This is a genomic window from Stenotrophomonas sp. CFBP 13718 (assembly GCF_014842145.1).
Classification (GTDB): domain Bacteria; phylum Pseudomonadota; class Gammaproteobacteria; order Xanthomonadales; family Xanthomonadaceae; genus Stenotrophomonas.
Genome location: NZ_JACYVC010000001.1, coordinates 230,687 through 461,372 on the forward strand (window position 1 = coordinate 230,687; position 230,686 = coordinate 461,372).

At 66.0% G+C, this 230,686-nt stretch carries 185 protein-coding genes, 1 tRNA gene and 2 pseudogenes (2 of these 188 cut by a window edge); 89 read left to right on the forward strand and 99 right to left on the reverse strand.

Annotated elements, in window-relative coordinates:
- From IFT58_RS01035 to IFT58_RS01090, 12 genes and pseudogenes are all read left to right on the forward strand, one after another.
- Positions 1–1,417, forward strand: partial view of a chemotaxis protein CheA gene (locus IFT58_RS01035; protein ID WP_192093686.1) — the 3' portion only. The gene continues 569 nt to the left of window position 1, outside the view; the window shows 1,417 of its 1,986 coding nt (coding positions 570–1,986); its start codon lies beyond the left edge, outside the window; it ends in the stop codon at positions 1,415–1,417.
- A gap of 418 nt (positions 1,418–1,835) precedes the next feature.
- A pseudogene (locus IFT58_RS01040) lies at positions 1,836–3,923 on the forward strand (methyl-accepting chemotaxis protein); the annotation flags it as partial.
- A 241-nt stretch (positions 3,924–4,164) separates the two neighbouring features.
- On the forward strand, positions 4,165–4,332 hold the full coding sequence (locus IFT58_RS01045; RefSeq protein ID WP_192093688.1) for a hypothetical protein: 168 nt from the start codon (positions 4,165–4,167) through the stop codon (positions 4,330–4,332).
- Between the two features lie 39 nt (positions 4,333–4,371).
- Positions 4,372–6,564 (forward strand): methyl-accepting chemotaxis protein, encoded by a 2,193-nt coding sequence (locus tag IFT58_RS01050; RefSeq protein ID WP_192093689.1) that lies wholly within the window; start codon positions 4,372–4,374, stop codon positions 6,562–6,564.
- Between the two features lie 186 nt (positions 6,565–6,750).
- Positions 6,751–7,530, forward strand: coding sequence for a flagellar brake protein (locus tag IFT58_RS01055; protein ID WP_192079299.1), 780 nt, complete (start codon positions 6,751–6,753; stop codon positions 7,528–7,530).
- Between the two features lie 285 nt (positions 7,531–7,815).
- Complete coding sequence (locus IFT58_RS01060; RefSeq protein ID WP_188324139.1) at positions 7,816–8,307, forward strand: chemotaxis protein CheW; 492 nt, start codon at positions 7,816–7,818, stop codon at positions 8,305–8,307.
- Between the two features lie 128 nt (positions 8,308–8,435).
- Positions 8,436–8,816 carry a hypothetical protein gene (locus tag IFT58_RS01065; protein WP_188324140.1) on the forward strand — a complete coding sequence of 127 codons (381 nt, stop codon included), beginning with the start codon at positions 8,436–8,438 and terminating at the stop codon, positions 8,814–8,816.
- 96 nt (positions 8,817–8,912) lie between these two features.
- Positions 8,913–11,276 carry a methyl-accepting chemotaxis protein gene (locus tag IFT58_RS01070; protein ID WP_192093690.1) on the forward strand — a complete coding sequence of 788 codons (2,364 nt, stop codon included), beginning with the start codon at positions 8,913–8,915 and terminating at the stop codon, positions 11,274–11,276.
- A 519-nt stretch (positions 11,277–11,795) separates the two neighbouring features.
- Positions 11,796–14,078 carry a methyl-accepting chemotaxis protein gene (locus IFT58_RS01075; RefSeq protein WP_192079295.1) on the forward strand — a complete coding sequence of 761 codons (2,283 nt, stop codon included), beginning with the start codon at positions 11,796–11,798 and terminating at the stop codon, positions 14,076–14,078.
- 59 nt (positions 14,079–14,137) lie between these two features.
- Complete coding sequence (locus IFT58_RS01080; protein ID WP_188327287.1) at positions 14,138–15,004, forward strand: CheR family methyltransferase; 867 nt, start codon at positions 14,138–14,140, stop codon at positions 15,002–15,004.
- On the forward strand, positions 15,001–15,600 hold the full coding sequence (cheD, locus tag IFT58_RS01085; RefSeq protein WP_188324143.1) for a chemoreceptor glutamine deamidase CheD: 600 nt from the start codon (positions 15,001–15,003) through the stop codon (positions 15,598–15,600). The genes IFT58_RS01080 and cheD overlap by 4 nt, the downstream gene beginning before the upstream one ends.
- Complete coding sequence (locus tag IFT58_RS01090) at positions 15,597–16,670, forward strand: chemotaxis response regulator protein-glutamate methylesterase (RefSeq protein WP_188324144.1); 1,074 nt, start codon at positions 15,597–15,599, stop codon at positions 16,668–16,670. The genes cheD and IFT58_RS01090 overlap by 4 nt, the downstream gene beginning before the upstream one ends.
- Positions 16,671–17,240: 570 nt before the next feature.
- On the opposite strand, the gene IFT58_RS01095 is transcribed toward IFT58_RS01090, so the two are convergent.
- From IFT58_RS01095 to IFT58_RS01110, 4 genes are all read right to left on the reverse strand, one after another.
- On the reverse strand, positions 17,241–17,516 hold the full coding sequence (locus tag IFT58_RS01095) for a hypothetical protein (RefSeq protein WP_188324146.1): 276 nt from the start codon (positions 17,514–17,516) through the stop codon (positions 17,241–17,243).
- A 491-nt stretch (positions 17,517–18,007) separates the two neighbouring features.
- On the reverse strand, positions 18,008–20,599 hold the full coding sequence (acnB, locus tag IFT58_RS01100) for a bifunctional aconitate hydratase 2/2-methylisocitrate dehydratase (protein ID WP_192093691.1): 2,592 nt from the start codon (positions 20,597–20,599) through the stop codon (positions 18,008–18,010).
- A gap of 61 nt (positions 20,600–20,660) precedes the next feature.
- Entirely contained in the window at positions 20,661–21,059 is a 399-nt protein-coding gene (locus tag IFT58_RS01105; RefSeq protein WP_192093906.1) for a type II toxin-antitoxin system VapC family toxin, read from the reverse strand.
- A gap of 7 nt (positions 21,060–21,066) precedes the next feature.
- Complete coding sequence (locus IFT58_RS01110; RefSeq protein WP_192093692.1) at positions 21,067–21,291, reverse strand: AbrB/MazE/SpoVT family DNA-binding domain-containing protein; 225 nt, start codon at positions 21,289–21,291, stop codon at positions 21,067–21,069.
- Positions 21,292–21,522: 231 nt separating this feature from the next.
- Between IFT58_RS01110 and acnA the strand changes: the two genes are divergently transcribed.
- The 3 genes from acnA (at position 21,523) to IFT58_RS01125 (ending at position 25,828) form a co-directional block, all read left to right on the forward strand.
- Positions 21,523–24,276, forward strand: a complete 2,754-nt coding sequence (gene acnA / locus IFT58_RS01115; RefSeq protein ID WP_192079291.1) for an aconitate hydratase AcnA — start codon at positions 21,523–21,525, stop codon at positions 24,274–24,276.
- Between the two features lie 530 nt (positions 24,277–24,806).
- Positions 24,807–25,181, forward strand: coding sequence for a type II toxin-antitoxin system prevent-host-death family antitoxin (locus IFT58_RS01120; RefSeq protein ID WP_188324149.1), 375 nt, complete (start codon positions 24,807–24,809; stop codon positions 25,179–25,181).
- A complete protein-coding gene (locus IFT58_RS01125) occupies positions 25,181–25,828 on the forward strand; it encodes an AAA family ATPase (RefSeq protein WP_192093693.1) in 648 nt (215 codons plus the stop codon). Before IFT58_RS01120 ends, IFT58_RS01125 begins: the two co-directional genes overlap by 1 nt.
- A gap of 88 nt (positions 25,829–25,916) precedes the next feature.
- On the opposite strand, the gene IFT58_RS01130 is transcribed toward IFT58_RS01125, so the two are convergent.
- Positions 25,917–27,470, reverse strand: a complete 1,554-nt coding sequence (locus IFT58_RS01130; protein WP_192093694.1) for a BCCT family transporter — start codon at positions 27,468–27,470, stop codon at positions 25,917–25,919.
- 174 nt (positions 27,471–27,644) lie between these two features.
- Between IFT58_RS01130 and betI the strand changes: the two genes are divergently transcribed.
- From betI to IFT58_RS01155, 5 genes are all read left to right on the forward strand, one after another.
- The gene (gene betI / locus IFT58_RS01135; RefSeq protein WP_188324151.1) at positions 27,645–28,235 is read left to right on the forward strand and encodes a transcriptional regulator BetI; all 591 of its coding nucleotides are present in this window, start codon (positions 27,645–27,647) and stop codon (positions 28,233–28,235) included.
- A gap of 46 nt (positions 28,236–28,281) precedes the next feature.
- Entirely contained in the window at positions 28,282–29,754 is a 1,473-nt protein-coding gene (gene betB, locus IFT58_RS01140) for a betaine-aldehyde dehydrogenase (RefSeq protein WP_192093695.1), read from the forward strand.
- A 108-nt stretch (positions 29,755–29,862) separates the two neighbouring features.
- Complete coding sequence (betA, locus tag IFT58_RS01145) at positions 29,863–31,542, forward strand: choline dehydrogenase (RefSeq protein WP_192093696.1); 1,680 nt, start codon at positions 29,863–29,865, stop codon at positions 31,540–31,542.
- 256 nt (positions 31,543–31,798) lie between these two features.
- A complete protein-coding gene (locus tag IFT58_RS01150; protein ID WP_188324154.1) occupies positions 31,799–33,475 on the forward strand; it encodes a long-chain fatty acid--CoA ligase in 1,677 nt (558 codons plus the stop codon).
- 359 nt (positions 33,476–33,834) lie between these two features.
- A complete protein-coding gene (locus IFT58_RS01155; RefSeq protein WP_192093697.1) occupies positions 33,835–34,704 on the forward strand; it encodes a crotonase/enoyl-CoA hydratase family protein in 870 nt (289 codons plus the stop codon).
- A 123-nt stretch (positions 34,705–34,827) separates the two neighbouring features.
- On the opposite strand, the gene IFT58_RS01160 is transcribed toward IFT58_RS01155, so the two are convergent.
- The 5 genes from IFT58_RS01160 to IFT58_RS01180 form a co-directional block, all read right to left on the reverse strand.
- Positions 34,828–37,002, reverse strand: coding sequence for an ATP-binding protein (locus tag IFT58_RS01160; protein WP_192079278.1), 2,175 nt, complete (start codon positions 37,000–37,002; stop codon positions 34,828–34,830).
- A 2-nt stretch (positions 37,003–37,004) separates the two neighbouring features.
- Positions 37,005–38,144, reverse strand: a complete 1,140-nt coding sequence (locus tag IFT58_RS01165) for a two-component system response regulator (RefSeq protein WP_188327289.1) — start codon at positions 38,142–38,144, stop codon at positions 37,005–37,007.
- 192 nt (positions 38,145–38,336) lie between these two features.
- Positions 38,337–39,854 (reverse strand): lysine--tRNA ligase, encoded by a 1,518-nt coding sequence (lysS, locus tag IFT58_RS01170; protein ID WP_188324157.1) that lies wholly within the window; start codon positions 39,852–39,854, stop codon positions 38,337–38,339.
- Between the two features lie 123 nt (positions 39,855–39,977).
- Positions 39,978–41,103, reverse strand: a protein-coding gene (gene prfB, locus IFT58_RS01175; protein ID WP_188324158.1) for a peptide chain release factor 2 whose coding sequence is annotated in 2 segments (ribosomal slippage) — positions 39,978–41,027 and positions 41,029–41,103 — 1,125 coding nt in all. Because the reading frame shifts where the segments join, the coding sequence is not laid out codon by codon here.
- Positions 41,104–41,196: 93 nt separating this feature from the next.
- Positions 41,197–42,093, reverse strand: coding sequence for a LytTR family DNA-binding domain-containing protein (locus IFT58_RS01180; RefSeq protein WP_192079274.1), 897 nt, complete (start codon positions 42,091–42,093; stop codon positions 41,197–41,199).
- Positions 42,094–42,250: 157 nt separating this feature from the next.
- Here IFT58_RS01180 and IFT58_RS01185 point away from each other — a divergent pair, with 157 nt between their 5' ends.
- Positions 42,251–43,513 carry an acyltransferase family protein gene (locus tag IFT58_RS01185; protein WP_192093698.1) on the forward strand — a complete coding sequence of 421 codons (1,263 nt, stop codon included), beginning with the start codon at positions 42,251–42,253 and terminating at the stop codon, positions 43,511–43,513.
- On the opposite strand, the gene IFT58_RS01190 is transcribed toward IFT58_RS01185, so the two are convergent.
- Entirely contained in the window at positions 43,452–46,364 is a 2,913-nt protein-coding gene (locus IFT58_RS01190) for a VIT domain-containing protein (protein ID WP_192093699.1), read from the reverse strand. The two genes, IFT58_RS01185 and IFT58_RS01190, sit on opposite strands and share 62 nt — an antisense overlap.
- 135 nt (positions 46,365–46,499) lie before the next feature.
- On the opposite strand from IFT58_RS01190, the gene IFT58_RS01195 reads away from it, so the two are divergent.
- Positions 46,500–47,555: a DUF1176 domain-containing protein gene (locus IFT58_RS01195; RefSeq protein WP_192093700.1), complete on the forward strand. Its 1,056-nt coding sequence runs from the start codon at positions 46,500–46,502 to the stop codon at positions 47,553–47,555.
- A gap of 69 nt (positions 47,556–47,624) precedes the next feature.
- Here IFT58_RS01195 and recJ read toward each other — a convergent pair whose 3' ends face one another.
- The 7 genes from recJ to dapB all read right to left on the reverse strand — a co-directional run bounded on the left by recJ (position 47,625) and on the right by dapB (position 57,150).
- On the reverse strand, positions 47,625–49,364 hold the full coding sequence (recJ, locus tag IFT58_RS01200) for a single-stranded-DNA-specific exonuclease RecJ (protein ID WP_192093701.1): 1,740 nt from the start codon (positions 49,362–49,364) through the stop codon (positions 47,625–47,627).
- A 349-nt stretch (positions 49,365–49,713) separates the two neighbouring features.
- A complete protein-coding gene (locus IFT58_RS01205; protein ID WP_197974532.1) occupies positions 49,714–50,637 on the reverse strand; it encodes a phosphoglycerate mutase in 924 nt (307 codons plus the stop codon).
- A gap of 18 nt (positions 50,638–50,655) precedes the next feature.
- Positions 50,656–51,120, reverse strand: a complete 465-nt coding sequence (gene greA / locus IFT58_RS01210) for a transcription elongation factor GreA (RefSeq protein WP_188327290.1) — start codon at positions 51,118–51,120, stop codon at positions 50,656–50,658.
- A gap of 8 nt (positions 51,121–51,128) precedes the next feature.
- Entirely contained in the window at positions 51,129–54,371 is a 3,243-nt protein-coding gene (carB, locus tag IFT58_RS01215; RefSeq protein ID WP_192093703.1) for a carbamoyl-phosphate synthase large subunit, read from the reverse strand.
- Between the two features lie 54 nt (positions 54,372–54,425).
- Positions 54,426–54,980 carry a hypothetical protein gene (locus IFT58_RS01220; RefSeq protein WP_188324166.1) on the reverse strand — a complete coding sequence of 185 codons (555 nt, stop codon included), beginning with the start codon at positions 54,978–54,980 and terminating at the stop codon, positions 54,426–54,428.
- Positions 54,980–56,110: a glutamine-hydrolyzing carbamoyl-phosphate synthase small subunit gene (carA, locus tag IFT58_RS01225; RefSeq protein ID WP_192079254.1), complete on the reverse strand. Its 1,131-nt coding sequence runs from the start codon at positions 56,108–56,110 to the stop codon at positions 54,980–54,982. Before carA ends, IFT58_RS01220 begins: the two co-directional genes overlap by 1 nt.
- Before the next feature lie 317 nt (positions 56,111–56,427).
- Entirely contained in the window at positions 56,428–57,150 is a 723-nt protein-coding gene (gene dapB / locus IFT58_RS01230) for a 4-hydroxy-tetrahydrodipicolinate reductase (RefSeq protein ID WP_192079251.1), read from the reverse strand.
- A 126-nt stretch (positions 57,151–57,276) separates the two neighbouring features.
- Here dapB and IFT58_RS01235 point away from each other — a divergent pair, with 126 nt between their 5' ends.
- The 3 genes from IFT58_RS01235 (at position 57,277) to IFT58_RS01245 (ending at position 59,489) form a co-directional block, all read left to right on the forward strand.
- The gene (locus IFT58_RS01235; RefSeq protein ID WP_192079250.1) at positions 57,277–58,038 is read left to right on the forward strand and encodes a 3-oxoacyl-ACP reductase; all 762 of its coding nucleotides are present in this window, start codon (positions 57,277–57,279) and stop codon (positions 58,036–58,038) included.
- A gap of 91 nt (positions 58,039–58,129) precedes the next feature.
- Positions 58,130–58,735, forward strand: coding sequence for a response regulator (locus IFT58_RS01240; protein WP_192079249.1), 606 nt, complete (start codon positions 58,130–58,132; stop codon positions 58,733–58,735).
- A gap of 169 nt (positions 58,736–58,904) precedes the next feature.
- Positions 58,905–59,489: a M23 family metallopeptidase gene (locus IFT58_RS01245; RefSeq protein ID WP_192093704.1), complete on the forward strand. Its 585-nt coding sequence runs from the start codon at positions 58,905–58,907 to the stop codon at positions 59,487–59,489.
- A gap of 7 nt (positions 59,490–59,496) precedes the next feature.
- Here the strand turns inward: IFT58_RS01245 and IFT58_RS01250 are convergent, their stop codons facing one another.
- Genes IFT58_RS01250 through IFT58_RS01260 form a run of 3 tightly spaced genes read right to left on the reverse strand, consistent with a single transcriptional unit; the run spans position 59,497 to position 61,861 of the window.
- A complete protein-coding gene (locus IFT58_RS01250; protein WP_192093705.1) occupies positions 59,497–59,751 on the reverse strand; it encodes a DUF6587 family protein in 255 nt (84 codons plus the stop codon).
- Positions 59,751–61,613 (reverse strand): ferrous iron transporter B, encoded by a 1,863-nt coding sequence (locus tag IFT58_RS01255; protein WP_192093706.1) that lies wholly within the window; start codon positions 61,611–61,613, stop codon positions 59,751–59,753. The genes IFT58_RS01250 and IFT58_RS01255 overlap by 1 nt, the downstream gene beginning before the upstream one ends.
- Positions 61,610–61,861: a FeoA family protein gene (locus IFT58_RS01260; protein ID WP_188324172.1), complete on the reverse strand. Its 252-nt coding sequence runs from the start codon at positions 61,859–61,861 to the stop codon at positions 61,610–61,612. Before IFT58_RS01260 ends, IFT58_RS01255 begins: the two co-directional genes overlap by 4 nt.
- A gap of 114 nt (positions 61,862–61,975) precedes the next feature.
- On the opposite strand from IFT58_RS01260, the gene IFT58_RS01265 reads away from it, so the two are divergent.
- From IFT58_RS01265 to yeiP, 6 genes are all read left to right on the forward strand, one after another.
- Positions 61,976–62,764, forward strand: coding sequence for an enoyl-CoA hydratase-related protein (locus tag IFT58_RS01265; protein WP_192093707.1), 789 nt, complete (start codon positions 61,976–61,978; stop codon positions 62,762–62,764).
- 242 nt (positions 62,765–63,006) lie between these two features.
- Complete coding sequence (locus IFT58_RS01270) at positions 63,007–63,900, forward strand: hydroxymethylglutaryl-CoA lyase (RefSeq protein WP_192093708.1); 894 nt, start codon at positions 63,007–63,009, stop codon at positions 63,898–63,900.
- Positions 63,897–66,452 carry an EAL domain-containing protein gene (locus IFT58_RS01275; RefSeq protein ID WP_192093709.1) on the forward strand — a complete coding sequence of 852 codons (2,556 nt, stop codon included), beginning with the start codon at positions 63,897–63,899 and terminating at the stop codon, positions 66,450–66,452. Before IFT58_RS01270 ends, IFT58_RS01275 begins: the two co-directional genes overlap by 4 nt.
- Before the next feature lie 551 nt (positions 66,453–67,003).
- Positions 67,004–67,138, forward strand: a complete 135-nt coding sequence (locus tag IFT58_RS18900) for a hypothetical protein (protein ID WP_274603039.1) — start codon at positions 67,004–67,006, stop codon at positions 67,136–67,138.
- Between the two features lie 33 nt (positions 67,139–67,171).
- On the forward strand, positions 67,172–67,942 hold the full coding sequence (locus IFT58_RS01280; RefSeq protein WP_192079237.1) for an SDR family oxidoreductase: 771 nt from the start codon (positions 67,172–67,174) through the stop codon (positions 67,940–67,942).
- Positions 67,943–67,994: 52 nt separating this feature from the next.
- A complete protein-coding gene (gene yeiP / locus IFT58_RS01285) occupies positions 67,995–68,561 on the forward strand; it encodes an elongation factor P-like protein YeiP (RefSeq protein ID WP_192079236.1) in 567 nt (188 codons plus the stop codon).
- Between the two features lie 90 nt (positions 68,562–68,651).
- Here the strand turns inward: yeiP and IFT58_RS18990 are convergent.
- From IFT58_RS18990 to IFT58_RS01305, 4 genes and pseudogenes are all read right to left on the reverse strand, one after another.
- A pseudogene (locus IFT58_RS18990) lies at positions 68,652–68,942 on the reverse strand (hypothetical protein); the annotation flags it as partial.
- Between the two features lie 214 nt (positions 68,943–69,156).
- A complete protein-coding gene (locus IFT58_RS01295) occupies positions 69,157–70,968 on the reverse strand; it encodes a DUF4105 domain-containing protein (RefSeq protein WP_192093711.1) in 1,812 nt (603 codons plus the stop codon).
- The gene (locus tag IFT58_RS01300) at positions 70,968–71,273 is read right to left on the reverse strand and encodes a DUF2388 domain-containing protein (protein WP_192080058.1); all 306 of its coding nucleotides are present in this window, start codon (positions 71,271–71,273) and stop codon (positions 70,968–70,970) included. The genes IFT58_RS01295 and IFT58_RS01300 overlap by 1 nt, the downstream gene beginning before the upstream one ends.
- A gap of 70 nt (positions 71,274–71,343) precedes the next feature.
- The gene (locus IFT58_RS01305; protein ID WP_192093712.1) at positions 71,344–72,732 is read right to left on the reverse strand and encodes an FAD-binding oxidoreductase; all 1,389 of its coding nucleotides are present in this window, start codon (positions 72,730–72,732) and stop codon (positions 71,344–71,346) included.
- A gap of 171 nt (positions 72,733–72,903) precedes the next feature.
- Here IFT58_RS01305 and serA point away from each other — a divergent pair, with 171 nt between their 5' ends.
- A complete protein-coding gene (serA, locus tag IFT58_RS01310) occupies positions 72,904–74,145 on the forward strand; it encodes a phosphoglycerate dehydrogenase (RefSeq protein WP_192093713.1) in 1,242 nt (413 codons plus the stop codon).
- An 87-nt stretch (positions 74,146–74,232) separates the two neighbouring features.
- Here the strand turns inward: serA and IFT58_RS01315 are convergent, their stop codons facing one another.
- Positions 74,233–74,796 carry an NUDIX hydrolase gene (locus IFT58_RS01315; protein ID WP_192093714.1) on the reverse strand — a complete coding sequence of 188 codons (564 nt, stop codon included), beginning with the start codon at positions 74,794–74,796 and terminating at the stop codon, positions 74,233–74,235.
- A gap of 181 nt (positions 74,797–74,977) precedes the next feature.
- Between IFT58_RS01315 and IFT58_RS01320 the strand changes: the two genes are divergently transcribed.
- The 5 genes from IFT58_RS01320 (at position 74,978) to mtnC (ending at position 80,119) form a co-directional block, all read left to right on the forward strand.
- Positions 74,978–76,453 (forward strand): amino acid permease, encoded by a 1,476-nt coding sequence (locus IFT58_RS01320; RefSeq protein WP_192093715.1) that lies wholly within the window; start codon positions 74,978–74,980, stop codon positions 76,451–76,453.
- A 96-nt stretch (positions 76,454–76,549) separates the two neighbouring features.
- A complete protein-coding gene (locus tag IFT58_RS01325; protein ID WP_192079229.1) occupies positions 76,550–77,977 on the forward strand; it encodes an amino acid permease in 1,428 nt (475 codons plus the stop codon).
- A gap of 147 nt (positions 77,978–78,124) precedes the next feature.
- A complete protein-coding gene (locus IFT58_RS01330) occupies positions 78,125–78,766 on the forward strand; it encodes a methylthioribulose 1-phosphate dehydratase (RefSeq protein WP_188324185.1) in 642 nt (213 codons plus the stop codon).
- Between the two features lie 96 nt (positions 78,767–78,862).
- Positions 78,863–79,417 carry an acireductone dioxygenase gene (locus IFT58_RS01335; RefSeq protein WP_192093716.1) on the forward strand — a complete coding sequence of 185 codons (555 nt, stop codon included), beginning with the start codon at positions 78,863–78,865 and terminating at the stop codon, positions 79,415–79,417.
- Between the two features lie 6 nt (positions 79,418–79,423).
- Positions 79,424–80,119, forward strand: a complete 696-nt coding sequence (gene mtnC, locus IFT58_RS01340) for an acireductone synthase (protein ID WP_188324187.1) — start codon at positions 79,424–79,426, stop codon at positions 80,117–80,119.
- Positions 80,120–80,289: 170 nt separating this feature from the next.
- Here the strand turns inward: mtnC and IFT58_RS01345 are convergent, their stop codons facing one another.
- The 6 genes from IFT58_RS01345 to IFT58_RS01370 all read right to left on the reverse strand — a co-directional run bounded on the left by IFT58_RS01345 (position 80,290) and on the right by IFT58_RS01370 (position 90,177).
- A complete protein-coding gene (locus IFT58_RS01345) occupies positions 80,290–82,935 on the reverse strand; it encodes a glycoside hydrolase family 2 protein (RefSeq protein ID WP_192093717.1) in 2,646 nt (881 codons plus the stop codon).
- 83 nt (positions 82,936–83,018) lie between these two features.
- Positions 83,019–84,209 carry an AGE family epimerase/isomerase gene (locus IFT58_RS01350; RefSeq protein WP_192093718.1) on the reverse strand — a complete coding sequence of 397 codons (1,191 nt, stop codon included), beginning with the start codon at positions 84,207–84,209 and terminating at the stop codon, positions 83,019–83,021.
- Positions 84,209–85,204, reverse strand: coding sequence for a carbohydrate kinase (locus IFT58_RS01355; RefSeq protein ID WP_192079202.1), 996 nt, complete (start codon positions 85,202–85,204; stop codon positions 84,209–84,211). Before IFT58_RS01355 ends, IFT58_RS01350 begins: the two co-directional genes overlap by 1 nt.
- A gap of 5 nt (positions 85,205–85,209) precedes the next feature.
- Positions 85,210–86,526, reverse strand: a complete 1,317-nt coding sequence (locus IFT58_RS01360; RefSeq protein ID WP_188324191.1) for a sugar MFS transporter — start codon at positions 86,524–86,526, stop codon at positions 85,210–85,212.
- A gap of 44 nt (positions 86,527–86,570) precedes the next feature.
- On the reverse strand, positions 86,571–87,626 hold the full coding sequence (locus tag IFT58_RS01365) for a LacI family DNA-binding transcriptional regulator (protein ID WP_188324192.1): 1,056 nt from the start codon (positions 87,624–87,626) through the stop codon (positions 86,571–86,573).
- Positions 87,627–87,720: 94 nt separating this feature from the next.
- Positions 87,721–90,177 carry a GH92 family glycosyl hydrolase gene (locus tag IFT58_RS01370; RefSeq protein WP_342029517.1) on the reverse strand — a complete coding sequence of 819 codons (2,457 nt, stop codon included), beginning with the start codon at positions 90,175–90,177 and terminating at the stop codon, positions 87,721–87,723.
- Between the two features lie 417 nt (positions 90,178–90,594).
- Here IFT58_RS01370 and IFT58_RS01375 point away from each other — a divergent pair, with 417 nt between their 5' ends.
- Entirely contained in the window at positions 90,595–93,660 is a 3,066-nt protein-coding gene (locus IFT58_RS01375; RefSeq protein WP_192079196.1) for a TonB-dependent receptor, read from the forward strand.
- 89 nt (positions 93,661–93,749) lie between these two features.
- Here IFT58_RS01375 and IFT58_RS01380 read toward each other — a convergent pair whose 3' ends face one another.
- From IFT58_RS01380 to hisS, 12 genes are all read right to left on the reverse strand, one after another.
- The gene (locus tag IFT58_RS01380) at positions 93,750–96,134 is read right to left on the reverse strand and encodes a GH92 family glycosyl hydrolase (RefSeq protein WP_249405558.1); all 2,385 of its coding nucleotides are present in this window, start codon (positions 96,132–96,134) and stop codon (positions 93,750–93,752) included.
- A 174-nt stretch (positions 96,135–96,308) separates the two neighbouring features.
- Positions 96,309–97,901, reverse strand: a complete 1,593-nt coding sequence (locus IFT58_RS01385) for a calcineurin-like phosphoesterase family protein (protein ID WP_192093721.1) — start codon at positions 97,899–97,901, stop codon at positions 96,309–96,311.
- Between the two features lie 428 nt (positions 97,902–98,329).
- On the reverse strand, positions 98,330–98,965 hold the full coding sequence (gene hisIE, locus IFT58_RS01390) for a bifunctional phosphoribosyl-AMP cyclohydrolase/phosphoribosyl-ATP diphosphatase HisIE (protein ID WP_192079190.1): 636 nt from the start codon (positions 98,963–98,965) through the stop codon (positions 98,330–98,332).
- A complete protein-coding gene (hisF, locus tag IFT58_RS01395) occupies positions 98,955–99,731 on the reverse strand; it encodes an imidazole glycerol phosphate synthase subunit HisF (RefSeq protein WP_192093722.1) in 777 nt (258 codons plus the stop codon). Before hisF ends, hisIE begins: the two co-directional genes overlap by 11 nt.
- Positions 99,725–100,459 (reverse strand): 1-(5-phosphoribosyl)-5-[(5-phosphoribosylamino)methylideneamino]imidazole-4-carboxamide isomerase, encoded by a 735-nt coding sequence (gene hisA, locus IFT58_RS01400; RefSeq protein WP_192093723.1) that lies wholly within the window; start codon positions 100,457–100,459, stop codon positions 99,725–99,727. Before hisA ends, hisF begins: the two co-directional genes overlap by 7 nt.
- The gene (gene hisH, locus IFT58_RS01405) at positions 100,456–101,058 is read right to left on the reverse strand and encodes an imidazole glycerol phosphate synthase subunit HisH (protein ID WP_188324199.1); all 603 of its coding nucleotides are present in this window, start codon (positions 101,056–101,058) and stop codon (positions 100,456–100,458) included. Before hisH ends, hisA begins: the two co-directional genes overlap by 4 nt.
- Positions 101,055–102,128 carry a bifunctional histidinol-phosphatase/imidazoleglycerol-phosphate dehydratase HisB gene (gene hisB, locus IFT58_RS01410; RefSeq protein WP_192093724.1) on the reverse strand — a complete coding sequence of 358 codons (1,074 nt, stop codon included), beginning with the start codon at positions 102,126–102,128 and terminating at the stop codon, positions 101,055–101,057. Before hisB ends, hisH begins: the two co-directional genes overlap by 4 nt.
- Positions 102,125–103,219: a histidinol-phosphate transaminase gene (hisC, locus tag IFT58_RS01415; protein ID WP_192093725.1), complete on the reverse strand. Its 1,095-nt coding sequence runs from the start codon at positions 103,217–103,219 to the stop codon at positions 102,125–102,127. The genes hisB and hisC overlap by 4 nt, the downstream gene beginning before the upstream one ends.
- Positions 103,216–104,511: a histidinol dehydrogenase gene (gene hisD / locus IFT58_RS01420; protein ID WP_192093726.1), complete on the reverse strand. Its 1,296-nt coding sequence runs from the start codon at positions 104,509–104,511 to the stop codon at positions 103,216–103,218. The genes hisC and hisD overlap by 4 nt, the downstream gene beginning before the upstream one ends.
- Complete coding sequence (gene hisG, locus IFT58_RS01425; protein WP_188324203.1) at positions 104,508–105,419, reverse strand: ATP phosphoribosyltransferase; 912 nt, start codon at positions 105,417–105,419, stop codon at positions 104,508–104,510. The genes hisD and hisG overlap by 4 nt, the downstream gene beginning before the upstream one ends.
- A gap of 40 nt (positions 105,420–105,459) precedes the next feature.
- Complete coding sequence (locus tag IFT58_RS01430; RefSeq protein ID WP_192079178.1) at positions 105,460–105,768, reverse strand: YerC/YecD family TrpR-related protein; 309 nt, start codon at positions 105,766–105,768, stop codon at positions 105,460–105,462.
- Positions 105,769–105,938: 170 nt separating this feature from the next.
- On the reverse strand, positions 105,939–107,336 hold the full coding sequence (gene hisS, locus IFT58_RS01435) for a histidine--tRNA ligase (protein ID WP_192093727.1): 1,398 nt from the start codon (positions 107,334–107,336) through the stop codon (positions 105,939–105,941).
- Between the two features lie 215 nt (positions 107,337–107,551).
- On the opposite strand from hisS, the gene IFT58_RS01440 reads away from it, so the two are divergent.
- Complete coding sequence (locus IFT58_RS01440; RefSeq protein ID WP_223202852.1) at positions 107,552–108,223, forward strand: helix-turn-helix domain-containing protein; 672 nt, start codon at positions 107,552–107,554, stop codon at positions 108,221–108,223.
- 293 nt (positions 108,224–108,516) lie between these two features.
- On the opposite strand, the gene thrC is transcribed toward IFT58_RS01440, so the two are convergent.
- The 9 genes from thrC to IFT58_RS01485 form a co-directional block, all read right to left on the reverse strand.
- Entirely contained in the window at positions 108,517–109,806 is a 1,290-nt protein-coding gene (gene thrC, locus IFT58_RS01445; RefSeq protein ID WP_192093728.1) for a threonine synthase, read from the reverse strand.
- Positions 109,807–109,832: 26 nt separating this feature from the next.
- A complete protein-coding gene (locus IFT58_RS01450) occupies positions 109,833–110,747 on the reverse strand; it encodes a homoserine kinase (protein ID WP_192093729.1) in 915 nt (304 codons plus the stop codon).
- The gene (gene thrA / locus IFT58_RS01455; RefSeq protein WP_192079168.1) at positions 110,744–113,248 is read right to left on the reverse strand and encodes a bifunctional aspartate kinase/homoserine dehydrogenase I; all 2,505 of its coding nucleotides are present in this window, start codon (positions 113,246–113,248) and stop codon (positions 110,744–110,746) included. Before thrA ends, IFT58_RS01450 begins: the two co-directional genes overlap by 4 nt.
- A gap of 387 nt (positions 113,249–113,635) precedes the next feature.
- Positions 113,636–114,583 carry a DMT family transporter gene (locus tag IFT58_RS01460; protein WP_192093730.1) on the reverse strand — a complete coding sequence of 316 codons (948 nt, stop codon included), beginning with the start codon at positions 114,581–114,583 and terminating at the stop codon, positions 113,636–113,638.
- A gap of 33 nt (positions 114,584–114,616) precedes the next feature.
- Positions 114,617–115,354 (reverse strand): AraC family transcriptional regulator, encoded by a 738-nt coding sequence (locus tag IFT58_RS01465; protein WP_192093731.1) that lies wholly within the window; start codon positions 115,352–115,354, stop codon positions 114,617–114,619.
- 104 nt (positions 115,355–115,458) lie between these two features.
- The gene (locus tag IFT58_RS01470) at positions 115,459–116,571 is read right to left on the reverse strand and encodes a hybrid sensor histidine kinase/response regulator (RefSeq protein ID WP_192093732.1); all 1,113 of its coding nucleotides are present in this window, start codon (positions 116,569–116,571) and stop codon (positions 115,459–115,461) included.
- Entirely contained in the window at positions 116,568–117,137 is a 570-nt protein-coding gene (locus tag IFT58_RS01475) for a chemotaxis protein CheB (RefSeq protein ID WP_188324213.1), read from the reverse strand. The genes IFT58_RS01470 and IFT58_RS01475 overlap by 4 nt, the downstream gene beginning before the upstream one ends.
- On the reverse strand, positions 117,137–117,961 hold the full coding sequence (locus tag IFT58_RS01480) for a CheR family methyltransferase (RefSeq protein ID WP_188324214.1): 825 nt from the start codon (positions 117,959–117,961) through the stop codon (positions 117,137–117,139). The genes IFT58_RS01475 and IFT58_RS01480 overlap by 1 nt, the downstream gene beginning before the upstream one ends.
- The gene (locus IFT58_RS01485) at positions 117,958–121,101 is read right to left on the reverse strand and encodes a response regulator (RefSeq protein ID WP_192079160.1); all 3,144 of its coding nucleotides are present in this window, start codon (positions 121,099–121,101) and stop codon (positions 117,958–117,960) included. Before IFT58_RS01485 ends, IFT58_RS01480 begins: the two co-directional genes overlap by 4 nt.
- Positions 121,102–121,246: 145 nt before the next feature.
- Between IFT58_RS01485 and IFT58_RS01490 the strand changes: the two genes are divergently transcribed.
- Positions 121,247–122,404, forward strand: coding sequence for an ATP-binding protein (locus IFT58_RS01490; RefSeq protein WP_342029518.1), 1,158 nt, complete (start codon positions 121,247–121,249; stop codon positions 122,402–122,404).
- Positions 122,397–122,753 (forward strand): response regulator, encoded by a 357-nt coding sequence (locus tag IFT58_RS01495; RefSeq protein WP_188324217.1) that lies wholly within the window; start codon positions 122,397–122,399, stop codon positions 122,751–122,753. Before IFT58_RS01490 ends, IFT58_RS01495 begins: the two co-directional genes overlap by 8 nt.
- A 200-nt stretch (positions 122,754–122,953) precedes the next feature.
- Here the strand turns inward: IFT58_RS01495 and IFT58_RS01500 are convergent, their stop codons facing one another.
- The 3 genes from IFT58_RS01500 to IFT58_RS01510 all read right to left on the reverse strand — a co-directional run bounded on the left by IFT58_RS01500 (position 122,954) and on the right by IFT58_RS01510 (position 124,743).
- Entirely contained in the window at positions 122,954–123,625 is a 672-nt protein-coding gene (locus IFT58_RS01500; RefSeq protein WP_192079156.1) for a MarC family protein, read from the reverse strand.
- A gap of 104 nt (positions 123,626–123,729) precedes the next feature.
- A complete protein-coding gene (locus IFT58_RS01505) occupies positions 123,730–124,416 on the reverse strand; it encodes an outer membrane beta-barrel protein (protein ID WP_192079153.1) in 687 nt (228 codons plus the stop codon).
- Positions 124,417–124,563: 147 nt separating this feature from the next.
- Positions 124,564–124,743, reverse strand: a complete 180-nt coding sequence (locus tag IFT58_RS01510; RefSeq protein WP_192079151.1) for a hypothetical protein — start codon at positions 124,741–124,743, stop codon at positions 124,564–124,566.
- A 619-nt stretch (positions 124,744–125,362) separates the two neighbouring features.
- Between IFT58_RS01510 and IFT58_RS01515 the strand changes: the two genes are divergently transcribed.
- Entirely contained in the window at positions 125,363–126,562 is a 1,200-nt protein-coding gene (locus tag IFT58_RS01515; RefSeq protein ID WP_192093733.1) for a GAF domain-containing sensor histidine kinase, read from the forward strand.
- A gap of 162 nt (positions 126,563–126,724) precedes the next feature.
- On the opposite strand, the gene IFT58_RS01520 is transcribed toward IFT58_RS01515, so the two are convergent.
- Together IFT58_RS01520 and IFT58_RS01525 are read right to left on the reverse strand one after the other, a co-directional pair.
- Complete coding sequence (locus tag IFT58_RS01520) at positions 126,725–128,125, reverse strand: TraB/GumN family protein (protein ID WP_192093734.1); 1,401 nt, start codon at positions 128,123–128,125, stop codon at positions 126,725–126,727.
- A 116-nt stretch (positions 128,126–128,241) separates the two neighbouring features.
- A tRNA-Arg gene (locus IFT58_RS01525) sits at positions 128,242–128,318 on the reverse strand.
- 181 nt (positions 128,319–128,499) lie between these two features.
- Here IFT58_RS01525 and IFT58_RS01530 point away from each other — a divergent pair.
- The 6 genes from IFT58_RS01530 (at position 128,500) to IFT58_RS01555 (ending at position 134,366) form a co-directional block, all read left to right on the forward strand.
- Complete coding sequence (locus IFT58_RS01530; RefSeq protein WP_249405047.1) at positions 128,500–129,042, forward strand: phosphatase PAP2 family protein; 543 nt, start codon at positions 128,500–128,502, stop codon at positions 129,040–129,042.
- Positions 129,043–129,165: 123 nt separating this feature from the next.
- The gene (locus IFT58_RS01535; protein WP_192080712.1) at positions 129,166–129,510 is read left to right on the forward strand and encodes a hypothetical protein; all 345 of its coding nucleotides are present in this window, start codon (positions 129,166–129,168) and stop codon (positions 129,508–129,510) included.
- 81 nt (positions 129,511–129,591) lie between these two features.
- Complete coding sequence (locus IFT58_RS01540) at positions 129,592–130,701, forward strand: polysaccharide biosynthesis/export family protein (RefSeq protein WP_192080711.1); 1,110 nt, start codon at positions 129,592–129,594, stop codon at positions 130,699–130,701.
- A gap of 1 nt (position 130,702) precedes the next feature.
- Positions 130,703–131,383 carry a YjbF family lipoprotein gene (locus IFT58_RS01545; protein WP_192093735.1) on the forward strand — a complete coding sequence of 227 codons (681 nt, stop codon included), beginning with the start codon at positions 130,703–130,705 and terminating at the stop codon, positions 131,381–131,383.
- A gap of 5 nt (positions 131,384–131,388) precedes the next feature.
- Positions 131,389–132,162 carry a capsule biosynthesis GfcC family protein gene (locus IFT58_RS01550; RefSeq protein WP_192093736.1) on the forward strand — a complete coding sequence of 258 codons (774 nt, stop codon included), beginning with the start codon at positions 131,389–131,391 and terminating at the stop codon, positions 132,160–132,162.
- 11 nt (positions 132,163–132,173) lie between these two features.
- Positions 132,174–134,366: a YjbH domain-containing protein gene (locus IFT58_RS01555; RefSeq protein ID WP_342029519.1), complete on the forward strand. Its 2,193-nt coding sequence runs from the start codon at positions 132,174–132,176 to the stop codon at positions 134,364–134,366.
- A gap of 57 nt (positions 134,367–134,423) precedes the next feature.
- Here the strand turns inward: IFT58_RS01555 and IFT58_RS01560 are convergent, their stop codons facing one another.
- Positions 134,424–134,858 (reverse strand): low molecular weight phosphotyrosine protein phosphatase, encoded by a 435-nt coding sequence (locus IFT58_RS01560; protein WP_192093737.1) that lies wholly within the window; start codon positions 134,856–134,858, stop codon positions 134,424–134,426.
- A gap of 80 nt (positions 134,859–134,938) precedes the next feature.
- Positions 134,939–136,420: an undecaprenyl-phosphate glucose phosphotransferase gene (locus IFT58_RS01565; protein ID WP_192093738.1), complete on the reverse strand. Its 1,482-nt coding sequence runs from the start codon at positions 136,418–136,420 to the stop codon at positions 134,939–134,941.
- 310 nt (positions 136,421–136,730) lie between these two features.
- On the opposite strand from IFT58_RS01565, the gene galE reads away from it, so the two are divergent.
- The 8 genes from galE to IFT58_RS01605 all read left to right on the forward strand — a co-directional run bounded on the left by galE (position 136,731) and on the right by IFT58_RS01605 (position 144,548).
- Positions 136,731–137,732: a UDP-glucose 4-epimerase GalE gene (gene galE / locus IFT58_RS01570; protein ID WP_192080705.1), complete on the forward strand. Its 1,002-nt coding sequence runs from the start codon at positions 136,731–136,733 to the stop codon at positions 137,730–137,732.
- Between the two features lie 216 nt (positions 137,733–137,948).
- Entirely contained in the window at positions 137,949–139,481 is a 1,533-nt protein-coding gene (locus tag IFT58_RS01575; RefSeq protein WP_192080704.1) for an aldehyde dehydrogenase family protein, read from the forward strand.
- A 130-nt stretch (positions 139,482–139,611) separates the two neighbouring features.
- Entirely contained in the window at positions 139,612–140,379 is a 768-nt protein-coding gene (locus IFT58_RS01580) for an SDR family oxidoreductase (RefSeq protein ID WP_192080703.1), read from the forward strand.
- An 80-nt stretch (positions 140,380–140,459) separates the two neighbouring features.
- Positions 140,460–140,744: a DUF4190 domain-containing protein gene (locus IFT58_RS01585; RefSeq protein WP_188324242.1), complete on the forward strand. Its 285-nt coding sequence runs from the start codon at positions 140,460–140,462 to the stop codon at positions 140,742–140,744.
- A 7-nt stretch (positions 140,745–140,751) separates the two neighbouring features.
- Entirely contained in the window at positions 140,752–141,522 is a 771-nt protein-coding gene (locus IFT58_RS01590) for a class I SAM-dependent methyltransferase (protein WP_192080702.1), read from the forward strand.
- Positions 141,523–141,529: 7 nt separating this feature from the next.
- The gene (locus IFT58_RS01595; RefSeq protein ID WP_192080701.1) at positions 141,530–142,585 is read left to right on the forward strand and encodes a quinone-dependent dihydroorotate dehydrogenase; all 1,056 of its coding nucleotides are present in this window, start codon (positions 141,530–141,532) and stop codon (positions 142,583–142,585) included.
- Positions 142,585–143,628 (forward strand): UDP-N-acetylmuramate dehydrogenase, encoded by a 1,044-nt coding sequence (murB, locus tag IFT58_RS01600; protein WP_192093739.1) that lies wholly within the window; start codon positions 142,585–142,587, stop codon positions 143,626–143,628. Before IFT58_RS01595 ends, murB begins: the two co-directional genes overlap by 1 nt.
- Before the next feature lie 50 nt (positions 143,629–143,678).
- Positions 143,679–144,548 carry a DMT family transporter gene (locus tag IFT58_RS01605; protein ID WP_192080748.1) on the forward strand — a complete coding sequence of 290 codons (870 nt, stop codon included), beginning with the start codon at positions 143,679–143,681 and terminating at the stop codon, positions 144,546–144,548.
- Positions 144,549–144,618: 70 nt separating this feature from the next.
- Here IFT58_RS01605 and IFT58_RS01610 read toward each other — a convergent pair whose 3' ends face one another.
- Positions 144,619–145,365: a hypothetical protein gene (locus IFT58_RS01610; protein WP_192093740.1), complete on the reverse strand. Its 747-nt coding sequence runs from the start codon at positions 145,363–145,365 to the stop codon at positions 144,619–144,621.
- Between the two features lie 367 nt (positions 145,366–145,732).
- Positions 145,733–146,179, reverse strand: a complete 447-nt coding sequence (locus tag IFT58_RS01615; protein ID WP_188324247.1) for a helix-turn-helix domain-containing protein — start codon at positions 146,177–146,179, stop codon at positions 145,733–145,735.
- 111 nt (positions 146,180–146,290) lie between these two features.
- On the opposite strand from IFT58_RS01615, the gene IFT58_RS01620 reads away from it, so the two are divergent.
- Complete coding sequence (locus tag IFT58_RS01620) at positions 146,291–147,469, forward strand: MFS transporter (RefSeq protein WP_192093741.1); 1,179 nt, start codon at positions 146,291–146,293, stop codon at positions 147,467–147,469.
- A gap of 203 nt (positions 147,470–147,672) precedes the next feature.
- On the opposite strand, the gene IFT58_RS01625 is transcribed toward IFT58_RS01620, so the two are convergent.
- Positions 147,673–148,455 carry a 3-hydroxybutyrate dehydrogenase gene (locus tag IFT58_RS01625; protein ID WP_192093742.1) on the reverse strand — a complete coding sequence of 261 codons (783 nt, stop codon included), beginning with the start codon at positions 148,453–148,455 and terminating at the stop codon, positions 147,673–147,675.
- A 63-nt stretch (positions 148,456–148,518) separates the two neighbouring features.
- Between IFT58_RS01625 and IFT58_RS18720 the strand changes: the two genes are divergently transcribed.
- From IFT58_RS18720 to IFT58_RS18995, 6 genes are all read left to right on the forward strand, one after another.
- Positions 148,519–149,016: a hypothetical protein gene (locus IFT58_RS18720; protein WP_249405559.1), complete on the forward strand. Its 498-nt coding sequence runs from the start codon at positions 148,519–148,521 to the stop codon at positions 149,014–149,016.
- Positions 149,017–149,160: 144 nt separating this feature from the next.
- The gene (locus IFT58_RS01635) at positions 149,161–149,466 is read left to right on the forward strand and encodes a hypothetical protein (RefSeq protein WP_192080695.1); all 306 of its coding nucleotides are present in this window, start codon (positions 149,161–149,163) and stop codon (positions 149,464–149,466) included.
- Between the two features lie 102 nt (positions 149,467–149,568).
- Positions 149,569–149,916 (forward strand): hypothetical protein, encoded by a 348-nt coding sequence (locus tag IFT58_RS01640; protein WP_249405046.1) that lies wholly within the window; start codon positions 149,569–149,571, stop codon positions 149,914–149,916.
- A 144-nt stretch (positions 149,917–150,060) separates the two neighbouring features.
- Positions 150,061–150,360 carry a hypothetical protein gene (locus tag IFT58_RS01645; RefSeq protein ID WP_192080694.1) on the forward strand — a complete coding sequence of 100 codons (300 nt, stop codon included), beginning with the start codon at positions 150,061–150,063 and terminating at the stop codon, positions 150,358–150,360.
- A complete protein-coding gene (locus tag IFT58_RS18725; RefSeq protein ID WP_249405560.1) occupies positions 150,357–151,664 on the forward strand; it encodes a zeta toxin family protein in 1,308 nt (435 codons plus the stop codon). Before IFT58_RS01645 ends, IFT58_RS18725 begins: the two co-directional genes overlap by 4 nt.
- A 1,079-nt stretch (positions 151,665–152,743) precedes the next feature.
- Positions 152,744–153,565, forward strand: a complete 822-nt coding sequence (locus IFT58_RS18995; protein WP_342029528.1) for an XVIPCD domain-containing protein — start codon at positions 152,744–152,746, stop codon at positions 153,563–153,565.
- Between the two features lie 73 nt (positions 153,566–153,638).
- On the opposite strand, the gene guaA is transcribed toward IFT58_RS18995, so the two are convergent.
- The 12 genes from guaA to ndk all read right to left on the reverse strand — a co-directional run bounded on the left by guaA (position 153,639) and on the right by ndk (position 168,134).
- Positions 153,639–155,204, reverse strand: coding sequence for a glutamine-hydrolyzing GMP synthase (guaA, locus tag IFT58_RS01655; protein ID WP_192093743.1), 1,566 nt, complete (start codon positions 155,202–155,204; stop codon positions 153,639–153,641).
- Between the two features lie 109 nt (positions 155,205–155,313).
- A complete protein-coding gene (gene guaB, locus IFT58_RS01660; RefSeq protein ID WP_188324253.1) occupies positions 155,314–156,768 on the reverse strand; it encodes an IMP dehydrogenase in 1,455 nt (484 codons plus the stop codon).
- 253 nt (positions 156,769–157,021) lie between these two features.
- The gene (gene folD, locus IFT58_RS01665) at positions 157,022–157,903 is read right to left on the reverse strand and encodes a bifunctional methylenetetrahydrofolate dehydrogenase/methenyltetrahydrofolate cyclohydrolase FolD (RefSeq protein ID WP_188324254.1); all 882 of its coding nucleotides are present in this window, start codon (positions 157,901–157,903) and stop codon (positions 157,022–157,024) included.
- Between the two features lie 120 nt (positions 157,904–158,023).
- Positions 158,024–159,856, reverse strand: coding sequence for a monovalent cation:proton antiporter-2 (CPA2) family protein (locus IFT58_RS01670; protein WP_192080692.1), 1,833 nt, complete (start codon positions 159,854–159,856; stop codon positions 158,024–158,026).
- 362 nt (positions 159,857–160,218) lie between these two features.
- Positions 160,219–161,373 carry a molybdopterin-synthase adenylyltransferase MoeB gene (moeB, locus tag IFT58_RS01675; protein WP_274602791.1) on the reverse strand — a complete coding sequence of 385 codons (1,155 nt, stop codon included), beginning with the start codon at positions 161,371–161,373 and terminating at the stop codon, positions 160,219–160,221.
- A gap of 95 nt (positions 161,374–161,468) precedes the next feature.
- Complete coding sequence (gene der, locus IFT58_RS01680; protein ID WP_192080690.1) at positions 161,469–162,866, reverse strand: ribosome biogenesis GTPase Der; 1,398 nt, start codon at positions 162,864–162,866, stop codon at positions 161,469–161,471.
- Between the two features lie 16 nt (positions 162,867–162,882).
- Positions 162,883–164,088 carry an outer membrane protein assembly factor BamB gene (bamB, locus tag IFT58_RS01685; RefSeq protein WP_188324258.1) on the reverse strand — a complete coding sequence of 402 codons (1,206 nt, stop codon included), beginning with the start codon at positions 164,086–164,088 and terminating at the stop codon, positions 162,883–162,885.
- Positions 164,088–164,726 (reverse strand): tetratricopeptide repeat protein, encoded by a 639-nt coding sequence (locus IFT58_RS01690; RefSeq protein ID WP_192093744.1) that lies wholly within the window; start codon positions 164,724–164,726, stop codon positions 164,088–164,090. The genes bamB and IFT58_RS01690 overlap by 1 nt, the downstream gene beginning before the upstream one ends.
- An 80-nt stretch (positions 164,727–164,806) precedes the next feature.
- Positions 164,807–165,679 (reverse strand): helix-turn-helix domain-containing protein, encoded by an 873-nt coding sequence (locus tag IFT58_RS01695; protein ID WP_188324260.1) that lies wholly within the window; start codon positions 165,677–165,679, stop codon positions 164,807–164,809.
- A gap of 6 nt (positions 165,680–165,685) precedes the next feature.
- Complete coding sequence (locus IFT58_RS01700) at positions 165,686–166,402, reverse strand: tetratricopeptide repeat protein (protein ID WP_249405067.1); 717 nt, start codon at positions 166,400–166,402, stop codon at positions 165,686–165,688.
- A 79-nt stretch (positions 166,403–166,481) separates the two neighbouring features.
- Positions 166,482–167,699: a 23S rRNA (adenine(2503)-C(2))-methyltransferase RlmN gene (gene rlmN / locus IFT58_RS01705; RefSeq protein ID WP_192093745.1), complete on the reverse strand. Its 1,218-nt coding sequence runs from the start codon at positions 167,697–167,699 to the stop codon at positions 166,482–166,484.
- 9 nt (positions 167,700–167,708) lie between these two features.
- Entirely contained in the window at positions 167,709–168,134 is a 426-nt protein-coding gene (gene ndk, locus IFT58_RS01710) for a nucleoside-diphosphate kinase (RefSeq protein ID WP_188324263.1), read from the reverse strand.
- A 245-nt stretch (positions 168,135–168,379) separates the two neighbouring features.
- Between ndk and IFT58_RS01715 the strand changes: the two genes are divergently transcribed.
- The 3 genes from IFT58_RS01715 (at position 168,380) to IFT58_RS01725 (ending at position 172,739) form a co-directional block, all read left to right on the forward strand.
- Positions 168,380–169,063: a TetR family transcriptional regulator gene (locus tag IFT58_RS01715; RefSeq protein WP_192093746.1), complete on the forward strand. Its 684-nt coding sequence runs from the start codon at positions 168,380–168,382 to the stop codon at positions 169,061–169,063.
- A gap of 26 nt (positions 169,064–169,089) precedes the next feature.
- Positions 169,090–171,462 (forward strand): 3-hydroxyacyl-CoA dehydrogenase/enoyl-CoA hydratase family protein, encoded by a 2,373-nt coding sequence (locus IFT58_RS01720; RefSeq protein ID WP_188324265.1) that lies wholly within the window; start codon positions 169,090–169,092, stop codon positions 171,460–171,462.
- A 68-nt stretch (positions 171,463–171,530) separates the two neighbouring features.
- Positions 171,531–172,739, forward strand: a complete 1,209-nt coding sequence (locus tag IFT58_RS01725; RefSeq protein ID WP_188324266.1) for an acetyl-CoA C-acyltransferase — start codon at positions 171,531–171,533, stop codon at positions 172,737–172,739.
- Positions 172,740–173,762: 1,023 nt separating this feature from the next.
- Here the strand turns inward: IFT58_RS01725 and galU are convergent.
- From galU to cmk, 8 genes are all read right to left on the reverse strand, one after another.
- Positions 173,763–174,647, reverse strand: coding sequence for a UTP--glucose-1-phosphate uridylyltransferase GalU (gene galU / locus IFT58_RS01730; RefSeq protein ID WP_188324267.1), 885 nt, complete (start codon positions 174,645–174,647; stop codon positions 173,763–173,765).
- Positions 174,648–174,650: 3 nt separating this feature from the next.
- Entirely contained in the window at positions 174,651–176,555 is a 1,905-nt protein-coding gene (locus tag IFT58_RS01735) for a nucleoside-diphosphate sugar epimerase/dehydratase (protein ID WP_192093747.1), read from the reverse strand.
- A gap of 15 nt (positions 176,556–176,570) precedes the next feature.
- On the reverse strand, positions 176,571–177,551 hold the full coding sequence (locus tag IFT58_RS01740) for a glycosyltransferase family 4 protein (protein ID WP_192093748.1): 981 nt from the start codon (positions 177,549–177,551) through the stop codon (positions 176,571–176,573).
- A gap of 3 nt (positions 177,552–177,554) precedes the next feature.
- Positions 177,555–178,733, reverse strand: coding sequence for a lipopolysaccharide assembly protein LapB (gene lapB / locus IFT58_RS01745; RefSeq protein WP_188324270.1), 1,179 nt, complete (start codon positions 178,731–178,733; stop codon positions 177,555–177,557).
- Positions 178,734–178,739: 6 nt separating this feature from the next.
- On the reverse strand, positions 178,740–179,021 hold the full coding sequence (locus tag IFT58_RS01750; protein WP_188324271.1) for a lipopolysaccharide assembly protein LapA domain-containing protein: 282 nt from the start codon (positions 179,019–179,021) through the stop codon (positions 178,740–178,742).
- A 71-nt stretch (positions 179,022–179,092) separates the two neighbouring features.
- Complete coding sequence (locus IFT58_RS01755) at positions 179,093–179,398, reverse strand: integration host factor subunit beta (RefSeq protein WP_188324272.1); 306 nt, start codon at positions 179,396–179,398, stop codon at positions 179,093–179,095.
- 87 nt (positions 179,399–179,485) lie between these two features.
- Positions 179,486–181,168 (reverse strand): 30S ribosomal protein S1, encoded by a 1,683-nt coding sequence (gene rpsA / locus IFT58_RS01760; protein ID WP_188324273.1) that lies wholly within the window; start codon positions 181,166–181,168, stop codon positions 179,486–179,488.
- A 199-nt stretch (positions 181,169–181,367) separates the two neighbouring features.
- On the reverse strand, positions 181,368–182,045 hold the full coding sequence (gene cmk, locus IFT58_RS01765) for a (d)CMP kinase (RefSeq protein ID WP_192093749.1): 678 nt from the start codon (positions 182,043–182,045) through the stop codon (positions 181,368–181,370).
- 209 nt (positions 182,046–182,254) lie between these two features.
- Between cmk and ykgO the strand changes: the two genes are divergently transcribed.
- From ykgO to IFT58_RS01820, 11 genes are all read left to right on the forward strand, one after another.
- Positions 182,255–182,380: a type B 50S ribosomal protein L36 gene (gene ykgO, locus IFT58_RS01770; RefSeq protein ID WP_005409283.1), complete on the forward strand. Its 126-nt coding sequence runs from the start codon at positions 182,255–182,257 to the stop codon at positions 182,378–182,380.
- A gap of 129 nt (positions 182,381–182,509) precedes the next feature.
- Positions 182,510–182,839: a hypothetical protein gene (locus IFT58_RS01775; protein WP_192093750.1), complete on the forward strand. Its 330-nt coding sequence runs from the start codon at positions 182,510–182,512 to the stop codon at positions 182,837–182,839.
- 42 nt (positions 182,840–182,881) lie between these two features.
- Entirely contained in the window at positions 182,882–183,922 is a 1,041-nt protein-coding gene (locus IFT58_RS01780) for an agmatine deiminase family protein (protein WP_192093751.1), read from the forward strand.
- A gap of 462 nt (positions 183,923–184,384) precedes the next feature.
- Entirely contained in the window at positions 184,385–185,272 is an 888-nt protein-coding gene (locus IFT58_RS01785; protein ID WP_192080681.1) for a carbon-nitrogen hydrolase, read from the forward strand.
- A 22-nt stretch (positions 185,273–185,294) separates the two neighbouring features.
- Positions 185,295–185,825 carry a GNAT family N-acetyltransferase gene (locus tag IFT58_RS01790; protein ID WP_188324278.1) on the forward strand — a complete coding sequence of 177 codons (531 nt, stop codon included), beginning with the start codon at positions 185,295–185,297 and terminating at the stop codon, positions 185,823–185,825.
- 3 nt (positions 185,826–185,828) lie between these two features.
- Positions 185,829–187,082: a TraB/GumN family protein gene (locus IFT58_RS01795; protein ID WP_192080680.1), complete on the forward strand. Its 1,254-nt coding sequence runs from the start codon at positions 185,829–185,831 to the stop codon at positions 187,080–187,082.
- A gap of 343 nt (positions 187,083–187,425) precedes the next feature.
- Positions 187,426–188,127, forward strand: coding sequence for a fimbria/pilus chaperone family protein (locus IFT58_RS01800; RefSeq protein ID WP_192080679.1), 702 nt, complete (start codon positions 187,426–187,428; stop codon positions 188,125–188,127).
- Positions 188,128–188,318: 191 nt separating this feature from the next.
- Positions 188,319–190,652 carry a fimbria/pilus outer membrane usher protein gene (locus IFT58_RS01805; RefSeq protein WP_192093753.1) on the forward strand — a complete coding sequence of 778 codons (2,334 nt, stop codon included), beginning with the start codon at positions 188,319–188,321 and terminating at the stop codon, positions 190,650–190,652.
- 7 nt (positions 190,653–190,659) lie between these two features.
- Positions 190,660–191,163 (forward strand): hypothetical protein, encoded by a 504-nt coding sequence (locus IFT58_RS01810; RefSeq protein ID WP_192093754.1) that lies wholly within the window; start codon positions 190,660–190,662, stop codon positions 191,161–191,163.
- Between the two features lie 239 nt (positions 191,164–191,402).
- Positions 191,403–192,089 carry a DUF1120 domain-containing protein gene (locus IFT58_RS01815; protein ID WP_192093755.1) on the forward strand — a complete coding sequence of 229 codons (687 nt, stop codon included), beginning with the start codon at positions 191,403–191,405 and terminating at the stop codon, positions 192,087–192,089.
- 22 nt (positions 192,090–192,111) lie between these two features.
- Positions 192,112–192,783 carry a DUF1120 domain-containing protein gene (locus IFT58_RS01820; protein WP_192093756.1) on the forward strand — a complete coding sequence of 224 codons (672 nt, stop codon included), beginning with the start codon at positions 192,112–192,114 and terminating at the stop codon, positions 192,781–192,783.
- Positions 192,784–193,018: 235 nt separating this feature from the next.
- Here the strand turns inward: IFT58_RS01820 and IFT58_RS01825 are convergent, their stop codons facing one another.
- The 3 genes from IFT58_RS01825 to IFT58_RS01835 are packed head-to-tail and all read right to left on the reverse strand — an operon-like array spanning position 193,019 to position 200,762.
- A complete protein-coding gene (locus IFT58_RS01825) occupies positions 193,019–196,096 on the reverse strand; it encodes an efflux RND transporter permease subunit (RefSeq protein ID WP_192080674.1) in 3,078 nt (1,025 codons plus the stop codon).
- Positions 196,093–199,611 carry an efflux RND transporter permease subunit gene (locus tag IFT58_RS01830; RefSeq protein WP_192093757.1) on the reverse strand — a complete coding sequence of 1,173 codons (3,519 nt, stop codon included), beginning with the start codon at positions 199,609–199,611 and terminating at the stop codon, positions 196,093–196,095. Before IFT58_RS01830 ends, IFT58_RS01825 begins: the two co-directional genes overlap by 4 nt.
- On the reverse strand, positions 199,608–200,762 hold the full coding sequence (locus IFT58_RS01835; protein WP_192093758.1) for an efflux RND transporter periplasmic adaptor subunit: 1,155 nt from the start codon (positions 200,760–200,762) through the stop codon (positions 199,608–199,610). The genes IFT58_RS01830 and IFT58_RS01835 overlap by 4 nt, the downstream gene beginning before the upstream one ends.
- A 203-nt stretch (positions 200,763–200,965) precedes the next feature.
- Here IFT58_RS01835 and IFT58_RS01840 point away from each other — a divergent pair, with 203 nt between their 5' ends.
- Both IFT58_RS01840 and IFT58_RS01845 read left to right on the forward strand, forming a co-directional pair.
- The gene (locus IFT58_RS01840; RefSeq protein ID WP_188327298.1) at positions 200,966–201,373 is read left to right on the forward strand and encodes a cytochrome c; all 408 of its coding nucleotides are present in this window, start codon (positions 200,966–200,968) and stop codon (positions 201,371–201,373) included.
- An 11-nt stretch (positions 201,374–201,384) separates the two neighbouring features.
- Complete coding sequence (locus IFT58_RS01845) at positions 201,385–201,849, forward strand: cytochrome c (protein ID WP_188324283.1); 465 nt, start codon at positions 201,385–201,387, stop codon at positions 201,847–201,849.
- Between the two features lie 337 nt (positions 201,850–202,186).
- Here the strand turns inward: IFT58_RS01845 and IFT58_RS01850 are convergent, their stop codons facing one another.
- Entirely contained in the window at positions 202,187–204,076 is a 1,890-nt protein-coding gene (locus IFT58_RS01850) for an ATP-binding cassette domain-containing protein (protein ID WP_192080671.1), read from the reverse strand.
- Positions 204,077–204,152: 76 nt separating this feature from the next.
- Between IFT58_RS01850 and dbpA the strand changes: the two genes are divergently transcribed.
- The gene (gene dbpA / locus IFT58_RS01855; protein WP_188324285.1) at positions 204,153–205,529 is read left to right on the forward strand and encodes an ATP-dependent RNA helicase DbpA; all 1,377 of its coding nucleotides are present in this window, start codon (positions 204,153–204,155) and stop codon (positions 205,527–205,529) included.
- Positions 205,530–206,020: 491 nt separating this feature from the next.
- On the opposite strand, the gene IFT58_RS01860 is transcribed toward dbpA, so the two are convergent.
- The 5 genes from IFT58_RS01860 to IFT58_RS01880 all read right to left on the reverse strand — a co-directional run bounded on the left by IFT58_RS01860 (position 206,021) and on the right by IFT58_RS01880 (position 210,447).
- Positions 206,021–206,557 (reverse strand): adenine phosphoribosyltransferase, encoded by a 537-nt coding sequence (locus IFT58_RS01860; protein ID WP_188324286.1) that lies wholly within the window; start codon positions 206,555–206,557, stop codon positions 206,021–206,023.
- A gap of 61 nt (positions 206,558–206,618) precedes the next feature.
- On the reverse strand, positions 206,619–208,184 hold the full coding sequence (locus IFT58_RS01865; protein WP_192093759.1) for a YdiU family protein: 1,566 nt from the start codon (positions 208,182–208,184) through the stop codon (positions 206,619–206,621).
- A gap of 44 nt (positions 208,185–208,228) precedes the next feature.
- Positions 208,229–208,918, reverse strand: coding sequence for a glutathione S-transferase (locus IFT58_RS01870; protein ID WP_192093760.1), 690 nt, complete (start codon positions 208,916–208,918; stop codon positions 208,229–208,231).
- Between the two features lie 156 nt (positions 208,919–209,074).
- Entirely contained in the window at positions 209,075–209,284 is a 210-nt protein-coding gene (locus IFT58_RS01875) for a cold-shock protein (protein ID WP_042615064.1), read from the reverse strand.
- 215 nt (positions 209,285–209,499) lie between these two features.
- Positions 209,500–210,447, reverse strand: a complete 948-nt coding sequence (locus tag IFT58_RS01880; RefSeq protein ID WP_192093761.1) for a pseudouridine synthase — start codon at positions 210,445–210,447, stop codon at positions 209,500–209,502.
- Between the two features lie 42 nt (positions 210,448–210,489).
- Here IFT58_RS01880 and IFT58_RS01885 point away from each other — a divergent pair, with 42 nt between their 5' ends.
- The 3 genes from IFT58_RS01885 to IFT58_RS01895 all read left to right on the forward strand — a co-directional run bounded on the left by IFT58_RS01885 (position 210,490) and on the right by IFT58_RS01895 (position 214,388).
- On the forward strand, positions 210,490–211,038 hold the full coding sequence (locus tag IFT58_RS01885) for a YaeQ family protein (RefSeq protein WP_188324301.1): 549 nt from the start codon (positions 210,490–210,492) through the stop codon (positions 211,036–211,038).
- 5 nt (positions 211,039–211,043) lie between these two features.
- Entirely contained in the window at positions 211,044–212,228 is a 1,185-nt protein-coding gene (locus tag IFT58_RS01890) for an aminoacetone oxidase family FAD-binding enzyme (protein WP_192080667.1), read from the forward strand.
- Positions 212,229–212,318: 90 nt separating this feature from the next.
- Positions 212,319–214,388 (forward strand): EAL domain-containing protein, encoded by a 2,070-nt coding sequence (locus IFT58_RS01895; protein ID WP_192080666.1) that lies wholly within the window; start codon positions 212,319–212,321, stop codon positions 214,386–214,388.
- A 99-nt stretch (positions 214,389–214,487) separates the two neighbouring features.
- Here IFT58_RS01895 and fabV read toward each other — a convergent pair whose 3' ends face one another.
- From fabV to queA, 6 genes are all read right to left on the reverse strand, one after another.
- On the reverse strand, positions 214,488–215,747 hold the full coding sequence (gene fabV / locus IFT58_RS01900; protein WP_192093907.1) for an enoyl-ACP reductase FabV: 1,260 nt from the start codon (positions 215,745–215,747) through the stop codon (positions 214,488–214,490).
- A gap of 326 nt (positions 215,748–216,073) precedes the next feature.
- Positions 216,074–217,048, reverse strand: a complete 975-nt coding sequence (gene secF, locus IFT58_RS01905; protein ID WP_192080664.1) for a protein translocase subunit SecF — start codon at positions 217,046–217,048, stop codon at positions 216,074–216,076.
- A gap of 19 nt (positions 217,049–217,067) precedes the next feature.
- Positions 217,068–218,918: a protein translocase subunit SecD gene (gene secD / locus IFT58_RS01910; RefSeq protein WP_192080663.1), complete on the reverse strand. Its 1,851-nt coding sequence runs from the start codon at positions 218,916–218,918 to the stop codon at positions 217,068–217,070.
- A gap of 61 nt (positions 218,919–218,979) precedes the next feature.
- Positions 218,980–219,324, reverse strand: coding sequence for a preprotein translocase subunit YajC (gene yajC, locus IFT58_RS01915; protein ID WP_042615071.1), 345 nt, complete (start codon positions 219,322–219,324; stop codon positions 218,980–218,982).
- A 132-nt stretch (positions 219,325–219,456) separates the two neighbouring features.
- Positions 219,457–220,587: a tRNA guanosine(34) transglycosylase Tgt gene (tgt, locus tag IFT58_RS01920; protein ID WP_192093762.1), complete on the reverse strand. Its 1,131-nt coding sequence runs from the start codon at positions 220,585–220,587 to the stop codon at positions 219,457–219,459.
- 454 nt (positions 220,588–221,041) lie between these two features.
- Positions 221,042–222,106 (reverse strand): tRNA preQ1(34) S-adenosylmethionine ribosyltransferase-isomerase QueA, encoded by a 1,065-nt coding sequence (gene queA / locus IFT58_RS01925; protein ID WP_192080661.1) that lies wholly within the window; start codon positions 222,104–222,106, stop codon positions 221,042–221,044.
- 213 nt (positions 222,107–222,319) lie between these two features.
- On the opposite strand from queA, the gene IFT58_RS01930 reads away from it, so the two are divergent.
- On the forward strand, positions 222,320–223,816 hold the full coding sequence (locus IFT58_RS01930; RefSeq protein ID WP_192093763.1) for an aminotransferase class III-fold pyridoxal phosphate-dependent enzyme: 1,497 nt from the start codon (positions 222,320–222,322) through the stop codon (positions 223,814–223,816).
- A gap of 81 nt (positions 223,817–223,897) precedes the next feature.
- The gene (locus tag IFT58_RS01935; protein WP_192080659.1) at positions 223,898–224,494 is read left to right on the forward strand and encodes a TIGR00730 family Rossman fold protein; all 597 of its coding nucleotides are present in this window, start codon (positions 223,898–223,900) and stop codon (positions 224,492–224,494) included.
- A 90-nt stretch (positions 224,495–224,584) separates the two neighbouring features.
- Here the strand turns inward: IFT58_RS01935 and IFT58_RS01940 are convergent, their stop codons facing one another.
- Positions 224,585–227,425 carry an EAL domain-containing protein gene (locus tag IFT58_RS01940; RefSeq protein WP_249405561.1) on the reverse strand — a complete coding sequence of 947 codons (2,841 nt, stop codon included), beginning with the start codon at positions 227,423–227,425 and terminating at the stop codon, positions 224,585–224,587.
- Between the two features lie 208 nt (positions 227,426–227,633).
- On the opposite strand from IFT58_RS01940, the gene IFT58_RS01945 reads away from it, so the two are divergent.
- The 4 genes in view from IFT58_RS01945 to IFT58_RS01960 are tightly spaced (at most 53 nt apart) and all read left to right on the forward strand, a layout consistent with a single transcriptional unit that may run on beyond the window.
- A complete protein-coding gene (locus IFT58_RS01945; protein WP_342029529.1) occupies positions 227,634–228,188 on the forward strand; it encodes an RNA polymerase sigma factor in 555 nt (184 codons plus the stop codon).
- Positions 228,185–229,189 (forward strand): hypothetical protein, encoded by a 1,005-nt coding sequence (locus IFT58_RS01950; RefSeq protein ID WP_342029520.1) that lies wholly within the window; start codon positions 228,185–228,187, stop codon positions 229,187–229,189. The genes IFT58_RS01945 and IFT58_RS01950 overlap by 4 nt, the downstream gene beginning before the upstream one ends.
- A 53-nt stretch (positions 229,190–229,242) precedes the next feature.
- Positions 229,243–229,848, forward strand: coding sequence for a YigZ family protein (locus IFT58_RS01955; RefSeq protein WP_192080657.1), 606 nt, complete (start codon positions 229,243–229,245; stop codon positions 229,846–229,848).
- Positions 229,841–230,686: the 5' portion of an ABC transporter transmembrane domain-containing protein gene (locus IFT58_RS01960; protein ID WP_192093765.1), read on the forward strand. It continues 918 nt past the right edge of the window; the window shows 846 of its 1,764 coding nt (coding positions 1–846); it begins with the start codon at positions 229,841–229,843; its stop codon lies off the right edge, out of view. The genes IFT58_RS01955 and IFT58_RS01960 overlap by 8 nt, the downstream gene beginning before the upstream one ends.

Below are 230,686 nucleotides of genomic sequence, written 5' to 3' on the forward strand. Positions count from 1 at the left end.
CGGCTTCGAGCAGTTGGATCCGTTCGAAGCGCACCTGGCATGGGACCTCGGCCTGATCGGCAAGATCAAGCGCAGCCAGATCGAAGACACCTTCGCCTGGGTGGTCGATGACTGCGAACTGGACATCCGTCCGGTCGCGCCGCCCAGCCTGGCCCTCGATCCGGTGGTCGAGGTCGCCCCGCAGGCGGCCGCTGCACCGATCGCAGCAGCCACCCCCGGCGCGGCGCCGGCCGCACCGCCGGCCGAGGCAGAGACCTCGATCCGGGTGAGCGTGGACAAGGTCGACGCCCTGATCAATCTGGTGGGCGAACTCGTCATCACCCAGGCCATGCTCAAGCAGGTCTCCAACCACATCGACCCGGCCCACGCCGAGCGCCTGTTCGCCGGCCTGGACCTGCTGGAGCGCAACACGCGTGACCTGCAGGAAGCGGTCATCGGCGTGCGCATGCTGCCGGTGGATGCGGTGTTCCGCCGCTTCCCGCGTCTGGTCCGCGACCTCTCCACGCGATTGGGCAAGCAGGTGCGCCTGAAGACGATCGGCGAAGGCACCGAACTGGACAAGGGCCTGATCGAAAAGATCGCCGATCCCCTGGTCCACCTGGTGCGCAACTCCATCGACCACGGCTTGGAAATGCCGGAGTTCCGCCGCAATGCGGGCAAGGACGAAACCGGCACGATCACCCTGGCGGCATCGCACCAGGGCGGCCACATCGTCATTGAAGTCAGCGACGACGGCCACGGCCTGAACCGCGAACGCATCCTGGCGAAGGCAGCCGAGCGCGGCCTTGCCGTGCCGGACAACCCCACCGATTCGCAGGTCTGGGACCTGATCTTCCAGCCCGGTTTCTCCACGGCAGATGCCGTGACCGACCTGTCCGGCCGCGGTGTGGGCATGGACGTGGTCCGTCGCAACATCCAGGCGCTGGGCGGTGAGGTGCAGATCGAAAGCCGCGCCGGTTTCGGGACGCGCACGCTGATCCGCCTGCCGCTGACCCTCGCCATCCTCGACGGCATGACCGTTTCGGTGGCGGGCGAAACCTTGATCCTGCCGCTGGCCTATGTACTGGAAGCATTGCAGCCGCAAGCCAGCGACATCCGCACCATGGCCGGCGAAGGCCGCGTGCTGCGCGTGCGCGGCGAGTACCTGCCCATCCTGTCGTTGAGCGAGTACTACGGCTACGGCCAGCGTCACAGCGATGAGTCGCTGGTGGTGGTGGTGGAAGGCGATGGCCAGAAGATCGCGCTGGAAGTGGACGAACTGGTCGGCCAGCAGCAGGTTGTCGTGAAGAACATCGAGAACAACTACCGCCGCATCGGCGGCGTGTCCGGCGCCACCATCCTCGGCGATGGCCGCGTGGCCCTGATCGTCGACATCGGCGGCCTGGTCCGCTCGCTGCGGGTGCCGCAGGCGGCCTGAGCCGCGCTGCACTGACCTCCGGTCGCGCCGAGCCACGCTCGGCGGCTTGTCTGCCCACGATCACGACGCCTGATACACGCCGCGCTGCGCTGACTTCCGGTAGCGCCGAGCCATGCTCGGCGGTTTTTCCGCCCGCGATCATGACGCCTGATACAGGCCGCGCTGCGCGCTCGCCGAGCCATGCTCGGCGGCTTTTCCGCCCGCGATCACGACGCCTGATACACGCGCTGCGCGCTCGCCGAGCGTGGCTCGGCGCTACCGGGCACTGCGGCTGACGAACATATCGCGCTACAGATCCCCGTGGCGATGCCGCTATCTGTGTAGACGGCGTGATGATGCCCCCTCCATTGCGGGCCGTTTTCCTGAAAAGTTCCCACGGCCCTGCCGCGGGCGCATCGTCCTGCCCTGGAGCACCCCCATGAAGTGGTTCCGCGATCTCCCCATTGCCCGCAAGCTGGCCGTGGGATTCACCCTGACCACCCTGATGACGCTCGTGCTGGGCGTGTTCGCCCTGCTGCGCCTGTCTGAAGCCAACACCCAGCTGCGCGGCATGGCCACCGACGCCATTCCCTCCGTGCAGCATCTGGGCGAAGTGCGTTCGCAGCTCGGCGAGTTCCGCACTTACGAAATGGCCCAGCTGACCATGCTGGACAAGCCGGAGAAGGTTGCCGACTACAACACCCGCATGGACGCTACCGCCAAGGTCGTGCGTGAGGAGCTGGACGCGTATGCCGTGCTGAAGGCCGACGCGCAGGAGCGCGCGCTGTTCGACAAGGTCAAGGCAGGCGTCGATGCGTACTTCGCCGCCAACGTACAGCTGCGTGCGGCAGGCGCAAGCGGTGATGCGGTGCTGGCCCAGCAGGTGTCCGACGAGCAGTCGCGCCCCCTGCGTCGCAAACTGTTTGAAGACCTCAAGGCGCTGAGCGCCTACAGCGGCACCGTCATGGACGCCGGCATGGCGCGCGCCAATGCCACTCACCGCAACAGCATGGTCGCCATCATCGCGGCGATGGTGCTGCTCTCGCTGGTCGCCGCGGCACTGGCCGTCACTATTTCGCGCGTCATCACCGTGCCACTGGGCAAGGCCGTGCAGGCCATCCAGGCGGTTGCACGCGGTGACCTGAGTGTCAGCACGCCGGCCACCAGCAACGACGAAGCCGGCCGCATGCTGACCGCGACCGCCGAAATGACCGCCACCCTGCGCCGTTTCTCCGGCCAGACCCAGCAGATGGTGGAAATGCATGCGGGCCCGGACATCAACCACCGCATCCCGGAAGATTTCCCGGGTGTGTACGGTGAGCTGGCGCACGGCATCAACACCGTGATCTTCGAGCACCTTGATTCCATCCGCGATGCAATCGACGTGCTCAACCAGTACGCCGCCGGCAACCTGGCGCCGGATGCACGACGCCTGCCCGGCACCCGCGCGATCCTGCACGAATCGATGGATGCCGCAAAAGCCAGCCTGATGGCCATCAATACGCAGATCCAGCAGCTGGCCTCCGCGGCGGCGGCTGGTGACTTCAGCCAGCGCGGCGACGCGTCCCGCTTCGAGCATGACTTCAAGCTCATGATCGAGCAGCTGAACACCATGATGCACGTGGCCGACGGCAACCTGTCGCAGCTCTCGCAGCTGCTGCAGGCGATCGCCGCCGGCGATCTGACCGCGCGCATGGACGGCGAGTTCCACGGTGTATTCGCGCTGATGCGCGATGATGCCAACACTACCGTCAGCCAGTTGACCGGCATCGTGTCGCGCATCCAGGTGTCGGCGCAGAGCATCCGCGGTGCAGCCAGTGAAATCGCGGCCGGCAACAACGATCTGTCGCGCCGTACCGAACAGCAGGCCGCCAATCTGGAAGAAACGGCGGCGTCGATGGAGGAACTGACCTCCACCGTGCGCCAGAACGCCGAGCACGCGCGCCAGGCCAACCAGCTTGCCATCGGCGCCGCCGGTGTCGCGTCGCAGGGCGGCGAAGTGGTGGGTCAGGTCGTCAGCACCATGAGCGCGATCGAGGCGTCTTCCAAGAAGATCGCCGAGATCATTTCGGTGATCGACGGCATCGCGTTCCAGACCAACATCCTGGCATTGAACGCCGCGGTCGAAGCGGCCCGCGCCGGTGACCAGGGCCGCGGCTTCGCCGTGGTGGCCAGCGAAGTGCGCACGTTGGCACAGCGCTCAGCCGCTGCCGCGAAAGAGATCAAGGGCCTGATCGACGAATCCGTCGACAAGGTGGCCGATGGCTCTGCACTGGTGCATCGGGCCGGCGCCACCATGGGCGAGATCGTCGCCTCGGTACAGCGCGTGACCGACATCATGGCCGAGATTTCCGCGGCCTCGCAGGAGCAGTCTGCCGGCATCGAACAGGTCAACCAGACCGTGGTGCAGATGGATGAAACCACCCAGCAGAATGCCGCGCTGGTGGAAGAAGCCACTGCCGCCGCACGCTCTATGGAAGAACAGGCCATGCAGCTGACCGATGCGGCATCGCAGTTCCGTATCGCGGGCGGTGCCGCCAGCACCCCGGCCGCCGCGGCCCCCGTCGTGCCATCGAAAGCCAAACCATCGGCAGCCCGTACGACGGCCCGCAAGCCTGCGCCGGTCATCCGCCAGCCCGTCCTGGCAGGCGAAGGGGACTGGCAGGAGTTCTGATCACCCCGGGTCACGCTCCCTGCCGCGTCCCGGTGTTGGATTCCCCTCGCGCGCGGGAGGGATCCAACCACACTCATCCGATGCAAGGAGTGCCATGGACGCACCTGCCGAACCGGTAGCCACTGCCCGCCGACGCCCACTGAGGGCGCTTGCGGGCCTTCTGCTGTTGGCCATCTGGATCGGCTGGGCCGTCCCTGCCCTCTGGCACCAGAACAGCACATCCCCTGCTCCGCTGTGTGTCGCCTTCAACGACCGCCGCTGAGTGTCTACACCGCAGTCCATGCCAAAAGGAGCATTGCGCATGTCCGCACCCTCCCGCACCGCCGAGTCGTTCGTCGGTCACGAAAAACTTCCCTTCCTGCAGGTCCTCGGCGCAGACGCCGACCGCCTGTTCCTCGGCCTCACCGCCGTACTCGCTCTGGTCTCGATGGGCCTGGCGCTGCGTGCAGGCATCTGGATGCCTTTCCTGGCGATCAGCCTGCCTACGGCGCTGGTGGTCGCCGCACAGGTCCACCTGCTGCCGGGCACGCGGCTGTCGCGCTGCACGGTGGCGCTGGGCTGGATGGTGCTCGCCGCCACCTTGATCCACCAGACCAACGGACTGCTTGAAACCCACTTCACGGTCATCGTCTTGATCGCGCTGCTGCTGTATTACCGCGACTGGCTGCCGTTGGTGGTTGCCGCGGCGGCGATCGCGATCCACCACGTTGCGTTCTTCTGGCTGCAGCAGCGGGGCCTGCCCTACCCGGTCTTCAGCGCCGGCAGCGGCATCGGCGTGCTGGTGCTGCATGCCAGCTACGTCGTGGTGGAGACCGGGCTGCTGTCGGTGATGGCGATCCAGATGCGTCGCCAGTTGGTACTGCTTGGCCATGACCCACGCCAGCTGGCCGTGCTGGCCCGTGGCGTGGCGGCAGATCAGCCTTTGCCCCCCGGCATCCATGCAGGCCAGTTCCCGGCGGACTCACTGGCGAGCGCCCTGGTGCAGACAAGCACGCAGCTGCTGCAGCGTCGTGAGCGCGAACAAGCGGTGCTGGGCGAAACGCTGCGCATCCGCTCCGCACTGGAGGATGTCACCACCAACGTGATGATTGCCGACCGCGAGCGCAACATCGTGTTCGTCAACCGTCCCCTGCAGAAGATGCTGGCCGCTGCCGAAGCCGACCTGCGCCGCGACCTGCCGCAGTTCAGCGCAGCCGACCTGCTCGGCCGCAACATCGATATCTTCCATCGCAACCCGGCCCACCAGGCGACGCTGCTGGACACGCTGACCACCACCTACCGCGCGCAGATCCGCGTGGGCGGGCGCGTGCTGCAGCTCATCGTCAACCCCATCATCAATGGCGAGGGAGAGCGCCAGGGCTTCGTGGTCGAATGGGCTGATCGCACCGTGGAAGTGCAGGTGGAAGAAGAGCTCGGCCGCATCGTGCAGGCGGCGGCCGACGGTGATTTCAGTGGCAGGGTGGCCTGCGCAGGGAAGACCGGCTTCTTCCTGCAGCTGGCACAGCATCTCAATGCCCTGCTGGACGCGAATGCCACCAGCATCGAGCAGATATCCGCCCTGCTGTCATCGCTGTCGCGGGGCGATCTCACGGTGCGCATGGAGGGCGACTTCCACGGCGTCTTCGCCCGCATCCGCGATGATGCCAATGCCACCGTCGACCAGCTGACCGGCATCGTCGGCAGCATCAAGGATGCGTCGAGCCACATCAACCACACCGCATCCGGTCTCGCGCAGGGCAATGAGCACCTTGCCAGCCGCACGGAGCAGCAGGCCGCCAGCCTGGAAGAGACCGCGGCGACGATGGAAGAACTGACCGCTGCAGTGCGGCAGAATGCCGAGCATGCGCATACCGCCAACCGCGTCGCCAGCGGCGCCGCGGACGTGGCGGCTGCCGGTGGCGCGGTCGTCGGCAATGTGGTGACCACCATGACCGACATCGAGCGCGCGTCACGACGCATTGCTGAAATCATCTCGGTCATCGACGGCATTTCCTTCCAGACCAACATCCTGGCGCTGAACGCCGCGGTCGAAGCCGCGCGTGCCGGTGAACAAGGTCGTGGTTTTGCTGTCGTCGCCTCGGAAGTGCGCGTGCTCGCACAGCGTTCGGCAGACGCCGCCAAGCAGATCAAGGGCCTGATCGAAGACTCGGTGGACAAGGTGACCGAGGGGACCACCCTGGTGCAGCGCGCCGGGGCGACCATGGACGAGATCATGCAGTCCGTGCAGCAGGTCAACCAGATCATGGGCGAGATTGCGGCGGCATCGCAGGAGCAGAGCGCGGGCATCGAACAGGTCAACCAGAGCATCAGCCACATGGATGCGTCCACCCGGCAGAACGGCGCTCTGGTGGAAGCGTCCACCGAGGCCACGCAGGCGATGAGCGAACAGGCCGCGCGCCTGGCCGAAGCCGTGGCACGTTTCCGCCTGCAGGCCGACGACGGTGAAACCGCCGTGATGCGGCGGCTGCGGGAGCTTGCCGGGCACGCCCCCTGAGGGACGTGACGGCCGCTGACCGTCAGCTCAGTGCCGCTGCGCTCGCCGAGCGTGGCTCGGCGCTACCCCACGTGTCCGCGTAACACGCCGGCGTCGCGGGCTTCAGGAAAGCACGGCTTTGCCGATATGCTGAAAGACGCACCGTGCCGCACGTCACGGTTTTTCCCGCTCTCGAACGCAGAACCGATGTCCGCAGGCAGCCACGACGACGCACAGGAACACCCTACCGCGCATGACGACAGCGCCGATGAGCGTTTCCTCGTGCGCAATCCGCTGCAGGTGCGGCAACTGCTCCGACAGCTGATCGAGCACCGATCGCTGATCAACGCGCACATTGGTGGACGCGACCAGAGCTTCCCCACCGCCGTACTGGAAATCGACGAGGACGAAGCGCAGCTGATGCTCGATGGCAGTCCGCAGGAGGCGTCGAACCGCGCCGCCGAGGCCGCCGGCTATCTGTTGTGCTTCGCCCAGCTGGATCGCGTGCTGGTGCGCTTCCGCGTGGATATCGTGCAGCGGGAGCAGAACGGCCGCCATATCGCCTTCCGCGCCAGCCTGCCGGACGAGATGGTGCACCTGCAGCGTCGCGAGATGTACCGGCTGGAGACACCGATCACGGATTCACCCCACCTGCTGCTGCCTGCGGCCGATGGCCGGCCTGAGCCACTGTCGATGCGCGTGCTGGATATCAGCGGCGGTGGACTGGCGGTGGCCCTGCCCGCCGAGTACAACGTCTTCGGCATGCAGAAGCGCTACGACGCCGTGCTGTCCGTGCCGGATGGTCCGGACCTGCAGATCAGCCTGATCGCCTGCAACGAGCGCGTGCAGAAGCTGCCCAGCGGCGTCGAAGTGAACCGCGTCGGCCTGCGCTTCGACCGCCTGCCGCGCGGCGGCGACAGCACCATCCAGCGCTACATCTTCCGCATCGACCGCCAGCGCAGCGCCCGCAAGAACGGCGAATCGTAGCCGGCGGATTGACACCCCGGTAGAGCCGGCTTCAGCCGGCTGCTTGCTGGCACCCCGGTAGGCCGGCTTCAGCCGGCTGCTTGCTGGCACCCCGGTAGAGCCGGCTTCAGCCGGCTGCATGTCCTGTTGGCGGTGCCGACTGAAGTCGGCATTACCGGTCGGCGTTACCGATCGGCCCTACGGGCCGGCACTACGGGCCGCCGTTGCAGGTCAGCGCTAAAGTCGTGGCAGCAGCAGCCGATACCGAGCCTGAGACCGCGAATCACGGCACCCAGGACACCCTCGATGAACGACAAGAACCAGGCCCACGCCGATACCGGCGGCGAGTTCCTCAGCTTCACCCTCGGCGACGAGCACTACGGCGTGGACATCCTCAAGGTGCAGGAAATCCGCGGCTATGACGCGGTGACCCGCGTGCCGGACGCACCGGATTACATCAAGGGCGTCATCAACCTGCGCGGCACCATCGTGCCGGTCATCGACCTGCGCCTGAAGCTGCGCCTGGAAAATGCCCGCTACGACGCCTTCACCGTGATGATCGTGCTGAACGTGGAAGACCGCGTCGTCGGCATCGTGGTGGACAGCGTCTCCGATGTGATCCCGCTGGCCGCAGAGCAGATCCGCCCGACCCCCGAATTCGGCGCCGCCGTCGATACCCGTTTCATCTCGGGCATCGGCACCCAGGACGACCGCATGCTGATTTTGCTGGACATCGAAACCCTGCTCGACAGCGCTGACATGGGTCAGCCCGCTGCGCTGGAAGAAGTCGCTGCCTGATCGTCACCGATCAAAACAAAATCCTTCAGTTCCACCTGCAACGGCCGATAGGGGAGTCAGGACCGCCCGCGATGGAACGCGCCAGGCCGGCCACCCGATCACCATTCTTCTTATTGGAGTACCCGTCGATGAAGTCCCTGCTCGCTTTTGCGTCTGCCACCCTGCTGGCCGCCACCGCCCTCACCGCCTCCGCGCAGTCGGCCATGATTCCGCCGGAAATGGCAGCCCGCCAGGTCGGCAAGGACGGCATGGTCTGCGGCAAGGTGGAAAAGGCCCGCTTCGCTGAAGGCTCGGAAGGGTCGCCGACCTTCCTGTACATGGGCGGTGCGTTCCCGCGCCACACCTTCTCCGCGCGCATCGCCGGCGCCAACCGCGGCAAGTTCAGCTTCCCGCTGGAAACCCTGGAAGGCAAGACCGTCTGCGTGATCGGCAAGATCGAGCGTGATGCCTCGCGTGCTGAAATCGAAGTCAGCTCGCCGGCTGGCCTGAAGCTGGCCGACATCAAGTAATACCGGCCTGTCCTGCCACGCCGGCCCGTCCGGCGTGGCTGCTGCACCCGGACCATGGTGGTCCGGACGCGTCCGCCTTTGGAGAGTGCAACGCCCATGCCCTGGATCAACAACCTCAAACTGATGCCCAAGCTGATGGCCACCTTTGGTGTCCTCCTGCTGGTGATGCTGCTTCAGGGCATCGTGGCCTACCGTGGCCTGGACTCGCTCAACGACGTGACGACGACGCTGGCCGGCAAGCGGATGGAAAGCATCCGCATGGCCGGCGAAATGCGCGGCATGCTCGGCGAGTACCGCAACTCTTCCTACCAGCAGCTGATCCGTGCCAGCGATGACGTCAAGGCCGAAGCACGCACGCGTGCCGCAGACCTGCGCAAGCAGCTGGACACCTCCATCAAGGCCTATCCGGGCCTGGTCGATGGGGCGCAGCAGAAGGCGCTGTTCGACGCCTTCGTCAAGGACTGGAACCAGACCCTGACCTCCTATGATTCGGTCAGCGAGATGCTGGAACTGCAGCTGCCCGACGATGCCATCGATACCTTCGTCGGTGAAACGCGCACGTTGCACAGCAAATCGTCGGCCGCGCTGGAAGCGCTGATCGCCGAAGACAACCGCCTTGCCCGCGCTGCGCGCGACGAGGCCACCTCGACCTACGCCACCTCGTCCATGCTGATGCTGATCGCCCTGCTGGGCGGCGCGGCACTCGGCCTGGTGCTGGTGTATCTGTTCGCCCGCTCCCTGGTGGGCAGTGTCCGCGGCGCGGTCAGCGTTGCCAACGAAGTCGCCAGCGGCAAGCTGGACGGCCACATCGACACCTCGCGTTCGGATGAAGTCGGCGACCTGATGCAGGCCATGCAGCGCATGCAGCGCGACCTGCGCGAGCGTATCGAACGCGACGAAGCCATCGCCAGCGAGAACCTGCGCATCCGCACCGCGCTGGATTACAGCTCTACCGGTGTGTTCCTCAGCGATGCGAACCAGCAGATCGTCTACGCCAACAGCGCGCTGCAGCAGTCGCTCGTCGAGCATGCCGACGAACTGCGCAAGGACCTGCCGGGCTTCGACCCCGAAGCACCGCTGGTCGGCCGCCCGGTCGCCGAGCTGGAACACGGTGGCCAGGCCGATGCGGCCGTCATGGCCGAGCTGGCCAAGACCGGCGTCGCCCGCCGCGAAGTGCAGTACGGCCAGGCGCAGTTCGCCCAGGTCATCACCACCATCCGCAACGAAGACGGTGACACCGTCGGCCATGTGACCGAATGGCGCGACCGGACCCCGGAAGCTGCCGTGGAAGCGGAAGTCGCGCAGGTCATCGCCCGCGCCGCCGCAGGCGACCTCACCGGCCGTGTCGGCAGCGAAGGCAAGGACGGCTTCTTCCTGCAGCTGGCCAATCAGATCAATGGCCTGCTCAATGCGAATGCCAGCAGCATCGAGCAGATCTCGCAGCTGCTTGCCGCCCTGTCACGCGGCGACCTGACCGCCCGCATGCAGGGCGACTACCAGGGCGTGTTCGCCCAGATGCGCGACGACGCCAACGCCACCGCCGAACAGCTCAGTGGCATCGTCACCCGCATCAAGCACTCCAGCCGCGCCATCAACTCGGCCGCCGGTGAGATCGCCAGCGGCAACAGCGATCTGTCGCGCCGTACCGAGCAGCAGGCCGCGAACCTGGAAGAAACCGCCGCATCGATGGAGGAACTGACCTCCACCGTTCGTCAGAACGCCGAGCACGCACGCCAGGCCAACCAGCTCGCCATCGGCGCCGCCGGTGTCGCCTCGCAGGGCGGCGAAGTGGTCGGCCAGGTGGTCACCACCATGTCGGCCATCCAGACCTCCTCCAAGAAGATTGCTGAAATCATCTCAGTCATCGACGGCATCGCGTTCCAGACCAACATCCTGGCGCTGAATGCCGCGGTGGAAGCCGCCCGTGCCGGTGAACAGGGCCGTGGCTTCGCCGTGGTCGCCAGCGAAGTGCGCACCCTGGCCCAGCGCTCCGCCGCTGCCGCCAAGGAAATCAAGGGCCTGATCGACGACTCGGTCGGCAAGGTCGCCGATGGCTCCGCCCTGGTCAACAAGGCCGGTGCCACCATGAGTGAAATCGTCGCCTCGGTGCAGCGCGTGACCGACATCATGTCCGAGATCTCCGCCGCCTCGCAGGAACAGTCTGCCGGCATCGAACAGGTGAACCAGACCGTCGTGCAGATGGATGAAACCACCCAGCAGAACGCCGCGCTGGTGGAAGAAGCCACCGCCGCCGCGCGGGCCATGGAAGAACAGGCCGGCCACCTGAGTGAAGCCGTTTCGGTGTTCACCCTGGATGAGTCGGACGTGCAGCACGAGGCCCCGGCCGCCGCCCGTCCGCGTGCCGCCGCACCCGCCGCCTCCGCCGCGCCGACAGTGCGTCGTCCCACCACCCGCCAGCCCGCCGCCGAGCTGGCCGAAGGGGACTGGGCAGAGTTCTGATCCGACGACATCTTCGGATAAGGCCGGGCCATGTGCCCGGCCTTTTTTTATCCCGCCGCCCGCGATCCCCGGTAGCGCCGAGCCACGCTCGGCGAGCGGAGCGGCAACGCATGGACGGCCAGCGGGCGTGAGAACCGCGTGCGTCACGCGAACGGCAGCCGACTGAAGTCGGCTCTACCGGGGATCGCACGCGCGGGGAGTGTTGGGCGCGGGGCAGCGTTGGTAGCGCCGAGCCACGCTCGGCGAGCGCACCGCGCGGCCCCCATCAGGCATCGCGTTGCCGGCAGGACGTAACCGCCGAGCCCGGCGCGGCACGACCCACCCCGCCACCGCGCAGGACCCCCGGGTAGCGCCGAGCCACGCTCGGCGAGCGCACCGCGCGGCCGCCGTCAGGCATCGCGATGCCGGCAGGAAGTTACCGCCCGGCGCGGCGCGGCCAAAGCACTCAATTGTCCGCCGCAGCGGCCGATAACGTGGTTGACGCAGTACCGCGTCCCCTTCCCTGTTCTGGCCTCCTCCATGACGCTCAAGCAACGCTGGCATCGCTACTTCGACAACCTTCCGGTCCGCCGCAAGCTCAACCTGTTGACCGTGCTGATCGCCATCGGCGTCGTCGCGCTGTCCATCGTGGCGGCGCGCATGCAGTACCTGGACCTGACCGAGACACGCAAGGAATCGCTTGCCGTCCAGGTCGAGCTTGCCGAGGGCGTGCTGACCCATTACCAGCGTCTGTCCGCCAAGGGTGAGCTGACCGAAGAAGCCGCCAAGGCCGCCGCGCTGCAGGCGATCGACGCCATGCGCGCACAGAACGATGCCTACTACTACAACGTGCTGGACACGAACTACGTGCTGCTGATGCACCCGTTCAAGCCCGAACGTGTCGGCAGCGTGCAGAAGGATTACAAATCAGTCGACGGAGTGCCGCTGTACTACCTGCAGGTGGGCATGGCGCGCATCGGCGGCGGCTACACCTATTACCAGACCAACAAGCCCGGCGCCGAGAAGCCCATCGACAAGGTCACCTACGCGCACATGTTCGCGCCGTGGCAGTGGGTGGTCACCAGTGGCGTCTACATGGACGACGTGCAGGCGCAGGCATGGACCTTCACCCTGATCATGGCGCTGACCGGCGGCCTCGTCGTGCTGCTGGTGCTGGCGCTGAGCTGGGTGATCGGCAGCCGCATCGCCACCCCGCTGCGCAAGGCGACCCTGGTGGCCGAAGGCATTGCCGCCGGCAAGTTGGACAACACCATCGGCGACCAACCGCACGATGAAACCGGCCGCCTGCTGCACAGCATGTCGCGCATGCAGGATCAGCTGCACGCGGTAATCGGCGGACAGCGGGAGATGGCCCGCCGCCACGAATCAGGCGAGCTGTCCTACCGTATCGACGCCAGCACCGTGCCTGGCGAGTACGGGCAGATGGTGCGTGACACCAACACCCTCGTCGGCAACCACGTGCAGACCCTGCACGATGTGCTGGGCGTGGTGCAGCAGTACGCCGTTGGCGACCTGCGTACCGATATCGCCCGCTATCCGGGTGAGAAGGCGGCGATCACCACGACCGTGGACGCCGTAAAGGCCAACCTCGCCCGTATCAACGCCGAGATCAAGCGCTTGGCTGGTGCGGCGGCGGCCGGTGATTTCAGCCAGCGCGGCGATGCGGCCTCGTTCGAGCACGACTTCCGTGCCATGGTCGAAAACCTCAACGCCATGACCGCCGTCAGCGATGACAACCTGGGCAAGCTGTCGCACCTGCTGTCCGCCATCGCCGAAGGCGACCTGACCGCCCGCATGCACGGCGAGTTCCAAGGCGTCTTCGCGCGGATGCGCGACGATGCCAATGCCACGGTGATCCAGCTGACCCAGATCGTCGGCCAGATCCAGGGTGCCACCAGCAGCATCACCTTGGCCGCCGGTGAAATCGCCAGCGGCAACAGCGATCTGTCGCGCCGTACCGAACAGCAGGCCGCCAACCTGGAAGAAACCGCTGCCTCGATGGAGGAACTGACCTCCACCGTGCGCCAGAACGCCGAGCACGCACGCCAGGCCAACCAGCTGGCCATCGGTGCGGCGTCCGTCGCCTCGCAGGGTGGCGACGTCGTGGGCCAGGTGGTCACCACCATGTCAGCCATCCAGACCTCGTCCAAGAAAATCGCCGAGATCATCACCGTCATCGACGGCATCGCCTTCCAGACCAACATCCTGGCGCTGAACGCTGCGGTGGAAGCAGCGCGTGCGGGTGAACAAGGCCGCGGTTTCGCCGTGGTCGCCAGCGAAGTGCGCACCCTCGCCCAGCGCTCCGCTGCGGCGGCCAAGGAGATCAAGGGCCTGATCGATGACTCGGTCACCAACGTGGCCGACGGCTCGGCACTGGTGAACAAGGCCGGTGCCACCATGGGCGAGATCGTCGCTTCGGTGCAGCGCGTCACCGACATCATGGCCGAGATCTCCGCGGCATCGCAGGAGCAGTCCGCCGGCATCGAACAGGTCAACCAGACCGTGGTGCAGATGGACGAAACCACCCAGCAGAATGCCGCGCTGGTCGAAGAAGCCACCGCCGCCGCGCGGGCCATGGAAGAACAGGCCACCCAGCTCGCCGATGCCGTGGCGATCTTCCGTCTGGACAACCAGGTCAACGCCGCGGTGCGCGCCGTTGCCGAGCGCATCGAGCGTCCGGCGCAACGCGCATCCACCCCGACAACCCCCGCACCCCGCGCGGCCGCCCGTCCGCCGGCCCGCGCGCCTGCGACGCCGCGTGCGCTGTCGACCCCTGACGATGGCAACTGGCAGGAATTCTGATCCGTCCGGCGTGGGCTTGTCCCGCGCCACCGTCCCCGCTCTGGACACACCCTGTGACCCTGCCCGCCTCCCCGATCATCCGCAGTGACAACCGCGAGTTCGACTTCGCCGACCGCGATTTCCGCCGTGTCTGCGAACTCATCCACCAGCGGGCCGGCATCGCGCTGGCCCCCGCCAAGCGCGACATGGTCTACGGCCGGTTGTCGCGGCGCCTGCGTGCGCTCGGCCTGCGCAGCTTCCAGCAATACCTGGACCTGCTGGAAAACGGCGGCGATGACGAATGGCAGGCGTTCACCAACGCATTGACCACCAACCTCACCGCCTTCTTCCGCGAGCCGCATCACTTCGAGAAACTGCGCGAAGAGTTGATGGCACGTGCCGCCACGGCGACCAGCGCCAATCCGCTGCTGCTGTGGTCCTGCGCGGCGTCCACCGGCGAAGAGCCCTACTCCATCGCCATCACTGCCTGTGAAGCCTTTGGCACGCTGAAGCCGCCGGTACGCATCGTGGCCACCGACGTGGATACGCAGGTATTGGCCACCGCAGCACGCGGCGTGTACGCGATCGATCGCGTGTCCGGGCTGGAGCCCGACCTGCGCCGCCGCTACTTCCAGCGCGGGACGGGCCCCAATGATGGCCAGTGCCGCGTCGTGCCCGCGCTGCGCGATCTGATCGACTACCGCCCGCTGAACCTGCTGGCGCCACGTTTCGACATCGGCGGGCCGTTCACCGCGCTGTTCTGCCGCAACGTGATGATCTACTTCGACAAGCCCACCCAGCGCGACATCCTGGGCCGGCTGGTCAAGCATCTGGCCGATGACGGGATGCTGTACACCGGTCACTCGGAGAACTATCTGCACGCTGCCGACCTGATCCAGCCCTGCGGCCGCACCTTGTACCGCCGCGCACCGGGGGCCCCGGTATGAGTGCCGCCGCACTGCGCGAAGACGATGTCATGCGGTACTACGACAGCCGTTTCAAGGTGACCGCGGCCAAGCTGCTGCCCACCCAGTACCTGGTGGTGGACGATGACACCGCACTGACCACCATCCTCGGTTCCTGCGTGGCCGCCTGCCTGCGCGACCCGGTGCTGCGCATCGGCGGCATGAACCACTTCCTGCTGCCGGAAGGCAATGTCGGCGACGGCGCGCCCGCGCGCTACGGCAGCTACGCCATGGAACTGCTGATCAACGACCTGCTCAAGCGCGGCGCCAACCGCAAGCGCCTGGAGGCCAAAGTGTTCGGTGGCGCCAACGTGTTGAAAGGCTTCACCAGCAATCCGGTCGGTACCCGCAACGCCGAGTTCGTGCGCCAGTACCTGCAGGCCGAACACATCCCGATCATTGCCGAAGACCTGTGCGGCATCCATCCGCGCAAGATCTGGTTCTTCGCCGATAGCGGGCGCGTCGTGGTGAACCGCCTGCCGCATGCGCACGAGGCCGAAGTGGCGGCAACCGAATCGGCGGTGCGTGCCCGTCTGTCCAAGGCACCGGTCACCGGTGGTGTGGAGCTGTTCGAATGAGCCTGGAACAACCGTGCCGCGTCTTGATCGTGGACGACTCTGCCGTGGTCCGGCAGATACTGACTGAGATCCTGGCCAGCGATCCGGGCATCGAAGTGGTGGGCACCGCGGCCGATCCGCTGCTGGCGCGCGAGAAGATCAAGCGGCTGGCGCCGGACGTGATCACGCTGGACGTGGAAATGCCGCGCATGGACGGCCTGGCCTTCCTGGAAAACCTGATGCGTCTGCACCCGCTGCCGGTGGTGATGATTTCATCGCTGACCGAACGCGGCGCGGACACCACGCTGCAGGCCCTGGCGCTGGGCGCAGTGGATTTCGTGTCCAAACCGAAACTCGACGTGACCCGCGGGCTGCAGGGGTATGCGGATGAGATCATCGAGAAGGTGAAGACCGCCTCGCGCTCGCGGGTACGCGCATTGGTGCGTGCACCGGTGGCGCCGAAACTCACGTTGGCGTCCACGGGCACGCCCACCGCGCCGCGGCCGTCACAGTTCCGCACCACGGACCGGCTGATCGCCATCGGCGCCTCCGCCGGCGGCACCGAGGCACTGCGCGTGGTGCTGGAAGGCCTGCCCGCCGATGCCCCGGCCGTGGTGATGACCCAGCACCTGCCGGCCACGTTCAGCACCGCGTTCGCCGAACGGCTGGACCGCCACTCGGCCATGGCCGTGCGCGAGGCCACCGACGGCGAAGCAGTACTGCCGGGCCACGCCTACCTGCCGCCGGGCGGCAAGCACCTGCGGGTGATCCGCGACGGTGCCCGCTGGCGCTGCCGCATCGACGATGGCCCGCCCGTGAACCGGCACAAGCCGGCGGTGGACGTGCTGTTCCAGTCGGTGGCACAGAGTGCCGGCGCCAATGCGATCGGGGTGATCCTGACCGGCATGGGCGATGACGGCGCACGTGGCCTGCTGCAACTGCGCCAGGCCGGCGCGCCGACACTGGTGCAGGACGAAGCCACGTCCGTGGTCTGGGGCATGCCGGGCGCCGCGTTCAAGCTCGGCGCGGCCGAAGAGCAGCTGCCGCTGGAGAAGATCGCCGAGCGCCTGCTGGCGCTGTCGCGCACGTGATCCGGTAGCGCCGACCCATGGTCGGCGGCTCTTTGCGGATGCACCCGGACACATTCCCGGCTGCGGAAAGGTAGTGACGGCCGCTGGCCGTCAGCGCTCTGGTAGCGCCGACCCATGGTCGGCGGCTCTTTGCGGAAACGCCCGGACTGATTCCCTGCTGCGGAAAGGTAGTGACGGCCGCTGGCGGTCAGCGCCCTGGTAGCGCCGACCCATGGTCGGCGGCTTTTTGCTGATGCACCCGGACAACTTCCGCCGAGCATGGCTCGGCGCTACCAGCCGATCACCAGATCATCGCGTTCGTCATCGCCGACCCATGGTCGGCGGCTCTTTGCTGATGCACCCGGACACATTCCCATCTGCGGAAAGGCAGTGACGGCCGCTGGCCGTCTGCGCCTCGGTAGCGCCGATCCATGGTCGGCGGCTCTTTGCTGATGCACCCGGACAACTTCCGCCGAGCATGGCTCGGCGCTACCAGCCGATCACCGGATCATCGCGTTCGTCATCGCCGATCCATGGTCGGCGGCTTTTTTCTGATGCACCCGGACAGCTTCCGCCGAGCGTGGCTCGGCGCTACCGGACCTGCACCTGCAGTTGCCAGCCTAGCGACTGCAGCACGCGCAGCACCGTGGACAACGGCAACCCTCGGGCATTGCGGAACTGCCGCCGGAACGTGCCGTTGCTCATGCCACAGCTGCGCGCCACGCCGCTGATTCCGCGCTGCTCTGCCATCAGCAGCAGCGCCGCCACCAGGCAGTCGCCATCCACAGGATGTGCATGCAGCCGGGCGTTGAGCTCATCTGCGATGGCGGATTCTGCTTCCTGCGTCGTGGGAGATGCGGTATTCAACGTTGGACCTCACATGCATGGAGGCCGCCTGCGCAGATGCGCAAGGCGGCGGGCGATGCGGGTTGCCGTACCGGAACACACTCTCAAAACCGGTGGATCAAAGGATCCCCACGCATCACCCGCCATATGACCGGCAGAGCAATGCATGCTCCGCGTTTCCCAAGGGAATCAACAGAGCTGTTTGAGAGTGTTTTCCAGGACGGCAATCCCGACGGGTGCGATGGCGCACCAGCACGTCCAGCGTGACCACACGACGACGCACCGTACATGGGCGGAGTTGCAATCGAGCCGCTCGGTGCATCGTTGGAATGATGGGCGTTGCGTCAGTGTCACGGGGTAGCGGGAAAGAGCAGCCGACTGAAGTCGGCTCTACCGTCGGCTCTACCGCCGCCCCCCGCCCCCCGGCCCCGCTCTGCATGCAATAAAAAACCCCCGGCTTGCACCGGGGGTTCTGTATCAGCAGGCGCCGACCGACGTCGGCACTACCGCAATCAGGCAGCGACCGACTTGCCGGCTTCCTGATACTCCTCGATCTGATCGAAGTTCATGTAACGGTAGATCTCCGCGCCGCTGGCTTCCAGCACGCCCACGTCCGCCATGTACTCTTCCTTGGTCGGAATACGGCCCAGGCGCGAGCAGATCGCCGCCAGTTCCGCCGAACCCAGGTACACGTTCGAGTTGCGGCCCAGACGGTTCGGGAAGTTGCGGGTCGAGGTGGAGAACACCGTCGCGCCCTCGCGCACCTGTGCCTGGTTGCCCATGCACAGCGAGCAGCCCGGCATTTCCATGCGCGCACCGGCGCTGCCGAAGGTGCCGTAGTGGCCCTCGCGGGTCAGCTCGGACGCGTCCATCTTGGTCGGCGGGGCCACCCACAGCTTGGTCGGGATGTCACGCTTGCCTTCCAGCAGCTTGGCGGCCGCGCGGAAGTGACCGATGTTGGTCATGCACGAACCGATGAACACTTCGTCGATCTTTGCACCGGCCACTTCGGACAGCGTCTTGACGTCGTCCGGGTCGTTCGGGCACGCCACGATCGGCTCGTGGATGTCGGCCAGGTCGATGTCGATCACCGCGGCGTACTCGGCATCGGCGTCCGGCGCCAGCAGCTGCGGATCGGCCAGCCAGGCTTCCATCTTGTCGATGCGACGCTGCAGCGAACGCGGGTCCTGGTATCCCTCGGTGATCATCCACTTCAGCAGGGTGATGTTGCTGGTCAGGTACTCGATGATCGGCGCCTTGTCCAGGTGCACCGAGCAACCGGCCGCCGAACGCTCGGCCGAGGCATCGGACAGCTCGAATGCCTGCTCGACCTTCAGGTCCGGCAGACCTTCGATTTCCAGGATGCGGCCGGAGAAGATGTTCTTCTTGCCGGCCTTGGCCACGGTCAGCAGACCCGACTTGATCGCGTACAGCGGGATCGCGTTGACCAGATCGCGCAGGGTCACGCCCGGCTGCATCTTGCCCTTGAAGCGCACCAGCACCGATTCCGGCATGTCCAGCGGCATCACGCCGGTGGCAGCAGCGAAGGCGACCAGGCCCGAACCGGCCGGGAACGAAATGCCCACCGGGAAACGGGTGTGCGAGTCGCCGCCGGTGCCGACGGTGTCGGGCAGCAGCATGCGGTTGAGCCAGCTGTGGATCACGCCATCGCCCGGGCGCAGCGAGATGCCGCCGCGGGTGGAGATGAACTCCGGCAGGGTGTGGTGGGTCTTGACGTCGACCGGCTTCGGATAGGCCGCGGTGTGGCAGAACGACTGCATCACCAGGTCGGCGGAGAAGCCCAGGCAGGCCAGGTCCTTCAGCTCGTCACGGGTCATCGGACCGGTGGTGTCCTGCGAACCCACCGAGGTCATCTTCGGTTCGCAGTAGGTGCCCGGGCGCATGCCCTGGCCTTCCGGCAGACCGCACGCGCGACCGACCATCTTCTGCGCCAGCGAGAACCCCTTGCCGGTGTCGGCCGGCTGCACCGGCAGGCGGAACAGATCGGTGACCGGCATGCCCAGCGCTTCGCGCGCCTTGGCGGTCAGGCCACGACCGACGATCAGCGGAATGCGGCCACCGGCACGCACTTCGTCGAACAGCACGTCCGACTTCACCTGGAACTCAGCGATCACTTCGCCGTTCTTCAGCGCCTTGCCGTCGTACGGGCGCAGCTCGATGACATCACCGTGCTCCATCTGCGTGACGTCCAGCTCGATCGGCAGCGCGCCGGCATCTTCCATGGTGTTGTAGAAGATCGGGGCGATCTTCGAACCCAGGCAGACACCGCCGAAGCGCTTGTTCGGGATGAACGGAATATCTTCACCGGTGAACCACAGCACGCTGTTGGTGGCCGACTTGCGCGAGGAACCGGTACCCACCACGTCGCCCACGTAGGCGACCAGGTGGCCCTTGTCCTTCAGCGACAGGATTTCCTGGATCGGACCGCGCTTGCCGTCTTCTTCCGGCACGAAGGCCGCATCGGGACGCTTGTTCTTCAGCATCGCCAGGGCGTGCAGCGGGATGTCCGGGCGCGTGGTCGCATCCGGTGCCGGCGACAGGTCGTCGGTATTGGTCTCGCCCGGCACCTTGAACACGGTCAGCGTCATGCTCTGCGCGACTTCCGGACGGCTGGTGAACCATTCGGCGTCGGCCCAGCTCTGCAGCACGGACTTCGCGTTGGCATTGCCGGCGTTGGCCTTTTCCTGCACGTCGTGGAAGGCATCGAACACCAGCAGCGTGTTCTTCAGCGCCGTGGCGGCGATGCCACCGACCGCGGTGTCGTCCAGCAGCTGGACCAGCGGGGCGACGTTGTAACCGCCGAGCATGGTGCCCAGCAGTTCGGTGGCGCGCTCGCGGCTGATCAGCGGATTCTGCTCGCTGCCAAAGGCGATGGCCGCCAGGTACGACGCCTTGACCTTGGCGGCGTCATCAACGCCGGCCGGCACGCGGTGCGTCAACAGCTCGACGAGAAATTCGGCTTCGCCAGCGGGCGGATTCTTCAACAGTTCAATGACATCGGCCGTCTGCTGCGCGGTCAGCGGCAGGGGCGGGATGCCAAGCGCAGCGCGCTCGGCGACGTGGTGGCGGTAGGCTTCCAACATGACAACTCCCGGGGTAATGCGGTGAATACAACGAATGGATGAAGCGGTAAAACGGTTTCGCTCAGGCCTGCGGCACGATCAGCTTCAGGCCCTTGAAGTAATCTCGGTAAAACGTGTCGTTCCAGGTGATCAGGCCATCGCACTGCAGCAGGGCGTGGGCGCCGACCATGAAGCCATCCAGGCTGCGGCGCTCGTTGCCGCGCTGCCGATGACGGCGCTGCATTTCGCCGGCGCGCAGGGCGGACTTGGCTACCAGCGCATTGAAATGGACACCCATTTCTTCCAGCGCCTCCAGCACTTCGGCACCGCCGCGCAGCGCGGCGCAGACCTCGGCCAGCGTCGCCCCGCAGACCACCACACGGCCACCGACCAGGCTCTGGCGGAGGCAGGCCTCTACGGCATCGGCCTGCGCGCCGTTGCTGAGCAGCTCGATCAGCACCGGCGAATCCACGGCGATCATGGCGGGCTTACTGTTCGTCACGGACGGCCTTCACCGCAGCGTTGGTGCTGTCAAAGCCATCCAGCGCGAACTTGCCACGGGCACGCGAGATGGCATCGTCCACGCTCTTGCGCAGGATGATCCGGCCGCCCTCCAGCTCCACGGTGAGCTGGGTGCCCTTGGTCAGGCCCAGCGCATCGCGGACCGCCTTCGGCAAGGTGATCTGTCCGCGTTCAGCTACGGTGGCTTCCATGGGTAGGCCCTCTTCGGTATGCATGAATTATACATACTTTTCAAAAAGGGGACGGAGGGGATTAAGTCGTTTTCGGCCCTGCGGGGGTCGAAAACGACTTAATCCCCTCCGTCCCCTTTTTTGGCCGTGATGACATCGGCGCTACATCTGAATGTGTAAGCTTCTGCGCTGAGCAAGCAGGCGCGCCTAGTGCGCGGCCGTTGCAAGCCATTCGCAAAGGAGTCATCTGCAATGAGTGATTCGTTCTCCACCCGCAGCCAGCTGGACGTCGGCGGCAAGCGCTACGATTACTTCAGCCTGCCCGCGCTGGGCCAGCGCTTCGACATCTCCCACCTGCCCTACTCCATGAAGATCCTGCTGGAGAACCTGCTCCGGCATGAGGACGGTGGGGTCACCGTCGGCAAGGATCACATCGAAGCGGTCGCCAAGTGGGATCCGAAGGCCGAGCCGGACATCGAGATTGCGTTCATGCCCGCCCGCGTGGTGCTGCAGGATTTCACCGGCGTGCCGTGCGTGGTCGACCTGGCTGCGATGCGCGACGCCGTGGTCAAACTGGGCGGCAGCCCGGAACAGATCAATCCGCAGATCCCGTCCGAGCTGGTCATCGATCACTCGGTGCAGGTGGATGTGTTCGGCAAGCCTGAAGCGCTGGACCTCAACGGCAAGATCGAATTCCAGCGCAATCAGGAACGCTACGGCTTCCTGCGCTGGGGCCAGAAGGCCTTCCACAACTTCAAGGTCGTGCCGCCCAATACCGGCATCGTTCACCAGGTGAACCTGGAAAACCTCGCCCGTGTAGTGATGGCAGCTGACAAGGATGGTGTAACGGTCGCGTATCCGGACACGGTGTTCGGCACCGACAGCCACACCACCATGATCAATGGCATCGGGGTACTGGGCTGGGGCGTAGGCGGCATCGAAGCAGAAGCGGCGATGCTGGGCCAGCCTTCCTCGATGCTGATACCGCAGGTCGTCGGCTTCAAGCTGACCGGGCAGATGCCAGAAGGGGCCACCGCCACGGATCTGGTGCTCACCGTCACCCAGCAGCTGCGCAAGCACGGCGTGGTCGGCAAGTTCGTCGAGTTCTTCGGCGACGGCCTGCAGCATCTGCCGCTGGCCGACCGCGCGACCATCGGCAACATGGCGCCGGAGTACGGTGCAACCTGTGGCATCTTCCCGATCGACAATGAATCACTGAATTACCTGCGCTTGTCCGGCCGTCCTGAAGAGCAGATCGCGCTGGTCGAGGCCTACGCCAAGGCCCAGGGCCTGTGGCACGACGCCGACACCGCACCGGCCCAGTACAGCACCACGCTGGAACTGGACATGGGCACCGTCAAGCCGTCGCTCGCCGGACCCAAGCGTCCGCAGGACCGCGTGCTGCTGGAAGACGTGCAGGCCAACTACCGCGATGCGCTGGTCGGACTGACCACCAACCGTGACAAGAAAGACGTGGACGTGTCCACCTTCATCAACGAAGGCGGCGGCACGGCCGTGGGCAACGAGCAGTTGGCCAAGGGCCAGGCCGACGTGGAACTGGATGGCAAGGCGTTCCGGCTGAAGGACGGCGCGGTGGTCATTGCCGCCATCACCTCGTGCACCAACACCTCCAATCCGGCGGTGATGATCGGGGCCGGCCTGCTGGCCCGCAACGCGGCCGCGCGTGGTCTCAATCGCCAGCCGTGGGTGAAGACATCGCTCGGCCCAGGCTCGCGTGTGGTCACCGATTACCTTGAAAAAGCCGGCGTGCTGACCGAGCTGGAAAAGCTTGGCTTCTACGTCGTGGGCTACGGCTGCACCACCTGCATCGGCAACTCCGGCCCGCTGCCGGCGGAAGTCAGCGCGGGCATCGCCCAAGGCGACCTGGTGGTGACCTCGGTGCTGTCGGGCAACCGCAACTTCGAAGGCCGCGTGCACCCCGAAGTGAAGATGAACTACTTGGCGAGCCCGCCGCTGGTGGTGGCCTACGCCATCGCCGGCACCACCGACATCGACCTGACCACCGAACCGCTGGGTACCGGCAGCGATGGCCAGCCGGTGTACCTGCGTGACATCTGGCCGAGCAACAAGGAGATCGGCGATGTGATCGCCGCGACCCTCGGGCCGGAGATGTTCAAGCAGAACTACGCCGATGTGTTCAAGGGCGATTCGCGCTGGAACACCATCGCCTCCCCGGATGGCGATCTGTACGAGTGGGATGACGGCTCGACCTACATCAAGAACCCGCCCTACTTCGACGGCATGACCATGCAGGTCGGCACCATCGACGATGTGCACGGTGCGCGGATCATGGGCCTGTTTGGCGACTCGATCACCACCGATCACATTTCGCCTGCGGGCAACATCAAGAAGGAATCGCCGGCTGGTCGCTTCCTGCAGGACCGTGGCGTGCAGCCGGCGGACTTCAACAGCTACGGCAGCCGCCGCGGCAATGATGATGTGATGGTGCGCGGCACCTTCGCCAACATCCGCATCAAGAACCTGATGTTCGACGGCGAGGAAGGTGGCAACACGCTGTACTACCCCGCCAGCGGTGGTGAGCCGGAGAAACTGGCCATCTACGATGCGGCGATCAAGTACAAGGCCGACGGCGTACCGCTGGTCGTGCTGGCCGGCAAAGAATACGGCACCGGCTCGTCGCGCGACTGGGCCGCCAAGGGCACGCTGCTGCTGGGCGTCAAGGCCGTGATTGCGGAGAGTTTCGAGCGCATCCATCGCTCCAACCTGGTCGGCATGGGCGTGCTGCCGCTGCAGTTCCGCAATGGCGAAAACGCGCAGTCGCTGGGCCTGGATGGGTCCGAAACGCTGGACATCACCGGCCTGCAGGACGGCGCCAGCAAGCGCGCCACGGTGACCGCGACCAAGGCGGATGGCAGCAGCCAGACGTTCGAGGCTTCGGTCATGCTGCTGACCCCGAAGGAAGTGGAGTATTTCCGCCACGGCGGGCTGTTGCAGTACGTGCTGCGGCAGTTGGCGGGGCGGTAAGGGGGGTATCGAACGGGCTGAGCCCCCTCGCGGCTGGGGGGCTGGTTTCCGGGTTTGGCGACGGGCGGGTGGAGGGGGTCCGGGGGACGGCAAAAGCCGCTCCTGCGGGCCTCGTTTCGCGCCATCCATGGCGGTCAACGCCCCCGAACCCTCCGCCCACCCGTCGCCCCGACGGTTCCCGGTGGCCACCAGCCGCGTATGAAGAAAAAAAAGGCGGGTGACGGGCGATGCCCGTCACCCGCCTTGTTTTTTGCTGTTGCTTTTGCTCCTTCCCACCCTCCGCTGGCGCGTCGATGCCGGCCGGGAGGGCGGGCGGTGGCGGTGGGCAGGACCGTTGGAGCCCTGGATGGGCGGAAACGAGCCTACATGGACGTACTTGCGGCGTGTCCTGAACAGCGCCACCGTTCGCCCTCCCAAAGCCCAACAACGCACCACTCGTAAAAATGATTAATTCCTATTTTAGACAATTCATATAAATTGGATGAAACAGGAGTAATCTCGACCCCAAGGCACATCCTGTGGAGTCCACCATGCTGCACACCCCGATCAGCTTCGAGCCCATCACCGAGCTCACCCGCACCACCGCATCGTCGGTGAAAGAGCACTGGCGCAAGGTGATGCAGGAGGTGCGTGACCAGCGCATGGTGGTGGTCACCAACCACAACGAGCCGCAGGCGGTGATCATCTCCGCCGACCAGTACCGTGCGTTGCAGGCCAAGGTCGAGGCGCTGGAACAGTCGCTGGATGAACTGCGCAGCCAGACCCCTGCCCTGACCGAGCTCCGTCAGGGCTTCGACGAGCGCCTGGCGGTGCTGCAGCAGGCGCAGGCCGGTGCGCGCGCACGTGACCTGCTGCAGCGCCCTGCCCGCCTGCAGGGCAAGGTCAAGGCCGGTTCCGGCTACTGATGGCGCGTCCGTTCCTGTACGTGCTGGCCGGCGTCAACGGTGCCGGCAAGAGCTCCATCGGCGGTCACCTGCTGCGTGAAGCCGGGCTGGACTGGTTCAATCCGGATACCTATGCGCGCGCACTGGTGCAGCAGCTCGGCACGCCACAGGCGCAAGCCAATGGGCAGGCTTGGCAGGAAGGCGTACGCCGCTTGCAGGCCGCACTGGCCGAGGGCCACAACCATGCCTTTGAAACCACGCTGGGTGGTGCGTCGATCACGGCGATGCTGCATGAGGCCAGCGCAACGCATGACGTGCTGATGTGGTTCTGCGGGCTGTCCAGTCCGGAGCAGCATATCGCCCGGGTGAAGGCGCGCGTGCAGGCCGGCGGGCACCCCATCAATGAAGCCGACATCCGCCGCCGCTGGCCGCTGGCGCAGCAGAATCTGATCGGCCTGATGCCGGTGTTGGCGGCGCTGCAGGTCTATGACAACAGCGCCGATGCCGCAGCGGGTGAGGCGGTGGCCGATCCGGTGCTGGTTCTGCAGCTGCAGGAGGGCGTGCTGGCGTGGCCGCAGGCGGATGACCTGGAGCAGCTGCGTGGCACGCCGGAATGGGCCGTGCCGCTGCTGGAGGCGGCGCTACGCCTCGGTAGCGCACCGGCCTGAAAGCAACCGCGCCGCTGCGCTCGCCGAGCGTGGCTCGGCGCTACCGACGTCGCGCGTCCCGGTAGCGCCGAGCCGTGCTCGGCGGCTTTCAGCGCCGATGCGGGGCATCCGGGTCGGTGCGCAACGCGCGCAGCAGGCCCACCATGTAGAACACCAGGATGAACGAGAACGGCAAGCCGCACAGCACCACGGCCGTCTGCATCGCGCCGAAGTTGCCAGCCAGCAGCAGGCCGATGCTCACCACGGTGATCACCACGGCCCAGAACACCCGCAGCCAGATCGGGGCGTCGTGGCCATCTTCCACCCCGCCGTCCACGCGCCGGGTGCACAGGTTGGCGATCATCAGCGTGCCCGAGTCCACCGGGGTCAGGAACAGCACGAAGCCGATCACCACCGCCGCACCGGCCACGTAGGGCGCCCACGGCAGGTACTCCAGCAGCTTGAACAGGGTCATCGCCGCATCCGCCTTGGCCACCTCACCCAGCACCGCCTGCCCGTGGTTCAACACCAGGTCGATGGCGGTGTTGCCGAAGATCGACAGCCACGCCAACGTGAATCCCAAGGGGATCAGCAGGACGCCCAGGATCACTTCGCGGATGGTGCGCCCGCGCGAAATACGCGCCACGAACAGGCCGACGAACGGCGCCCAGGCAATCCACCACGCCCAGTAGAACAACGTCCAGCTGCCCAGCCACTCGCGGGCCTGAGGCTGGTTGAGGTAGATATCGAAGCTCTTGCGCACGAACGAGGCAAGGTAGTCGCCGGTGTTCTGCACCAGCCCGTCCAGCAGATGCAGCGTCGGCCCGGTCACCAGCACGAACAGCAGCAACACGCACAGCAGGCGCACGTTGAGATTGGACAGCCAGGCGATCCCCTTCTCCACACCGGCCACCACGCCGATCGTGGCCACCGCCATCATCACCAGCACGATCAGCACCAGCGTCTGCGGCGTATCGGGCATGCCGAACAGATAGGTCAGCCCGGATTGCACCACCAGCGCGCCGATGCCCAGGTTGGTCACCATCGATATCAGCGTCGCCAGGATGCCGAATCCGTCAACCATGTCCCCGATGCGACCATGGATGCGCTCGCCGAAGATCGGGTACAGCGCAGACCGCAGCGCCAGCGGCAGGTCCCGACGATAGGCGAAGTAGGCAAGTGCGACACCCACAAGCGCGTACAGCGCCCAGCCGTGCAGTCCCCAATGAAGGAAGGTCAGCGCCATTGCCTCGCGACTTGCCTCCACGGTGCTGCCCGGCTGGTCCGGCGGGGCCAGGAAGTGGTCCAGCGGCTCATAGGCACCGTAATACAGCAGCGCGATGCCGATGCCTGCGGAAAACAGCATCGAGACCCACGGGACGTACGCGAACGCCGGCGCTTCTTCGTTGTGGCCCAGCCGGATCGCGCCGTAGCGCGACAGCGCCAGCCACAGCACGAAGCACAGGCAGATGACCATCAGCACCATGTACCACCAGCCGAACGCGGCGGACACTTCGGCCTGCGCGACCTTGAGCCAGTGTTCGCTGGCATCGGGATGCAGCACGGTGAGCAGACCCAGCACACCGATGGAAAGGGCGGAGCTGAAGAACACGAAGCCGTTCAAACGCAGCGGCGACGGAGCAGAGGAAGCCTTGGAAGACATGGGGTTGTCTCTTCGATCCAGGAAGCACGTACGTGGGGCCGGATCGGGGGGCCAGACGCAGGGCGCGGGGGACGCAGGCGCATCCTACGCCTTTATTGATTGAACGTTCAATCAATAAAAAGTATAGTGACTCCTCTACCCGGTCCCGTACCGGTTGCCGCGCATGGAGAAACGATGCCAAAGAAAGGAATTGAGCCGGTCCGCCGTGAACAGCTGATCCGCGCCACCTTCGAGACGATCGACGAGATCGGCCTGGCCGATGCGACGGTAGCCACGATCGCGCGCAAGGCGGGCCTGTCCACCGGCATCGTGGCCCATTACTTCGGTGACAAGGATGGGCTGCTCAATGCATCGATGCGGCAGATCCTGCGCGAACTGAAAGCCGCCGTCGCACGCTTCCGTGACACCTGCGCCGACGACGCGCGCGCGCAACTGCGGGCCATCGTCGACGGCAACTTCGACGACAGCCAGACCAACGGCACGGCCATGCGCGTCTGGCTGACGTTTTGGGCCGCCAGCATGCACCAGCCGGAACTGGCTCGACTGCAGCGCGCAAACGATCAACGCCTGTTCTCCAACCTGTGCCACCAGTTCAAACGTGCGTTGCCCGCGCCGCAGGCCATCCTGGCCGCACGCGGGTTGGCCGCGATGATCGATGGCCTGTGGCTGCGCGGCAGTCTGGTCGGCGGTGAGTTCAATGCCGACAAGGCGCGCCGCATCGCTTACGGCTATATCGACTTCCAGTTACAGGCAAACGCGCTATAAGCGCTGGGTGCCCTCCCCCCTCCCCCTTCCCCTTCCAGGAGTTCCCATGTCCACCCTGCCCCTGCAGCAGCTTTACATCCACGGCAAGCTGGTCGACGCCACCAGTGGCAAGACCTTCCAGACCGTCAACCCGGCCACTGGCGAGGTCATCGCCGAGGTCCAGGTCGCCAACAAGGCCGACGTCGAGCGCGCCGTGGCCAGCGCCGCGGAAGGCCAGAAGGTGTGGGCGGCCATGACCGCGATGGAGCGTTCGCGCATCCTGCGCCGTGCGGTGGACCTCCTGCGCGAGCGCAACGATGACCTGGCGCGGCTGGAAACGCTGGACACCGGCAAGGCATTGAGCGAGACCACCACGGTGGACATCGTCACCGGTGCCGACGTGCTGGAGTACTACGCCGGCCTCGCCACCGCGATCGAAGGCAGCCAGGTGCCGCTGCGCGAGTCGAGCTTCTTCTACACCCGCCGCGAGCCGCTGGGCGTGGTCGCCGGCATCGGCGCCTGGAACTACCCGGTGCAGATCGCGCTGTGGAAGTCCGCCCCGGCGCTGGCCGCCGGCAACGCGATGGTGTTCAAGCCCTCCGAGGTGACCCCGCTGACCGTTATTGAACTGGCAAAGATCTACACCGAAGCGGGTGTGCCGGACGGCGTCTTCAACGTGGTGCAGGGACCGGGCCGCGACGTCGGCACCTGGCTGACGGAACACCCGGTGATCGAGAAGATCTCCTTCACCGGCGGCGTGGAAACCGGCAAGAAGGTCATGGCGTCGGCCGCGTCCTCGTCGCTGAAGGAAGTCACCATGGAACTGGGCGGCAAGTCGCCGCTGGTGATCTGTGATGACGCCAACCTGGACCGCGCGGCCGATATCGCGGTGATGGCCAACTTCTTCAGCTCCGGTCAGGTGTGCACCAACGGCACCCGCGTTTTCGTGCCGCGCAGCATGCTGGCCGCGTTCGAAGCGGCGGTGGTGGAACGCGTCAACCGCATCCGCATCGGTGACCCCACCCAGGCTGACACGAACTTCGGCCCGATGGTGAGCTTCGCGCACATGGACAACGTGCTGCGCCTGATCGAAACCGGCAAGACCGAGGGCGCGCGTCTGCTGACCGGCGGTGGCCGCGTGACCGACGCGGCGCTGGCCAACGGCGCCTATGTGCAGCCGACCGTCTTCAGTGACTGCCGCGATGACATGACCATCGTGCGCGAAGAAATCTTCGGGCCGGTGATGAGCATCCTGGCCTACGACGACGAAGAGGAAGTGATCCGCCGCGCCAACGACACGCATTTCGGCCTGGCCGCGGGCGTGGTCAGCAACGATATCGCGCGTGCGCACCGCATCATCCATCGCCTGGAAGCGGGCATCTGCTGGATCAACACCTGGGGCGAATCGCCGGCGGAAATGCCGGTCGGTGGCTACAAGCAGTCCGGTGTCGGCCGTGAGAACGGCATCTCCACCCTGGCCCACTACACGCGCATCAAGTCGGTGCAGGTGGAACTGGGCGACTACGCCAGCATCTTCTGATTGCCCCTTCCCGGTAACGACCGACGCGCTCCTCCCCCTGCGTCCGGTCATTCCTTCATCCCGCCAGCCGGTCGCGCATGCGCACCGGCGAGCCTGCAGGAGAACGACATGAGCACCCTCAACGAATACGACTACATCATCATCGGCGCAGGGTCGGCCGGCAACGTGCTGGCCACGCGCCTGACCGAAGACGCCGACGTGACGGTGTTGCTGCTGGAAGCCGGTGGTCCGGATTACCGTCTCGACTTCCGCACGCAGATGCCGGCCGCGCTGGCCTTCCCGCTGCAGGGCAAGCGCTACAACTGGGCGTACAAGACCGATCCCGAGCCGCACATGAACAACCGGCGCATGGATTGCGGCCGCGGCAAGGGCCTGGGCGGTTCGTCGCTGATCAACGGCATGTGCTACATCCGCGGCAATGCGATGGACTATGACAACTGGGCCAGCATGCCAGGCCTGGACGACTGGACCTACGCCGATTGCCTGCCGTACTTCCGCAAGGCCGAAACGCGCGACATCGGCGCCAATGATTACCACGGCGGCGATGGCCCCTTGCACGTCACCACGCCGAAGGCCGGCAACAACGTCCTGTTCAAGGCGATGATCGAAGCCGGTACGCAGGCGGGCTATCCGCATACCGACGACCTCAACGGCTACCAGCAGGAAGGGTTCGGCCCGATGGACCGCACCGTGACCCCGCGCGGCCGCCGTTCGAGCACCGCGCGTGGCTATCTGGATCTGTCCCGCCCGCGCCCCAACCTGACCATCGTCACCCACGCGCTGACCGATCGCATCCTGTTCTCGGGCAAGCGTGCGGTGGGCGTGGCATGGCTGCGCAACGATGAACCGCAGAAGGCGCGCGCACGCCGCGAAGTACTGCTGTGTGGCGGGGCGATCGCTTCGCCGCAGGTGCTGCAGCGTTCCGGCGTGGGTCCGGCCGACCTGCTGCGTGGCCTGGGCATCGACGTGGTGCACGACCTGCCGGGCGTGGGCGCGAACCTGCAGGATCACCTGGAGATGTACCTGCAGTACGAGTGCAAGCAGCCGGTATCGCTGGCACCGGCGTTGAAGCTGTACAACCAGCCGGCGATCGGCGCGGAGTGGCTGTTCCTGGGCACCGGTACCGGCGCCAGCAACCAGTTCGAAGGCGGCGGCTTCATCCGCAGCAACGAGGAATTCGACTGGCCGAACCTGCAGTACCACTTCCTGCCGGTGGCCATCAATTACAACGGCTCCAACCCGATCAAGGAGCACAGCTTCCAGATGCACGTCGGCTCGATGCGCTCGCCGAGCCGCGGCCGCGTCCACGTCCGCTCCACCGATCCGCGCGAACATCCCAGCATCCTGTTCAACTACATGTCGCATGACCAGGACTGGCGCGAATTCCGCGATGCGATCCGCATCACCCGCGAGATCTTCGCCCAGCCCGCACTGTCACCGTACACCGGCCGTGAGATTTCGCCCGGCAACCAGATGCAGACCGATGCGGAGATCGATGCCTTCGTCCGCGAGCATGCCGAGACGGCGTACCATCCGTCGTGCTCGAACAAGATGGGCAGCGCCTCGGATCCGATGGCGGTGGTGGACGGCCAGGGCCGCGTGCATGGCATGGAAGGCCTGCGCATCATCGATGCGTCGATCATGCCGCAGGTGGTCACCGGCAACCTCAACGCGCCGACGATCATGATCGCCGAGAAGCTGGCCGACGTGCTGCGCGGGCGCACCCCGCTGCCGCGCAGCACCGCGCCGTACTACAGGGCCAACGGCGCCCCGCCGCGCCAGCGTTGAGGTAGAGCCGACGGGTAGAGCCGACGGGTAGAGCCGACGGGTAGAGCCGACTTCAGTCGGCTACCCACCACATCACCGCACGCTCGCCGAGCGCGCGGCGCGGCCCTACCGTTTACCGCATGCAGAACCACACAGAGGCCCGCCATTGGCGGGCCTCTTCGCGTTTTCCATCCGGGACGGTATGCTGCCAAGGCTGGATCTGCATGATACTGGCTACCGCAACACTCAAATTCTAAGTTTCCTGGAGGGGGAAATCATGAGCCTGGAACGTCCCTGGTTGCAGAGTTATCCGACCGGCGTACCCGCCGAGATCGACATCAACGAGTTCCACTCGGTCTCCTCCGTCTTCGACGCTTCGGTAGCCAAGTACCGGGACCGCCCCGCCTACTCCAGCTTCGGTAAGGTGCTCACCTACGGTGAAACCGATGCACTGGTCGAACAGTTCGCTGCCTACCTGCTGGGCGAGCTGCAACTGAAGAAAGGCGACCGCGTCGCGCTGATGATGCCCAACTGCCTGCAGTATCCGATCGCGACCTTCGGCGTGCTGCGCGCCGGCCTGACCGTGGTCAACGTCAACCCGCTGTACACCGCGCGCGAGCTGAAGCATCAACTGGTCGATGCCGGCGTCACCGCCCTGGTGGTGGTCGACAACTTCGGTGACACCGTGCAGCAGGTCATCGCTGATACGCAGGTCAAGCATGTCATCACCACCGGCCTGGGCGACATGCTGGGCGCCAAGGGCGTGGTGGTGAACTTCGTGCTGAAGTACATCAAGAAGATGGTGCCCAACTACACCCTGAAGGGCGCCGTGCGCTTCCGTCATGCGTTGAAGCTGGGCAGCCGCCATGAGCTGCCGAAGGTGGAGATCGACCACGACGACATCGCCTTCCTGCAGTACACCGGTGGCACCACCGGCGTTGCCAAGGGCGCGATGCTGACCAATCGCAACCTGGTCGCGAACATGCAGCAGGCTTCGGCCTGGATCGGCGCCTCCGGCATCGAACCGGGCAAGGAATGGATCATCACGGCCCTGCCGCTGTACCACATCTTCGCGTTGACGGCGAACGGCCTGGTCTTCATGAAGTTCGGTGGCTGCAACCACCTGATCACCAATCCGCGCGACATGAAGGGCTTCGTCAAGGAGCTGAAGGGCGTGCGCTTCACCGCCATCACGGGCGTCAACACGCTGTTCAATGGTCTGCTCAACACGCCCGGCTTCGACACGGTGGATTTCTCTTCGATGAAGGTCACTCTGGGGGGCGGCATGGCCGTGCAGCGATCGGTCGCCGAGCGCTGGAAGAAGGTCACCGGCGTTACCCTCGTGGAGGCCTATGGCCTGACCGAAACCTCGCCGGCCGCGTGCATCAACCCGCTTACCCTGGCCGAGTACAACGGCTCGATCGGCCTGCCGATTCCCTCCACCGACGCCTGCATCAAGGATGACAACGGCAACATCGTCGGCGGTGACGACGTGGGCGAACTGTGCATCAAGGGTCCGCAGGTGATGAAGGGCTACTGGCAGCGGCCTGAGGACACCGCCGGCGCCATCGATGCCGACGGTTGGCTGCACACCGGCGACATGGCCAAGATGGATGCGCAGGGCTTCTTCTACATCGTGGACCGCAAGAAGGACATGATCCTGGTGTCCGGCTTCAACGTCTATCCGAACGAAGTCGAGGACGTGATCGCGATGATGCCCGGCGTGCTGGAAGTGGCGGCGGTGGGCGTGCCGGATGACAAGTCCGGTGAGATCGTGAAAGTGGTCATCGTCAAGAAGGACCCGAACCTGACCGCCGAACAGGTCAAGGAACACGCACGCGCCAACCTGACCGGTTACAAGCATCCGAAGATCGTCGAGTTCCGCAAGGAACTGCCGAAGACCAACGTCGGCAAGATCCTGCGCCGCGAACTGCGCGACGCCCCGGCCCCCTGAGCCGCCCCCGGCCCGCACGATCCGGCACCCCGGTAGCGCCGACCCATGGTCGGCGACCGCAGTAGCCCGCACGGTCCCGGCACCCCGGTAGCGCCGACCCATGGTCGGCGAGCGCAGCGGCCCGCACGATCCCGGCCCCCCGGTAGCGCCGACCCACGGTCGGCGACCGCAGCAGCCCCCGCGACGACGCATTCCGCCACCTGACCCTCACGATGACCGAAACCTGACAAGGCCGGCGTCGCGAACGACTCTGGCTTTTCCATTCGGCGCAGTTGCGTCGGTGTAGCATCGCCGCGAGTGGACCCGTCGGCCCGCCGACCACCGATCCTCCCGCGGGCCAGCCATGCCGAGGAACTGCCATGAGCACCATTGAAAAGCTGCCCGTCACCCGCCCCTACACCACCATCCGCACCGAAGACAGCACTGATGGCGCCGCCCATTGGCTGTATATGCATGCCGATGCCAGCACCGGTATCCGCCCCTGCTGCCGCAAAGACATGCTTGACGAAATGCGGAGCTACATGAGCGCCATCACCCGCGGACCGGCGGCGCGGCATGACGGGCGGCTGCGCCATTTCGTGCTGGCCTCCGATGCCAGTGCCTACAACCTCGGCGGCGATCTGGACCTGTTCACGCGGTTGATCCGGGAAGGCAACAGGGACCGCCTGCTGGCGTACGCCCAGCGCTGCGTGGAAGGCGTGCACCACCTGCACACCGGCTTCGGCGGTGATGTGCGATCCATCGCGCTGATCCAGGGCGATGCGCTCGGCGGCGGCCTGGAAATGGCGCTGGCCTGCCACACCATCGTGGCCGAGGAAGGCGCGGGCATGGGCCTGCCGGAGGTGCTGTTCGGGCTGTTCCCGGGCATGGGCGCGTACTCGTTCCTGTGCCGTCGGGTGGCCCCGCAGCAGGCAGAAAAGATCATCCTTGACGGCCGGATCTACAGCGCCGAAGAGATGCATGCGATGGGTGTGGTGGATGTGCTGGTAAAGAAGGGCGAAGGGCGCAAGGCGGTAGAAGACCTGATCCGCCAGCATCAGCGCATCCCACAGTCCTACCTGGCCATGAACGCTGCGCGCAACCTGGCGCAGGCCGTCAGCTACGACGAGCTGCTGGAAATCACCAAGGTCTGGGTGGATTCGGCGCTGGCGCTGGGCGACCGTTCGCTCCGCACGATGGATCGGCTGATCAAGGCGCAGACGCGCCGTGCCGGCCTTGACGCGGCCTGAGTGCGCTCCCTCCCCCACGCGTACATTCGGCAGGTGCCGGCCATGGGCCGGCACACTGCGTTCCGACCAGGACCGGGCGATGGCGGGCATCCCGCCGCGCATCGCCCGGCACCATCCTGTCACTCAGCGCGGATCAGCCTCGTCGACGCCGGGCTGGCTGCGATGGACGGCACGTGCATTCAACGCCAGGCGTCCTTCTTTCACGGTATCAGCCAGCACGGAGAGGCGCTGCCGCCACTCCGCCTTCAACTGCCAGTCGGCCATGCGCATCAGTTCACCCGCGCGGTTGGCGGCACGCACCAGCCCAAGGTTGCTGGCCACGCCCTTGATGGCGTGTGACTGTTCACGGAACTGCACCCAGTTCATTGCGTCGCCGTCCTGCTGCGCCTTGCGCATGCAGGTCTCAGCATCGGCCAGGCATTGGCGGATGAACTCCCGCTCGAAGCCCTCGCCCATGCCCAGCGATGCCAGTTCGTCCAGTACGGCCGAATCCAGCACCCCGTCGGTGCCCGCCGTGAGCGTGCGTACGATCGGCGCCGATGGCTTGAGGTCACGATTGGACGCGATCTCGGCCAGGGTATCCAGCAGGCGCACGGCCACCACCGGCTTGGCCAGGAACGTATGCGCGCCCGCCTGCATGCAGCGCTGGATCGCATCCGGGGTCACATCCGCACTGAGCACCAGCACCGGTGTGCGCGGTGCACCGCCGGCCTGCAGGACCCGCAGCTCTTTGAGCATGTCCAGGCCACTCATGCCCGGCATGTGCAGGTCGACGATGGCCGCATCGAAATCGTTGTCGGCCATCGCATCGAGCACGGGCTCGCCACCGTCCACGCACAGCACGCGATGACCGGCCTTCTGCAGCAGGCGCTGCAGCACCATGCGGTTGGCTTCGTGGTCATCAGCGACCAGGATGCTCATGCTGCGCACCCGCGCGCGGTGCCGCAGGAAGGGATCGGCGAAGGCGATCACGTTGCCGCCCTCGCCTTGCAGTGGATTTCCCACCAGGGCGGGCGTCACGACATGGGACTGCGGTTGCGGCGGTGCGAATGGCACCTCGATCCAGAAGCAGCTGCCCTGCGGCAGGTTCTCCTGGTAGCCGATCTCGCCTCCCATCGCTTCCACCAGCCCCTTGGCGATGGTGGTGCCCAGCCCAGTGCCTTCGTGGCGGCGCGCCATGCTCACGTCGGCCTGCTCGAACGCCTCGAACAGCCGCGGTCGCATGGCCGGCGCCACGCCGATGCCGGTATCGATGATGTCGAAGCGCAGCCGCACGCCCCCATCGGTCTCGGCGCGGACCACGCCCACGCGCAGCTCCACTTTGCCGTGATCGGTGAACTTCACCGCGTTGCCGGCCAGGTTCAGCAGGATCTGCCGCAGGTGGCCGGTGTCACCGCGCAACCGCGGCGGCACGGTCTCGTCGATCTTCACCCGGTAGTCCAGCCGCTTGGCCTTGGCCTGCGGCAGCAGGATCAGGCCGATGGCCTGGATCACGTCACCCAAGGCGAAATCTTCCGCCGCCACGCGCAGTTTGCCGGCCTCGATCGCCGAGATGTCCAGTACCTCTTCCACCAGCGCCAGCAGGCTGCGCGATGACGCCTGGATGGTGTTGAGGCATTCGCGCTGTTCTTCGTCCAGACGCGTGGTGGCCAGCACTTCGGTCATCCCCGCCAGCCCGTTCAACGGCGTGCGGAACTCATGGCTCATGTTGGCCAGGAACCGGCTCTTGGCCTCGCTGGCCCGGCGCGCTTCGTCCATCGCCTGGGTGAGCTGGCGCAGCAGCGTGGAGAAATACAACGGCACCGCCGCAAGTCCCAGCCAGAGGCCTATCGCCAGGCGCGCGTTATCCACCCAGTAATCGGTATACAGCGCGGTGCAGCCGAAGCTGACCATGGCCATCGCCACGGCCAGATAGAGGTAGTTGTTGCCGAAACGCATGCCGTTGCCCACGGTCACCCACATCACCACGATGTAGACCCACGACAACGGCTCGCCCATCTGGATCATGCCGGCGGCAATCAGTCCGTAGTCGGCCAGCATGCCAAGCACACGGCGCGGGTCGGACCGTTGCGGCCGCCACAGCAGCCAGGCGAAGGCCAGCACCGACAGCCCCAACCCGCCCAGCACGATCGCCAGCACGCCGACATACTGCGAGTGCGGAAGGTCGTTGCGAACGCCCGGCATCAGCACGTACGCCAGGATGACGCTGATCAGGGCGATGCGGACGATCTGCTGCCCGTGCTCGGAATCCTGGCGGAGGGCCAGTCGCTGGCGCAGGCGGGTCAGCAGAGCGGTCATGGTCAGAAGCCGGGTCGGACCGAAGCGGTGGAATGTTCGGCGCAGATCTGTTCCAGCTGCTCGCGCCCCTGCAGCAGCGCGTCCACGATACGGGGGTCGAACAAGCGTCCCCGCTGCGCGTATAGATAGGCCAACGTGGCATCCATCGTCCATGCCTCCTTGTACGGTCGTGGCGATATCAGCGCGTCGAACACATCGGCAACCGCGACGATGCGCGCCTCCAACGGGATCGCATCGCCGACCAGGCCGTCCGGGTAGCCGCTGCCGTCGTAGCGTTCGTGGTGGCGCAGGGCGATCAAGGCACCGACCTGGATGAAACGGTTCTGGCTGCCGCTGAGCAGCTCGTGGCCGATCCGCGGATGCCGGCGCATGATCGCCAGCTCTTCGTCGTTGAGCTTGCCCGGCTTCAGCAGCACCGCATCGGGAATCGCGATCTTGCCCATGTCATGCAGCGGGGCCGCCATTTCGATCAGCTTCACTTCCTCTTCGGGAAGCCCCAACTGTTCGGCGATCAATCCCGCCACCCGGGCCATCCGCTCGAGGTACGCGCTGGTGCCCGCATCGCGGAATTCGATGGCGCGCGCCAGCCGTGACAGCGTCTCGCGCTCGCGCTCTTCCACCTCGTGCATGCTGGCCAGCAGGCGCTGCTCCAGCGACAACGCACGCTGCTTCACGTTCTCGGATTGTTTGCGCAGCTGCAGCAGGTTGTAACAGCGTGCGCGCAGTTCGCGTGGCCGGATCGGCTTGACCAGGAAATCGATGACGCCCGCTTCCAGCGCCGCCTGGCGGATCGGCTCATCGCCGACCACGGTGATCAGGATCACCGGAATGTCGCGGTGCTTGGGCAGGCGACGGAAGCGGCGGGCAAATTCCAGCCCGTCCATCTCCGGCATGCGGTAGTCCAGCAGCAGCAGGTCGACCGGCTGCGATTCGCACCAGTTCAGCGCCGACAGCGGGTCGCCGAAATCGTACACAGCCAGTTCCGGCGCGATGTCTTCGATGACATGGCGCAGCATCGTCCGGGCAGACGTCTGATCGTCAACGATCACAATATTCAATGCTGCTTCTGCCTGCTTGTTCGACCACCCTGGAATCAGGGTTGGCGAGGATAACCTGCCATCCTGCGTGCCCGCACCCTGCATCAGTCCGATATCCGCCATGCGCTCCCCGGATCTTGATCGCCGTCACATTGTGGCGGCATTCTGGACGCGGCCTGCCGCCTCCCCCCAGGAATTGCAGGCCATATCGGCCATCACAGGCCTCGCCGACACGATACTCCAGACATCGCAGCTTAGGTAGGTGCAGGCCTCGGCCCACACCTGCCCCCCCCGGACTCAGGCTTCCGGACGCATGTACGGGAACAGCAGCACATCACGGATCGAACTGCTGCCGGTCAGCAGCATGACCAGGCGGTCGATGCCGATGCCCAGGCCGCCGGTCGGGGCCATGCCGTATTCCAGCGCGCGGATGTAGTCAGCGTCGTAGTGCATCGCCTCGTCGTCGCCACCGTCCTTGGCCTCGACCTGCGCCTGGAACCGGGCCGCCTGGTCTTCCGGGTCATTGAGCTCGGAGAAGCCGTTGGCCAGCTCCTTGCCGTTGATGAACAGCTCGAAGCGGTCGGTGTAGCCCGGTGCATCGTCGTTCGCGCGGGCCAGCGGGGACACTTCCACCGGGTGATCGGTGATGAAGGTCGGCTGGATCAGCGTGTGTTCGACGGTGGCCTCGAAGATCTCCAGCAGTAGCTTGCCCCAGCCGTAGGACGGCTTGATGCGTATCTTCAGGCGTTCGCAATGCGCCGCCAGTGCGTCGCGGTCGGTGCAGTCGGCCAGGCTGATGTCCGGGTTGTGGTGGCGCACGGCCTCGTCCATCCGCCAGCGACGGAACGCCGGTGCCAGGTCGATGCGCGCCCCGTCCCACTCCACTTCGGTGGTGCCCAGCACCTTCTGCGCCACGTCACGGATCACGCCCTCGGTGAGGTCCATCACTTCGTTGTACGTGGCATACGCCTCGTACAGCTCCATCATCGTGAACTCGGGGTTGTGGCGGGTGCTGACGCCCTCGTTGCGGAAGTTGCGGTTGATCTCGTACACGCGCTCCAGGCCACCCACGACCAGGCGCTTGAGGTACAGCTCCGGTGCCACGCGCAGGTACAGGTCCAGGTCCAGCGCGTTGTGGTGGGTGGTGAACGGCTTGGCCGTGGCGCCGCCGGGGATGTAATGCATCATCGGCGTTTCGACTTCCAGGAAGTCGCGGTTGTCCAGCCACGCGCGCATGGCGCGGATGATCTTCGAGCGCTTGATGAAGACCTCGCGCGATTCCGGAGTAACGATCAGGTCGACATAGCGCTGGCGATAGCGCTGCTCCACGTCGGCCAGGCCGTGCCACTTGTCCGGCAGCGGACGCAGCGACTTGGTCAGCAGGCGGATCGCGTCGGCCTTCACCGATAGTTCGCCGGTACGCGTGCGGGTCAGACCGCCTTCCACGGCGATGATGTCGCCGACGTCCCAGCCCTTGAAGGCGGTGTAGGCGTCGCCCAGCACGTTGCCCTGCAGGAACACCTGGATGCGGCCGGATTCGTCCTGGATCTGCGCGAAACTGGCCTTGCCCATCACCCGCTTGGCCATCAACCGGCCCGCCATCCGCACCCGCCGCTCGCCGGCTTCCAGCGCCTCGGCCGTCCACTGGTCGGCATCGATGAAGTCGGCCTGCAGCGTGCCGGCGAAATCCTCGCGGCGGAAATCATTCGGGTAGGCGATGCCCTGGGCGCGCAGCGCGTTCAGTTTGGCGCGACGCTCAGCGATAAGGCTGTTTTCGTCGACGGGGGGCTGCGGCGCGGCGGTCTGCTCGTTCATGGGCGTGGGGGTCGTGTCATTGGGGAGGGGAATCAGGGATTCCGGCCCGCCGAGGATACGACGGACCGGGGGTGGCTGAGCCTGCAGCCACCGGACGGGTCACCGCACCGGTGACCCGCAGGCTCAGGCGTCGCTGCGTTTGGCGCCCGCTTCCAGGCCGGATTTCAGGCTGGCCTCGATGAACTCGTCGAGGTCGCCATCGAGCACCTTCTGCGTGTCCGTACGCTCGATGCCGGTGCGCAGATCCTTGATACGGCTCTGGTCGAGCACGTAGTTGCGGATCTGGCTGCCCCAGCCGATGTCGGACTTGGTCGCTTCCAGCGCATCGCGCTCGGTGTTGCGCTTCTGCACCTCCAGCTCGTACAGCTTGGCGGCCAGCATCTTCATCGCGGTGTCGCGGTTCTGGTGCTGGCTGCGGCCGGTCTGGCAGGCCACGACCGTATTGGTCGGGATGTGGGTGATGCGCACCGCCGATTCGGTCTTGTTGACGTGCTGGCCACCGGCGCCGGAGGAGCGATATACGTCAGTACGCAGATCAGCCGGATTGATGTCGATCTCGATGTTGTCGTCCACTTCCGGCGACACGAACACCGAGGTGAAGCTGGTGTGGCGGCGATTGTCCGAATCGAACGGCGACTTGCGCACCAGGCGGTGCACGCCGATCTCGGTCTTCAGCCAGCCGTAGGCGAAATCGCCCTCCACGCGGAACGTCGCCGATTTGATGCCGGCCACGTCGCCACCGGAGACCTCCATCAGCTCGGTTTTCCAGCCACGCGCTTCGCACCAGCGCAGGTACATGCGCAACATCATCTCGGCCCAGTCCTGGGCTTCGGTGCCACCGGCACCGGCCTGGATGTCGACGAAGGCGTTGCAGTTGTCCATTTCACCGGAGAACATGCGCTGGAATTCCAGCTGTTCCACGTGCTTCTGGTACTTGTCCAGGTCGGCAACCACCGCGTCGGCGGTTTCCTCGTCCTGCTCGCTCTCTGCCAGCTCCAGCAGGTCGGTCGATTCGGCCAGGCCATCCAGGATGCTGGCGATGCCGCCCACGGTCTTTTCCAGCAGCGAGCGCTCACGCCCCAGGTTCTGGGCGTACTCCGGCTTGTTCCAGATATCGGGGTTTTCGAGTTCCCGGGTTACTTCTTCCAGGCGCTCTTTCTTGACGTCGTAGTCAAAGATACCCCCTGAGCGACAGCACGCGATCGGTCAGATCGGTGATGCGCTGGCGGACAGGATTCAGCTCGAGCATGTCGGCGGTTTCTGTTCGAAAGATGACCTGCAATGATAGCAAAATGCGGCCACCCGGTCGGCCGACCCGGCACCTGCCCGGCGTCGTGGTCGATCACGCGCCCAGCGCCTGGCGCAGCACCGGCAGCTGCCGCCGGCTGCACGGCACCCGACCGCCATCGGCCATGTGCAGCAGGGCTTCGCCCCCTTCGGTGGGTTCGATCGAGCGCAGGCAGGCACGGTTGACCAGCCAGCTGCGGTGGCTGCGCAGGAACAGCTGCGGATCCAGCCGCTGCTCCAGCGCGGCCATGGTGGTCCGCAGCGGGTAGTCGTGTCCGCGCACCCGCAGGTTGACGTAGTTGCTGGCCGCCTGCGCGTACTCGATATCAGCCGTTGCGACGAGGAACTCCTTGCCCAGCGTGCGCACCAGGAAATGCGCCGGGCGATCCACCGGCTCCACCGGCGGCGCATCGTCCGGTGCCGCCAACAGGGCCGCCTCGCCCTGCCGCCGCCGCCCGAACCACGCCACCGCATGCACCGCACAGACAAGGATCGCGTAGGTCTGCACATCCTTGAACAGTTCGTACAGCCACTGGGTAGGCCAGGGTCCGTACTGATAGGTGCTGCCCACCGCCGCGTGCGCTGCCTGGCGCAGGGCCACCATGCCGGTGACATGCAGCAGCCACCACGCCACCCCGCCCAGCACATACACCGGCAACCGCCGCCGCCACGTATCGGCATGCAATGGCCAGCGCCACGCCAGCCGGATCAGCACGGCCAGCAACAGCAGAGACACCACCCCACTGCTGGCTTCATCCACGCTGGTGGAAAACCAGTCGAAGGCCTCGTGGTCGCGGGCAGCACGCATCCAGCCGACCAGCACATTGGCCGCTGCCGTGCCCATGAATACGGCCAGCCAGAACAGGGCCACCGCGCGCGCCGTGCGCCGTGGTGACCGGAGAACGTGTGGCGTCGTTGCCGCGGCCTGCGGCGTTGAGTGGGGGCTGTCCATCCCGCGCATTATGGCGTGCGACGGCGGTTTCAGCCGCCCCGTTGGTCCCTCGCCGCCCGCCATCGGTCCCTGCCGGTCGCCCACACGGCCCCTGCCCTGCATCGCCCCCACCCGACGACGGCACGCTTCGGACTTCCTTCCCGGGCTGCCCGTCACCATGCACCGCCGACATGATCTCGACGCCCTGCGCGTCCTCGCCCTCATGCTGCTCATCCCGTACCACGTCGGCATGGCCTACGTGGACGACTGGGGCTTTCATCTGAAGAGCGCGTACACGGCGGAATGGCTGCAGTGGCCGATGATCGCGCTCAACCGCTGGCGCATGCCCTTGCTGTTCGCCATCTCCGGCATCGCACTGGGACTGGCTGTTCCTGCGGCGGGACGCATGCGCTTTGCGCTGCGGCGCAGTGGGCGGTTGCTGCTGCCGCTGGTGTTCGGCATCGTCGCGGTGGTCAGCCTGCAGGCCTATTGCGAAGCGGTGGATACCGGCGACGTCGCCCCCGGACTGGGCGCCTTCCTGCTCCGCTACTGGCAATTCCGCCCGTGGCCCGGCGCCCACTTCACCGGCGCGGCCTTCGGCTTCACCTGGAACCATCTCTGGTATCTGGCCTATCTGGTTCCGTATTCGCTGCTGATGATCGGGCTGGCGTCGCTGCTGCGGCCCTTGCGCGCGCTGTTGCCCAGCGGGTCGCTGTCGAACCGGGTGATCGCCACGGCCGGCCTGCTGCTGCCGGTGTCCTGGCTGGCTTGGAACATTCTGGTGGTGCTGCCCGACCATCCGCCCACCCATGCCCTGATCGGCGATCTGTTCGTCCATGCCGAGTCATTGCCGTTGTTCGCGCTGGGTTTCATCGGTGCCCGTTGGCAGCGCGGCTGGGACCTGCTGCTGCGCTGGCGCTGGCCCACGCTGTGGCTGGCCGTGGTGGGCCTGTGCCTCGAGTTGGGCATCCGCGCGCTGGGCCGGATGCCGGGCCTGGACGGAAGCGAGGCGTGGATGCTCGCACTGCCGTGGGCGCAGACCGAGCGCATCGCACGCGCGCTGTACACGTGGACCGCTCTGCTGGCCCTGTTCGGCTGGGCACGGGCATGGCTGGACCGGCCGTTCCGATGGCTGCCCTATGCGCGAGAGGCGGTGTTCTGCCTCTATATCCTGCACCAGACCGTGCTGATCGTGCTGTTGTACTGGCTGCGTCCACTGGCCCTGGGGCCTTGGCTGGAACCCATGCTGGTGCTGGTCGGCACGTTCGCCGGCAGCCTGCTGCTGCACGAGCTGCTGATCCGCCGCGTGCCCCTGCTGCGGCCGCTGTTCGGCCTGCCGCGCCGGCATCCCGCTCGGAATCCAGCCAGTCCGTCTTCCGTCAACGCACCTCGAACTCGCCCACCAGCACCGTGTCCGCCTGATCCTTCAGCCGCAGGGTGACCTGCTGGTCCTGCTGCCGGGCAGTCCCCCAGTGCGTGCTCAGGCGCAGGGTGAGCGTGGTCGCACCGGTCACCAGCTGCTCGCGGCTGCCGAAGAAATTGGCTTCCACCTTGTAGACGCCGGGTTTGGCCTCGCGCAGTGAAAACTGCTCGGGCCCATACCCACCGGTGAAATCCTCCGACATCGCCCCGCCCTGGTAGGTCAGTCGATTGCCGTAGTACGCGCGCTCGCCATTCGGATCGGTCACCCACAGGTCCATGTCACTGTTGTCGCTGTCCCAGCCCAGCACCACGCGCAGGTCCAGTGGCATGGGGACGCGCAGCCGGGGATCGATCAGACCGGCATCCAGGTGTTCGCGGGCCGCCAGGGTCGTGGCTTCATCCAGCGCGATCAGCGAAATGCCGTTGAAGCGTGCATCCCACGGCCGCAGTACCACTTCGTACAGCGCACTCAATGCGGCCGGGTACTGGCCATCGGCTTCCAACGCCAGCCCCAGGTCGCGGAAACTCTGCGGCTCCTCCTCGCCCATTGCCAGCACGTCACGGAACACCGGCACCGCCTGCGCTGCGGCCCCCGCCTGCATCAGGCGATAGCCCAGCACGCGCAGCACATGGCGGTTCTCCAGCTGCATCTCCGCCAGGTTGGACAGCACCCGCAGGGCCAATGCACGCTGGCCCTTGGCCAGCAGCAGATCAGCCACGTCCAGGTAGAACGCACTGCTGTCGGCATGCGCGGCACGTTCCTGCAGATAGGTGCGGTAGAGCTCTCCCGCACTGGCGGAACGCAGGCGCCGGGCGTAGTCGGAATCCGGTGCCCAGGGCGCAAGCGAAATGGCGATGGCGCCGCTATGGCTCACGCGCTCCCCGGCCACGTCCGTCGCTGGCGTCCCGGCCGGGGCCGGGGCTGCCAGCGCCATCGGCGCCGGCGGGGGCACCGGGGCCCCCATTTCATCGGCAGCACGCGGTTCGGCGAACGCCTGCAGCGCCGCCATGGGCGCGCTTTCCCGCAGTGCCACCGGTCGGCTTTTCTGCTGCTCGGCACGCGGGGGTGCCTGCTTCGGCCACCGCGTCTCCCACCACCGGCGGCGTGCGGCCAGCTGCCCCGCGATCTGCTCCAGCCTGGCGCTGCGCGCGTGCTCGGCGTCGTCCACACCCAGTGCGTGCAGGCGGTCATAGTCGGCACGCAGCGGTGCCGGCGGGCGAATGCCGTTGGCCAGGTAGTCGTCCAGTGTTTCCAGCACGATCAAGGACGTATCTGCGCCGACCAGACCGAACTGCTGCGACAGCGAACGGATGCGCGCATCATGACGCGACGGATCGCCCGCCCAGTCGGCCAGCATCGCCCTGGCCCACGCATGGGCAACAAGACCTCCGGCCACGTCGCGGGCGGCGCTGACCGCAATGCGCTCGGTCACGATGCCACCGTCCGCTCCACGCAGGCGCAGGACCACGGTCCCATTGTCATCGCGCACGGCACCGTGGACGCGCACCCATCCCTGCCCGGCATCGCTCACCTCGGCGACCAGTTGATCCACGCCCTGTCCTTCAAGCGACATCACCTGCACCGCCTGCCGCAGCAACTGCGGTGCCACGGTTGCGGCGTCGGCGGCACGGGTCAGTACCAGCACGCGCCCGGCGTGCGCCGACGTCCATGCGCGCAGGCGCGGCACGTCGGTGTTCTCGCCTGCGCCACTGATCGCGTACAACCGCTGGCCGGCCCGTAGTGCCGGCAGCGCACGTGCACCGTAGTTGGCCAGGCCATCGCTCACCAGCACGTACTCCTCGATGTCCGCGCGCGGCGTCCACGCCCCCAGTGCGCTGGCACCGTCCAGCGGCAACGCCTGCAGGTACGCGCGCAGTGCCGACCAGTCGCCGCCGCGGATGGCGAAGTCACGCACGGGCTCGGCCTCGTCGCGCAGCACGGTCAGCTGCACCCGCCCCGTGCCGATGGCGCGGAAGTACGCATCCAGGACGGCCAGCTCCGCCTCGCGGTTGCGCCGCACCGCAGACCCCGATGCATCCCACAACAGGCCGACGCGTGACGGCATCGTGCGCGCGCGGACCTGGCTGGCGACGGGCACCTGCGCCAGCAGATAACGCTGGCCCTCATGCGTTCCCGTCACTACATCGGCCTGGCGCACCTGCGACACGGTCCATTGGGCCAGCGGCGGCAACGCGGCCCCCGCGCCCTGCCAACGGGCGTGATACCGGCCATCGCGCAGGACAAAAGCCCAGTCCGCTGCGGACACCGGACGCGGTGTGCCGCCACCACTTGCCTGCAGGCGCACGTCCACCTGCTGCGCATTCCGGGCGAACTGTAGCGGCAGGCTCCAGCGCAGGCCCTGCGCATCGGCCGGCAACGTCTGCCGCACCACCAGCGCAACGCGTCGGCTGCCGCGTGCGGGAATGGGATAGATGCGCAGGCGGAATTGATTGCCGGCGGTCTGCTCCAGCAGCCCCGGATCCACCCGGCGTCGTTCGATGGCCTCGAACACCTGCCGACCTTTGGCCTTCGCCACCGGCACCGCGTCGCGTAACGTCCCATCGATGTCCAACGCAAAGCCGGCCACCTGCTGACCGTCCGCGAGCGGAAACGCCAGCTGCCCTTCCAGTACGCGCGCGTTGGGGTTGAAGAACTCCATCTCGATACGGGTTTCGGCAAGTCCGCCGGCGACCTGGCTGTCCAGGCTGACCCGACGCAGCTGTACCGGCACCTCAGCGCCCTTTACCTGCAGCACCGGCGCGGTTACGGCGGCCACGGGCGGCAAGGGCGAGCGTGCGGCGACCGTTCCGCCGTGCAGACCCGCGACCAGACAGCAGAGCAGACCGATGCGGCGATGAAGAGATTCCATGGGGCGCTCCTGCGTAGTGGATGCTCCATTGAACGGCTGGTTGCGAGGAACGGGGTTGAGTGGATGCATGATGGGCCTGCACATCCGCATGAGCGACCATGTCGCTCCCTGATCGCCCTCCGGAACCTCCTTCCCATGCGCCTACTCTGCCTGCTGCCGTCGTTGCTGCTCGCGCCGTTCACCGCAATCGCCGCACCTGCCATCGTGCCTGGCGTGGACTTCACCCATAACGATTGGACCCTGGCCTGCGACAACACCCGCACCTGCCGCGCGGCGGGCTACCAGAATGAAGAGCTGCCAGACAGCCTGCCGGTATCGGTGCTGTTGACCCGCCTGGGTGGACCGGACCAACCGGTGACCGCCGAACTGATGCTGGGCCAGTACGAAGAGATCACGTTGCCCGCGCGCCTCAGCCTGCAGATCGACGGGGTCGACCAAGGCCGCGTGGACTATGCCGGCCAGGAAGGCACGGCACGGTTTTCACCCAAGCAGGTGGCTGCGCTGCTCACCGCGCTCAGCGGCCAGGGCCAGATCGTGTTCACCGGCAACGAGGGCACGCAGTGGACGCTGTCCGGGCGCGGCGCGTCTGCAGTGCTGCTGAAGATGGATGAGTTCCAAGGTCGCCTGGGCACGCCGGGCGCGCTCATGCGCAAGGGCAAGCGGGCCGAATCGTCGGTGCTGCCCGCGCTGCCGGTGCCGGTGGTGGTGCTGGGCACGTTGCCTGCCCCGCGCCCCTCCGATGCCGCGCTGGGCAGCTCAGCTGCGCTGCGTGCCGCATTGGTGGCGGCCACGCCGGCCGAGGACTGCGATGGGATCCAACCGGACCAGACCGTCGTGCTGGACGATCCGGCGCCGCCGTTGAACGTACGGCGACTGAGCGCGGACAAGCTGCTGGTGTCGACGGTGTGCTGGCGCGGCGCCTACAACGAGGGCAGCGGCTATTGGATGGTCAACGACCGCGCCCCGTATGTGCCCACGCTGGTGACGAATCTGGGCAACGACGACGACGGGCGCAGCATCAGCGGCGCACACAAAGGGCGCGGACTGGGCGATTGCTGGTCGATGAACGGCTGGGGCTGGGATGGACGCCGGTTCGTTGCCACCGCGGTGTCCACCAGCGGCATGTGCCGGTTGGTGGCCGCCGGCGGTGCGTGGGATCTGCCGACGCTGGTGACCCACGTCAAGGAATAAGAGTACGCGGAGGGTATCGCGCGGCCTGATGCAGTGTCTGTAGCGCCGAGCCCGGCTCGGCGGACTCCATCAGGCCGCGCTGCAATGCTCGACGATCAACTGGATCGCGGTGCCGCCGCGATAGTCGTCGCAGGCCAGCCGATAGGCCAGGTGTACGTTGCGCGCGGGCGCATTGCCGGTCCAGCCGCCGAACTGGATTGCGTTCACCACACCGCTCACGCCCGGTCGACGCAGTTCCAGCTTCAGGTGACGCTCCTTCAGCACGCGCCAGTTCGTCACCTCGAAGTGCCCATCGAACAGCGGCTCGGGGAAGCCCTGCCCCCATGGGCCGGCAAGGCGCAGCGCATCAGCGTGCTGGTGATCCAGTTCGTCACTGCCGAGCTCGCCGTCACTGAGCAGCTGCTGTTGCAGCATCACCGGGTCCAGCATCTGTTGTACGGCGGCGGAGAACGCGGCATGAAACGCAGCCAGATGCGCATGTGGCATGCTCATGCCTGCGGCCATGGCATGGCCACCGAAGCGCTCGATCAGCCCGGGGTGCCATGCATCCACCAGGGCCAGCGCGTCGCGGATATGCAGGCCGGGGATCGAACGGGCCGAACCGCGCATCGCATCGCTCCCGGGCTCTGCCGGTGCGAACGCCACGACCGGCCGATGCAGACGGTCCTTCATCTTCGACGCCACCAATCCCACCACGCCCGGGTGCCACTCCGCATCGAACAGCACCGCCGCGATCGGCCGCTGGCCATCATCATCCAGCACGACCTTGGCGACGGCTTTTTCGGCATCGTCGGTCATGGTCTGCTGCACGGCACGTCGTTCGGTGTTGATCTGTTCCAGTGTCTGCGCGATCTCGCGCGCTTGTCGCGGCTCTTCCGTCAGCAGCAACGCGATGCCGAGCGCCATGTCCTCCAGGCGACCGGCGGCGTTGAGCCGTGGCCCCAAGGCAAAGCCGATGTCCGTCGCGGTGAGCCGTGCGGCATCGCGACCGCTGGCTTCAATCAGGGCTTTCAGGCCGACGCAGCCCTGACCCGCACGCAGCCGGCGCAGGCCGGCGCTGACCAGCGCACGGTTGTTGGCGTCCAGCGCGACCAGATCGGCGACGGTACCCACCGCGACCAGGTCCAGCAGGACGGCAAGATCCGGCCCCTTGCCATCGGCGAACACCTTCATTTCGCGCAGGTGCCGGCGCAGCGCCAGCAGCACGTAGAAAATCACGCCCACGCCCGCAAGCGACTTGCTGGGGAAGGCATCGTCCTGCAGGTTGGGGTCCACGATCACATCGGCAGGCGGCAACTGCGGCCCTGGCAGATGGTGATCGGTGACCAGTACCTGCCAGCCCTTCGCCTTGGCCGCCGCAACGCCGGCATGGCAGGCGATGCCATGATCGACGGTCACCAGCAGGTCCGGCTGCAGTGCGGCGAGTTCTTCCACCAGCGCGGGCGACAGGCCATAGCCGTGCACCATGCGATTGGGCACCGCATGGGCCACGTGTCGCGCGCCGAGCATGCGCAGGCCGCGCACGCCGACCGCACACGCGGTGGCCCCGTCGCAGTCGAAATCGCCGACCACCACGATGCGCTTGTCCTGCGCGATGGCCGACGTCAGCAACGCGACTGCGCCGTCGATGCCGCCCAGCAGTTCGGGCGCATGCAGGCTGCCCAGCTTGGGCAACGCCAGCTCCGGTGTCGTCGCGCCGCGGCTGGAATACAGCCGTGCCAACAAAGGGAGCGTGCCGTCAGGCCACGACCCCACCTCGGTGTGCTCACGGCGACGGATAAGCAGTGCAGGTTCGGCGGCAGGGGACATCGGCGACGCCGGTTGCAGGAAGACAGCGCATGATACCGCGCTGGCAGCGCCCGCCGAACGAACGGGCCACGCGGGTTGCCCCGGTAGAGCCGACTTTAGTCGGCTGCTGTTCTCAGCCGACTGAAGTCGGCTCTACCCTCTCGGCTGCTGTCCTCAGCCGACTGAAGTCGGCTCTACCCTCTCGGCTGCTGTCCTCAGCCGACTGAAGTCGGCTCTACCCTCTCGGCTACTGTCACTCAGCCGACTGAAGTCGGCTCTACCTTGTCGGCCATTTTTCATGAAGCCGACGGAAGCTGTCCCGTCAACCGCTTTTCATTAAGCAGACGAAAGTCATCCCGTCGTCCGTTCTTCATCCAGCCGGCGGACGTTCGTCGTGCAGCTGGCGCGGTTTCTTCCAGAAGCTCCAGCGCTGCGAACGCATGAAGACAAACTGCGTGCCATCTTCGAAATCCAGTACCAGTTGGCGCAGTTCACCGCGCTGCAGGGCAGCCAGCAACGGGGTGATCGCATCGCGACCCAACTGCTCCAGCGAGCGCAGCTGGCGCAGGTCCACCAACGCATCCACGGTCTGTTCGCCATCGATCTGCACGCCCGCGGCCTGCGCCAGCGCGCGCAGCAGGGCATCGCGGCTGCGCACTTGGGCATGCGGCGTAGTCACCGTGGCCGGGAGGGCGCCCGCTCCCCAGAACCACAGCGAATTGATCGGAGAACTGCCGGCAGCGATGCGCTCGGCGTTCCACGGATGGGTGTGCAGCACGACCTGCGTTTCCGTCAGCAGGGCACGCCAACGGCGTCCCTCCCTGCCAGATGGCAGATGCGAGAACAGATCATCCCCCAGCACGTCCTCCGGACTGGCGAAGCGCGGCAGCGGCAGGTCGGCGGGCACCTGCAGATACCACCGCGATGCAACGGGTGCGTCCAGTACCAGGCCATGATCGGCGAACAGTGGCTGCAGGGCAGGCAGCAGTGCCACCACATCATCGTGGCCGGGCCGCAGCGTGTCGCCATGGCCCATCATGCGGGCGCCGTGCATGTCCGGCACCACATGGGCCGGATCGGCGCGCAGCCAGAGGTGTCCCTGCGCATCCCCGGCATCGAGTTGCCGCGTCAGGGCGGCGGCGGGCATCTCGCCCGCCGGCGCTACGGTGAAGTGGCGCTGCAGTTGCGCCGCCTCACCTGGATCGCGAACGTGGTGTTGGGCACGGCCCAGCGCACGTGCGACCTCATCCGGCAACGCTGCCGCGGGAAACCGGCTCCGCGCTGGCAGCAGCAGCGTTGCGTTGGCCACCGATCAGCCTTCGTAGCTGACGCTGACGATTTCGTACTCGCGCTGGCCAGCAGGCGCATCGATGGTGATGCTGTCGCCCTCCAGCTTGCCGATCATCGCCCGCGCCACGGGCGAGGAGATGGCGATCAGGCCCAGCTTGATGTCCGCTTCGAGGTCACCGACGATCTGGTACTTCTTCTCTTCGTCGGTTTCCACGTCGGCCAGCGTCACTGACGCGCCGAACACCACCTTCGAGCCCGCGTTGAGCTTGGACACGTCGATGATCTCGGCATGGGAAAGCTCACCTTCAAGCTGCTTGATGCGGCCTTCGATGAAGCCCTGCTCCTCGCGCGCGGCGTGGTACTCGGCGTTCTCCTTCAAGTCGCCGTGTTCACGTGCTTCGGCGATCGCCGCGATGACCTTCGGGCGCTTGACCGACTTCAGGTGGTCCAGCTCGTCGCGCAGACGCTGCGCGCCCTTCATCGTGATGGGAGCTCTCATGCGTTCAGTTCCTTGTGCAGTTCCTGCAGCGACCAGACCGGGCCGGTACCGCGGAATTCCAGCGAATGCACCAGTGCCTTGGCACCGGCGATGGTGGTCGAATAGGTCACGCGATGCTGCAGCGCTTCACGACGGATCGAGAACGAGTCATTGATCGCCGCGCGGCCTTCGGTGGTGTTGACGATGTAGACGATCTCGCCGTTCTTGATCCGGTCCACGATGTGCGGACGACCCTCCACGACTTTGTTGACGATCTCGCATTCCATGCCGTGCTGCTGCAGCCATGCAGCGGTGCCGCGGGTGGCGACCAGGGTGTAGCCCTTGGACAGCAGCGCCTCGGCGACCGGCAGCACGCGCTGCTTGTCCGGGTCACGCACCGACACGAAGGCCTTGCCCACCGGCGGCGCCTTGATGCCACCGGCTTCCTGGGCACGCGCGAACGCGGCACTGAAGCTGCGGCCCACACCCATCACTTCGCCGGTCGAACGCATCTCCGGCCCAAGGATCGGATCGACGCCCTGGAACTTGGCGAACGGGAAGATCGCCTCTTTCACCGAGTAGTAATCCGGCACGATTTCCTTGGTCGCACCCTGCTCTGCCAGCGTCTTGCCGGCCATGCAGCGGGCGGCGATCTTGGCCAGCGCCATGCCGGTCGCCTTGGACACGAACGGCACGGTGCGCGAAGCGCGCGGATTCACTTCCAGCAGGTAGACGATGTCTTCGCCGTTCTCACCGGCCTGGATGGCGAACTGGGTGTTCATCAGCCCGACCACGTTCAGCGCCTTGGCCAGCTCGACGACCTGGCGACGCAGCTCGGCCTGGGTTTCAGCGGACAGCGAATACGGCGGCAGCGAGCAGGACGAATCGCCCGAATGCACGCCGGCTTCTTCGATGTGCTCCATCAGGCCACCGATGAGCACGTTGCCCTGGTTGTCGGCGATGATGTCCACGTCCACTTCCACGGCATTGTCGAGGAAGCGGTCCAGCAGCACCGGCGAATCGTTGGACACCTTGACGGCGTCGCGCACGTAGCGGGCCAGATCGGACTCGCCGTAGACGATTTCCATCGCGCGGCCGCCCAGCACGTAACTCGGGCGCACCACCAGCGGGTAACCGATCTCGCGCGCCAGCAGCAGCGCTTCCTGGTCGTTGCGGGCGATGCGGTTCGGCGGCTGCTTCAGGCCCAGCTTGTCGACCAGCTGCTGGAAACGCTCGCGGTCTTCGGCCAGGTCGATGGAGTCCGGCGAGGTGCCGATCACCGGCACGCCGTTGGCTTCCAGCGCACGCGCCAGCTTCAGCGGCGTCTGCCCACCGTACTGCACGATCACGCCCTTCGGCTGCTCCAGCTCGACGATCTCCAGCACGTCTTCCAGCGTCAGCGGCTCGAAGTACAGGCGGTCGGAGGTGTCGTAGTCGGTCGAAACCGTTTCCGGGTTGCAGTTGACCATGATGGTTTCATAGCCATCTTCGCGCAGCGCCAGTGCGGCGTGCACGCAGCAGTAGTCGAACTCGATGCCCTGGCCGATGCGGTTCGGACCACCGCCCAGGATCATGATCTTGTCGCGGTTGGTCGGTGCGGCTTCGCATTCGTCCTCGTAGGTCGAATACAGATACGCCGTGCCGGTGGCGAACTCGCCCGCGCAGGAGTCAACCCGCTTGTACACGGGGCGCACCTGGTGCGCGCGGCGCAGGGCGCGCACGGCGGCTTCATTGGTGCCGGTCAGCTGGGCCAGGCGCGCATCGGAGAAGCCGGCACGCTTGAGCTTGCGCAGGCGCGCAGCATCCAGCCCGTCGATGCCGCTGGCGGCGACTTCGCCCTCAGCGGTGATGATCTCTTCGATCTGGTCCAGGAACCACGGATCGATGAAGGACAGCGCATGGATGTCTTCAACGCTCAGGCCGGCGCGGAACGCATCGGCCACGTAGAACAGGCGCTCCGGGCCCGGCGCCTTGAGCTCGCGGCGCATGGTCTGCAGATCGTCTTCGTTGCTCAGGTCCAGCTCGGTCGGGTCGAAGCCCACCTTGCCTGTTTCCAGGCCACGCAGCGCTTTCTGCATCGATTCCTGGAAGGTGCGACCCATCGCCATCACCTCGCCCACCGACTTCATCTGGGTGGTCAAGCGGGCATCGGCGGCCGGGAACTTCTCGAAGGCGAAGCGCGGAATCTTGGTCACCACGTAATCGATGGACGGCTCGAACGAAGCCGGGGTCAGGCCGCCGGTGATTTCGTTCTTCAGTTCGTCCAGCGTGTAGCCGACGGCCAGCTTGGCGGCGACCTTGGCGATCGGGAAGCCGGTGGCCTTGGACGCCAGTGCCGACGACCGCGATACGCGCGGGTTCATCTCGATCACCACCACGCGGCCGGTTTCCGGGTTGATGCCGAACTGCACGTTGGAGCCGCCGGTGTCCACGCCGATCTTGCGCAGCACAGCGATGGAGGCATCGCGCAGGCGCTGGTATTCCTTGTCGGTCAGGGTCTGCGCCGGGGCCACGGTGATCGAGTCACCGGTGTGCACGCCCATCGGGTCCAGGTTCTCGATGGAGCAGACGATGATGCAGTTGTCCGCGGTATCGCGGACCACTTCCATCTCGAACTCCTTCCAGCCGAGCACCGACTCTTCCACCAGCACTTCGGTGGTCGGCGACAGTTCCAGGCCCCGGGTGACGATGTCGATCAGCTCTTCGCGGTTGTACGCGATGCCGCCGCCGCTGCCGCCCAGGGTGAAGCTGGGACGGATGATGGTCGGATAACCCACGCGCGTCTGGATATCCAGCGCTTCTTCCAGCGTGTGCGCGACGGCCGCCGACGGGCATTCCAGGCCGATTTCGCCCATCGCCACGCGGAACAGCTCGCGGTCTTCGGCCATGCGGATCGCTTCGCGCTTGGCACCGATCAGCTCGACGTTGTACTTCTCCAGCACGCCATTGTCCGCCAGGTCCAGCGCGCAGTTCAGCGCGGTCTGGCCGCCCATGGTCGGCAGCAGGGCGTCGGGCTTCTCCTTGGCGATGATCTTCTCGACCGTCTGCCAGTTGATCGGCTCGATGTAGACGGCATCCGCCATATCCGGGTCGGTCATGATCGTGGCCGGGTTGCTGTTGACCAGCACCACGCGGTAGCCCTCGTCGCGCAGCGCCTTGCAGGCCTGCGCGCCAGAGTAGTCGAACTCACAGGCCTGGCCGATGACGATCGGGCCAGCACCGATGATGAGGATGGTTTTCAGGTCAGTGCGCTTTGCCATTTTCTTCTCTAGGTCGGTACAGCGTGACAAGGGGGAGTGATCGCACGCTGACGATCAGGACATCTGTTCCGGGTCGAAATCGATGCGGCATTCGCGCTTCAGCGCGCCGGACATCGCTTCGCCGATGTTCTCCGGCATCCCGCCGTCGGCACTGATTCCTTCGATGAAACGTTGAAATGCAGGCGTGCCCATGAACCGGGCGATTTCCACCTTGTTCGCTTCGCTTACCTGCGGTGCTTCGGCGTTCGCACCCTGCTGCGCCGCGGCGCTGGCCTGGAAGGTGCGACCCATGTCCTTGCCGGCAGGCGTGGCCAGGAACTGCGTGAACTCAACGACCAGTGCCGCGCCGTCGTCACCCAGGTTGCCGGCGATCTGCTGCTGGAAATGCGCGTCCAACAGCTTGCCGATCTGAGTGGCGGCGCAGTCGCGTCCGCTGTCGTCGAGCGCCTGCAACGTGGGCGACACGCTGAACAGCACGTCCGCGCTGTTACGCCCCAAGCCTTCCATGCCGAGCTGATGCATGATGACCGCCACCTCGGCCGGGGTGGCCGGCTGTGCGCTGGCGGCGCCGGCCAGCAACAGCCCGGCCAGCAGTGCGGGAACGCGCATCAGGCGCGGGCTCCCGCCATCAGGGTCACGAAACGATCGAACAGCGGGCCGACATCGGTCGGGCCGGGCGACGCTTCGGGATGGCCCTGGAACGAGAACGCCGGCACGTCGGTGCGCGCGATGCCCTGGTTGGTACCGTCGAACAGCGACCGGTGGGTGACCCGCAACGTGGCCGGCAGGGTCGCCTCATCCACCGCGAAACCGTGGTTCTGCGAGGTGATCATCACCCGGCCCGTGTCCAGATCCTGCACCGGGTGGTTGGCACCGTGGTGGCCAAGGCCCATCTTCATCGTGCTGGCACCAGAGGCCAGCGCGAGCAGCTGGTGGCCCAGGCAGATGCCGAAGGTCGGCACCTTGGCGTCCAGTACGGTCTTGATCGCCGCAATCGCGTAGTCGCACGGTTCGGGATCACCCGGGCCGTTGGACAGGAACACGCCGTCGGGCTTCATCGCCAGCACATCGGCCGCCGGCGTCTGTGCAGGCACCACGGTGACCTCGCAGCCGCGCTCGGCCAGCATGCGCAGGATATTGGTCTTCACGCCGTAGTCGTAGGCCACGACCTTGTACCGCGACGGCACGCTGACGAACGTGTTGGCGTCCAGGTCCAGCTGGCCTTCGGTCCACGTATAGGTCGTTTCGGTCGACACGACCTTGGCCAGGTCCATGCCCTTCAAACCAGGGAAGCTGCGCGCCGCCTCCAGTGCCTTTTCCACGCTGAGGCCTTCACCGGCCATCAGCGCGCCGTTCTGCGCACCCTTCTCGCGCAGGATGCGGGTCAGCTTGCGGGTGTCGATGCCGGAGATGGCCACCACGCCGCGCTGCAGCAGCCAGTCCTGCAGCGAAACCTGGCTGCGCCAGCTGCTGGGCCGGCGCGGCACATCGCGCACGATCAGGCCGGCGGACCACACCTTGGACGCTTCATTGTCCTGATCGGTCATGCCGGTGTTGCCGATGTGCGGGTAGGTCAGCGTGACCATCTGCCGGGCGTAGGACGGGTCGGTCAGGACTTCCTGATAACCGGTCATGGCGGTGTTGAACACCACTTCGCCAACGGACAGGCCGGGCGCGCCTACGGATTCGCCCTCGAATACGGTGCCGTCTTCGAGGACGAGGATTGCGGCTTGGGTCACGGAAATCTCACTTTGGCTACCGATGGGGTACCGAAGGTCACGCCTGCGCTCACGGTAAAAACCGGTTGCAAAAAAGCGCGGACGTACGGTTCTGGACCGGTCCGGCTATCGTGTTTCGGCGAGTGCGAATTGTAGACGCATGTGGGCGCGCGCGCCAGCGCTGCGTTGCGGAAAGGCGCGCCGGTAGCGCCGACCCATGGTCGGCGAGCGCAGCGGGCCGGTCGCGCGGGCCCACCGGCATCGCAGGCCCACCGGTAGCGCCGAGCCATGCTCGGCGAGCGCAGCGGGCCGTCCGGCCCGGTTCCCCGCCCGCCCGTTCAGCCGTTCAGCAGATCCCGCACGCGATAGCTGCCCGGGGCCTTGCCGGCCAACTGCCCGGCGGCGAACAACGCGCCGCGGGCGAAGATGTCCCGGTTGCTCGCGCGATGCACCAGTTCGATGCGCTCGCCCAGGCCGGTGAACTGCACCAGATGCTCGCCGATGATGTCGCCGGCACGCAGGCTGGCGTAATGGGGGTGTGCCCCACCCCGCTCCGCTGCGGCGCCCAGTGTCAGCGCGGTGCCCGAGGGGGCATCCAGCTTGCGGGTATGGTGGGATTCGACGATATCGCAGTCCCAGCCAGCCACCGCCTGCGCCGCGCGCTCGACCAGCTCATCCAGCACCGCCACGCCGAGGCTGAAATTGGAGGCCCACACCAGCGGAATGGCCTGCCCAGCCTTTGCCAACGTGTCCTGTTGGACGTCGCTGATCCCGGTAGTACCCGACACCAATCCAGCACCGCGCTGTACGCACAGTGCCAGGATCGCATCGAACCCGGCCGGCAGGCTGAAATCGATGGCCACGTCGAACGGCGGTGCGCCCGCCAGTTCGCTGGCGGCGAAGTGCGGGACGCCCTCGATGACACGCTGGGCCGGCGAGCGCCCGGTGAAGGCAGCCACCACCTGCACGTGCTGGGAGTTCTCGGCGGCGAGACGCAACAGGGCCTGGCCCATGCGGCCGGAGGCGCCGTGGATAAGCAAACGTAGCGGAGTCGGGTTCATGCACAGAGGCTAGCGGTTGGCCACCTGTTTGCACAGGGGGGCTGGGAACCCTATCCGGTCACTGCACGCGCCCTCACGCAGCAGCTTGCTAGTCTGCGCGCCCGCCTCACGATCCTGCGCCCTACCATGAAGATTGAAGAACAGCTGGTGCTGGTCACCGGCGCGGCACGTGGCCTGGGCCAGCACATCGCCCGCGCCTTCGCCGCGCAGGGTGCGCAGGTGATCATCAACTACCACCGCAGCAGCGACGCCGCCCGCGCGCTGGCGCAGGAGCTCGGTGACCAGGGACTGGCCGTACAGGCCGATGTCACCGACCGACACCAGGTGGACACCCTGATGACACTGGCACAGGCACATTTCGGCCGCCCGGTGACCACTGTCGTCAACAATGCGCTGGCGAACTTCTCCTTCAACGGCGAAGCACGCGAGAAGGCCGACACCATCAGCTGGAGCAGCTTCCAGACGCAGTTCGACGGCAGTGTCCGCGGCGCGCTGAACACGGTGCAGGCCGCCATCCCGGGCATGCGCAGCCAGCAGTTCGGACGCATCATCAACATCGGGACCAACCTCTTCCAGCTTCCGGTCGTGCCCTATCACGATTACACCGCCGCCAAGGCGGCATTGCTGGCACTCACGCGCACCCTGGCCGGTGACCTGGGGCCGGACGGCATCACGGTGAACATGCTGTCCGGCGGACTGCTGCGCATGACCGATGCCAGCGCGGCCACGCCGGAGGCCGTGTTCGATTACATCGCCAGTGCCACCCCGCTGCGCCGCGTCACCACCCCGGCAGAGTTCGCCGATGCGGTGCTGTTCTTCGCGTCACCGTGGTCGCGCGCCGTTACCGGCCAGAACCTGGTGGTGGATGGCGGGTTGGTGCGGAACTGACTGTCTGGTAGCCGCGCACACGACACTCCGTTCACGTCGGCGGGGGACACTGCCGTGAAGGACGACCTGAGTAATCACTACCGTGCGCGTCATGCTGGCAGACGATCATCCCACCATCCTCGCCGGGCTTGAGGCCCTGCTGCGCGGAGTTGCACGCGTTGAAATCGCCGGCATCGCAGACGATGGTGACGCCCTCATCCGCTTGCTGCAGCGGCAGCACTGCGATGCGGTAGTCACAGACTACGCCATGCCAGGCAGCCAGCACGGCGACGGCCTGACTCTGCTGGGCTTCCTGCGCCGACGTTGGCCGTCGCTGGTGGTGATACTGCATACCATGCAGGAGTCCCCGACCATCTTGACCCAGGCGCGCCAATTGGGCATCCGACATATGGTCAGCAAATCGGACGCCGGCGGGCATATCGGCGCGGCGCTGCAGTCCGCGATGGTGGGGGGCGAGTATTTTTCACCGGCGATCAGCGCGATCCTGCGCTCCGGCCCGGGGCAGGACACGTTGCTGACGCCGCGCGAACGGGAGGTCGTCCGGCTGTTTGCCTCCGGCATGTCAATGACCGCCATCGCCAAACAGGTGCATCGGAGCAAGCAGACCGTAAGTACGCAGAAGCGGAGCGCCATGCAGAAGTTGGGCGTCGAGCATGATGCTGGGTTGTTGCGCGCCTGGCAGGATCACCACGCCTAGCCACCAAATCAGTGCACGCCCTCGTACTTGTACGAAAAGGTCTGGTATCTGTACGAAAAAGGCCCCGTCTGCGTGGGGCTGTCCTCCCGGAAGCCCTAGTGTGCGGTCCATCAACGCTGCCTTGGACCTACCGATGCCCGCCATACCGCTGCCGGTTATACGCTTTCTGATGACCACCGCGCTTGCTCTGCTGCAGGCACCGGCTCCGGTCAGTGCGGCCACGCCAACGCTCGTCGTGGTGCCCGAGCCCATCGCGCTGGCGCCGATGGCCGATACCGCGCCCAAGGCGCCCGGCTTCCACATGCCGCTGGCGGAGTTTCGCCTCAGCAGCGCGTTCGGACCTCGTCGCCACCCGATACGTGGGCGGGCCCATGCCCATTCCGGCGCCGACATGGCGGCTGCTCGAGGTACGCCTGTGCATGCCATCGCTGAAGGGACGGTCGCCGCGGTGCGTGAGCTTGCCAAGGGGTATGGTCGTCATGTGGTCGTCGATCATGCCGACGGCTACAGCAGTTGGTATGCCCACCTGGATCGCATCGATGCCGCGCTGCATGTCGGCAGCAGCGTGCGCGCAGGACAGCTGCTCGGCTCGGTCGGCAGCACAGGCTCGGCAACCGGACCGCACCTGCATCTGGAGATCCGTCAAGGCAACATACCGCTTGAACCGATGGCACTACTCCAGCCAATGCCCGTGCCTGCTCCTGCCGTGATCGGCGTCGCGCCGGCGTGGCGCGCCCATGCGGCTCCGCCCTGAAACCCGCTCAGTGCGCCTTCGGCGGGCTTGGCCCGCAGCTGTCACACCCGCCGCAGGCGCCCGCGCTGCCAGTGGCCGGCGGGGCGATGCGCCGCCCCAGCGACTGACGCCAGCCCTCCGTTCCGGGCCGCAACAGGCGCACGGCAATCGCGCCGCGTGCCTTGCGCACGACGCCCGGGAACTGCTTCTTCAGCACCACCCACGCACTGACCAGCACGGCCATGGCAATGATCAGATACTGCAGCAGCAGGCCGGCCTCCATCAGCCGCCCCCCAGCGCCACGGTCACCTGGTAGGTGATGAGCGCGGCGATGTACGCCGCCGCGAACAGATACACCGTCGCGAAGCTCACCTGCTTCCACGAGTTGGTCTCGCGCTTGATGGTGGCCAGCGTGGAAATGCACATCGGCGCGTAGATGAACCACACCAGCAACGACAGACCCGTCGCCAACGACCAGCCATCGCTGACGATCGGCGTCAGTGCCGAGATGGCTGCATCGTCATCCGCCGCGGACAATGCATAGATGGTCGCCAGCGAAGACACCGCCACTTCGCGTGCGCCCATGCCCGGGATCAACGCGATGCAGATCTGCCAGTTGAAACCCAGCGGAGCGAAGATCGCCGTCATCGCGTGGCCCAGCTGGCCGGCGTAGCTGTAATCGATGGCCGGCATGGTCGCGTTCGCCGGCGCACCGGGGAACGACAACAGGAACCACAGCAGGATCGTCAGCGACAGGATGATGCCGCCCACGCGCTTCAGGAAGATCATGCCGCGCTCGTACAGGCCCACCGCCAGATCACGCGGATGCGGGATCCGGTAGGAAGGCAGCTCCAGCATCAGCGGATGCTCGCTTTTGTCGCGGCGCCACTTCTTCATCACCCACGACATCAGCAGCGCGCTGAGGATGCCGGCGATGTACAGGCCGAACAGGACCAGACCCTGCTGGTTGAAGATGCCAACCTTTTCATCCGGGATGAACGCGCCGATCAGCAAGGCATACACCGGCAGGCGCGCTGAACAGGTCATCAGCGGCGCGACCAGAATGGTCGCCAGGCGGTCGCGCGGGTCCTGGATGCTGCGCGTGGCCATGATCCCGGGCACCGCGCAGGCAAAGCTCGACAGCAGCGGGATGAACGACCGTCCGGACAGGCCGGCCGACGCCATCATGCGATCCAGCAGGAACGCCGCGCGCGGCAGGTAGCCGGATTCTTCCAGCGCCAGGATGAAGGCGAACAGGATCAGGATCTGCGGCAGGAACACCACCACACCGCCCAGGCCGGCAATGATGCCGTCGGTGATCAGGCTGGCCAGCGGGCCTTCCGGCAGCACCGCACCGGCCTGCTCACCCAGCCAACCGAACAACGCTTCGATGCCGTCCATCATCGGCGTGGCCCAGGCAAACACCGCCTGGAAAATCAGGAACATCACCACGACCAGGGTCACCAGGCCGAACACCGGATGCAGCAGCCAGCGGTCCAGCGTGTCGTCGATCTTCGCGGTGCGGGTGGGCATGCTGACCGAGGCGTCGAGGATGGCGCGCACCTGCGCGTGGTAATCCGCGCCCTGCCCGTCCACCGCAACGACCGGTGCCCCGAGGTGCGGCACCATCGCGTCCAGCCGCTCCACCAGGGCCTGCGCACCGTGCTTGCGCACGGCGACCGTTTCCACCACGGGTACGCCCAGCGCGCGTTCCAGTGCCGCCACGTCGATCTGGATGCCACGACGCTGCGCGGCATCCACCATGTTCAGCGCGACCACCATCGGCTTGCCCAGCTCGCGCAGTTCCAGCGCGAAGCGCAGGTGCAGCCGCAGGTTGGTGGCATCGATCACGCACAGCAGCACGTCCGGCGCGGCCTCACCGGGGTAAAAGCCTCGGCACAGATCGCGGGTGATCGCCTCGTCCAGGCTGGCCGGCTGCAGGCTGTAGGCACCCGGCAGATCAAGGATGGCGAACTCGCGACCGGACGGCGCACGCATGCGGCCTTCTTTCCGTTCCACGGTCACGCCGGTGTAGTTGGCCACCTTCTGCCGACTGCCCGTCAGCTGGTTGAACAGCGCCGTCTTGCCGCTGTTCGGGTTACCGACCAGGGCAATCCGCAGCGGCAGGTCCGCAGCAGGGCTCATGCCAACGCTCCCGGCTGGGCGCTCAGCTGCACGCGTGCTGCCTCACTGCGGCGCAGGGCGAAACGGGTAAACCCGACCTGCACCAGCAACGGCTCACCGCCAATAGGGCCGCGCGCGACCAGGCGCACGGACTCGCCCTTGACGAAGCCCAGCTCCCTCAGGCGACGGGCAATGGTGTCATTGGCATGCGTGTCATGGACAGTTTCAACCACGGCATTGGTTTGCAAGGGCAGATCTGACAGCGTCACTCGCGCACTTCTCAGTGATAAGAATGGTTCTCAATTCTACCATCGCCGCGCCGCGTCATGGCCCATGACCTTCGGCCCGCTATGATCCATACAGGTATGTACCCACGGCTGAAAATGACCGATTCCCTGCTGATCGAGCGCTCCGGCGCCACCCTTACCCTGCGCCTGAACCGGCCGGACCTGCACAACGCCTTCGATGCCGGCCTGATTGCCGACCTGACCGCCGCCCTGCGCCAGGCCGGCAATGACCCCGACGTGCGCGTTGTCGTGCTGGCCGGCGAAGGCCGCTCTTTCTCCGCCGGTGCCGACCTGCATTGGATGCGCGGGATGGCTGCGGCCAGCGAGGCGGACAACCGCATCGATGCACTGGCACTGGCGGCCCTGATGCGCACCCTGGATGAACTGCCCAAGCCGACCATCGCCCGCGTGCAGGGCGCCGCCTTCGGGGGCGGGGTCGGCCTGGTGGCCTGCTGCGACATCGCCATCGGCGTCGACACGGCACGCTTCGGCCTGACCGAAAGCCGGTTGGGCCTGCTGCCGGCGGTCATATCACCGTATGTCGTGGCCGCCATCGGCCCGCGCCAGTCGCGTCGATGGTTCGCCAACGCCGAGCAGTTCGATGCCGTCGCGGCCCTGCAGATGGGCTTGCTGCACCAGGTGGTCACCGCCGGGCAGCTGGATGAGGCTGTGGCCGGACAGGTCAGCCTGCTGCAGAAAGCCGGCCCCATCGCCGCGGCCAGCGCCAAGCGTCTGGTAAGCCAGGTGGTGGCCAGCCCTGACCGCGACGCACTGGATGCGGCCAACGCGGACCTGATCGCACGCCTGCGGGTGTCGGCCGAGGGCCAGGAGGGCCTGGGGGCTTTTCTGGAAAAGCGGTCGCCGGGCTGGGCCGCAGACGCCTGATCCGCGCATTCTTCACGCATTGCCGCCCGGTACGCGCGGATCCTACGCTGCAACGCGGCGGGCCGGGCCCGAAACCAAACGATTCATTCCCCACGCTGGCCGTTTGTCGCCGTGGCCCGCGTGTATTTCCCTCGTGGCTGCCGCGCTGCGCGCCACCTCGCTGACAGGACGTTCCGTGATCGTTGATTTCCGCCCCTCATTCCGCTGTTCCCTCTCCTTCCCGAACCGCGGGAGGCTGTGCGATGTCTGATGCCATCCGCATCGTCGAGGTCGGTCCACGCGATGGACTGCAGAATGAAAAACAGCCGGTCAGCACCGCCGACAAGATCACTCTGATCGACCGCCTGTCCGCTACGGGGCTGCGCAGCATCGAGGCCACCAGTTTCGTCAGCCCGCGCTGGGTACCGCAGCTGGCCGACGCCGCCGAGGTCTACGCCGGCATCACCCGCCATGCGGGCGTGGCCTATCCGGTACTGGTGCCCAACGAGCAGGGCTACGACCGTGCGCTGGCCGCCGGCGTACAGGAAGTGGCCGTGTTCACCGCCGCCTCGGAAACCTTCAACCGCACCAACACCAACGCCGGCATCGACGAGTCGCTGGCACGATTCCAGCCCATCCTGCAGCGTGCTGCACATGATGGGGTGCGCGTGCGCGGCTACGTCTCCACCGTGCTCGGCTGCCCCTATCAGGGGGAGGTGCCGGTCAGCGAAGTGGTCCGCGTGGCAAAGGCGCTGCACACGATGGGCTGTTATGAGATCTCGCTGGGTGACACGATCGGGGTCGGCACGCCGCTGAAGGCGCGCGCGATGCTGCTGGCCGTGGCCGCCGAGGTCCCGATGCAGGCGTTGGCCGTGCATTTCCACGACACCTACGGCCAGGCCATCGCCAACATCGCCAGCTGCGTGGAAGCGGGCGTGCGGGTGGTGGACAGTGCGGTTTCCGGTGCCGGCGGCTGCCCCTACGCGAAGGGCGCAAGCGGCAACGTCGCCAGCGAAGACGTGGTGTACCTGATGCGCGGCCTGGGCCTGGAGACCGGCGTGGACCTGGACGAACTGGCCGCGATCGGCCGCTGGCTGGCGGAGCGGCTTGGCCGAACGACCGGCAGCCGCACCGGCAAAGCCCTGGCGCCTGCATGAGCAGCCGCGGCCCGTGCGACGATCTGGACGCTGGCGGACACCCCGCCACGCAGAACGACGCACTGGCCGCCCTGGACCATGCACTCGCGCAGCCGCATCGGGCCGAGCATCACGCCCTGCTGCAGCAGGCACGCCACGCGCTGACCGAGGCCATGCAACACCGCCAGGACGCCGAGCAGCGCTATGCCGCCCTGTTCGACGCGGTGCCCGACCCGGTCAGCATCCTCAGCTCGACCGGGGTGGTGCTGGACCTCAACCGTGCCGGCGTGCGTGCTTACGGCCGTCCGCGCGAGGCGATCATCGGCCAGCCCATCGAACTGTTGAACCCCGACCTGCCCAGTGACCACCTCGAACCGGTGTGGGCCGCCTTCCAGCGCGGCGATACCTATGTCATCGAAGTCACCAACATGCGCGGCGACGGCAGCCGGTTTCCCGTCGAAGTGCACTCGGCCGGCTTCGAACTGCAGGGCGCGCCGTGCATCGTGGCCGTAGCCCGTGACCTGAGCGGGCGCTGGCAGGCCGAGTCGCGCTATCGCCTGCTGATGGAGTCGATCGACAAGGGCGTGATCCTCTTCGACCGGGAACTGCACGTCGTGTCGGCCAATCCGGCGGCGCACCGCATCCTCGGCACGGCCGGTACCGGTGCCAGCCTGCAGACCCTGCTCGATCCGCAGGACTGGATCGTGGTCGACGAACATGGCCACCTGCTCAGCCATGAGCACTGGCCGGCGAACCGGTGCTTCCAGGCCGGTCGGGTCATCCGCAGCACCATCATCGGCCTGTACCACCGCCCGCGTGGCCGGATGTTGTGGCTGTCGATGACCAACGTACCGGTGTTCGGCAATGGCCGGGACCACGCCGACCATGTGTTCGCGATGTTCAGCGACATCACCGAGCTGAAGCGAAACAACGCCCTGTTCGACCGTGCGCAATCGCTGGCCCACATCGGCGGATGGGAGTGGGACCGTGGGCTGGCACGGCTGTACCTGACCGAAGAGGCGCGCCGCATCCTCGGCCAGGACCTGCCGATGGACGACATGCCCGACCTGATGGACTGCCTGCGCAACGAAGATCGACTGGCCCTGCAGCAGGCGCTGGCGAACTCGGTGGACGCCCGCAGCGGCTTTACGCTGGAACTGCGCGGCCAGCGCGCGGATGGGCACAGCTTCTGGATCCGGATGATCGGCGAGGTGTCCGAGGGCGATGTCGAGGCCGCGCGCATCGCCGGCACCGTGCAGGACATCACCGAGCGCAAGCAGGCCGAAGAGACGTTGCGCATCCAGGCCCGGACCGACCCGCTGACTGGCATCATGAACCGCGACGCCGTGCTCAGCGACCTCGGCGTGCGCCTGGCCAACCCGACCCACTGCAAGGCCGCGGTGCTGTACATCGACCTGGACCGCTTCAAGACCGTCAACGACCTGCTGGGTCACAACGCCGGTGACGAACTGCTGGTGGAAGCCACACGCCGCATCGGCGGCGCCATCGGCACCGAGGGCCTGCTTGCGCGCTTCGGCGGTGACGAGTTCCTGGTGGTCTGTGATACCCGCGACCAGGCCGACCAACCCGAACAGTTGGCCGAGCGCATCACCGCCGCGTTCGTGCCGCCCTTCGTGTTCGGCAACGATGAGTTCGTCGTGACCGCGAGCATCGGCATCGCCTGCGCACCGCGCGACGGCGTACGTCCGCAGCAGCTCATCCAGAATGCCGACACCGCGATGTATGACTGCAAGCGACGCACGCGCAACGGCTGGCAGGTGTTTTCGCCCGAACTGGCACAGCGCCAGAACGACCGCCTGCAGATCGAAAGCCGCCTGCATCGCGCCCTTGAAGGCGACGAGTTCCGCCTGGTGTACCAGCCGCAGGTCAACCTGCGCACCGGCGAGGTGATCGCCGCCGAGGCGCTGATCCGTTGGCAGAACGAACAGCTGGGCGAAATGCGGCCGGACCTGTTCATCGCCCATGCCGAGAGCACCGGCGACATCGTGCGCATCGGCCAATGGGCACTGCGCGAGGCCTGCCGCCAGGTGCGGGAGTGGCAGGACCAGGGGCTGGGTCTGGTACGCGTGGCGGTGAATGTGTCCTATCGCCAGTTCACCGGCGATGACCTGGCACTGAAGGTGCGCCAGGCACTGGATGAGTTCCATCTGCCGGGTACCGCGCTGGAACTGGAGTTCACCGAGCGCGTACTGATCGAGGATGCGCCGGACACCCTGCGCACCTTCGCCCGACTGCGCGAGATGGGCGTGCTGCTGGCCATCGACGATTTCGGCGAAGGCTACAGCGCCCTCAACTACCTGCGCCGGCTACCCATCGACGGGCTGAAACTGAGCCAACTGTTCACCGAAGGCGTCCCCGGTGACCGCTCCGACACCGCGATCTGCGAAGCCGTCTGCGGAATCGCCCGCAGCCTCGGGCTCGGCGTTGTCGCCGAAGGCATCGAATCCGAAGCCCAGCGCCGCTACCTGATCGGACTGGGCGTCAACGTCGGCCAGGGCTTCCTGTTCGCCCCCGGCCTGACCCCCGAAGAATTCGTCCGCAAGCTACGGTAGCGCCGAGCCATGCTCGGCGGCTCTATGCCTCATATCCCACCCCACTGTCCCACCCCACCATCCCCTTCCCTGACGCATCCCGCCGACCATGGGTCGGCGCTACCGCTGTGCGCACGCCCGACGACTTCCTGGCCACCGTGGACCTGTCGAAGGTGGGGCGGGGTCGGCTGGTTGCTCCATGCCCCACCCCACCATCTCCTTCCCTGACGCATCCCGCCGACCATGGATCGGCGCTACCGCTGTGCGCACGCCCGACGATTTCATGGCCACCGTGGACCTGTCGAAGGTGGGGCGGGGTCGGCTGGTTGCTCCATGTCCCACCCCACCATCCCCTCCCCTGACACATCCCGCCGACCATGGGTCGGCGCTACCGCTGTGCACACGCCCGACGATTCATGGCCACCGTGAACCTGTCGAAGGTGGGGCGGGGTGGGCTGGCGGGGGTGTTGAGCGCCATGGATGGCGCGAAACAAGGCACGCAGGAGCGGCTCCTGCCGTCCCCCGCCAGCCCACCCCGCCCCGCCCAATAAGAAGCCCCGCCGCTTCGGCTGTTGCTGCTGCTGTTGCTGTTGCTGCTGCTGTTGCTGTTGCTGCTGCTGTTGCTGTTGCTGTTGCTGTTGCCGTTGCTTCGGCCGCGCCGCAGGCGCAACGCACTGCACAACAGCCCTGCCCCCGCCATCCGCTAGAATCGCGGGCTCTTGAACCTGCAGGACCGCGCAATGCAGTTGAGCAACGTACGTGCCGTCATCACCGGCGGTGTCTCCGGCCTGGGCCTTGCCGTGGCCGAACATCTGGTGGGCCAGGGCGCGAAGGTCGTCCTGTTCGACCTCAATGACGACAAGGGCGCCGCCGCCGTCGCCGCGCTCGGCGACGAAAACGCCCACTACCTGCAGGTCAACGTCAGCGACGAAGCGGCCGTCACCCAAGCCATCGAACAGGCCCACACCTTCCTCGGCGGCCTCAATGTCGCAGTGAACTGCGCCGGCATCCTCGGCGCCGGCCGCGTGCTCGGCAAGGAAGGCCCGATGCCGCTGGCCGGCTTCCAGGGCACGGTGATGGTCAACCTGGTCGGCAGCTTCAACGTCGCCAAGGCCGCCGCCAACCGCATGCAGCACAACGAAGCCGGCGCCGACGGCGAGCGCGGGGCGATCATCAATACCGCCAGCATCGCCGCCTACGAAGGCCAGATCGGCCAGGCGGCCTACGCGGCCTCCAAGGGCGGCGTCGTCTCGATGACCCTGCCGATGGCACGCGAACTCTCGCGCTTCGGCATCCGGGTCAACACGATTGCGCCGGGTGTCTTCTGGACCCCGATGGTGGATGGCATGCCGCCCGCCGTGCAGGAATCGCTGGCCGCGTCGATCCCGTTCCCTTCGCGCCTGGGCAAACCGGAAGACTTTGCCAGCCTGGTCGCTTACATTCTGGGAAACACCTATCTCAACGGCGAGACCATCCGCCTGGACGGCGCCACCCGGCTCGGTCCGAAGTGATTCCCCCGGGCGCCGGGACGGCGCCCTACCCCCCCAATCAAGCCATACGATCATGAAAGCCAGCGATATCAAGAAGGGCAACGTCGTCGAATACAACAACGGCGTGTACCAGATCCGCGACATCGAGCGCAGCTCGCCGCAGGGCCGCGGCGGCAACGTCCGCTTCCGCTTCATCATGTACAGCGTGCCGGGCGGCAACAAGCTTGATGCCAGCTTCGATTCCGACGACAACCTGCCGGAAGTCGAACTGCTGCGCCGGCTGTCCACGTACTCGTACAAGGACGGCGACGCCTTCGTGTTCATGGATGACGAAGACTTCACCCCCTATACCCTGGATGCGGACGTGATCGGCGACGACGCCGGCTACATCACCGATGGCCTGACCGGCATCTATGTCCAGGTGATCGACGACCAGCCGGTGGCCATCCAACTGCCGACCAGCGTCGTGCTGGAAGTGGTCGAGACGCCGCCGGAAATGAAGGGCGGCACCGCCACCAAGCGCCCGAAGCCGGCCAAGCTGAGCACCGGCCTGGAAATCATGGTGCCGGAGTACATCGCCAACGGCGAACGCGTGCTGGTCAACACCGCAACCGGCGAATTCGGCGGTCGCGCCGACTGAGTGTCGCGGTAGCGCCGAGCCATGCTCGGCGCAAACCTTCCGACCTCGTCACCAGACAGCCGCGCCGACCCTCCGTCGGCGCTACCGCGCCTACGGCGCGCTGAAACTCCCACACCCGTGCAACTGGCGCGCTCCCACCGTCAGCATCGCCTTGGCGTCGAACGAATCACCGCTCATGGTGTCCTGGCAAGGTACCCGCTCGATGCTCAACTTCACCGGCGTGCCATCCGTCGCGGTACCCGCCCACCCGTCGGCACCCTGCGTGGGTGCCGCCACGTCGTACGTCGTCTGGCCATGATCCACCTCGACGCGCAGGCCGACATGGCCGTCTGTGCCGACCTGGGCCAGCCAACCGGGCTCGTTGCCGGTTGCACGAAAGGCCTGCGGTACGGTGCCGCTGGCGGTATCGGCTGAAGCGGGTGATGCCACGGGCGCGGCGGCGGGATGCACCACGGCAGCGGGCGCGGCCGGCTCATTACCGGACTGGCAGGCGACCGCCAAGGCCACTACGGCAAGCGTGGGCAACAAAAAAAGAGAGGGGCGCATGTAAGCTCCTTGTGTTCTAGCTACACACAGGACGCTAACATCCGCACCGTCAACGCAAGGGCAATGCCGCGTCCTGCGGTTCAGCCGGCAGCGTCGGCACCGCCGCCAGGTCACGCAGCCGCGCGCGCAGGGACACCATGTTCGTTTCCAGCGTATCGAGCTCGGCGCGCTGTGCGTCCGGCAACTGCATGCGCATCTGCGTGCGCAGCAGTTTCCAGGCGTCAGGTGCGTTTGCGGCGATGTCCTGCAGCGCCGGCTGCAACGCCGTGAGCTCTGCGGCCTGCGGCAGGCCATAGCCGTTACCGGCCAGCAACCCCGCCGGTCGCAGCCACTGGCCCGATTCCTCCAACAGCGTCTGCAACTGTAGCGCGCCCTCGCTGTCCGGCTGTTTCAGCAGCGCGTGTTTCAGTTGGTCGCGCGCCCGCAGTTCAGCACGCGCGAAGGCTGCCTGCTCCAGCAGCAGCAGGCCTGCCGTGGCCCGCAGGCCGCCACGCTGCAGCCACGGCGTGCGCTGATCCGCGTCAAGGTCGATCCACGCCCGTGCGTCGCGCGCGGGCAGATTCACCTCCGCGCGGGCGGCAGCAAACAAGGTCGCGAAGTAGCGGTCACTGGACGGGAAGTAGTAGCCGTCACGGATCGCCGCCGCCTGATCGTCCAGCACCGTTTCATCCAGCCGGCCCAGGCGATCCAATCGGCGACGCAGGCCGCGCGGACTGATCCGCTCGATGCCCGGTTCCTGCAGCGCAGGCACGCCGGCCTGCAGCAGCTTGGCGGTCTCGACCGCGCAGTTGTTGCTGATGAAGTAGTAGCGACCGTCATAGCCCCAGTGCACCTGCGCGGTACGCTCGAGCAGGCCGCTGATCTCCGCCGGCGAAAGCTGCAACGGGATCGATGCGAGTCCGCGCAGCTCCACCTTGGTGTATTCGTCGACCACCTGCTGCAGCGGCAGCACGAACAGACGTGACGGATAACCACCGGTCAATCCGCGCCAGCTGGACAGTTCCACGTCGCCCACGAAGGCGCGGAAAGACAGGACACGGTGCTGGTCCAGGTCCAGCCGGCAGTCGGGCCCGGGCGCCCTGCCCTCGCGGCAGATCACCAGGCGCAGCATGCTGTGCCCCCAGCGGCTCATCGGCACGCGGCCGCCTTCGGCGAACAGGTAATCCACTGCGTACACGCGGGCCGGATCCAGCTGCATCAAAGCGACAGCGCCCTCCTCTTCGCTGGCCTGCACCAGCGGCAGCGTGGAAGCGCAGGGCGTCGCCTGCAGCGGCGCCGCACCGAAGGTCGTACTGAACCACGCAGCCAATGCCGGACGCCGGCAGGCAAACTCCGCATCCAGCAGCCAGTGTTCGGCATTGACGGCCAGATACTCCGCCGCACTCTGCCGCTCATAGGCATCCGGATTTCGATCGGTGAAGTGGTTGGCCCCTCGGCCGAGCTTCCATACCCGGCGCTGCCATCCGGCGAGCTCACGCAGGCGCGGGCTGCGCGACCAGCCGCCATCACCAGACCGGTCGGCGACGTGCATCAGTTCGTGGATCAACGTGGATCGCAGGGCATCTGCCGCCGCGGGGTCACTGCCGGTGAGCATGGGGCGCGGAAGCAGGATCACCCCGGCAAGCGCCCGGCCGGCCACGTGGGCAGGCAACGCGTCGGAAACGCGCAGCGGCACGTCCACCGGCAGTGCGGCCAGCAGCCCGGCCGGCAGACGGGGCACGACATCGGCTATCGCCTGGTCCAGGCGCGCACGTTCTTCGACGCGCAGGCCTGCATCGGCCGGCGTCAGCTGTACCGCCTGGACGGCGGGCGACAGGCACAACAGCCCCCACGCCAACCACGCGCGGGGGCGGGCCCGCATCAGCGTGCGAGCAGGGACTGCGCCAAGGCCAGGTCGCTGCGCTCACGCGCGGCGGCATCGTGCTCGCGCAGATGTACCAGCGCAGCCTGCAGCCGTGCGCCGCGGATCTGGCCATCGCTGGCCACGAAAGCGGCTGCATCGTCGCGGGCCGCCACGACCACCTTGTCATCGCCGGAGCTGCTGCCCGACGAATTCGACGACGCGCCCGATGCCGAACCGGCCGACGTACCAGCAAAGCTGGAAGCACCCGCTGCCAGCGGCAGGACCAGCAGGGACAGCGCCAAGGGAACCAGCAGCGAAGGCAATCGGGTCATCGTCGGGTTACTCGTGAAGGGTGTGTGCAGAGCGTACCCGACCCATGACGCGAACGGCGCGTCACAGATCGAAGACCTTGCCGGGGTTCAGCCGCCCTTGCGGATCAAACGCGCGCTTGACCGCTTTCATCAGGGCGATCTCGGCCGGCCCGCGCGTGCTGTCCAGGTACTTCTTCTTGACCAGCCCGATACCGTGTTCGGCGGAGATACTGCCGTCGAAACGCGCAAGCACCTGCGCCAGCAACGTGGTGACGTGCTCGCACTGCTGCACGAATTCCGCGTCGCTGGTGCCTTCCGGCTTGAGCACGTTGATGTGCAGGTTGCCATCGCCGATGTGGCCGAACCACACCACCTCGAACTGCGGGTACGCCTCCCCGATCAGCGCCTGTGTTTCCGCAAGGAAAGCAGGCATGGCCGAGATGCGCACCGATACATCGTTCTTGTAGGGCGTGTAACGCGCGACCGCCTCGGTGATGCCCTCGCGCAGCCGCCACAGCTGCGCCGCCTGCGCGTCGCTGGCACTGACCACGCCATCACTGACCCAGCCATTGCCCATGCAATCCTCGAACGCAGCCATCGCTGCGGCTTCCTGCACCTCGTCGCCAGCGGCGAACTCGGTCACCACGTAGAACGGATGCACCTCGGCGAAGGGAGCCTGGGCCCCGTGTGCCAGCACGTGCCGGAGTGCCTTGTCGGTAAAGAATTCAAACGCCTGCAGCTGCAGCCGCGCGCGGAACGCGGAGAACACCCGCATCAGCACGTCGAAACTGGGCACGGCCAGCAGCATCACATTGCTGGCCGGTGGCGGGTCGGTCAGCTTGACGGTCGCCTCCACGATCACGCCCAACGTGCCTTCCGAGCCGATCAGCAGTTGCCGGAAGTCGTAGCCGCTGGAGTTCTTGATCAGACCTTTGTTGAGTTCCAGCAGATCACCCTGCGCGGTCACCACCTTCAGCCCGGCGATCCACTCACGCGTGTTGCCGTAGCGGATCACCCGGATGCCGCCTGCATTGGTGGCGATGTTGCCGCCGATCGAACACGAACCGCGTGCAGCGAAATCCACCGGATAGATCAGCCCGTGCTCCAGCGCCGCATTGTGCAGCGCCTCCAGCGGCATGCCCGCCTGCACCACCAGCGTGCGATCCACGGCATCGTAGTGCAGCGCCGCGTTCATCCGTTCCAGGCTCAGCACCAACTCGCCATTGGCGGCGACCGCGCCACCGGACAGCCCGGTGCGACCACCGGACGGCACCACCGCGATGCCTTCGGCCGCGCTCCAGCGCATCACCGCCTGCACCTCCTCGACACTGCCCGGCAAGGCAATGGCCAGCGGCGCCGGCGTCCAGCGCCGTGTCCAGTCGCGGCCGTAATGCTCCAGGTCGGCGGCATCGGTCTTCAACCGCAGTCCGGGGACGGCCTGCAGCAGGGAAGCAAGGCGGGAATCGGTCATGTCAGTCCAGCGCGGCGCACGAATAGCACGCAAGCGTGCCAGCGGTCGCGTCCAGCGTCCAGCCCCGCTGGCGTTACCGATTGGCTACGGATGCAACCATTTCCGCAGCGCACCATCGCCTTCGCCATCTGGCATAGTGGACAGCCCTTGCCCCACTGGCCGTGCCGTCCCATGTCGCCGAAGAAGACCTCCTACCCCAAGCAGGATATCCGCGTGCTGTTGCTGGAGGGGGTAAGCCAGACCGCCGTGGATGTGTTCACCGCGGCCGGTTACAGCCAGATCGAACTGCATTCCAAGGCGCTGCCCGAGGCCGAGCTGAAGGCCCGCATCGCCGAAGCGCACATTGTCGGCATCCGCTCACGCAGCCAGTTGTCGGCCGACGTACTGGCCGAGGCCAAGCGGGTGATCGCGGTGGGCTGTTTCTGCATCGGCACCAACCAGGTCGACCTGGACGCCGCCGAGCTGGCCGGCATCCCGGTGTTCAACGCGCCCTACTCCAATACCCGCAGCGTGGCCGAACTGGTGATTGCCGAGGCGATCATGCTGACCCGCGGCATCCCGCAGAAGAACGCTGAGTGCCATCGCGGTGGCTGGTCGAAGTCGGCCGCCGGCAGCCACGAAGTCCGCGGCAAGACGCTGGGCATCATCGGCTATGGTCATATCGGCACCCAGGTCGGCGTGCTGGCCGAATCCCTTGGCCTGCAGGTGATCTTCCACGACGTGGAAGCCAAGCTGGCGCTGGGCAACGCGCGTGCGGCCGCCAGCCTGGATGACCTGCTGTCGCGTTCGGACATCATCACCCTGCACGTACCGGAAACCGCCGCTACGCAGTGGATGATCGGCGCGACCGAGCTGGCGAAGATGCGCCGCGGCACGCACGTCATCAATGCCGCGCGCGGCACCATCGTGGATATCGACGCCCTGGACGCGGCGCTGCAGTCCGGCCATATCGGCGGCGCCGCACTGGATGTGTTCCCGGTGGAGCCCAAGGGCAACGGCGATGCCTTCGAAAGCCCGTTGACCGCGCACGACAACGTGATCCTGACCCCGCACGTAGGCGGCAGCACGTTGGAAGCCCAGGACAACATCGGCATCGAAGTGGCCGCCAAGCTGGTGCGTTACAGCGACAACGGCAGCACGCTGTCGGCGGTGAACTTCCCGGAAGTGACCCTGCCCGAGCACCACGGCAGCCTGCGCCTGCTGCACATCCATCGCAACGTGCCCGGCGTGCTGTCCAAGGTCAACGAGATCTTCTCGCGCCACAACGTGAACATCGACGGGCAGTTCCTGCGCACCGACGCCAAGGTCGGCTACGTGGTGATCGACATCACCGCCAGCGTCGAACAAGCCGCCGCCGTCCGCGACGAACTCGCCGCGATCACCGGCACCCTGCGCACCCGCGTGCTGTACTGATAAAAAGGGGACGGAGGGGATTAAGTCGTTATCGGCCGCGTGCAGCGAGCCGATAACGACTTAATCCCCTCCGTCCCCCTTTTTGGTCTACCGCCAGCGCTGGGCCATGCGCTGCAGTGAGGGATCGGCTTCGGGGTCCGCAGCGATCTGTGCGATGTCGCGCCAGGCCAGTTCCAGTGACTCTTCGCTGACGACGAAGGCCTCGGAGCTGCCAGCACGTACCACGAAACGCACGTCGTAATGCCAGTGCCCCGGCACGTCGGTACGCGCGGGTATCCAGTGCTTGTCCAGATCGAAGATCGCGGGATGCTCCATTCGGAGCCCATCCAGGCCGGACTCTTCTTCCGCTTCGTTCAGTGCCACACGCGCCAAGTCGCGATCGCCATCCGCATGCCCGCCCAACTGCAGCCAACGCGCCAGTTTGCGGTGATGGGTCAGCAGCACGCGTCGCCCGTCGGCGCTCACCAGCCACGCGCTGCCGGTGAAGTGGCCGTCGAGACGCTCGCGCAGGAAGGGATTGAGGGGATCGTCCAGAAGTGTGCTGAATTCGTCAGCGAGCCCGGCCTGATCAGGTACTCGGAGCGCATGATCCCGCAACAATTGACGAAGCTGATCGTCAAGCGCGGCAACGGTTGTAGTTGTTTCCGACATATCCTATGCGTGTTCAGCAAATCAATCGGCCATTATCGCCACAAAATGTTGCACATGCGGCTTGTGCATCACCTTCAGCTTTGGCTAAGGTACAGCGAGCCATTCGCATGGCCTTCATTCACCACACGCGTCGACGGCCATGTATCGCCGACTGCTCCACGATGACTTAGGGAAGTACCGCATGCTGAAAGCTCTGTTGAGGGTCAAACCGGTTGAGCCAGCCGGACACGTAGACGCTGGCGAACCCATCGAAGGCAGCCTGGACGGCGAAGCCACCCTGAAACGGACGCTCACGGCAAAACACCTGATCCTGCTCGGCATTGGTGCCGTGATCGGTGCGGGCATCTTCGTACTCACCGGACAGGCGGCCGCCAATCATGCGGGCCCCGCGATCATGCTGTCCTTCGTGCTGGCGGGCCTGGCCTGCGCACTGGCGGGCCTGTGCTACGCAGAGTTCGCCGCGATGATGCCGGTGTCCGGCAGCGCGTACTCCTACTCCTATGCCACCCTCGGCGAAGGCATGGCCTGGTTCATCGGCTGGTGCCTGGTGCTGGAGTACCTGTTCGCCTCGGCCTCGGTCGCGGTCGGCTGGTCGGCCTATCTGATCAGCTTCATCACCACCACGCTCAACATGCCGTTCCCGGATGCGCTGAGCGCAGCGCCAATCGCCTGGACCGGCCAGGAGTTCATCGCGTCCGGCAAGCTGTTCAACCTGCCCGCCGTGCTGATCGTGGCGGCGGTCTCCGGGCTGTTGTACGTGGGCATCACCCAGTCGGCCTTCGTCAACGCGATCATCGTGGCGATCAAGGTCACCGTCATCTGCCTGTTCATCGGCTTCGGCGCGACCCACATCGACACAGCGAACTGGACGCCCTTCATCCCCGAAAACACCGGCGTGAGCGGCGAGTTCGGCTGGAGCGGCGTGTTCCGCGCCGCCACCATCGTGTTCTTCGCCTACATCGGTTTCGATGCGGTCTCCACTGCGGCGGGCGAAACCAAGGACCCCCAGCGCAACATGCCGATCGGCCTGCTGGGCTCGCTGGCGGTGTGCACCATCGTCTACATCATCGTCTGCGCCGTGCTGACGGGCATGATGCCGTACCACCTGCTGGGCACCGACAAGCCGGTTGCCACCGCGCTGGAGCCGTATGCCAGCCTGGGCTGGTTGAAGACCGCCGTGGAGATCGGCGCCATCGCCGGCCTGTCGTCGGTGGTGCTGGTGATGATGATGGGCCAGACCCGCATCGCGTACACCATTTCCCGCGACGGCCTGCTGCCGAAGTTCTTCGGCAAGATCCACCCGCGTTTCAACACCCCGTACTGGGCCACGATCGTGGTGGGCGTGCTGGCCGCCGCGCTGGCCGGCATGGTGCCGCTGAACGTGCTGGGCGAGCTGGTGTCGATGGGTACCCTGCTGGCCTTCGCCACGGTGTGCGTGGGCGTGCTGGTGCTGCGCTATACCCGCCCGGAACTGGAGCGTCCGTTCCGCGTGCCGCTGGTCTGGGTCATCTGCCCGCTGGGTGCGGCGATGTGCCTGTTCCTGTTCTGGCAGGCCTTCGTGGTGCATTGGCATCTGTTCCTCGGCTGGACCTTCCTGGGCCTGCTGATCTACTTCGGCTACGGCATGCGTAACAGCAAGCTCGCCAAGTCTCCCTGATGCATCGACGGGCCGGCTCCTTTGCCGGCCCGTTCGGTATCATGCCGCACCCTTTGCAGGCCCTTCGGCCTGCCCGCACCGAAAGACCATCACACCATGCTCAAGCAACTGTGGGCCACCAAGCATCCGCACGCCGCCCATGAAGACGCCAACGGTCTCAGCCTGACCCGTACCCTGGGGCCATGGGGACTGACGGCGCTGGGCATCGGTGCGGTGATCGGCGGCGGCATCTTCGTCATCACCGGCCAGGCCGCCGCCAACCACGCCGGGCCGGCGATCATGCTGTCCTTCGTGCTGGCCGCCATCTGCTGCGGCTTCTGTGCACTGGCCTACGCCGAGTTCGCCGCGATGGTGCCGGTATCCGGCAGTGCCTACAGCTACACCTACGCGACCTTCGGCGAGCTCGCTGCCTGGTTCATCGGCTGGATGCTGGTGCTGGAATACGGCGTATCCGCGTCGGCCGTCGCGGTCAGCTGGACCGGCTACTTCCTCAGTCTGCTGAGCCACTTCGACATCCACCTGCCTGCCGCGCTGGTCAGCGCACCGCTGGATGGGCAGCTGCGCCCCACCGGCGCCATCGCCAACGTGCCGGCCGCGCTGCTGGTGCTGGCGCTGACGTGGCTGTGCTACCACGGCATCCGCAAGTCGTCGGCGATGAACATGGCGATGGTGATCCTGAAGACGGGCCTGATCGTGCTGGTCATCGCCGTCGGCTGGAAGTACGTCGACACCGCCAACTGGCATCCCTTCATCCCGGAAAACACCGGTCCCGGCCAGTTCGGCATGGAAGGTGTGCTGCGTGGCGCGGCGATGGTGTTCTTCGCCTACATCGGCTTTGAAGCGGTGTCCGTGGCGGCGCAGGAATCGCATCGTCCACAGCGCGACATGCCGATCGGCATGATGCTCTCACTGGTGATCTGCACGGTGCTGTACATCGCGATGGCCGCGGTGATGACCGGCCTGGTGCCGTATCAGCTACTGGGGACCGATGAACCGGTGGTCACCGCCGTAGCCGCCCACCCGACGCTCGGCTGGTTGCGCGTCGTCGTGGAAATCGGCGCCCTGGTGGGCCTGTCGTCGGTGGTGCTGGTGATGATCATCGGCCAGCCGCGCATCTTCATGATCATGGGCCGCGACGGCCTGCTGCCGCCGCTGTTCACCAAGATCCATCCGAAGTACCGCACCCCGCACATCAACACCGTGATCACCGGCATCGGCATTGCCCTGCTGGCGGCGCTGTTCCCGCTGGACGTGCTGGGTGAGCTGACCTCGATGGGCACCCTGATCGCCTTCGCGGCGGTGTGCGCCGGCGTGCTGGTGCTGCGCCGCACCCAGCCGGACCTGCCGCGGCCGTTCCGTATCCGCGCCGCGTGGCTGGTGTGCAGCCTGGGTGTGCTGAGCTGCCTGGCGCTGCTGTCGGCCATGACGTTCCATAACTGGATGCTGATGGGCGTGTGGACGGCGGTGGGCTTTGCGATCTACTTCGGCTACGGCTACCGCCACAGCCGCCTGCGCGGGAAATAATCAAGGTATCGCCGAGCGGTGTCGGTAGCGCCGAGCCATGCTCGGCGAGCGCAGCGGCCAAGGCCAGAAGCGGACGGCCGGCGGCCGTCACTACCGAGGCAGGCACAGCCCCCAACGTGGTCGGCGGGACCGGATAGAATGTGGGCCATGAACGCGCCCACTTTCCCCTACGACACCCAGCGCCTGAGTGAACTGGCGCAGTTGCTGATCGACAACATCCGCGAGCTGGCCCAGGCCGGCTGGACGCCGGCGACCAGCAGCAACTTCTCCCATCGGCTGGACGACCACCATGCCGCGATCACGGTCTCCGGCCGCGACAAGGGCCGACTGATCGAAGACGACATCATGGTCGTGGACTTCGACGGCAAGGCCGTAGGCCGCCCGCTGCGCCCGTCCGCCGAAACTCTGCTGCATACCCAGCTGTATCGCCGCTTTCCGGAAGTGGGCTGCGTGCTGCATACGCATTCGCCGGTGCAGACCATCGCCTCGCGCCTGTATGCACCGCAGGGCCACATCCGCCTGGAAGGCTATGAGCTGCTGAAGGCCTTCGCCGGCAACAGTACGCATGAAATGGCCATCGACGTGCCGGTGTTCGCCAATACCCAGGACATGGACGTGCTGTCGGCACAGGTCGATGCCCTGCTGGACACGCAGTGCCTGTGGGGCTACCTGATCGATGGCCACGGCCTGTACGCATGGGGCCGCGACATGGCCGAAGCGCGGCGCCATCTGGAAGCCTTCGAGTTCCTGTTCCACTGCGAGCTGGAGCTGCGCCGCCTGCGCAACTGACACGCCGTGGGTGCCGGGTCAGATGCCGGATTGGAATCTGACCCCCGCCCGCCGCGCTGCTACCCTGTCTTCCCCCACTTTGTTCAAGCTGCCGCCATGAGCCGACTGCGCATCTACAACGACACCGCCCCCGACGCGCCGCTGCTGGATACCCAAGACGGTGCGCAGATTGCCGCCGAACTGCAGAAGATCGGCGTGACCTTCGAGCGCTGGACCGCCAGCCAGCCCGTTGCCCCCGGCGCCAGCCAGGACGAGGTGTTTGCCGCCTACCGCAGCGACATTGATCGGCTGGTCGCCGAGCGCGGCTTCAAGAGCGTGGACGTGGCCTCGATCGCGCCGGACAACCCGAACCGCGCCGAGCTGCGGAAGAAGTTCCTCGACGAACACTTCCACAAGGAGGACGAAGTGCGTTTCTTCGTCGCCGGCTCCGGGCTGTTCACCCTGCACGTGGAGGAGAAGGTCTACGAGATCGAGTGCGTCAAGAACGACCTGATCGCCGTGCCGGACAGTGTCAATCACTGGTTCGACATGGGCGATGAGCCGAGCTTCGTGGCGATCCGCTTTTTCACCGAAGCCGATGGCTGGGTCGGGCATTTCACCGGCACCGACATCGCGCAGAAGTTCCCCCGCTACGTGCCTACCCAGGACTGAATCGCCATGCAGCCCCGCGTCATCCTCACCGATATCGAAGGCACCACCAGCAGCATCTCGTTCGTCAAGAATGTGCTGTTCCCGTATGCGCGCAAGGCGCTGCCCGGTTTCATCGCGACCCACGGCAACGAACCGGACGTGCGGCGGTGGCTGGACGCCGTAGCGACCGAAATCGGCGGTGCCTGCCAGGACAGCCTGGTGGCGGAAACCCTGCAGGGCTGGATCGACCAGGACCGCAAGCACACCGCGCTGAAAGCGCTGCAGGGCAAGATCTGGGAAACCGGCTACCGCAATGGCGATTACAAGGCGCACTTCTATCCGGAAGTGGCCGCCGTGCTGAAGGGCTGGCATGCCGCGGGATTGCCGCTGTATGTGTATTCGTCCGGATCGGTGCCGGCGCAGAAGCAGTTCTTCGGTTTCAGCGACGCCGGTGACCTGACCGCGCTGGTATCGGGCTGGTTCGACACGGAAATCGGTGGCAAGCGTGAGGCTGAAAGCTACCGCCGCATCGTCGATGCGATCGGCGTACCGGCCGGCGAGATCCTGTTCCTGTCCGATGTGGTGGAAGAGCTCGATGCCGCGCGCGACGCTGGATTGCAGACGCGGCTGTTGGATCGGTTGGACGACTACCCGCTGCCACGCAGTGGTGAAGCGACACATGGCCACGAGCGCGTGGAGAATTTCCAGCAGATCGCGTTCTGACGGTGTCGCCGCTGCGCTCGCCGAGCGTGGCTCGGCGCTACCACACCCGATAAACCGGCAACGACGGCATTGCCGATATCCCGGCAACGGCGGCACCCGCGATATCCACGTAGCGCCGAGCCGTGCTCGGCGGGGCCTTCCCGCGAAAATCCGCCGAGCACGGCTCGGCGCTACCGCACCGCGTGTACCCCGCGAATATCGCCGAGCGTCTGCACGCGCATCGCCGCGCGCAGCGTCGCGGCGTCACGGTCAGATCGTGCGCGCAGCACACGGCGCTCACCCGGCAGCAGGTCCAGCAGGTTGTCTTCCAGCACCACCTCGTGCAGCCCGAAGTCGATCCACGCCGCACGCACCAGACCCCGCGCCTGCAGCACCACCTCAAGCTGATCGCCCTCGCCCTGCAGGCTCGCCTGCACCTGGTCGGCCTGCAGCGCCTGATCGCGCGCTTCGACGAAGCTGACCACCTGCCGCGACACCACCCGCTCGTCCTGCAGCAGCTCGACCACGGCAATCGTGCGCGCAGGATCCTCCACCCCCAGCAATCGGGCATCCCCCAGCCGCCCGACCTCGGTCGCAGAACCGGGCGCGAGCACGACGGTCTGTTGCCTACGGCTTATCTCACGACCGTCCAAGGCCATCACCCGCAGCCGCCAGTCGACCCGCTGCGGTGTCGGCGTATCGTTCAACAGGCTGATCCGGGTCACCCCGTCATCGCGCAGCGCCGCCACCGCAAGGTCGGCGAAGAAGCGTCGCGCCTGGAAATGCAGCGCCTTCCAGTGGCCGTCATGGTCCAGGCCGGACCACGAAGCGCCCGGCCACACATCGTTGAGCTGCCAGTAAAGCGAGCCCATCGTGTAGGGGCGCGATGCGCGATGGTGCAGCGCGGCCAACTGGATGCCCTCCGCCTGCATCACCTGGCCGAGATACAGGAACGCGGCGAAATCGCGCGGTTCACCGTAGCCCAGGCGGATGTAGTGCAACAGCCGTTCGTTGCCCTGCCCGGCCATGAACTTCTGATGCGCCTGTATCACCGGGCTGTCGATACGCTGTTCCGCGCGCGGCGCAATGCGGTCGACCATCGCCTGCGACGGCCATGACTGCAGGCCGTATTCGGACATGAAGCGGGGTGTCTCGCGCAGGTAGGCCGTCACCGGCAGCGCCGGATTACCCCATACCTGCCAGTAGTGCTTGTCGCCCCGCGTGGAGTCGTTGGCCTTCGTGTCCAGATCGTTGCTCGGCGAGCTGGACCAGTACGGCACACCCAGCGCTTCCTCAGCCACGACCCGGCGCAGGTCGTTGCCGAACAGATCGACATAGCCCTGCCACACCTTGGCGGCAAAGGCAGGGTCGGCCTTCGCCAGATCGCGGCCATGCCCCCAATCCTTCCAGGCCGTCTCTTCTTCGTTGTTGCCACACCACAACACGATGCTGGGGTGGTGACGCAGGCGGCGGACGTTGTCGCGCGCTTCCGCTACCACGCTCTGGCGGAACGCCGGATCGTAGCCCGGCTGCATGCCGCCACCGAACATGAAGTCCTGCCAGACCAGCAGGCCGAGCTCGTCGGCGATGTCGAAGAAGGCGTCGTCCTCGTAATAGCCGCCACCCCAGTTGCGCAGCATGTTCATGTTGGCGTCGCGCGCTGCGGTCAGGATCGTGCGCAGACGCGACGTGTCCACCCGCGCAGGGAACGCGTCGAACGGAATGACGTTGGCCCCCTTGGCGAATATCTCGCGTCCGTTGATCACGAAGGCAAAGCCTTGCCCACCGTCGGCATCGTCCTGCCGCCGCAGTTCAATGCTGCGCAGGCCGATGCGGCGTTCTGCGCGCAACGCGGGATCCTCATCGCGACCGAGTGACGCGTGCACGGTATAGCGGTCCTGCGCGCCCTGGCCGGCCGGCCACCAGCGGCGGGGCTGGTCGATCTGCAGGGGCACGTCGATCTGCTGCTCGCCCGGCTGCAACAACGCGTTGTGCTGTGCACGCGCCACGATGCGGCCCTCCGGGTCACGCACGTCCACGTCGAGCATCGCCGAGGCCGCCGCGCCTTCGTGCCGCACCGCAACCTGTGCGGTCAACAGTGCCGTATCCGCATCCAGCCGGTCCGTGCGCACGGCGAGGTCGTCGATACGGTGCGCGCCCCAGGTTTCCAGCCGGACCGGACGCCACACGCCAGCCGTGACGTAACGCGGGCCCCAGTCCCAGCCGAAGTGATACGCCGGCTTGCGCACGAAGTTGCCCACCATCGCATCGCGCGGCTCGTCGCCATAAGGCGACGGATAGTTGCCCGCGATCTTGTGCGGCATCGCCTGCACGCTCGGCAGCAGCGTGGTGATCGGCGAGCGGAACACGATGCGCAGCGTGTTGCCACGTGGCTGCAGCCGCCCCTCCACCCGTGCGATCCAGGTGCGGTGCGCGTTGTCGGCACGCAGCAACGGCTGGCCGTTGAGTTCGACCTCGGCAAAGGTATCAAGCCCCTCGAATACCAGTTCGGCATGGGGGCGCGCCAGGGTTGCGGCCGCGACATCGAAGGTGGCGCGGTATTCCCAGTCGGCCAGGCCGATCCACTGCAGCGATGCTTCGGGTGCGCCGACATAGGGGTCCGGAATCAGCGCGTGGGCCAGCAGGTCGGTGTGCACGCTGCCGGGCACCTGCGCCGTTCGCCAGGCGCTGGCGCGGGGATGCGCCGGCACCTGCGCGTTGCCGGGCTGCAGGCGGAACTCCCACCGCGCGTCCAGGACCGCAGCGGGCGCCTGCGCTGGCATGAGCAGCAGCATCACGGCAATGGCCAAGCACCACGAGGTGATTCTGGTCTGCATGTCGATACCTGGAAGGTGGGCGGGCTTCCGCCGCCGGGTGGACATCCGCCGGGCATGGCCCGGCGTTACCTACAGCTCCGGGTTCAGGCCTTGGGCCGGACCACGTTCAGCACTTCGTAGCAGGCCCCCATGGTGTGGTAATCCACCTTGCCGGCCGGGCTCTTTTCGTCACTGTACTTGCGGTTGTCCGCGTCGAGGATGCGGAACCATGCGCCGTACTGGTGATCGACGAAATGTTCCCACGAATAGACCCAAAGCCGGTCGTACCACGCCCAGTACTGCGCGTCGCCGGTGCGTTGCGCCAGCACCGCGGCGGTGGCCAGCGTCTCGGCCTGCACCCAGAAATACTTATCGTCGTCGCAGACGCTGCCATCGGGAGCGAAGCCGTAGTACAGGCCACCGCGCTCGCGGTCCCAGCTGCGTTCCACCGCCACGTCGAACAGATGGCGTGCCAACGGCACCAGCCAGTCCGCCTGCACATGACGGTCCAGGATCAGCAGCAGCTTGGCCCACTCGGTCTGATGGCCGGGCTGGAAGCCCCACGGGCGGAACAGGTGCTTGGGATCATCCAGGTTGTACTTCCAGTCGACATTCCACTCGCTGTCATAGTGTTCCCAGACCAGGCCGTCGGCCTTGGCCGCCTGGCGGCGCGTCATGATGTCGGCCAACTGCAAAGCACGATCCAGATAGCGCTGTTCGCCACTGCTCTCGTACGCCGCCAGCATCGCTTCGCACATGTGCATGTTGGCGTTCTGGCCGCGGTAGCCACTGAAATTCCACTGCGCGTCGGCTTCATCGCGGTACAGCCCGTACGGCGCTTCGTAGAATCGCGTTTCCAGCAACTGCCAGGTTTCATCCATCCAGCCGCGCGCTTCTTCGATGCCGGCCTTCAGTGCGCAGCTGTAGGCCAGCAGCACGAACGCCACGCCGTAGCAATGGTTGGTATCGTCTTCCACCACGCCATCGCGCAGCGTCCAGGCATAGCCGCCTGTCGCGGGATTGCGATGCACATCGCGCAGGTAACGCACGCCGTGGGTGACGCCTTCCAGGTAGGCGGCATCGCCGAACTCGCGGTAGGCCATCGCATAGTCGAAGACAAAGCGGGTGCTGCTGACCAGGTGCCGATGCCCTGCATCGTAGACGCTGCCATCGTCACGGAAGTAGTGGAAGAAGCCGCCCTGCGGATCGATGCAGCGCGGATGGTAGAACGCCATCGTGTGGGCGATGTGGCCGCGCAGGAAGGCGGGCGAACGGAAGTCCGGGGGCTGCGTCATCAGGGGGTCTCCTCGGGTTGCTGCAACAAGGCATCGACTTCGGCGCGCGACGGCATGGCCGCGAACGCACCCTTGCGGGTCACCGCCAATGCCCCGACGGCGGCGCCGAAGCGCAGCACCGCGCGCATCGCCGTGGGATCAGCGCAGAACGCCGGCAGTCCGGCGGCATCCACGCCACGCTCTACCAGGGCGGTCAGCAGGCCACCGACGAACGCATCACCGGCGGCGGTACTGTCCACCGTCGGCACACTGAAGCTTTCCACCTGGCCGCTGCTGTCACGGGCATGCCACTGCAGCGGCGCCGCTCCGTCAGTGACCACCACCCAACGTGCGTGCGCGCCCAGCAATCGCTGCAGCACCTGCTCGGCACCCTGCGGCCCCAGCGGGGCCGCGAGGTAGTCCAGTTCCTCGCGCGAGAGCTTGACCACGTCGGCCAGTTCCAGCGCCTGCCACAGCGTCGGCAGCGGGTCAGCGTCGGTCGGCCACAGCGCCGGGCGCAGATTGAGGTCCAGGCTGACCAGCGCACCCGAAGCGCGCGCACGCTGCATGCCCTCGAACGTGGTCCGTGCGATCTCCGCCTCGGTCAGGCTGTTGGAACAGACATGGAAGCAGCTCGCCTGGTCGAAGCACCCTGCCTGGAAATCGGCGGCGCGGAACAACAGATCCGCAGCCGGCGGGCGGTAGAAGCTGAAACTGCGCTCGCCGTGTGCATCCAGCGCCACGAAGGCCAGCGCGGTCTTCGCCGCGTCGGTGCGCGCAATGAAGTCGGTTCCCACGCCATGCTGCTGCAGGCTGTCGGCCAGGAAATCGCCGAACATGTCACGCCCCAGCATGCCGACGAACTGGGTGCCCACGCCAAGCCGGGCAGCGGCCACGGCGACGTTGGCCGGCGCGCCGCCGGCGTACTGCAGGAAGGCCCGCGGCTGCTCGGGCGATGCCGGCGGCTGCGCTAATAGATCGATCAAAATCTCGCCGAAGCAGACAATGTTGCCCATCTGACTCAGCCTCCGCGCGGTGCGATGGCCGGCAGGCGGGCGCCTGACAGGCCGAAGAAGATCACGTAGCCGTAGCACAGCAGCGGCAGGATGAAGCTCGGCTGCAGACCGATATGGTCAGCCAGCACGCCCTGCAGGTACGGCACCAGCGCGCCACCGACGATGGCCATGATCAGCAGGCTGGACGCCTTGTTGGTCAGCGGCCCCAGACGCTCGATGCCGAGCGCGAAGATGGTCGGGAACATGATCGAGTTGAACAGGCCGATGGCCACCACCGAGTACAGCGCGACCTGGCCCGAGCTGGCCATCGTGGTGCCCAGCAGCACCACGTTGATGGCGGCGAACAGGGCCAGCATGTGGCGTGGCGAGTAACGGGTCAGCAGCGCCGAGCCAGCGAAACGGCCGATCATCGCCATCGTCCAGTACGCAGACACGTAATGGGTGGCCTGCTGCTCGGTGAAGCCGCCGATGGTCGGCATCGACAGGTAGTTGACCAGGAAGCTGCCGATGGACACTTCGGCGCCGACGTAGAAGAAGATACCCAGCACCGCGAACAGCAGGTGGCGGTGACGCAACGCAGCGCCGTAGCTCTGCTGCGGGCCATCGTCCACCTTCTCCGCGGCCTCGCTCAGCGTGGGCAGGCGGAACAGATAGACGAACAACGCCAGCAGCACCAGCGCGATCGCCAGGCCGATGTACGGGCCCTGCACCGACTGCGCTTCGGCGGCGCGGTAAGCCGCCTGTTCGGCCACCGACAGTGCATTGATTTCATCGGCACTCTTCACCGTGTTGCCGAGGATCAACAACCCGCCGAAGATCGGTGCGATGGCCGTGCCCAGCGAGTTCAGCGCCTGTGCAAGGGTCAAGCGGCTGGAACTGGTTTCCACCGGCCCCAGCAGGGCGACGTACGGGTTTGCGGCCACCTGCAGCACGGTGATGCCGGTAGCAAGCACGAACAGCGCGCCCAGGAAGGCACTGTATTCACGCAGCTCGGCCGCAGGCCAGAAGCCCAGCGCGCCCACGCCGGCGATCAGCAGGCCGGCCACGATGCCCTTCTTGTAGCCCAGGTGGGCCACCAGCCGGCCCGCAGGCAGCGACATCAGGAAGTAGGCACCGAAGAAGGTGAACTGCACGAGCATCGCGCGCGCATAGTTGAGCTCGAATACCGCCTTCAGATGCGGGATCAGGATGTCGTTGAGGCAGGTCAGGAAGCCCCACATGAAGAAGATCGTGGTGGCTACGCCCAGCGCCATGCGGGTGTTGACCGGCGGTGCGCCTTGCCCGGGCGTGGTGTTGAAACGGGGCGTTGATGAAATCGGCATGCGGGTTCGCGCCTCGGTGCGCGTAGGTTGAATGTGGAAGGGAGTCAGTTCGGACGGGCCGCGCTGCTTTCGCGGATGCGCAGCTGCACGGGGGCAACGGTGCGCACGGGCGGCGCATCGGGAGACTGTACGCGCTGCAGCAGCAGCTCGGCGGCTTGCCGACCGCGCGCGCGCGGGTCGACGGTCAGCGTGGTCAGCGGCGGCACCGCCACCGACGCTTCGGGAATGTCATCGAACCCGGTCACGGCGAAGTCGCCGCCCGGACGGATGCCGCGTGAGGTCAGGCCCAGCATCAGGCCCAGCGCCACGGTGTCGTTGTAGCAGACGGCTGCGCTCGGACGCAGGCCATCGACAAACAGCTCATCCACCCGCCGCGCCGCTTCAAGGCGGTTGGGCGCCGATTCGATCAGCCATTGCGGCGTCACCGCAAGGTTCGCTTCAGCCAGCGCCTGCTGATAACCGGCGCGGCGCTGTTCGCAGGAACTGGAATCGGCGTGACCGCCGAAGAAGGCGATGTCACGGTGTCCGCGCTCGATCAGGTGGCGGGTCGCCAGGTACGCGCCCTGCTGGTTGTCCAGCGCCAGGAAATCCCAGTCCGCCCCGACCAGCGCACGATTGAACAGCAGCACGTTGGCCGTGGGGCCCAACGCCTGGCGTACCTGTGCGGTGTCGCTGCCCTCGGCCGGCGACAGGATCAGGCCCGCCGGCGTGTGCTCCATCAGCGTGCCCAGCACAGCCTGCTGGCGCTGCGGCGATTCACCCGTACTGCCAAGCAGCGTCACATACCCCTGCTCGCCCAGCGCCTCGTCCACGCCCGCGGCGAATTCCGCGAAGAACGGGTTGGACAGGTCGTTGATCACCAGCGCCACGCTGGACGAGGTGCGACGGCGCAGGTTCGCCGCCGCACGGTTGTAGACATACCGCTGTCGCCGCAGCTCGGCTTCCACCTTGGCGCGCGTATCCACGTTCACCAAGGGGCTGCCGCGCAGCACCAGCGATACGGTCGCCCGTGACACGCCGATCGCCTGGGCGATGTCGGTCACGGTGACGGCACGCTCCCCGCCTTTGCGCGGGGGCTTTGTGCTGCTGGCGTCATTCATCCTGGAATGGACCCTGGGATCGGATAGGTACCTGAATCATAGCGGGCGCAGCCTGCCATGCCACGGGTGCATGCAGCGAAGGCATCGCAACGCTTCATTCCAGCACGCTGCCCGGCGCGGCGCAGTAAGACACCGGCAGGTCCTTGGTCGCGGTTCCCCAGCCCTGCTGCGGTGCCTGCGCACCCAGTGTCCAGGTGATGTCGGCGCCACGGCGCAGGGTTTCCCAGTCCAGCCACACGGCCGAATGCACCTTGCCATCCACGTCCACGCCCTGCACGTACTGCAGCGCACGACCGTCCGCGCCGGGGGCCCGCAGGGTCAGCTGACGGCCATTGCCGAGGGCGACATCCACTTTGGCGAAGCGCGGCGCGTGCAGCAGGAACTCACCGCTGCCCGGCACGGCCGGATACAGGCCGAGCGCACTGAACAGGTACCACGCCGACATGGTGCCCAGGTCGTCGTTGCCGGTCACGCCATTGGGTGCGTTGGTGAACAACTGCTGCGCGGCACGCACCACGGTGGCCGTCTTCCAGGGCTGGCCGATCAGCGTGTACATCCACGGCGCGTGCAGGTCCGGTTCGTTGTTGGGGTTGTAGCGGTACTGGTTGTAATAGCTGTACGGACCCACCACCCATTCCTTGCGCGCGGCCTGCAGCGGATCGGCCAGCAGGGCATCCATCGCGAAGAACGCATCCAGTCGCTTGCCGGCCTGCTCGCGGCCGTGCATCGCGTCCACCAGTCCGGGGACGTCCTGCTGCGCCAGCCACTGGTACTGCCACGCGGTGCCCTCATGGAAGCCGTGGTGCGAGCGCGGGCTGTAGTGTCCATCGGACGGGGTGTACCACTGTTCGCCCTCGGTGCGCGGCCGCGGGAAGCCGGTGAATCCGGTCTCTTCGTCGCGCACCGACACGTCCCACACATTGCGCCAGTTACGCCCACGCTGACGCAGGATGGCCGCGTCGGCGGCATGCCCCAGGCCATCGGCCATCTGCGCCAGCGCGCAGTCGGCCAATGCATATTCCAGGGTCGCCGAGCCACCATGGTGCGGATCCACGTCCATGCCCTTGGACGGGAATGCGCGGTCATACACCACATACCCCTTGTCCAGGTAGGACGGGTTTCCCGAACGACCGGCCGCGCGTGAGTTCAACGGCGGCACGTCGAAGGCGTTGCGACGCAGCGCCGACCACGCTTCCTGCTCACGGCCGTCCAACGCACCGAAGCGCCACAGGTCGGCCATGAACGGCGTTACCGGGTCACCGGTCATGATGTTGGTTTCGAAGTTGGCATAGCCCCAGCGCGGCAGCCAGCCCCCTTGCTCGTCGATGGCCAGCAACGTGCGGCCGATATCGCGCGCCACCTTCGGCCGGGTCAGCGCCAGCCACTGGTTCTGCGCGCGGTAGGTATCCCACAGCGAGAAATACTCGTAATACGTCCAGCCGTCGGCGCGATGGATCACATCGTCGTAGCCCCGGTAGCGACCATCAGCATCACTGCCGGTCAGCGGCTGCAGCAGCGCGTGGTACAGCGCGGTGTACAACACGGTGCGGTCATCCTTGCTGCCGCCGTCCAGTTTCACCGTCGACAGTTCCTCGCGCCACGCCTCCTGCGCCAGGCCGCGCATGCGCTCGAAGCTGAGCAGTTTGCCACCCTGCATGCCGTCGCTGCGCAGGTTGGTGCGCGCACCTTCCGCATCCACGTGCGAGATCGCGCTGACCGCTGTCACTGCGCGGCCCTTCGCCATGTCGAAGCTCAACCACGCGCCATTCGGCTTGGCCTCGCCTTCCATGCTGTGACGTGCGCCGGCCAGGCCGCGCTCTTCGCCCCACACCCCGTGGGCCTTGAACGGACGATCGAACTCGATGCGGAACCACGTCGTGTACTGATGGCCACCGCAGAAGCTCTTGGTGACCAGCTTGCCTTCCACCACGCGATCACCCACCACATCGATCACGCTGCCGATCACCGAATGGCGTTCGTTGGCCTGGCCGACGTTGACCAGCACGTGACCTTCTTTCTGGCCTGCCGCGAAGGTGTAGCGCTCGGCAGCGGCACGCCTGCGCGCGGTCGCTTCAGCATCGATGCCGCCGTAGCTCGTCAGCTTTACCCGGTAGTAACCGGCCTGCCCCACTTCACCGGCATGGTCGTAGGTGGAGGCATACGCCTTGTGGTCGAAGGCCTTGGGATTGGTGATGTCGAAATCGCCGCCCGCGCCGATGGTGCCGGTGACCGGCAACACCGAGACCTGGCCCCCCTGCTCCCAGCATCCTGCGCCGGACAGGAACGAATGGCCGAAGCCGCGGATCTTCTCGTCGTCATAGCGCCAGCCGGCATAGTGGCTGCCGATCGGGCTGACCTGGATCAGGCCGAACGGTGCCGAGGCACCCGGGTACGTGTTGCCGTCGTCCTTGCTGCCGATGAAAGTGTTCACTTCGCGCTCAAGCGCGGCCGGTGCCGCCTGCAGCGCGGGTGCGACGGACAGGGCGATCACGCACGCCAGTGAGGCGAGAGGCGTGAAGGCACGCAGGGGGGAACAACGTCGGAAGGTCACGTTCACTGGCTCCTTGAGGGCCTCGGGGCGTCGGATCCGAACCGGCACCACGTCCGCGAAGATCCGGTGGGGCATCCAAGTTCGGGCGATTTAGATCGATTGAAGTAAACATGAACGATCGCCGCCGTGCATCCTGCAGCGCAACATCACGCCCCTTGCGGGCGGGCCAATCGCGTCTGCAAACGTTTTCATATTGCGCAGCAGCATGCCAGTTGCGTCAGGCCGTGTTAAAAAATGCGCGCCAATCGTTTAGATCGATCCAACTTCAAACGGTCACGATTGCCGGGTTCGGAATCCGACAGCAACGCCACCATGTGCCCTGTCTCTCCTGCCCCACGCTTGCGGTCTCGCGTCGACACATAAGATCGATTCAAGTATTTCGTATCAGCCAACGGTTCGATCCAGGAGAGGGAGAGAATGAATTACATGTCACACAACTACGGTCGCCACACCTTGTCGGCAGCCATTGCATTCGCCTTGGCGGCCAGCGTGGCGCCGGCGTCTGCACAGGATGCTGCACCGTCCGCGCCCGCCGCATCGCCCAGCGCCACCACGCTGGACAGCGTCAACGTCACCGGCTACCGCTACGCGATCGAAAAGAGCCTGCAGCAGAAGCGCGACGCCAATGCCGTGGTGGAAGTCATCACCGCCGAAGACGTGGGCAAGTTCCCCGACAAGAACGTCGCCGACGCACTGCAACGCGTGCCGGGCGTGGTGATCACGCGCGACGGCGGCGAAGGCAAGAATGTCAGCGTGCGTGGCCTGGATTCGGATCTCACCCTGACCCAGCTCAATGGCAACTACGTCGCCACCTCGGAAACCAACAACGAGGCCTCGCGTTCGTTCAACTACACCCTGCTGCCGTCGAACATGCTGGAGAGCGCGGAGCTGTTCAAGTCGCCCGAAGCCCGCATCGATGAAGGCGGCATCGGCGGCACGGTGATCCTGCATACCCGCCGTCCGCTGGACATGGAGGCCAACTCCGGCTTCGTCAATCTGGAAGGCGTGTCGTCCGACACCAGCGACGGGATCGATCCGCAGATGTCGGCGCTGTATTCCTGGCACAGCAACGATGAGCGCTTCGGCGTGCTGATCGGGGCCACCAAGCAGAAGCGCACCAACCGCAGCATGGAAGTCAACGTCGATGACTACCAGTGGTACGGCAACGGTACCGACGCGGTGGACGCCTATGGCAACACGATCACCCAGGGTGGCGTGAAGTACTGGTGGGGCGAGTCCGGCTTCAACAACCAGACCGGGCAGAACTACAGCGAATTCTTCATGCCCACCGCAGTGGGCTTCGGCGTACGCGAAGAAGAGCGCGAGCGCACCGGCGGCCAGTTCACGTTCCAGTTCAAGCCGGTGGACAGCCTTACCCTGACCGCCAATTACTTCCGCTTCGAGCTGTCCGGCGACTACACGCTCAACCGCGCAGCCATCCCCGAGTGGAACATCGCGCGCTTCAACGGCGACGGCAACTGGGCCGGCGGACGCCTGCTCAATGGCCTGGACTTCGATTCCAGTGGCAGCGTCGTCACCGGCGCCCAGTATGAAAAGCTGGCGGGCAAGGCCTATTACTGCAACGAGGCCGAAGCGGCCGCCGCCGGCATGGCGCCCGGTGGCTGGGGCCCGGATGACTGCACCATCCCCACCCCGCAGCTGACCGGCACTTACAGCAAGGAAAAAGCGCTGTCGCAGACCGCCGACCTGACCGTCGACTGGGACATCAGCACGCTGACCAAGGCCACCTTCAAGGGCGGCCGTACGTGGTCCGAGGGTGGCCCGTCCCTCAACTTCCGCATGTCGGCCAAGCCGCGCCGACAGGTCGATGGTGCCTGGCAGAACGGCAACAGCTACAGCGCGTGGGACCTGACCGGGACACCCACGGCCACCTTCTCGCCTGACCTGCAGCAGCAGCTGATGGCCGGCATCGCCGAGATCGACACCGGGTCGACCGATTCGTCATGGCGCGAAACCAGCATCGAGCAGAACTACTTCCAGGCCGACGTCACCCGCATGTTCGAGTCGGGCTGGATGGATTCGATCCAGTTCGGCCTGAAGTACCGCGACAGCAAGGTGCACCGCAATACCGGCAACACCTACTGGGTGTGCCAGGGCGCTGACCCGGCCGATTACGAGGCCCGCTACCAGTTCAAGAACTGCAACGATCCGCAGAAGGACGTGGCCCAGCCGGGCTTCTTCCTGTCCAACCCGATCGACAACATCGCAGGCGGCTTCAACGCCAACGTGCTGCCGGGCGTGAACTACCCGGCCTACATCGACTACCTCAACGATCGCTATGGCGGCATGCAGAACCGCCGCGAACCCGACTTCGTCTACGACGTGGGCGAGAAGGTCTACTCGGGCTATTTCCAGGCGAACTTCCGTACTGAGCGCCTGCGCGGCAACATCGGCGTACGCATCGCGCAGACCCGCCAGCACGCCGCTTCGAGTGACTCGGTCGAGCGCTTCGAGGACTATTTCGTCGATGGCGCCGACGGCAATCCGCTGGCCTGCCCGCCGACCGGTGCGCCGGCCGGCACCGTCTGCGAATCGGGCTTCGTCCGCTCCGACGTCCGCGAAAAGTCGTACGCGCTCTCATCGCTGGACAAGACGTACACCGATGTACTGCCCAGCTTCAACATTGCCTGGGACATCACCGACAACCTGGTCCTGCGCGGTGCCGCGTCGAAGGTGATCGCCCGCCCGGGCTACACCAGCATCGCCTATCCCGGCGGCCTGGAGTACATCAGCGAGGAGTACAGCAACGACCGTCGCGTGGCCGGTGGCACCTTGACTCCGGGCTGGTACGGGTCGGGCAGCAACAAGCAGCTGGAGCCGTTTGAAGCCCTGCAGTACGACCTGGGCCTGGAGTACTACTTCCAGCCGGGCGCGGTCGCCGGCGTCGCGCTGTTCCGCAAGGACGTGGACAACTTCACCGTGCCGGTGGTGGCCGACCAGCAGATGATGGTCGGCGGTGAGCTGGTGACGGTGCAGAACTATTCCACCGAAGCCAACGGCCGTGATGGCGTGTCGCAGGGCGTGGAAGTCTACGGTCAGTACACCTTCGACATGGGCTTCGGCGTGCAGGCCAACTACACCTACAACGACACCAACCTCGCCTCGATCGTGCTGGATGGCGAAAACATCGGCGCCTCGCCGCTGGTGGGCAGCGCCAAGAACCAGGCCAACGTGACCTTGTTCTATGAGAATGACAAGTTCCTGGCGCGCGCTTCGTACAACCGTCGCGGTGAAGTGGTCGGCGGCCTGAACAACGGCATGACGGTGTTCACCGAGCCCTACGATCAGCTGGACCTCAACGCGGCCTACAACCTGACCGAAGCGCTGACCGTTACTGCATCGGTGCTCAACGCCACCAAGTCCGAACAGCGCACCCACCTGGGCGGTGACACCAAGGCCCGCCTGATCTCCAACATCTACAGCGGCCGTCAGCTGTACTTCGGGCTGAACTACAAGTTCTGATCCGATGGTTTCCGGGGCAGCCGCGCCGTGCTGGGCGGCTGTCTTTTTTTTGTTCCGGCAACGCCGCAACCTGCGCGGCGCCGATTCCGTCACGGCGTGGACGCCGACGTCGATGCACAACGCGAGACAGGCAGATCCGCGGCGCGGGTACCCCAGCCATCCACCGGTGGTACCGTGCTGAGATCGAAGTCGATGCTGCGCGCGGCCCGGAGCTGGGCCCAGTCCACCCACACCGGGTGATGCTGGCGTCCATCGATCCGCACGCCGCTCACGTACTGCACGTCCCCGCCGCTGGCACCCGGCGCCCGCAGGGACAGACGGCCAGACGCCTCGCCAAGATCCAGCGTCACACCGGGAAAGCGAGGGGCATGCAGAAGAAACTGCCCACTGCCCGGCACGGCAGGAAAAATGCCCAACGCACTGAACAGGTACCACGCCGACATCGCGCCCAGATCATCGTTGCCGGTCACCCCGGCGGGCCCTTCGGTAAACAGATGCTGCGCAGCGCGGACGACGGTTGCGGTCTTCCACGGTGTCGCCAGCAGCGTGTACATCCAGGGCGCATGCAGGTCGGCCTCGTTGTTGGGGTTGTAACGGTACTGGTTGTAATAATCGTACGTGCCAACCACCCACTCCCTGCGCGCCGCACCGGCCGGATCGGCCTGCAGCGCGGGATAGGCGAAGAAGTCATCAAGCCGCTTCACCGCCGAATCGCGCCCGCCCATGGCCTGGGATAGTCCCACCACGTCGTGCTGGGCCAGCCACTGATACTGCCATGCGGTTCCTTCGTGGAACCCGCCTTCCGAGCGTGGTGTGTAGTCCCCTCCGCCGTACCAGCTGCCGTCGGCCACGCGCGGCCGCGGAAACCCGGTATGCCCCAGGTCCGCGTCGCGCAGGGTGTCGTCCCAGATGCTTTTCCAGTTCTGGCTGCGCGCGCGCAGCACGGTGGCGTCCTGCGTCTGCCCCAGTGCATCGGCGAACTGCGAAAGTGCACAGTCGGCCAGCGCATACTCCAGCGTCGCCGACGCGCCGTAATGGGGATCGGCATCCATGCCTTTGGCAGGCCAGCGCTTGTCGAACTGCACGAAGCCGTTCTGCAGGTAGCTCACATTGCCGGACCGGCCGGCGTGACGTGATGCAGCGGGCGGCATCTCGAAGGCATTTCTGCGAAGCGCGTGCCAAGCGTCCTCCTCTCGGCGTCGCAGGGCGCCAGCGCGCCAGAGGTCAACGAGGAAGGGCGTTATGGGGTCCCCGGTCATGATGTTCGTTTCGAAGTTCGCATAGCCCCAGCGCGGCAACCAGCCCCCTTCCCGCTCGATGGCCAACAAGCTCTGCGCGATGTCGCGTGCCACCTGAGGGCGCACGAGGGCCAGCCATTGGTTCTGTGCCCGGTAGGTGTCCCATAACGAGAAGTACGCGTAGTACGTCCATCCGGCTGCAGAATGCAGCGCGTTGTCGTAGCCGCGATAGCGGCCATCAGCGTCGCTGGCCGTCAACGGCTGCAGGTGGGCGTGATACTGCGCCGTTCTGAAGACCGTCCGATCACTCGCGTTGCCCCCGTCCAACGCCACCAGATCCAGCTCCTGCTTCCAACGGGCGCGCGCCAGGGCGTGCATCTGCTCGAAGGAGCGCAGACCCCGATCGTCGTGGCCCTCCGCCAGCAGATTGTTGCGTGCGCCGTCGCCATCCACAAGGGACAACGCACTGACAACCTCCACCGCACGATCGCGCCCCAGATCGAATGTCAGCCACGCGCCGTTCAGGCCGTAAGTGTTCGTACTGTCGCCGCTTCCCTCTACGCCACCGGACCCGTTCCAGGTCCCCTTTGCAGTGAACGGACGGTTGAACTGCAGCCGGAACCATGTGGTGTAGCGCGCCCCCCCACAGAAGCTCTGGGTGACGACACTGCCCTCCACTGCGTTGTCACCCACCACATGGATGTCGCTGGAAACGACCTGGTGTCGCTCGTTCGCCTGCCCGACATTGACCAGGATGTGCCCTGTCTCGGCGCTTCCAGCAAAGGTGTATCGCTCCGCCGCCGCGCGCGTAAGCGCTGTCGCTTCCACATCGATGCCACCGTAGTCGACAAGTCGGGTCCGGTAGTAGCCGGCGCGGCCCACTTCGCCGTCGTGGGTTGACCGGGCGGCATAGCGGCGATGGTCAAAGCTTTCCGGCCGACGGGTGTCGAACTGCTTGCCGGGACCAATGCTGCCGATGACCGGCAGCACCGACACGTGGCCGCCCTGCTCCCAGCAACCGGCGCCGGACAGAAACGAGTGGCCGAACCCGCGAATACGTGCTTCGTCGTACTTCCACCCCGCCCAGTGCTCTGCCGTAGGGCTGACCTGGATCATGCCAAAGGGCGCGGACGCGCCGGGAAACGTGTTGCCGTCGTCCTGGGTGCCGATGAACGTGTTGACCTCGTCCGGTGATTCCACCGCCAAGGCGACAGAAACCGCGCCGACGAGCAGCATGAGCGCCCCGCAGGTGGCGCGCACGCCCCTGCTCAGCAGGCGTGGTGATGACAGTGTCCAATGGCGGCACATGGGCGGATTCCTCGACCTGGGCTGAGAAATCCACAGTGCGCGCCTACCGCATCCCCGCCTATCAGCGCATGCCCCGCTCCGGCGTCGGCGGGCGGGTCGGCGTCAGGGCGTGCCGGTGGCCAGACTGTAACGGGTGTTCGCCGTGAACACCGATCCATCCGGCTGGGTCGCACGCACATCGACTTTGTGCTCGCCGACCGCCAGATCGGTGGGCAGTGCGCCGCGCCACAGATGCGGCGACGCCGTGGCTTCGGGAGACCGGTCGTAACCGCGCAACGTCGTCGCCAGGTCATCGGCCACGTTCTCCTGCTGCAGCCGCGGATCGCCTTGCCGCACCTGCTTCATCGGCTGCCATGCGCCACCGTCGACACGGAACTCCACCCGGGTGGCATCCTCGCCCATGTACACATTGGCGAACACGCCCCACGCCGGATACGCCCCCTGGCGCAACACCTTCGGTGCATGCAGGCCGATCTGGTCGGTGTCGGCTGCACCCGCCACACGGTACTGCAGGCGATAGCCGCCGTTGCCGGCAACGTCCAGCAGCGCATAGCCCTTTGGCGTGCCATCACTCATCGTGCTGTCCGGCACGCCGCGGCGGTCTTTCACCCCCGACCAGAACGCACCGCAGTTCGCGCCTACGTTGTACTCGTGCAGCGGTTTTTCGCCGTGCCAACCTTCGCCAGCGGCATGGTAGTAGTGCTGCTGGGTGTGGCTGTGGCCGCTCAGCACCAGCACATTGCTGAAATCCTTCAGCAGGTCGAACAGGCGCTGGCGATCAGCGTGGCGGAACGTCTCGCGCCCCGGTGCCGCGTCGAACAGCGGGATATGCATGCCCAGCACCAACAGCCGATCGTGGCGCAGGCCCTTCAGGTACTGTGCGATGAAGGCGAATTGGTCTTCGCGCAGCCCTCCGATGTAGGTCGGCTTGGCATTCGGGTCATAGACCACGTCGTCGAGGAACAGGAAGCTGGCACCGCCCTCCTCCACCGCATAGGTGTCCGGGCCGTACACGGCGCGCCAGCTGTCCAGCGACTGGGCATCCGTGGCGGCATCGAAGTCCAGATCATGGTTGCCCGGCACGTGGAACCAGGGCACGCCCATCTGTGTGGTGACCTGGTTGATCGCCGGGTACAACGACAGGTCGTCGTTGACGATGTCACCCAGCGTCGTGCCCAGGCGCGCCTTGGTCCGCCCCGCGAGCGGTTTGACGATCGACTGCTCGTAGTACCCGATATCACGCAACGTGGCGGTCTGCGGGTCGGTGAACACCAGCATCTGGAAGCCGCGCCGAACGTCATGCTTGTCCGGTGTCAGCGCGAAATCGTAGGCGTTGACCGGGGTGACCGTCGGCGCGATACCGTTGTACTTCAGCGCAGGCGAACCCTGTGGCGCGTAGTGCCGCCAGAACGCCGGCAGGCCATCGGGGCCGACCGCCATCCGGTAGCCATCGGGCTTGATGATGAAGACCGTGTCACCTGCTTCGACCGGCAGGCGATAGCTGCCGTCGGCGCTGGTGCGCACGATGCTGCGGCCATTGGAGACCTGCACGCCGCCCATGCCCGGGTCGGTAGCACCGCGCCCCGGCTTGCCGTCGCGGTCCTGGTATACCCGTCCGCTGACGGTGATCGCATCTGCGAATGCGGGCGCGCTGGTGAGCAGCAGGCAGCACAGCCAGGCGGCAGAGAGTTTCATGGTTGGACAGGTCCAGATCAAAGTCGGGGGCATTGTAAAGCGCATGCCCCGTACAAGCGTGTTACGCGCGCCGATGTCGGCCGCCTCTGCGGCCTCTGCCTCCGCGTCGGCCTCTGCCTCTGCGGCTGCGGCTGCGGCTGCGGCTGCGGTAGAGCCGACTTCAGTCGGCTGCCTCTGCGGTAGAGTCGAATTCAGTCGGCTGGAGGTAAACGCAGCCGACTGAAGTCGGCTCTACCAAGCCCACACCCGATCCGCACCCGATCAGCCAACGTTCCAACCGGGGCCGCAGCGGATCAGCGCAGGGTCCACACCGTCGCCCACCGCATCAGCCCAGCATCGACACCGGGCCCACATCTCGTCCGCGGAGGGTCCGTTCGTGATCATCCGCACGCCGGTGGGAGGCAAACAACCCATCAGCCCCAAACAACTCAGCGGTGTCGTTCCTGCAGCAGGTCGCGCACATCCTGCAGACCCAGCCCGCGTGCTCGCAGCAGCACCAGCAGATGGAACACCAGATCGGCCGCTTCGCCCAGCAGTTCTTCGTCACCCTGCGCAACTGCGGCCAACGCGGCTTCCACTCCCTCCTCACCCACCTTCTGGGCGATGCGGCGGATGCCCCCATCGAACAGCGACGTCGTATAGCTGCCCGCCGGTCGCTCCGCTTCGCGTGTACGCACCAGCTGGTCAAGCTCGCCGATGAAATCCTTTGCGGCCTGCGGGAAGCAGCTTTCCGCACCGGTGTGGCAGGTCGGTCCAGCCGGCCGCGCCATCACCAGCAACGTATCCGCGTCGCAGTCCACCGCGATGGACTGCACCACCAGCACGTTGCCGGACTGCTCGCCCTTGGTCCACAAGCGATCCTTGCTACGGCTGAAGAAGGTCATGTGACCGTGCTGCAGAGTGACCTGCAGTGACTCGGCGTTGACGTAACCCAGCATCAGCACCTGCAGGCTGTCGGCATCCTGCACGACGGCAGGCAGCAGCCCATCGCCCTTGCCCCAGTCCAGGCCCGCCAGCGCCGCACGGTCGGGCAGCACGTTGATGATTGCAACTTCAGTAGACATCCCGCACCTCGATCTGTTGTTCGCGCAGATAGCGCTTCAATTCGGGAATGGCGATGGCGCCGCTGTGGAACACGCTGGCGGCCAAGGCCCCATCCACGTCTGCCTGGTCGAAGACCTGGGCGAAATGTTCCGGCGTACCTGCCCCACCCGATGCGATCAGCGGCACATGGCAGGCCGCGCGTGCGTGCCGCAACTGCTCCACGTCATACCCCCGGCGCACCCCATCACTGTCCATGCAGTTCAGCACGATCTCACCCGCACCGCGCTGCTGCACCTCACGCACCCAGTCCAGCGTGCGCAGCGCCACCGCCTGCGTCTTGGACGGGTCGCCGGTGAACCGGCGCACCCGCCACTGTCCGTCGGGCTCGCGCACCGAATCGATGCCCACCACCACGCATTGCACGCCAAATGCTTCGGCCAGCTCGCTGATCAGCTCAGGCCGACCCAATGCCGGGGAGTTGATCGAGATCTTGTCCGCACCGGCATGCAGCACGCGCCGCGCGGTCTCCACGTCACTGATGCCGCCGGCAACGCAGAACGGGATGTCGATCAGCCGCGCGATGCGCTCGATCCAGGCGACGTCCACGCTGCGCCCGTCTGGGCTGGCACCGATGTCATAGAACACCAGTTCGTCCGCGCCCTGATCGCGATAGCGAAGCGCCAATTCGGCGATATCGCCCATGTCCACGTGGTCGCGGAAGCGCACGCCTTTCACCACGCGGCCATCGCGTACGTCCAGGCACGGAATGATGCGGCGACTCAACATGCCAGTGCCTCGGCCAGGTCCATGCGCTGCTCCAGCAGCGCCTTGCCCAGGATCGCGCCGCTGCAGCCTGCCGCTCGCGCGGCGACCACATCGGATACGTCGCGGATGCCACCGGAGGCCTGGATCGCGACGCCGGGCAGCAGCCCGGCGAGGTGCCGATAGAGGTCGATGTTGGGTCCGGCCAACATGCCGTCACGGGCGATGTCCGTGCACAGCAGGTGGCGCATCCCGGCGGCAGCGTAACGCTGCGCCAGCGCATCCAGGGTGACGCCGGCATTCTCGGTCCAGCCATGGATCGGCAGCTGCCAGGTGCCCGCCTCGTCCTGGCGGGCGTCCAGCGCGATCGTGATGCGTTCGGCGCCGAACTCCGCCAGCCAGCCGATCACCGCCTCCGGCTCGCGCACGGCCAGCGACCCCACCACGACACGGCTCGCGCCGGCGTCAAGGATACGTGCCACGTCATCGCGGCCGCGCACGCCGCCGCCGGTCTGCACGTCCAACCCGGCCTCGGCACGGATCTGCCTCAGCAGCGGTGCCAGCGTGTAGCCACCGGCGCGTGCAGCGTCCAGATCCACCAGATGCATCCAGTGCGCGCCCTGCGCGGCGAAGGCCTGCGCACGCGGAAGCTGATCATCGCCGTAGCGGGTTTCCTGTGCGTAGTCGCCCTGGCGCAGGCGCACCACGCGGCCTTCGCGGATATCAAGGGCGGGATAGACAATGAAGCTCATGCGGCGGTGTCCTGCAGGAAGTTTTGCAACAGCAAGGCGCCGGTATCACCGGAACGCTCGGGGTGATACTGCGCACCGAAATAGCGACCATGCTCGACCACCGCGCTGAACAGCCCGCCATGGTCACACGCGGCTACCGTGTGGGCATTCAAGGGCGCCGCGTAGCTGTGCACGAAATAGGCACTGGCGCGCTCCGGGATACCGCGCAGCAACGGCGACTCACGCAGCGGCAACAGGCGGTTCCAGCCCATGTGCGGCACGCGTATGCCGGTGGCCGGCACCAGCTTGCGCACCGTGCCGGGGATCAGGCCCAGCGTCTCGACGCCGCCCTCTTCCGATCGCTCGAACAGCAACTGCATGCCCAAGCAAATGCCCAACAACGGAACCTGCAACTGACGCAGTGGCTCGAACAGGCCTTGCCCATGCAGCCGCTGCATTGCCGGCACCGCGGCGCCCACGCCAGGCAGGATCACCCGTGTTGCGCCGCGCAGTTCGTCGGCGTTGCGCACCAGGCGCACCTCGGCACCCAGGCGCTCCAGCGCGTAGCGGACCGAACCGAGGTTGGCCCCGCCCGCATCGATCAGCGCAACGGCACTCACAGCGCCCCCTTGGTGCTGGGCAGGTCGGTGCCCTGGCGGGCCACGGCCGTGCGCAGTGCACGGGCAAGTGCCTTGAAACAGGCTTCGACCTTATGGTGATCGTTGTCGCCGCGCACCTGCAGGTTGAGGTTCAACCCGGCCGCATCGCACAGGGAACGGAAGAAGTGCGGCACCAGCTCGGTTGGCAGGTCACCCACCCGCTCGCGCTTGAACTCGCCGTCGAAGACGAAGTACGGACGGCCGCTGAAATCCAGCGCCGCACTGGCCAGGGTTTCGTCCATCGGCAGGGTGAAGCCGTAGCGGCCGATGCCTCGCTTGTCGCCCAGCGCCTCGCGCAGCGCCTGACCCAGCGCAAGCCCCGTATCTTCGATGGTGTGGTGTTCGTCGATATGCAGGTCACCTTCGGTCTGTATCCGCACCGAGATGCCGCCGTGCTTGCCGATCTGTTCCAGCATGTGGTCGAAGAACGGCAGGCCCGTTTGTATCTGCGGCTCCGCTGCGTTGTCCAGATCCAGCTCCACGCGGATGCGCGTTTCCTTGGTGTTGCGCTGGACGACAGCCGTGCGCGGTGCATCGGCGAGCGCGTGTGCGATACCGGGCCAGTCCCACTCGCCACCGAACTCTTCGGTACGCAACTGGAAGCCGCGGATGTTGAGGTTGTCGGCGAACTGGATGTCGGTGGGGCGGTCGCCCACCATCGCCGAGCGTGTCCAGTCGATGCTCCGGTCCTGCAGATACCGCGTCATCAGGCCGATGCCGGGCTTGCGCGTGGGCAGGTTCTCGTGCGGCCACGAACTGTCGATCAGCACGTCACGGAACCGGATGCCCTGGCTTTCGAAGACGTGCATCATCAGCGCGTGCGGTGCATCGAAAACAGCGCGTGGATAGCTCTCGCTGCCTAGCCCATCCTGGTTGCTGACGATCACGAACTGCCAGCCCGCATCGCGCAGCCGGATCAGGGCAGGAATCACGTCCGGCACGAAGCGCAGCTTCTCGTAAGCGTCGATCTGGTGGTCGGCCGGTTCCTCGATCAGGGTTCCGTCGCGGTCGATGAACAGAATGGGGGTCATGCGGCAGCCCTCCGGGCCGAGAGCGCGGCAAGCACGCGTTGGTTTTCTTCAGGACTGCCGATGCTGATCCGCAGCGCATCGCCCAACTGGGGCGCTGCGCGCTGGTCGCGCACGACGATGTCGGCCGCCAGCAGGGCATCGAACGCGGCCTGCGCGTCATCGAAACGCACCAGCAGGTAGTTGCCGGCAGACCGGTAGACACGGCGCACGCCGGGGGCTGCCTGCAAGGCATGGAACAAGCGCTCGCGCTCGGACACGACGCCGGCGATCCGGTCACGGGTCTTCGCCAGTACCGCAGGCTGCAGCGCAGCCACCGCCAGTTCCGCACACGGCTGGGGCACGGGATACGGCGCTTGGCAGCGGCGCAGCACGGCAATGAGCTCGGGCGCTGCAATCAGCGTACCGATGCGCGCCGCGGCCAACGCGTGCGCCTTGGACAGCGTGCGCAGCACGGCGATGTTGGGGTGCGCTGCCAGCAACGCGGTAGCCGAAGCCTGGCTGCTGTACTCGATGTAGGCCTCGTCCACCACCACGATGGCCTGGCCCTGCAGCGCCTGTGCAGTACGCACGATATCCCCGGTGGCGATTTCGCTGCCGGCCGGATTCGAAGGGGAGCACAGGAACACCAGACGCGCACGCTGATCGCGTGCCAGGTCGATCACTGCGTCGATATCCACCTGCAGCCCCGCAGGCGCATCCAGCAGCGGAATCTCCAGCAGCGGCGCACCCTGCAGGCGTGCGCATACGGCATACATGCCGAACACGGGCGGTGTCACCAGTACGGGATCGGTGCCGGGACGGCAGAATGCACGTACCAGCAGGTCGATGGCCTCATCGCTGCCGCGGCCGACCAGCAACTGCGCGGGCTGCACGCCGTACACATCGGCAAGCGCCCGCAGCAGTGCCGGCGGCTGCGGATCGGGATAGCGTCGGCTGCTGCCCTTCGCATCGGCCGGGTTCGGCCACGCCGATTCGTTGGCGTTCAACCAGACCGAGCCCTGCACGGCGCTGCTGCGCGCCGAACTGTAGCCGGCGAAGGACTGCAGGTCCGGGCGCAGCAGGTCCAGCACCGCCTGTATGCCCTCGCTCATGCCACTGCCTCCATGCGCAGTGCCACGGCACGCTCATGCGCGTCCAGGCCCTCCGCACTGGCAAGAATGCGCGCGCAACCGCCGATCGCCGCGATGCCTTCGGCGCTGGCACTCTGCACGCTGATGGTGTTCTGGAAACTGGCCACGCTGACCCCGCTCCAGGCGCGCGCCGCACCGGCCGTTGGCAGCACGTGGTTGGTGCCACTGCAGTAATCGCCCAGTGCTTCGGGGGTGTAGTCACCCAGGAACACCGAACCGGCGGCCTGCACCTGGCCCAGCCACGCACGCGGTTCGCGCAGCGCCAGGATCAAGTGCTCCGGCGCATAGCGGTTGCTGATATCGAAGGCATCCTGCAGGCGATCCACCTGGATCAACCGCGATGCCGACAGGGCCTGGCGGGCAATGGTTTCGCGCGGCAGCAGCGCGACCTGGCGCTCCACCTCCGCTTCCACCGCCTGCAGCAGCGCCTCGTCATCGGTGAGCAGCAGCACCTGGGAATCCGGGCCGTGCTCGGCCTGCGACAGCAGGTCTGCGGCGACGAAGGCCGCGTTGGCGCCCGCGTCGGCGATCACCAGCACTTCGGACGGGCCGGCCGGCATATCGATCGCCACCCTGCCGTCCTGCGCGACCTGCTGCTTGGCCTCGGTGACGAAGCTGTTGCCGGGGCCGAACAGCTTGTCGCACGCGGGCACGCTGGCCGTTCCGTAGGCCATCGCAGCGATCGCCTGCGCGCCGCCCAGCTTGAACACGCGTTGCACGCCGGTCAGACGCGCCGCAACCAGCACCGCCGGATCGGCACTGCCATCAGCACGCGGCGGCGTGCACAGCACGACCTGCGGGCAACCGGCCAGCGCTGCCGGCACGCCGAGCATCAGCGCCGTGGACGGCAACGGGGCACTGCCCGCAGGCACGTACAGACCCACCCGGCCGATCGGCCGGATCATCCGCTCACAGTGCACGCCGGGGGCGGTCTCCACCGAATAGCCCTGGCACATGCCGGCTTCGTGGAAGCGCGTGATGCGTGCCGCCGCTTCTTCCATCGCCGCACGCAGCGCCGCAGGCACGGCCTGCTCGGCGGCGTCGAACTCGGCCGGCGATACCTCGATGTCATCGAGCTGCACCCGGTCGAAACGCGCGGTGATCGCGCGCAGCGCGTCATCGCCGTCTGCGCGCACCTGCGCGATCAGTGCCGCCACGGCCTCGCGCGTCTGCGCGGCAACGGCCTGCACGGGGCGCTGCAGCGCGTCGCTGCGCGACAGTTCATCCAGTTGGGACCACATCAGACGATTCATGCCAGCGACCGCTCCACGCTCAATACCATCAGGCCTTGGGCGCCTGCGCGCTCCAGTTCTTCCATCCGCTGCCACGACAGCGGCCCCGGGCACATGGTCTGCAACCTCAGCGCACCGTCATCGGCGGGCAACCGCACCAGCGGCTCGGCATCGGCCAGCAGTGTTTCCAGTGCCGCGATGCGCGACGGATCGGCGCGGAACATCAGCAGCTTGCGATCCTGCACCTGCACCACGCCATCCAGCCTGCGCAGCAGCATGGCCAGCAACGCGCCGCGCGCGTCGTCGGGGGCATGCACGGCGCCGGCCAGGACAGCTTCGCTTTCCAACAGGGTCTCCACCGGCTTGAGCTGGTTGGCGCGCAACGTGCCGCCGCTGGACACCAGGTCGCAGATCAGTTCGGCGGTTCCCAGGCGCGGTGCGATCTCCACCGAGCCGGACAGTTCGACCACCTGCGCGTCGATCCCGCGCGCGGCAAGCCAATCTTTCAGGATGGCCGGATAGCTGGTGGCGATGCGGGTGCCGGCCACCTGCGCCGGACCCTCCCACTCCCATTCTTCGGGGACGGCCAGCATCAACCGGCAGGCACCGAAGCCCAACCCGCGCAGTGCCTGGAAGGCCGGCTTCAGGCCGCGCTGCACGCGCGCCGCGCCCTGCTCGTCCAGCTCGTTGCGGCCGACGATGCCAAGGTCGCACACGCCATCGGCGATCAGCCCGGGGATGTCATCGTCGCGCACCAGCAGCAGATCCACCGGCAGTGATTCGCCATAGCAGAACAGCTTGTCGCGGCTCTCGCGCCAGCTCAGGCCACACGCGCTGAGCAGGTTGCGCGCGGGTTCGGCCAAGCGCCCGTTCTTCTGGATGGCGATACGCAGCCGGTCTCGTGCCGGGGCTGCCTGGAGTGCACTCATGGGGGAAAGTCTCTTGGAATTCAGGGGTGGAGCATTCGGTTCAGCGCGTGGCGAGGCGCGCGATGGCGGCAGCGTAGCCACGGTGGCCATGCTCCAGTGAACGGGCCACGCGACCGGTAGTGGTCACGCTGACGCCGGTGCGCTCATGGATCTCGCGGTACGGCACGCCCTGCTGCAGCAACGGCACCACTTTCCAGCGGTCGGCAATGGCTTCCAGTTCCGCCGGGGTGCACAGGTCACGCAGGAACGCGGCGACCTCCCCGGCGTCATCCAGCGCGGCGAATGCGTCAGCGAGCGATGCAAGGTCGGCCTGGGTGTCTTTCGGGTTCGGGGCGGGACGGGCTTTCATGGGATCGCAGCAGGTATCAATGTAATAGCGTGCTAGTACATTATCGCAAACCCCGGTGGCCGGTCAAATCCCGGGCAAAAAAAAACCCACCGGTGAAGGTGGGTGGTTCGGCGGCACGTGTCTTGGGGGTCCCTCTCACCGAGGGAAAGGGATCCCGCCCCGGGCAACCCTCACGCCATGGCGCGGGCCTGCTCCAGTTCGACCTGCAGCGTGCTGGCCAGCTCGTCACGGGATACTTCGAACTGCTGTTCGCGCAGCAGGTCTTTCACTGCCACCACGCCGCGCGCCAGCTCGTCCTCGCCGGCCAGGACGACAAAGCGGATACCCGCCTTGGCCGCGTACTGGAACTGCTTGCCGATCTTCTTCGCTTCCATCTGCACCTCGGTGTTGATGCCACCGATGCGCAGCCGGCGGGCGATATCCAGCGACTGCGGCATGCCCTGCTCGTCCATCAGGGCGACCAGCGCGTGCACGCTGCTGGCCTCGATCCCTTCGATCAGGCCGGCTTCGCGCAGCTGCCAGAACAGGCGGGTCAGGCCGATGGAAATGCCCACGCCCGGCAGCTTGGACCTGCTGTAGTGGCTGGCCAGGTCTTCATAGCGCCCACCCGAGCAGATCGAGCCGATCTGCGGGTGGTCGGTCAGCATCGTTTCATACACCGTGCCGGTGTAGTAATCCAGGCCGCGGGCGATGGAGAAGTTCAGGCAGTACGCCTGCTCCGGCACACCCAGCGCCTTCACCAGCTGCAGCACTTCGCGCAGCTCCGCCACGCCGGTGCGCAGCGTGTCCGTCGCCGCCGCGTCGGCCTCCAGCAGCGCCAGCTGCGCCAGGGCATCGTCGTGCCCCTGCGAGCGCACCGCCACGAAGGCAAGGATCCGCTCGACCTGATCGGCCGGGATGTTGAAGTCGGCGCCGACCAGCGTCTCGCGCACGTAGTCCGGTCCGCGCTTGTCCAGCTTGTCCACTTCCCGCAGCACGGCCAGCTGGCGTTCGCCCTCGGCTACGCCCAGGGTTTCGAAGAAGCCGCGCAGCAGCTTGCGGTTGTTCAACTGCACGGCGAATTCACCGATGCGCAGTTCGGCGAATACCGCATGGATGACCGCCAGCACCTCCGCGTCGTAACGGATGCTGAGCGCATCCTTGCCGATCACGTCGATGTCGCACTGGTAGAACTCACGGAAGCGGCCGCGCTGGGCCCTCTCGCCGCGGTAAACGCGCTGCATCTGGTAACGGCGGAACGGGAACGTCAGGTCGTGTTCGTGCTCGGCCACGTAGCGGGCCAGCGGTACGGTCAGGTCGAAGCGCAGGGCCAGTTCCGGCAACGAGGCGTCATCGGCCTGCGCTGCATTGGCCAGCGCACCGGTGGACTGCACGAAATACACCTGGCGCTCGGTTTCGCCACCGGATTTGGTCAGCAGCACGTCGGACAGCTCGAACACCGGCGTCTCCACCGGCAGGAACCCGAAGCGCTCGTAGTTGCGGCGGATGACGTCCAGCATGCGCTGGAACGCGATCTGCTCGCGCGGCAGCAGTTCCATGATGCCGGGCGGGGTACGGGGCTTGATCACGTGGGGCTCCTGCAGAAAACGGGGGAAGGGCAAGGGCGGTCATTGTAGCGGCAGCGCCGCCCGCCGCGCCTGCGTCCGGGCGCATCGGCTACATGTCGTATCATGGCCACTTCCCCTCGCAGCGCGCTTTGCCCCCCCACGCCATGTCGCGGTTCGATTCCAGCCCTGCCGATGCCTTCCGCCCTGCCACGCCCGGCTGCTCGACATTGGACTGCATGCACTGTTCGGTACGCCATCTGGCGGTCTGCTCGGCGCTGTCACCAGAAGAGGGCCAGGCGCTGGAGGCCGTTACGGTGTCGCAGCAGGTGGCGATGGGCAGCACGCTGGCCCGCAGTGGTGAACCCCGCCACCATGTCTATACCTTGACGCAGGGCGCATTGCGACTGGTGCGCACGCTGTCCGACGGGCGCCGGCAGATCAACGGGTTCGTCTTGCCCGGCGATTATCTGGGCCTGAGCGGCAGTGATCTCCACCGCCACGATGTCGAAGCGATCGCCGACAGCCGCGTCTGCCGCGTATCGGTGGCCCACATGCGCGAGCTGCGTGATCGCTACCCGCACCTGGAGCGCAAATTGCTGCAGCGCGCCTGCCAGGCGCTGGACGATGCGCAGGATGCAGCACTGTCGCTGGCACGCCTGCAGCCACCGGAGAAAGTGGCCGATTTCCTGCTGCGGCTGGCCGAGCGCGAAGTGCGCCTGGGCGGCGTGGCCCTGCGTGTCACCCTGCCGATGGGGCGTGGGGACATCGCCGACCATCTCGGCCTGACGATGGAAACCGTCAGCCGCACCTTTACCCGCCTTCGCCAGCAGGCGCTGATCGCCCTGCCCCATTTGAACGTCGTGGAGATCCTCGACGAACCCGCCCTGCGTCGACTGGCCACCGGCTGAGCCGTTCAAGGCGCGCAGCGTCGGATGGTGTCCGCCGAGCGTGGCTCGGCGCTACGTGCATTGGCCGCTCCGTGATCGTCGGGTAGCGCCGACCCATGGTCGGCGAGCGCAGCGGCACGGCCGGCGTCGGGCACTACCGCGTCTCATGGCGTCCGCCGAGCGTGGCTCGGCGCTACGTGCATTGGCCGCTCCGTGATCATCGGGTAGCGCCGACCCGTGGTCGGCGAGCGCAGCGGCACGGCCGGCGTCAGGCACTACCGCGTTGCACGGAATCCGCCGAGCGTGGCTCGGCGCTACTGCTGCAACACCGCCCGCAGCGCGGGATAGTCCGCCGCCAGCGGCTCGGCATGCGTCGGCCGACGCAGCAGTGCCTCCAGTGCAGGCGGCACCTCCAGCGCGGTGCCGATCAACGGCTCCACCACCGATTCGAACTTCGCCGGATGCGCGGTGGCGACGACCGCCCAGTCTCCCTTGGCACCCTGCGTACGAAGATCATCCAGCACCCGCACGGCCGTCGCGGTATGCGGACAGAACACCTCGCCGGTGCTGGCGAACGCACTGGCGATGGTCGCCCGGATCGCCACGTCATCCACACTGTGTGCGGTGAACGCCTCCCGCAGCGCGCGATCGTCCCCCGCAAACAGCCAGCGCAGCCGCTCAAAGTTGCTGGGCGCGCCGACGTCCATCGCATTGGCCGTCGTGGCCACACTCGCACCCGGGCTGAAATCTTCGCCGGCGAAATAGCGCGGCAGCACATCATTGGCATTGGTCGCCAGCACGATGCGTCCGATGGGCAGGCCCACGGCGCGTGCCAGGATCGCCGCCATCGCATTGCCGAGGTTGCCGGTGGGAATCACCAGGTTCAGCAGCGCGCCCCCGGCCTGCTGGTGCTGCAGCGCGGCGTGCGCGTAGTAACTCATCTGCGGCAGCAGCCGGCCCAGGCTGATGCTGTTGGCCGAACTCAACGGCACCTGGGCCTGCAGCTGCGTATCCGCCAGCGCCTGTTTCGCCAGGGCCTGGCAGTCATCGAATGATCCGGAAACACGGAACGCCTGCACGTTACCGCCAAAACACCCCAGCTGGTGCGCCTGTCGTGGCGACACCCTGCCATCCGGGTACAGCACCACCACGCGCAGTCCAGGCTGTCCATGGAACGCGGCGGCCACTGCAGCGCCGGTATCTCCCGAGGTCGCGACCACAATCGTCAGCGGCTGGGCATGCCCCGCCCGCAGGCGCGCCAAGGCGGCAGCGAGGAAACGGGCACCGACGTCCTTGAACGCCGCCGTTGGGCCATGGAACAACTCCAGCACATGGTCGCCGCGACGCGCCAGTGGCCGCAACGGCAGCGGGAAGTCGAAGGCCTCGTCGCAGATCGCGGGTAGTGCATCCGACAATACGTCGCCTTCAAAGAACGGTGACAGTACCTGCGCGGCCGTCTTTGCCAGCGAATCGGTGGCGACGAAGCGGCGCGCGGCTGGCAGCTGCTTCGGCACGTACAGGCCGCCATCAGGGGCCAGCCCCGCGGCAATGGCTGCGCTCAGTGATACGGGTGCGGACTGGCCGCGAGTGGAAACAAAGTGCATCGCACCTTCCTGAAGGGGGAGAGAGTTCACAACAGCACCGCCGCCGGTGCGGACAACGGAGATACCCACGCCTGGCTGTCGAAGCCTGCCGCAGCAAACGCGGCCTGCACCGGCGCGGCGGCGGCCTGAGCGCTGGCCTTGTCTTCAAACCAGGCAAATACGCTGGGCCCGGCGCCGGAGATGCTGGCGCCCATCGCCCCCGCTGCCAGCGCGGCGTCACGGGCCGCCGCGAAGCCACCGATCAGCGGTGCACGCCGCGGCTCGACCAGCACATCCCGCAGGCCGGCACGGACCAGTGCCGCATCGCTCTGGAAGCAACCGGCCAGCACCAGCGCAAGGTTCGCGCTCTGCGCCACGAAATCACCCAAGGCATAACTGCCCTGCAACGCCTCGCGTGCGCGACGGGTTTCCAGCACCGCGTCGGGATGCACCAGCAGGCTGTGCCACGCTTCCGGTACCGGGATGGACACCAGCCGGTCGGCGGTGCTCAAGACCAGCCCACCCAGCAGCATCGGCCCCAGGTTGTCCCCATGGCGGCCGCCGCTGGCCACCATCTCGCCTTCCAGCGCGAACGGATACAAAGCCTTACGGTCCAGGGGTGCATCAAGCAACGCATTGGCGGCCACCAGTGCCGCCACGCAGGAGGCGGCCGATCCGCCCATGCCCGATCCCAGCGCGATGCCCTTGTCGATTTCGACGGCAAAGCCGTACGGCAGTTCGAGCACCTCCTGCATCGCCATCAAGGCCGCGCCGGCCGTATTGAGCGCGGGCTCCCGTGGCAGCGGCAGGTCAGCACCCCGGATGGCGTCGATCCGCACCTCGCGCTCGGCGATCCGGCGCACGGTCACCGTGTCACCGACGCCGGCGATGGCATGGCCCAGAATGTCGAAGCCGACGCCGACATTGCCGACCGACGCCGGTGCGAACGCGCGTGCGATCACAGGCGCGCTCCTTCGCCGGCAGCCACGCGCAGCAGGTCCGCGAACACACCGGCGGCGGTCACATCGGGGCCAGCCCCCGGACCCTGCACCACAAGCGGGTTGTCACAGTACCGCCGGGTGCGGAACTGGACCACGTTGTCGGTGAGTTTCAGGTTGGCGAATGCGTGGTCCAGCGGCACCTCGACCAGACCAACCGACGCGCCCTGCGGCGTCAGCGCGGCCACGTAGCGCAGCACGGCACCGCGTTCGCGCGCCTGCCGCAGCTGCTGCAGCAATGCCGCGTCGTTGTCGGCGAGGCGTTGCATGAATGCCTCCACGCTGCCGCCGCGCAGCGCCTCCGGCACCAGGCTCTGCACCTGCACCTGCTCCAGGCTGAGCGCGCGGCCCGCCTCACGCGCCAGGATCACCAGTTTGCGTGCGACGTCGATGCCGGACAGGTCGTCGCGCGGATCGGGCTCGGTATAGCCCATGCCACGCGCCTGTTCCACCAGAGCAGAGAACGGCTGACTACCGTCGAAGCGATTGAACAGCCACGCCAGCGTGCCCGAAAAAATACCTTCGATCGACAGCACCTCGTCACCGGTGTCGACCAGGTCGCGCAACGTGGTGATCACCGGCAGCCCCGCACCGACGGTCGCTTCATAACGGAAGCGCGCGCCGCTGGCGGTCGCGGCTGCGCGAATGCGCTGATAGCGTTCCAGGGGCCCCGAACCGGCCTGCTTGTTCGGCGTGACCACGTGGATGCCGGCCGCCAGCCAGCCCTCGTAACGCTCGGCCACCTCGGCACTGCCGCTGCAGTCGATCACCACCGCATGCGGCAGATGCGCGGACAGCAGATGGGCGGTGAAGCGATCCAGGTCGTTGGCTTCCCTGCCCTCCTGCAGCGCGGTGCGCCATTCGCCCTGCAGCGCGCGCGGTGCCAGGTACATGCCGCCGCGCGATGCCACCGCGCGCAGGCGCAGGTCGATGTTGGCCTTGCCGAGCAGCGGCCCCTGCTCGGCCTGCAACTGGTCCAGCAAGGCCGCACCGACGTTGCCCGGACCAATCACGCCCACCGCGAACGTCTGCGGCGACAGCCAGAATCCGGCATGCGCGGCGCGCAGGGCACGGGTCGCGTCGCCGCTGTCGATGGCCACTGAAATGTTGCGCTCGGAGGACCCCTGCGCAATGGCGAGGATGTTCACCTGCGCGCGGCCGAGTGACTCGAACAGACGTGCCGCCACGCCGGGCTGGCCCGCCATGCCATCGCCTACCGCCGCCAGCACGCTGACACCCGTGGTCAACTGCACGCGCTGCACCTGCGCCACCGCAAGCTCATGTGCAAACGCCTGCAGCAAGGCATCGCGGCCGCGCACGGCCTCGTTGCCACGCACTACACAGCAGATGGAATGTTCGGACGACCCTTGCGAGATCATCACCACCGATACGTGTGCCTGGCGCAACGCCGAGAACACCCGCTCGGCGGTGCCCGGCACACCGATCAGGCCGGTGCCTTCCAGGTTGAGCACGGCGAGTTCGGCACTCAGCGTCAGCCCCTTGATCGGTCCGCGCACCGAGCGCTCTGCGGTGATGCGGGTGCCCGGATGGTCTGGCTGGAAGGTATTGCGGATCAGGATCGGCAAGCCGCGCTGGATGGCCGGCGACATCGTCTGCGGATGCACCACCTTCGCGCCGAAATAGGCCAGTTCGCAGGCTTCGTCGTAGCTCAGTGCATCCAGCTGCACCGCTTCGGGCACCAGTCGCGGATCGGCGGACAACACGCCGTCCACATCAGTCCAAATCTGCAGTTCATCCGCGTCGAACAGGGCGGCGAAGATCGCCCCGGAGTAATCGCTGCCATTGCGCCCCAGCGTGGTGATGCGCCCCTTGCCGTCGCGCGCGATGAACCCGGTAGCCACCACCCGCGTCTGCGGATGCCGCTGTCGCCATGCCTGCAGCCGCGCGGCACTCGTCTCCCAGTCCACGTTGACACCCAGTTCGCCATGCTCGACCACCAGCACCTCGCGCGCGTCCAGCACCGCACAGTCCTCGCCGATTGCCAGGAAATGATGCCCCAGCAGGTGCGCAGAGCACACTTCTCCCAGTCCCTGCACCCGGTCCAGCACATCGTCCGGCAACCCGCCGATCACCGCCAACGCGGCAAGCAGTTCGGCCAACTCATCGAAGCGCGCGTCGAGCCATTCCACGCTCGCGCCGGAATGTTCGCCGAGCAACGAGGCGGCTGCACCGCGATGGCGCGCGCGCAGCGCATGCCAGGCATCACGCCACTGTGGCGAGCCCGCCGCCGCCATCCGCGCCAGGTCGATCAGGCCATCGGTCACCCCTTTCATCGCAGACACCACGGTGACCTGCATCCGCTCGGGGCGCTGCAGCAGCAGACGAGCCACATGGCGATAACGATCGGCATCGGCCACCGACGTGCCGCCGAACTTGTGCACGACGGTGCGCGGGGGCACCGGCAAGGGCGACGCGGCGGGTTCTACAGAAACGGCACTGGACATGGCAACCTCGGTGGGAGGCCCCGCATCGCGCTCGGTGGAAGGTTTCCCCGCCACCTGGTTCGGTGCGGGGCCGTGGTTTTCGTGAGTTACGCGAAGACGACGGACCGCACCCGGCAGGTGGTGCCGGTGGTGGTGGTAATCGTGGTAATGGCCGTGTTGCTGCCGGCATCCAACCGCGCACGATCTGGCGCCGCGAAGGCGACGTGTGCGAGGGCGAAGGGAGCGGAGGCGGTGACCATGGGACTAGAAAACACCGCCGACCCCGCTGCTGTCAAGTGCTGCGCTGCAAAAACACCAGCGCTTCATATGCACGCATCGTCGGCGAAAATGGTTGCATCGGTGACCACGTCGCTGGCGCGCGGGGCGGCCGCCACGACATCGTCTTCCTCAGCCAGCATGCTCGGTAATCGCGCGTGGCGCGCGATGCGCATGCGCGCACCAGAGCACCCCGGTCACCAGGCAGGCGATGGCCGCCAGCTCCAGCGCGGTGGGCCAGCGCCGTTGCCAGCCGAAGCCGTACAGCAGGGCAAACAGGGTTTCGAACACGATCATCTGGCCGGTCAGCGTCAACGGCAGCAGACGACTCGCGCGGTTCCAGCAGGCATTGCCCAACAGCGAGGCAATGATCGCTACGCCGGCGCTGACGACCCAGAACAGCCCCCACGCCCCCGCATCGTGATGCGCCGTGTTGAAGACGAAGGCCATCGGCACCAGCAGCAGCGCGAGCGCGCCGGTGACCACGCCGGTGAGCAATGACCAATCATGTGCGGACAGATCCGGGCGACGCTGCAACCAGCGACTGTTGCCCACCGAATAGGCCGCCCAGGACAGCAAGGCACCAAACGCACACAGCAGGCCCAGCACGCGTTGTCGCCACGGCGTAGCCACGTGCTCGGACACCAGTGCCTCGTAACCGACCAAGGCGACGCCCGTCAGGCACAGCAGCAGCGCCGGTGCCAGCTTGGCCAACCGCACCGCGCCTTCTTCGCGCACGCCCACCAAGGTAACGACGACGGGAATCAAGCCAACGATCAGCGATGCCGCCGCACCGCCTGCCCACTGCACGGCGGTCGCCAGCAGCAGGAAATACACCAGGTTGCCGGCCAGGCTCAGCCACACCAGCCCGCGCCATTCGGCAGCACCGAGCTGCGGCGCCAAGCGCTTCCAGCGCGGCCAGAGCAGGGCCACGGCCACCAGCCCATAGATCAGATAGCGGCCGGCGGAGAGCTGCACCGCATCGAAGGCCATCAGTACGGCGGGAGCCAGGAACACCACGCCCCAGAGCGCGCCTGCCGCCACGCCATTGCCGATGCCCACACCCATCGAACGATTCATCACACCGCCTACCCTGCTGTCAGGCCGGGAAGCCTAGGGGGTGGGTGCGCGGCGTGTCTTGACCCGGGCTACGGTCGCGGGCCCGCGAGAGCGCCAGGTGGTAGGAGTACGCCCGGTTTCGCGCACCAGCGCACGCGTCAGCGCACTCTGCTCCGAATAGCCCACACGCTGGGCGACCTGGCTGATCGGCAACGCGGTCGTGCACAGCAGATGGCGTGCCAGGCGCAGGCGCACGGCACTCAACCACGCCTGTGGAGGCAGCCCGGTTTCGCGCACAAACCAGGCATGCAGGTGGCTGACGCTCAACCCCGCCCGTCGCGCCATGCGCTCCACCGGCCACGGCTCACCCGGCGCATCCTGGATGTGGGTGCACAGCGCCTGCAGACGTGCGCCACTGCCATCGGGCGCGAACGCCTGCAACAGCTGCGGCAGCAGCGAAGCGCGATCACCAGCGGGCGTGGCGTGCAACGCGCGGCGCAGCGACTGCGGCAGGAACAGCCAGCGCTGACGCCGCAGGTGGTCCAGGGTGTGGTCGTCGAACCATTGCAGATCGCAATCAATCACCAGATGGGCATTGCGCCCCTGCCCCCTCTGGTCATGGTGCTCACCTGGCGCGACGAACACGCCCTGAAACGCATCCAGCCGCGCCCCCTGACCGTCCAGTTCGAACTGCAGCTCACCCCGCAGCGGCAGCACCCATTGCGCGAAGTCGTGGCGGTCGCCACCGCCGGCGTCGCCGTAACTGCGGATGTGGAAGCACGGGGTGTTCATCGGGCAAGTCTCGCGCTCGCCTTGATCCCGCGCAAGCAGGGCAAGCGGGACCAGGGCGCTTTTACGGTGCGAGAGAAACCTGCCGTTCTACAGCGCGGGTCCGATCAGGCCCGCCGGGGCAGGCGGGCTTCGAACACCACGTCCTGTGCTTCGTTGCGTGCTTCCAGTTCGCCGCCATGTGCGCGCACGAACTGGTCGGCAATGAACAACCCCAGCCCCAAACCCTTGCTGGCATGGAAGCTGGCTTTGAACGGCTCGAACAGGCGCGGCAGCAGGCTGTCGCCAATATGCCCGCGATTGCGTACGCGCAGCACGACCTGCGCCGGATCCTCGCCGTCCACCTGCACTTCGACCGGTTCGTTGCCACCGTGCACAAGCGCATTGCCGATCAGGTTGGACACGACCTGCGCCAAGCGATCCGGGTCGCCCTGCATGCGCGCATCACCGGACTGCCGCACGTCGATCGCCGCGTTGGCCTGGCCGCGTTCCACTTCCTGTACTACGGCGGTGACCACGCTTGCGGCGTTGCACGGCGTACGCTCCAGGCGCAAGCCGCCGGACCGGATGCGCGAGAAATCGAGCAACTGGTCGACCATCCGCGCCATGCGCAGGGTACTGGTCTCCAGGTGCCGCAACGTCTGCTGCGCGCTGGCGTCCTGCGGAATGTCCAGCGACAACTTGTCCGCGCACAACAGGATCGCCGACAGCGGCGTGCGCAGGTCGTGGGTCAGCACGGCCATCATCGTTTCATTGAGCGTCAGCGCGCGCTCCAGCGCCTCGTTGCGCGATTTCAGCAAGCGCTTCTGCTCGTACAACTCGATGAACACACCGAGCTTGCCGAGGATGATCTGCGGTTCGATCGGCTTGTGCAGGAAGTCCACCGCACCGCTTTCATAGCCCTTGAACGCACGCACCGGATCCTGCGGCGAGGCCGTGAGGAAGATGATCGGCACATCGCGGCTGCGCGCCGAACCCCGCATCAGCTCGGCCAGCGCGAAGCCGTCCATTTCCGGCATCTGCACATCCAGCAGCGCCAAGGCGACATCATGTTCCAGCAACAGCTCCAGCGCCTCATAGCCGGAGGACGCGCAGAGAATACGCAGTCCATCACGGCGCAACAGCGCTTCCATCGCAACCAGGTTCTGCGGCACGTCATCGACGATCAACACATTGACCGGCGCTGCGTCTGCTACAGCCACGGGATGAAGCAGGTTCATTTCAAATCCTTCAGGCATCTGCATATCTCTTCAAGCGTCAGCACCGCATCGGCACCGGCACGCTGCAGGGCCGAAGCGGGCATCATCGACGCCTCGGCATCTTCGGGGCATTGCAACCAGGCTTGGCCACCCGCATCACGAACGGCCGCCACGCCTTCGCTGCCATCACTGCTGGCTCCCGTCAGCAGGATCGCCAACACATCCTCACCAAACACGGCAGCCGCCGATTCGAACAGCGGGTCGATGGCGGGACGCGAGAACAACACCGGTGCATCCATCGACAGCGCAATGGACGACGCATCTTCGACCAGCAGATGGTAATCCGGCGGTGCGAAGGTGACCGTCCCCCGCTCCAGCGGTTGCTTGTCCTCGGCCTCGCGCACGGTCAATGCCGACGACGGATCCAGCAACTCGGCAATCCGGCTGGGCCGATCCCGCGGCAGGTGCAACACCACCAGCACCGGACAGCCCAGCGCCGCAGGCAATGCTGCCAGCACCCGCTGCAACGCAGTGACGCCCCCGGCAGAGGCGCCGATCACCAGCAGCCGCGGAAACGCAGCGCCCATCAGGCCGCCTTCCGGTACAGGCGCTGCTCCCGCGCGCAGGTTTCGAACGCGTTGCCGTGCTCGCCGAACTGCAGCGACTCCTTGCTGCCCAGTCCGAGGAAGCCGCGGTGCACCAGCGCCTCGCGGAACAGCCCCACGGCGCGATCCTGCAGCGGACGGTTGAAATAGATCAGCACGTTCCGGCACGAGACCAGATGGACTTCGGAGAACACGGTATCGGTGGCCAGGCTGTGATCGGCGAACACCACGTTGCGGCGCAGGCGTCGGTCGAACACCGCGCCGTCGTACCCGGTGGTGTAGTAATCCGACAGCGAGCTCTGGCCGCCGGCCTGCAGATAGTTGCGGCTGAACTGGGCGATCCGGTCGATACCGTAGGTGCCCGACTCCGCCGCTGCCAATGCAGAGGGATTGATGTCGGTCGCGTAGATGATGCTGCGATCCAACAGCCCCTCTTCCTGCAGCAGGATCGCCAGCGACCACACCTCTTCGCCGGTACTGCAGCCGGCTACCCACAGCTTGATCGACGGATACGTGCGCAGCACCGGCACCGCCAGCTCGCGCAGCGCCTTGAAGTACGACGGGTCGCGGAACATCTCCGACACCTGCACGGTGAAGAACTGCATCGCCTGGGCGAACAGGTCCGGCTCATGCAGCAGGCGGTGCTGCAGGTCAGACAGCCGCTCGCACTCATAGCGCTGCATGGCCTGGCGCATGCGCCGCCGCAACGACGACACCGCATAGTTACGGAAATCGTAGTGGTAGCGCTGGTAGATGGCTTCCACCAGCACCTTCAACTCCAGGTCGAACAGCTCCGCCTCGTTCATTGCCGCGAGCACCACACCCGGCACAGCGACACCAGCTTGTCCACGTCGATGGGCTTGGCGATGTAGTCGTTGGCACCGGCCTGCAGGCAGCGTTCGCGGTCATCGGGCATGGCCTTGGCGGTCAGCGCGATGATCGGCAGGTCCTTGTGCTGGCGCTGGCTGCGGATCTCGCGCATGGCGGTCAACCCATCCATTTCAGGCATCATGATGTCCATCAGCACCAGGTCCACTTCCATGGTCGCCAGCCGGTCCACGGCCTCGCGACCGTTGCGTGCGATCTCCAGCTTCACCCCCAACGGCTCCAGCACGCTGGACAGGGCGAAGATGTTGCGGACATCGTCCTCGGCCAGCAGTACGGTGCGGCCATCCAGCACCGAATCGCGTCGACGCGCCTCGCGCAGCAGGCGCTGCTGGTCGGTGGGCAGGTTGGCCTCCACGCTGTGCAGGAACAGGGTCACTTCGTCGAGCAGGCGCTCCGGCGAACGAGCCCCCTTGATGATGATGCTCTTGGAGTAACGGCGCAGGCGCTGTTCTTCTTCGCGCCCCAAGGCGCGGCCGGTGTACACGATGACCGGCGGGAAGCCGACGTCCTCGCTCTTGGCCATGTACTCCAGCAGGTCGTAGCCACTGCCGTCGGGCAGGGCCAGGTCGGTCACCATGCAGTCGAAGGTCGCACTGCTCAGCTGCTGCACTGCCTCGGCGATGGTGCCGACAGCGGTGATCTGCAGCTGTTCGCGGCCCAGCAGCAGTTCAAGGTTGCCACGCAGTTCGGTGTCGTCCTCGACGATCAGCAGACGGCGCACGTCACGCTGACTGGTCTTTTCCAACTGCTGGATGGCTTCCACCAGGCGCTCGCGGGTGGCCGGCTTGATCACATAGCCGATGGCCCCCAGCTCCATCGCCAGCTGGCTGCGCTCCATGCCCGACACCACGTGCACGGGGATGTGGCGGGTCAACGGATCGCGCTTCAGGCGCTCCAGCACGCTCAGCCCGGACACATCGGGCAGGCCGATGTCCAGCAGCACGCCACTCGGGCGCAGCTCGCGCGCCATCGTCAGCGCCTCCTCGGCCGTGGTCGCGACCACGCAGTCGAAGTCCAGTTCACGCGCAAGCGTCACCAGCGCCTCGGCGAAGGTGGCGTCATCTTCCACCGCCAGGATCAGCCGCTCGCTGCGCAGGGAACCGGCACGCTGGTTCGCCGCCGCCTGCCACGCCACCAGTGACGGCGACGCCGATACCGCTGCGGCTTCACTGCGGGCCTGTACCGGGATGGTGGCCGGCGCCGCTGCAGGCACACGAGGGCTGGCAGGCGTCGAGGTGGCGTGCGCGCTGCCCATCGTCGGTGGCGCGTCGGCCTGTTCGGGCGAGCCGCTCAACGGCAATTCCAACGAGAAGGTGCTGCCACGGCCCAGCTCGCTTTGCACCCGGATGTCGCCGCCCATGCGGGTGGCGAGGTCGCGCGAAATCGAAAGCCCAAGACCGGTGCCGCCATAGCGGCGACGCGTGCTGCCGTCGGCCTGGCGGAACGCTTCGAACACGGCGTCCAGTTGTTCGGCGGCGATGCCGATACCGCTGTCGCGCACCACGAAGCGCACCCGGTCAGGGGCCACGGCCTGCACCTGCAGGCTGACCGTGCCGTGTTCGGTGAACTTGACCGCGTTGGCCAACAGGTTCTTCAGGATCTGCTGCAGGCGCTGGCTGTCTGCGGTGAACTGGCTGGGTGCACCGGCATCGGCCACGATCTCCAGTGCCAGCCCTTTCTCGCGCGCCAGCGGCTCGAACGTTTCGCGCAGCCGCTGCAGCGCGCCGTCGACCACCACCACCTCATCGGACAGTTCCACATGGCCGGCTTCGATGCGGGCCAGGTCCAGGATGTCGTTGATCAACGACAACAGGTCATTGTTCGACGACAGGATGGCCTGCGCGTACTTGACCTGCTCATCGCTCAACGTGCCGTCGCGGTTGTCGGACAGCAGCTTGGCCAGGATCAACGAACTGTTCAGTGGCGTCCGCAGCTCGTGCGACATGTTGGCCAGGAACTCGGACTTGTAGCGCGAGGCGGCAGACAGCTCGTTGGAGTTGCGCACCAGCGCAGCCTGCGCGATCAGCAGCGCCTGCTTCTGCCCTTCCAGCTCGTGCGTGCGCTCTTCCAGCTGCACGTTGGTCTGTTCCATTTCCGCCTGCTGCTGCTCCAGGTTGGTCTGGGAGTGCAGCAGGCTGCGGCTCTGCTCTTCCAGCTCTTCGTTGGACACGCGCAGTTCTTCCTGCTGTGCCTGCAACTCTTCACCCTGGCGCTGCGATTCCTCCAGCAGCTCGGCCAACCTTGCGCGCAGCACGGCCGCGCGCAGTGCGATGCCGATGGTGTCGGCGCAGCGCTCCAGCAGCACGCGGTCGAGGTGCGGAACGCGCCCCGGACGGATGCGACCCAACTCGACCACGCCAACAATGACATCGTCGCTGAGGATCGGCGCCAGCAGGCGCTCACGCAGGGGGGTGTCGCCCAGGCTGGAACTGATCTTCAGCACGCTGCCCTCCACCTCGCGCAGGTGACGGACCTTGCCCTCGCGGACCACCTGCCCCAGCTGGCCCTCGGCCAGCCCCAGCGACTGCGGTATGCCGCCTGGCAGCGCCACGCCACCGGTCAACAGCAACTGATGGTTTTCGATGCGAAACATGACGGCGGTCTGCGCGTTCAACTGCTCGGCCAGCGTGGTCATGGCGGCCTCGGCGATCTTTTCCGGGCCGAGGTCACCGCGCAGGCTCATCGCCACCACGTTTTCACTCTCCTGAAGCCAGAGTGCTTCGGAGGCTTCGCGGCGCGCCTGGATTGCGCGGTTGACGATCAGCGCGATCATCAGGAAGGCAAAGCCGCCAATGGTGCGGTTGACGAACGAGAAAGCTGAATTGGTGCTCGCCGGTGCGATGTTGTAGCCCACTGCGAGGAAGATGCAGGCGGCGACGGCCACCAGCAGCGGCAACCCCGCATGGCGCTGGAACACTGTCACGCCAATGGCGAGGAAATAGGCCAACCAGACCGCATATCCAAGCGGGACAACCAGTTCAAGCGCCGCGGTAGAGGCCAACAAAGCGGCAGACAGCCCCCACACCCAGGGGTCGCGCGTGCTTGAAGCAGAGGTCATGGAGTGAGATCCCGGCACAAAGAAGTGAGATGGTAACTGAATGACCGTCGTTTCCTGCACGACTTTCGGCACGCGCCCACCTACACAGATCCTTCACACTATCGCTTCTAGCTTCACCGGCCTCAGGGGTCTTCAGCGCAGTCTCGTGGTAAACGCCGTCACCAAGCTCACCTCACAGACAGAGTCCAGCCAACAGTTGAAGCTTCTCATCGAGAGCGTCACTGATCACGCCCTGTACCTGCTCGACACGGATGGCCTGGTATGCAGCTGGAACCCAGGGGCGGAGCGGATCAAGGGATACCCGGCCGACGACGTCATCGGTACGCATTTCAGTCGCTTCCACTGCCCCACTGACCGCGATGCGGGCGAGCCGGGCCGTTCGTTGGACATTGCCGCACGTGAAGGACGCTACGCCGGCGAAGGCTGGCGGCTACGCAGTGATGGCAGCCGGTTCCGGGCGAGCGTGGTCATCGAGCCGGTATTTGAATCCGAGGTGCTGGTGGGCTTCGTCAAGGTCACCCGCGATATCACCGAAAGCTACCAGGCCCAGGTATTGCTGCGTGACGCGCAGCGGGCGCTGGCCAGCACCCAACAGTTCGAGAAAGTCAGCCAGCTCAGCCGCGGCCTGGCGCACGAGTTCAACAACCTCCTGACCACCATCCACAACGCCCTGGACCTCATCGCGCTGCGCTGTGACAAAGACGACACGACCGAACGGCTGATCGGCAACGCGCAGGCGGCAGCCGACCGCGGCGCGCTGCTCACCCGCCAATTGCTTGCCTTCGGCGCCGGCCAGACCCTGGTGCGGGAGCGTGTGTCCACGGCCGATTGGCTGCAGCCTGCGCTGGCCGCCCTGCAGCAGCGCTGCCTGGCCAAACACACACTGCAACTGCAGGTCACCCGGGTACTGCCCGACGTGCTGCTGGACCCCTCGCAGCTGGAGGCGGCCCTGTTCAATCTGGTGGGCAACGCCTGCGACGCCATGCCCGAGGGTGGGCATATCTGTATCATCGGCGACCTGGAGCGCCGGCTGGACCCGCAGGCCGACACCCCGACCTACCGTGATTTCGTCGCCATCCGGGTCCAGGATGAAGGCCATGGCATGGCACCGGATATCGCAGCACGGGCCAGCGAACCGTTTTTCACGACCAAGGACATCGGCCAAGGCAGCGGGTTGGGCCTGAGCCAGGTGTTCGGATTCATTACCCAATGCGGCGGATTCGTCGACGTGTCGAGCACCGAAGGTGGTGGTACGACAGTCAGCCTGCTGCTGCCTGCCCTGGAGGTTCCCGCCAATGACTGACCCCATCCGCGTACTCATGGTCGAAGACCAGGAAGACCTGCGCGACATGATCGGGCTGGCCCTGCAGGACATGGGCATCGCCGTGGACACCACCGCAGACGGCCACGAGGCCGTGGCGATGATGGAAAGCGAACGCGAGTACGACGTGGTATTCAGCGATGTCAGCATGCCCAATGGCATGTCCGGCATCGAACTGAGCGAGCACGTCGCCCGCGCCCAGCCCGGCGCCCGCATGATCCTGTCATCCGGCTACGCCCGCTCGCAGCTGCCGCCCCTGCCCGGCCACGTCGAGTTCCTGCCCAAACCCTATCGCCTGCGCCAGCTGCTGGAACTGCTCAGCCCACGCTGAAAGCGGTGCTGGCGCTGAGGGGTGGGTCAACCGGGTAGAGCCGACTTCAGTCGGCTGCCGTTGATTGGAGAGGTAGAGCCGACGTCAGTCGGCTGTAGTTGTCCCAGCCGACTGAAGTCGGCTCTACCCGGCCCTGTTGAAACCAGCCGACTGAAGTCGGCTCTACCCAGCCCGTCGAAACCAGCCGACTGAAGTCCGCCCTACGTTGCGCTCAGATCCAGCCAGCCTGACCACACCAGCTGGATGCCGATGCACAACAGCACGAAGGCCACCAGTTGCTGCATCACCACCGCGCCGGAGGGCCCCAGGCGCGTGACCACCACGATCGAGTTGCGCAGGATCAGGTAGATCACCACCGCCACCATCAGCGCCCCGCCGACCGCAACGATCGCGCCCGACAGGAAGTGCAGCGGGTGCAGCGGGTTCATCGATTCACCGTGTGCGCCCAGGGTGATGCAGGCGGAAATCACACCCGGACCGGTGGTCAACGGAAACGTCAGCGGATAGAAACTGCGCTGCATCAACTGGTCATCCGCAATGCCCGCTGCCTCGGTCTCATGCGCGGTCGGCGACGTATCGGGGCGGGGCGCCAGCATCCGCCATGCACTCGCCGCGACCAGCAGCCCACCACCAAAGCGCACCACCGCCAGCGAAATGCCGAAAACGGTCAGCACGTAGGTGCCGACCAGCATCGACGCGATGATCACCCATGCCACGTTCATCCCGATCTGCCGTGCAAGCAGGCGCGCAAGTCCGTGCTTGTTGCCGACGGACGAAACGAAAATCGAGGCGATGCTCAGCGGGTTGATGATCGGCAGCAGGGTCACCGGGACCAGCGCCATATCCTTCAACAGGGCGATCATGTATTCCATGTCAGCTCCACGCCAGCGGGTCATTGCCCGCCAATGAAGAGGGGCCGCCCTGTCGCACCAAGCCAAGCTCGGCGGACACAGCGGCCCCACCTCGTCCCGTCAGATCAGAAGGCGTAACGGCCGCCGAGGTAGATTTCGCTCGACACCAGGTTGGCGCTCATCTTTTCGTCCTGCAGCGAACGCGCGTTCGGGAACGCATTCCAGCCACTTTCGGTACGACCCATGTCGACGTAGCGGTAGCCCAGATCGAGGGTCAGCTTATCGATCGGGGAATACGCCACACCGGCGCCCAGCGACCACGACAGGTTGTCCTGGCGGCCGACGTTGTACTGGCGCGCAACCGTGCCCTGCCATCCATCAGACTTCAGGCGGGCGATACCGATGCCGACCGAACCGTACAGCGACACCTGGTCGGTGATGGCGAAATCGCGGTACACATTGGCCATCAGGCGCTGTGCCTCGATGTAATGCACGTTGTTGCTGAGCGGGAAGGTGGTCGACCCACTGGTGAACGTGTCGGTCTTCGGCAGGGTGTATTCACCCTCCACGCGCCACCCGTTGTTGTACGTGTAGCCCAGTGCGAACGAGCCGGTGGTGAACTTGTCGTCCTGCTTGCCCGGCACAAACGCGCCGATACCCGGACGGGCGCTGTCGGCCATCTCACGCGCCTTGTGCTCGGCTGCCACGACACGGCCGGCGACATAATAGCTGCCGTCATCAGCGAAGGCGGAGGCGGACTGCATGCCGGCGAGGGCCAGCAGCGAAAGCGAAACAATCTTGATCGAGGACATGAGGGTTTCTCATTGGATGACCCGGCACCGCGGGCGCCGAGGCAGCAGAAAGAGGCGTAATTGCCGTGGCACAAAGTAGGCGGGCGCTCCGCTGTGTCCTATAGGACCGGGCTGGAATCGCGTGCGGCAAGCGTCAGGCCGCGCCGATCAGTCGCGGTCCCCGGCGGCTGCACTGCGCAGCCGCGACTTGCGCCATCCACCATGAGAACGCACCTGGCCGCTGTCACCGGTGATCACGTAACGCGCGGCGCAGGACACGGCAACAAGCACTCCGACATGCCAGCTGCGCAGCTTGGCGTACGCATAGCGAAAGCGTCTCAGGCGCATGGGTATGCCTCCCGGGCGCTTACCGCCGTATCGCGGCCGGAAAAAAGAGAGGTCAGCTGCAAAGAAGCCGATCGCGGCACAGAAAGCGAAGTCGTCATGAATCTCCGGGCGCACGACACCTGCCGCAGGCAGTGCATCGTCGGCGCCGTCAACAGGGCACAGGCAGCGGATAACTGCCCGCCGAAGCTAAGCCTGGGTCCTCATGCACTCAATGGGACTTATCTGAAAAGTGCCGCCCCTCCGTACCACGGCGAGTGCGGCGCCGCTCACGCTGCCGCTGAGCCAGATGCACTACCCCAAGCAAGCAGGCGAAGCCGATGGCCACTTCAGACAGAGCAAGCAACAGGTGCATGGCGATCTCTCCGCGACAACAAATACGACAACCCCTGTCGCTTTCAACCTAGCGCGTCTGCCACCCGGCGTTCTGCAAGGCAGTGCGCATTTCCGGACACCCACCTGCCACGCGGGCAACAAAATCAGCGAATTGCGCGCAATCTCCTTAACTCTTCAGGATCAGACCCACGACGCACGAACTGCGCCCGCGCGTCCGAGATGTCACAATCGACACCTCACTTTTTCCTGCAGGGGTCCGAAGGCCCTTGAAAGCGTAAGCCGCCAGATGCGCAGAATTCCTTCCAAGGACGGTACGTTCCCCTCGTTCCACTCCTGCCTTGAGCTGGCGTGTGCGGTCAGCGGCATGCGCGTGGCACTGGTCGGGGAGGTCAGCAATGACGAATGGCGCGCCATCCATGCGCTGGACCGTGCCGGCATGGGCATCTCTGCCGGCCTGCGCCTGGACCTGATCAATACCTTCTGCCGCGACGTCACCGCGACCGGTGCGGCGGTCTGGTTCAGCGACTCCCAGCAGGACCCCATCCACTGCAGCAGTCCGATTCCGGCCGCGCATGGGTTCCGCAGCTACATCTCGGTGCCGGTGGTCCTTGCCGATGGGCGCGTCTACGGCACCCTGTGCACGCTGGACCCGGAGCCTCGCCAGGTCACCGACGAAAGCCTGCGGGCCATGCACGCGCTGGCCAAGGTCGTCGCCGAGCAGGTCGGTGCGGTCGAGCACACCTCCAGCGCCTCGCTCGCCCACTCCGAACAGCGGCTGCAGGCATCGGAAATGGTCAACAGCGCGCTGCGTGAAGAAGGCCGCGAGCGCGAGGAGTTCATCGCCGTGCTTGCGCACGATCTACGCAATCCATTACAGGCCATCCGCGTCACCTCGGAACTGCTGGCGCTGTCGGCCGCATCGCCTGCCCAACAGAACCTGCTGCAGCACCTGGACGACAGCGCGGACCGGATGGCCGAGTTGATCGACGTGACCCTGGATTTCGCCCGCGGGCGGCTGGGATCCGGGCTGGCCCTGCGCATCAAACCCTGCACCGGCCTGTCCGCCATCCTGACCCGGGTGAGCCAGCAGGCGCTGGCGCCCTACCCCGGCTGCCCGCTGGAAATCGACCTCGATCTTCCCGCGGTGGTGAACTGCGACGTGGACCGCCTGGGCCAGCTGATCAGCAACCTGCTGATCAACGCCGCGATCCACGGACAACAGGGCGAGCCCATCGTGCTCCGCGGGCGCGCGGACGACCGCGACATGACCCTGGAAGTGCAGAACCACGGCGCCATCCCGGAAGGATCGAAGGACACCCTGTTCAAGCCCTTCCACCGCTCCGGCGACCAGCGGCTGGATTCCGGCCTTGGACTGGGGCTGTATATCGCCGCGCAGATCGCCCTGTCCCACGGCGGCACCCTGACCGCCGCATCGGCCGCAGACACCGGCACCACCTTCACCGCCCGCCTGCCGCTGTCGCACTGAACCACGGGTAGAGCCGACTTCAGTCGGCTGCGGGGACCAAGCGCCACGGGTAGAGCCGACTTCAGTCGGCTGGGCGGAGCCAGCGCCGCTGGTAGAGCCGACTTCAGTCGGCTGCGGGGGCCNAATCCCCCGCCGCAAATCCCCCGGCAAATTTCCCCGCCCCTACTCCGGCGGCGCCTCCACCCCATACCCCCGCGCCGCCAACGCCCCCAGGTAATCCTCCCTGCCCAGCAAGAGACTCACCGGCGCCGTGGAAAAGGTAATCGCGTGCTGCGCCAGCGCCTTGTCCACCAGCCCGAGCCACTGCGCCCTGGTCTGCGCCGGCAGGTCGTTCCAGCCACGGCGACGCGCGAATTCCGAATCGTGCACCACGCCCATGCAGGTCCGCGCCATTGCTGGCAATGCGAGCCGCCGCAGCGCCGCGATGTCACCGGCCGCCCACGCATTGGCACGCTCCCGCAGCACCGGCGCATCGAACTCCACCGTATCCAGCGTGCGCGCAAAGCAGGCACGGTCATCGACTTCGGTGCCGCGCAGTTCCTTCAGCGCATCGCGGGCGTCGTCGATCTTCAACTTCACCCGCGCCTCTTCCGGCACCAGGTCGTTGTCCTTGTAGATGCGCTCCAGCGCCTCGGTCACCTGCTTGCTCTCGCGTAAGCCATTGCGCTTCAGGAAAGCACTGTAGAGCTCTCCCGAGGCAATCATCGGGCGCTTGTTCTCCACGCCCCGGTCGCGCCCGAGGTAGGTCTGCTTGAGCGTCAACCAACGCGCGTACGTCGCTGGCTCGATGATCTCCTGCAGCGTGCGGCCCTGCGGGTCCTTGGCGGTTCTGAGCGCCAGCGGCAGCAGCGTCAGCCCGCGGAACACCCCGATCTTTACGTCCGGCATCCAGCCCGGCGGACCCAACACATGGTCAGCGCCGGCAATGGCCTGCTCTACCTCGGTGGAACGCCACTGCACGCCTGCAGGAATCGGCGACACCGTGCCGAGCAGCCAAAGAACATGGCCTTGCGGCGACGTGATTTTCCAGAGACCGGGACCGGGCTGCTCGCCGGCGACCTGGACGGAGGCCATGTCGACGACGGGCCCTGCGGCTTGCAGCGCGTTCTGGGCGATTGCGGATGCGGGCGCCGCGCTCACCAGCAGGCAGAGCGCTGCGCCGCAGAGGAAGGACCGCGTGGGGCATCCGTGCTGCGGCATCTGACTTCCTCCCGAGTGAGTCCGCACTCTACCAATGGCGCAGGCGCAAGCGTAGTGCGGGCTGGCGTAGATGCCGGGGGCAAGCTTCCTGTTGGGGGGGGGGCGCGTCAAAAGGGGCTGGGACGCGCCGTCGTGCCGAACGTCTGCATCGAATTCACGGCGAGACTGATACACAGTCACGTCCCCGAATGGCACCACCCCATGACCACGGCCCATTACTTCTGCATCGAACTGATTGATCCGTCTGATAGGGGCGCCACCGGTTTTCTCAGTCTTTCTTTGTTCTGCAATACCTGCGGGCAGCGGCAGATTGAAAGCAGCCCGGCCGATGGCCGATTGCTGATTGAATGCATCGGCTGTCATGCGACGCAACCGCTATCGGAGGCGAGGTTCCTGCCGGGTCGTCGGCGCGCGGATTCGCGGCACTGACCTGCGCCTGCTGATGCCGCCTAGACGGCGGTGCTTGGCGCTTGGAATTCTGGTGACCCCGGCCCGATTCGAACGGGCGACCTTCCCCTTAGGAGGGGGACGCTCTATCCAGCTGAGCTACGGGGCCAGATCGAGGGTGTGAAGGATACAGCGTGGCGGCGGGCAGCACTACCTCGGATGGCGCGCGGTCAGCTCCGCATGTTCACAGCCCCGTATGCTGACTCACCCTGCCCGCACGACGTCCGGACTGCATGCCCTCCCCCTGGGACTTCCTCTCTCTGCTCGGCGACAGCCGCGTGCTGCTGCCAATGGCGGCCGTGCTGCTGATTGTCGGTTGGCGCACTGACACGACGTGGTACGTCCGCTGGGCACTGGCATTGTCGGTGGTGGGGCTGACTGTCCTGGCATCCAAGCTGGCCTTCCTCGGCTGGGGCATCGGCGTGGCGCGGCTGGACTTCACCGGCTTCAGCGGTCATGCGGCGATGTCGGCAGCGGTGTGGCCCATGGTGATGTATGTCGCGGTCGGCCGATCACCACGGTGGGCCGCTTTGCTCGGATTCGCGCTTGCAGCGGCGATCGGGTATTCGCGTATTCCGTTGAACGCGCATTCCTGGTCGGAAATCGGTGCCGGTCTGGCACTGGGGGCGCTTGGTACCGCGTGGGTCCTCGGCCGGGAGAAGAAGCCATGGCGGCTGCCTGCCCACTGGGTCGCCCTTGCCCTGCTTCTCGGCGGCTGTGTTCCGCTCATGCTGCCCCAGCTGCGCACGCATCAGGCGGTGGTGGAACTGGCCAAGATGCTGTCCGGCGCGGCGAAAGAGTTCGACCGCAGCGCGATCCACGGTAAAAAGTAGCGCGGATAACGTGAAATTGTCCGCAGATCAAGAATTTATGACGCAAACGGCTTGACACCCCCTACGGCCACCCGTGACCATAGGGGCGTTCAAATCCCCCCGACGGAGTAGGAGACCCCGTTCATGAAGAAGATGTTTGCAGTACTGGCCCTTGTGGGTCTGTCCTCCCCCGTCCTGGCTCAGGATGCACAGGTTCAGGCTCCCGTTGACGGCGCAGAAACGAGCGCGGAGATTGCTGGTGCTGAAGCAGCTTCGGGCTACTCCGCAGCGGCGATCACCGGCACCGTGGTGGCAGCAGTTGCTACCGGTGCCGTGCTCTACAGCATTGGTGGCGACAGCTCCAGCGGTGAAAACGATGCGGGCGGCGGCGGCGGTGGCGGTGGCGGCGACGGCGGTGGTGGCACCGGCGGCACGGGTGGCACCGGCGGCGGTGGCGGCACAGGTGGTACCGGCGGCACCGGCGGCTGACAAGCCCCGCGCTTGAAGTCCAGCCCTCGCCGGGCAATGCTTGGCGAGGGTTTTTTATGCCTGCCGGAATCTGAAAGTCTCATGAAAACGAAGTTCAGCTGCATCGCACTCGCCGCATTGGCCTCCATGGCCCTCACCGGTTGCCTGCTCGCCCCCGGCCAGCACCTGCGTCACAGTGACGTGTCCAGCAGCCGGCAGAGTGATGACGGCAGGCTCGAGATGGTCGCTATCACGCCGAAGCTGATTGCCATGGACCGCGCATCGCAGTCCGAGCAGGTGCTGCCAGCCGAACTGTTCGATTACCAGCCGCAGGATTACCAGGTCGGCGTGGGTGACGTGCTGTATGTCACCGTCTGGGATCACCCGGAACTGACCGTGCCAGCCGGCTCGCAGCAGCAGGGCAACCTCGCCGGGCGTCTGGTACAGAGCGATGGCAGCCTGTTCTATCCCTACATTGGCAAGGTCGAGGCGCGCGGCAAGACGCCGGCGCGACTGCGTGAGGAGATCAGCCAGCGGCTGGCCAAGTACATCGAGTCGCCGCAGGTGGATGTGTCCGTGCTGAACTACGGCAGCCAGCGCGTCTGGGTGACCGGCGCAGCAGAGCGCTCCAGCCCCATCGCCCTGGGCACCTCGCCGCTGACCTTGGCAGATGCCATCAGCCAGACCGGACTGAATGCCAGCCAGGCTGACCTGTCGGGTATCCGACTGAGTCGCGGCGGCACCACCTACACGATCAACCTGGAAACGCTGGCCAATCAGTACGGCGGCCGTCAGCTGTTCCTGAAGGACGGCGATTCCATCTTTGTTCCTTATCTGGATCGCAAGGAAATTTTTGTCGTCGGCGAAGTGAACCTGCCCGGTGCCTACAGCTTTCGCACCGGCGACGTATCGCTGAACCAGGCAATCGGCCGTGCACGCGGCGTCATCCAGGCGACCGCGAACGGCAATGCCGTGTACGTGATCCGCGGCTCGAAAGACCTGGTGACCGAGCCCTCCACGATCTACCAGCTTGAAGCCCGCTCACCGGTGGCGTTCGCCGTCGGAAGCCAGTTCATGCTGCAGCCGGGCGATGTGGTGTTTGTCGGCGCAGCAGGTGTGACCCGTTGGAACCGCTTCGTGAACCAGCTGCTGCCTTTCACCAGCATCCTGTACACCGCAGCGCGGACCGAAAACGAGATCGGAAGCAACTGATATGGCTTGCCACGATTCACCCGGCGCTGCGATCGCGCGACCGCAGCACTGGTTGATTCTGGCGTCCGTGCTGGCCACCCTCGTGCTGGGTGGCTGTACCTCCGCCAGCCGCTCTACCAGTGACAGCTTCCGTCTGTTGTTGCAGCGGGACGTACAGGCGACGCCTGCGCAGGTCGCGGCCAACCGGTTTCCACAGGTCCAGCTCTCCGCTCCGGATCTGAGTGCGGTCATGGTGCTCGGCGCAATCGACGGTGCGCAGCAGAGCTGGTTCGCCGGCTCGCTCGCTGTGTTCCAGCTGGACGACACGGGCCTGCTGCGCGGCACATCGGGTCTGGGCCGCAGTTATCAGACGCGGATCGTGGGCGCCTCCCCCTTCTCCCGGCTGCTGTCCCTGGGCGCGCCGGTCACCGTGTCACGCGAATACGACTGGGTTCCCGCGTACGCGCTGGGCGTCAAGGTAACGGGCACGCTCAGCCGGGCCGGCAGCGAGTCGGTGGAGATCCTTGGCCGCAAGGTCACGCTGTTGCGGTTCGAAGAGACGCTGTCAGGGGGGCTTACGGCCCGCAACGTGTACTGGGCCGATCCGTCCACCGGATTCATCCTGAAAAGCAGGCAGTATCTTGCGCCGCACTATGCGGTGGACATGGTGCAGCTCAAGCCGTACAGAAAGGCACAGGACTGATACACATGAAGCTTCGTGCATGGGCCCTGCTCACCGCCTTCCTGCTGCCCACTTCGGGCCTGGCCACGCCGTCCGCCACGGACCTCCCCGTCCAGGCGCGGGTGTCGGGCGAGGCGGAAAGCGAAAGCGTGTTCACCCTCCCGCCCGGTGGCCGGCTGTCCGTGTTGCTGATCGCCGCGCAACCGCGTGACACGGCGTATCTCCTTGGCGCCGCGCTGCTTCGTGAGCACGAGCGTGCGCAACAGGTGCGCCTTCGCGCCGGCCTCGCCCACGATCTGGCGGAGCTGCAGCGCAGTCCCTCACCGGTTCTTGCCGAGGCAGCCGCCTCGCTGTCGGTGTGGCTCCAGGCACACGCGCCTACCGGACGCATCATCCCGCAACTGATGGACATGCGCCTGCTCCAGGTACAGCCGCTGCAGAACCCCGTGCTGCAGCAGGGTGACGTTGTGCAGCTGCCTGCCCGCCCGACAACCGTCCGCGTCATCGGCGCCGTGGCGCAGGCATGCACCCTCGACCATGAGCCCAGGCGCGATGCCAAGGCCTATCTGCGAAGCTGCCCCGCAACGGTGGCAGCCGATCCGGATCTGCTGTTCGTGATCCAACCCGACGGCCGCGTGCAGCAGTTGGGCAGCGCCGCGTGGAACCGCTCGGATCCGCAGCCTGTCGCACCGGGCGGCACGGTGTACGTTCCCCTGCGGGTAGCCGCTTCCAACGGCGTGGATGAGCACTTCAACGAAGAGTTCGCTGCATTCATCGCCACCCAGCCCATTGCCCCGTGATGAGTAGCACCTTGAGCCGTTCGAACGCCCTGCGCCCCGCCGCCCTTTCGCTGACGGTGCTTGCCCTGTCCTTGTCCACCGCGCTGCATGCGCAGCAGGCACCGCCGCCAACCGCAAGCGAATGGGGGGGCGTCGGCCTGCTGCAGACACCTACCGCGCGCATGGCAGCCGATGGCGACATGGCGTTCACTGCTTCGCACAACTCGCCCTACAGCCGCTACAACGTGACGATGCAGCCGTTTCCGTGGCTGGAAGGCACGTTCCGCTACATCAACGTGTCCAACATCCGCTACGGCCCCAACATTGCCGGCGATCAGAACTACAAGGACAAGTCGATCGATTTCAAGCTGCGGCTGTGGCAGGAAACACGATGGACCCCGGATGTGTCGTTTGGCGTACGCGATATCGGCGGCACGGGCTTCTTTTCCAGCGAGTATCTCGTGGCCAGCAAGAATGTCGGGCCCTTGGACGTCTCGCTCGGCCTGGCCACAGGCTATATCGGAAACCGGGGTGATTTCTCCAACCCGCTCGGCGCGATCGATGACCGCTTCAAGGACCGACGCCCGATCGCGAACAGCGCCATCGCACAGGCCGGCAAGTTCGGCGTGAGCAACATGTTCCGTGGACCGGTGGGCATCTTCGGTGGCCTGACCTACCAGACGCCGTGGGATGAGCTGCTGCTCAAGGTTGAGTACGATGGCAACGACTACAAACGCGAGCCCCGCCTCAACAACCTGACCCAGCGTACGCCGGTGAACGTGGGCTTGGTCTACGTCCCCAATCGCAACGTTGAACTCACGGCAGCATGGGAGCGCGGTGACGCGGCGATGTTCTCGCTGACGCTGCGCGGAAACCCGGGCCAGGCCGCTGCCGCCGCGAAGCCCTTCGATCCGCCACCTGTCGGCCTGCGTGGCAGCGACAGCAACGTCGCGGCACCCCCTTCCGGGTCCACGCTGCCCTCCCCGTCCAACACGGCCCCCGCCACGGCAGGCGACCGTGACACCGACTGGACCGCTGTGGCCTCCGCCCTGCGCAGCAGCGCAGGGTTCCGCGTCGAGGAAATCTCACGCCGAGGCAGCGAGCTGTTTGTCAGCGGTTACCAGACGCGATACCTCAGTCCGGCCAAGGGGCTGGGTCGATCCGGCCGGGTGCTATCCAGCGCGCTGGGCGACGACTACGAGTGGTACACGCTGCGGACCACCCGCCTGGGCATGCCCATCGTCGACATGACCGTCAACCGTCAAGCGCTTGCCGGCTATCTGGACGGCACGGTCAGCGCGGATGTTCTGCGTCGGAGCACCGAAATCGGCGTGCCCGCAGACGTGTCCCGCGATGTGCTGTACCGCCCGCGCAACTCCCCGTTTGGCGGTGGTTTCAGCTTCGGCTACAAACAGAACCTGGGCGGGCCGGATGGCTTCATCCTGTACCAGGTTGCCGCCAATTATTCAGGCAGCGTCTTCTTCCGGCCTGATGTCTGGTTGACCGGCACCGTGAGTGCAGACCTGCTGAACAACTATGACAAGTTCAAGTACAACGCACCGAGCAGGCTGCCGCGGGTGCGTACCGACCTGCGACGCTACATGATCGACAATGACGTGACGCTCCCCAACCTGCAGCTGACCGCCGCGCGCAGGCTCGGACGTGATCTGTACGGCATGGCCTATGCAGGCTACCTGGAATGGATGTACGCCGGTGTTGGCGGCGAGCTGCTTTACCGCCCCATGGGCCAGCCGTGGGCGGTCAGCGCGAACATCAACCGGGTGCAGCAGCGCGACTACGACCAGCATTGGGGCCTGCGGGACTACCGCATGACCACCGGACACGCCACGCTGCATTACGCCTTCGACGCCAAGGAGCGCATCGTCGGTTCGTTGTCGATGGGGCGTTACCTGGCGGGTGACTACGGTGCCACGGTGAACATCGCACGGGTGTTCGACAACGGCGTGACCATGGGCGCCTATGCGACCAAGACGGATGTGTCGGCAGCTGATTTCGGCGAAGGCAGTTTCGACAAGGGGATCTACTTCAGCATCCCGTTCGACAACATCCTGCCTCGCTCCACCCGTGCCCGCGCCACCATCAACTGGAATCCGCTGATCCGCGACGGCGGTGCGATGCTCGCGCGCAAGTACTCCCTGTACAACGTGACGGGCGAGCGGGATGAGCGATTCTTCTACGACAACCTGAAATCCATCGCCGATTGACGGCGCGCGGGATCTCGCCGAGGCATCCTCGGCGGGAGCCGGGATCGGCAACTCAGGTCACAGGTGCCGCGACCAGCTGTTCACGCCTTCACTCATCAGCGCATAGACGTGCTCGAAGGCAGCGCGCTGCTGACGGTAGGGATCGGGAATCTCACGATCCTGCTGCCACTTGCCAAGCAGGAAGGTCTTTCCCGAAGCTTCCGGTGCGATCTCGGTGATGCGGCGCACGTGTTTGCGCTCCATGGTCAGCACCAGGTCGGCCTGGCCGAGAATGCTGCCACTGATCTGGCGGCCACGATGGCCACTTCCATCCAGACCGTGTTCCATCAGCAACGCCTGAGCGGTGGGGTCCACGCCATGGTCAACCAAGGCACCAAGCCCCGCCGAAGATACCTGGATGCCTTTGCCCGCAACCAGTTCGCGCAGCATGAACTCTGCGGAGGGACTGCGGCAGATGTTACCGACGCAGACGAAAAGAACGTTCTTGAACACGCATCTGTCCTGTATTTACCAATTCATGCCACGCACTGATCGCAGCCACTGCACAGCGTACCGCAGCGTCGGCTACGACATCAGTATGCTGACTTCTGTCCGAGCACCTTGAACGCCGTCATCGCGATGATCCGCACATCCAGCGTCGGACTCCAACGTCGGATGTAGTCGATATCGTATTGAACGCGCTTCTTCATCGAGCGCAGCTCGGGCGTCTCGCCGCGAAGCCCATGCACCTGTGCCCATCCGGTGATGCCCGGCTTGACGTAGTGACGGTGCATGTAACGCTCGATCACCTTCTCATAGTGATTGTTGTGCTGGATCGCGTGCGGACGCGGACCCACCACCGACATGCTGCCGCCCAACACGTTCAGGAACTGCGGCAGTTCGTCCAGGCTGGAGCGGCGCAGGAACGCGCCAAACCGGGTGATGCGCGGATCGTTGCGCGTTGCCTGGGTGATCTTGTCCGGCGTTTCAGCATGCACGCGCATGGAGCGGAACTTCAGCATCAAGAACTCTTTCCCGCCCAAGCCATGACGGCGCTGCTTGAACAGCACGGGCCCGGGCGAGCTGATCTTCACGCCCACGGCCAACACAGCCAACAGCGGCGCAAGCAGGACCAGCGCGATGCCGGCCACCAGAATGTCTTCGATACGCTTCACCAGCCTGAAATGCTGGTCCGGCAAGCCTTGGCGCACACCGATCATCGGCACGTTGCCGACCAGGTGCACGCCTGGATTGAGCGTGCCGTAGCCACTGATATCCGGAATGATCCGCACCGGTACCGGGTAGCGCTCGATCTTCTTCAGCATTTCCTTGATCTGCGGGCCGCTACCCATCTGCAGCGACACCCACAGTTGGTCGAACTCACCACGGTGCAGGTCCATGTACTGCGGAAGGTCATCAATGGTGCCCAGGCAGCGCGGACCGTCGGTACGGCCTGGCCGCACGATGTCGCCCGGGCTGGAGAAGTAGCCGATCACTTCCTTGCCCAGCTCCGGCTTACCGCGCAGCAGGCGATGCAATTTGAGCGAGGGCGCACGCAGGCCCACCAGGACCACCCGCTGCCGATCCAGCCCCTTTGACCGCAGGCGGTGCAACTGCACACGCAGACAGACCCGTGTGGCCGTCATGCCCAGCAGCCCAAGCGCATACCAGCCCACCAACCAGAACGTCGGCACCGCATCCGCCATATCCACCAGCACGGCATAGGTGGAGAACAGGCCAAAGGAGGCCGTCCACGCCAGAAGCACCACCCACAGATCGGCCAGAAGGCCGCGCGCACGCCAATTACGATAGACCGGGGCGATGCCGAAACAGATCACCGTACTGAGCAGCAACGCGCCAAACACGATGCGCTGTGGCTGCGAAGGCGCGACGCCGCCGTTACGCACCAGATGGCTGACGATGGCAGCGCCCGGGATGACCAGAAGATCTGCAAGCCGCAGCCCCAATTCCAGCGCGGCACGCGCCTCTACACGCCGACCGCGGCTGATCGCCTGCGGTTTTGGCAGGTCTTCTACAGATCCCTGTAGCACCTCGACTTCTCCTCTACTACGCATCACCCGGCACCTTCTCTCTAGTGCGCTGGCCTCCCCTAGCAGCGCATTTGTCTACACACAATGGGTGAAACGCGTTGATTTATGACGTAAATGTACCAGAGATTGCGCTTACCCCTGCACTATTAAAGAGTGAACTGCTTCACAGGTCGCTAGTACAATGGCGAAAAACGCCAATCTTTTGACGCACTTGGACTTACCGCCCTTCAATGTGATCGAACACCTCGACACATCTTGCGTTTAGCATTTCGCCGCAGCGCACCACATACCGCCGCCAAAAGAGCCTGAGACGCCCCTTTTCACCTGAGACCTCATGAAGAACATCCTCATCTGCGGCGGCGCCGGGTACATCGGCAGCCATATGGCGCAATGGCTCCACGACAACGGCCATCAGGTCAGCGTCCTCGACAACCTGTCCACCGGCCACCGCGGTGCGGTCCGCTGGGGCGAGTTCATCCATGCCGATCTGATGGATCCGGCGTCATTGGAGGAAGCGTTCACCGGCCGACGTGTCGATGCCGTCATCCACTTCTGCGCTCGTTCACTGGTAGGCGAATCCTTCATCCAGCCCTACGCCTATTACGCCAACAACGTTTCCGGCACCTTGAACCTGCTCGAGACCATGCGCCGCCACGCCGTGGATCGCATCGTGTTCTCGTCCACAGCGGCGGTGTTCGGCAACCCCGTGTCGGAGCTGATCGATGAAGACCATCCCAAAGCACCGATCAACCCCTACGGGGCCAGCAAGCTCATGGCCGAGCGCATCCTGGCCGATGCAGCGCACGCCTACGGCCTGCGTTCGGTAACGCTGCGCTATTTCAATGCCGCCGGCGCGTTGCCCGAACACGGCATCGGCGAGGCTCACGCCTGTGAAACCCACCTGATCCCGAATGTCCTGCGCGCTGCACTGGGCACCGCGCCAGCACTGAAGATCTTCGGTGACGACTACGCCACGCCCGATGGCACCTGCGTGCGCGATTACGTGCACGTGCAGGACCTGGCGCAGGCACACGCGTTGGCCCTGGATTTCATGGAGAGCCGACCGGGGGCGCATGCGTTCAACCTGGGCAATGGCCGAGGATTCTCCGTCCGGGATGTCATCGCCACGGCAGCAGCGGTCGCGGGCGCGCCGGTACCTTTCGAGGTGGCCCCCCGCCGCGCAGGTGATCCTGCGATCCTGGTGGCCTCCAGCCAGAAGGCCCGCGAGCAACTGGGGTGGGTGCCGCGCTGGACGGAACTGGGGCCGATCATCGAAAGCGCCTGGCGCTGGCACCGGGATCAGCCGGACTGGTCCAAACAAGCCCACAACGGATAGCGCCGAGCCTCGCTCGGCGAGCGCAGCGGCAAGCGCATCAGCACCGTCGTGCGCCGACAGGCCCCGCCGAGCATGGCTCGGCGCTACCGAGACACGCCCCCCCACCGCACCGCACCATGCCCCTGCCGGCCCCTCTGCTACCATCATCGGCTTAGCTCGCCGCCGGCATCCCGTGCCGCGGCGGCACCAGAACAACATGATGAAACAGGAGTCTGCATGTCTTCCGAGCTGCTCAAGGCCTTGGGCCTGGATGCGATCAACGCGGGTACGTACCTGGGCAACGGGGAGTGGTCCACGGCCACCGACGCCGGTGTGATCACCCCGGTGAACCCGACCACGGGCGAAGCCATCGCCCAGGTCCATGCCACCACCGACGCCGACTACGAAACCATCGTGGCCCGCGCGCAGGAAGCCTTCAAGGTATGGCGCACCACCCCGGCACCGCGCCGTGGCGAAGCCGTGCGCCTGTGCGGCGAAGCGCTGCGCGCCAACAAGGACGCGCTGGGTTCGCTGGTCGCCCTGGAAATGGGCAAGAGCAAGCCGGAAGGCGACGGCGAAGTCCAGGAGATGATCGACATCGCCGATTTCGCCGTGGGCCAGAGCCGCATGCTCTATGGCTACACGATGCACTCCGAGCGTCCGGGCCACCGGATGTACGAGCAGTACCAGCCGCTGGGCCTGGTGGGCATCATCAGCGCGTTCAACTTCCCGGTTGCGGTGTGGGCGTGGAATTCGTTTCTGGCCACCATCTGCGGCGATATCTGCCTGTGGAAGCCGTCCAACAAGACCCCGCTGACGGCCATCGCCTCCATGCGCATCTGCAACGAAGCGCTGCGCGAGGGCGGGTTCCCGGACCTGTTCTTCCTGATCAACGATGCCGGCACCGAGCTGTCGCAGAAGATGGTGGCCGACAAGCGCGTGCCGCTGATCAGCTTCACCGGTTCGACCCAGGTCGGCCGTACGGTCGCCGAGAAGGTCGCTCATCGCCTGGGCCGCTGCCTGCTGGAGCTGGGCGGCAACAACGCGATCATCCTGGACGAAACCGCCGACCTGAAGCTGGCCATCCCGGGCATCGTGTTCGGTGCGGTCGGCACCGCCGGCCAGCGCTGCACCACCACGCGCCGGTTGATCGTGCACGAATCCATCCATGACGACGTGCTGGCCACGCTGATCAAGGCGTACAAGCAGGTGGAAGGCAAGATCGGCGATCCGACCGACCCGGCCAACCTGATGGGCCCGCTCAACAGCGACGGCGCCGTGCAGCAGTTCCTGGACTCGATCGAGAAGGCCAAGGCCAGCGGCGGCACCGTGCAGACCGGCGGCACGCGCATCGATCGTGCCGGCAATTTCGTACTGCCGGCCATTGTCACCGGCCTGAAGAACAGCGACGAGGTCGTCCAGCACGAGACCTTCGCCCCGATCCTGTACGTGATGAAGTACAGCACGCTGGACGAAGCGATCGACATGCAGAACGGCGTGCCGCAGGGCCTGTCCTCGTCGATCTTCACCACCAACCTGAAGACCGCCGAGCGCTTCCTGTCGGCAGCCGGCAGCGACTGCGGCATCGCCAACATCAACATCGGCACGTCCGGTGCGGAAATCGGCGGCGCCTTCGGTGGCGAGAAAGATACCGGTGGTGGACGTGAATCCGGATCGGATGCCTGGAAGGTGTACATGCGCCGCCAGACCAACACCATCAACTATTCGGATTCGCTGCCGCTGGCCCAGGGCATCAAGTTCGACCTGTAACCGGAAACCGGAAAACCGGGTAGCGCCGAGCCCCGCTCGGCGACTACCTGCCCAACGCCGCGATCCGGCGCATCCCCGACCGGGCGGGCACACCGCCGAGCGTGGCTCGGCGCTACAGGGAAACCGCTTCATGTCGGATGCTCTTCGCCTTGATTTCACCGGCCGCCGGGTGGTCATCGCCGGCGGCAGCAAGGGCATCGGCCGCTGCATGGCCCTGGCCTTCGCCGCTGCAGGTGCCTCAGTGTCGGTGTGCGCACGCGGCCAGGCCGGGCTCGACGCCCTGCAGGCCGACGCTGTGGCCCAAGGCACCCCGCTGCACACGCACGTAACCGATCTTTCCCGCCTGGAGCAGATCGGCCACTGGCTGCAGGACGCCGCCGACGCGCTCGGCGGCATCGATGTGCTGGTCAACAATGCCACCGGCTACGGTATGGCCGATGATGAAGACGGGTGGGCCGCCAGCCTGCAGGTCGACCTGATGGCGGCGGTACGGGCATCGCGCCTCGCCCTGCCTTGGCTGCGGGAATCGGCCGACGCCTGCATCCTCAACCTGTCGTCGATCGCCGCGCAGATGCCGCGCCCGGGCGGCGCACCGTATGCCGCCGCGAAGGCGGCGCTTTCCCACTACACCACCAGCCAGGCGCTGGCGCTGGCCGCAGACCGCATCCGGGTCAATGCCATTGCGCCGGGCTCGATCGAGTTCGAAGACGGCCTGTGGGATCGCCGTCGCGTGGAAGATCCTGCGCTGTACCACGGCACCCTCGCCCGCATCCCGTTCGGCCGCTTCGGCGAGCCCGCAGAGATCGCCAACGCGGCCCTTTTCCTGTGCTCGCCGCTGGCGCGCTGGATCACCGGCCACGTACTCAACGTCGATGGCGGCCAGGTACTGATGGGCTGAGCAGGGGGCTTTGTCCGCCAGCGGCATGGGCTTGTCGACCCACAACCTCTATCATGGGCGCTCCACCAAGGAGGTCCCGCATGAGCGTGCCTAACCGTCAAACCAGTGGACTGGCCGTGGCCAGCCTGGTCCTGGGGATCTGCAGTTGGACTGTGCTGCCCTTCATCGCCAGCATCGGGGCGATCATCACCGGCCACATGGCCCGTGCCGATATCCGCCGCCGCCCCTACGAACTGGACGGCGATGGCATGGCCATCGGCGGGCTGATCCTGGGCTACGTCATGGTGATCGGCGCGCTGTTGGCCGTCGGTGCCTTCATCCTGTTCTTCGGCGGCCTGGCCTGGTTGGCCCACATGAACTCATGAGGTGGGCATGAGCACCCCCGCATCCGCATCCCGTTTTTCCAACCGCGTCGACGACTACGTCCGCTTCCGACCCGGCTATCCGCCTGCCCTGCTGCAGTGGCTGCACAGCGAGCAGGGCGTGCCGCATGAAGCGCTGGTGGCTGACATCGGCGCCGGTACCGGCATCTCCAGCCAGATGCTGCTGGCCGCCGGCCATCCGCTGATCGCAGTGGAACCCAACGCCGCCATGCGCTCGGCCGCAGAGACCTGGCTGGGCACCGAATACCCGAATTTCCGCGCCATCGACGGCACCGCTGAAGCGACCGGGCTGGCCGACGCCAGCGTGGGCCTGGTCAGTGCCGCGCAGGCCTTCCACTGGTTCGACACCGTGGCCGTGCGCGCCGAGTGGCAGCGCATCCTGGCACCGGGCGGCCGCGTACTGGTGTTCTGGAATTCGCGCCTGCTCGACGCCTCGCCGTTCCTGCGCGGCTACGAGCAGCTGCTGCTGGATTTCGGCACCGACTACAGCGCCGTGGCCGAGCGTTACCAGACCGACGAGCAGATGCGCGAGTGGTTCGGCGGCGGCCTGCAGGCGATCGGCCACTTCCCCAATGTGCAGATGCTCGATTTCGACGCACTGCAGGGGCGGCTGTTGTCGTCCTCGTATGCGCCCACCGCCGGCCAGCCGGGGCACGATGCCATGCTGGCCGCGCTGCGTACCCTGTTCGACACCCACGCCGTTGATGGCCGGGTGGCATTTGAATACCAAACCCGCGCCTTCCTCGGCACGCTGGACTGATCTGCCCATGTACTCGCTTGCCCGTCCCTTCTTGTTCTCGCTTGATGCCGAGCGTGCCCACGGCCTCGGCCTGTCCGCGCTGGATGCGGCTTACCGCATCGGCACCACGCCCCTGATCGCCCCGCGCATCGCCCCGCTGCCGACCCCTGCCTTTGGCCTGACCTTCCCCAATCCGGTCGGTTTGGCCGCGGGGCTGGACAAGAACGGCGCGCACATCGATGCGCTGTTCGCGCTGGGCTTCGGCTCGGTGGAGATCGGCACCATCACCCCGCGTCCGCAGGCCGGCAATGCCAAACCGCGCTTGTTCCGGCTGCCGGCGCACAGCGCCATCATCAACCGGATGGGCTTCAACAACGACGGCGTGGACGCGCTGGTGCGCAATGTCGAGCGCGCACGCGACCGCCGCGGGGTGCTGGGCATCAACATCGGCAAGAACAAGGACACCGCCAACGAGAACGCGCTGGATGATTACATCGCGTGCCTGGACAAGGTGTATCCGCTGGCCGACTACATCACGGTGAATATTTCTTCGCCCAACACCGCCGGCCTGCGCGAACTGCAGGAAGAGAACGCGCTGCGGCAGCTGGTCGCCGGCCTGCGCGAGCGCCAGGAACAGCTGGCCAGCGTGCACGGCAAGCGCGTGCCGATGCTGGTCAAGGTGGCCCCGGACCTCAACGAGCGCGACATCGACGCGGCCGCCCGGGTGCTGGCCGAACTGCAGGTGGACGGCGTGATTGCAACCAATACCACCATCGACCGCACCGCCATCGTAGGGGATCCGCTGGCCAACGAAGCCGGCGGGCTGTCCGGTGCGCCGTTGCTGGACCAGTCCACTCTGGTACTGCGCCGCCTGCGTGCGCGCCTGCCGGAAAGCATGCCGCTGGTCGGCGTGGGCGGCATCACCTCCGGTGCCGATGCGGTGGCGAAAATGGCAGCGGGTGCTGCCCTTGTGCAGGTCTACAGCGGGATGATTTTCCGTGGCCCTGCGTTGGTATCGGAATGCGTGGAGGCGATCCGTCGCCGCCGCGAAGCGCCCAGTCGTGGCGCGGTAGGAGGGCTGTGATGGTGGCGACCGGTTGGACGATGACTGAGAACGCATCGCTGCTTGGCCTCAATACGTTCCATGTGCAGGCCCATGCGGCCCGCCTGCTGGAGATCCAGGATTCGGCCCAGCTGCCCGACGCGCTGGCGCTGCCCGAGGTCACCGCAGGTGAACTGCTGGTGCTGGGCAGTGGCAGCAATGTGCTGTTGGCCGGCGATGTGGACGCCACCGTGCTGGTGTTCGCCAACCAGGGCATCGAGATCCTGGAGCACCGTGCCGACCACACCATCGTGCGCGCCGCCGCCGGGGTGAACTGGCACAAGCTGGTGCTGTGGTCGTTGCAGCACGGGCTGTCCGGGCTGGAAAACCTGGCGCTGATTCCCGGCACCTGCGGTGCATCGCCGATCCAGAACATCGGCGCCTACGGCGTGCAGGTAGGTGAGTTCATCCAGACCGTGGAAGCGTGGGACCGCGAGGCCAACGACTGGGTGCGGCTGGACAACGAGCAGTGCGCGTTCGGTTACCGCGACAGCGTGTTCAAGCAACAACCGGAGCGTTACCTGATCACCGCCATCGAGCTGCGGCTGCCGCTGCTGCACGAACTGCGCATGGACTACGCAGGTATTGCCGAAGAACTGCAGTCCCAGGGTGTTGAACTGCCCAGCGCGGTGGATGTAGCCAACGCGGTGATCGCCATCCGCAGCCGCAAGCTGCCGGACCCCAACGCGCTCGGCAACGCCGGCAGCTTCTTCAAGAACCCGATCCTCACGGTGGACCAGGTGGAGGTGCTGCAGCAGACCTTCCCGGACCTGCCGGTATACCCGGCCGAGCGCGAAGACCAGCGCAAGGTATCTGCTGCATGGATGATCGAGCACTGCGGTTGGAAGGGCTTCCGCGAGGGCGACGCCGGCGTGGCAGAGAGCCACGCCCTGGTGCTGGTCAACCATGGCACTGCCACCGGCGCGGAGCTGCTTGCGCTGGCGCGTCGCATTTCGGCTTCCGTGTTGGAGACGTTCTCTGTCGCCATTGAGCCGGAGCCGCGCCTGATCGGCGCACAGTGGTGACCCCTGCCCTGTCCACCACCGGCGCGCCGCCGCTGCGCGCTGCGTGGCTGATGCTCGGCAGCACGCTGTCGTTCGGGTTCATGGCGCTGGCCATCCGCTACGCCACCGCGTACGTGCCGACCCAGGAAGTAGCGTTCTTCCGCAATGCCTTCGGCCTGGTCGCCTTGCTGCCGATGCTGATGCGTCCGGGCCGCACACCGCTGAAGACGCAGCAGTTGCCACGTTACTTCATGCGCAGCGTGATCGGCCTGGCCTCGATGCTGTGTGCCTTCTGGGCACTTGGCCACCTGCCGATGGCGCAGGCGATTTCCCTGTCCTACTCGACACCGCTGTTCGTCACCATCGCCGCGGTGCTGTGGCTGGGCGAAACGGTGCGCATGCGGCGTTGGGCGGCGGTGGTGATCGGCTTCATCGGCGTGCTGGTGATCGTGCGTCCGGGCACGGGCAGCTTCAGTGCCGGCAGTCTGGTCGCCGTGGCGGCGGCAGTGCTCAGTTCCATCGTGGCGATCCAGATCAAGCAGCTCACCCGCGTGGACAGTGCCGATACGGTGGTGTTCTACACGTACGTGTTCTGGGTGCCCTTGTCCTTGATCCCGGCGCTGTTCGTCTGGGTGTGGCCGACCGGCATCGCATGGCTGTGGCTGGCGCTCACCGGTGTACTGGGTACGCTGGGGCAGCTGCTGTGGACGCGCGCGTTGCGCCTGGGCGAAGTCTCGGCACTCACCCCGATCAGCTTCATGCAGTTGCCGCTGGTAAGCGTGATGGCGTGGCTGCTGTTCGGCGAAGCCCTGGACCGTTGGACGGTGATCGGCGCGCTGATCATCCTCGGTTCCAACGCCTACATCGCACACCGTGAGGCGGTGCTGGCGCGGCGTGCCAAAAGCGCAGCGGTGAGCGCTGCGGCCAAGCCGGGCGAGTAAGCACCGGTCGCTGACCCACTGGTAGTGCCGGCCGCCGGGCGGCAACCCCAAAAGGGGTAACGACGTATCTTCAGCCCGCCCGCCACAGCGTGTCAGGCAGCATCTCCCTGGCCTGCACCGCTTCAAGCAGGGCCGTCAGGCGACGAAGCGTGGCACGACGCTGTGGCATCGGAAACGCGGCAGCCTGCGGTCCCAGCAGGACGTGTTGGCTGTCCACCAGATGACGCAACACGCGCTGGTGCCGATACGCCTCACTGCCAATAGGCCACAGCCCGGCCCTCTCCCCCTCGCCCACCTCACGTGCCGCTGGGTGTTCCAGCGCATCGCGCACTGCCTCCGCGCGGGCGTGTACAGCGGCGATACCCTCGCGATGGCGGGCCCACGCCTCGACGAAGCACTGGCCCAGGATATCGGTGGCCACTGGCAGGCCCGCAGGCTGCGTGAGCCAGCTCCCCACCCGCTCCAGCGCGCGACCATCGGGGCAGTTCAGCGCCAGCCGAGGGCGTGCCACCGCACTGACAGGGTCAGCCACCAACGCCCCCGGCGCAGCGGCCGCGCGTGCCGTCTCTGCCGGCAGCACCGCCCAATACCGCCCCCAGCGCCGGGCAACGCACTGGATGCCTTCTGCGGGCAGACCTGCGGCCTGCTGCCGTGCGTCAGACACGTCCAGTAACCAACAGACGCCGTCACGGTCAGTAATCGAGAACCGCACCACGGCGCGGTCAGGCGCGTGGGGTTGCGGTACCACCGTGTTCGCAAGAATGCCGAAGGCATGCGCCAGCATCTCGGTCACATGGACTATGGGCACGTGGGTCATGAGCGATCCGCCATCGGACTGGTCTGAATCCGCACTATCCCAGACGCACGAGAAACGCGTGTCGAAATGGCCCTCAGACGCCACCGGACGTCGCCTTCCGACCTCTAGCCACGACAAAGTGTGGGTCATTTACGACACCCAACACCCATGACCGTCGATTGGTGGGGCCTATGCCCTTGATCGTCGCAGCCTGTCAGACACAGACGCCCGCCAAGTCGCGCAGCATGCGTCGGCTGGGGCTTTGCTGCTATCAGATAAGGTGCAGCGCGGTGTCCGGATGGCGGCGCCGAGGCCCCTTCGTGCCCGCCTCAGCGCCAACCGGTGCAACGTTGCGCGTTGTCCACGGGGTCAAGCTAGGGAGCCCGCGTTACGGCACCTTCCGCACTTCCGTAACGTCGGGCGGCAGCGCAGCGCCGTCGTGGGCCTGCGGCACCATGCGCAGGATGGGCTTGCCGCTGCGCTTGTCGACAAGAACCGAGTGGCGCTCGCCACGCTTGAAGAGATGCTGTTCGCCCCACTGCCGCAACGCCACGACGATGGGGAACAGGCTTTGGCCTTTCGCCGTCAACACATATTCCTGATAGGACGTGCCGTCAGAGGCGGCCTGCATTTCAAGCACACCGGCGTCGACCAGCTTGCGCAGCCGGTCGGCGAGGATGTTGCGCGCTACGCCCAGGCTGCGCTGGAAGTCACCGAAGCGGCGCAGGCCATCGAAGGCGTCGCGGACCACGAGGAGCGACCAGCGATCCCCGATCAGGTCCACAGAGCGCGCAACGGGACACGGCGCGTCATTCAAGGCGTTGCGCGGCGGCATGGCATCTCCTGAAGGTCCAACAAGCGGACGGCGAGTGGTTGCATTTTAAAACCACGTACCCCAGCATTCAACTAGTCTTCTTTTGCAACCAGATTGCGCGGGTTCCGGATCATGAGTGCCTCCTCCATTTCGACCTCATTGCCCCGAAGTCTGGTGGGGCTGTTCGCCGCGGCCAGCGGGCTGAGCGTGGCCAATGTCTACTACGCGCAACCGTTATTGGACACCTTGGCGCAGGACTTCGGCATCAGCCATGCCGCGGTCGGTGGCGTGATCACGGCCACGCAGGTCGGCTGTGCCGCCGCGTTGCTGCTGCTGGTCCCGCTGGGAGACCGAATGGACCGACGTCGCCTGATGACCGTGCAACTTCTGGCGCTGGTCGTCGCGCTGGTGGTGGTCGGCATGGCGCAGTCCGCGCCTGTCCTGCTGGCAGGCATGCTTGCGGTGGGTCTGCTGGGCACGGCAATGACGCAGGGGCTGATCGCCTATGCGGCGAGTGCCGCCGCCCCGCACGAGCAGGGTCGTGTCGTCGGCGCGGCGCAGGGCGGTGTGTTCATCGGCCTGCTGCTTGCACGCGTGTTCGCCGGCGGCGTCAGCGATCTGGCGGGCTGGCGAGGCGTCTACTTCTGCGCAGCCCTGCTGATGCTCGCGCTCGCGCTGCCGCTATGGCGGCAACTGCCGGTCCTGCCCGCATCCCCGAATCCGATGAGCTACCCACGACTGCTCGCATCCATGGCGACGCTGCTGCGCCAGGAGCGGGTGCTGCAAGTGCGCGGCGTTCTGGCGCTGCTGATGTTCGCCGCATTCAACATCTTCTGGAGCGCGCTGGTGCTGCCGTTGAGCGCGCCTCCCCATGGTTTTTTTCACACCGTCATCGGCGCTTTCGGGCTGGTGGGAGTGGTCGGTGCATTGGCCGCCGCACGCGCCGGTCAATGGGCCGACCGCGGGCAGGGCCAGCGAACCAGCGCCGTAGCGCTGATGCTGATGCTGCTGGCTTGGTGGCCGTTATCGTTGATGGGCTGGTCGCTGTGGGCACTGGCGATCGGCATCGTGCTGCTCGACCTTGGGGGCCAAGCACTGCATGTGACCAACCAGAGCCTGATCTTCCGTAACCGACTCGAAACCCACAGCCGCCTGGTCGGTCTCTACATGTTGTTCTACGCCGTCGGCAGCGGGATTGGTGCGCTCAGCGCCACGATCACTTATGCCCATGCCGGATGGCACGGCGTGTGCCTGCTGGGCGCCACGGTCAGCGCGCTTGCACTGCTGTTCTGGTGGTTCACGCGAGACTGAGGCGGCGAACGAACTGCTGCTCGGTCTGCTGCACGACCATCGGCCTTGGTCGGCGGCAACTGGGCGCGCCGATGCTCCTCGGCGGGCGCAAACCAATCGCAGAGGGCTGCTGTAACGCCGCCCCATGGTTGGCGGCCTTGCGCCGTGATTCCCGCACACACGCGCGCGCCACGATGCTTCTGCTCAGCGTGTCATCGGAATGCCTAGCGGGCGGTCCAGCCGCCATCCACCGGCAGCGCCGTGCCGGTCATCTGCGCCGCGGCGTCCGAGGCCAGGAAGACCACCATGGCGCCGAGTTGCTCGGGCGTCACGAACTGCAGCGTTGGCTGCTTCTCGGCCAGCAGCGCGCGAGCGGCAGACGCCTGATCCACTCCCTCCCGCTCCGCCAATGCGGTGATCTGTTGTTCGACCAGCGCCGTCCGCACCCAACCTGGACAGATGGCATTGGCGGTGATGCCTGTGTCCGCGGTTTCCAGCGCCGTCGCTTTGGTAAATCCAACAACGCCATGCTTCGCTGCCACATAAGCAGACTTGTTCACTGACGCAACCAGTCCATGCACCGACGCGATGTTGATGATGCGACCGGATCCCTGCTGCTTCATGTACGGCAAGGCCGCCGCTGTTGCATGAAATACCGCCGATAGATTCAGTGCGAGGACCGCACCCCACTTTTCGACGGGAAACTCCTCGATCGACGCGGTGTGCTGGATGCCCGCATTGTTCACCAGGATGTCGATGCGCCCCATTTTCTCGACGGCACGGTCGATCATTTCCCGCACTGCCTCGCCGCAGGACAGGTCGGCGCCATCATGTGTGACCCGCACGCCAAACTCGGCCTCCAGGCTGGAACGGATTCTTTCGATTTCCTGCACATCACCGAATCCATTCAGCACGATGTCCGCGCCTTGCTGCGCGAGCGTCGTGGCGATGCCAAGACCGATACCGCTGGTGGAGCCGGTGACCACCGCGACTTTTCCAGTGAACATGGGCGAGCTTCCATGGGGCGTCGGTGGCCAGTGTAGCTTCAGTAGATCCCGCGCCACGCGTGGATGCTGTCCCTCGACGCGCCCCTTGCCTCCAATCCCGCTCAAGGCGGCAGGCAACCCACCCAACCAATGTCGCGAATGACATTGGACCCCACAACGCATGTGCGGATACTCTCGAATCCGCATGGATCTGCTGAAAAGGCGACAGTCATGGCTTTTGGGTCCCCTCCTGTTCCGGCCGAGATCCGCGAAATGTTCGAGGATTATCCCGGGCATATCGAGAGATTGCAGGAAGTTCTAAATCGATCGGTTGAGCGATCCCGCAAGATTCCGTTCATGCCGCTCGATGATGCGATCTGGGCCCTGGAAGGAACGCTCGAAGCGTTCATCATGGAAGCAAGCGATGAGCTTGAGGCTGCGGAGAAGTCGGGCAACCTAGCGGCAATAGCTGAGGCCCATCAGAAAAAGCGACTCATGTCGTTCGCTAGGTCCAGCAATAGTCGCATGGCCAAGCTCGACGACCTCGGGGAATACTTCGACCTCCATTTCAGAGGCGTCTAACGACGCCTTGCGATAGTCAGCTGGCCGTGGATTGCATTGAACTCGTAACTGCCACCACAGATACTCATGGAAACGTGTCAAACCGCTGAATAGGTGCCGACCATGTCTCAACCACATCCCCCCGTTCCGGCGAAGCTCCGGGAAATGCTCAAGGACTATCCGGATCACATCGAACAACTGCAGAAGGCTCTCAATTCGGTAAAGGATAGACGAATCAAGTCCACGCCACCCTTCGAGGCCGCAGTCTGGCTATTGGAGGACTATCTCAGTTCCTTCAAGAGCGAAGCGCGCGTTGAATTGGACGCTGCTGAGGCTTCGGGCAATCAGCAAGCCATTGAACGAGCTAAAGAAAAGGAACAACTGATGTCATTTGCCAGGTCGGGCAACATAGGGCTAGCGAATCTGAGTGAGCTGCGCGCCTACTTCGACCGCAATCGGGGAGGCGCCTGAGGACTCCTTCCGCTGTTTGGCCGGCGGTGGGTGGCATTGAGCTCGTACCTGCCAGAACAGATACTGATGAAAACGTGTCAAACCGCTGAATAGGTGCCGACCATGTCTCAACCCCATCCCCCCGTTCCGGCGAAGCTCCGGGAAATGCTGAGGGACTACCCGGAGCATATCGAACGACTTCAGAACGCTCTCTATTCGGTAAAGGACAGAAGAATCAAGTCCACCCCGCCCTTTGAAGCCGCAGCCTGGGTATTGGAGGACTACCTCAGTGGCTTTATCGGTGAGGCGCGAGCTGAACTGATTACCGCCGAGGAGTCAGGTAATCCACAGGACGTTGCACTGGCAAATAAAAAGCTCGAACTGATGTTCATGGCGAGAAGCGGGGGCGGCGGGATGCTGAACATCAGTGATCTGGCGGCCTACTTCCAGACCAACAGCAAAGGCATCTGACCATTCTCGCGTTGGCCAGCCAGCCCTGAGTTGCAATGAACTCACCTCCCCACGTACAGATAATCACAATAAGCGCGCAAAACCCCCGAATAGGTATCGACTATGCTTCAAGCTCCTCCTCCAGTTCCAGCCAAACTCCGTGAAATGCTCAAGGACTATCCGGAGCATATCGAACGACTGCAGGAGGTACTCAATCGATCAGCCGAACGGTCACGACAGATTCCGCTAATGCCATTTGATGACGCGGTCTCCGCTTTGCAAGGAAGACTGGGAGCGTTCATCTTGGAGGCGAGTGGCGACCTTGCCGCTGCCGAGGCATCTGGGAGTCCTGAGGATATTGCCAATGCACTTGAAAAAGAGCGGGTGATGCTTAGGACGCGCCTCCAAAGTCAATGGATAGCAGATGAGTCCATGTACTCCTATTTTCGGGAGCTCGAGCGTTGACCGCACCCGATTGGAGCTTGACAACCGAGGCCCATGCGCAGGCGTTTCTGGAGAAAGTGCTTCCGGCCAGTGGCCTGCACAGAACCAGCCCACAGGAGCGCCCAAAGGCCATCATCCTCGCTGGACAGCCAGGGGCAGGCAAGAGCGGCGTTGCCCGTGCTGCAATTCGAGAACTTGCTGGTGATGCCATCCCGATCGATCCCGATGCGCTGCGGGAGATGCACCGTGACGCTCCGCAGCTTTTCCAGCAGCACCCATACACCTGGTCAGGATATACCCACAACGATGCCAGCCAATGGGCAAAGGAGCTGCGATCCACGGCTATCGAGGGCCGCAGGAATGTCATCCTCGATACGACACTAGGAAATGGCGACAGCGCAGTTGACTTGATCTTGGATCTCCAGACCAAGGGCTATGAAGTCGAGATTCGGGCAGTTGTCGCGCATCGGTTGGAAAGCGAACTTGGTGTCGACCGAAGATTTACTGAAGACCTGGACAACCAAGGTTTCGGCCGCTACGTCCCCGAAGACGTGCGCAAGCACGTCTACGAGGCCCTGCCCGGGAATCTGGACAAAGTCCAAGCCGAGACTGGCGTCCAGATTCGGCTCTACGGTCGCGAAGGCGCGCAGCTCTACGACAGCCGGAGCGATACCCGCCTGCCGAGCGCCGCACTGGAAGCAGAACGCGACGCTCGGCTGAAGGACCCTCGGACCACCCAGAACCTGCGCGATGGCTGGCGCGCGCAAGGTCGCTGGCATGCCGAACTTGCAGACACCCTACCCAACAACGAAAAGGTCAGCCCGACTACAGCGACGGCCGTTTTCGATGAACGCGCGTCGCTCAAGGTTGTTGAAGGCACTACGCCCAACATCCAAGAAGCACGCACCATCGACCACACCATCCGCGTGCGTCCGAACATGGTGCGGGGTACCGTCATCGGTGGCGCCGCTGCGACCGTCGTTGAAGCCGCCACGGAAGGGACGAAGATTGCCGACCTGTACGCGCGTGACAATCGCACAGGTGCGGAAGCCGCGATGTTGGATTTGGGTGCGCGCAGTGTCGGTGGTTGGACCGGGCAGCGTTGGGCGCCAAGGCCGGCACACTGCTGGGCATCGAGTCCGGCCCCGGCGCGATTGTCACCGGCATCATCGGTGCCGGGCTGGGTGCGTGGGGCGCCAGCGAAGTCGTCGACTGGATCGAGAGATACAAGATCAACAACCAGGCCGACAGCACCGGCAGGGTCTGGACGTTTGATCCCGAGCGCCCTGAAAAGGGCTGGACGCACAGCGAGCGGGAAATCGTAGGCACCGTGGGCACGCAGGCGGATCGCCCGATCTATGGCGCGACCAGGCTGCTGACGGCCGATGCCGAATTGACCCAGCAACTTAACTACCAGGCCTCAAGCATGGCCGTTGGCTTGCGGATGCGGGAGCCTGATCAACCGATCAATCCCTTCAGCATTGCTGGCGACGCTACCGATACACCCAGCGTCCTTTCTCGTTCGTGGGAGCGCAATCCGGAAACCGGAGAGTGGCGGCGTGAAGTCGTCCATCAGATCCTTGATCACGGCATCAAGAATACGACGGTGGAAGTAGCCGATGTAGCGAAGACGGCCCATCTTGATGAGACCGCTCAAGGCATCATGGCCTTCAACGCCGCACGTAGCTCGGCGGCCTTCGCCAAGCAGTACGAGCAGGTATATACCGCGCAGGGCTGGTCCCAGCATGGAGAGATTCCCGAGGAAGTGGTGTGGGCCCGGAATCATCCCGATCACGTGCTGGCTTCCGACGGGCGCACCTATCAGCAACAGCATGATGGCGAATGGCTGCATGATGGCTGGATCTACGATTCGCTGGCCGAGGGCAACATCCGCGATGAGTTGAACGGCACCTACCCGCAGATCCGGACCATCCAGCAGCAGGAGGCTCCCACACCCGGTGCCCATGAGCGACGTATCGAGGCTCTGAGCCCCAGCGAGCGTGATGCCTACCAACAGGCCACTCAGGAAGCCAACCGGCTGGGCGTCGCTGCACCGCAGACGCAACAGGTGGCCGCCGCTGCGGTCGCCGAGGTTCGTGGCGAGCACGCCGATGAACGCCAGCTGCCGCAGGCAGTGATCGACGAGCGGGCCGAGCAACGCGCTTCATCTGCACCCGGCACACCGCCTCTGGTGCAGGAGCAACGCACGTCCGTACCTGCAGCGCCGACGTCATCCGAGCCTGCGGAACGGGTGCGAGAGTCGGCGAGTCGCGAAGCGCCACGACAGGAGCCAACTGCGACGACAGCGCCTCCAACGGTGGATGATTCAACCGAGCAGAAAGCGCGCGTCGATACGACCGCTCCCTCGCAACATGCACCCCCCTCTCCCGCCTCTCCGCTGCCTATGGGCAAGGCGGAGCAATCCGACGCTCAGCGACCCGTGAGTCCGGCAGTCGCACCTTCGGTTGAGCGCCCCGCTCCCGCGTGGCATCCGCATTCGGCTCACACCGACTCCCAAGCTCCGCCCGTTCCGGTCGAATTGGCCGACGGCCCATCAAGGACTGTCGACGTCCAGGAGCAGCAAGCCTGGCAAGCGCCGATCCAGTTGCAATCAACAAGCAGTCTCGGAAAGGTCGCGCAAAGTGAATCCGCCCGGCCCCTGCAGTCAGAGGTCACCGCGCCGGTAGTCGCCCAAGGTGAGCGGCCGCACGCGCAATCGCCAGCGGAGGCACAGACTGCGCTGCCCTTAGGCGGGACAGCCTACGGGCAACCCGAAGCACCATCCTCGCCCGTACTGCCCAGCCAGCCCAGCCATGCCGATCATGCGCTGTATCAGCAGATACGCGACGGCGTCGAAGCGCTGGATGCCAGGCATGGCCGCAGCTTTGATGCCACAAGCGAGCGGATGGCGGCCAGTCTGCTGGTGCTGGCCAAGGACAACGACCTGGACCGGGTGGACCACGTACTGCTCAGCAACGCGACCCCGGACAAGGCCGCCGGGCACAGCCTGTTCGTGGTCCAAGGCGAGCCAAGCGACCCCGCGCACCAACGGGCCGCAATGCCGACCGCGCTTGCCGCACAGACCTCCGTGGAGGATTCAATGCAGCAGTTCGATGCAGTAACCCGGGAAGCCCAGCAGCGCGCCCAGGCCAACCAGCTTGAGCAGCAGTTGGACGATCAGCGTGTTCAGCAGAGTGTCCAGAGCCGCGCCGCCAGCATGGGTTGACGTGCATGCGCCCCAGTGGGGATCGCGACTCTGCATGTGACAAAGGCGCCTTTCGGCGCCTTTGTCGTTCAACTCATTCCCACTCAATCGTAGCCGGCGGCTTCCCCGAGATGTCATAAACAACCCGTGAAACCCCGCGCAGCTCATTGATGATCCGGTTACTCACCGTACCCAGGAACTCATACGGCAGGTGCGACCAGTGCGCCGTCATGAAATCAATCGTCTCCACAGCACGCAGCGCGATCACCCACTCATAGGCACGCGCATCGCCGACCACGCCGACCGACTTCACCGGCAGGAACACCGCGAACGCCTGGCTGGTCTTGTCGTATAGATCCGCCCTGCGCAGCTCTTCGATGAAGATCGCATCGGCCTTGGCCAGCAGTTCGGCGTACTCACGCTTCACTTCACCCAAGATGCGCACGCCCAGGCCCGGGCCCGGGAACGGATGGCGGTAGACCATGCTGCGTGGCAGGCCGAGCTCGACGCCGAGGCGACGCACTTCGTCCTTGAACAGCTCGCGCAGCGGCTCCACCAGGCCCAGCTTCATGTGTTCCGGCAGGCCGCCCACGTTGTGGTGGCTCTTGATCACGTGCGCCTTGCCGGTCTTGCTGCCGGCCGACTCAATCACGTCCGGGTAGATGGTGCCCTGCGCCAGCCACTTCGCATTCTTCAGCTTGTTGGACTCTTCGTCGAAGATGTCCACGAACAGGTTGCCGATGATCTTGCGCTTGGCTTCCGGATCGCTCACGCCTTCCAGCTTCGCGAAGTAGCGGTCGGCCGCGTTCACGCGGATCACCTTGACGCCCATGTGCTCGGCGAACATCGCCATCACCTGGTCGCCTTCCTGCCAACGCAGCAGGCCGGTGTCGACGAACACGCAGGTCAGCTTGTCACCGATCGCTTTGTGCAGCAGCGCAGCCACGACCGACGAATCGACGCCGCCGGACAGGCCCAGAATCACTTCGTCATCGCCCACCAGCTCGCGCACGCGGGCAATCTGGTCGTCGATGATGTTGGCGGCGGTCCACAGGGTTTCGCAGCCGCACACGTCCACCACGAAGCGGCGCAGCAGAGCCTGGCCCTGCAGGGTGTGGGTCACTTCCGGGTGGAACTGCACGCCGTACCAGCGCTTTTCTTCATTGGCCATCGCGGCCACCGGGATGCGATCGGTGGTGGCGGTGATGGTGAAGCCCGGCGGTGCCTTGGACACATGGTCGCCGTGGCTCATCCACACGTTCAATCGAGCCTCGCCCGGGTGATCGCTCAGCCCGGCGAACAGCGAATCCGGCGCCACGATGTTGACTTCGGCATGGCCGAATTCGCGCTGGTCGGCGGCTTCCGTTTCACCGCCCAGCTGCGCGGCCAGGGTCTGCATGCCGTAGCAGATGCCGAACACCGGCAGGCCGCTGTCGAACACTTCCTGCGGCGCGGCGGGCGCGTCCGGCAGGGTGGTCGATTCCGGGCCACCGGACAGAATGATGCCCTTGGCCCCGAAGCCGGCGATGTCGGCCGGGTTGTGGTCCCACGCCCAGATCTCGCAGTAGACGCCGAGCTCGCGGATGCGACGGGCGATCAGCTGGGTGTACTGCGCGCCGAAATCGAGGATGAGGATCTTGTCGGTATGGATGTTGGTCATGATGCCCGGACGATGCAGGAGGAATAACGGAGTACGAAAGCGCAACCAGCGGCGGATGTAGAAAGAGGAACGGGAATCAGCTTCCTCGTTCCTCTTCTTGCGTCCGGTCTCAGGCGCGGTAGTTCGGCGGTTCCTTGGTGATCTGCACGTCGTGGACGTGGCTCTCACGTTGGCCGGCGCCGCTGATCTTGACGAACTTCGGCTTGCTGCGCATGTCTTCGACCGTGCCGCAACCCACGTAGCCCATGGTGGCACGCAGGCCGCCCATCAGCTGGTGGATGATGCCGCCGACCGGGCCGCGATACGGCACGCGGCCTTCGATGCCTTCCGGCACCAGCTTGTCGGCGCTGGAGGCATCCTGGAAGTAGCGGTCCTTGGACCCCTTTTCCATCGCCGCCAGCGAGCCCATGCCACGGTAGCTCTTGTACGAACGGCCCTGGAACAGCTCGGTTTCGCCGGGCGACTCCTCGGTACCGGCCAGCAGGCCACCGATCATGATGGTGGACGCACCGGCGGCCAGCGCCTTGCCGATGTCACCGGAGTAGCGGATGCCACCGTCGGCGATCAGCGGGATGCGATCCTGCAGGGCCTCGGCGACCAGGTCGATGGCGGTGATCTGCGGCACGCCGACACCGGCGACCACGCGGGTGGTGCAGATCGAGCCCGGACCGATGCCGACCTTGACCGCGTCCGCGCCGCAATCCAGCAACGCCAGTGCGGCTTCGCCGGTGCAGATGTTGCCACCGACCACCTGCACCTGCGGGAAGTGCTTCTTGACCCAACGTACGCGGTCCAGCACGCCCTGCGAGTGGCCGTGCGCGGTGTCCACCACCAGCACGTCCACGCCAGCGGCGACCAGCGCTTCGACGCGACGATCGGTATCGCCGCCCACGCCGACCGCGGCACCCACCAGCAGACGCGTGGCGGAGTCCTTGGCAGCGTTCGGGTAATCGGTGTTCTTCTGGATGTCCTTGACGGTGATCAGGCCACGCAGGGCGAACTCATCGTTGACCACCAGGATCTTTTCGATGCGGTTGCGATGCAGCAGCAGCTGCACTTCTTCCGACGCCGCGCCTTCCTTGACCGTGATCAGGCGATCCTTCTTGGTCATGATGTGGCGGACCGGATCGTCAAGCTCGGTTTCAAAGCGCATGTCACGGTGGGTGACGATGCCGACCAGCTGGCCGCCATCCACCACCGGCACACCGGAGATGTTGCGCGCCTGGGTCAGCGCCAGCACGTCGCGGATGGTGGTTTCCGGCCCGACGGTGATCGGATCGCGGATGACACCGGCCTCGAACTTCTTGACCTTGGCCACTTCGGCGGCCTGCTGTTCCACGCTCAGGTTCTTGTGGATGATGCCCATGCCGCCGAGCTGGGCCATGGCGATGGCCAGGCGCGCTTCGGTGACGGTATCCATCGCAGCGGACAGGATCGGGAGCTTCAGCCGCAGGTCGCGGGTCAGCCGGGTTTCCAGGCTGACATCCTTCGGCAGGATGATCGAGTGGGCGGGGACGAGCGAGACGTCGTCGTAGGTGAGAGCTTCAGCCTGGATGCGCAGCATCGGCATACCCGAGATGTGGGGAAGCGCGTCATTTTACCCTGATTGTCGGCCGAGCGGCAGGGGGTAGATGCGACGGTGTGTCGCGCCGGTAGGGTGCGGGGTGAAAGGCGCCGCTGCGCTCGCCGAGCGTGGCTCGGCGCTACCGGGGTGCGGCGTTATCGGGCGTCGCGGCGGGTGGGCGGAATCGGGCGAGGCAGGGGCTGGTAGCGCCGACCCATGGTCGGCGAGCGCAGCGGGCTCTACGCGCGATCTCTCAGACGAAGGCTTCTGCCGCTTCCAGGGTGTTCTGCATCAACGTCGCTACCGTCATCGGCCCTACCCCACCGGGCACCGGGGTGATCCAGCTGGCGCGCTGCGCAGCGGCCTCGAAGCCCACATCGCCGACCAGGCGGCCATCGTCCAGCCGGTTGATGCCCACGTCGATCACCACTGCGCCGGGCTTGACCCATTCGCCCGGCACGATGCCCGGGCGACCGACCGCGACCACCAGGATGTCGGCGTTGCGCACGGCCTGCTCCAGCACGTCCTTCGGGGTGAACTTGTGGCAGCTGGTCACGGTGCAGCCGGCGATCAGCAGCTCCAGCCCCATCGGCCGGCCGACGTGGTTGCTGACGCCGACGATGGTCGCGTTGCGGCCGCGCACGGGCTGGTCGGTGTGGCCCAGCAGCGTGGTGATGCCGCGCGGAGTGCACGGGCGCAGGCCGAATTCGCGCAACGCCAGGTGGCCGACATTTTCGGGATGGAAGCCGTCGACGTCCTTGCGCGGATCGATGCGCTGGATCAGGCGGCGGGCATCGGGAATACCCGGCAGCGGCAGCTGGATCAGGATGCCGTGGATCTTCGGATCGGCGTTCAGCTCGTCGATCAGCGCCAGCAGATCGGATTCGTTGGTGCCGGCGGGCAGGTCGAAGTCATGCGCTTCGATGCCCACCTTCTCCGCCGCACGGCGCTTGTTGCGCACATAGACGGTCGACGCCGGATCGCCTCCTACCAGCACCACGGCCAGGCCGGGGCGGCTGCCACCAGCGGCGACACGCGCGTCCACGCGCACCTTCAGGCTGTCGAGCAGCGCCTCGGAGATGCGGCGGCCATCGAGGATGCGGGCGGATGAGGGGGCGTCGGTCGGCAGGGTCATCGAAGCGGGCGTGCAGCGGCGGGGACGGCTATTGTCCCTGATTCAGGCCCGGTAGTGACGGCCGCTGGCCGTCAAGGCGGGATTGCAGGGGCTGACGGCCAGCGGCCGTCACTACCCTGGTCAAGCGTCCGGCGGCACCTGATCGGCATTGAGCGTGCGCGACTGACGCTTCGGCACGGTGAACGGGGTCGGCGTCGGCACGCCGGGCAGCGAGGTGCCGAACACCATGTGCGCACCGGAAATCAGGTCGCCGCCGGCCATTTCCAGCTGGAAGCGCTCTGCGTCGCGCTCGCGGATCTGCTCGGCGATATCGCGTGCATCGTCCTCATCGGCACCGAGTTCCATCAGCGCGGCCTGACCGAACACCACGGCCGATTCGAAGGTTTCGCGGATCTGGAAATCGACACCTGCATGTATCAGACGCAGTGAGTGTTCGCGGTCGAACGAACGCACCAGCAGCTTGGCCTGCGGGAATTCGTGCGACACCAGCTCAACGATGCGGTCCGCTTCGGTAGCGTCGTTGACGCACACCGCAATCGCGCGCGCCGACGCTGCACCGGACGCATGCAGCACATCCAGACGGGTACCGTCGCCGTAATAGATCTTGAAGCCGAAGCGTTCGGCGCTGTGGATCATCTCCACGTCGTTGTCGATGATGGTCACGTCCACGTCGCGCGCCAGCAGTGACTGGCTGGCCACCTGGCCGAAGCGTCCGAAGCCGATCAGCAGCACGCTGCCGGACAGTCCCTCGGCCTCCTCCACGCCTTCCATGCTGACCACGGCAGGTGCAGCGAAGCGCTTATGCGCCAGCACCACCAGCGGGGTCAGCGCCATCGACAGCACGACCACGGCGGTGAAGTTGGCGTTGATGTCCACGTCGATCACCCCGGCACTGGCAGCGGCGGCAAACAGCACGAACGCGAACTCGCCGCCCTGCGCCATCACCACGCCACGGTCCAGCGCCTGCGCATGGCTGCTTCCCAGCAGTCGTGCCACGGCATAGATGCAGACCGCCTTGGCCGCCATCAGCGCCAGCACCAGACCGACGATCAGCGGCCAGTTGCGTGCCACCACGCCCAAGTCCAGCGCCATGCCGACGCTGAGGAAGAACAAGCCCAACAGGATGCCGCGGAAGGGCTCGATATCGGCTTCGATCTGGTGCCGGAAGGTCGACTCGCTGAGCAGCACGCCGGCCAGGAACGCGCCCATCGCCATCGACAGCCCGGACAACTGCATCAGCAATGCCGCGCCCAGCACCACCAGCAGCGCCGCGGCGGTCATCACTTCGCGCGCCTTGGCGGCAGCGAGGATGCGGAACAGCGGATTGAGCAGGAAACGCCCGACCAGCACGAGGCCGATCACTGCGCCGGCGCCGATGGCCACCGACATCCAGCGCGAGCCCTCGCCGTCGGCACTGCCCGCAGACGGGCCCATGAACGCGACCAGCGCCAGCAACGGCACAATCAGCAGGTCTTCGAACAGCAGGATCGAGACGATCTTCTGCCCCGGCGGCAACGCGATGTCACCGCGCTCGGCCAGCAACTGCATCACCACCGCGGTAGAGGTGAGCACGAAGCCGGTCGCACCGATGAAGGCCACCTGCCACGGCAGGCCGAACAGCTTGGCGACCAAGGTCAGCACGATGGCGCAGACGGTAATCTGCGCCGTACCCAGGCCAAAGATTTCCTTGCGCAGGCTCCACAAGTGCGACGGCCGCATTTCCAGCCCGATCACGAAAAGGAACATCACCACGCCGAGTTCGGCGGTGTGCAGGATGGCTTGCGGATCGGAGAACCAGCCCAGCCCGAACGGCCCGATCGCCAGACCAGCGGTGAAGTAGCCCAAGACCGACCCGAGGCCGAAGCGTCGGAACAGGGGCACCATCACCACTGCCGCGCCCAACAGGGCGACGACCTTGACCAGTTCACTGCTTGCTGCTGCTTCCACCGCCATGCGGCCGTTCCTGTGATGCGTCGAGAGGGCTCAACGATAGGGCATGCGGGTGGTAATCAATAGCACGTGAGTTGCGGTTGATTGTTCTGCTGACGCAACGAGTGGTTAATCTATCGCCATGTCGTTCCATCTGGCATTGCGAACGAACGGCTGCCGCTGCGCTCGCCGACCATGGGTCGGCGCTACAGGTGTCACGGCCCTGCGCGCCAGATGGGTGCCTCGGTAGCGCCGAGCCACGCTCGGCGAGCGTAGCGGCGGATCAGCGGCCCGCGCAGAACGCGGCGTAATCGATATAGCCGGGGAAGGGTCCCGCCACCACACCCGGGTAGCGCCGAGCCACGCTCGGCGAGCGCAGCGGCAAATCAGCGGCCCGCGCAGAACGCGGCGTAATCGATATAGCCGGGGAACTCGACGCCCGGACCACAGACCGCGCACTGCGGGTCGGGGCTGAGCCGGGTTTCGCGGAAGCGCATCGCCAGCGCATCGAAGCGCAGCAGGCGTCCGGTCAGCGGTTCGCCGATGCCCAGCAGCAGCTTCAGCACCTCGGTCGCCTGCAGGATACCGGCCAGTCCGGGCAGGACGCCGAGCACGCCCGCCTCGGAACAGTTCGGCGCGAACTCCGGCGGAGGCGGCTGCGGGAACAGGCAGCGGTAACACGGCGCCACGCCGCGCTGGCGTCCGGCGTCAAACACGCTCACCTGGCCATCGAAGCGCTCGATCGCGGCATACACAAGGGGCTTGGCGTGCTTGATGCACGCGTCGTTGAGCAGGTAGCGCAGCGGGAAGTTGTCCGAGCCGTCGAGCACCACGTCCACCCCGTCCATCAGCGCGTCGATGTTTGACGAGGTGGCACGCTCGGCGATGGCCTCTACTTTGAGAGAAGGGTTCAGGGCCAGCAGGCGCTCGCGGGCCGAGTCCACTTTCAGCGTGCCTACGCTGGCTTCGGTGTGCACGATCTGCCGGTGCAGGTTGCTGCGCTCCACGCGGTCATCGTCGACAAAACGGAGCTGCCCTACCCCGGCCGCGGCCAGGTAGAAGCCGGCAGGCGAGCCCAACCCGCCAGCGCCCAGCACCAGCACGCGCGACCGTTGCAGTTGGCGCTGGCCTGCTTCGCCGACCTGCGGCAACAGCAGATGGCGGGCATACCGATCGTAGAAATCGCGGTCTTCGGCCGATGTCAGGGGCTGCACCAGCGGCAGTCCCTGCGCGCGCCAGGCGACGGTGCCGCCGGCCACCGAGGCGACGTTTGCATAGCCGGCAGCGAGCAGCGCCTGCGCCGCATCGACGGAGCGCCGGCCGGTCTGGCAGATCAGCAGGATGTCCTGGTCGGTGCGCGGCAGGTGCGCGCCAGGATCGGCCTGCAGCACGCCGCTGGCGATGCCGTGCGCGCCTTGGGCCATGCCGCCTGCACGCTCGTGCGCCTCGCGCACGTCGATCAGCGCCGCGCCGTGAGCGAGGCGTTGCAGGGCGATTTCCGGGGTTATTTCGGGGATACGCATGGCGGCATTATCGGCCATGCGCGCAGGGGTGGCACACCGCCGCTGCGCTCGCCGACCATGGGTCGGCGCTACCGTGGGTTCGGCGTCAGTGGATTCGGCGTTACCGGGTCGCGTCAGCGACCCTTGACGTGCTTCATCAGGCGACGCTTGGCCTTGACCTGGCGTTCGGTCAGCGGGTTCTTCTTGCCTTCGTACGGGTTCGCTCCCTCGCGGAAGATGAACTGCACCGGCGTACCGACCAGCTTGAAGCGCTTGCGGAAGAAGTTCTCCAGGTAGCGCTTGTATGACTCGGACAGCTCTTTCAGCCGCGTGCCGTGCACGATGAAGGTCGGCGGGTTGGCGCCGCCCGGATGCACGTAGCGCAGCTTGGACACGTGGCCACGAATGGTCGGCGGCGGATTGGCCTGGTAGGCCACTTCCAGCGCCTGGTTCACTTCGCTGGTGCTGAACTGATGGTTCGCCGACGCATGCGCACGGTGCACTGCATTGAACAGTTCACGCAGGCCAGAGCCGTGCATCGCCGAAATACGCACCGACTCGGCCCACGGCACGAAGCCCAGGCGCAGCGACAACTGGGTCTCCGCCTGTTCGCGCTGGTAGTCGGTCAGTCCGTCCCATTTGTTGATCGCAATCACCAACGCACGGCCGGCATCCAGCACCGCACCGAGCACGGTGGCGTCCTGGTCGGTCACGCCTTCGTGTGCGTCCAGCATCAGCACGGCCACCTGGCACTGCTCGATCGCCTGCATGGTCTTGACGACGGAGAACTTCTCCACCGCTTCGTCCACGCGGCCCCGACGGCGCAGGCCGGCGGTGTCGATCAGGCGGTAGTCACGGCCCTCGCGCTCCAGGTCCACCGAGATGGAATCCCGGGTGGTGCCCGGCACTTCAGAGGCGATCATCCGCTCCTCGCCGAGGATGCGGTTCACCAGCGTCGACTTGCCCACGTTGGGGCGACCGACGAAGGCGATGCGCACGCGGTTCGGATCGTTGTCCATCTCTTCGGCGCTGCCTTCTTCCGGCAGGCGCTCGACGATTTCCTCGAGCAGGTCATCCAGACCCTGACGATGCGCCGCCGAGACGGTCATCATCTCGCTGAAGCCGTACCGCGAGAACTCCGCGCGCACGGTGTGCTCGTCGGTGCCGTCGATCTTGTTGATCAGCAGCACCTTGGGCTGCTGCTGCTTGCGCAGCCACGCCAGGATGTCATCGTCCAGCGACGAGGTGCCGTCGCGGGCATCCACGACGAACACGATCAGGTCGGCTTCCTCGGCAGCAGCACGTGCCTGGCGCGCGGTCGCGCCGGCCAGGCCTTCTTCCTGCTCGGCGATGCCGCCGGTGTCCACGATCAGGAACGGGTTGTCCTCGTCCAGGCGACAGACACCGTAGTTGCGGTCACGGGTCACGCCGGGCTGGTCATGGACCAGCGCGTCGCGGGTGCGCGTGAGCGCGTTGAAAATTGTGGACTTGCCGACATTCGGCCGTCCGACCAGGGCGACCAGGGGCAGCATCGCGTTTACTCCGTAATTAATTGGCCAACCGGTAAGCGGTCAGCTTGCCTTCGACGTTCTGCACCAGCAGCACCCCGTCAGCGACTATCGGTTGGGCCTTGACGGTCCCGCCGGTCTTTGCCCGGGCGGCCATCGCGCCGTCGGACTGTTGCAGCCAGTGAACATAGCCGTCGAGATCGCCGACAACCACGTAATCGCCCTGCAGCGCAGGACCGGTCAACTGGCGCCGGGCCAGGCCGGTCTGCGACCAGCTGGCCGCACCGCTCTGCTTGTCCAGGCCGAACACACCGCCCTGGTTGTCAGTGACGATCACGTAGGACGTCGACACGGCGACACCACCGGCACCGCCGTGATCGCGCGCCCACAGCGGGCGGCCGGTCGGGCCTTCGATGGCCATGGTCTGGTTCTTGAAGCTGCTGGCATACAGCGTGGCGCCTTCCAGCACCGGGGCGCCATCCACGTCGGCCATGCGGTCCAGTTCGGTGCGCCCTTCCGGGTTACCGACCACCTGGTCCCACAGCGTGCGGCCATCGGTGGACGCCATCGCGGAGATGCTGCCGTCATCGTTGCCGACGAACAGCACGCCCGGACCCGGCACGATCGGCGCGTTGCCGCGCACGGTCAGCGCCGGCAGTTCGCGCGGGTTGAACCAGCGCTGGGTGCCGTTGGACACATCGAACGCGGTGATGCGGCCGTCATTGCTGCGCACGTACACCATGCCCTGGCCGATGGCCGGAGCGGAAATCACTTCGCCGGGCACTTTGGCGCGCCACTTCTCGGTGCCGTCGTTGGCATCGAGCGCGATCACCTGGCCGTCCAGCGTACCGATGGCCACCAGGCCTTCGCCCACGCCCGGTCCACCGGACAGGCGCAGCTTCGGCTTCTTCTTTTCCTTGGCCGGCTCGTACGTCCAGATCTTCTTGCCGGTCTGCAGGTCGATGGCGTGCACGCCACCGGTGATCGCCGCGCCGTAGACGCGACCATCGGCCACGACCGGACCCTGGCGGACGCCGATGCGCTCTTCGCCCTTGCCCAGGTTGACCGTCCACAGTTTGTCGATCTTCACCGTGGCATCGAACTTCACCAGCTCGGCCGGTTCCTGCAGTTTCTTAGCCGCTGCGTCCTTGCCGGCAAACCAGCCCTTTACCGTGCTGCAGCCGGACAGTGCCATGCCGAGCATCGCAACCGTGGCAACCCGCTTGAGGATGACCATCTGACCCATTACACCGTCTCCTCAGTCGCCGCGACCGTGCCGCCGGCGTCCATCAACTTGGTTTCCAGCAGGCGCCGTTGGGGCGCTGCCACGTCCAGCGTCTTCAGCGCTTTCTCGTACTGCCCGCGGGCTTCATCCCGCTTGCCGGCGGCCATCAAGGCGTCGCCATGAATCTCCAGCGCACTGCTGTCGGTGGCCGAGCCCAGCAGCTTGATGGCTTCGTCGCCCTTGCCGGTCGCAACCAGCAGACGCGCGATGCGTTGGTCAACCACGTGCTTCAGGTCGCCTTCCACGCTGACCGCGCGCAGGGTGGCAAGCGCGTCATCGTTCTTGCCGGCTTCCACCTGCGCTTTCGCCAGCTGCAGGGCAGCCAGTTCGGAATAGATGTTGGACGGGCCGGCGTCGAGTGCCTTCACTGCCTTGCCCGCCTCATCGAGTTTGTTGTCCTCGATGCCCTTGAGCACCTTCTGGTACTCCAGGTTGGCCGAGGCCAGCTTGTCGCCGTGCGACTGCTGCCAGTAGCCCCAGCCCCAGATCGCGCCGACGGCCACTGCTACGCCACCGAGGATGCTCAGGCCGTTCTTGCGCAGCCAGGAGCGGACGCGTTCACTTTGTTCGTGCTCGTCGAGCAGGTCGTCGATCGCCATGCGTACTCTCGCCCTACCCGAGCCGGAGACAAGCTCGCCGGGGAGGACTGTTCATTGGGTTGTGGAGTGCCGCCGCGGTCTCAGTTGGAAACCGGGACCACGGAGCCGTCAGAGGATACCGTAAAGCGGGCAACGTTGGCTCGCTGATACGGACCGAGATCGATGATGGTGCCGTTCTGCTGAACCTGCACCTGCGAGGCGTTGCCCAGCACGATCCGGCTGACCTGGCCTGCCGGGAAGCTGCGCGACTGGCCCGCCTTGATCAGCGCTTTTTCCACCGTCGCCCCATCGGGCCCGGTGATGTCCACCCAGCTGTCACCGCTGAACTGCAGTGCCAACGCCGTGCCGGCAGCCACCGGCGGCTCGACCGCCGCAGGCCGTGGCACCGGCGTCAACGAGGCCATGTAGGGCTGCGCGGGCGGTCGCTGCGGCGTCGCAGCGGCCGTCGGTGCCGGTGCGGCATCGCGGCCATCGGCAGGCGGCGCGACGGCCACCGTTGCCGGGATCACATCCAGGGAGGCCGTGTTGGGCCCCTGCCCGCCGCCATCCAGATGGCTGCGGGTAGCGAACCAGACCGGCACCGCGAGCGCTGCGGTGATGCCCACGTACAGGAGGCGTCGACCCAGGCTTTCCGCGATTCGGCGCGCGCGCGGCGTATGGGTATGGCTGACCAGGGTAGGCGGCACGATCGGCCCCACCTGGGCCTGTTCAAGCACCTGGCCCACGTCCACGCCCAGCAGCCGCGCATAGCTGCGCAGCTGGCCGCGGACGAACACCGGCGCGCCCAGACGCTGCCACTGCTCTTCCTCAAGCGAACGGACGACCTGCACAGGCATGTGCAGGCGCTTGGAAACCTCGTCAAGTGTCAGTCCTGCCGCTTCACGGGCCTGGCGGAGGCGTTGGCCACAGCCGGCTGCCGTCTCGAAAGCGTTCACGGTCTGGTTGTCAGTCACTATGCTTCAACCCTTGGAATTGGGGTCCGCATCCTGCGGAAATTCCTGACGAATCCGCTGCTGGTAGCGTGCGGCGGCTGCCGCATCACCCAGTCGCGTCTCGATTTGCGACGCCAGTTGTAACACGGAACGCGTTGACGGTGCAGCCGCGAGGCGGCGCTCCGAAAACGCACGCGCTTCCATGAAACGGCCATCGTCGTACGAAAGTTGCGCCATCGCGGTCAGCGCCTGGGCGTTTTTGGGCTCACTGGCCAGCGATGCGCGCAGGTCACGCTGGGCGCGTTCACGCTGCCCGGCATCCAGAGCGCAGGCACCGGCGTTGGACAGCGCAATGGCCGGCGTGGCGTAGCCCGGCGCCACCAGCGCCCGGTCGAACCACGGCAGCGACTCCGCCGCACGCCCCTGCTGGCACAACCACGCCGCGTAGTTGTTCAGCACGTCGCCGCGCTCGGGAGCCAGCACGGTGGCCCGCTGCAGCAGCTGGCCGGTCTGTACGTTGTCGCCACGCCGCTGCGCGACGGCAGCCAGCAGCAGCAGCGCGTCAGGGCGTCCACTGTCCAGCTTGAGTGCCGAACGCGCGCGCTTTTCCGCCGCGTCCAGATTGCCGGCCCCGAGGTCGGCCCCGGCCAGCGTCACGTCGTTGTTGTATTGGTGCTGGCGTCGCACCTGTTCGCCGTCATGGGCGGTGTAGGTCGGCGCAACCGACATCTCGGCCTTGCCCATCTTCAATCCGCCCCCCTTGCTGCCACCACCGCACCCCGCGAGCACCAGCGCGCACAGGGCAGCACCGGCGAGCAGGCGGTCAGGCCGCTGCATCGCGCCCGGTCCGTACGTTCTCAAGCGCATCAAGGGTTTTGTTGAACTCGGCCTGGCGCCTCGTCCGATCCATCACCTGCCCCTTCAACTGGCCACACGCCGCGTCGATGTCATCACCGCGGGTACGGCGCACCATCGTCAGCACGTTGTTGTCCAGCAGGATGGTCTGGAAGGCGCGGATCTGCACATCGTCGGAGCGTTCGTATCGCGTGCCCGGGAAGGGATTGAACGGGATCAGGTTGACCTTGCCCGAGCCCTTGGCCTGCACCGCGTTGTCGAACTGGCGCATCAACCGGGCCAGTGCACGGGCGTGCTCGGGCTGGTCGTTGATGCCTTTCATCAGGGTGTATTCGAAGGTCACCGATTCGCGGCGCTTGTTGCCACGCAGATAGCGCGCGCAGGACGCCATCAGATCTGCGATCGGGTACTTCCGGTTCAGCGGCACGAGGGTCTCGCGCAGCTCATCGGTCGGCGCATGCAGGGACACCGCCAGCGACACATCGCTTTCGGTGGACAGCCGATCGATCATCGGCACCAGGCCGGAGGTGGACAGGGTCACCCGCTTGTTGGCGAGGCCATAGCCCAGATCGTCGCGCATCACGTTCATCGCGCGCACGACGTTGTCGAAATTCATCAGTGGCTCGCCCATGCCCATCATCACCACGTTGGTGAGACGGCGCATCAGGTGCGGCACGTTGCCCAGGTGACGCGCGGCAATCCATACCTGGCCGATGATCTCGGCGGTGGACAGATTGCGGTTGAAGCCCTGGGTGGCGGTCGAACAGAACGTGCAGTTCAGCGCACAGCCCACCTGCGAGGAAACGCACAGCGTGCCGCGGCTCTTGTCCGGAATGTAGACCGCTTCGATGGCGTTCTTGCCATCGTTGCCCATCGCCAGCAACCACTTGTGGGTGCCGTCGGCGGACGGTTTGTCGAACACGATGTTCGGAACCAGCACCTCGGCATGTTCCTGCAGCTTGGCGCGCAGTCCCTTGCCGAGGTCGGTCATTTCATCGAAATCAGTGACGTAGCGATGGTGGATCCACTTCATCACCTGATGTGCCCGGAACTTCTGTTCGCCGAGTTTTTCGACGAAAAAACGCTCCAGGCCCGCGCGATCGAGGTCGAGCAGGTTCTGCTTGCCAGCCGTGGGTGCCGACTTCGGCAGCGGCTGGATGGCGGGTGTCTGTACGACCTCGTTCACGGCAACCTCTTAACGGGAGACCACTTCCGTGGCGGCAAAGAAGTAAGCGATTTCGTTGGTGGCGTTCTCGACCGAGTCCGAGCCGTGGGCGGCGTTGGCATCGATGGATTCAGCGAAATCAGCGCGGATGGTGCCGGCCGCGGCTTCCTTCGGATTGGTGGCGCCCAGCAGGTCGCGGTGGGCCAGAACGGCGTTCTCGCCTTCCAGCGCCTGGATCATCACCGGGCCGGAGATCATGAACTCGACCAGCGCGTTGAAGAACGGACGCTCGCGGTGCACGGCGTAGAAGCCTTCGGCTTCGCGGCGCGACAGCTGCTTGTACTTGGCAGCGACGACCTTCAGGCCGGCCTTTTCGAAGCGGGCGTAGATTTCACCGATGACGTTCTTGGCGACGGCGTCGGGCTTGATGATCGAAAGGGTGCGCTCCAGCGCCATGGTGGTATCTCCGAGATCCGGGCCACTCAAGGCCCGAGGGTAGCATGAAAAAAACCCACGTCGAAACGCGGGCTTAGGCTGATATACGTAGGCTTATTGTAGCGCCTCGCCGCAACACACGGTAGCCCCGGCCATTCATCTGCGGCCGGGGATGAACGGCGGCGACATGATGCTGCGGCGCACAATGCATTGCGCCGAGCCCCAGGTCTAATATCAAACAATCGTTTGATTGAACCCTGTTCTCCATGGCCAGACCTGCCCACTTCTCCACCAAAGACCGCATCCTCGGCGCCGCCGAGGCGTTGTTTGCGCTGCATGGCTTTGCCGGGACGTCGCTGCGCCAGGTGACCAGCCAGGCTGACGTCAACATCGCAGCGGTCAACTATCACTTCGGATCCAAGGAAAACCTGGTCAACGAGGTGTTCCGGCGCCGCATGGACGAAATGACCGCCGCGCGGATGGCGCAGTTGGAGAAAGCACGCAGCGAGCATCCGGGCGAACTGCGGCCGGTGCTGGCCGCATTCGTCGAGCCGGCGCTGGCGATGGCGCAGGACAGCCAGAGCGGTGGCGCGTTCGTGCGCGTCATCGCCCGTGCCTATGCGGAGAAAAACGACAACCTGCGGCGCTTCCTGTCGGATCACTACGGCCACGTGCTGCGAGACTTCGGTCGTGCCATTTCCGCCTGCGTGCCGGATCTGAGCAAGGAAGAGCTGTACTGGCGCCTCGACTTCCTGGCCGGGTCGCTTACCTATGCGATGGCCGATTTCGGCCTGATCAAGCGACCTGCCGGCGTCACCGAAGCCGCGCATGGTGCCCAGGCCGCACAGGAACTCATCCGTTTCGCCGAAGCCGGCTTCCGCGCGGCTGCACGCAGCGCCGCGATGTCCGCCAGCCCGGCTGCCACCCCACCTTCCCTTTCCACCCAGTAACTGCTGACCAACCAAGGCTTATCGACATGTCCAATTCCCTGCTAGTCCGCCGCGCCGCCGTGCTGGGTGCCGGCGTCATGGGCGCCCAGATCGCAGCCCACCTGACCAACGCCGGCGTCGACACCGTGCTGTTCGACCTGCCCGCCAAGGAAGGCCCTGCCGACGGCATCGTGCTGAAGGCGATCGCCAACCTGGGCAAGCTCAGCCCTGCCCCGCTCGCCAGCAAGTCCTACGCCGAGGCGATCACGCCGGCCAATTACGAGAGCGGGCTGGAGCAGCTGCGCGACTGCGACCTGATCATCGAAGCCATCGCCGAGCGGATGGACTGGAAGCAGGACCTGTACAAGAAGATCGCGCCGTTCGTGGCCGACCACGCCGTGCTGGCCTCCAACACGTCCGGCCTGGGCATCAACAAGCTGGCCGACGTGCTGCCCGAACAGCTGCGTCATCGCTTCTGCGGCGTGCATTTCTTCAACCCGCCGCGCTACATGCACCTGGCCGAGCTGATCCCGGCCTCCACCACCGATGCCAGCGTGCTGGAGGGCCTGGAAAGCTTCCTGGTCACCACCCTGGGCAAGGGCGTGGTGTACGCCAAGGACACCCCGAACTTCATCGGCAACCGCATCGGGGTGTTCTCGATCCTGTCCACCATCCACCACACTCAGGAATTCGGCCTGGGCTTCGACGAAGTCGACGGCCTGACGGGCCCGCTGGTCGGCCGCCCGAAGTCGGCGACCTACCGCACCTCTGATGTGGTCGGCCTGGACACCATGGCGCACGTGATCAAGACCATGGGCGACACCCTGCCCAACGATCCGTGGCACGCGTTCTTCAAATCGCCGAAGTGGCTCGACGCGCTGATTTCCAAGGGCGCACTGGGCCAGAAGACCGGCGCGGGCATCTTCCGCAAGGTCGGCAAGGACATCATGGTGCTGGACCTGGAAAAGCAGGATTACCGCGCCGCTGACCGGACCGCTGCAGCGGAAGTGGTCGAGATCCTGAAGATCAAGAATCCGGCGGAGAAGTTCGCCAAGCTGCGCGAGAGCCAGCACCCGCAGGCACAGTTCCTGTGGGCCACCTTCCGCGACCTGTTCCACTACAGCGCGTATCACCTGGCTGACATCGCCGAGACCGCGCGCGACGTCGACCTGGCCATCCGCTGGGGCTACGGTTGGTCGCTGGGTCCGTTCGAAACCTGGCAGGCCGCCGGCTGGAAGCAGGTCGCGCAGTGGATTGCCGATGACATCGTCGCCGGCAAGAGCATGAGCAGCGCGCCACTGCCGGATTGGGTGTTCGATGGCCGCGATGGCGTGCACGCCGCCGAAGGCAGCTACAGCCCGACGCGCAACGCCAAGCTGCCGCGCTCCGCACTGCCGGTCTACCAGCGCCAGCGCTTCCCCGATCCGCTGCTGGGCGAACAGTTCCCGCAGGGCGACACCGTGTATGAAAACGATGGCGTGCGCATGTGGCACGACGGCGATGGCATCGCGGTGGTCGGCTTCAAGACCAAGATGAACACCGTGTCCGATCACGTGCTCGATGGCCTGCAGGAAGCCATCAAGCGCGCCGAGAAAGACTTCAAGGGCCTGGTGATCTGGCAGCAGAAGGAACCCTTCTCCGCCGGCGCCGACCTGGCCGGTGCACTGGGCCTGCTGCAGGCCGGCAAGGTCGAGCAGTTTGAAGAAATGGTGCACAACTTCCAGCGCACCAGCCAGGCGATCAAGTACTCGCTGGTACCGGTAGTGACGGCGGTGCGTGGCCTGGCCCTGGGCGGTGGCTGCGAATTCCAAATGCACAGCGCGAAGAGCGTGGCATCGCTGGAAAGCTACATCGGCCTGGTGGAAGCGGGCGTTGGCCTGCTGCCCGCCGGCGGCGGCCTGAAGGAGTTGGCGGTGCGTGCATCGCAGGCTGCCGGCCCCGGTGGTGATGTGTTCGCCGAACTGAAGAAGACCTTTGAAACGGTGGCCATGGCCAAGGTCTCCAACTCGGCGGTCAACGCGAAGGAACTCGGCCTGATGCGCGCCACCGACAAGGTGGTGTTCAACAGCTTCGAGGCGCTGCACATCGCCAAGGCTGAAGTGCTGGCCCTCGCCGAAGGCGGCTATCGCCCGCCGATGCCCTCGCGCCGCATCCAGGTCGCCGGTGATGTCGGTATCGCGACCTTCAAGATGATGCTGGTCAACATGCTGGAAGGCCGCTTCATCAGCCCGTACGACTACGAGATCGCCGTACGCATCGCGACCGTCCTGTGCGGCGGCGAAGTGGATCGCGGCACGCTGGTGGACGAGGAGTGGCTGCTGACCCTGGAGCGCAAGCACTTCGTCGAACTGGCACAGCAGGAAAAAACCCAGGCCCGCATCGCGCACATGCTGAAGACCGGCAAGCCGCTGCGGAACTGACGGGACATCGGTCGTGCCGGCCGTTGGCCGGCAACCTCATCCCAACCCCTATTGAAGAGATCACTGCAATGACCAAGCAAATCCAGGATGCCTACATCGTCGCCGCCACCCGCACACCGGTAGGCAAGGCGCCCAAGGGCATGTTCCGCAACACCCGTCCCGACGACATGCTGGCCCACGTGCTGCGCTCGGTGGTAGCGCAGGCGCCGGGCATCGACGTCAACCGCATCGACGACGCCATCATCGGCTGCGCGATGCCGGAAGCCGAGCAGGGCATGAACGTGGCGCGCATCGGCGTACTGCTGGCCGGCCTGCCGGACACCATCGCGGCGCAGACGGTGAACCGTTTCTGCTCATCCGGCCTGCAGGCCGTCGCCATGGCGGCGGATCAGATCCGTCTGGGCAATGCCGACCTGATGCTGGCCGGCGGTACCGAATCGATGTCGATGGTGCCGATGATGGGCAACAAGATCGCGATGGCCCCGAGCGTGTTCGATAACGACCACGTGGCCATTGCCTACGGCATGGGCATCACCGCTGAGAAGGTCGCCGAAGAGTGGAAGGTGTCGCGCGAAGAGCAGGACGCCTTTGCCCTCGCCTCGCACCAGAAGGCGATCGCCGCGATCCAGAACGGCGACTTCAAGGACGAGATCAGTCCGTACGACGTGCGCACCCGTCAGCCGGACCTGGCCGACGGCCGCCGCATCATCACCCGCGACACCGTCGTCGACACCGATGAGGGCCCGCGCCTGGATTCGTCCGCGGAAGGCCTGGCCAAGCTGCGCCCGGTGTTCCGCAACGGCCAGTTCGGCGGTACGGTCACGGCCGGCAATTCCTCGCAGATGAGCGACGGCGCCGGTGCGGTGCTGTTGGCGTCCGAGCAGGCGGTGAAGGATTACGGCCTGAAGCCGCTGGCCCGGTTCGTCAGCTTCTCGGTCGCCGGTGTGCGCCCGGAAGTGATGGGCATCGGCCCGATCGCGGCGATTCCGAAGGCGCTGAAGCAGGCCGGCCTGACCCAGGATCAGTTGGACTGGATCGAGCTCAACGAAGCGTTTGCGGCGCAGTCGCTGGCGGTGATCCGCGATTGCGGGCTGGACCCGTCGAAGGTCAATCCGCTGGGCGGCGCCATCGCGCTGGGCCATCCGCTGGGCGCCACGGGTGCGATCCGTACGGCGACGCTGCTGCACGGTCTGCGTCGTCGCCAGCAGAAGTACGGCATGGTGACGATGTGCATCGGCACCGGCATGGGTGCGGCGGGCATCTTCGAATCGCTGTAAGAGGGTTTTGGTTGCCGGGGCTGCGCCCCGGCACCCTGCTTGAGCCAGAGCCAGAGCAAAGCCAAAGCCACGGCAACAGCAACAGCTGCATTGCCGGGATGGGCGGGACGGGGTGGGTTCGCGGGGGACGGCAACAGCCGCATCCATGCGGGCCTCGTTTCGCGCCATCCATGGCGCTCAACGCCCCCGCGAACCCACCCCGCCCCACCTTCGACAGGTCCATGGTGGCCACGGGACCTGTGAGCATCGGTAGCGCCGACCCATGGTCGGCGAGCGCAGCGGGCCGTTGGCGGGAACATTCCGCAGAAAAGGTTTTGGTTGGCGGGGCTGCGCCCTGGCACCCTGCTGGAGCCAGAGCAACGGCAACAGCAACAGCAACAGCAACAGCCGGAGCTGCAGGTATGTGTGTTTGGCGGGACGGGGTGGGTTCGCGGGCGACGGCAACAGCCGCATCCATGCGGGCCTCGTTTCGCGCCATCCATGGCGCTCAACGCCCCCGCGAGCCCACCCCGCCCCACCTTCGACAGGTCCATGGCGGCCACGGGACCTGTGAGCATCGGTAGCGCCGACCCATGGTCGGCGAGCGCAGCGGGCCGTTGGCGGGAACATTCCGCAGAAAAGGTTTTGGTTGCCGGGGCTGCGCCCCGGCACCGTGCTGGAGCCAGAGCCACGGCAACAGCAACAGCCGCAGCTACAGGCATGTGTGTTTGGTGGGACGGGACCTGCGGGCATCGGTAGCGCCGACCCATGGTCGGCGAGCGCAGCGGGCCGTTGGCGGGAACATTCCGCCGACCATGGGTCGGCGCTACGGCTTTTTTATTTTTTCTTACGTGGCGGGCTGCCACCGGAACCCGTCAGGGGGTCGGGCGGTGGGGCTGGGCGGGGGCGTTGAGTGCCATGGATGGCAAGAAACGAGGCCCGCAGGGATGCGGCTATTGCCGTCCCCCGACCAGCCCCACCGCCCGGCCCCGCCGCAGCTGCAGCTTTCGCCGCCCGCCACGAGGGGCTCCGCCGTTCGCCGGATCAATCGTCTTCGGCGAGCATTTCCTGCAGCTTCTGCCGGGCCGGCTTGGCCAGCTTCTTGCTGTTCAGTGCAAACCGGATGGTGGCTTCCACCAGGCCCAGATGCGTGCCGCAGTCGAAGCGACGTCCTTCGAAACGATAGGCATCGACGGGCTCGCTCTTCAGCAGCTCGGCGATCGCGTCGGTCAGCTGGATCTCGCCACCTGCGCCGGTACCGGTCGCTTCCAGCAGTTCGAAGATCTTCGGGCTGAGCACGTAACGGCCCACTACCGCGAGGTCACTGGGTGCATCTTCCGGCTTCGGCTTTTCGACGATCGCCGAAATGCGGCCGTGACTGCCATCGAACGCGTCCGTGGCGACGATACCGTAGCTCGCCGTCTGCTCGTGCGGCACATCTTCCACCGCGATCACGCTGGCACCGGTGGCCTCGTTGAGGTCAGCCATCTGCTTGAGCGCACCGTCACCGCGGTTGTAGATCAGATCGTCCGGCAGCAGCACCGCGAAGGGCTCATCGCCGATGATCTCTTTCGCACACAGCACGGCATGGCCCAGGCCCAGCGCTTCGGCTTGGGTCACGAAGACCGCACGCACGCCGTTGGGAAGCACGTGGCGAACCAGCTCCAGCTGCTCCAGCTTGCCGGCGCGTTCGAGCTTCTGCTCGAGCTCGTAGGCCTTGTCGAAATAGTCGGCAACCGCATGCTTGTAGCGGTTGGTGATGAAGATCAGGGTGTCGCAGCCCGCTTCGATGGCTTCGTCAACGGCGTACTGGATGAGCGGACGATCGATGATCGGCAGCATTTCCTTCGGAACCGTCTTGGTTGCCGGCAAAAAGCGTGTCCCTAGCCCTGCCACCGGAAAAACTGCCTTTCTGATTCGCTTGCTCATCTGCTACCTGTTGGCCTCTCTTACGGGGAAGGGAACCACGTTAGCCGAAGGGATGTAAGCATCCTGTTGAAGCGGATCGAACTCCGGCATCGTGGCGAACAGGATCTCCTGGATCGCTTCGATATCGTAAGTGGATATCGCGTCGCGCAGCTTCGGCACGTTGGCCAGCACGAGGTCCCGCGAGAACGTACGCACGCCCGCCTCCAGCACCTTGGGGTGTGAGGTGGGCCGGTATTCCTCATCGGAATAGAACAGCGTTTCGTGCAGCTTCTCACCGGGACGCAGGCCGGTGTAGATGATGGCGATGTCCTTGTACGGCTGCTTTCCCGTCAGTCGGATCATCTGCTCGGCGAGCACGCGGATCGGTACCGGTTCGCCCATGTCCAGCGTGTAGATCGCGCCGTGCGAGGCGGACGCGGCCGCTTGCAGGATCAGCTGGCAGGCTTCCGGGATGGTCATGAAGTAACGCGTGACCTCCGGATCGGTGACGGTCACCGGACCGCCCTTCATGATCTGGTCGCGGAACAACGGCACCACGCTGCCGGCGGAGGCCAGCACGTTGCCGAAGCGGACGGTCACGAAACGCGTGTGCGTGGACTTCTGGTCCAGGCTCTGGCAGATCATCTCGGCATAGCGCTTGCTGGCGCCCAGCGAGTTGACCGGGTCTACGGCCTTGTCGGTCGAGATGAAGACGAAGTGCTCCACCTTTGCTTCCATGCAGGCGCGCGCCACGTTCTCGGTGGCCAGGATGTTGTTGCGGACCGCTTCGCGCAGTTGACGCTCCAATACCGGCACCTGCTTGTAGGCGGCCGCATGGAAGGTCGCTTCCACCCGATGCAGCGACAGCGCATGGCGGATCACCGCGGGGTCACCGCAGTCACCCAGCACGGCCTCGACCTCGATGTCCGGGAAGCTGCGACGCAGCTCGGCTTCGATGGTCAGCAGCAGCAGTTCGCTCATCTCGAGCAGCACGATGCGCCCTGCCCCATGGCGTGCACACTGGCGGCACAGTTCCGAACCGATCGACCCGCCGGCGCCGGTGACGAGCACCGTCCGGCCGCCCAGCCAACCGCGGATCAAGGTCCAGTCCGGCTGGATCGGCTTGCGCCCCAGCAGGTCTTCGATCGCCACTTCTTTCAACTGACCCGGCAGCGACTGGCCCTGCAGGATGTCACTCAATTTGGGCACCGTGCGGAACGGCACACCCGTGCTCTCACACAGGCCGACCACCCGCTGCATGCCCACCGCATCCAGCGAGGGAATGGCGATGACGATCAGCCGCGCAACGGTTTCGCGCGCGACAGCCGGCGCGTCGTCCAGCGTGCCGAGGATCGGCAGTCCCTGCAGCTTGGCGCCCTGCAGGTGCGGGGCATCGTCCAGCAGGCCGACCGGTTCGTACTCACCGGAACGGCGCAGGTCGCGCACCAGCGCCTCCGCAGCCTGACCTGCGCCCAGGATCAGCACACGGCGACCGGTCGAGTCGGACTGTACGGACTGATAATCCTTCCAGGCGCGATACAGCAGGCGCGGGGCACCGAGCAGCGCGGACAGCGCGAAGGGATAGATGACGAGCACCGACAGCGGCACGCCGTCGAAGCGCTTCCATGCCAACGTCAAGACGATGGCGATCAGGCCGATGAAGCTGGCCTTGAAGATGTTGATCAGGTCGGCCACGCTGGCAAAACGCCACAGGCCGCGATACAGGCCGACACGCCAGAACACCAATGCCTGGATGCCCAGCACCAGCGAGGTGTCTACATTCCAGAGAGGCAGCGCCGGCGCATCGGGGAGGATCGAGTACCGGCCCGCGTGCAGAAGCTGCCAGCAGGCCCAGACCATGAAAAGATCATGGACGACGATGGCGGCGCGCGGCAGCAGCGCAAGAATTCTGTTCCACCTAGCTGACATGAGCAGGATAAACCCTCAGAAATTGCGCAGGCGAACGCGCGACACGCCCCACAGGCAGGCCAACAGCACCCCCCAGGCGACCGCCACGCCAGCCTGATGCAGCGAAGATATCGAACGCGCTGCGTACAGCAGCACCGCTCCGACCAGGCCGAGCAGAATATACACGCCCGTCACCCGTGCGTGGCTGAAGCCAGCCTTCACGGCGCGCTGATAGACGTGCTGCGTGTGTGGTTCCATCCAGCGTTGCCCGGAGAGCATGCGGGATGACAGCGTGAAGCCTGCGTCCACAAGGAACACCGCGAGCGGCACCAGCAACAGCAGCCAGTTGATGTCGGTCACCACGCTGGCCAACCCGACAAGCGCCGCGAGCAGGTAACCCAAGGCCCCGCTGCCGACATCACCCATGAAGATGCGTGCGCGCGGAAAGTTGAACGGCAGGAATCCAAGGCACCCGGCCGCCACGGCGATCGCCAGCAGTGCCGCAGGGGTTGGCAGGATCGCGGCGATGGCCAGCGCGGCAATCAAGGCCTGACTGGCGGCGATGCCGTTGATGCCATCCATGAAGTTCCACAGATTTATCAAGGCAGTTGCGACAAAGAACAGCAGGACGGCCTGCACGATGCTGCCCGTTGCCTGCCACACCAGCGCAGCCAGCAGCGCCGATGCCAGCATGTGTACCATCAGCCGCCGAATCGCCGGCAACGGATGATGGTCATCCCACCAGCCGATCCCTGCGACCAGCAACAGTCCCGCGGCGAACACGGCCAGCCCGACCACCGCAGCAGGCCACACCATCGCGCCGGCGGTCGTGCCCAGCAGGACCGTCGCCACGATGGCAATGCCACCGCCACGAGGCGTCGCCACCGCATGGCTGCGCCGCTCACCGGGCTGGTCCAGCAGCTGGCGATGCAGCGCATAGCGGCGTGCCAGCCAGGTCAGGCTGGCCGCCGCGAGGGTAAGCATGCCCAGCGCCTCGAACGCGACAACAGCGTTCATGCGTTACAGCACCGCGTAATTCAGCAGTGGCTTGACCGTGCCCCATTCCTTGCAGCTCGGGCACTGCCAATGGTGCGTGCGTGCGCCAAAACCGCAGCGCGTGCAGCGGTAGGCCGGGTTGCGCACCAGCAACTGGTCGGTGATGTGCTTCAGATCGTGCAGGGTGGCGGTCGGGTCGGCACCCTCGGCCAAGGTGAGGTCGATGAGCGCTGACTCGCCGCGTACCGACGGGCGATCCTTCAACTGGCGGCCGAGGTAGGCACGCGCGGGGGCGACACCTTCCTGCTCTTCCATCAACCGGGTCAGCGCCAGCACGGGCGCGATGCCACGGTAATGTTCCGTCATCTCGGACAGGAAGCTGCGCGCGCCGCCCAGGTCACCGACCTTGCGGTAGTTCTGCATCAGCGGCTGCAGCACTTCCGGCAGGTACTCCGGATCGTTGCGCGCGGCGCGCTCGAAAGCGCGGACGGCGGCTTCGGCGTTGCCGGCATCGGTTTCCAGACGGCCTTCGATGATGCCGGCCCGTACGGACATCGCATCGGCCTGGTAGGCCCGCGCGATGGCTGCCCTCGCCTGCTCCACGTTACCCGCGCCGCGGTGGCGCTCGGCCAGTTCGCATTCGAACTGCCCGACCAGCTTGCCCATGGGCTCGCCGGTGACTTCTTCGAAGCGCAACGCGTTGTCGATCGCCTTTTCCCAGTCCCGCTCGGCCTGGTAGATGCCGATCAGGTGCTTGAGCGCCTGTGGTGCGCGCTGGTCGATCTGTGCCAGTTCGGAGAACACGGTTTCGGCACGGTCCAGCAGGCCGGACTTCATGTAGTCCTCGCCCAGCGCCAGCAGCGCCTGTACGCGCTGGGGATCGCTGAGGTCGGTGCGGTTAACCAGTCCCTGGTGCAGGCGGATCGCGCGATCGACCTCACCGCGACGGCGGAACAGATGGCCCAACGCGACCTGGGTCTCGAAGGTTTCCTTGTCCAGCTCGGCGATGTGCAGGAACAGTTCGATCGCCTTGTCCGGCTGCTCGTTGAGCAGGTAGTTCAGGCCGCGGAAGTAGGTACTGGACAGGCGGCTGACCTGGTTGTCGCCGTGGCGCTGTCCGCCGCGCCGGCCGATGACCCAGCCGGCAACCGCCGCCAGCGGGACACACAGGAAAAACCAGAAGTACTCGGAGACAAATTCCATCTGCGATCAGCGTCCATCATAAGGAGGAGTAACAGCCACACCCGGAGTTGCCAGGGCAGCCTTGTTGGCACGGCGCAGCTGGGCATAGAGCGGAACGACCACGCTCACCAGCACCAGGCCGGCACCGACCACGACCCCGACCAGCAACGCAGCGATCATCGCCACGCCAACCGAGGTATGCAATTCAGTGAAAACCAGGTTGATCGTCATCTCGGTCATGTTGACCGCACCGATGATCAGTCCAATGACCAGCACTGCCAGCAGGACCAGTAAACGGAAAACCTTCATGCGACAGCTCCAGTCACGGAAGACCGTAGCTTATCCGACCCGGTGGGTGGATCGCACGTCGTGATGCAGGATCAGGCCGGATCGGCTTCCTGTGGCACCACATCGCTGACGCGTTCGCGCAGCTCTTTGCCCGGCTTGAAGTGCGGGACATGCTTGCCCGGCAGGGCGACCGATTCACCGGTCTTGGGATTGCGACCCAGGCGCGGCGGACGGTAATGCAGGGAAAAACTGCCGAAACCGCGGATCTCGATGCGATCACCGGCCGACAACGAGCCGCCCATCATCTCCAACAACGACTTCACCGCCAGATCGACATCATCGGCCTTCAGGTGCGCCTGCCGGCGCGCAAGGATTTCGATCAGTTCGGATTTGGTCATTGCAGGCTCTGCTCGAGGGGCTCAAACCCTGAAACGGCCCGGACTGATGTCCGGGCCGTCCAGGAAACTACGACAGCGGCAGACCGATTACTCGGACTTGTTGCCGCCCAGCTGTGCACGCAGCAGCGCGCCGAGCTGGGTCATGCCGGCCGAAGAGGCGGACTGGTAGTCCTCCAGCACTTCGCGCATTTCCGCATCGTCCTTCGCCTTGATCGACAGCTGCAGGGTACGGCCCTTACGGTCCATGCCCACGAACTTGGCTTCGATCTTGTCGCCAACCTTCAGGTGCTGGGTGGCATCGTCGACGCGGTCGACGGAGATATCGCGGGCAGCAACATAGCCCTCGATGCCGTCGGCCAGTTCGATGATGGCGCCCTTGGCGTCAACTTCCTTGACCACACCTTCGATCTTGGAACCCTTCGGATTGACGGCCATGAACTGACCGAACGGATCCTGCTCCAGCTGCTTGACGCCCAGGCTGATGCGCTCGCGTTCCGGATCAACCGCCAGGACCACTGCGTCCAGGTTGTCGCCCTTCTTGAAGTTGCGCACGATGTCTTCGCCAGTGGTCGCCCAGCTGATGTCGGACAGGTGAACCAGGCCGTCGATGCCGCCGTCCAGGCCGATGAAGATGCCGAAGTCGGTGATCGACTTGATCTGGCCCGACACCTTGTCACCCTTCTTGTGGGTGGCAGCGAAGGTTTCCCACGGATTGGCGGCAACCTGCTTCATGCCCAGCGAGATGCGGCGACGCTCTTCGTCACAATCCAGCACCATCACTTCGACTTCGTCACCGACCTGCACCACCTTGGACGGGTTGACGTTCTTGTTGGTCCAATCCATCTCGGACACGTGCACCAGGCCTTCCACGCCCGGCTCGATTTCGACGAATGCGCCGTAATCGGTCACGTTGGAGACCTTGCCGAACACGCGGCTGTTGGCCGGGTAACGACGCGAGATGTTATCCCACGGATCTTCGCCCAGCTGCTTCAGACCCAGCGAAACGCGGTTGCGCTCGCGGTCGAACTTCAGCACGCGCACGTCCAGCTCGTCGCCGACATTCACGACTTCGGACGGATGGCGCACGCGCTTCCAAGCCATGTCGGTGATGTGCAACAGGCCGTCGATGCCGCCCAGGTCCACGAAAGCGCCGTAATCGGTCAGGTTCTTGACGACACCCTTCAGGATCGCGCCTTCCTGCAGCTTGTCCATCAGCTGCTCGCGCTCTTCCGAGTGCTCGCTTTCGACGACAGCGCGGCGCGAAACCACGACGTTGTTACGCTTGCGGTCCAGCTTGATGAGCTTGAATTCCAGCTCCTTGCCTTCCAGGTAGGCCGGATCGCGCACGGGGCGCACATCGACCAGGGAACCCGGCAGGAACGCGCGGACATCCTTGATGTCGACGGTGAAACCACCCTTGACCTTGCCGCTGATGCGACCGGTGATGGTTTCGTTCTTTTCCAGCGCTTCTTCCAGCTCGTCCCACACCATCGCGCGCTTTGCTTTCTCACGCGACAGAACGGTCTCACCGAAGCCGTTCTCGATGGAATCGAGGGCGACCTTGACGACATCGCCTACGGCGACATCGATCTCGCCATCATCGTTACGGAACTGTTCGATCGGCACGATGCCTTCGGACTTCAGCCCGGCATTGATCACCACGACATCGCCGCGGACTTCCACGACGGTACCGCTGACGATGGAGCCCGGCTTCAGCTTGGCCAGATTGGCCTGGCTGGCTTCAAACAGTTCGGCAAAAGATTCGGTCATTAGATTTACTCTGTTGATCACATGGGTCAGCGGTTTCCATCAAGGAACCCAGCCGCCCGCCTGTTGGTCGACCCCGGAAAAGCGGGCCGTGTGTGAAGTGATTAAACCGCCACGCATCATTGCGCGACGGAGCATTTACAACCCTGCGGTGCGTGTTGCGACACCGCCCCGTCGAGGGCGGTTCTCCTGTACGAACGGATCAGGCAGCCGAAACCGGAAGCAGATCCATCACTCGTGCAACGACATCATCGATGCCGATACCAGTGGTATCGATGAGGACGGCATCGTCTGCCGGCTTCAGGGGCGCCACAGTGCGCTGTGCATCACGGGCGTCGCGGGCCATGATCTCGCGCAGGAGGTCATCAAAGCTAACAGAAACCCCCTTGTCATTCAACTGCTTATGACGGCGCTCGGCGCGCTCCTGGGCACTTGCGGTCAGAAACACCTTATAGGAGGCGTCCACGAAGATGACCGTACCCATGTCACGGCCATCGGCCACCAGGCCGGGGGCAGACCTGAATGCGCGCTGCCGCTCCTTGAGTGCGCCACGCACCTCCGGGATGGCGGCAATGGCCGAGGCCAGCGCACCGGTGGTTTCCAGCCGCAGCTCGTCGGTGGCGTCGGTGCCGTTGACCAGCACCCGCATCGTCTCGCCCTGTTCCACGAACTGCACCTTGGTGTCGAAGGTGCAGCGCACCAGCGCCGACGCGTCCGAGGTGTCGATGTCCGCCCAGCTGGCGGCCACGCCCACGGCCCGGTACAGCGCGCCGGAATCGAGGTAGTGCCAGCCCAGGCGGCGGGCCACGATGCGGCTGATGGTACCCTTGCCAGCCCCGGAAGGGCCGTCGATGGTGAGGACGGGAACGAGTGCAGACATGGGGTTTCCAGCAGGTGTGAAGGGGCCATTCTAGCCCCAGCCTGACCGGGTGCTGCGATTGGTCTGTGCAACCACTTGAAACGATGGAGAAAAGTCCGGTAGAATGGCGGGCTTGAACGAGCGTCAACGCAGTATTGTCTCTGGCATATCGCGGCCGCGCTCCACTTGAACACTTACTTTTACACTCAACGTGTACGCCGAGGTATGCCATGAAAGTCCTGTCCTCCCTGAAGTCAGCGAAGGCCCGTCACCGTGACTGCAAGGTCGTGCGTCGTCGTGGCAAGATCTTCGTGATCTGCAAGTCGAACCCGCGTTTCAAGGCGCGCCAGCGCTGAGTTGGCCGGCCTCACGGCCGACCACAGGTCCTTCGCGGGGCCGGTTTGATACAGAAAGCCGCCTCCGGGCGGCTTTCTGCTTTATCCATGTTGTAATCGCGTTTCTTGACCACTGGGGAGTAGTTCGAGATGAAGCGTTGCCTGATGTCCCTGGCCGTGATGGCCACCCTCGCCGCGGCCACACCGGCCCTGGCAGACACCCTGCTGGTGGATCGCGCCGCCGAGAAGCCGGGCATCGCCCTGCCCGTCCGCGGCCAGAGCATGCAGCAGGTGCAGAGCCAGTTGGGCGCACCGGCCGAGCAGTTGGATGCTCGCGGCGGCCAGAAGCGCCAGTGGCCGACCATCAACCGCTGGGTCTACCCGCAGTTCACCGTCTACTTTGAAAAGCAGAAGGTGATCGACGTGGTGGCCAACAAGGCGGCCCCCAACGAGATCGGCCCGAAGCCGCCGATCCGCTGACGAACCCAGCCCGCGCCCGCGCGGGCCAATGCAAGCGAGACCATGAACGAGACCCTACGTTTTCCTGCCGAGTGGGAAGCCCAGAGCGGCGTCCTGATTGCCTGGCCGACGGCCGACACCGACTGGGCCGAGCGCCTGGGCCAGGTGGAAGAGACCTACATCGCCCTGGTGGCCGCGATCACCCGCTTCCAGCCGGTGCTGATCTGCGTGGCCGACGACGACGTGGAGACCTACGCCGAAATGCGCCTGCGCTCCAACCGCATCGACATGGACCGCGTGCACTTCGTCACCGCGCAGTACGACGACACGTGGCTGCGCGACTCCGGTCCGATCACCCTGCAGCGCAAGGACGGCGGCTTCCAGCTGCTGGACTTCCGCTTCACTGGTTGGGGCGGCAAGTTCGATGCCAGCCTGGATGACCAACTGGTCGGCGTGTTGGCCGGCGCGGGCGTGTTCACCGATGCGCCGGTTCGCAGCATTCCCTTCGCCTTGGAAGGCGGCGGCATTGAAACCGATGGCCAGGGTACGTTGCTGACCACGTGGAAGTGCCTGCATGAGCGCCACCCGGACCGTGATCGCGCCAGCCTGTCGACCGACATGGCCGACTGGCTGCAGCAGGACCGGGTGCTGTGGCTCGATCACGGCTATCTGGAAGGCGACGACACCGACGCGCATATCGACACGCTGGCACGTTTCGCGTCCGCGGACAGCATCGTCTACCAGGCCTGTGATGACGCCGACGACTCGCACCATGCCGAGCTGCAGGCGATGGGCGCCGAGCTGGCCGCGCTGCGCACCGTCGATGGCGCGCCGTACCGTCTGTTCCCGCTGCCGTGGCCGCAGCCGGTACTGGACGACGGCCGCCGTCTGGCTGCGTCGTATGCGAACTTCCTGATCATCAACGGGGCGGTGCTGATGCCGGCCTACGGTGATGTCGCCGATGACGCCGCACGGGATGTTCTGGCGGCGGCGTTCCCGGATCGGGAGATCGTGCAGGTGCCCTGCCGGTCGCTGATCTGGCAGAACGGGAGCCTGCATTGCATCACGATGCAGTTGCCGGCGGGGTTGCTGGCAAACGGCTGAGCCCTTCGTGGCTGGCTGGGAAGCGGCAGCTGGGTGAAGGGCCGGGCGGGGAGGCTATGCGGGGCACGCGCAAGTACGTCCATGTAGCTCTTCGCGGCTCCTGCCGCTCAAGGCCCCGCATAGCCTCCCCGCCCGGCCCTCGGACAAGTTCCGTGGGCCGCCCGCCACGTGAAAAATAGAAATGGGCGGGGCTCTGCCCCGCCCATTCTTTTTCCGTTCCGCTTCACCTCTATCGCCCCCGCATAGGGACGTATTCACGGCGATTCCTGGCGATCCCTGCCGCGCCGGCCGGGGCGATGCAGCCGTGCTCCTGAGATTGCAGTTGCCGTCTGCTGTTGACGTTGCCTGCGCTTCTGCCGGCCGCAGGCCAGAACGCCCCCATACCCATCATTCAGCCGCGGCCACGCTGCCCTCGCCCATCCGCGTTAACATGCATGTTTTCCCCTGCAGGAACGCTTTCGGATGAGTCCCCGCCAGCCCCTTACCGTCGCTCTGATCCAGGAGCGCAACCACGGTGATGCCGCCGCCAATCTCGCCGTGATCGAATCCCGTGTCGCTGAAGCCGCAGCCAATGGCGCCAAGCTGGTGCTGCTGCAGGAGCTGCACAATGGCGCGTACTTCTGCCAGCACGAAAATGTGGACGAATTCGACCTGGCCGAGCCGATTCCGGGCCCCAGCACCGAGCGCTTGGGTAAGCTGGCCAAGCAGCACGGTGTGGTCCTGGTCGCCTCGCTGTTCGAGCGCCGTGCCGCGGGCCTGTACCACAACACCGCGGTGGTGTTCGAAAAGGACGGCAGCCTGCTGGGCAAGTACCGCAAGATGCACATTCCGGACGATCCGGGCTTCTACGAAAAGTTCTACTTCACCCCGGGCGATCTCGGCTTCACGCCGATCGACACCTCGGTCGGCCGCCTTGGCGTGCTGGTGTGCTGGGACCAGTGGTATCCGGAAGCGGCCCGCCTGATGGCGCTGGCCGGTGCCGAGCTGCTGCTCTATCCCACCGCCATCGGCTGGGACCCGGATGACCAGCAGGATGAAAAGAATCGCCAGCGCGATGCGTGGGTGCTCAGTCACCGCGGCCATGCCGTGGCCAACGGCGTGCCGGTGCTCAGCTGCAACCGCGTCGGCCACGAACCGTCGCCAATGGGCGCATCGGGCATCCAGTTCTGGGGCAACAGCCACGTGCTGGGGCCGCAGGGCGAGTTCATCGCTGAAGCCGGTGGTGAGGAAACGGTGCTGATCTGCGAGGTCGACCTGCAGCGCAGCGAGCACGTGCGCCGCATCTGGCCGTTCCTGCGTGATCGGCGCATCGACGCGTACGGCGACCTGCTCAAGCGCTACATCGACTGATCCCCTGCCGGAACCTGCGCCCATGGCCGTGCTTATCCGTGATGTCCGCGAGGCTGACATCGCTGCGATCACCGCGATCTACGCGGTGGAAGTGACCGATTTCGTCAACACCTACGAGTACGACATCCCCGACGCGGCTGAAATGCAGCGCCGGATGCAGGACATCGTGGCCCGCGGCTTCCCCTACATCGTCGCCGAGGTTGACGGCGACGTCGCCGGCTATGCCTACGCCAATACCTACCGCACCCGAGTGGCCTATCAGTGGACCGTGGAAAACTCGGTCTATGTGGATGCGCGCTTCCAGGGCCAGCGCGTAGGCACCACGCTGCTGCAGGCGCTGATCGATGCCTGCACCGCACGTGGTTATCGGCAGATGGTGGCCGTGATCGGCGAACCCACCAACACCGCCTCCATCAAGTTGCACGAGCGCTTCGGTTTCCATCTGGTCGGTGTTTTCCAGGGGCTGGGGCGCAAGCACGGCCGCTGGCTCGACACGGTGCAGATGCAACGCGCGCTCGGCGACGGCACTGACAGCGCACCCACCAATGAGTAATGCATGACTGACTCCCTGCCCCGCTCCAGCGATGTTGCTGATGGCGAAGAACTGTTTGCCGGCCAGCCCGTGCGCATCGTCGTACGCGAAGGTGTGCGTTACACGCTGCTGGGCACTGCGCACGTATCGCACACCAGCGTGGAAGCGGTGGAAAAGGCCATCTACAGCGGGCGCTTCGATGCCGTCGCGGTAGAACTGGATCCGCAGCGCCTGCAGGCACTGACCGAGCCGGACACGCTGGCCAAGCTGGATCTGGTGGAGGTGATCCGCAAGGGCCGCGTGGCCCTGTTCGCCGCCAACCTCGCGCTGTCGGCGTACCAGCGCCGCTTGGCCGAGCAGCTCGGCATCGAACCGGGCGCGGAGTTGAAGCGCGCGGTACTGCTCGCGCGTGAGCGCGGGCTGCCCGTGCACCTGATCGACCGTGAGGTCGGCCTGACCTTCAAGCGTGCGTCGGCGCAGCTGGGCTTTTTCGGCAAGATCAAGCTGATGACCGGCTTGGCGGCTGGCCTGTTCTCGTCCGACGAGGTGGGCAGTGATGAGATCGAGAAGCTGAAGCAGGGCGACATGCTCGAATCCAGCTTTGGCGAGTTCGCCAAGGAAAGCCCCGCGCTGTACGACACGATCATCGGTGAGCGCGACCGCTACATGGCGACCCGCCTGCGCGAAGAACGTGCCCTGCAGGGTGTCGAGCCGGCGCAGCGCGAAGTACTGGCGGTGGTGGGTGCCGGCCATCTGGCCGGTCTGGCCACCTATCTGGAAACCGACAATGAGCCGCCGGTGCCGCTGCGTGCGCAGCTGGAATCCGTGGCGAAGAAGCGCAACATTCCGTGGTTCACCCTGGCCATCCTGGCCATCGTGGCAACCGGCATCGGCGTGGGCTTCTACCGCGGCGGGATGGGCGTGGGCACCGAACTGCTGGCGACCTGGGCGATGTACACCGGCGGCCTGGCGGGCCTGGGCTGCCTGTTGGCAGGCAGCCACCCGTTGAGCATTCTCACGGCGATCGTGGTGGCCCCGTTCAAGCCGTTCCGCCTGAGCATTCCCACCGGCGCGTTCGCGGCGCTGGTAGAGACGCGCCTGCGCAAGCCGGCCTACGAAGACTTCCTGAAGCTGCGCGACGACGCGCAGACGCTGAAGGGCTGGTACCGCAACCGCGTCACCCGCGTGGTGCTGACCTTCATGCTGACCAACCTCGGCAGCATGCTGGGCCTGTGGCTGACCGGTTTCCAGGTATGGGGCAAGGTCGCCGCGCAGTAAATCGGGTAACGGCCCCTGGTCGTCACTCGTCTGGCGTTTTCGGAAATCAAACGGCGGGCCATGCGCCCGCGCTGCTGTGCTGCCGCGCTCGAATCATCGCGCGATTTGAAGTAGCAGCCTGTTTGCCAGACAGCCGGAGGTTCGGCAAAAGTGGCCCACGGTGCCTTTGGCCCAGCCCAGCGTGCCGGCCAGCGCAGGCACCAGGCTGTTGACGCTCGTCACTTGATTGGGCCCCGTCCTATTACGCCACCCTCTCCCGCCCCGGAGAATCCTCCATCAGAAGTGACACCCCCTGACGCACCGGACTCCGCGCGGTGCGTAACCCCTGATGAGGACGCCCGCCGTGAAGTTGATCAAATCCGTATTGCCCGCAGTCGCGCTCGCCGGCATCACCCTGCTGTGCACCACCGTGCCAGCCAAGGCCGACGGCATGCAGCCTGAAACCACCATCGTCGTCATCCACGAAGAAGACGGCGAAGCGACGATGAGCGTGAAGAACAGCGATCCGATGTCCGCTCTGTTGCACACCACCATACATGACATTCCAGAAGACACCGAGAGCGTGGTCGTGGTGACGCCACCGATCGCGCGGGTAGAAGCGGGCCAGAGTCAGCTGGTGCGCTTCATCTACCAGGGCGAGCCGCTGGCAACGCAGCGCATGAAGCGGGTTTCGTTCGACACCATCAAGCAGTCCCGCAAAGGTGAAGAAGGCTCATCGGTGGGCGTCAGCGTGCGCCAGAACCTGCCGATCCTGCTTCACCCCAAGGGCCTGCCCCGCAATGAAAAGCCGTGGGAACTGCTTGCCTGGTCGCTGCAGGGTGACCAGTTGAGCGTCACCAACGACAGCGCCTACGTCGTGCGCTTGGCGCAGGAGGTCCACGTGATGCCTTCCGATGCCATGGGGACACTTCCGCGCACCTACCTGTTGCCTGGCGAGCGGTTCACCACGACCGTCGCAGGCGCTGGTAACGATGACCGCGTGCGACTCCAGCCCGCCAGTGTCTATGGCTTCACGGTCAAGGAACATATTGCGCCGCTGAAGTAAGGCTATCCGGCCAGTCCCGCCGCTCGCCCAACCTCATCCGGAGTTCCGCCATGCAGATGTCCACCACTGCCCGCAAGGGCGGCCATGGCGGGGTGTTGCCGACACCCAGCCGTCCGCACGCGCTGGCCTTGGCGCTTACCGCCGCCCTGTTCTGTCCCGCCGGGTACGCCGTGGCGACGGGCAGCGCGTCAATGGCAGACTTCGATGTGGACTCCCTGCGCGCGCGCGGCCTCGATCCTGCATTGGCTGCGTACTTCCGCGAAGCACCGCGGTTCTCCGCCGGCGAGCGCAGGGTCGGGCTGGTCATCAATGGCCAGTCACGCGGCACGCTGGATGCACGCTTCGACGCGTCAGGTGAGCTGCGCTTCGACGCCCGGTTCCTTCAGGACGCCGCCCTGCGGATCCCGCCCGCCCCGCATCAGCTTGCGCCGCCAGAAGCGGAAATTTACGACTTCCTGGGTGCGTGGCCCCAGGCGGTGCTACGACTCGACCCGGCCAATAACCAGGTGGAGCTGGTGGTGCCGGAAGCGGCCCTGGACGAGCGACCTGGCGAGATTCGCCACTACAGCACGGGGGGCGTGGCTGCGCTGATCAACTACGGCGTGAACTCGTCGGTCTTTCGCACCGAACGCGGCACGCGCCGCAATACTAGCGCCAACATCGAGCTGGGCTTGAACGCTGGCGACTGGATCGTCCGCAGCCGCAGTGCGCTGAATGCGGGCGAGGCAGGCGTACGCGTGCAGCAACTTGAGACCTATGCACAGCGCAGCTCGGTGAACCTGCAACAGGTGCTGCAGTTGGGAGAGATCAACGTCACCAGCCCACTGTTCGGCGGTACGCCCATTGTCGGCCTTCAGGTCGTCCCGGAAGAAGCACTGCGTCAAAGCGATGAGGGCGGCGCCTTGGTCGAGGGTAATGCGGCCAGCGAAGCACGCGTGGAAATCCGCCAGGCGGGCATGCTCCTGCACAGCACCGTCGTACCGCCGGGTCCCTTCGCGATCGGTGATTTCCGCGTGCTCAACCGTAACCTGGACCTGGAGGTGACGGTTGAGGAAGCCAGCGGCACACGCAGCTTCATCGTGCCTGCCAGCAGCTTCCGTCGGGCCAGCCTCAGTGTGCCGGGCGCGACGTTCGCGGCCGGCCAGATTCGCCGATTCGGTGGCGAGATGCTGCACGACAACCCCGTGGTTGTCTCCGCAACGACCGCTTGGCGCTCGCGGCGTGCCGATGCGGTGTTCAGCGCCGGGTTCCTCGCCACCCCTTACTACCAAAGCGTGGCAGTGGGTCTGGATACCCCGCTTGCCGCTGCGAGGCTGTCGACCCGTGCGCTCTGGTCGACGGATCGTACCGACGGATCACGCGGCGGCCAGATCGAGGCGCGGATCAGCGCTCCAATCGGTAGCCGGCTGAACCTCAATGTGACCGCCAGCCAGCGAACGGACGGTTACCGCGAGCTGCTCGACGCCACCTATGGTGTTTCGGATCATTGGTCGGCGACGCGCAACAAGCGGCAGTGGAGTGCGGGCTTGAACGTGTCTGGGGGTGTCCTGGGATCGTTCTCCGGATCCTACTCGCCGCGCCAGACGTTCGACGGCCGCAGCAGCAACCGCGTGGGGCTGAGCTGGAGCAAGCGACTGGGGCAATCACTTGTATCGTTGAGCCTTGACCGCGACACCAACAGCAGTCCTACCGGCGCACGCAGGCAGCAGTCGGCCTATCTCAGTGTCACGGTCCCGCTTGGCCCCACCAGTGTTCGCGCCACGGCACGTACGCGCAGCGACTCCACGTATCTCGGCGTTGGGGTGGATCATCAGGATGACAACGGAATCGCCTATCGCCTGTCGGCTGAGCGGGAAATGCATTCTGGCCAGGAGTCGTTGTATGCCGGCATCAGTGCCATCCCGCGCTACGCCCAGGTATCGCTGGGCTACTCGCAGAGCGGCCAAAGTCAAGCGCTTTCCGGGTCGGCAACGGGTGGCCTCTTGGTACACCGCAATGGGCTGACCCTATCACCCTATCCACTTCGCGACACCTTCGGCCTGGTCAAGATCGGCGACCGGGCCGGCACGCGGATCTCCACTCCGGGCGGTACCGTGTGGACCGACATGCGTGGCCATGCCGTTATTCCACAGATGACCGCTTTCGGCGTCAGCCGCATCGAGGTGGAAACCAAAAGCCTGCCCCGCCACTACGAACTGGATAACGGCGTGCGCGTCCTCGAAGCCAGCCGGGGCTCTGTCAGCCGGGTTGAGTTTGGCGTCACCACTACCCGTCGCGTCCTGGCCCGCATCGTTGATGAGCACGGGCAACCCATCGCCAAAGGTACACCGGTGATGGCCGGTGAGGAGTTCGTCACCAGCGTGGGAGATCGCGGCATCGCCTTCATCAACAACTACCAGCCAGACCAGAAATTGACGCTTTCCCTGCCGGAAGCCGCCCAGTGCAGCCTCTCGATCAACCTTCAGCAAGAGCAAAACGAGGATCTCTTCTATGAAAACGCATCGGCGACCTGCCATGTGCTCTAACGCAGCGATGCTGCGACTGCTGTTGATGCTGCCAGGCGCTGCGGGTGCCTGCGAGATTCAGATCAGTCAGCCAAATGTCGACTACGGCCGAGTGCGCCCCTCGGAGCTGATGCCGCGAAGCGGCGGCGCCGCCGAGCTGGGGGCTCGCACGCTGTCGCTGAGCGTGGATTGCACCGCGCCGCGGGCGTTCGCGCTGCAGGCGGATGGGCCCGTTGCCCACGATCCGGAGTCGTTTTCGTTCAGTGAGCACGGCGATGTGCGGCTGACGCTGTTCGATGCCAGGGTGGACGACCGCGCGGTATCGCTTGAGCGGGATCAGGCATCGCCCGCCCTTGCCATGCTGCTGCCGCCTTCGGTCCGCGTGCGCGCGGTGGACGGTGGCCGGCCGGTTGAAGGCAAACGATTCACGGCGCAACTGCGGGTCAACCCACGCCTGACCACGTCGGTTCAGAGAGTGAGCGACCTTGAACCGTTGCGGCTGGATGCACTGATCAGTCTGCTGGACCCCTGAGTCGATAGAACTGCGCTTTCAGCCTGATCCGATGCCTGAGGCGCCATGTAACAGCGAAACTAGTCGTGTCAAGTCCAGGTTCACACCTCGAACCGTAGCGGGCCAGGGCATCTGACCAGTTTGTTCTGCCGCAAAGGCAGCGTCGCCCCTTCAAGGGCGGCTGACAGTCACGGCCATCCTTATCAGGGTGGCCTCCACCCCCAGCGATCACCCGATCGCTTATTCGATGAGGATTTTCCATGAACTTCAAGCACCACGCCCTACTGGGTCTGGCCATCACCGCCGCGTTGGGCTCGGGGCAAGCGCTCGCTCAAGCGGCGCCGTCGGCAAAACTGAGTGTCACCGGCAGTTTTGTCCCAACCGCATGCGTTCCCACCCTGAGCGAATCCAGCATTGACTATGGCGTCGTGGGCGCAGCAGCCCTGAACAAGAGCACGCCTACCTCATTGGGCAGTAAATCCGTCACCTTGACCATCACCTGTAAGGTTCCGGGCGCCGTCGGCGTGCGGATTGCGGATAGTCGCGCTGGCACGGCGGCCCCCGGCGTTACCGGCGTTATCGACGCCCGTACGGGCAATGCGCACGGCTTTGGCTTGGGTGTGATTGCCGATCCTGCCGGCGACCAGCCGATTGGTGCCTACACCGTGCGCATCACCGATGTCAGTTCGACTTCCGGCCCCAAGTTTCTGATGTGGTCGGCTGACAACGGCAGCACGTGGGGCGACTTCGTTGCCTCTGCACTCTTCGCCCCAGGCCAAGACCAGCTGCTTGGCTGGACCGGGACTGCGGGCACCGGTCCCGGTGCCTACGACGTAAGCACGATGCGGGTCAATGTGCTTGCAGGTATTGCACCCACGGACAACCTCACACTGGACAGCGAGGTGGAGCTCGATGGCGAGGCCGTCATTGAGCTGGTCTACATCTAAACCTACATCGAGGAATCAACATATGAAAAACTTCATGAAACTCAGCGCCCTGGCTGCAGCAATGGCTGCCAGTGCGGGCGTCTCGGCCGCCGACGTCAAGCTCGGCGTTACTGGCCGTATCGTGCCGCCGGCATGCACTGTTACGTTGGCTAATGGCGGCGCCGTCTCGTATGGGGCGATAACGATCGATGAGCTGAAAGCGGATGAGCCGGTCAAGCTGGCGACAAAGACCCTCGCCACCACTATCGAGTGTGCCAGTAACGCCAAGTTCGCGCTGCAGTTCATCGACAACAACGCATTGTCGAAGAACGACAAGGTTGCTGATGTTGCCATCCGCGACGCCCGAGACAAGGATGCCGCCAGGCTGTTCGGCATGGGCACAGACAAGTCGGGTAACAAAATCGGTGGCTACTATCTTCGCTTCGACACTGGTGCAAGCGATCAGGACGGAACCGCGATGAGTAGTTCGGTATGGTCTGGCGGCAGCTGGAAAGGCAATACCACCGTCACCCCCGAGGTTGACCGGTCCGGCTGGCGCCTCGGCAGTGCTCCCGTTGGCACGGCGCCGCCAGCGGTCAGCGGAATTGCGGCGTACCTGTCAATCTACCCGGGTGTGGCGGCCACGGATGAGCTCGATGTGACGGATCGGGTGCGCTTCGCCGGTGATGTCAGCATTGTGCTGCACTACCTCTGATCGACCCCGCCGCGTTGATCTTTCCCGATGGGGCGCGTAAGCGCCCCATTTTTTGTGTCTGATCGTGGCCGCCGCGCTGCGTGCATCGTCCAGCACCGCGTAGATCGTCGGCAGAACCAACAGGCTGACCACCGTGAACTAGACACGACCCACGCAGCCGCCCGGTAGCGCCGACCCACGGTCGGCGAGCGCAGCGGGCGTGTCACCCGGACATCCCGCCACGCATGGCTCCGCGCTACCGCAGCGCCGGGGCCTCCACGCCGCGACCGCGCGCCTTGCGGATCAACTGGCCGGCTGCGCTGCGCGCATCGTCCAGCACCGCGTATATCGTCGGCAGGAACAACAGGCTGACCACCGTGGAGAACGCCAGCCCACCGGCAATCGCACGGGCCATCGGGTAATACGGCGGGCCATCGCCGAACATCTGCGTATCGGTCAGCGAGATCGGCACCATCGCCAGGATCGCCGTGCCCATCGTCATCATGATCGGGCGCAGCCGTTCGCGTGATCCTTCCACCAATGCCTGCGTACGCCCCATGCCGTTGCGGCGCAGGTTGTTGATGTGCTCGATCATCACGATCCCGTTGTTCACCACCACCCCCATCAGCACCAGAATGCCGATGAAGGACATGATGCCGAACGAGGTGCCGGTCAGCCAGAACAGCCAGAACACACCGAAGATCGAGAACAGCACACCGCTCATGATCGCAGCCGGGAACAGCAGCGATTCGAACACCGCCGCCATCACCACGTAGATCATCACCAACGCGATCACCAGATTGAACAGCATCTGCTGCATGGCCTCGTCGTCGTTGCCGAAGTCGCCGCCATCGAAGCTGAAGCTGTAGCCCGCCGGGAAGTTCATCGGCTTCAGAACGGCTTCGATCGCCTTCCGACCATCCGGAGCGGTGATCTTTTCAGCAAGGTTGGCCTTGATGGTCAACGTCGTCTGTCGGTTGGTCCGACCAATCTGTGTGGCCGATGACACGATGTCCACCGACACCAGGCTCAGCAGCGGCACGGTGCGGCCATCGCCCGTGCGTACGCTGAAGCCGGCAAGGTCTTCCGGCGTGCTCTTCTCGGCACCGGCGAAACGGACCCACACCGGCACCTCGTTGTCACCGCGTCGGAACTCCCGCATGGGCGCGCCACGCAGCGCCAGACCCACGAAACTGGCGACCTGCTCGGCGTTGAAGCCGAACGCCGAGGCGCGCTCGCGGTCAACACGGATCGCCAGTTCGCTGCCCTTCTCCCCGTTGTCGATGCGCACATCGCGCAGTTCCTTGCGCTGGGCCAGCAGCGGCAGCACTTCCTCGCCGATCTCCTGCAGCATCGAACTGGAATCACCGACCAGCTGCACCTGCACGCCGCTGTTGCTGCTGCCGGAATCACCGCCCTGGTTGCCGACGAAGTAGTCGGCCCGCGCGGATTTCGGCAGCCCCTTGCGCATCTCTTCCTGGATCGCCTTCAGACCACCCGCGTGCGCCTCGTCGACCGTGACGATGGTCGAGCTGCCTTCTTCCTCGCTGTACCAGGAATACACCTGGGTGATGTGCAACCGCTCGCGGTTGGCGTCCAGCCAGTCCTCCACGCGCTTCACTTCATCGGACATCTGCCGGTAGGTGTAGGCGCTCTTCCACATGTAGCCGATGAACACGTCCTTGCCGCCTTCGCCGCCGAACATGTCCACCTTGGTCAGCTTCATCGGCACCAGGCTGACCAGCACCACCAGCAGGATGCCCAGCAGGCTCCAGCCACGGTGGCGCAGCGTCCAGTCCAGCAGCACGGCATAGCGGTCCTGCAGGCGCGCGATGACACCCGTTTTGGAATGCAGCAGCTTGGGCGTATCCATGCGCGCGGACAGCATCGGGATCAGGCTCACCGCCACCAGCCACGATGCCAGCAGGGACACCGAGATGGTGATCGCGATCTGCGACATGAAGATGCTGATGTTGTTGGTCTCACCGAACAGGTTCGGCAGGAACACGATGCAGTGGCACAGGGTGCCGGCGCTGAGCGCGATGGCTACGTTGCGGGTGCCGATGATCGACGCCAGCCGCGGCTGGTCGGGTATCCGTTCGCGCTCCTGGTAGATGCTTTCCACCACCACCACGGCGTTGTCGACCAGCATGCCGACCGCCAGCAGCAGCCCCATCATGGTCAGGATGTTCAGCGTCACCCCGACGAAATACATGAAGCCCAAGGTGATGATGAAACAGATCGGGATGGCCAGGGTCACCATCAGGGTGGACGGCCAGTGGCGCAGGAAGAAGAACAGCACGGTCACCGACAGGATCAGGCCCACCGCACCGGCTTCGGCCAGCTCCAGCAGCGACGAGGTCACCGTCTTGCCCTGGTTGTCGATGACCTTGATCTGTACGTCGCGCATGCTCGGCTGCGCGCGGATCGCTTCCACTTCAGCCAGTGCAGCGCGCGAAACCTCCACCAGGTTCGCACTGCGTTCCTTGAAGACATCCAGGCCGATGGCCGGGTTGCCGTCCAGCCGGCGACCGTAGCTCATCCGCGTGGGCTTCAGGCGCACCTCGGCGATGTCACCCAGCCGCAGTCCCTTGGCATTGATCACCAGGTCGCGCATCTCCTGCAGGTCGGTGATCTCGCCTACCGGCTGCACGCGCACGCGCTGGCCGTTGTCATCGATCTGCCCCGCCGACAGCGAGAAATTCAGGGTCCGCAGACGGTCGCTGAGTTCATTGATGCTCAGCCCATGCGCGTTGAGGCGGTTCGGGTCGATGGCGATCTCGACCTCATTCGGTGGCGCACCGGAAATGTTCACCCGGGCTACGCCGGGAATGCGTTCCAGCCGCCGCTTGAACTCGCGGTCCAGCATGTCATACGCACCGGTCAGGTCGGTGTCGCTGGCAAGCCGCACCTTGAGCACCGGCTCGTCGCTGCTGGACCACTTGAACACGTTGTAGCGCTGCAGGTCGTCGGGCAGGTCGCTGCGGATGGCATCGATGCGTTCGCGCGCGTCGGACGCGGCGATGGCGATGTCACGGTCCCAGTCACTGAACTCGATGAAGATGCTGGCCCCTTCCGATGTCGCCGAAGAGCGCATCCGCTTGATCCCGGTCATCGTGGCCAGGCTTTCCTCTACCGGCCGGATCACCGTGCGCTCGACTTCTTCCGGCGTGGAGCCCGCGTACGGCACCTGCACGAACAGGAACGGTGCGGTGATGTCCGGTAGCGCCTCCAGCGGCAGCCGGAACGAGGCGATCAGGCCTACCACCACCAGCGACACGAAACACATGATGGTGGTGACCGGGCGGCGGATGGAGAACTCGGCAATGCTCATGCCGCGCGCTCCGGGTGACCTTCCACGGCGGACCCGTACGCCAGTTTGCGGCCGCGCTCACGGTAGTAGGCATCGCCCTTGCGGTCCATCAGGTCGTACACCACCGGAATCACCAGCAAGGTCAGCAGCGTGGACACCAGCAGGCCGCCGATCACGGTGATCGCCATCGGCGCGCGCACTTCGGCCCCCTCGCCCATCGCCACAGCCAGCGGCAGGAAGCCGAACAAGGTGCACAGCGTGGTCATGATGATCGGGCGCAGGCGCGAGCGAGCGCCTTCCACCAGCGCCTCGTGCTTCGCTACGCCGGCTTCGCGCAGCTGGTTGACCTTGTCGATCAGGATGATCGCGTTCTTGGTCACCAGCCCCACCAGCAGGATCAATCCGATGAACACCACCACCGAGATCGGCTTGCCACTCAGCAGCAGTGCCAGCACCGCACCGACCAGGGCCAGCGGGATGGTGAACAGGATGACGAACGGATGCAGCAGGGATTCGAACTGCGAGGCCATCACCAGGTACACCAGGAAGATCGCCAGCCCGAAGGCGAAGATCAGCGAGCGTGCGGACTCTTCCAGCTCTTCGCCCTGGCCCCCGATGTGCATGCCCACCGCTGCGCCCAGCGGCTGCTCGGCGACCATCGCCTGCACTTCGCGCATCGCCGCGCCCAGGTCGATGTCGCGCAGGTTGGCCGACACCACCGCCACCCGCGTCTGGTCAGCGCGATGGATCTCGCTTGGCCCGGTGGTGGCCACCACTTCGGCCACGGCATCCAGGGTCACCGGTCGGGTACTGCCCGGATTGACGATCAGCCGGCGGATGCTGTCCACGCTGGCCCGGTCGCCTTCCTGGGCCCGCACCAGCACGTCGATCTTACGGTCACGGAAGCTGTAGCGCGTCGCCACGTCACCGCGCACCTTTTTGACCACCACATCGGCGATCTGCCGTGTGGTCAGCCCCAGTGCACCGGCACGTTCCTGGTCAAAGCGGATCTGGATTTCCGGGAATCCTTCTTCCACCGTGGATTTGACGTCAGCGTAGTGCGCGTTGTTGCGCAGCATCGCCGCCAGCCGTTGCCCGGCCAGCTCCAGCGAGGCCATGTCCTGCCCGCGCAGTTCGATTTCCAGCGGCGTGGAGAAGCTGAACAATGCCGGCCGCGCGAAGTCCACCTGCACCCCCGGGTGCGTCGCCATGGTGGCGCGCAGCCGATCGCTGATCGCCGCTTCGCTGCGTGCGTTGCCGCCGCCTTCCATCACGACGGTCAGCTTGCCGATGTTCTCGCCACTTTCGGTCGGACTGGCATCCAGCCGCGTGCCGGCGCCGCTCACCCCGTACAGCGATGCGATGCCTTTACCGGCCGGCTGTTTGCCGTCGCCGTGGGTCAGCTGCAGTTCGCGCACCAGGGCATCGGTCTGCTTCAGCGGGGTGCCGGCCGGCAGCTTGACCGTCATTTCAAAGCGATCCTGCGCCAGTTGCGGAATCAGGTCCGCACCCAGCATCGGCACCAGCGCCATCGTGGCAACGAACGCCAGCGCGGCCAGCCCGAGCACCTTGCCCGGATGGGCCAAGGCATTGGGCAGCAGGCGCAGGTAACCGCGCTCCGCACCCGCATAGGGCTTCATCGCGACGTCGCTGGCTTTGCGCATCACCGGGCCGACAACGGCCACGATGCCGCGCCACACCCGCACCACCAGCCAGGCCGCGCCGAAGAAGGTGTACCGGATACCGGCCATGGCCCCCCGCCGGCCGCCCGCTACCGGCTTCAGCCAGCGGTTCTGCGGACGCCATGCGTCGGTCGCCGGTTCTTCCGGGAACGCCAGCGGAGGGCGTCCTTTCAGCGAGCTCAGCATCGGAATCAGGGTCATCGACACCAGCAGCGAGATCGCGATGGCGATCGCCACGGTCAGCGCCTGGTCGCGGAACAGCTGGCCGGCAATGCCATCGACGAACACCAGCGGCAGGAACACGGCGATGGTGGTCAGGGTGGACGCTACGACCGCCATGCTGACTTCGCGGGTACCGGCAATGGCCGCCTGCAGCACCCCCAGCCCGCGTTCGCGCGCTTTGGCGATGCTTTCCAGCACCACGATGGAGTCATCGACCACCAACCCGGTCGCCAGTGCCAGGCCGCCCAGCGACATCACGTTCAAGCTCAGGCCCAACTGGCCCATGAAGAAGAACGTGGTGATGATCGAGACTGGCAGCGACAGGCTGATCACGAAGGTGCTCCAGCCGTCACGCAGGAACAGGAAAATGATCAGGATCGCCAGCAGGCCGCCGATCACCGCGTCTTTCTTGACGTCGCTGATTGCGTGTTCGATGAAGCGCGACTGGTCTTCGATGGTGGTCAGTTCGGCATCGGCCGGGAAGGTGGTCTTGATCTGCTCCAGCCGCGCGCGCAGCGCTTCGGCCGTGGTCACGGTGTTGGCGTCGCCTTCTTTGTAGATCGCCAGCTCCACCGCTTCCTTGCCACCGAGGCGGATGATCGCTTCGCGCTCCTTGTAGCCCTGGCGCACGGTAGCGACGTCCTTCAACCGCACCGGCACACCGTTGGCCACCACGCTGGAACTGCCGCCGGATGCACTCTGCGCCGCCGATGCCGCCGACATCGCCGCATCCGAGCCGGTGGCCGCCGCGATCGCGAACATCTGCGCCATTGCCGAGGCGGCAGCGCTACCGTTGGACGACTGGCTGGTGATCAGCAGGTTGCGGATCTCTTCGAGGTCGGCGAACTGGTTCACCGTCCGCACCAGGAAGCGCTGCGACCCCTCTTCCAGACGCCCGCCGGAGATGTTGACGTTCTCTTCCTTCAGCCGCTGGATGACCGTGTCGATCGGCAGGTTGAGCTGCGCCAGTTTCTGCTGGTCGATGTCCACTTGGATCTCATCTTCCAGGCCGCCACCGACCTTCACCGCGGCCACGCCGGCCACCGGCTCCAGCTTCTTCTTCAGGTCTTCGTCGGCGTAGCGACGCAGGCCGGTCAACTCACGGATCGCCTCGGCATCGCTGGCCGGTGCTTCCTTGCTGGATATCACCAGGCGCATGATCGGTTCGGTGGACGGATTGAAGCGCAGCAGCACCGGGGCCTTGGCCTCCAGTGGCAGGTTCAGCGCTTCCATCTTGTCGCGCACTTCCAGGCTGGCCTGGTCCATGTTGGTGCCCCACGCGAACTCCAGCACCACATCGCTCTGGCCGGTGCGCGAAATGGACTTCAGCTTGCGCAGGTTCTTGACCACCCCGACCGCTTCTTCCACGGGCTCGGAGATCAGGGTTTCGATTTCAGACGGCGCCGCGCCGGTGTACTCGGTGCGCACGGTCAACGTGGGATAGCTGAGGTCCGGCAGCAGATTCACCTTCAGGCTGCCCAAGGCGATCAGCCCGAACAGGATCAGGGTGACCGTGCACATGGCGATGGTCACCCGGCGACGCGTGGCGAACTCCACCAGGCCGCCGCCCATGCTGCCGGGGCCGTGACCCTCGTGGGGGTCGCGACCGTGGTCGTTGCCGGCCGATGTCATGGGGCGCTCCCTGCCTTGGTCGCCGGCGTGGCCTTGGTCACCTGTTTGGGATCGGCGGGCACGATGACCTGCACGGCCGTGCCGTCGCGCAGCGCGACCTTGCCGGCGGTCACCACCTGATCGCCGGCGGCCAGCCCTTCGCGCACCTCGATCCACGCCCCTTCAGCGTAGCCCAGGGTGATCGGCACGCGCGCGACCTTGCCGGCACGCACGCGGAACACGGCCGGATCCCCATCGTCCAGCAGCGCCAGGCGCGGTATCACCAACGCATTGGCGCGCTGGTCGTAATCGATGCGGATGCGGCCGAACATGCCCGGCTGCAGCGACTGCACGCCGCCGTCGAAGGTACTCACCACACGGAAGGTGCCACTGCCCGAATCCACCACCGGCGAAATGCGGTCCACCTGGCCGGTGAAGCGCTGGCCGGGCAGTGCATCGGCCAGCAGGGTCACCGGCTGGCCGGCACGCAGCGTTGCCAGCTCGCGCTCGGGCACGTTGAGCGTGGCTTCCAGGCGGGAGTTGTCGACGATGCGGAAGATCGGCGTATTGATCTGCACGAAGTTGCCGGTCTTGATCGAGCGCGACGCGATGACCCCGCTGATCGGTGCGGTGACCGTGGTGTAGGAAAGTTCCAGCGTGGCCAGCCGGTACTGCGCGCGGGCGTTTTCCACGTCGTAACGCAACTGGTCGACATCGGCGGCGCTGACCATCTGCTGGCCGACCAGCCGGTTGGCGCGCTGGTAGTTGTTCTCCAGTTTGCGCATCACCGCCTCGCTCTGGGCGACGGCCAGGCGCGCGCGGTCCGGGTCCAGGCGCACCAGCGGCTGGCCGGCACGTATCTGCTGGCCTTCTTCCACCAGCACCGCCAGCGCCACGCCGGACGTCTTCGCAACGACCTGGGCTTCAGCGCGCGGTTCCAGTGCCGCCGTGCCGGTGTAGCTGGCCGCAACGCCGCGATGGCTGGCCACGGCCACTTCCACCGGCACGGACTCGACCTTCTTCTCGTCGGTCTTGCCATCCTTGGTTTCCGCTGCCTTGGCTTCGGTGTTGGGGCCCCCTGCGCAGCCGGACAGCAGCAACGAGGTGGAGATGAGCAGCGCGGCGGCGCAGATTCCGCTGCGGCCGGCGGGCAGGAAGGCATGGCGTGACATCGTCGGGTCCCTGGGGATGCGTGAACAGGTGTGGTAGCAAAGTAATGCACCACCTCACGGGTACACCATATCCCAAAGGTCACGGTGACTTCACGCCACCGGTCGGCTCCTGCCCATTTCAGCAACATGAAATGAGCCGCTATACTCGGGCCGTTCCGAACCCCACGCCGGAACGACCAGACCCGAATCCCGGAAACGACATCATGCGCCCGCAGCCGCTCGCCGCTTGTCTTGCTCTGGCCGTCCTCCTGCCCTTCGGGGCCGCCGTGGCCGCTCCTGCCCCTGCTTCACCCGCTACGGCTCCGGCCGCGCCGGCGCCGCTTCCGGCCCCGCAGGCGCCCGCCCCTGCCGCGGCGCTGACCGGCAATTTCGACAATGGCCGGGTATTGGCCTATACCTGCCAGGGGTGCCATGGCATCACCGGCTACAAGAACGCCTATCCCAGCTACAAAGTGCCCAAGATCGGCGGGCAGAGCGAGCAGTACCTGCTGCAGGCGCTCACCGAATACCGCCATGGCAAGCGCCGACATCCCACGATGCAGGCGCAGTCGATGAGTTTCAGCGAACAGGAGATCGCCGATCTCGCTGTTTACCTGTCCACCATCAAGTAAGGCACGCCCACATGTCGAAAGCCGCGCCGTTCACGCGTCATGCCATCGCCTTGTCCGTCGCCGTCCTGCTGGCGGCCTGCTCGCCCTCGCACGAGGACAGCAGCACGCAGTCGCCCGCACAGCCGGGACAGGCCGCGGGTGATCTTCCAGCGCCCTCGTCGTCTGCCGGCCTGCCGGCTGGGCGCCTCGCCGCCGGTGAGGCACGTGCGCAGGCCAAGGGCAAGGCCACCGGACAGAGCTGCATCGACTGCCACGGGGCCGACGGCAATTCGCCGATCGATCCGACGTATCCGAAGCTGGGGGGCCAGTACAGCGACTACCTTGCGCATTCGCTGCAGGCGTACCGCAGCGGCGATCGCCAGCATGCGCTGATGACCCCGCAGGCAACGGGCCTGAGCGATCAGGAGATCGCCGACCTGGCCGCCTATTTCGGCTCACGCCCCACCCAGCTACGCGACCTGCACGGCCTGAAATAGCCGCAGCCCGGAAATGCCCGTGCAGGGGTAGAGCCGAAACGGTAGAGCCGACTTCAGTCGGCTGCATCAGCGGTAGAGCCGACTTCAGTCGGCTGTTTTGTACAGCAAGCAGCCGACTGAAGTCGGCTCTACCAGGGCACAAGCCAAAGCACAGGCCCAAGCCACCGCCCCGTCACCGGTAGCGCCGACCCATGGTCGGCGAGCGCAGCGGCCCAGGTGTTCACACATCCGGTAGCGCCGACCCACGGTCGGCGAGCGCAGCGGCCCAGGCGTTCACGCAATCCGCCGAGCATGGCTCGGCGCTACCACCGCCCACCCTCGAGCGGCAGCGCATCCCTCAGGCATCCAGCTCCTGCCAGCGGGCGTAGGCGGCATCCAGTTCGGCCTGCACCTTCGCCAGCTTCTGGTTGTGCGCGGCCATGTCCGGCGCGCTGCGCTGGTAGAACGCGGGATCGTTCATCGCGGCGGTCAGGCCCTCGACGTCCTTCTCCAGCGTTTCGATCTTCAACGGCAGCTGCTCCAGCTCGCGTGCATCCTTGTAGCTCAGCTTGCGCTTGGCCGGTGCAGCCGCTGCGGCAACGGCAGGTGCAGCCGCCACGGCAGGCCGGCTGGCCAGCACCGGCGCGTTGAGGGCCTGCGCCGCCACGAACGCCGCATGGCGCTGCCAATCGGTGTAGCCGCCCACGTAATCGCCGACCACGCCATTGCCTTCCATCACCAGCGTGGAGGTCACCACGTTGTCCAGGAAGTCACGGTCATGGCTGACCAGCAGCAACGTGCCCGTGTAATCGCCCAGCAGCTCTTCCAGCAGCTCCAGGGTTTCCACGTCCAGGTCGTTGGTCGGCTCATCCATCACCAGCAGGTTGGACGGCTGCGCGAACAGCTTGGCCAGCAGCAGGCGATTGCGTTCACCACCCGACAGCCGCGTGATCGGTGCACGTGCCCGTTCCGGCGTGAACAGGAAGTCCTGCAGGTAGGCATGCACGTGCTTGCGCTTGCCGTTGAACTCGATGAAATCGCGGCCCTCGGCCACGTTCTCAATCGCCGTCCAGTCCTCGCGCAACACCGCGCGGTACTGGTCGAAATAGGCGATCTCCAGGTTGGTGCCGGCACGCACTTCGCCGCTGTCCGGTGCCAGGTCGCCCAGCAGCAGTTTCAGCAGCGTGGTCTTGCCGCTGCCGTTCGGCCCGATCAGGCCGATACGGTCGCCGCGCAGGATCGTCGCGGAGAAGTCGCGCACCATGCAACGCTCACCGAAGGAGAACGACACGTCCTTGATGTCGATGACCTTCTTGCCGGAGTTGGCCGCCTGGGCCGCTTCCATCCGTACGTTGCCACTGAGGTCACGGCGCACGGAGCGCTCGCTGCGCATCGCTTCCAGACGGCGCACGCGCCCTTCATCGCGGGTACGGCGGGCCTTGATGCCCTGCCGGATCCACACTTCTTCCTGCGCCAGCATCTTGTCGAAGCGGGCGTTTTCCTGCGCCTGCGCGTTCAGCCGTTCCTCGCGGCGACGCTCGTAGTTGGCCCAGTCGCCCGGCCAGCTGGTGACCTGGCCACGGTCGATCTCGACGATGCGGGTAGCCAGTGCACGCAGGAAGCGGCGGTCATGGGTGACGAACACCACGCTGCCGTTCCAGTTCTTCAGGAACATTTCCAGCCAGTCGATGGCCTCGATGTCCAGATGGTTGGTCGGTTCGTCCAGCAGCAGCAGATCCGGGCTGGACACCAGCGCGCGGCCCAGCAGCACGCGGCGCTTCATGCCCCCGGACAGGCGCGCGAACTCGGCATCACCGTCCAGGTCCAGCTTGGTCAGCGTTTCGCTGACGCGCTGGTCCAGGCCCCAGCCGTTGGCCGCATCGATCTTCGCCTGCACCGCGCCCAGCGCGTCGCCGTCGAAGTCCTCGGCCATGCTGAGGTGGTGGAATTCGGCCAGCCACTGGCCCAGCTCGCCCAGGCCCTCGGCGACCACGTCGAACACGCTGCCGGCGGCACCGATGGGCACCTCCTGTTCCAGGCGCGTCACGCGGACGCCCTGCTGGATGCGGACTTCGCCGTCGTCGGGCTTGTGGTCGCCGGACAGCAGCTTGAGCAAAGTGGATTTGCCGGCGCCGTTGCGGCCGATCAGGGCGATACGCTCACCCGGTTCGATCGACAGTTCGGCTTTTTCCAGCAACAACGGGCCGCCGACGCTGAAGTCGACGTTCTGCAAGGTAATCAGAGGCATGGGGCTATTGTACGGGGTTGGATCGCTTTTCTGGGGAAAAGGGATCAGGCCCGGCGCGGACCCCGTACAATGCGCCATGAATGAATTCTCGACCCTGCCGCTGAGCCCGGCCCTGCAGCCCGGCCTGGAAGCGCTTGGCTACACCACGATGACCGCCATCCAGGCGCGCGCCCTGCCCCCCATCCTCGACCGCCGCGACGTGATCGCGCAGGCGCCGACCGGCAGCGGCAAGACCGCCGCCTTCGGGCTGGGCCTGCTGCAGGCACTGGATCCGGCCACCCAGCGCGTGCAGGCGCTGGTGTTGTGCCCTACCCGCGAACTGGCCGACCAGGTCGGCAAGCAGATCCGCAAGCTGGCCACCGGCATCCCCAACATGAAGCTGCTGGTGCTGACCGGCGGCTCGCCGCTGGCCCCACAGCTGGCCTCGCTGGAAGCCCACCATCCGCACGTGGTGGTCGGCACCCCCGGCCGCGTGCAGGAACTGGCGCGCAAGCGTGCGCTGAACCTGGGCCAGGTGCGCACACTGGTGCTGGATGAGGGCGACCGCATGCTGGACATGGGCTTTGAAGAGCCCATCCGCGAGATCGCAGGACGCACGCACAAGGATCGGCAGACGATGCTGTTCTCGGCCACCTTCCCCGATGCGATCCGCGCGATCGGCCGCGACGTGCTGCGTGAACCGGTGGAAGTGACCGTGGACGGTGCCGACGACGCCCCCGACATCCGCCATCTGTTCTGCGAAGTAGAGCCTGCGCATCGGCAGAAGGCGCTGGCCGGCCTCCTGCTGAAGTACACCCCGGAATCGGCGGTGGTGTTCTGCAATACCCGCAAGGATGTCGACGAGGTCGCCAACTCGCTGCAGCAGTTCGGCTTCTCGTCGCTGGCCCTGCATGGCGACATGGAGCAGCGCGACCGCGAGGAAGTGCTGGTGCGCTTCGTCAACCGCAGCTGCAACGTGCTGGTGGCCAGTGACGTGGCCGCGCGCGGACTGGACGTGGAAGACCTGGCTGCAGTGATCAACTACGAACTGCCGACCGACATCGAGACCTACCAGCACCGCGTGGGCCGCACCGGTCGCGCTGGCGCCAGCGGCATGGCGATCAGCCTGGTCGCGGGGCGCGAGAAGTCGCGCGCCGAGGCACTGGAAGCGCAGCGTGGCAAGCCGCTGGACTGGCAGAAAACGCCGCTGGCCACCTCGCGCCCGGATGAACTGCCGCAGGCCGCCATGCGCACCCTACGCATCGACGGCGGCAAGACCGACAAGCTGCGTGCAGGTGACATCCTGGGCGCACTGACCGGCGATGCCGGCCTGGCGGGCAAGCACATCGGCAAGATCGCGATCTATCCCACGCGCTCCTACGTGGCGATCGCCCGCGACCACGCCAACCGCGCACTGGGCAAGCTGGAAGAAGGCAAGATCAAGGGCCGCCGCTTCCGCACCCGGGTGATGTAAGCATCACGCACCGGTGCACCGGTACGCCGGTGCTCTGGCTTGGTTCGGGCTTGGCTTGCTTCGGCTCTGGCTTGCTTCGGGCCTGGCTTGCTTCGGGCCTGGCTTGCTTCGGGCCTGGTTTGCTTCGGGCCTGGTTTGCTTGGGGCCTGGCTTGCTTCGGCTCTGGTTTGCGTCTGGTAGAGCCGACTTCAGTCGGCTTCGCACGCAACAGCAGCCGACTGAAGTCGGCTCTACCGGATTCCGATCGACCGTTTGTCTCGGCCGACCGTTTGTTTGGGACGGCCGTGTATTTCCGGCCAACCGTGTATTTCTGGCCGGCCGCGTATTTCTCGGCCACCCGCGTTTTTCCGGGCGGCCGTGTATTTCCAGCCGACCGTGCATTTCAGGCGGACCGTGCATTCCGGCCGACCGTGTATTTCCGGCCAACCGTGTATTTCCGGTCGGCCGTGTATTCCAGCCGACCGTGCATTCCGGTCGGAGCGGTGGGCCCCTCAGTACACCAGTTCTGCGTGCAGCGGCAGATCGGCTTCCCAGCGGCCGCGGCCGCCCAGGCCATCCAGCTCCACCAGCACGCCGGCACCCACCACGTTCACGCCCAGGCGCCGCACCAAAGACAGCGCCGCCACCAGCGTGCCGCCGGTCGCCAGTACGTCATCGATGATCGCCACCCGCGCACCGGCCGGCAACGCGTCGGCGTGCACTTCGATGCAGTCGCTGCGGTATTCCAGCGTGTATTCCTCACGCAGCACCTTGCCCGGCAGCTTGCCCGGCTTGCGCACCGGCACGAAGCCGATACCCAGCTCGTGCGCCATGGCTGCGCCCAGGATGAAGCCGCGCGACTCGATGCCGACCACCGCATCCAGCTGCAGGTCACGCCAGCGTGCGCTCATCGCCTTGACCGCGGCGCGGAAGTCGTCGCCGTTGGCGAGCAGCGGCATGATGTCCTTGAACAGGATGCCCGGCTTGGGGAAATCAGCGATGTCGCGCAGGCGCGATGCCCACTGCGGTTCGACGGATGCGTCGGTCATGGCGAGGCCAGCAATGTAGGGCGGCATAGGGTAACAGGCCGTTCAAAGGACAGCTTCACTGTCAGGAACTGCACGACAGCATCGAACAGCCTGCCTTGTGATCCGCCCACGCCGGACGTTTGCCGGCGTAATGCTCCAGCCCGGCACGTTCGGTGCAGGGATCACGCAGGACCTCCTGCAGCGCCTGCACACCGCCCAGATCGCCTTGCTCGGCACGCTCGATCGCTTCCTGGGCCAGCCAGTTTCGCAGCACGTACAGTGGATTGGCGCGGGTCATCCGCGTCATGCGCTCCGATGCCGACAGGGGATCGGCACGCAACCGCGCGGCATAGTCGCCCAGCCACTGCAGCAGCGCCTCATGGACGGCGGCCTGGCGCGCGGGGTCGTAGTACACGCCGTCCAGCACAGCGGCATCCGGACGCGTGACATCGAAGCGGATCAGCGCCCGGTAGGCCAGGGTCATGTCCATCGCTCCGTCCTGCATCAGCCCCTGCCAACGCTGGTGCAACTGCAGGTCGTCCTCGCCCGCCACGGACAGACCGAGTTTGGCGGCGACGTCGCGTCGCGTGCAGGCGGCCAGCGTGACCTGGAAGGTGTCCAATCCCGCCGGCAGCGGCTGCACGTCGGTGAACAGCGGCGCCACCGCCTGCGCCAGCCGGGTGAGGTTCCAGAACACCACCTGTGGCTGGGTGCCGAACCGGTAGCGCCGCCCCTGTGCGTCGGTGGTATTGGGCGTCCACTCCGGGTCGAAATCCTCCACCCAGCCATACGGGCCGTAGTCGATGGTGAGCCCGAGCACCGACATGTTGTCGGTGTTCATCACGCCATGCACGAAGCCCACGCGCATCCAGTGCGCGACCATTTCCGCGCTGCGGGTGCACACCGCGCCGAACCATGCGCCCAACAGCACATCGCCACTGCCCTGCAGCTCGGGGAAATCACGAGCGATGCACGCGTCGACCATCCGCTTCAGCAACACCACATCGCCGCGCGAAGCGGGAAGTTCAAAGCTGCCAAAGCGCAGGAATGAAGGCGCCACGCGGCATACGATGGCGCCAGGCTCGGCCTTTGCATGGCCGTCGTAGAACATGTCGCGCACCACACCTTCGCCGGTGCCGACCAGCGACAGCGCGCGCGTGGTCGGCACGCCCAGATGGTGCATCGCCTCGCTGCACAGGAACTCCCGTATCGACGACCGCAGCACGGCGCGGCCATCGGCCCCGCGCGAGTAGGGCGTCGGCCCTGCGCCCTTCAGCTGCAACTCCCAGTGGCGTCCGTCGGCAGCGACCAGTTCACCCAGCGAGATCGCCCGTCCATCACCCAGTTGCCCCGCCCAATGGCCGAACTGATGGCCGCCGTAGTTGGCGGCCCACGGCTGCATGCCGGCCAGCAAGGCGTTGCCGCCGAACACCTCCGCGAACTCACTGCTTTCAACGAACGCAGCCGGCAGACCGAGCAGCTCGGCGACCTCCGGCCAGACGGCCAGGGTGCCCGGCGCGGCGACCGGCGTGGGCATGACCGCCGACCACGCGGCCCCGATCACCTCACGGCGGCGTGGCCCGTGCTCTGGATCCCCCGGTAGGGTGGCGATAAGGCGGTTGTCGAAGTGCGGCGATTGCGTATCCATGCCGACTACATGGGGATGCCCGCGCGAAGCGGCAAGTCGCTTCCTCAGCGGCCGTCCAGCGCCTTCAGGCTGCCGCCACGCGCCACGGCGTGCTGGTAGCCCGGACGCTGCTCGATGCGCTGCAGGAAGCTGCGGATCGCCGGCTTGTCGGCCAGGCCATCGCCGCGGCTGCCCGCGGCCTGCAAGGGGAAGCTCATCTGGATGTCGGCCAAGGTGAAGCGCTGACCGGCAAACCACGGGCTTTCGCTGAGCCGCTGCTCCATCCAGTCCAAATGCAGGCGACGCTGTGGCCCGACGAAGCCTTGCTCTGCCTTGTCCGCGATCGCGCGCGCGATGGGGCGGGCAAAGAACGGCATCGGCGCGTTGCGGATACGGGCCATCACCAGCGTCAGCAGCATCGGCGGCATGGCCGAACCTTCGGCGTAGTGCAGCCAATACCGGTATGCCATGCGCTCGTCACTGCCGGACGGCTGCGGCGCGGGGGAAAGCACGCGTTCCTTGTCGTAGGTATCGGCCAGGTAGTCCAGGATCGCACCGGATTCGGCCAGCATCCGCGTCCCGTCCTGCAGCACCGGGGCTTTGCCCAGCCCGTGGATCTGCTTGAGCGCGGCGGGTGCAAGCATGGTCTTGGCATCCCGCGCGTACTGCTTGAGTTCGTAGTCCAGCCCGAGCTCTTCCAGCGCCCACAGGACGCGCAGGGAACGGGAATTGTCGAGGTGGTGGACGATGCGCATGCAGGGGATCCGCGATGAAGGGTTTCCATAGCGTAGTGGGCAGCGTTTGCGCGAAGCGTGACGAACAAGGGCGTCGCCCGGCTGGGACGCGGGCAAAAAAAAACGCCGGAAGCTTTCGCTTCCGGCGTTCATAGCTACCTTAAGGTAGCAAGCGGATTAGACCGCCTGCACCTGGTCAGCCTGCATGCCCTTCTGGCCCTGCACGGCGACGAAGGTTACCTTCTGGCCTTCCTGCAGCGACTTGAAGCCGTTGCCCTGGATGGCACGGAAGTGCACGAACAGGTCCGGGCCGCTTTCCGGGGTGATGAAGCCGAAGCCCTTGGCATCGTTGAACCACTTCACGGTACCGCTCTGACGATCAGACATCTTTGAAACTCCTGAAACAATATGAAATAAATCGCAGCCACCGGATATCGGGGCCGAGACTGAGTTGCAGGCGTTGGCAAAGCGGATCGATGGAGCAGATCGTGAGATCAACTGCACCAGGCCACGATTTACGGTGACCCTAGCAAACACAGTGGGACGGACAATACGCGTGTTTGGACTAAAAAGCGATAGCGGAGATGTTCATCAAACCCAATTCAGGCTTCCGGCGCATTGGTGTCAGCCCCCGTGGCCCTGCCGGGGGATCCTCGCGACGGCTCCGTCAAGGTCAATCCGCTGCAGAAATGGCGCACCTCCCCGCTGAACGGATCGCTGAATGAAAGCGTCCGGGCCAACAGCTGCAAGGGCTGGGAGTAGTCCCCCGCGTCCCGCGGAGCCAGGGTCGGGTACAGATCATCCCCCTGCAGGGGTGCCCCCAGGGCGGCCATGTGCACCCGCAGCTGGTGCTTGCGGCCCGTGACCGGGCGCAGCCGGTAATGCCAGACCGGACCGGTTCCCTCGATCACCTCCACCTCGGTCTCGCTGTTGGGCGCGCCCTCGACTTCGGCCATGCGGTGGAAGGGCGTCCCGCGCTCCAAACGACTGCAGTAGCGCAGCGGAAACGCCGTCGCAGGCAGCGCAGGCGCCAGCGCTTCATAGGTCTTTTCGATACGCCGCTCGCGGAACAGGCGCTGGTAAGCATCCCGGCTGCCGGGCTGGGTCGAGAACAGCACCAGGCCCGCAGTCAGCCGGTCCAGCCGGTGAAGGGGCACCAGGTCTGGATTGCCGGTCGCGGCGATCAGGCGCGCCAACAGCGTCTGCTGGACGTGCCCGCCCGCCGGCACCACCGGCAGGAAGTGGGGCTTGTCGGCGACCAGCAGGTGCGCATCGTGATGCACGATGCGCTCGGCGAACGGCACGACCGGCTCGTGCGCCACCTCGCGGAAATACCGTATCTCCAGACCGACCTGCCACGGCTGTGCCGGATCGAGCGCCCTGCCCTGCGCATCCTGCACCCGCCCACGGCCGAAGCGGTCCAGCCACTGCGCGCGACTGATCCGAGGGAAGCGCGCGCACAGCCCATCCAGCAGGCAGCCCCAGGCCCCCGGCGGCAACTGCAGGCGACTGGCGGCAACGTGCGGGTACATCGGATCGGACGGCATCATGGCCCACCCATTATCATGGTGCTCTTTGTACACGGAAGCCCCATGGCCCTCACCGCCACCATCCGCAAGGCCGAGCTGCAGATCAGCGACATGGATCGCGGCTACTACGCGACCCACAACCTCACCCTCGCCCAGCACCCGTCGGAGACCGACGAGCGCCTGATGGTGCGCTTGCTGGCCTTCGCGTTGAACGCAGCGGATCGCCTGGAGTTCGGCCGTGGCCTGAGCACCGACGACGAGCCGGACCTGTGGGAGCACGATTACACCGGCGAGATCCTGCGCTGGATCGACCTGGGGCACCCGGACGAGTCACGCATCCGTAAAGCCTGCAACCGCAGCCGGCAGGTGCAGATCGTCAACTATGCCGGCCACGCGTCGGATGTGTGGTGGCAGAAGCAGGGCAAGGCGCTGGAGCGCTTCGGCAACCTGTCGGTACTGGACCTGCCCGCCCCGTTCGTCGAACAGTGGACCACGCAGATCCAGCGCGCGATGCGCTGGAGCGTGCTGATCCAGGACACCGAAGTACAGCTGATCGCCGACCACATGCAGCTGGACGTCATTCCGGTCTGGCGCAAAACCGCCAAGGCGTGAGCGGCGTGGCGACCCCCCGTTGCGATGTCCTGGTGATCGGTGCCGGCGCAGCCGGGCTGATGTGCGCGCTGACCGCCGGCAAGCGCGGCCGCGTGGTGCAGGTCATCGACCATGCCAACAAGGTCGGCAAGAAGATCCTGATGTCCGGCGGTGGCCGCTGCAACTTCACCAACACGGGCACCACGCCGGCCAACTTCGTGTCGGCCAACCCGCACTTCTGCAAGTCCGCGCTGGCCCGCTACACGCCCTGGCATTTCATCGACATGGTCGAGCGCCATGCCATCGCGTATCACGAAAAGGAACTGGGCCAGCTGTTCTGCGATGTGTCGTCCAAGCAGATCGTGAAGATGCTGGTCGACGAATGCCAGCAGGCCGGTGTGCAGATCCGCACGGACTGTGCGGTGCAGCGCATCGAGCGTGGCAGTGATGGGTTTCATGTGCACACCGCCGATGGCGTGATCTTTGCTGCCTCGCTGGTGGTGGCCACCGGCGGGCTGTCCATCCCCAGCCTGGGCGCCAGCGGCTTCGGCTACGAGATCGCACGCCAGTTCGGCCACGATGTCCTGCCTACCCGCGCCGGCCTGGTGCCGCTGACACTCAGTGGTACCCACCAGCAACGCCTGGCCGACCTGGCCGGCGTGGCGCTGCCGGTGGAAGCACGCAGCAACGGGGTGTCGTTCCGCAACGCGATGCTGGTCACCCACCGCGGCATCAGCGGCCCGGCGATCCTGCAGATCTCCTCGTTCTGGCAACCGGGCGACGCGCTGGAGCTTGACCTGCTGCCCGGCCAGGATGCAGCGGACTGGCTGCGCCAGATGAAGCGCGACCGCCCGGACGCGGCGCTGCGCACGGTGCTGGGCGATGTGTTGCCCAAACGGCTGGCACAGCGTCTGTGCGAGCACTGGTTGCCGGATCGCCCGGTCAAGCAGCTGGATGAACCGCAACTGCGGCAGGCGGCGGCCCTGCTGGGCGCCTTCCCGCTGGTGGCCAGCGGCACCGAAGGCTACCGCACGGCCGAGGTCACCCTGGGGGGTGTGGATACCGCACAGGTGTCTTCGTCGACCTTCGAATCTCGGCAGGTGGACGGGCTGTATTTCATCGGCGAAGTGCTCGATGTCAGCGGCTGGCTGGGCGGCTACAACTTCCAGTGGGCGTGGGCCAGCGGACATGCCGCCGGCAGCGTGGTGTAGGCATGGCGCAGTTCCCGTCCGCCCCGGGGGCTGGCGCATGGACCTGCGGACGTGCATCGTGTATCTAATGCGCAGCTTGGGGAGCAATGAATGCAGAACTCGAATGACATCACCCTGCGCCTGGTGATCGTGGATGACAGTGGCGAGAACGCCGAAGCCATCGTGAGCGCGCTGCGCAACAGTGGCATCGCCGTCCGCCCGTCGCGCCCGCAGGACGCCGAGGAGCTGGGCCAGGTGCTGACCGCACAGGCCATCGACCTGGTGCTGGCCGCGCCGTCGCAGTCGATCAGCCTGCCGCAGGTATCCCAGCAGATTGCCGCCAGCGGCAAGGATGTGCCACTCATCCTGCTGGTGGACCACATCGAAGAAGACGCGCTGGTGGAGGCCAGTGCGCACGGTTTCCGCGCCCTCGCCCTGCGACCGCGTCCGGAACACCTGCTGGCCGTCGTGCGCGACCAGTGGGTGGATCTGCAGGCGCGTCGCAGCCTACGCCGTATCGAGGCGCAGATGCGCGAGACCGAGCGCCGCTGCGATGCACTGATCGCCTCGTCGCGCGACCCTATCGCGTACATCCATGAAGGCATGCACATCCGTGCCAACGAGGCCTACCTGGAGATGTTCGGCTTCGAGCATTTCGACGATGTGGAAGGCATCTCGTTGCTGGACATGGTGTCGGCGCAGCACGTTGAAGGCTTCAAACAGCTGTTGAAGGGCCTGAGCAAGGGCGAGGCGCCACCCCCGCAGTACCAGGTGGATGCGCGCCACCAGGATGGTTCCGCGTTTGCCGCCACGATGGAGTTCACCGCGGCCACTTACGAGGGTGAGACCTGCCTGCAGGTGGTGTTCCGCCGCCGCCTTGAACTGGACCCCGAACTGGCCCGCGAAGTGGAAGAGCTGCGCCAGCGCGACCAGGTGACCGGCCTGTTGAACCGGCCAACGTTCATGGTGCGCGTGGAGAACGCCGTCGCCCAGGCCGGCCGCAGCGAAGGCCGCGCCGGCCTGCTGCTGGTCGAGCCGGACCACTACGCCCGGCTGCTGCCAGACTTCGGCCTGGATTCGGCAGATGCCTTGATCGCCGCCATGGCGGCCCTGCTGCAGGATACGGTGGGCGAACAGGCCGAGCTGGCGCGCTTCGGCGAACACAGCTTCGGCGTGCTGCTCGAGGGCGCCTTCGCCGACACGTCTGCACTTGCAGAGCGCATCCGCGCCGCCTACGCCGCCCATGTCTTCAGCATCGGCAACCGCTCCGCGACCGTCACCGTCAGCATTGGTGGCGTGCAGGTGGGCGAGAAGATCGCCAGCATCGGCCAGGTGTTGGCCCGCGCCACGGCCTGCGTGCAGGACGCCTCCGAGCTGGGCAACACCGTGCGCATCTTCGATCCCGGCGCGACGGACCGCGTCGAGGAAGAACGCATCTCGCGCTGGGTATCGCGCATCCGCGAGGCACTGGACGGCGATGGCTTCCAGCTGCACTACCAACCGGTCTTGAATCTACAGGGCGAGCCGCGCGAGCTGTACGAAGCGTACCTGCGACTGGACAACAACGGCGAACTGCAGAGCCCGGTGGCCTTCCTCGGCATCGCCGAAGAGCATGGCCTGCTGGCGGACATCAACCGCTGGGTCGTGCGCCGCGCGATCGCCGTTCTCGGCGAGCACCAGCGTGCCGGCCGGTCCACCAACATGCTGGTCAAGATCACCCCGGAGTCCTTCGCTGATCCGAAGTTGATCGCGGTGCTGCACGATGAACTGCGCGCCCATGGCGTGCCCGGTGAGCGGCTGTGGCTGCATGCGCCGGAGTCGAAGGTGTTCACCCACCTGCGCAATGCGCAGCAGTTCCTGCAGGACGTGGCACCGTTGGGCTGCCGCATCGGCTTGGAGCAGTTCGGTTCCGGCCTGGATTCGTTCCAGCTGCTGGCGCACTTCCAGCCACAGTTCCTGAAGCTCGATCGCGGATTCACCCGCGACGTGGCCAGCACCCGCGAGAACTTCGAGAAGATCAAGGAAATCACGGCGCGCGCGCAGGCGGCGGACATCGCCACCATCGCCGAGTTCGTGACCGACGCCAACTCGATGACATTGTTGTTCAGCGCCGGCGTGGATTACGTGCAGGGCGAGTTCGTCGGCGTAGCGACGCCGCGAATGGAGTTTGACTTCGGCTGACGCCCGGCGCTCCGGAGTACCGGTAGCGCCGAGCCCTGCTCGGCGGGGCGCATCGGCGCCCGTCGACAAAAACCGCCGCGCCATGCGCGGCGGGCGGCATCAGGTCATGTCGACCAGATTGTCGATCTTGACGTCCGGATCGACGTCGGCGTCGTAGTCCACGCCTTCCACGCCAAAGCCGAACAGGCGCAGGAAATCCGCCTTGTAGCCCGCCAGATCACTGATCTGGTACAGGTTCTCGTTGGTCACCTGCGGCCACAACGCCAGCACCTCGGCCTGGACCTCCGGCACCATTTCCTTGTAGTCCGCACGCAGGCGGCCATCTGCATCGATCAGGGGTACCGTGCGGCCATCGGCGTCGATCAGTTCGCGGCGCAGACGATCCACTGCCGTGCCCTCGTCCTTGCCGCCGTACAGGATGTCGTACAGCACATCCAGCTGCTCGATGCAGCCTTCGTGCGTGCCTTTTTCTTTCATCACCTTGAACAGCAGCGAGAGGTACAGCGGCATGGTCGGGATGGCCGAGCTGGCCTGGGTGACCACTGCCTTCAGCACCGATACGCGCGCGTCGCCGCCGATCTTCGCCAGCTTCTCGCGCAGGCCCAGCACCTTCAGGTCCAGGTCTTTCTTGGCCGCGCCGATGCTGCCGTTCCAGTAAATGGCCTGGGTGATCTCTTCGCCGACGTAGGTGAACGCGGTGGTGGTGCAGCCGTTGGCGAGCACGCCGGCATCGGCCAGCGCATCGATCCACATCTGCCAGTCTTCGCCGCCCATCACGGCCACGGTGCCGGCGATCTCTTCGTCGGTCGCCGGTTCCAGGCGCGTCTCGGTCAGCTTTTCCTTGTCGGTATCCAGCCCACGCAAGGTGATCGGCGCGCCGATCGGCTTCAGCGTGGAATTGATCACTTCGCCGGTCTTGGGGTGTCGGCGGCGCGGCGAGGCCAGGCTGTAGACCACCTGGTCGACTTCACCGAGGTCGGCCTTGATCGTCGCGATGACCTGCGCCTTGACCTCGTCGGAAAACGCATCGCCGTTGATGCTCTTGGCATACAGCCCGGCCTGGTCTGCGTATTTGTGGAACGCGGCCGAGTTGTACCAGCCGGCACTGCCCGGCTTGGTTTCGCTGCCGGGCTTTTCAAAGAAGACGCCCAGGGTGGCGGCGTCGCTGCCGAAGGCGGCGGTGATGCGCGCAGCCAGGCCATAGCCGGTGGAGGCGCCGATCACCAGCACGCGCTTGGGACCGTTGACGATCCTGGGCTTGCTGCTGATGTAGTCGATCTGCTGCTTGACCGCCGCATCGCAGCCGGTGGGATGGGTGGTGACGCAGATGAAGCCGCGGATGCGCGGTTTGATGACCATGGATACCTCGGTGTGGGACAGGCGCAACGCGGAGGCGCGCATACGCTTAACGCTGGAATCGTAGTGTGCGGGGGGATTATGCACAACCGACGGCGGCGTATGCAGGCGCCTGCGCTGAGGAGGCCGGAGGGTCCGCGCGGGACACGCCGCAAGTACGTCCCTGTAGGCTACCGTTCGGCTCCTGCCTCACAGTGTCCCGCACGGACCCTCCGACCTCCTCCGGATGGTTTCCTGCTCGCCGCGGTGTGTGCGGGTGGGGAGGCGCAAAGCAAAAAAAAAGAGCCGCACTTTCGTGCGGCTCTCTTGTTCAACTGCTGCGGGGACGGTTACGGGCGGCGGGCGAGCGCTTCCACGTCCTTGGTCTTGGGCAGCAGGTCCTGCTTGGTCACCGCGAGGACGCCCATGGTCAGCAGCGGGCAGGCGATGAAGATCGAGGACAGCGTGCCGATCACCGCGCCGATCATCTGGCTCAGGGCCAGTCCTTCCAGCGAACCGCCGCCGTAGATGTACAGCGCCAGCACGGACAGGAAGAACACCAGCGAGGTGATGATGGTGCGCGACAGGGTCTGGTTGATCGAACGGTTCATCACTTCCAGCGGCTCGACGCGCAGGCTGCGGAAGTTTTCACGTACGCGGTCGAAGACCACGATGGTGTCGTTGATCGAGAAGCCCATCACCGACAACAGGCCGGCCAGTACGGTCAGGTCGAACTCGCGGCCGCTCAGGGAGAAGTACCCCGCCACCACCAGCACGTCGAACAGCGTCGTGATGATGGCGACCACGGCGAACTTCCACTCGAAGCGGAAACCGATGTAGATCAGGAAGCCGACCAGCACGAACAGGGCCGCGTACAGGCCGTTCAGGGCCAGCTCCTTGCCGACCTGCGGACCGACGAACTCCGAGGACAGCACGGTCGCCGCGTTGCCTTCCAGCGACACGGCGGTACGTACGGCTTCCGCGGTGCGGTTGTTGGCATCGCCGGCGCTTTCGCCTTCTGCCTGTGCCTGCGGCTGCAGGCGGATCAGCAGGTTGCTGCCGCTGCCGAAGCTCTGCACCTGGGCACCGCCGTACCCGGCGGTCTCCAGGTGTTCGCGAACGGCATCGACGTCGGCCGGGCGGTCAAAACGTACTTCCACCACGGTGCCACCGGTGAAATCCAGTGCGTAGTTGAAGCCTTTGCCGATGATGCTGCCCAAGGCCACGATGAACACCAGCGCGGCAATGCCGATGGCGATCCAGCGGGTGCGCATGAAATCGAACTTTGTATCGTTCGGGATCAGGTGGAGCGGAAACAATTTCATGGTATCGATCCTTTTCCCGTCAGATGGCCAGGGACTTGAGCTTCTTGCGGCGGCCATACAGCAGCACGGCAAGGGCACGGGAAACGGTGATCGCGGTGAACATCGAGGCGATGATGCCCACGATCATGGTCACGGCGAACCCCTTCAGCGGACCGGTACCGAACGCATACAGCGCCACGCCCGCGAGGATGCCGGTCAGGTTGGCGTCGAGGATGGTGCCCGATGCCTTTTCATAACCGGCCACGATGGCGGCCTTGGCCGGCATCCCGGCACGCAGCTCTTCACGTATGCGCTCGTTGATCAGCACGTTGGCATCCACCGACAGGCCGATCGACAGGGCCAGGCCGGCAAAGCCAGGCAGGGTCATGGTGGCCCCGAACAGCGACATCACCGCGACCACGATCAGCAGGTTGAACAGCATCGCCACCGAGGTGATGACGCCGAACATGCGGTAATACACGGTGAAGAACACCAGCGTGAACAGGAAGGCGAAGCCCACTGCGGTCACACCGCGCTGCACGTTCTCCGCACCCAGGCTCGGGCCGACGATCTTCTCTTCGACGAAGTCCATCGGCGCAGCCAGCGAGCCGGACTTCAGCATCTTGGCCAGGTCTTCGGACTCACGCTTCTCCAGGCCGGTGGTCTGGAAGTTCTTGCCGAACACACCGTTGATGTTGGCCACCGAGATGACCTCTTCCTTGACCCGGAAGCTGCGCACTTCCTTGCCGTCCACGGTCTCGACGCTGGGGATGCGCTCGGTGTAGACCACGGCCATCGGCTTGTTCACGTTGGCGCTGGTGAAGTCGAACATGCGCTGCCCGCCGACATTGTTCAGCGTCACGCTGACCGCCGCCGCACCGTTCTGGTCGGTGGTGGCCTGCGCGGCGACCATCTGGTCACCGGTGACGATCACGCGCTTGGACAGCAGCTCCGGGCGGCCATCGCGGCGGTGGTACACCTTCGCTTCCGGCGGAATGCGGCCGGTATCGATGGCGTCCTGTGCGTTGCCTTCCACCACGGCGCGGTATTCCAGCGTCGCGGTGGCACCGATCATGCGCTTGGCTTCGGCCGTATCCTGCACGCCCGGCAGCTGCACGACCACGCGGTCGGCACCCTGGCGCTGGATGATCGGCTCGGCTACGCCCAGCTGGTTGACGCGGTTGCGCAGGGTGTTGACGTTCTGCTCGATGGCGCCGTTGGCGATCGCGGTCAACTCGGCGTCGGGCATGCTCACCGTGACCCGGTTGCCGGTGACTTCATAGCCCAGCGTCGGCTGCGACTTGAACAACGCATCGCGCGCACGCAGGCCGGCGCCCTCGCCCGCTGACGGGCTGAGGTTGGCCACGATGGTGTTGTCACCACGGCGCTCGACGGACTGGTACGGGATACGCGCATCACGCAGGCTGGTGCGAACGTCTTCAGTGTAGGAATCCAGGCGCTTGTCCAGCGCGGCCTTCTGATCGACCTGCAGCACGAAGTGCACGCCGCCCTGCAGATCCAGGCCCAGCGTCATCGGGCGTGCGCCCAGGTTGGACAACCAGTCCGGCACGGTGGACGCCAGGTTCAGCGCGACCACGTAGTCCTCGCCGACGCTCTGCTTGAGCACGTCGTTGGCGGCGGTCTGGGCCTGGATGTCCGGCAGGCGGACGATCAGGTTTTCACCTTCCACTTCCGCCGCCATCGGCGTGACACCGGCTGCCTTCAGGTCAGCCAGCACGCGATCTCGCAACGCGCTGTCGACCAGTCCGCCACGGTTGGCCGTGATCTGGACGGCCGGGTCTTTCTGGTAGATGTTGGGCATCGCGTACAGCGCACTGATCGCCAGGACGATCAGGATGACGACGTACTTCCAGCGTGGAAATTCGAGCATTGCTAGGGTCCCGCGCGGCGCCATCCCCGGCGCCGCGGTTGTACTTCGAAAAGGGAGTGGCTCAGACGGCCGACTTCAGGGTGCCGGCCGGCAGCACGTTGCCGACGGCGCCCTTCTGCACGCGGATGCGCACGTTGTCGGCCACTTCCAGGGTGACGAAGTTGTCGCCGATGTCGGTGACCACACCGGCAATGCCGCCATTGGTCAGCACTTCGTCGCCGCGCTTGATCTTCTCCAGCATGGCCTTGTGCTCCTTCTGCCGCTTCATCTGCGGGCGGATCATCAGGAAGTACATGATGGCGATCAGGATGACCGGGAACAGCAGGGTGGTCATGGTGAAACCCTGCGGTTGGCCGCCGGCGGCCTGTGCGTGGGCGGCGGGAATCAGGAAAGCAAGCAGGTTCATCAAGAAGTCCTTTGGTTGGGCGGCACTCCGCTCCCTCGGGGAACCGGGCGCGACCGCAGATCGGTGTCAGCCGTGAAGTATGCCACGGGCCCAGGGATTCGTCCTTGGGCCCTTCGGCAGGGGTGTCGCCGCTTACAGCGGTGGTGCGGTGGCGCCCCGGGCCGCGTAGAAAGACCCGCGGAATGCGTCGAAGGTTCCCGACGCGATGGCCGCGCGCATGTCCGCCATCAGCTTTTCGTAATAGAAGAGGTTGTGGATGGTCCCCAGCATCGGCGCCAGCATCTCGTTGCAGCGGTCCAGGTGGCGCAGGTACGAACGCGTGTAGCCCCCGCTGCAGGCAAAACAGCCGCAGCCCGGCTCGATCGGGTCCATGTCGCGCTCATAGCGCGCATTGCGGATGCGGACCGTGCCGGTGGAGGTGAAATAGTGGCCGTTGCGGGCGTTGCGGGTGGGCATCACGCAATCGAACATGTCCACGCCACGGGCCACGCCTTCCACCAGATCCTCCGGTCGACCCACGCCCATCAGGTAGCGCGGGCGGTCCGCCGGCAGCGCCGGGTGCAGGTGGTCCAGCATGGCATTGCGTTCATGTTCCGGTTCACCCACGGCAAGTCCGCCAATGGCGTACCCGTCGAAACCGATCTGCTGCAGGGCCTCGGACGAGCGGCTGCGCAGGCCGGTATGCACCCCGCCCTGGACGATGCCGAACAGCGCCGCGTCGTTTTCCAGCGCGTCGTGTGCGTCACGGCTGCGCTGTGCCCAGCGCAGGCTCAGCTCCATCGAACGCCGGGCGACATCCTCGGTCGCGGGATACGGGGTGCACTCGTCGAAGATCATCACGATGTCCGAATCGAGCACCTTCTGGATCTTCATGCTCTCTTCGGGGCCCAGGAACACCCGCGCGCCGTCGGTCGGCGAAGAGAAGGTCACGCCCTGCTCGGTGATCTTGCGGCGGTGGGCCAGCGAAAACACCTGGAAACCACCGGAATCGGTGAGGATCGGGCCATCCCAGCGCGCGAAGCCGTGCAGGCCGCCGTGGTCGGCGATGACGTCCAGGCCCGGGCGCAGGTACAGGTGGAAGGTGTTGCCGAGGATGATTTCCGCGCCCAGCGCACGCACCTGGTCAGGAAAGATCCCCTTCACCGACCCATAGGTGCCGACCGGCATGAAGGCGGGCGTTTCCACCGTACCGCGCGGGAACGTGAGGCGGCCGCGGCGGGCACGGCCATCCGTGGTCTGGAGCTGGAACTGCAGTCGGGACATGATGCGGGTGCTTGGACAGATAGCTGTCCATTATCCCGCACTTTCCGGTTGACCGCGAAAAGCATGGCGCGTCGGATTTCTGGGAGGGGCGCGGGCGGGGCAGGCCGCACGGGACACGCCGCAAGTACGTCCCTGTAGGCTGCATCGCCGCATCCATGCGGCTCAGCGTCCCGTGCAACCTGCCCCACCCCCGCCCTGCATGGATCCCCGCCCGGCCGCGGCAACGGCCGGCCGCAAGCCGGCTGCGTCTCATCCCCTACCCACCGCACGGGCGCTCTTCGCCTGCCGCATCCAGCCCTCTGTCCGGCGAGCCGGGGACAGGCCCCACGGGACCGTTGGAGCCCCGGACGGGCGGAAACGAGCCTCCATGGATGGATTCACGGCGTGTCCCGTGGGGCCTGTTCCCGGCTCGCAGCGCGGCGACACAGAAACGCGCAGACCCACAGGAACCCGATCAGCCCTGCGGGAACAACAACATCGCGTCGCCGTAGCTGAAAAACCGGTAGCGCTGCGCGATCGCATGCCGGTAGGCCTCGAACACCCGCTCTTTGCCGGCGAACGCGGAAATCATCATCAACAGCGTGCTTTCCGGCAGATGGAAGTTGGTCACCATCGCATCCACGCTGCGGATCCGGTAACCGGGGGTGATGAAGATCTGCGTCTCCCCCGCAAACGGCAGCAGTTCGCCGTCGCGCATCGCGCTTTCCAGTGCACGCACCACCGTCGTGCCGACGCCGATCACCCGTCCACCGGCCTCGCGCGTGCGCCGCACCTGCTGTACCAGCTCCGCGCCCACGTTCAGCCACTCGCGGTGCATCACATGATCCTTCAGGTCATCCACCCGCACCGGCTGGAACGTGCCTGCGCCAACGTGCAGCGTCACATGACCGAATTCCACACCCTTGGCCCGCAGGGCATCCAGCAGCGCATCATCGAAATGCAGCCCGGCCGTCGGCGCCGCCACCGCCCCTACTTCGCGGGCGAACACCGTCTGGTAGCGCTCGCGATCGTCCAGTCCCGGCTCGCGCTGGATATACGGCGGCAGCGGCAGGCGACCGGCATGCAGCAGCCATTGCTCCAGCGCCTCGGGCACGTGGAACTGCAGCACGTAGAACTCGCCATCGCGCCCCAGTACCTCCACCTCGCCGCCAGCATCCAGGGCAATCCGGCTTCCCGGCTTCGGCGTCTTGCTGGCCCCGACCTGCGCCCGGGCCTGTTGTGCGCCCAACAGCCGTTCGATGAGGATCTCCACCCGCCCACCGGTGGCCTTCTGGCCGAACAGCCGCGCCGGGATCACCCGCGTATCGTTGAATACCAACAGGTCGCCCGCGCGCAGCAGCCCCGGCAGGTCATGCACATGTGCATCGGACAGCGCGCCCGGCACGGGCGGCACCAGCAACAGACGACTGGCGGAGCGCTCGGCCAGCGGCGCCTGGGCAATCAGTTCAGCAGGAAGTTCATAGTGGAAATCAGACTTCTTCAAGGGAACACGCGGCAACAGGTCGGCAATGGCGCGCATTGTACGACCGGCCGCCGCCAGACCGCGATGCAGGAGCCCAACGGCCGCGAAAATGCTGCCATGCAGCAGCGAACGCACGGGGTTATCGCGCAAAAAGGCGCGTGCTAGCATCGAATCAGAAGTCCGAATGCACGAGCCATCATCCAACGCGCGCGCTTGCCGCGCGTTGTGCTTTTCCGGGGCCGTGCGACCTATCGTTTCAGGAGACCTGCAATGAGCTTCATCGAACGCCTCGCCCCCCTTCGCGCCCAGCCCGGCACCCGCCTGACCACCGGCCTGGATGACGCCACGCTGGAGCAGCTGGCCGCGAGCCACCCGTCGCTGGTGGCTGCAATGGACGCCGCTGCTGCGGAATTTTCCCGGGTAAAGGCGGAGCTGGGCGAGCTGCTGGCGCTGGACGAACAGGCGCAGATCGACGCCATGCAGGACGGCTTCATCAACTTCTATGCCGATGACGCAGTCACCCCGTACGTGGCGCTGACTGCGCGCGGGCCGTGGGTGGTCACCTTGAAGGGCGCGGTGCTGTACGACGCGGGCGGCTACGGCATGCTCGGTTTCGGCCACACCCCGGACGCCGTAATCGACGCCATGGCCCAGCCCCAGGTGATGGCCAACATCATGACCCCCAGCCTGTCGCAACAGCGCTTTGTCCGCGCGTTGCGTGCAGAGATCGGCCACCGTCGCGGCGGCTGCCCGTTCACCCGTTTCATGTGTCTCAATTCCGGCTCGGAAGCGGTCGGCCTTGCCGCGCGCATCGCCGATGTGAACAGCAAGCTGCAGACCGACCCGGGTGCTCCGCATGCGGGCGCGACGGTGAAGCGCCTGGTGATCAAGGGCAGCTTCCACGGCCGTACCGACCGCCCTGCCCTGTACTCCGATTCCAGCCGCCGTACGTACCAGCAGTACCTGGCGAGCTACCGCAGCGAAGACTCGGTCATCGCGATCGCACCGTATGACGAGGCCGCCCTGCGCGCCGTGTTCGACGACGCGGGCCGCAACAACTGGTTCATCGAAGCGGTATTCCTGGAACCGGTGATGGGCGAAGGCGATCCGGGCCGTTCGGTGCCACCGGCGTTCTACGCCCTCGCCCGCGAACTGACCCGCGCGCACGGCAGCCTGCTGCTGCTGGACTCGATCCAGGCCGGCCTGCGCGCGCACGGCGTCCTGTCGGTGGTGGATTACCCGGGCTTCGAGGGCCTGGACCCGCCGGACATGGAAACCTATTCCAAGGCCTTGAACGCCGCCCAGTACCCGTTGTCGGTGCTGGCAGTGAATGAACGCGCTGCGCAGCTGTACCGCAAGGGCATCTATGGCAACACGATGACCAGCAACCCGCGGGCACTGGATGTGGCCTGCGCCACGCTGGCCCAGCTGACGCCGGAGGTCCGCCGCAACATCGCCGAGCGCGGAGCGGAAGCGGTGCAGCGGCTGGAACAGCTGAAGGACGAACTGGGCGGCCTGATCACCAAGGTCCAGGGCACCGGCCTGCTGTTTTCCTGCGAGCTGGCCCCACAGTTCAAGTGCTATGGCGCCGGCTCCACCGAAGAGTGGCTGCGCCGTCGCGGCGTCAACGTCATCCACGGCGGCGAGCGCTCGCTCCGCTTCACCCCGCACTTCGGCATGGACAGCAGCGAGTTGCAGCTGCTGGTCGGCATGATCGGCCGCGCCCTGCGCGAAGGCCCGCGCCGCGAAGAAGCCGAAGCCGCCTGAAAATGCGAAAATGGGGACGGAGGGAATTAATTCTGATTAATTCCCTCCGTCCCCATTTTGTCGTTATTTGCAGGAAGTCCCATGAAGTCCATCTGTGTTTACTGCGGGTCCAACGCAGGCAGCAAGCCCATCTACAGCGAGCGTGCCGCCGCGCTGGGTGAACGTATCGCCCGCGACGGGCTGCGCCTGGTCTATGGCGGTGGCAATGTCGGCCTGATGGGCACGGTGGCCAACGCGGTGATGGAGGCCGGCGGTGAAGTCACCGGCGTGATCCCGCAGCAGCTGGCGGACTGGGAAGTCGCCCATCGCGGCCTGACGTCGCTGGAAATCGTTGGCTCGATGCATGAGCGCAAGTCGCGCATGTTCGACCTGTCCGACGCCTTCGTCGCCTTGCCCGGCGGCTTCGGCACCATGGAAGAGATCTTCGAGATGCTGACCTGGCGCCAGCTGGGCATCGGCAGCAAGCCCTGCGCTTTCCTCGATGTCGACGGCTTCTACGCCCCGCTGATCGGCATGATCGACCGCATGGTCGACGAGCGCTTCCTGCACCCCGCCCAGCGCGCCGACCTGTGGTACGGCTCGGACATCGACGAGATGCTGGAATGGATGCGCCACTACGAGCCCGCCCAGGCCTCCAAGTGGATCGACGAGAAGCGCCGCAAGGCACTGGTCCCGTAAACACGAAAAAAGGGGACGGAGGGGATTAAGTCGCATTCGGCCACGCCCTTGGCCGAATGCGACTTAATCCCCTCCGTCCCCTTTTTTGCTTCAGCGCGGGGCGGGGCGGCCGAGAAGGTAGCCTTGGCCGTAGTCGCAGCCCAGGCCGAGCAGTATCTGGCGTTGGCTCTCGGTTTCGATGCCTTCGGCGATCGTGTCGATGCCCAGCGTGCGGGCCAGTGACACCACGCCTTCGACCAGCGCCAGGGTGCTCTTCGCCTCCGGTCCGTTCAGACCGGCGATGAAGCTCTGGTCGATCTTCAGCGTGGTGATCGGGAAACGGTGCAGGTAGGACAGCGCGGAGAATCCCGTGCCGAAGTCGTCCAGCTGTACGAGAATGCCGCGCTCGCGCAGCGCCTGCAGCACGCGCAGGGTGCGCGGGCCGTCATCGAGCAGGGCCACTTCGGTAATTTCAAGCCGCAGGCGGTGCGGGTCGGCGTCGAACGCTTCGATCAGCCCGAACAGCCGTTGACTGAAATCGGCGGAACGGAAATGCCGCGGCGACACGTTGACCGATACATAACCGCTGCCGCCGTGCGCCAGTCCGGCGATCACCTGTTCGTAGATCAGCCAGTCCACCTGTTCGATCAGGCCACTGCCTTCGCTGAGGTCGAGGAAGGCCCCCGGCAACAGCACCCCCCGCGTTTCGTGCTGCCAACGGAGCAGCGCCTCGTAGCCGACGATCTCGCCATCACACAGGCGAACGATCGGCTGGTAGTACGGCATGAAATCGTGGTTGATGATCGCCCGGCGCAGGTCGGATTCCAGGTCCAGGCTGCGCATCGCTTGTTCGCGCATGTCTTCATCGAAGATCGCGCAGCGGTCGTGGCCCTGTGCCTTGGCCCGGTACATCGCCGCGTCGGCATCGCGCAGCAGCTCTTCGCCGCGGTGGTAGCGGCTGTTCCACAGCGCGATGCCCAGGCTGCCCGACGGGAACAATTCGCGCCCTGCCACCCACATCGATTCCTGCAGCGCCAGCAGCATGCGCTGCGAGAACTCGAGTGCCTGCGCAAGCCCCTGCGGACATTGCAGCAGGATGGCGAACTCGTCGCCGCCCAAGCGTGCCACCACGTCATCGGCCCCCAGCATCGAGACGATGCGCCGGGCTACTTCGACCAGCATCTGGTCACCCGCCGCATGCCCGATGCTGTCATTCACCAGCTTGAAGCGGTCCAGGTCCAGGAACAGCACGGCAAACTCGCCGCCCTCGCCCTGCCGTGCGCGTGCAAGCGCGTCCTCCAGTCGATCCAGCAGGTGGATGCGGTTGGGCAGGCCGGTCAGGCCGTCGTGCATGGCCTGGTGGGTCAGCCGTTGCTCGGCGCGCAGCCGTTCGGCGATCTGCCCCAGCAGCTTTTCGTTGACATCAGCCAGCTCGCGCGTGCGCTCCTCCACGCGCTGCTCCAGCCCGGCGTGGGCCAGCCGCAGGCGCTCCTGGTCGCGCTGCCGCGCCAACCCGGCGCCGATGTTCTGCGCCACGAAGGTCAGCAGCCGCTGGTCATTCGGAGTGAATCCTACATCCGCGCTGTAGCTCTGTACGACGATCACGCCCACCACCTCGTCGTCGCGCAGCAGCGGCACACCCAGCCAGCACTGCGAGCGCACTCCGGATTCGCGTATCTGCCCCGCTTCGATCATCGCATCGATAGCCGCGCGCGCGGCGAGCAGTGGCTTGCGCTCACGCACGACGTGTTCGGTCAGTCCCTGGCTGAAAGCGCGCGGCGCCCGCAACGTGGTGTATTCGTCCACCGAGTACACGAACTCCAGTCCGTCACCCGCTTCGTTCACCAGCGCGATGTAGAAATTGCGTGCGTCCAGCAGCGTGCCGACGATGCCGTGCACCTGCGCATGGAACTGCGAGAGGCTCTCGGCTTTCATCGCCAGTTCGGCGATGCCGTACAACGCGGCCTGCAGTTTTTCCGCGCGCCGACGTTCGAACACTTCATCCTGCAGGCTGCGGTTCGCCCGCTGCAGTTCCAGCGTGCGCCGTTCCACCTGCCGCTCCAGCTGCACCTGCGCCTGGCGCCGGTCCATCGCGGTCTGCACGTGCTGGGCCACAAAGCCGAGCAACGCGCGATCCGCATCCCCATAGCGATCATGCTGGTCGTAGCTCTGCACCACGATGGCGCCGCATACCCGACCGTCGCGCAGCATCGGCACGCCCAACCAGTCCAGGCTTTCCGGTCCGCGCCAGTGCTGTGCATCCTGCCCGACGCTGGCGAGCAGCTGCCGCGATGGACCACTCAGCGCCTGCCCGTGTTGCAGCAGCGCGAAGGTCAGGCTGCCGGGCATCTCGCTTTCCGCATAGGTGCGCGATGCATCGGCGACGAAGTCATCGATCTGATCAGCGAAGTACAGAAATCGTATCGTCCTGCGCACATCGTCGTATTCCACGATGAAGCAGTTGTGCGCGTACATCAGGGTGTTCAGCACGCGGTGGACATGGCGCAGCATCTCGGCCATTTCCAGCTCGGCCCCGGACAGGTCCGCGATTTCATACAGCGCCTGCTGCAGCCGCTTGCCGTCTTCCAGCACGTGGATCTGCGCGTCCTGGCGGGCCTGCCGCACCGCCGCCTGCAGCGTTTCGCGGGCGACCGGCCACCAACCCGGCGGAACGCTCTGCGCATCCACCTGCAGGCCCAGTCGTGCACCGGCGTGCTGCCACTGCTGGTGCCGGTCGTCGCAGACGCCGACCCGGGCCCAGTCCGCTGTACTGCAGGGCGCGCCGTCGCAGGGGAACCCCTGCATTCCCTCGCCCAGCAGCGGGTCGTTCCAGTACGCCTGCAGCATCGCGCCCGCCGGCAGCAGCCCGTGCAAGGCCTGCAACACGCCGGCCGTCACCACGGCGTCGCCTGGCGTTTCCATCAATGGCGCAACGATCTGGCTGGACAACATGACGACCCCATGGCGCGGGAATTCCCGACACCTCCCCTTGACGCGGAGCATAGCGCTTTCCACCCCCGGAAATGGAGCCCTGCAACCCCTCTGTTCCCCCTCGTCCGTTAGGGAGGGAGACATGTCCATTCCTCGCCCGTTGCTTGCCGCCCCCGCCTCCGGCACGACCCGCTATGCGTCGTCGCGGGCAGGCCTTACCCTGTGCGCCGTGGACACTGCCGCATTGCCAACCGATGAAGCCTTGATGCTCGCCTGGGCCGGCGGCGACCTGCCCGCGTTCCAGGCCCTGTATGAGCGTCACCGGCGCAAGCTGCATGGCTTCCTGCTGCGCCAACTGCGCGATCCCGGCCTGGCTGAGGAAATGTTCCAGGACGTGTGGCAGCGGGTCATCGCAGCCCGTGCCGGCTGGCAGCCCGACGCCGCCTTCGGCACGTGGCTGTTCCGCATCGCCCATAACCGGCTGAACGACCATTGGCGCGCGTCCCGCCACCGCCCGCCTGCGCCGTACGATGCCGACGCACGGGTGGAGGCCGTGGTGGATGGGCACACGCCAGAAACCGAGCTCAGCGGGTTTGAACAACGCCGGCGCGTGCAGCAGGCGATGGGTGCCTTGCCGCCCGACCAGCGCGAGGTGCTGCTGCTGCGCCTGGAGCAGGAGCTGAGCCTGGAAGAGATCGGCCAGATCACCGGCGTTGGCCGGGAAACCGTGAAGTCGCGGCTGCGTTACGCGATGGACAAATTGCGCGCAGGATTGACCCCATGACCGGCCCCGACCTGAATCGCCACGATCCGCTGACGGCCGAAGAGCGCGAGCTGGCCAAGCTGCTGGGTGGCCGCTTGGACAAGGCGCCGCCGCCTGCGGTGGATGCCGCCGTGCTGGCGGCCGCCCGCGCGGCGGTGCTCGACGAGCGTGGCAGGTATGACGCGGCCCCTTCAGCGCCCTCCGATGCACACACCCCGCGCCTGCAGCACCGTCGCCCTCGCTGGCCTGCCGTGTTCGGCGTTGCCGCTTCGGTGGTGTTCGCCGTCGGCCTAGCCTGGCAGCTGCGTCCCGAGCCGCCGCAGGCCCCCGCCCGCGTCGAGGCGGCCCCCGCGCCTGCCTCTGCAGCGACAGACAGCAGCTCGCCCGCTGCGCGCCCTGCGCAGGCCGACGAAGCGGCCGACGCATCGGCCGTGATGCAGGCTGATGAGCGGCCGGCGGCAGAACCCGCGGCCCCCGCAGAAACGCCACGGCAAGAACGCAGAGCACCCGAGCCCGCCGTGGCACCCGAGCCCGCCCCGGTACCACCGCCTGTCGTTGCAAAACCGGCGCCACGTGAGCGCGTGGTACCGCCCGCGCCTCCGCTTCCCGCGCCTTCCGCTGCGCCTGCGCCTGCACCTGCACCTGCACCTGCACGCGCCGATGCGTACGCCGCAGCGCCGGCTGCCGCGATGGAAGCGGATGCCGCAGAGCCACGCGCAGCCGACGTCGAATCGTCCTCTTCGCGTACCGCACGCAGCCTGCGCGCCGCGCCGGAAAATGCGCAGGCCAACAACCCGCAGGCCTTCGCCCAGCGCAAGCAGGCGGCATCGCTGAGTGCCGAAGCCGTGCAGGACGCCGTGCTGGCCGACGCACAGCTGACACGCCGCCAATGGCTGCAGAAGATCCGCCATCGCCGCGACGCAGGGGACGTCGATGTCGCCCGCGCCAGCCTGGAGCGATATCTGTTCCAGTATCCGGAAACGCGCCTGCCGCGCGACCTGCAGCCGCTGCTGGCCGACTGACGGTCTGACCGCCCACCCGGCCCAGCGTGAGCCGGCGCGGTAACATTGCACGGATGCCTGACACCCTCGCCGCTGCCGTCCACCATAGTCTGGAGATCAAGCACAGCCGCTTCATCGCGCACGCCGCACCCATCGGCGATGCCAGCGATGCGCTCGCGTTCCTGCAGCATGTCGCGGTGCCCGACGCCACGCATAACTGCTGGGCCTACCGGCACGGCAACGACTATCGCTCCAGCGATGACGGGGAACCGGCCGGCACGGCCGGTCGGCCGATCCTGGCGGCGATCGACGGACAAGGCTTCGACCGGATCATGGTGGTGGTGATCCGCTGGTATGGCGGCATCAAGCTGGGTGCCGGCGGACTGGTGCGGGCCTATGGCGGCACGGCAGCCGAGTGCCTGCGCATCGCGCCGCGCCTGCCGCTGATCGCGTTGGCGCAGCTGCACATCCGTGCCGGGTTCGACGATCTGGGCGCGCTGCACGCGGCCTTGGCGGCGCACAATGCCCTGAAGCTGGACGAATCGTTCGACGCCGACGGGGTCGCCATCCGCATCGAACTGCCCGTTGACCAGTGCGACGCATTGAAAACGCGCCTGCGCGACGCCACCCGTAACCGGGTACGCCTGCTGCAACCTTCCGAGTGCCCCACCGATGACTGACGCCGCCCCGCCCCGCCCCACCCTCAAGCGCCTTGGCAGCCTCAGTACGCTGTGGCCGTTCGTACGCCGCCACGCGGGGCTGTTCAGTGCCTGGCTGGCCGCCTTGGCGGTGTCGTCGGCGGCAACGCTCAGCCTGCCGCCGGCGGTGAAGCAGATGATCGACCACGGCTTCACCGGTGGCGGCCAGATCAACCGCGCCTTCGCCCTGCTGATGCTGGTGGCGGTGGTGATGGCGCTCGCCACGGCGGCGCGCTTCTTCTTTGTTTCATTGCTGGGCGAAAAGGTCGTCGCCGACCTGCGCGCGCAGTTGTATGGGCACCTGATCACCCTGGGAGCCGGCTTCCATGACCGCAATCGCAGCGGCGAACTGGTGTCGCGCCTGACCGCGGACAGCGAACTGCTGCGCAGCGTGATCGGCTCCACCATGTCCGTCGCCCTGCGCAGCAGCGTGACCGTGGTCGGCAGCCTGGTGATGCTGTTCGTAACCAGCCCGCGGTTGGCCGCCTGGGCCCTGCTGGGTATTCCGCTGGCGGTGCTGCCGATCATCATCGGGGCGCGCCGTCTGCGCGGGATCTCACGCGACAGCCAGGACCGCATCGCCGATGCCAACAGTCTGGCCGCCGAAACACTGGGCGCCGTGCGCACCGTACAGTCACACGCGCGCGAACCCTACGAACAGGGTCGCTTCGGCGTGGCACTGAGCGATTCGATCCGCGCCGCGAAGCGCCGCATCCGCGCGCAGTCGCTGGTGACGGCCAGCGCCATCCTGCTGGTGTTCGGCGCCATCGTCGGCGTGCTGTGGCTGGGCGCGCACGATGTCATCGCCGGTCGTCTGACG

What these genes read in the sequence shown, in the direction of transcription:
- IFT58_RS01045 (WP_192093688.1), top strand. Translation starts at nt 4,165, where the DNA reads ATGGACGCACCTGCCGAACCGGTAGCCACTGCCCGCCGACGCCCACTG.
- IFT58_RS01050 (WP_192093689.1), top strand. Translation starts at nt 4,372, where the DNA reads ATGTCCGCACCCTCCCGCACCGCCGAGTCGTTCGTCGGTCACGAAAAA.
- IFT58_RS01055 (WP_192079299.1), top strand. Translation starts at nt 6,751, where the DNA reads ATGTCCGCAGGCAGCCACGACGACGCACAGGAACACCCTACCGCGCAT.
- IFT58_RS01060 (WP_188324139.1), top strand. Translation starts at nt 7,816, where the DNA reads ATGAACGACAAGAACCAGGCCCACGCCGATACCGGCGGCGAGTTCCTC.
- IFT58_RS01065 (WP_188324140.1), top strand. Translation starts at nt 8,436, where the DNA reads ATGAAGTCCCTGCTCGCTTTTGCGTCTGCCACCCTGCTGGCCGCCACC.
- IFT58_RS01070 (WP_192093690.1), top strand. Translation starts at nt 8,913, where the DNA reads ATGCCCTGGATCAACAACCTCAAACTGATGCCCAAGCTGATGGCCACC.
- IFT58_RS01075 (WP_192079295.1), top strand. Translation starts at nt 11,796, where the DNA reads ATGACGCTCAAGCAACGCTGGCATCGCTACTTCGACAACCTTCCGGTC.
- cheD (WP_188324143.1), top strand. Translation starts at nt 15,001, where the DNA reads ATGAGTGCCGCCGCACTGCGCGAAGACGATGTCATGCGGTACTACGAC.
- IFT58_RS01090 (WP_188324144.1), top strand. Translation starts at nt 15,597, where the DNA reads ATGAGCCTGGAACAACCGTGCCGCGTCTTGATCGTGGACGACTCTGCC.
- acnB (WP_192093691.1), bottom strand. Translation starts at nt 20,599, where the DNA reads ATGTTGGAAGCCTACCGCCACCACGTCGCCGAGCGCGCTGCGCTTGGC.
- IFT58_RS01105 (WP_192093906.1), bottom strand. Translation starts at nt 21,059, where the DNA reads ATGATCGCCGTGGATTCGCCGGTGCTGATCGAGCTGCTCAGCAACGGC.
- IFT58_RS01110 (WP_192093692.1), bottom strand. Translation starts at nt 21,291, where the DNA reads ATGGAAGCCACCGTAGCTGAACGCGGACAGATCACCTTGCCGAAGGCG.
- acnA (WP_192079291.1), top strand. Translation starts at nt 21,523, where the DNA reads ATGAGTGATTCGTTCTCCACCCGCAGCCAGCTGGACGTCGGCGGCAAG.
- IFT58_RS01120 (WP_188324149.1), top strand. Translation starts at nt 24,807, where the DNA reads ATGCTGCACACCCCGATCAGCTTCGAGCCCATCACCGAGCTCACCCGC.
- IFT58_RS01125 (WP_192093693.1), top strand. Translation starts at nt 25,181, where the DNA reads ATGGCGCGTCCGTTCCTGTACGTGCTGGCCGGCGTCAACGGTGCCGGC.
- IFT58_RS01130 (WP_192093694.1), bottom strand. Translation starts at nt 27,470, where the DNA reads ATGTCTTCCAAGGCTTCCTCTGCTCCGTCGCCGCTGCGTTTGAACGGC.
- betI (WP_188324151.1), top strand. Translation starts at nt 27,645, where the DNA reads ATGCCAAAGAAAGGAATTGAGCCGGTCCGCCGTGAACAGCTGATCCGC.
- betB (WP_192093695.1), top strand. Translation starts at nt 28,282, where the DNA reads ATGTCCACCCTGCCCCTGCAGCAGCTTTACATCCACGGCAAGCTGGTC.
- betA (WP_192093696.1), top strand. Translation starts at nt 29,863, where the DNA reads ATGAGCACCCTCAACGAATACGACTACATCATCATCGGCGCAGGGTCG.
- IFT58_RS01150 (WP_188324154.1), top strand. Translation starts at nt 31,799, where the DNA reads ATGAGCCTGGAACGTCCCTGGTTGCAGAGTTATCCGACCGGCGTACCC.
- IFT58_RS01155 (WP_192093697.1), top strand. Translation starts at nt 33,835, where the DNA reads ATGAGCACCATTGAAAAGCTGCCCGTCACCCGCCCCTACACCACCATC.
- IFT58_RS01160 (WP_192079278.1), bottom strand. Translation starts at nt 37,002, where the DNA reads ATGACCGCTCTGCTGACCCGCCTGCGCCAGCGACTGGCCCTCCGCCAG.
- IFT58_RS01165 (WP_188327289.1), bottom strand. Translation starts at nt 38,144, where the DNA reads ATGCAGGGTGCGGGCACGCAGGATGGCAGGTTATCCTCGCCAACCCTG.
- lysS (WP_188324157.1), bottom strand. Translation starts at nt 39,854, where the DNA reads ATGAACGAGCAGACCGCCGCGCCGCAGCCCCCCGTCGACGAAAACAGC.
- IFT58_RS01180 (WP_192079274.1), bottom strand. Translation starts at nt 42,093, where the DNA reads ATGGACAGCCCCCACTCAACGCCGCAGGCCGCGGCAACGACGCCACAC.
- IFT58_RS01185 (WP_192093698.1), top strand. Translation starts at nt 42,251, where the DNA reads ATGCACCGCCGACATGATCTCGACGCCCTGCGCGTCCTCGCCCTCATG.
- IFT58_RS01190 (WP_192093699.1), bottom strand. Translation starts at nt 46,364, where the DNA reads ATGGAATCTCTTCATCGCCGCATCGGTCTGCTCTGCTGTCTGGTCGCG.
- IFT58_RS01195 (WP_192093700.1), top strand. Translation starts at nt 46,500, where the DNA reads ATGCGCCTACTCTGCCTGCTGCCGTCGTTGCTGCTCGCGCCGTTCACC.
- recJ (WP_192093701.1), bottom strand. Translation starts at nt 49,364, where the DNA reads ATGTCCCCTGCCGCCGAACCTGCACTGCTTATCCGTCGCCGTGAGCAC.
- carB (WP_192093703.1), bottom strand. Translation starts at nt 54,371, where the DNA reads ATGGCAAAGCGCACTGACCTGAAAACCATCCTCATCATCGGTGCTGGC.
- IFT58_RS01220 (WP_188324166.1), bottom strand. Translation starts at nt 54,980, where the DNA reads ATGCGCGTTCCCGCACTGCTGGCCGGGCTGTTGCTGGCCGGCGCCGCC.
- dapB (WP_192079251.1), bottom strand. Translation starts at nt 57,150, where the DNA reads ATGAACCCGACTCCGCTACGTTTGCTTATCCACGGCGCCTCCGGCCGC.
- IFT58_RS01235 (WP_192079250.1), top strand. Translation starts at nt 57,277, where the DNA reads ATGAAGATTGAAGAACAGCTGGTGCTGGTCACCGGCGCGGCACGTGGC.
- IFT58_RS01240 (WP_192079249.1), top strand. Translation starts at nt 58,130, where the DNA reads ATGCTGGCAGACGATCATCCCACCATCCTCGCCGGGCTTGAGGCCCTG.
- IFT58_RS01245 (WP_192093704.1), top strand. Translation starts at nt 58,905, where the DNA reads ATGACCACCGCGCTTGCTCTGCTGCAGGCACCGGCTCCGGTCAGTGCG.
- IFT58_RS01250 (WP_192093705.1), bottom strand. Translation starts at nt 59,751, where the DNA reads ATGGAGGCCGGCCTGCTGCTGCAGTATCTGATCATTGCCATGGCCGTG.
- IFT58_RS01255 (WP_192093706.1), bottom strand. Translation starts at nt 61,613, where the DNA reads ATGAGCCCTGCTGCGGACCTGCCGCTGCGGATTGCCCTGGTCGGTAAC.
- IFT58_RS01265 (WP_192093707.1), top strand. Translation starts at nt 61,976, where the DNA reads ATGACCGATTCCCTGCTGATCGAGCGCTCCGGCGCCACCCTTACCCTG.
- IFT58_RS01270 (WP_192093708.1), top strand. Translation starts at nt 63,007, where the DNA reads ATGTCTGATGCCATCCGCATCGTCGAGGTCGGTCCACGCGATGGACTG.
- IFT58_RS01275 (WP_192093709.1), top strand. Translation starts at nt 63,897, where the DNA reads ATGAGCAGCCGCGGCCCGTGCGACGATCTGGACGCTGGCGGACACCCC.
- IFT58_RS01280 (WP_192079237.1), top strand. Translation starts at nt 67,172, where the DNA reads ATGCAGTTGAGCAACGTACGTGCCGTCATCACCGGCGGTGTCTCCGGC.
- yeiP (WP_192079236.1), top strand. Translation starts at nt 67,995, where the DNA reads ATGAAAGCCAGCGATATCAAGAAGGGCAACGTCGTCGAATACAACAAC.
- IFT58_RS01295 (WP_192093711.1), bottom strand. Translation starts at nt 70,968, where the DNA reads ATGCGGGCCCGCCCCCGCGCGTGGTTGGCGTGGGGGCTGTTGTGCCTG.
- IFT58_RS01305 (WP_192093712.1), bottom strand. Translation starts at nt 72,732, where the DNA reads ATGACCGATTCCCGCCTTGCTTCCCTGCTGCAGGCCGTCCCCGGACTG.
- serA (WP_192093713.1), top strand. Translation starts at nt 72,904, where the DNA reads ATGTCGCCGAAGAAGACCTCCTACCCCAAGCAGGATATCCGCGTGCTG.
- IFT58_RS01315 (WP_192093714.1), bottom strand. Translation starts at nt 74,796, where the DNA reads ATGTCGGAAACAACTACAACCGTTGCCGCGCTTGACGATCAGCTTCGT.
- IFT58_RS01320 (WP_192093715.1), top strand. Translation starts at nt 74,978, where the DNA reads ATGCTGAAAGCTCTGTTGAGGGTCAAACCGGTTGAGCCAGCCGGACAC.
- IFT58_RS01325 (WP_192079229.1), top strand. Translation starts at nt 76,550, where the DNA reads ATGCTCAAGCAACTGTGGGCCACCAAGCATCCGCACGCCGCCCATGAA.
- IFT58_RS01330 (WP_188324185.1), top strand. Translation starts at nt 78,125, where the DNA reads ATGAACGCGCCCACTTTCCCCTACGACACCCAGCGCCTGAGTGAACTG.
- IFT58_RS01335 (WP_192093716.1), top strand. Translation starts at nt 78,863, where the DNA reads ATGAGCCGACTGCGCATCTACAACGACACCGCCCCCGACGCGCCGCTG.
- mtnC (WP_188324187.1), top strand. Translation starts at nt 79,424, where the DNA reads ATGCAGCCCCGCGTCATCCTCACCGATATCGAAGGCACCACCAGCAGC.
- IFT58_RS01345 (WP_192093717.1), bottom strand. Translation starts at nt 82,935, where the DNA reads ATGCAGACCAGAATCACCTCGTGGTGCTTGGCCATTGCCGTGATGCTG.
- IFT58_RS01350 (WP_192093718.1), bottom strand. Translation starts at nt 84,209, where the DNA reads ATGACGCAGCCCCCGGACTTCCGTTCGCCCGCCTTCCTGCGCGGCCAC.
- IFT58_RS01355 (WP_192079202.1), bottom strand. Translation starts at nt 85,204, where the DNA reads ATGGGCAACATTGTCTGCTTCGGCGAGATTTTGATCGATCTATTAGCG.
- IFT58_RS01360 (WP_188324191.1), bottom strand. Translation starts at nt 86,526, where the DNA reads ATGCCGATTTCATCAACGCCCCGTTTCAACACCACGCCCGGGCAAGGC.
- IFT58_RS01365 (WP_188324192.1), bottom strand. Translation starts at nt 87,626, where the DNA reads ATGAATGACGCCAGCAGCACAAAGCCCCCGCGCAAAGGCGGGGAGCGT.
- IFT58_RS01375 (WP_192079196.1), top strand. Translation starts at nt 90,595, where the DNA reads ATGAATTACATGTCACACAACTACGGTCGCCACACCTTGTCGGCAGCC.
- IFT58_RS01380 (WP_249405558.1), bottom strand. Translation starts at nt 96,134, where the DNA reads ATGCTGCTCGTCGGCGCGGTTTCTGTCGCCTTGGCGGTGGAATCACCG.
- IFT58_RS01385 (WP_192093721.1), bottom strand. Translation starts at nt 97,901, where the DNA reads ATGAAACTCTCTGCCGCCTGGCTGTGCTGCCTGCTGCTCACCAGCGCG.
- hisIE (WP_192079190.1), bottom strand. Translation starts at nt 98,965, where the DNA reads ATGTCTACTGAAGTTGCAATCATCAACGTGCTGCCCGACCGTGCGGCG.
- hisF (WP_192093722.1), bottom strand. Translation starts at nt 99,731, where the DNA reads ATGTTGAGTCGCCGCATCATTCCGTGCCTGGACGTACGCGATGGCCGC.
- hisA (WP_192093723.1), bottom strand. Translation starts at nt 100,459, where the DNA reads ATGAGCTTCATTGTCTATCCCGCCCTTGATATCCGCGAAGGCCGCGTG.
- hisB (WP_192093724.1), bottom strand. Translation starts at nt 102,128, where the DNA reads ATGACCCCCATTCTGTTCATCGACCGCGACGGAACCCTGATCGAGGAA.
- hisC (WP_192093725.1), bottom strand. Translation starts at nt 103,219, where the DNA reads ATGAGCGAGGGCATACAGGCGGTGCTGGACCTGCTGCGCCCGGACCTG.
- hisD (WP_192093726.1), bottom strand. Translation starts at nt 104,511, where the DNA reads ATGAATCGTCTGATGTGGTCCCAACTGGATGAACTGTCGCGCAGCGAC.
- hisG (WP_188324203.1), bottom strand. Translation starts at nt 105,419, where the DNA reads ATGAGTGCACTCCAGGCAGCCCCGGCACGAGACCGGCTGCGTATCGCC.
- IFT58_RS01430 (WP_192079178.1), bottom strand. Translation starts at nt 105,768, where the DNA reads ATGAAAGCCCGTCCCGCCCCGAACCCGAAAGACACCCAGGCCGACCTT.
- IFT58_RS01440 (WP_223202852.1), top strand. Translation starts at nt 107,552, where the DNA reads ATGCACTGTTCGGTACGCCATCTGGCGGTCTGCTCGGCGCTGTCACCA.
- thrC (WP_192093728.1), bottom strand. Translation starts at nt 109,806, where the DNA reads ATGCACTTTGTTTCCACTCGCGGCCAGTCCGCACCCGTATCACTGAGC.
- thrA (WP_192079168.1), bottom strand. Translation starts at nt 113,248, where the DNA reads ATGTCCAGTGCCGTTTCTGTAGAACCCGCCGCGTCGCCCTTGCCGGTG.
- IFT58_RS01460 (WP_192093730.1), bottom strand. Translation starts at nt 114,583, where the DNA reads ATGAATCGTTCGATGGGTGTGGGCATCGGCAATGGCGTGGCGGCAGGC.
- IFT58_RS01465 (WP_192093731.1), bottom strand. Translation starts at nt 115,354, where the DNA reads ATGAACACCCCGTGCTTCCACATCCGCAGTTACGGCGACGCCGGCGGT.
- IFT58_RS01470 (WP_192093732.1), bottom strand. Translation starts at nt 116,571, where the DNA reads ATGAACCTGCTTCATCCCGTGGCTGTAGCAGACGCAGCGCCGGTCAAT.
- IFT58_RS01475 (WP_188324213.1), bottom strand. Translation starts at nt 117,137, where the DNA reads ATGGGCGCTGCGTTTCCGCGGCTGCTGGTGATCGGCGCCTCTGCCGGG.
- IFT58_RS01480 (WP_188324214.1), bottom strand. Translation starts at nt 117,961, where the DNA reads ATGAACGAGGCGGAGCTGTTCGACCTGGAGTTGAAGGTGCTGGTGGAA.
- IFT58_RS01485 (WP_192079160.1), bottom strand. Translation starts at nt 121,101, where the DNA reads ATGACCTCTGCTTCAAGCACGCGCGACCCCTGGGTGTGGGGGCTGTCT.
- IFT58_RS01495 (WP_188324217.1), top strand. Translation starts at nt 122,397, where the DNA reads ATGACTGACCCCATCCGCGTACTCATGGTCGAAGACCAGGAAGACCTG.
- IFT58_RS01500 (WP_192079156.1), bottom strand. Translation starts at nt 123,625, where the DNA reads ATGGAATACATGATCGCCCTGTTGAAGGATATGGCGCTGGTCCCGGTG.
- IFT58_RS01505 (WP_192079153.1), bottom strand. Translation starts at nt 124,416, where the DNA reads ATGTCCTCGATCAAGATTGTTTCGCTTTCGCTGCTGGCCCTCGCCGGC.
- IFT58_RS01510 (WP_192079151.1), bottom strand. Translation starts at nt 124,743, where the DNA reads ATGCGCCTGAGACGCTTTCGCTATGCGTACGCCAAGCTGCGCAGCTGG.
- IFT58_RS01515 (WP_192093733.1), top strand. Translation starts at nt 125,363, where the DNA reads ATGCGCAGAATTCCTTCCAAGGACGGTACGTTCCCCTCGTTCCACTCC.
- IFT58_RS01520 (WP_192093734.1), bottom strand. Translation starts at nt 128,125, where the DNA reads ATGACAGCCGATGCATTCAATCAGCAATCGGCCATCGGCCGGGCTGCT.
- IFT58_RS01530 (WP_249405047.1), top strand. Translation starts at nt 128,500, where the DNA reads ATGGCGGCCGTGCTGCTGATTGTCGGTTGGCGCACTGACACGACGTGG.
- IFT58_RS01535 (WP_192080712.1), top strand. Translation starts at nt 129,166, where the DNA reads ATGAAGAAGATGTTTGCAGTACTGGCCCTTGTGGGTCTGTCCTCCCCC.
- IFT58_RS01540 (WP_192080711.1), top strand. Translation starts at nt 129,592, where the DNA reads ATGAAAACGAAGTTCAGCTGCATCGCACTCGCCGCATTGGCCTCCATG.
- IFT58_RS01545 (WP_192093735.1), top strand. Translation starts at nt 130,703, where the DNA reads ATGGCTTGCCACGATTCACCCGGCGCTGCGATCGCGCGACCGCAGCAC.
- IFT58_RS01550 (WP_192093736.1), top strand. Translation starts at nt 131,389, where the DNA reads ATGAAGCTTCGTGCATGGGCCCTGCTCACCGCCTTCCTGCTGCCCACT.
- IFT58_RS01565 (WP_192093738.1), bottom strand. Translation starts at nt 136,420, where the DNA reads ATGCGTAGTAGAGGAGAAGTCGAGGTGCTACAGGGATCTGTAGAAGAC.
- galE (WP_192080705.1), top strand. Translation starts at nt 136,731, where the DNA reads ATGAAGAACATCCTCATCTGCGGCGGCGCCGGGTACATCGGCAGCCAT.
- IFT58_RS01575 (WP_192080704.1), top strand. Translation starts at nt 137,949, where the DNA reads ATGTCTTCCGAGCTGCTCAAGGCCTTGGGCCTGGATGCGATCAACGCG.
- IFT58_RS01580 (WP_192080703.1), top strand. Translation starts at nt 139,612, where the DNA reads ATGTCGGATGCTCTTCGCCTTGATTTCACCGGCCGCCGGGTGGTCATC.
- IFT58_RS01585 (WP_188324242.1), top strand. Translation starts at nt 140,460, where the DNA reads ATGAGCGTGCCTAACCGTCAAACCAGTGGACTGGCCGTGGCCAGCCTG.
- IFT58_RS01590 (WP_192080702.1), top strand. Translation starts at nt 140,752, where the DNA reads ATGAGCACCCCCGCATCCGCATCCCGTTTTTCCAACCGCGTCGACGAC.
- IFT58_RS01595 (WP_192080701.1), top strand. Translation starts at nt 141,530, where the DNA reads ATGTACTCGCTTGCCCGTCCCTTCTTGTTCTCGCTTGATGCCGAGCGT.
- murB (WP_192093739.1), top strand. Translation starts at nt 142,585, where the DNA reads ATGGTGGCGACCGGTTGGACGATGACTGAGAACGCATCGCTGCTTGGC.
- IFT58_RS01605 (WP_192080748.1), top strand. Translation starts at nt 143,679, where the DNA reads ATGCTCGGCAGCACGCTGTCGTTCGGGTTCATGGCGCTGGCCATCCGC.
- IFT58_RS01610 (WP_192093740.1), bottom strand. Translation starts at nt 145,365, where the DNA reads ATGACCCACGTGCCCATAGTCCATGTGACCGAGATGCTGGCGCATGCC.
- IFT58_RS01615 (WP_188324247.1), bottom strand. Translation starts at nt 146,179, where the DNA reads ATGCCGCCGCGCAACGCCTTGAATGACGCGCCGTGTCCCGTTGCGCGC.
- IFT58_RS01620 (WP_192093741.1), top strand. Translation starts at nt 146,291, where the DNA reads ATGAGTGCCTCCTCCATTTCGACCTCATTGCCCCGAAGTCTGGTGGGG.
- IFT58_RS01625 (WP_192093742.1), bottom strand. Translation starts at nt 148,455, where the DNA reads ATGTTCACTGGAAAAGTCGCGGTGGTCACCGGCTCCACCAGCGGTATC.
- IFT58_RS18720 (WP_249405559.1), top strand. Translation starts at nt 148,519, where the DNA reads ATGCTGTCCCTCGACGCGCCCCTTGCCTCCAATCCCGCTCAAGGCGGC.
- IFT58_RS01635 (WP_192080695.1), top strand. Translation starts at nt 149,161, where the DNA reads ATGCTCAAGGACTATCCGGATCACATCGAACAACTGCAGAAGGCTCTC.
- IFT58_RS01640 (WP_249405046.1), top strand. Translation starts at nt 149,569, where the DNA reads ATGTCTCAACCCCATCCCCCCGTTCCGGCGAAGCTCCGGGAAATGCTG.
- IFT58_RS01645 (WP_192080694.1), top strand. Translation starts at nt 150,061, where the DNA reads ATGCTCAAGGACTATCCGGAGCATATCGAACGACTGCAGGAGGTACTC.
- IFT58_RS18995 (WP_342029528.1), top strand. Translation starts at nt 152,744, where the DNA reads ATGGGCAAGGCGGAGCAATCCGACGCTCAGCGACCCGTGAGTCCGGCA.
- guaA (WP_192093743.1), bottom strand. Translation starts at nt 155,204, where the DNA reads ATGACCAACATCCATACCGACAAGATCCTCATCCTCGATTTCGGCGCG.
- guaB (WP_188324253.1), bottom strand. Translation starts at nt 156,768, where the DNA reads ATGCTGCGCATCCAGGCTGAAGCTCTCACCTACGACGACGTCTCGCTC.
- folD (WP_188324254.1), bottom strand. Translation starts at nt 157,903, where the DNA reads ATGACCCTGCCGACCGACGCCCCCTCATCCGCCCGCATCCTCGATGGC.
- IFT58_RS01670 (WP_192080692.1), bottom strand. Translation starts at nt 159,856, where the DNA reads ATGGCGGTGGAAGCAGCAGCAAGCAGTGAACTGGTCAAGGTCGTCGCC.
- moeB (WP_274602791.1), bottom strand. Translation starts at nt 161,373, where the DNA reads ATGGCCGATAATGCCGCCATGCGTATCCCCGAAATAACCCCGGAAATC.
- der (WP_192080690.1), bottom strand. Translation starts at nt 162,866, where the DNA reads ATGCTGCCCCTGGTCGCCCTGGTCGGACGGCCGAATGTCGGCAAGTCC.
- bamB (WP_188324258.1), bottom strand. Translation starts at nt 164,088, where the DNA reads ATGGGTCAGATGGTCATCCTCAAGCGGGTTGCCACGGTTGCGATGCTC.
- IFT58_RS01690 (WP_192093744.1), bottom strand. Translation starts at nt 164,726, where the DNA reads ATGGCGATCGACGACCTGCTCGACGAGCACGAACAAAGTGAACGCGTC.
- IFT58_RS01700 (WP_249405067.1), bottom strand. Translation starts at nt 166,402, where the DNA reads ATGGGCAAGGCCGAGATGTCGGTTGCGCCGACCTACACCGCCCATGAC.
- ndk (WP_188324263.1), bottom strand. Translation starts at nt 168,134, where the DNA reads ATGGCGCTGGAGCGCACCCTTTCGATCATCAAGCCCGACGCCGTCGCC.
- IFT58_RS01715 (WP_192093746.1), top strand. Translation starts at nt 168,380, where the DNA reads ATGGCCAGACCTGCCCACTTCTCCACCAAAGACCGCATCCTCGGCGCC.
- IFT58_RS01720 (WP_188324265.1), top strand. Translation starts at nt 169,090, where the DNA reads ATGTCCAATTCCCTGCTAGTCCGCCGCGCCGCCGTGCTGGGTGCCGGC.
- IFT58_RS01725 (WP_188324266.1), top strand. Translation starts at nt 171,531, where the DNA reads ATGACCAAGCAAATCCAGGATGCCTACATCGTCGCCGCCACCCGCACA.
- galU (WP_188324267.1), bottom strand. Translation starts at nt 174,647, where the DNA reads ATGAGCAAGCGAATCAGAAAGGCAGTTTTTCCGGTGGCAGGGCTAGGG.
- IFT58_RS01735 (WP_192093747.1), bottom strand. Translation starts at nt 176,555, where the DNA reads ATGTCAGCTAGGTGGAACAGAATTCTTGCGCTGCTGCCGCGCGCCGCC.
- IFT58_RS01740 (WP_192093748.1), bottom strand. Translation starts at nt 177,551, where the DNA reads ATGAACGCTGTTGTCGCGTTCGAGGCGCTGGGCATGCTTACCCTCGCG.
- lapB (WP_188324270.1), bottom strand. Translation starts at nt 178,733, where the DNA reads ATGGAATTTGTCTCCGAGTACTTCTGGTTTTTCCTGTGTGTCCCGCTG.
- IFT58_RS01750 (WP_188324271.1), bottom strand. Translation starts at nt 179,021, where the DNA reads ATGAAGGTTTTCCGTTTACTGGTCCTGCTGGCAGTGCTGGTCATTGGA.
- IFT58_RS01755 (WP_188324272.1), bottom strand. Translation starts at nt 179,398, where the DNA reads ATGACCAAATCCGAACTGATCGAAATCCTTGCGCGCCGGCAGGCGCAC.
- rpsA (WP_188324273.1), bottom strand. Translation starts at nt 181,168, where the DNA reads ATGACCGAATCTTTTGCCGAACTGTTTGAAGCCAGCCAGGCCAATCTG.
- cmk (WP_192093749.1), bottom strand. Translation starts at nt 182,045, where the DNA reads ATGTCTGCACTCGTTCCCGTCCTCACCATCGACGGCCCTTCCGGGGCT.
- ykgO (WP_005409283.1), top strand. Translation starts at nt 182,255, where the DNA reads ATGAAAGTCCTGTCCTCCCTGAAGTCAGCGAAGGCCCGTCACCGTGAC.
- IFT58_RS01775 (WP_192093750.1), top strand. Translation starts at nt 182,510, where the DNA reads ATGAAGCGTTGCCTGATGTCCCTGGCCGTGATGGCCACCCTCGCCGCG.
- IFT58_RS01780 (WP_192093751.1), top strand. Translation starts at nt 182,882, where the DNA reads ATGAACGAGACCCTACGTTTTCCTGCCGAGTGGGAAGCCCAGAGCGGC.
- IFT58_RS01785 (WP_192080681.1), top strand. Translation starts at nt 184,385, where the DNA reads ATGAGTCCCCGCCAGCCCCTTACCGTCGCTCTGATCCAGGAGCGCAAC.
- IFT58_RS01790 (WP_188324278.1), top strand. Translation starts at nt 185,295, where the DNA reads ATGGCCGTGCTTATCCGTGATGTCCGCGAGGCTGACATCGCTGCGATC.
- IFT58_RS01795 (WP_192080680.1), top strand. Translation starts at nt 185,829, where the DNA reads ATGACTGACTCCCTGCCCCGCTCCAGCGATGTTGCTGATGGCGAAGAA.
- IFT58_RS01805 (WP_192093753.1), top strand. Translation starts at nt 188,319, where the DNA reads ATGGCAGACTTCGATGTGGACTCCCTGCGCGCGCGCGGCCTCGATCCT.
- IFT58_RS01810 (WP_192093754.1), top strand. Translation starts at nt 190,660, where the DNA reads ATGCTGCGACTGCTGTTGATGCTGCCAGGCGCTGCGGGTGCCTGCGAG.
- IFT58_RS01815 (WP_192093755.1), top strand. Translation starts at nt 191,403, where the DNA reads ATGAACTTCAAGCACCACGCCCTACTGGGTCTGGCCATCACCGCCGCG.
- IFT58_RS01820 (WP_192093756.1), top strand. Translation starts at nt 192,112, where the DNA reads ATGAAAAACTTCATGAAACTCAGCGCCCTGGCTGCAGCAATGGCTGCC.
- IFT58_RS01825 (WP_192080674.1), bottom strand. Translation starts at nt 196,096, where the DNA reads ATGAGCATTGCCGAGTTCTCCATCCGCCGCCCGGTCACCACCATCATG.
- IFT58_RS01830 (WP_192093757.1), bottom strand. Translation starts at nt 199,611, where the DNA reads ATGACATCGGCCGGCAACGACCACGGTCGCGACCCCCACGAGGGTCAC.
- IFT58_RS01835 (WP_192093758.1), bottom strand. Translation starts at nt 200,762, where the DNA reads ATGTCACGCCATGCCTTCCTGCCCGCCGGCCGCAGCGGAATCTGCGCC.
- IFT58_RS01840 (WP_188327298.1), top strand. Translation starts at nt 200,966, where the DNA reads ATGCGCCCGCAGCCGCTCGCCGCTTGTCTTGCTCTGGCCGTCCTCCTG.
- IFT58_RS01845 (WP_188324283.1), top strand. Translation starts at nt 201,385, where the DNA reads ATGTCGAAAGCCGCGCCGTTCACGCGTCATGCCATCGCCTTGTCCGTC.
- IFT58_RS01850 (WP_192080671.1), bottom strand. Translation starts at nt 204,076, where the DNA reads ATGCCTCTGATTACCTTGCAGAACGTCGACTTCAGCGTCGGCGGCCCG.
- dbpA (WP_188324285.1), top strand. Translation starts at nt 204,153, where the DNA reads ATGAATGAATTCTCGACCCTGCCGCTGAGCCCGGCCCTGCAGCCCGGC.
- IFT58_RS01860 (WP_188324286.1), bottom strand. Translation starts at nt 206,557, where the DNA reads ATGACCGACGCATCCGTCGAACCGCAGTGGGCATCGCGCCTGCGCGAC.
- IFT58_RS01865 (WP_192093759.1), bottom strand. Translation starts at nt 208,184, where the DNA reads ATGGATACGCAATCGCCGCACTTCGACAACCGCCTTATCGCCACCCTA.
- IFT58_RS01870 (WP_192093760.1), bottom strand. Translation starts at nt 208,918, where the DNA reads ATGCGCATCGTCCACCACCTCGACAATTCCCGTTCCCTGCGCGTCCTG.
- IFT58_RS01875 (WP_042615064.1), bottom strand. Translation starts at nt 209,284, where the DNA reads ATGTCTGATCGTCAGAGCGGTACCGTGAAGTGGTTCAACGATGCCAAG.
- IFT58_RS01880 (WP_192093761.1), bottom strand. Translation starts at nt 210,447, where the DNA reads ATGATGCCGTCCGATCCGATGTACCCGCACGTTGCCGCCAGTCGCCTG.
- IFT58_RS01885 (WP_188324301.1), top strand. Translation starts at nt 210,490, where the DNA reads ATGGCCCTCACCGCCACCATCCGCAAGGCCGAGCTGCAGATCAGCGAC.
- IFT58_RS01895 (WP_192080666.1), top strand. Translation starts at nt 212,319, where the DNA reads ATGCAGAACTCGAATGACATCACCCTGCGCCTGGTGATCGTGGATGAC.
- fabV (WP_192093907.1), bottom strand. Translation starts at nt 215,747, where the DNA reads ATGGTCATCAAACCGCGCATCCGCGGCTTCATCTGCGTCACCACCCAT.
- secF (WP_192080664.1), bottom strand. Translation starts at nt 217,048, where the DNA reads ATGAAATTGTTTCCGCTCCACCTGATCCCGAACGATACAAAGTTCGAT.
- secD (WP_192080663.1), bottom strand. Translation starts at nt 218,918, where the DNA reads ATGCTCGAATTTCCACGCTGGAAGTACGTCGTCATCCTGATCGTCCTG.
- yajC (WP_042615071.1), bottom strand. Translation starts at nt 219,324, where the DNA reads ATGAACCTGCTTGCTTTCCTGATTCCCGCCGCCCACGCACAGGCCGCC.
- tgt (WP_192093762.1), bottom strand. Translation starts at nt 220,587, where the DNA reads ATGTCCCGACTGCAGTTCCAGCTCCAGACCACGGATGGCCGTGCCCGC.
- queA (WP_192080661.1), bottom strand. Translation starts at nt 222,106, where the DNA reads ATGCGCGCCATTGCCGACCTGTTGCCGCGTGTTCCCTTGAAGAAGTCT.
- IFT58_RS01930 (WP_192093763.1), top strand. Translation starts at nt 222,320, where the DNA reads ATGAGCTTCATCGAACGCCTCGCCCCCCTTCGCGCCCAGCCCGGCACC.
- IFT58_RS01935 (WP_192080659.1), top strand. Translation starts at nt 223,898, where the DNA reads ATGAAGTCCATCTGTGTTTACTGCGGGTCCAACGCAGGCAGCAAGCCC.
- IFT58_RS01940 (WP_249405561.1), bottom strand. Translation starts at nt 227,425, where the DNA reads ATGTTGTCCAGCCAGATCGTTGCGCCATTGATGGAAACGCCAGGCGAC.
- IFT58_RS01950 (WP_342029520.1), top strand. Translation starts at nt 228,185, where the DNA reads ATGACCGGCCCCGACCTGAATCGCCACGATCCGCTGACGGCCGAAGAG.
- IFT58_RS01955 (WP_192080657.1), top strand. Translation starts at nt 229,243, where the DNA reads ATGCCTGACACCCTCGCCGCTGCCGTCCACCATAGTCTGGAGATCAAG.